The organism is Croceicoccus naphthovorans (assembly GCF_001028705.1).
Classification (GTDB): Bacteria; Pseudomonadota; Alphaproteobacteria; order Sphingomonadales; family Sphingomonadaceae; genus Croceicoccus; species Croceicoccus naphthovorans.
The window spans coordinates 1,028,152-1,254,294 of the sequence record NZ_CP011770.1 but is presented as its reverse complement, the minus strand read 5'-3'; the positions used below and the strand labels follow the sequence as shown (position 1 = coordinate 1,254,294).

The following is a 226,143-nucleotide window of genomic DNA, read 5'->3' as shown; positions in this document are numbered from 1 at the left end:
ATGCTTCGCCCTCCAGATGCCCAGTCAGCACCGCATCGTCGAGCGGGCCGAACGCGCTGCGCCCCGGCCCCTCACCCACCACCAGCGGGCGGACGGGCAGACCTTGCGCCCGCAAACGGCGGATCGCCTCGACATAGTCGGCGATGCCCTTTTCCAGCACCAGCCGCCCGAAAAACAGCACCGCGATTTCGTGATCAGCGATGCCCTGTGCACGCCGCCAATCCGGCGAACGCCTCGCGGGATCGAACAAAGCGCGGTCAATACCCCGGCTCCAGACGCTGGCCCGCCGATCGCCCCGCGTTTCGCGCATCTGCGCCGCCAGTGTTTCGGTCGGCGTAACGACATGGTCGCTGCGGCGATAGAACCGGTCCAGATGCGCTTCGGCCAGTGGGCGCAGCCAGCCTATGCGGTAATAGTCGAGATAGGTCTCGAACAGGGTGTGCTGACTGGCGACCACGGGCACGCCGATTTGCTTGGCGAAAGTCTGCGCGCGGGTGTTCAGGATGTCGGGCGTGGAGACGTGCACGATGTCTGGTTTGAACTGCGCGATGTTGCGCCGGATCGCTTTGGGCAAACCCGTCGCCAGCCGAAACTCGCTCCGCACCGGCAAGGCAATCGATGGGACCGGCACCAGCGTTCCGGCAGGCTCGAAAGCGGGGGTATCGGTAACAGGCGAATAGACCCGAACCTGATGCCCCGCCGTGCCCTCCAGCCAGCCGACGAGGCGGTTCAACGCCTGATTCGCGCCTTCGCGCAGATAATTGTAATTGCCCGAAAACAGCGCGATGCGCATCCGATCCCTCCGCCCGTGATGCGGCGCTTATAGTCGGCGGAAGTTCAATGTCGCGTTGATCGTGAACATCGCCAGTCCGGCAAAGACCGACACGAACACCCGCGCGACGAGGTAGTTGATCGCGGTATATTCCAGCACCAACGCATAGAGGCCCATCGTAATGGCCAGCCCCATGCCCCCGGTGGCGAGGAAATAGACATAACCCTTGCCCACCGCACGGTCAGTACCCCGGAAAATCCACGTTCGGCCCAACAGGTAGTGCAGCGAATTGGCGACGACGAAGCCGACGGTGGCCGCCAGAACCTCGCCCACGGCGAATCGTTCGACCAGCACCCACAGGACCGAAAAGCTGACCGCAAAGGCCAGGCACGACGCAACCGTGTTGCGCCCCAGCATGGCCGCCGCCCGCCGGGAAAACAGCCGCGCGATCAACCCACCCTTGCGATGATCGGCGACGACCTTGGCCGCCGCAGCGCCCACGCCGCTCATTCCGCGAGAAGCGCCAGTTCGCGGGCATTCGGCCCAACCGGTGCCGCGTCGTGCGCATCGGGCCAATCCCCCCGCCGCCGCACGAAGGGGTTCACGAACAATGCGGGCAGTTTCAGGAACAGCAGTTCGGAATGGATGAAGGTGTCAACCGCCCGCTCCCACCATTTCGGATCGCGCTTGCCGTTGGCCTTCAGCCAGCCATCGTAAGGCGCCCAGTGGCTCGGTTCGTCGCGATGGATGATGGCGAAGATCTTCATCAGCACCTTGTCGTCACGCACCAAGGGATGCGCCAGCAATATCTCGACCTGCCGGAACCCGCGCTGCTCGGTCAGCGAGATCACGCGGCAGAGCTTTTCGAACTGGCCGTCGTCGTCGATCACCTTTTGCGTATCCAGATCGTCGATACGCTTGCGAAACATGATCTCGACAAACCGGTCGATATGCCCGCAGGTGCGATCCACCGACAGCGGCATCGCTCCGCGCAATTCGAACCAGCGGCGGAACATGTCGTAGTGCTTGCGCTCGTCCGCGCGGTGGCGTTCCACCGCCGCGATCAAGACATGATCGTCGGGCGAACGAGCGCGGATCGCATCGAGGACTCGATCGATCGCGGTATATCCTCGATGCTCGTTATAAAGGTAGATCGACCCCAGAAGGTCCAGATATCGTTCGCGAAATCGCTTTAACATGAAAGAGTTGTAAGGATCGCGCTGTCACACGTCAATCGTACCGCACGAAACGATCGCCCTAATCCATGTGGCGCAGGCCGATCCGCAGGTAATCCCAACCGGTTATCGCCGTCAGCAGCGCCGCAGCCCATAGAGAGATCATCCCCGTCCAGTACACGAACGCCACGTTCGGCAATGCGCCAGACACGATCAACGCGCCCAGCGACAGCATCTGAAACGTCGTTTTCCACTTGGCCAGTTTCGACACCGGAACCGAAACCTGGACGCCCGCAAGGAACTCTCTCAGCCCCGAGACCATTATCTCTCTTAACAGGATGACGAGAGCCGCCAGAACATGAATTCCCGGTATGATACCGGTGTGGACCAGCACCAGGATGACGGCGGCGACCATGATCTTGTCGGCGATCGGATCCAGAAAGATGCCCAGTCGGCTGACCCGCCCGCTGGCCCGCGCCAGCATCCCGTCGAAATAATCGGTAATGCCCGCGACACAATAAAGCGCAAAAGCGATCCAGTGGCCCAACGTCCAGTCAGGCCACCACAACAGCGTAACCAGCAAGGGAACCGCGAAAATGCGCGACAGGGTCAGGATGTTTGGAAGGGTCAGCATGGTCCGCGATCGTGTCTCATCCCGGCGCATAGCGTGAAAGCGCGCCGGGCAAAAGCGTTGTCGGGGGTTGCCCTATCGCCTGTCCCCATTAAGCACGGGTGCCACACCCCCGCATGACGACTACCACCCACCTTCTCACCCGGCGCCGTTTCCTGCCCCTGTTCGTCACCCAGCTGCTGGGGGCGTTCAACGATAACCTGTACAAGAACGCGATGGTGCTGTTCGTCGTGTATCAGGTTTACAGCACGGCAGAGCAGGAGGCGCAGTTCTCTGCCATCGCGTCGGGCCTGTTCACCCTGCCCTATGTGCTGTTTTCCGCCGTATCGGGACAACTGGCCGATATGCGCGACAAGGCGGCGATTATCCGATGGGTGAAGCTGGCCGAAATCGGGATCATGGCGATCGGCGCGGGCGGGTTGATACTGGCGTGGCTGGACATCGCCGTCACGACGGTTGCGATTCCCCTGATGCTGGTGGCTTTGACCGGACTTGGCGCGCATTCGACGTTTTTCGGACCGATCAAGTACGCGATCCTGCCGCAGCACTTGCAGAAGAATGAGGTGCTGGCGGGCACCGGCCTGATCGAGGCGGCAACCTATCTCGCTGTGCTGGCGGGCACGATCCTTGCCGGGTTCATCGCGGTGGAAATCGCCGCCGCGATCGTCATGATTATCGCGGTCATCGGCTGGTTCAGCGGGCGTCAGGTCCCCCCTGCTCCGGCTCAGGCCGTGGGCGAGTCGGTGGATTTCAACATCATCCGCTCCTCGATCAACGTCGTGCGCGCCACGATGGAGGAAAAGCGGGTATTCTACGCGATCCTTGCGATCAGCTTTTTCTGGACCATCGGCGCGGTGCTGTTCATCGAGTTCCCGCCACTTGCGAAGAACGTGCTGACCGCAAGCAAGGAAGTGGCCAGCCTGTTCCTCGTCGTCTTTTCCATCGGAGTCGCAGCCGGGTCGATGACCATCAACGCGCTGTTGAAGGGAGAGGTTTCGGCCCGCCATGCCCCTGCGGCGGTCGTGGTTATGGGCCTGTTCGTCGTGGCTTTCCACCTCGTCTGCAAGGCATGGCCGCAGCACGAAGGGCTTTATTCGATCAGCGAGTTCGTGGTGCAGCCCTTGGCGATTCCGCTGCTGTTGTGCCTGTTGGGCATCGCGGTCGCGGGCGGCATTTTCGTCGTGCCGCTCTATGCGTTTCTGACCACCGTGGTCGACAAGTCGCAAACCGCACGAACTGTTGCGGCGAACAATATCGTCAACTCTGCTGCGATGGCCGCCGGGGCCCTTATCGCGATGGGCCTGACGTGGCTGGGCGTTGCGATCGTGGATCAGTTGCTTCTGGCGGCGGCGATGTGCGTGATCTCGGCGTGGTTGGGCTGGATACTCTATCAGGCAGAAATCGAAGAGCCCGCCATCGCGGAATAGGCGATCAGGCGAAGAAGCCGATCACCGCCATAAAGCAAGCCGAATAGGCCATCAGGAAATCGCGCACGTCCTGATTGGTAATCCTGAACGTGCCGGTGTCGTCTTCCGCAATCGGCGGCAACGCCGCGCCCTTGCGTCGCCCGAATGTCGGCCGCCGCAGCATGGCCGCCCGGAACCGGCGCGGGGCGGCGGTGGGGGCCAGTGCGGGCTCACGAGCGGGTTCGAGGGCGGCAGTCGGCATCGGGCGTCAGGCTCCTGATCTGTATCGCGTGCGGTGCGGTAATCCTGTGGGTTGGTTCACCCGATTAACGTCTCGCGCGCGGTAACCGTTCCTTAAATACGGGCCTTTACGTAGCTATCCAAGACGTCTTGCGCCCTCTGCCCCGGACCGGGACAATGGCGTTAACCATCGCATCCCGCTCAGGCCGCGAAGCGATGGAAAGATCAGCCTTTTTTGGACATCGACAGGATTTTTTTCCACTCGTCGGGCATGACCTCGCTCACGGACAGGCGCGATTGCTTGACCAGTTCCATCTCGGCCAGTTCGGGCGTCGCCTTCACCTGTTTCAGCGTGACCGGATGGTCCAGCTTCTTCACCGGCTTCACCTTCACTGCGGCCCACTTGCCCGTCTCATCGGTGGGATCGGTGATGCCCGCCACGCTGATCTCGGCAATGCCGACGATCTCCAGCCCGATGTTGGAATGGTAGAAGAAGAACCGCTCGCCCTTTTTCATGGCGGCGAGGTTGTTGCGCGCACGATAGTTGCGCACGCCGTCCCACGTCCCCTCACCCTCTTCGCAAAGGTCGTCCCACGAATAGACGTCGGGTTCGGATTTCATCAGCCAGTAGCGTTTGGCCATAAGGCACCTCCTGCCCCGCGGCTAATAGCCAGCGCTGCGCCGGGCGCAACCGCGCCGGGCATGATGTGCAGGAAAGGTGGGGAGATCGATGGTGGAGCCGAGGGGGATCGAACCCCTGACCTCTACAATGCCATTGTAGCGCTCTCCCAGCTGAGCTACGGCCCCGAAATCCATCGATTTTCATCTGCGGCCCGGCCTGGGTGGCGAACCGTTTCCGACTGTGCCGAAGCGCGTCGGGAGCCGCTCTTTAGGGACCGGCCTTCCCCCATGCAAGAGGGAAATTTCGCGTTTTTGCCGCCTGTCCGATTTAACCGAACAGGCGGCGCATTCGCGGATCAGGTATCGTCGCTGTCGTCGTCCTTGGCCTTGGTCACGCCAAGATCGTCGTCGCCGCCAAGATCGACATCGTTGTCGGGCGAATCGTCATCGTCGTCGACGTCGATGTCCAGATCGTCGTCGCCAAGATCGCTATCGTCCTGCTTTTCGGTTTGCTTCTGTTCCTCGTACGGGATCGGCTGTTTCGACTTCAGCACCGGCTCGGGCGTCCATTCGTTGCCGCATTCGATGCAGGTGACCGGATCGTCCTTGCCGAGATCGTAGAAGCGGGTGCCGCACTTCGGGCAGGTGTGCTTTGCACCCCATTCTGGCTTGACCATGAATTTCCTCGTCTGGTTGCCCCGGATGCGGGGCGCGTTTGGTGGTATTTGCGTGTTCTGGCGATATCTGGGTGCGCGGAATCGGGCCTGCAAGCGACCTTGGCCCCGCGACGAAGCGCGCGCCTTGCCATAGGGGCGCGCCCCTGTCAAAAGCCGCCGCCGAACCGGAGCCGTTACCTTTCTGATGAGCCAACCTGAAACGCCCTCTCCCCGCCGCTTTTCCGTCGCTGGACCGTTGACCGGACGGGTCCGTGTGCCGGGCGACAAATCGATCAGCCACCGTTCGATCATGTTCGGCGCGCTGGCCGTGGGCCGCACCACCGTGACCGGGTTGCTGGAAGGCGAAGACGTGATGGCCACCGCCGCCGCGATGCGTGCGATGGGCGCGGGCGTAGAACGGACCCGCGACGGCGCCTGGAACATCGACGGCGTAGGCGTCGGCGGCTTGCTGCAACCGCAGGCAGCGCTGGACATGGGCAATTCGGGCACTTCGACCCGCCTGCTGATGGGCGTGATCGCCAGTCACGGGATTACCGCGACGCTGACCGGCGATGCCAGCCTGTCGAAACGCCCGATGGGGCGCGTGACCGAACCGCTGTCGCAGATGGGCGCGGATTTCACTTGCGCGCCGGGTGCCAACAATTCTCAGACGCTGCCGCTGACGATGCGCGGCGCGCATCCGGCAGTGCCAATCGAATATCGCCTGCCGGTCGCCAGCGCGCAGGTGAAGAGCGCGGTGCTGCTGGCCGGCCTGAACACGCCGGGCATAACGACAGTGATCGAGCCAGTGCCGACGCGCGACCATACCGAACGCATGCTGACAGGGTTCGGTGCGCAGTTGACCGTCGAGGAGATCGACGGCGACCGCGTAATCCGCATTCACGGCGAGGCAAACCTTCGTGCTCAGCAGATCGTGGTGCCGGGTGATCCGTCCTCCGCCGCGTTTTTCGTCGTCGCGGCATTGCTTGTCGAAGGCAGCGACCTCGTGATCGAGAATGTCGGCCTGAACCCCACCCGCGCCGCTCTGTTCGATGTGCTGCGCCAGATGGGCGGAAGCATCGAAGAACTGGACCGCCGCGAAGTTGGTGGAGAGCCGGTCGCCGACTTGCGCGTGCGGCATTCCGCGCTGACCGGGATCGATGTCGATCCGGCGGTAGCGCCTGCGATGATCGACGAGTTTCCCGTGCTGTTCGTCGCCGCCTCGCTCGCCAAGGGGCGCACGGTCACGAGCGGATTGGACGAGTTGCGCGTCAAGGAATCGGACCGCCTTGCCGCGATGGCCGCTGCGCTGACGCTGGCGGGTGCGCGTATCGAAGAACGCGAAGACGGCCTTGTCATTGATGGCACGGGCGGTACGCCGCTTACCGGCACCACCACCGACGAAGCAGTCGTCACCCACCTCGACCACCGCATCGCCATGAGCATGGCCATCGCGGGCCTTGCCAGCACTGGCGGCGTGGAGGTGGACGATACCGCCCCGATCCGCACCAGCTTCCCGACATTCGAAGTCCTGCTGGCACAAGCCGCGTCAGCCCAGTGACAGTTCCGCCGATCGACATGCCTACGCTGGTCGGCTTTGCCGGCATGGCCTGCATCATCTTCGCCTATGCCTACCTGACCGGAAAGGCCGAACCGAACCCTTTCGTGCAGCATGGCGTGAACCTGCTGGGCGCGGCCTTGCTGACCGTATCGCTGGTCTATCACCCCAACCTGCCCTCTCTGGTGCTGGAAGGGTTCTGGGCCGCCATCGCGATCTGGGGTCTGGTCAAGGCCATGCGCAATCGCAGGAGCGCCCAATGAAACGCCGCATCGTCATCGCCGTCGACGGCCCCACCGCCAGCGGCAAAGGCACGATCGCGCGCGGCTTGGCCAAGCATTATGGGCTGGCGCACCTCGACACCGGATTGCTCTATCGGGCGGTCGGTATGCAGGCGCGGATGATGGGTATCGACCCGGATGATCCGCTGGCGGCGGTAGAGGCAACCGGTTTTCCCGATTCGCTGCTCAAAGACCCCGAATTGCGCGGCGAAAACGTCGGCGCGCTGGCAAGCCGAGTCTCGGTGCACAAACGCGTGCGCGCCGCTCTGCTGGAACGCCAGCGTGAATTCGCCGCTCGCCCCGGCGGCGCGGTGCTGGACGGGCGCGACATCGGCACCGTCATTGCGCCCGATGCCGACGTGAAGCTGTTCGTCACCGCCAGTGTCGAGGCCCGCGCCCAGCGCCGCCATGCCGAGATGGTAAGGCGGGGTCAGGACGTGACGCTGGACGCGATCCGCGAGGACCTGATCGCCCGCGACGCGCGCGACCGCAATCGGGCGGAGGCCCCGCTGGTCGAAGCGCCCGATGCCGTCACGCTCGACAATTCAAACCTCAATGCCGCGCAGTCGCTGGCCGAAGCGATCCGCATCGTTGACGACCTGCTGGCCCGCAAGGCCGCCGAATAACGCGAAGATCGCGGTTTTCCTTGCCTTTCGCGCGCATCTGACTTAGACGCGCGCCCGTCCCTAACAGCCTCGGCTTTAACGGACCTTCGCGGCAGTATTCGGCCATCGCGGAGAGCTCGGCCCTCTTGCCCCGCTAGCCCCGCAATGGTGCGGGAGGCGGTGAAAGACCCCGGTAAAACCGGTGGCCGGTAGCAGACAGAACAGGAAGACCTGAACACATGGCAACTTCAGCCAATCCCACTCGCGACGATTTCGCGAAAATGCTCGACGAAACCCTCGGCTCCGAAGCCGATGGCGGTTTCGAGGGCCGTGTCGTCAAAGGCACCGTCACCAACATCGAAAACGGCATGGCGATCATCGACGTCGGCCTGAAGAGCGAAGGCCGCGTGCGCCTTGCTGAATTCGGCCGCAACGGCGAAGACGGCGAACTCAACGTCGGTGACGAAGTCGAAGTTTTCGTCGACCGCGTCGAGAACGCCGACGGCGAAGCGATGCTCAGCCGCGACCGCGCCCGCCGCGAAGCCGCGTGGGATCGCCTTGAAAGCGAATTCGGCGAAGGCAAGCGCGTCGAAGGCTCGATCTTCGGCCGCGTCAAGGGCGGCTTCACCGTCGACCTCGACGGCGCCGTGGCCTTCCTGCCCGGTTCGCAGGTCGATATCCGCCCCGTCCGCGACATCGCGCCCCTGATGGGCATTCCGCAGCCGTTCCAGATCCTCAAGATGGATCGCCGCCGCGGCAACATCGTCGTTTCGCGTCGCGCCGTCCTTGAAGAGACCCGCGCGGAACAGCGCAGCGAACTGATCGGCAACCTTGAAGAAGGCCAGGTCATCGACGGCGTCGTCAAGAACATCACCGATTACGGTGCGTTCGTCGACCTCGGCGGTATCGACGGCCTGCTGCATGTCACCGACATGAGCTACAAGCGCGTCAACCACCCGAACGAGGTGGTGAACATCGGCGACACCGTCACCGTCCAGATCGTCCGCATCAACCCCGAAACGCAGCGCATCAGCCTTGGCATGAAGCAGCTGGAATCGGATCCGTGGGACGGCGTCGGTGCGAAGTACCCGGTCGGCGCGAAGCTGGCCGGCACCGTCACCAACATCACCGAATACGGCGCGTTCGTCGAACTGGAAGCGGGCATCGAAGGCCTGGTCCACGTTTCGGAAATGAGCTGGACCAAGAAGAACGTCCACCCCGGCAAGATCGTCTCGACCAGCCAGGAAGTCGAAGTCATGGTGCTGGAAGTCGACGCCGACAAGCGCCGCATCAGCCTTGGCCTCAAGCAGGCCCAGTCGAACCCGTGGGACGATTTCGCAGAGAAGTTCCCGGTTGGCTCGACCGTCGAAGGCGAAGTCAAGAACGCGACCGAGTTCGGCCTGTTCATCGGCCTTCCGGGCGACGTCGACGGCATGGTCCACATGTCGGACATCGCGTGGGGCATTTCCGGCGAAGACGCGCTGGCCCTGCACCGCAAGGGCGAGCAGGTTCAGGCCGTGGTTCTGGACGTCGACACCGACAAGGAACGCATCAGCCTTGGCATGAAGCAGCTCGAAAAGGGTGCCCCGTCGGCTGACGGCGCTGCCTCGGCATCGGGCCTCAAGCGTAACGACGTGGTCACCGTCACCGTTCTCGAAGTCCGCGATGGCGGCCTCGAAGTTCAGGTCGGCGACGATGGCGCAACCGGCTTCATCAAGCGTTCGGACCTTGGCCGCGACCGCGACGAACAGCGTCCCGATCGCTTCCAGACCGGTCAGAAGGTCGACGCAATGGTTATCGGTTTCGACCGCACCAAAAAGCCGAACTTCTCGATCAAGGCACGCCAGATCTCGGAAGAGAAGCAGGCCGTGGAACAGTACGGCTCGTCCGATTCCGGCGCGTCGCTGGGCGACATCCTCGGCGAAGCGCTGAAGGGCAAGAACTAAGCCGCAGTGTCGGCGGTGGCGGGCAGCGCAAGCTGCCCGTCGAGCATCACGGGATTTACGCCCGTGACGGCCCCGCCAAAAGCAGACAGGCCCGCCGCTCCCCCTGGAGTCGGCGGGCCTTTTGCATTCCCCAAGCCCAGCACCTATCTGTGACGCCAAGAGGAGGCGTCATGCTCGAAGTTCACCAGTTCCCCTGCCTGTCCGACAACTACGGCTATCTGCTGCACGACACCGACAGCAACGAAACAGTCTGTATCGATACGCCCGACGCCGACGCCTATTTGCGCGAGGCGGCCGCTAAAGGCTGGCAGATCACCCAGATCTGGAACACGCACTGGCACCCCGATCACGCTGGCGGGAACGAGGCGATCAAAGCTGCCACCGGATGCACCATCACCGCGCCGGAAGTCGAAGCGCCGAAAATCGCGGCTATCGACCGCACTGTCGCTGGCGGCGATACCGTCAGGATCGGTGCTCACGAAGCGACCGTGATAGACGTTGGCGGACACACGATTGGGCACTGCGCCTATCACGTACCATCGGCAGGCATCGCCTTCGTCGGCGATGCCGTCTTCGCGCTGGGTTGCGGACGCATGTTCGAAGGGACCGCGCCGCAATTCTGGGCAAGCCTTAAACGCGTACGCGATCTGCCGGGCGAAACGCTGCTCTACTGCGCGCACGAATATACCGAATCGAACGTGCGCTTTGCGACCCACGCCGACCCGGAGAACCGCGCGCTGGCAACCTATGTCGAGGAAATCGCCGAGCGTCGTTCACGCGGTGACCCGACCGTGCCTGCCCGCCTCAGCCGCGAATGCGAGACGAACCCGTTCCTGCGCGCCGACGATCCGGACATGCAGGCGCGCTGGGGCGGCGGCGACGCGGTCGAAACCTTCGCGGCGCTGCGCAGCGCGAAGGATTCGTTCTAACCGCCCCGCGCGGCGTTCAGGTCACCTCAATCGCGAAACGGGCTAGCAGACCGCCCGGAACGACCTCCACGGTCAGTGGCTCAGCCATCCCTGCCGAAAGGCGGGTCGCGAGGCGCAGGCCATTGGCCGGTTCGATTGTCGTCGGCGCGGCATTCAGCGTTTCGCGCCACGCAAAGACGAGCTGACCGCAATCCCGCATAAGTGCCAAATCGACCCGACCGCCCAGTGACGACAGCGCGCCATGCGCAATCGCATTGGCTTCCAATTCACCCAGCACGATTGCCACCGTCCGCGCCGTGTCGCTGTCGACATGACTTTGGGCGCAGGATCGATCCTGCAGGACGGATCGCCCCGCATCTTCGACAGGCTTCGATCAACGATGACACCAAGCGGGATCAGGGTAGCACGGTCGGAAATCAGGTCGAATACACTCGTCAGCCGCTCAAGCCGATCCAGCAAACGTGCCGAAACCTGTTTGCCCAGCGGATCGCCGCCCAGCGACAAGCGCGCCAAGGCACCGATGGCCGCAAGGTGGTTGCGCGCGCGGTGCATGGCGCGGCCGTCGGCGGCCTCCTTACGCAGCTCCTCTTCCTTCCACCACGACAAGTCTCGCGAACTGCACAGCACGTGCGAAACGCGCCCATCGGCCGCACGGATCGGCGATACCGACACTTCCCACCAGCGTGGATTGCCCTTGGCGGTCGGACAGTATGCCTCGAACCGGCTCTTCTGACCCAGTGCCGCTTTGTAAATGGCGTCGCGCAGCAACGGGCGGCTTTCCTCTGGCCACAGATCGGCCAGCGGCTGACCCGACACCTGCGCAAAGTCGTCGATTTCCATCGCGACCCGGCCGTTCGGGTTCATGTATTCGAGTTCCCCCAGCGGGCTGAGAACCTTGATGCAATCGGGGCTCTGATCAAGGATATTCCAGACAAGGTTGCCGTAATCGACGCCCAACGCCGTTAGCTGGCGAAGCTCTCCCATCCCTCTCGTCCTTTTTTGCACAGGCTGCGACCACCTGCACAAACTGGAATAATATGTAAAAAACGACGAGTCGATCCAAAGGATCGACCCGCCGCAATTTTTCCAGCAACTTTAGAGGGCTAGGCGCTCAGAGCGCGGAGATCGTGCGATCCACCAGCGCGCCGTCGGCACTTGCGTCGTGCTTTTCGGCGATGATCGCACCGGCCGCGGCAGCCGAAGCGCGAGCCGCGCGTTCGCGCAGTTCCTCGACCGCGGCGCGCTCGGAAGCGGCGATCTTTTCCTCGGCCATCTTCTTGCGACGCTCCACCATCGCCTTGCCATCGGTTTCGGCCTTGGCGACAATCGCGTCGGCCTCGCTGCGCGCATGCTCCAGCATGGCCGCAGCGTCCTTTTCGGCATTTGCGATCTTGTCGGCGTATTCCTTGCGCAAGGCTTCGGCTTCGGCACGCAAGGTCTTGGCCTCGTCCAGCTGCGACTTGATCTCGGCAATCTTCTTGTCGAGGCCGCCGGTGATCAGTTTGGGCACGCCCTTCCACAGCAGGATGGCGATAAAGGTAAGCATCGCAAGGCTGACCCACGCCGTCGGGCCGATAAAGCCGAACGCGACGGGAACGGCATGTTCGCCGCCGTGATCTTCCTCAAGCCCTTCGAGGTGATCGGCGTTGTCGAGATGCTCCTCGACAACGGCCGAACCGTCGGTGGCGGCAAGAACGGTCAGGAAACCGGACATTTAGAGGGCCTCCTTCACGGCCGTGCGTGCGGCTGCGGGCGACACCGCGATACCGGCCAAACGCTGCACGATCTCGGCTGCCGCCTCGCTGGCGACGTCCTCGATCTCTGCGGCGGCGGCGTCGCGCGCCTCGGCAATCCGCTCATCCGCTTCGGCGAGTTTCTTGTCGATGCGCTTTTGCGCGGCGTTCAGCTTCTTTTCGGTCGCGGCGGCGGCATCGGCCTTCGCCTTGGCGATGACGGCCTGTGCTTCTGCACGATTGGCGTTCTCACGCTTGCGCCATGCCTCTTCCTCGGCATCGGCGTTCGCGCGCGCCTGTTCGGCAGCGGCAAGGTCGTCGGCAATCTGCTTGTCACGCAGGGCGACGGTATCCATCACCTTGGGCACCATACCCTTGCCGATGACGAAGAAGACCAGACCGAAAATCAGCAGCAGCCAGAAAATCTGGCTGGAGTAGGTCGCGGCCAACTGGCTTATCTGGGGCATCGCGGATGGCGTCCTGTCACGTGTTCAAGCAGTAACAAATCAGGTGGCCTGCCCGGCCCGCCACGATGGGCGAGCCGGAAAGGCCGGTACGTTCGATCAGGCGACGAAGATCAGGATCATCGCGACGACGAACGAGAGCAGGCCGAGAAGTTCGGCGGCGGCGAAGCCGATGAACAGGCGGCCCTGCTGACCGTCGGCGGCACCCGGGTTGCGCAGCGCGCTTTCCAGGAACGAACCGAAGACGTTACCCACGCCGATGGCGGCCATGCCGGCACCGATAGCAGCGAGGCCCGCACCGATCAGCTTTGCGCTTTCTGCGTCCATTTCCATAACTCCTTTTCCTTGAATCTCAGATAATTGGCCAAAATTGGCGATAGATAAACTTAGTGAAGGTTCTCTGCGTCGTTGATGTACAGCGAGCTCAACAGCGCGAAGACGTAGGCCTGAATGCCGGCGACCAGAATTTCCAGAGCGCAGATCGCCACCATCAGAATGAAGCTGAGTACCGCGACGACCGGGCCGATGCCTGTCGCCATCGCGTTCAACCCGTCGATCACGAAGCTGGACAGCACTTCCAGCAGGACGTGGCCGGCCATCATCGCGACGAACAGTCGCAGGCCAAGGCTGAACGGGCGAACCATGAACGACACCAGTTCGATGCAGAAGATCAGCGGGATCATCGGCAACGGCGTGCCGTGCGGCACGAACAGGCTGAAGAAATGGAACTTGTGCTTGGCGAATCCGACGATCAGCACGATCGCGAAGCTGATGATCGCGAGGATGCCGGTGATCGTGAAGTGGCTGGTAAAGGTAAAGGGATGAACGCCAACGACACCCAGCGGCATCAGGCCCAGAACGTTCGCGAACAGGATGAACATGAACAGCGAGAAGATATAGGGCACGTACTTGCGCCCTTCCTTGCCAATGTTCGCTTCCAGCATATCGTCGACAAAGCCGGTGAAGCTTTCGACGGCCACCTGCCAACGGCCGGGGACCAGCTGACGCTTCAGACCGCCCGCCACGAAGATCCACAGCGCGACGGCAGCGATCGCCATCCACAGCGCCGAGTTCGTGAAGGCGATATTATAGCCCAGCAGTTCCAGGTGATCGGTGCCGAACATCGGCTCGATCGTGAACTGGTGCATCGGGTCGACTTTGGCTTCGGTTGCCACGCGTGTTTCCCTGTCGCCTTATGAACGACAGCGCCCCTTACTTATCCCCCCAATGGGATCAGTCGGGACGCCGGTTCGAAATCCGTATGATGTTCCTGAAGGCAACGATGATCCCAAGGAACAACATCACCAACAGACCCCAGGGCGACGTATCGGCGAACCGGTCAATGACCCAGCCGATAAGCCCGCCTCCGATAAGCCCGCCAAGCAGTTCCGCCAGTACCTTTGACCCCATGCGATAGTTCGCATCGGCCCCCTGCACTTGCGGCCGGTTGCGATCATCTTCACGCTGTCGGGCGGCCTTCAGCCGCTCGTCCAGCGAATCGATGCGCGCATCCTCGCCAACGGGCTCCCGTCCGGATTGTTCGTCGCTCATGCTGCTCCCCTCTTTAAAAAGGCCCGGCACGCGCGGCAAAGCACCCCGTCTAGGGCGCGGCCCCTTTAGGAAAGGGGTTTGGCCAAGTCAACATGGCCAAATGGTCGAACGCGCCTGTTTTTCCGCGCTGCAGAAATAGGTACAAGAAAGGGGCGGGAATGACCCGCCCCTTCGCTGTTGCAAAAACTCTGCCCGATCAGCCCGCCGAAGGACAGCGGGGATCAAGCCGTGCCGGGCCGGAACCGCGGGTCTGCCACGAACCGTCGGGGGCCTGATACTTCTCTCCGGCAGAGGTGCGCGCGATCAGCAAACAGCCCTGCGTAAAGGCAAATTCCTCTATCGTAACGCTCTGCGCCCGGGCGCGATCGGCATAGCTGGCCTTGCGGCGAATGTTCAGGTCGTCGACCAGCGCCTTCAGGCTGGGCGAAGGCGACCCGACGAATCCGAGGTAGCCGTCCATCTTCTCCCCAATCGTGCCGTTGGCGCGGGCGGCGGCATAAGCCGGGTCGCGGTCTGCGGCGAACGAGGGCGCGGCCAACATCGCGGGCGCGGCGGCCAGCGCCAGCGCAATTGCGATAATGCGGTTCTTGCGGGTCATCAGAAGATCTCCGGATTTTCCGAGATGTTCTCCTCCGCCGAATCGACGAGTCGGTAGAGCACCTCCTGCTTGATGTTCACATTGAGCTCTATGACGATCGGTTCTGCCGGGGCGTTCACGTTGATGCAGGCCGAAAGCCCGCATAACACCGCGCCAGCTGCGCCGATTTGCGCCATGCGCCGCATTCTTCCCCCCGTGACCATCATCGGGGCGATATGCCTGTCGCGTGTCGCAAAGGTCAATAAAGCCGTCCATTTGGCAGCATTCATGGCATTGTCTCGCTTTCGGATGGCTGAATATCGTTGCCGTTCACTTCCGCCCCCAACAGCGGCTCGCCCTCTCCGTCGATCAGGCCCAGCGAGCGCGGATCGCGTACCGATGCCGGGTCGTAAAGCGACTTGAAGCTGGAGAGCAGCTGCATAAACGGTGCGCGCACGTTGACGTCGAAGCGGATCGGCAGGTTGGCGAGCCGCTTGGTGATGATGTTGCTGGTCGCCCCCTCACCCTGTGTCACTCCGTCGATGCGGACCTTGGTGACGATCTCGCCCTCAAGCCGCCCGTCCAGTCCGATACGCATCTTTTGGTAATCAAGCGATTTCAGCGCGTCGAAGGCGAAGTTGGCGATGGGGGTGATATCCTCGTACGTCAGTTCGCCGACGTAAGACACGTTGCCGCCCGGCTGTCGCGAGTTGAGCACGCCGCCTTCGATCCGCCCGCCATTTTCGTCGAAGATAAGCGGGATCGTGCCGTCGAACGTGCCGGTGGCGGAAAGATTCGCGAGTTCCATGCGTTCGAGGAACTTGGCCGCGTCCAGCCCCTCTATCACGAAAATATAGCTGCGGACCTCGGTCTGGCCGAGGTTCATGCGCGTCGGCTGCATCGTCAGCGTTCCGCCCATGAACGGGAAGGTCGCGCCATTGAGGTCGAGCGCGAGGTTCTCGCCGATCTGGAAATCCACGACCCCCGAATCGACGACGATGCCGGGGTTGATCTCTCGAATCGACAACCGCTGATTCGGCGCGGTTTTCAGCGCAAGCAGGTCGGTGAACTCGACCGTTCCGGAGAGGCCTGTGACCGGCCCGAACGCGGCGGCGAAGTCCAGCGAATCGGTGCTGAACGACCCGGTGGAGGTTACCCCCGCCTCATCCCAGTCGATCCGTCCGGTGCCCGTGACGGTACCTTCGGCGTTGGCGATGGTGCCCAGCGCAAGGCGGGTGACGGTGTCGGGCTGAAGCTGATCGTCGAAGGTAATGCCGCGCACGGCAAGGTCGGCATGGCCGGTCCCGCTCGACAGGCGGTGGACGATATGGGTGTCCACGATTTCGCGATCCGTCGTTTCCTCGCGCAGCAGGGCGTCAGCGGTGATCGTATCGTCGGCAAAGCGCAGCGTCGCATCGCGGGCGACCATCGGCTGGAACCGGGCATCCGTCTGCCGGTCGGTCACGCGAATCGCGCCGTTTTCGATGATCAGCGCATCGTCGCGCCATGCCCAATCGCCAGAGGCCTGCGCTACGTCCAGCGGCACGGCGGCAAGCCGGAACTCTGCATTTTCGAACCGGCCCGAAATGTCGGAGCCGATGTCGGCGGTCAGCTCGCTTAAACGAAAGCGCGTGGCCGATTCGTCCGGCCCCAGCGAAATGTCGAGATCGCGCGCCACCAGCGTACCGGGAATGCCCAGCCCCACCGGCCCACCGCGAATTGTTGCCGGGGTGTCACCCAGCGTACCCGCCAGATCGAGCGACGGCACGCCCGCCGCAAACCGCGTGCCCGCCGCATCGCTGCGCAGGATCGCCCCGTCACGCGGCGCACAAAGCGTCAGGTTCTGGCGCTGCAACGTCAGGCTGGCCAGTTCGAGCCGCGCGAACTTCGGCGTAACGCAGCCCGGCCATAGCGCCAGTCCGCCACGTTGCCGCCAACCGCCGCTGACCGGCAGTTCCAGCCCCTGCACCATGCCGCCAGGAATCGCCCCGCTGGCGTTGACCGTCCCGTTCAGCCGCACCGTGCCTGCCGCATCCTGTCGCACGTCGAGCGCAGGGATCGCCAGCCGCGCATCGCCCGCGGCATATTCGGCCATCGACACCTGCATCCGCCGCTCTCCGCGACCGGCCTGCTCCATGCGGCCCGATATGCGCGGCATGTTCTGTCCGCCGGTGGTGAAATGTCCGGCCAGCCGTGCGGGCGCGGTCCCGGCACGGCTCCACTGACCGCGCGATATTTCCAGCAGCGTCGCGCCGCTGGTCCCGTTCCACACGAAATGGGGCAGGATGACAGAAGCGCTGTCCTTGCCGAATCGCGCCTGAACCTCGCCGTCCAGCGTGCTGCGGGCCCCTTCGCGCGCCAGTGCACCGCGCATCTTGGCCAACAGCGGAGCCAGCAAGGTGCCATTCGCCTGTGCCTGCAAGTCGCCCAGCGTGCCATTCAGCCCGCCGCCGGGGCGCAGGCCCACGCCGCTGAAGCTGCCGTCGAAGGCAAGGTTGCTGAAACCCTCGCGCGCCCGGATCGCGCCATCCACGCCAACTCGCGTTAGTGCCACGCCCGCCAGCGATGCCTCCGCGCCGGTCAGGTCGACATCGCTGGTCAGTCCGCGCGAATCGATGGACAGCGCAATGTCGCCCGCCAGGCTGCCCAGCGATTGCCCGGCGTAGGCAAGCCGTCCGCTCAGCGCGCTGGCCTTGATCCGGGCGCTGTCCATTTCCTTCGATGCGGTCGCATTCAGGTTCAACATCGCCTGACCCAGCGCGAAATCACGCCGTTCGCAATCGATGCCCGCCAAGCGCAGCGGGCCGGAGAAATTCGGCTGCTCGTCCTTGATCGTGATCGTGCCGTAAATGCTGGCATCGCGCGCGGTGCAGTCGCCATCGGTCAGGCGCGGGGCGACTGCGCCCATCACCCCGCTGAAACCGCCCCGCAGGTTGCCCTGCCCCGCCAGCTTCACGCCCATGTTGCCATAGTCTGATCGGATCAGCGCCCGCCCGTCATCGATGGCCACGCGCATATCGGGCAGACGGAACGGCTGATCCGACGGCCCGGTATAAAGCACGCGGTCCAGCGTGCCGAAGCTGACCCGCCCGTCCACCAGCCGCCCATACATGCGCGGATTGACCAGCCGCACCCCGCCGATGCGCGGCATGCCGAAGCTGTATTTGATGACCACGACCGCGCGGTCCACCGTCATGTCGGGATTCGTCGGATCGCCGATCACGACATTCTCGATCACCTGCTGTCCCGGACCGATCGAGGCGATTTCGTATCGCGCGGGCAGGTCGTAGCTGGCCAGTGTATCGGCAATGAGGCCGTCCGCGATGCGCTCGCGCGAAAACCATGCGCCGACCAGCGCGACGACGATCACGGCCCCGCCCGCCAGCGCGGCACGGCGCATGCGACTGCGACGACGGGGCGTCAGCGGGAGGTCGTCGGGACCGACTTCGGGATCGGCGGCACTTTCGCTCATCGTCAGGCTGCGAAGAATATCCTGTTCTGGCCGAGCAGGTTACGCCCGCGCGGAATTCGTTTTATCATGGCCGCGCCGCAAGTCTTGCGCGGGGCCGTAGCCAAAGGCAATGGTCCAAAACGATTATCGGCACGAACGGTGCCGCAACCGGGGACGCATTTCTTTTGAGCAGCGGTCAGGACAGTCTGCCCATCGGCGACGGCGGCAATGCCCCCGGTGGTAAACCGCGCAACGATGGGACCGATCCGAAAGGGCACCGTGCCCGATTGCGCGCCCGGATGCTGGACGGCGGCAGCGACGCCCTGGCCGATCACGAGATCGTCGAATACCTGTTGATGACCGCGATTCCCCGGCGCGATGTGAAGCCATTGGCGCGGTCGCTTATCCAGCGGTTCGGCAGTCTGGCGGGCGTATTCAACGCCGATCGCAAGGCGCTGGAAACGCACCCCGGCATGGGCGAGACCAGTGCCGCGGCCCTGAAGATCGTGGCGCTGGCAACCCGCCGCCTTGCCCGTGCCGAAGTGCAGGACAAGCCGGTGCTGGGATCGTGGCAGGCGCTGATCGACTACCTCACCATCGATATGGCGCACCTGACGGTCGAGCGTGTGCGCGTGCTCTATCTGAATGCGCAGAACCGGCTGATTCAGGACGAGCACCTTGGCGACGGATCGTTGGACGAAGCCGCGATCCACCCGCGCGAAGTGATCCGCCGCGCGATGGAACTGGGCGCGGCAGCGCTCATCCTTGTGCACAATCACCCCAGCGGCAACCCGGAACCCAGCCGCGCCGACATCCAGATCACCAACCGCATTGCCGAGGCGGGGCGGTTGCTGAACATCACGGTCCACGATCATATCATCATCGGGCGTGCGGGGCATGTGTCGCTCAAGAGTAAGGGCCTGATCTGATGTGCATCGCCGTCTGCGCGTGGCGGTGCGACCCGGATTACCCTTTGGTCGTCATCGCCAATCGTGACGAATTCCACGACCGCCCCACCGCGCCGCTGTCTCGCTGGAACGATGGGAGCGGAATCACCGCCGGACGCGACCTGAAATCGGGCGGCACGTGGATCGGCGTGTCGGAACAGGCGGGGCGGCTGGCATTGATTACCAACTTTCGCGATCCCACGAATTTCCGCGCCGATGCACCATCGCGCGGGGCACTGGTCACCGATTGGCTGACCGGCGACTGGCACCGGGTGGAGGATCGTTGGTCCTCGCTGGCCGACTACAACGGGTTCAGCCTGATCCTGATCGACGGGCCGCACGGCTGGATCGTCGACAACCGCACGATGGCCGAACCGCGCGCGATGGACTTGGGCGGATACTATGGCCTGTCGAACGCTGCCTTTACCGATCCCTGGCCCAAGGTCGACCGGCTGATCGACGATATGCGCGGGGTGCTGGACTTCGGCCCACCAAATGAAGATGCCTTTTTCGCAATGCTCGGAAAGGGCGGTCCGAGGGCCGAGGCCGACAGCGAAAACGCACCGGTGTTCATCCGCGACCCGCTTTATGGCACGCGGTGCAGCACGGTTGTCGCCATCGGCAAGGATGGCACCGGAACCATCGCCGAACGCCGTTTCAATGCCGAGGGCTTCGAAACGGGCATGACGCGAATCGACCTGACCTATCGCGGCTGAGGGTGCGCGCGGGCGGCGATCACGATCCCCGCAACGATCATCGTCATGCCAACCGCGTGATACCAGTGCAGCGGCTCTGCCAGCAGCAGCGCTGCCAGCAACGCGCCGATGATCGGCATCATCGCAATCGCCTGCCCCGCCTGCGCCGGACCGGCCCGCGCCACGGCGGCGTTGTAAAAAAAATAGGCGAGAACCGAGGGGAACACCCCCGTATAACCCACGCCCAGCGCTGCGCCTGTCGACCATTCAAAGTGCCGCCCCGGCACGACCATCGCCACCACAGACAGTACCAGGGCACCGCCCAGAAAGGTCACGAAGAGAAAGCTGGCGGGCCGCACCTTGGGTGCGAATTGCAGTGACAGCGTATAGATCGCCCACGTCACGCAGGCGGCAAGCACCAGCGGATCGCCCTTGCCCAGTTCCAGCCCCAGAACCGCATCGATGCTGCCGCGAAACACCGTGAACGCCGCGCCCAGTACCGACAACACGATACCCAGCACTTTCATACGTGGCTCTTTCTGCCCCAGCGCCAAGGCCCCAAGGATCAGGACAAGCCCGGGAATCGCCGCCTGTATCAACAAAGCATTCGTCGCCAACGTTTGCGCCAGCCCGGCATAGAGCAGCGTGTTGAACCCCGCGATCCCGGCAAGACAGATGATGGCGGTCGCTTTCCACCCTTCGCGAATCTTCGGCCAGTCGGTGCGCAGGTGCGGCAAGGCCAGCGGCGCGACGACCAGCGTGGCCCCGATCCAGCGCAACAGCGAAAGCGAGATCGGGTCGATATCGTTGCGCACCGCGCGCCCGACGATCGAATTCCCCGCCCAGAACAAGACCGCGCCGCCCAGCATCGCGTAAGTCAGCAAGTCATACCGGCGCGTCGTCATCGTCGTCCTTCGCGCCGATTGCGGGCCGGAAACGGCTGGCGCGGCGCGCGCCCTAGCATCCCGCCGCGCGCCTGTCGCCCGTGGATCGGCCTGTGGATCGGGACGCGATCAGACCGCGATGATCCTTGCCATTTGCGCCCCCTCCCCCTAGCCGCCCTGCCAAACGCAGCCTCTGCTGCACCGAACAAAGCCAATTGCCCCACGGAGTCGACCATGGTCCCACGTTATGCCCGCCCCGCGATGACCGCGATCTGGGAACCGGAGATGAAATATTCGATCTGGTTCGAGATCGAGGCGCACGCGACCGACAAACTGGGCGAACTCGGCGTCGTTCCCGCCAGCGCGGGCAAGGCGCTGTGGGACTGGTGGAAGACGAACCCGAAGATCGACGTAGAAGCGATCGATGCGATCGAGGCCGTGACCAAGCACGACGTAATCGCCTTCCTTACGTGGGTCGCCGAAAACGTCGGCGACGAGGCGCGCTTCATGCACCAGGGCATGACCAGCTCCGACGTGCTGGATACCACGCTGGCCGTGCAGCTGGACCGCGCCGCCGCGATCCTGCTGGAAGACCTCGACAAGCTGCTCGCCGCGATCAAGACCCGCGCTGAAGAGCACAAGTACACGCCCACCATCGGGCGCAGCCACGGCATCCATGCCGAACCGGTGACTTTCGGACTGAAAATGGCCGAAGCCTATGCCGAGTTCAGTCGCTGCAAGGAACGCCTTGAATTTGCCCGCAAGGAAATCGCCACTTGCGCGATCAGCGGCGCGGTCGGCACCTTTGCCAACATCGACCCCAGCGTCGAGGAATACGTTGCCGAAAAGATGGGCCTGTCGGTAGAGCCGGTCTCGACGCAGGTCATCCCGCGCGACCGCCATGCGATGTTCTTCGCGGTGCTGGGCGTGATCGCTTCGTCCATCGAACGTCTGGCCGTCGAAGTGCGTCACCTGCAGCGCACCGAAGTTCTGGAGGCGGAGGAATACTTCTCGCCCGGTCAGAAGGGTTCGTCGGCCATGCCGCACAAGCGCAACCCGATCCTGACCGAGAACCTCACCGGCCTTGCCCGCGTGGTGCGCGGTGCGACCGTTCCGGCGATGGAGAACGTGGCGCTCTGGCACGAACGCGACATCTCGCACTCCTCGGTCGAACGGTTCATCGGGCCGGACGCGACCATCACGCTCGACTTCGCCCTCGCGCGCCTGACCGGCGTGATCGAGAAGCTGCTGGTTTACCCTGAGCGGATGCAGAAGAACCTCGACCGCATGGGCGGCCTCGTCCACTCGCAGCGGGTGCTGCTGGCCCTGACGCAAGCCGGGGTCAGCCGCGAGGATGCCTATCGCCTTGTCCAGCGCAACGCGATGAAGGTTTGGGAATCGGACGGCGAACTGTCGCTGCTCGACCTGCTGAAGGCCGATGACGAAGTGACCGCCGCGCTGACGCCGGATCAGATCGAAGAGAAGTTCGACCTCGACTATCACTTCAAGAACGTCGACACGATTTTCGCCAGAGTCTTCGGATAACAGGTGTATTCGGGTAAGGCCTGTTCGGACAATCGAACTCTGGCCAATCGCCGCGCGCCGGTTTAGCGTCGCGGGGAAAGCGGGATTAGCGGGAGAACAGGTTTGCAGATCGTAAAGACCGTCGTCTGGGCTGTGATCGTCGCGGGGCTTGCGGTGTTCGCCTATGCCAACTGGTTCCGGGTGGAAGTCGCGATCTGGTCGGGGCTGGAACTGGAAACGCCGTTGCCGGTGCTGATCCTGACCTCGTTCCTGCTGGGCCTGCTGCCGATGTGGCTGTTCCACCGGGCCGCGCGCTGGCGGCTGAAGCGGCGGATCACCTCGCTTGAGGCGGCGCAGGCCTCTCTGGTCGCCGCGCGTGAAGAAGAACAGCACACTTTCGTGCGCGATAGCGAGAAGCCCCAGCCCCTATGAGCAACCCCGTCTACGTTGCGATTGACGTTCCGCGCCTCGATGCGGCGAAGGTGCTGGCCGAAAAGGTCAAGGGCCACGTCGGCGGCGTGAAGCTCGGCCTCGAATTCTTTTGCGCGCACGGACATCACGGGGTGATGGAACTGGCGCACGTTGGCCTGCCGATCTTTCTCGACCTGAAGCTGCACGACATTCCCAATACCGTCGCCGGCGCGATGCAGGCGATCCACGTGCTGGAACCCGCCATCGTCACTGTCCACGCATCGGGCGGGCGCGCAATGATGGAGGATGCGAAAGCCGCTGCGGGTGAAAATACCAAGATCGTCGCGGTCACGATGCTGACCAGCCTTGACGAGAACGACCTGTCGCGCACGGGCGTCGCCGGCTCTGCCCACGATCAGGTGATGCGCCTTGCCGAACTGGCCGAAGCCGCAGGTCTCGACGGGATCGTCTGTTCGGGACAAGAGGTCGGATCGGTCCACAAGCAGTGGAAGAACGGGTTCTTCGTCGTCCCCGGCCTGCGTCCGGCAGGCAGCAATGTCGGCGATCAGAAACGCGTCGTCACCCCGCGTCAGGCGCGCGACGACGGGGCCAGCGTGCTTGTCATCGGCCGCCCGATTTCGAAGGCAGAAGACCCGCTTGCCGCCGCCCGCGCGATAGAGGCGACGCTCTAGGCATGGTCCTTAGCCTCGTGCTTGCCGCAGCCGTTGCTGCGACGACCCTGCCCCCCGAAACCACCGTTCTGGCCGCGCCGGAGCCGGGGTTCGCCCTGCCGGTCTGTTCGCGCAATGCCGCCGGGGCGGTCGATGGCGGGTGGGACCCGCAGGATGCCGACGTGATAGCGATGGAGGCGGCACTTGCCCCGGTGCTGCAATCGCTGGCCGCGCAGCCCGGCTATACCCCCGGCACCGAAACGCCCGATCCGCTGAGCTATATCGTCGCCGATCCGCGCTGGAGCCGCGAGGTGTTCGGCATCGTCCGCAACGGACGACGGATCATCTACGGCAATTACCTGCCCTCCTCAGTCGAACCGAACCCCAAATACATGCCGACCAGCGTGTGCGATGGCGGCCCCGTGTTCTTCGGGGTAGAGTACGATATGGGCACCAACGCAATAACGCATATTGCATTCAACGGCGGTCTGGGCGGCCCGTTCTGGCCCGATTACGCGCGGTGAAAGTGCCCGTTGAAATCGGGGCGGCGCGCCCGTCCGACCTTCCCGCGCTGAAAGACATGATCGAGGGCGCCTATCGCGGCGACCATGCCCGCATGGGCTGGACCCATGAGGCAGACCTTGTCGGCGGCGAACGGATCGAGCCGGAGGAACTGGTTACGCTGTTCGCCGATCCCAACGTCGCGATCTTCGTCGCGCGGCAAGGTGCGGACATCGTCGGCTGCGTTACCGTCACCGACAACGGGGCACTGGCCTATCTCGGCCTGCTCTGCGTCGATCCGCCGTTCCAGTCTGCGGGTCTCGGCTCTCGCCTGTTGACCACGGCAGAGACGCTGTGCGGGCATCTGGGGTCGCAGGCGATCGAGATGACGGTGATCGAAAATCGCACGGAACTGATCGCGTGGTACGAACGCGCCGGATACGTCCGCACGGGCGAGCGCAGGCCGTTTCCGGTTGCACAGCCGGTGCCGCTGCACTTCGTGGTTCTGGAAAAGCGTCTCGCATCCGCCTAACGCCGCCCGCATGGCGACGACTCGTATCAAGATCTGCGGCATCAATGCGGCCAATGCGCTGGAGGCGGCGATCGGCGCGCATGCCGATTTCGCCGGGTTCGTGTTCTATCCGCCCAGCCCCCGCGCCCTGACTCCGCGCGAAGCGGCGCCGCTGGGTGAACGGGCGCAGGGCCGGATCAAGCGCGTCGGCCTGTTTGTTGATGCCGAGGACGACCTGATCGCAGAGGCGGTCGCTGCCGCCGGGCTCGATGCGCTGCAACTCCACGGCACAGAGGCACCGGGCCGCGCCGCAGCATTGAAGGCCCGGTTCGACCTGCCCGTGTGGAAGGCACTGCCCGTTGCAAGCTCGGACGATATCGAGCGCGCCAAGCTCTACCGAGAGGCCGCCGACCTGATCCTGTTCGATGCCAAGACGCCCAAAGGCACGCTGCCCGGCGGGATGGGCCTGCGCTTCGACTGGACCCTGCTGGCCAGCTATCGCAGCCCAATCGCCTGGGGTGTTGCGGGCGGGATCGGGCCGGACAACGTGGCCGAAGCGCTTGCCATCACTTCCGCCCCGCTGGTCGACGTATCCTCTGGCGTGGAAAGCGAACCGGGGGTCAAGGACGTGGACAAGATCGCCGCGTTCTGCAAAGCGGCCAGAAACGTTGGATAAACCCCAACGCCGGGAAAGCATGATGAACGAGACGCCCCAACCGAACAGTTTCCGCAACCAGCCGGACGAGCGCGGCCATTTCGGCCAGTTCGGCGGTCGCTATGTCAGCGAAACGCTGATGCCGCTCATTCTCGACCTTGAAAAAGAATACAACAAGGCCAAGACCGACCCCGCCTTCAAGGCGGAGTTCGAGGACCTGCTGGAGCACTACGTCGGTCGTCCCAGCCCGCTCTATTATGCAGAGCGTCTGACCGAGGAACTGCGCAAGTCCTCTCCGGAGGGTAAAGGCGCGCAAGTCTGGTTCAAGCGCGACGAACTGAACCACACCGGCGCGCACAAGATCAACAACTGCATCGGGCAGATCCTGCTTGCCGTGCGCATGGGCAAGACGCGGATCATTGCCGAAACCGGCGCGGGCCAGCACGGCGTGGCAACGGCGACGGTGGCGGCGCGCTTCGGCCTGCCCTGCGTCGTCTATATGGGCGCCAAGGACGTGGAGCGGCAGCAGCCCAACGTGTTCCGCATGAAGCTGCTGGGCGCAGAGGTGAAGCCGGTGAAGGCCGGGGCCGCGACGCTGAAAGACGCGATGAACGAGGCGCTGCGCGACTGGGTCGCTAACGTACACGACACGTTCTACATCATCGGCACCGCGGCGGGCCCGCACCCCTATCCCGAACTCGTTCGCGATTTTCAGAGCGTGATCGGGCGCGAGGCGCGCGAACAGATGCTGGCGCGCACCGGGCGACTGCCCGACCTGCTGGTGGCGGCGATCGGCGGCGGGTCGAACGCGATCGGGCTGTTCCACCCATTCCTTGACGATGCCGAGGTAAAGATGCTGGGCGTGGAAGCCGCCGGGCACGGGCTGGACAAGGAACACGCGGCTTCGCTGGCGGGCGGATCGCCGGGCGTGCTGCACGGCAACAAGACCTATCTGTTGCAGGACGAGGACGGCCAGATCACAGAGGGCCACTCGATCAGCGCGGGCCTCGATTATCCGGGCATCGGGCCGGAGCATTCGTGGCTGAAGGAAACAGGCCGCGTCGACTATACCTCGGCAACCGACAAGGAGGCGCTGGACGCATTCCAGCTGCTTTGCCGGACCGAGGGCATCATCCCGGCGCTGGAACCCAGCCACGCCATCGCGGCGGTGGTGAAAGTCGCACGCGAAATGCCGCAAGACGCGATCATCTGCGCCAACCTGTGCGGGCGCGGGGACAAGGATATCTTCACCGTGGCCGACGCGCTGGGGGTGGCGTTGTGAATAGCGTTTTCCCCTCCGTCATCCCGGACTTGATCCGGGATCCAGTGCGGGATGCACTGCGCTATCTGGATTCCGGCCTTCGCCGGAATGACGAAGGCGTGGAGGTCTCTCGATGACCCGCCTCGCCAACGCCTTCGGCAAGCCGCACCCCGCCCTCATCTGCTTCGTCACCGCCGGTGACGGCGATACCGCTTCCGTGCTCGACGCGCTTGTCGAAGGCGGGGCCGACGTGATCGAGCTGGGCATGCCTTTCACCGATCCGATGGCCGACGGCCCCGCGATCCAGCTCGCCAACTTGCGCGCGCTCGGCAAGGGAACCAAGACCGCCGACGTGTTCAAGCTCGCCACCGATTTCCGCGCGCGCCATCCAGAGGTGCCGCTGGTCCTGATGGGCTATGCCAACCCGATGATCCGGCGCGGCGCGGACTGGTTCGCGGACCAGTGCCAGAAGGCCGGGGTCGACGGCGTGATCTGCGTCGACACCCCGCCAGAGGAAGATGCCGAGCTTGGCCCCGCGCTGCGCGGTGCTGGCGTCGCCACGATCCGCCTCGCCACGCCGACAACCGATGCGGCGCGCCTGCCGCAGGTGCTCGAAACCGCGACCGGGTTTCTCTATTACGTCTCGGTCGCCGGGATCACCGGGTTGCAACAGGCCGCCACCGATTCCATCGAACAGGCCGTTGCCCGCCTCAAGGCCGGAACCGACCTGCCCGTCGCGGTCGGCTTCGGCGTGCGCACCCCCGAACAGGCCGGCGCGATCGCGCGCGTCGCCGATGGCGTCGTTGTCGGATCGGCCCTGGTCGAACTCGTCGGCAAGCATGGCGCCGACGCCCCCGCGCATGTGCGCGAACTGACCGCCGCCCTTGCCCACGCCGTCCACATAGCGAAGGAGACCGCCTGATGAGCTGGCTCACCCGCGTTCGCAACCGCATCCCGTTCGTCACCAAGCGCGATACGCCCGACAACCTCTGGCAGAAATGCAAGAAGTGTCAGGAGATGCTGTTCACCAAGGATTACGAGGAAAACCTGTGGGTCTGCCCGCGCTGTGACGATCACGGCCGCATTGGGGCGGATGCCCGGCTGGGGCAGATCATGGACCCCGGTTTCGAGGTGCTGCCCGCCCCGACGGTGAAAGAGGACCCGCTGAAGTTCAAGGACTCCAAGCGGTACACCGACCGGCTGAAAGCCGCGCGCCACAACGCGCCGCACCCCGATGCGCTGACCAATGCGGTCGGCGCTATCGACGGGCGCAAGGCGGTGGTCGGCGTGCAGGACTTCGGCTTCATGGGCGGGTCGATGGGCATGGCCGTGGGCGCGGCGTTCCTTGCAGGCGTCAGCCGCGCGGTGGCCGAGAAGGCACCCTATGTGATCTTTACCGCTGCGGGCGGCGCGCGGATGCAGGAAGGCATCCTCTCGCTGATGCAGATGCCGCGGACGACCGTGGCGATCCAGCAGCTGAAGGCGGCGGGCCTGCCCTATATCGTCGTGCTGACCGACCCGACGACGGGCGGTGTGACCGCCAGCTATGCGATGCTGGGCGATATCCAGATGGCCGAACCCAACGCCCTAATCGGCTTTGCCGGACAGCGCGTTATCCAGGATACGATCCGCGAGAAGCTGCCCGAAGGGTTCCAGCGCGCCGAATACCTGCACGCGCACGGCATGATCGACATGGTCGTGCATCGCAAGGACCTGCGCGGCACGCTGGCCGAGGTGATCGACTACCTGATGGCGGCGAAACAGGCCGCCTGAACGGCGCACGCTGATGCGCGATTTCGCGGTTTCGGACAGTCCGGCGGTGCAGGCGCAGCTTGACCGGTTGGCGGCGCTGAGCCTGCCGCAAGGGCGGTTGGGGCTGGACCCGGTGCGCGAATTGCTGGCGCGGGTGGGCAACCCGCATGAACGCCTTCCGCCGGTGTTCCATATCGCCGGAACCAATGGCAAGGGTTCGACCAGCGCCTTTCTGCGCGCCATGCTGGAGGCGGACGGCAAGCGGGTGCACCAGTTCAACAGCCCGCATCTCGTCCGGTACAACGAGCGTATCCGGCTGGCGGGTGAACTGATTTCCGACGATGCACTGGCGGACGTGTTGGCCGAGGTGCTGGACGCCGGGTCGGATATCGGGGCCAGCTTTTTCGAGATCACGACCGCGGCGGCGTTCCTTGCCTTTGCGCGTACGCCTGCCGATGCCTGCGTGGTCGAAGTCGGGCTTGGTGGGCGGTTCGATGCGACGAACGTAATCGCACGGCCCGCCGTATGCGGGATCGCCTCGCTCGGGCTGGATCACGAACGGTTTCTGCTCGCGCCCGAAGATGGCGTGCCGGAGCATCCGATGGCACGCATCGCGTTCGAGAAGGCGGGCATCGTCAAGCCGGGGGTGCCGGTGGTGACCCAGGCTTACGGTACGGAAGCAGAGGCCGAGCTCGAGCGTGCGGCTATGGTCGCGGGCGCGCCGCTACACATGCGGGGCAAGGACTGGGACGCGACGGCAGGCGCGACGATCGAATATCGGGACGGACACGGGGCGCTGACTTTGCCGCTGCCCACTCTGCCCGGCGCATTTCAGGCGGATAATGCGGCGCTGGCGGTGGCGATGCTGCGGCATCAGGATCAGATGACGGTATCGGCGGAGGCGCTGGCAGTCGGCGTGCTGGACGCGCAGTGGCCCGCGCGGCTGCAATGGTTGGGCGATGGGCCGTTGACGAAGATCGTGCGTCCTTCGCGGGTCCTGCTTGACGGTGGGCACAACCCCGATGCGGGGCGGGTGCTGGGCGATTTTTTCCGCAAACTCAACGCCCCGATCCATGCGGTCAGCGCAATGCTCGATGCGAAGGATGCGGGCGGATTTCTCGCGCCGTTCGCCGACAGGTTGGCCAGCTTCACCGCCGTCCCGTTGCCGTCTCACGATTCCTATCCGCCTGCCGATCTGGCGAGGATCGCTTCCGAAGCAGGCGTGCCCAAAACTTCCACAGCCGCCAGCGTTGCCGACGCCCTCCGTGCCCTGAAAGGCGAAGGCCCGGTCCTGATCTGCGGCTCGCTCTACCTCGCGGGCGAAGTCCTGCGCGCCAACGAGGAGTGGCCCGACTAAGCTCGTTTGCTAAACCGGCGCGACCATCCCCGCGCCCTTGCCCAGTCGCCGCACGCGAATCCATTCGACGATACACGCAACCACCGCGACAAAGCCCAGCAGCGTGGTCAGGATAAACACCGGGTAATACCCCTGCTCGTCGATCATCTGGCCCAGCGCCCCGCGCCCCAGCGTGCCGATCAGGAACGTCAGCGAAGACAGCAGCGCGTATTGCACCGCCGAGTATCCCTTGGCCGTGATCGACGACAAATAGGCCACCAGAGCAGCCCCCGCCAAACCGCCCGCAAGGTTCTCGCCCGCGATGGCCACCATCAGCTTTGCCAGCCGTGCATCGCCGCCCAGCCATTCGACCAGCATCGTGAACCCGGTAAAGTTCGACACTGCCTGCATCGTGTACCCGCCCAGTGCGAGATCGGCATAGAGCAGGTTCGACAGCGCCGCCGTCAAAGCGCCCAGAAACAGCACGGCCATGCGCCCGATAAAGCTGAACAGCGCCCCGCCCAGCGCGATACCCGCCATCAGCGCGCCGACGCCGAAGAACTTTGACGCAACCGCAACCTCGTCCTTCGTATAGTTCAACTCGCCGAGGTAGAATGGATAGGCAAAGCTGCCCCAAACGGTGTCGGTAAAACGGTACGACAGCACCAGCGTCAGCACGATGATCACCGCCCAGCCCAGCCGACCGACAAACTCCGCCAGCGGGAGGATCAGCGCGCGGTAACCCTGATCGACGAAACCATCCAGACTGCCCTTCTTCGGCGCGGCAGCCGCCAAGACATAACGCCCCTTGCGCCGCCAGTTTTCCAGCACCGCTGCGATGATCACCGGCACCACGACCGTCGCGATCACGATCACCGGCCCCATGTTCTGGATGAATTCAACCGAATCGGGCCGCGCGTCGGGATCGCTGGACAGCGAGCGGACCATGAACACGCCTACCGTCACCAGCGCCCAGGCCCACAACACGCCAACGATGGCCAGCGCCCAGCCGCGCACCTTCGGGCTCAGCTGCCCCGCATCGCGCAGCACCCGCAGCGATTCGTCGTCGGCAGCGATAGAGGCGACCGTCTGGTCCGGCTCGGGCGCGAAAATCGCGGCCAGCGCGACCAGCCCCATCGTCGCACCCAAAATCGCATAGACCGTCGGCCAGCCCAGCCGCTCTGCCATGAACAGCGCCAGTGCGCCGCCGACCAGAACCGCAGAACGCCAGCCCAGCTGATACACGGTGGAAAGAATATCGATCGTCGCCACCTCGTCCGCGACATCGACGCGCCATGCGTCCATCACCACATCCTGCGTCGCGCTGGCAAAGGCGCCGATCCCGGCCAGAAGCGACATCATGCCGATGGCGCTGCCCGGATCGAGCCGCGAGACGATCACCAGGATCACCGCCAGCGAAAACTGCGCGGTCACGATCCATTGCTTGCGATGGCCCAGCCGCTTGATGCCCGGAATGTCGATCCGGTCCAGTAACGGCGACCACAGGAACTTGAATGCGAAGGCCAGTCCGATCAGCGAGAAGACGCCCATTGTCTCAAGATCGACCTCGGCATCGCTCATCCACGCATAGAGCGTCGAGAGCAGCAGCGTATAGGGCAGGCCCGACGCAAACCCGAACAACAGCATATAGGCCGTCTTGCGATTGCCCAGCGACGACAGCAATTTACGGAAGCCCGGTTTCGTATCCTTGGCCGGTTCGGCGTCGGGATTGCTTTCGGCTTCGTTGATCGTCGTCATGCGCGCTCCCGTATCTGCACCACTTCAAACTAGAGACAGTCGCGAAGGTTGCAATCGCACGCCGGACCTGTCCCCCACCTTGTGCATCAAGAGCGGATGGCGCATGGCGCTGCCGTGAACAAACCGCCCAGACAGCCGCCGGGTAAACCGCCCGTCCCCAACGACCGCCGCCCGGGGAAGCGCCCGCCGTTCCGGCGCAAGCCCACCGGCGCGCCCAAACCGCCCGCCAAACCGGCGCAGGACGGCCCGCCGCGTGAAGGCGACCGCATCGCGAAGTTGCTTGCCCGCGCAGGCATAGCCAGCCGCCGCGAGGTGGAGCGCATGATCGCCGACGGTCGCATCGCCATCGACGGTGAGGTTCTCGACACGCCCGCCACAGTCCTGACCAGCCTGCGCGGCGTGACGGTGGATGGCAAACCGGTCGGCGCGCCCGAACCGACGCGGCTGTTCCTGTTTCACAAGCCCGCGGGCCTGTTGACGGCGGAGCGCGATCCCAAGGGCCGCCCGACGATCTACACCGCGCTGCGCAATGCGCTGCCACAGGGAACGCCGCGCGTGATGCCGGTGGGACGGCTGGACTATAATACCGAGGGTCTGCTGCTCCTTACCAACGACGGTGAGTTCAAACGCGCGTTGGAGCTGCCATCGTCCGGAATTCCGCGCACCTATCGCGCCAAGGCGATGGGCAAAGTCGGGCAAAACGATCTGGAGGCGCTGTTCGAGGGCATCACTGTCGACGGCGTGCACTACGGCCAGATCGAGGCGAATCTGGAACGCCGCAACGGCCTCCAGAACTGGATCGAGATGACGCTGACCGAGGGCAAGAACCGCGAGGTTCGCAACGTCCTCGAACATCTCGGACTGCAGGTATCGCGCTTGTTGCGCATCGCCTACGGCCCGTTCGTACTGGCCGACCTGCCGCGCGGAGCGGCGGTGGAAGTGCCGCAGGTAGAGGTGGAGCGGTTCCGCAAGGCCATGAAGCGCGAGGCGGCGCGGTGAAAAGCCCGAAAAAATCCGGCCCCGGCGGAATGCGCATCATCGCGGGCGAATGGCGCGGGCGCAAGCTGGTCGCGCCCGATGGCGAGACCACGCGGCCCACGGCGGACCGGACGCGTGAGACTTTGTTCTCCATGCTGGCCAGCCGGATCGGGAGTTTCGAAGGTCTTTACGTCGCCGACCTTTTTGCCGGATCGGGCGCACTGGGGCTGGAGGCTCTATCGCGCGGCGCGGACCGCGTGCTTCTGGTCGAACAGGACGCCAATGCGGTGAAGGCGCTACGCAAGAACATCGCCAGTTTCGACGCCAAGGCGAAGTGCGATGTGCGGGCATCGTCGGTCATGGCGCTCGGCCCCGCACAGGAACAGCCCGATCTGATCATGATGGATCCACCCTATGAAACCGGGGCGGGCGCGGTGGCGCTCGACAAATTGAACCGGCTCGGCTGGATCGCGCCCGGCGCGTGGATCAGTATCGAGACTTCGCGCAAGGAAGATCTCTCCGTCGCCGGGTTCGATGTCGACACCGTGCGCGACAGCGGCAAGGGGCGCATTCACTTGCTGCGCCTCGCCAACATCTAATCGAGGCCTGCGCCCGATAGCGATTACTCTGCGGGCGCTTCGGCCTCTGCCTCGGCAGCTATCGCCGCGTTCTGCTCCGCCGTGCGCATCTTCTCCGCCGGGGTCAGCCCGCTGGCAGGTGCGCCCGGCCAGTGATCCAGCGGCGCGTTGCCGAAATTCAGGCCAGCCTCACGCGGGTTGATGCAGCCGTCCTGCGACTCGGGCGTGCAAACCGGATAGACCGTGTCGCCCACCTTTACCTTGATGGCATGGCCCTTCTCGTTCCGCTCTACGACTTCGGCCTTCATCTCTTCGTGATGGTCGGCCAGTGCCGGTGCGGCGACCGAAACCAGCCCGGCGGCCAGCGATGCTGCGATCATTTTCTTCATGGAAATGTTTCCCCTTAATTCCATTCCGATGTCGGGGATTAGGCCGCATCAGGGCCGATAAGGCAACCCCGATCCCATGACATGGTAAACGCGCACGAAAAGGGGCGGTGGCGCCATGGCGCGCACCGCCCCGCACCCAAGGCGCAGGGATCGCTTACCCGCGCCCGGTGTGCTTCATGCGATTACATCTGGCTGGCGGGCTGCCCCGGCCAGTAATCGAGCGGCACGTTGCCATAGTTCTTACCGGCAGCGCGCGGCTGGATGCAGCTATCCTGAATCTCGCCGCCACAGATCGGATACTCACCTGTGCGAGCCGCCGGCGCGGGTTCGACCGTCGCGTTCGACGCCATGACCTTCGTCGGCTCCTGCTGCGCGGCGATCTGCGCATTGATCGAATCCCAAGCCGCCAGTTGCTGTTCCGGCGTCATGGCCAGAATCTGGCCGCGCTGCGCATCGGTCAGCGCCCACCATGCGGTCTGCTGCTCTGCCGTCAGATCCCAGTAATAGGTCTGGTAATTGTTCGGCCAAGCCCAATAGGCTGTGCGGTAATCCGCCGGCCAATCCCAGTACGCGGTGCGATAGTCGGCGGGCCAATCCCAGTATGTCGTGCGATAGTCGACCGGATAGGTCCAGAACTCGGTCTGATACTCATACGGCCAACCCATATAGACCGTCTGGTACTCGGCGGGCCAAGCGTCGTACTCGGTCTGCTGTGCGGCATCCAGCGCGTCATAGCCACGCTTGTCTTGAACACTGTTCGTGCCGCCGACGGCGTCCTGCGCGGTCGCGATGGTCGGGGCGGCGATAGTCGCGGCGCCAAGCATCACGGCGGCGCCAGCCTTCAAAAGGGTTTTCATCAGGGTCTCCTGTAATCGGATTGATTTTGGTTAAGAAACGCCGTTCGTGTTGGATTCGTTCCGCTTAGCGCCTTGCGTGCGCGCGCGGCGTTCCCTACCTGTTCACGGGTGAGCGACCGCGATTCCCCCCTTGCCGCCAATCTGCCCGAAACTGCCGGAAACCCGCAGGAACCGTGGCTTTTCGGGCTGAATCCGCCGCAGAGGGATGCGGTTCTGACCACCGAAGGCCCGGTTCTGATGCTGGCCGGGGCGGGAACCGGCAAGACGGCGGCGCTTACCGCGCGTCTTGCACACCTCGTCGCAACGCGTCGGGCGTGGCCGAGCGAGATTCTGTGTGTCACTTTCACCAACAAGGCCGCCCGCGAAATGCGCGAACGCGTTGGCCGGATGGCGGGCCCTGCCGTCGAAGGGATGCCGTGGCTGGGCACGTTTCATGCGGTCGCGGCAAAGATGCTGCGGCGGCATGCGGAAATCGTCGGGCTGCAATCGAATTACACGATTATCGATACCGACGATCAGCTCCGGCTGTTGAAACAGCTGATCCAGTCGGAAAATCTCGACGAAAAGCGCTGGCCCGCGCGGCAACTGGCCGGGCTGATCGACCGCTGGAAGAACCGCGGGCTGAACCCGGCGGACCTCGATGCGGCGGAGAACGAGGCCTATGCCAACGGCAAGGGCGCGCATTTTTACGGCCTTTACCAGAACCGGCTGAAGGCGTTGAACGCCTGCGATTTCGGCGACCTGCTGCTGCACATGCTGAACATTTTTCGGCGTGAGAAGGACATTCTGGACAGTTATCGCCAGCGGTTCAAATATATCATGGTGGACGAATATCAGGACACCAACGTCGTTCAGTATCTGTGGCTTCGTCTGCTCGCCCAACCGCGTCACAATATCTGCGTTGTGGGCGATGACGACCAGTCCATCTATTCATGGCGCGGCGCAGAAGTTGCCAATATCCTGCGGTTCGAAAAGGATTTTCCCGGCGCGAAGGTTATCAAGCTGGAGCAGAACTATCGCTCCACGCCCGAAATCCTCGCCGCCGCATCGGGCCTGATCGATGCCAATTCCGAACGTCTGGGCAAGACGCTGTGGACCGAGATCGGATCGGGCGAAAAAGTCCGGGTGATCGGGGTGTGGGACGGATCGGAGGAAGCCCGCCGCATCGGGGACGAGGCAGAGGGTCTGACCCGACGTGGGATCAAGCTCTCGCAGGCAGCGATCCTTGTCCGCGCGCAGTTCCAGACGCGCGAGTTCGAGGACCGCTTCATCCAGATCGGCCTGCCCTACAAGATCATCGGCGGGTTTCGCTTTTACGAGCGCGCCGAAATTCGCGATGCCCTCGCCTATCTGCGCGTCATCGCCCAGCCCAGCGACGATCTTGGGTTCGAGCGGATCTACAACACGCCGAAACGCGGGCTTGGCGCAAAGGCGCTGGAAAAGCTGCATGTTCACGCGCGGGCGCAGGGCATTCCGCTGGCGCAAGCGGCGCTGGAAATCTGCGATACCGACGAACTGCCCGCGCGGGGGCGCAATACGCTGCTTGCCCTGATGCGCGATTTCGCGCGTTGGCGAGAGGCTGCGCAGACGCTCAGCCCGGCCGAACTGGCGCGCACGGTGCTGGACGAGAGCGGCTATACCGCGATGCTCCAGGCGGAAAAATCTGCCGAGGCGGCGGGGCGTCTGGAAAACCTGTCCGAACTCGCCCGCGCGATGGAGGAGTACGAGACGCTGGGCGCATTCCTCGAACACGTCAGCCTTGTCATGGACAACGATGCAAAGGATACCGAGGATACGCTGACCATCATGACGATGCACGGCGCGAAGGGGCTGGAATTCGATCACGTCTTCCTGCCCGGTTGGGAGGAAGGCGTCTTCCCGTCACAGCGCGCAATCGACGAAGGCGGCCTCAAAAGCCTCGAGGAAGAGCGCCGCCTTGCCTATGTCGCAATCACGCGGGCGCGGCGCGAATGCACGATCCTGCACGCCGCGAACCGGCGCATCTATGGCCAGTGGACCAGCTCTATCCCAAGCCGGTTCGTCGAGGAATTGCCCGAGGCGATGATCGAGATGGAGACGACGATGACCGGCGGCGCCTCGCTATGGCGGGCACAATGGTCCGAAAGCGGCGATCCTTTCGCCCACGTCGCCAAGGCGCAGCCCGCTCGCACGATGACCCGCGGCCCCGGCTGGCAACGCGCAGCGGCGAGTGAATACGATCCGACCCCGCGCCGCATCCCAGAGGCACGGCGCAGCGCCGCCAGCTTTGCCGCGAAGGCCCGCACCGACATCGCCATCGGGGACCGCGTATTCCATGACAAGTTCGGCTATGGCGAGGTCATCGGGCAGGAAGGCAACAAGCTGGAAATTGCGTTTGAAAGCGGAACTTCGAAGCGCGTGATCGACAGCTTCGTAAGGCCGGCCTGAACGACAGGCATGCCCGCCGCTCCGCCGCCGATTTGACTCAGCGGCCCTCGCTTGCGACCCTTGGGGCGAATGCGGCGCCACTGCGGGCGTCGGTCCAGACGGCGCGCCGTGCGCCGAACCGTAAAATCCCAAAGGAATTTTCATGCAGACTGCGAAGAGCGGTGACACCGTCCTTATCAACTACGTCGTGAAGACCGGCGATGGGCAAGTCGTGGGCAACACCGGACAGCAGGGACCACAGGCCGTGACCATCGGCGGCGATCAGATTTTCCCGCAAATTCAGGATGCGCTGACCGGCATGGAGGTCGGCGGCGAAACGTCGGTGACGATCGAAGCCGCCAACGCCTTCGGTCCGCGCAGGGAAGAGATGATCGTCGAAATCCCGCGCGCCAACCTGCCCGCAGAGCCGGAACCACAGCCCGGCATGCAGCTAAGCGCGCAGCAGCAGGACGGGAACACCGTCAACATGGTGATCACCAAAGTCGGTCCCGAAGCGATTACCGCAGACGGCAACCATCCGCTTGCGAGTCAAGACCTGACGTTCGATCTGAAGCTCACGGAAATTCAGGCCGCGGCCTGATCCGAAACCAGATCTGACCTAAAACGCCGAAACGCCGAGGAAGTCGGGCACCGGGCCGTTCCATGCGCCCGGTTCGCTCGGCTCTTCGGCCTCGTCGCGGCGCGGGCGCGACTGACGCTCTGGCTTGCGATCCGCCTTTTCGGCGCGCGGCTTGCGTTCGCGCTTGGGCCGCTCTTCGCGTTCATCCTCACGCTCGTCATCGTCGCGGCGCGAACGGCTGCGGCGGGCTGGCTTTTCTTCCTGCGATTCGGGATAGCCGTGTTCGGCGAAGTGCGCCTTGAAATCGAAAGCGGGCAGCTTCGACTTGGTCAGCTTTTCCACGTTATCCAGCGCTTCGGCATCGTCGGGCGCGATCAGGGTGAAGGCGCGGCCCTTGGCCCCGGCGCGGCCCGTACGGCCCACACGGTGGACGTAATCGTCAGGGTGCCACGGACAGTCGAAATTGACGACGTGGCTAACGCCCTTGATGTCCAGCCCGCGCGCGGCAACGTCGCTGGCGCATAGGATATTGATCTTGCCTTCCTTGAACTGCGCCAGTTCGGCCAGCCGCGCGGGCTGATCCATGTCGCCGTGAATTTCACCGGTGCGGAAACCGTGGCGTTGCAGGCTCTTGTTCAGCTCTCGCACCGTCGTCTTGCGGTTGGCGAAGATGATCGCGGTGCTGACATTGTCGTTTTCAAGGATCCAGCGCAGCGCCTCGCGCTTTTTGCGGGCGGGCACGTCCATCTTGAACTGCGCGATGTTGTCGTTCGTGCTCGCCGCGCGGCTGACTTCGATGTTCTTGGGGTTCGACAGGAACCGGTCGGCCAGCTTCTTGATCGGCGGCGGCATCGTTGCGCTGAACAACAGGGTCTGGCGCGCCGTCGGCAGTTTTTCGCAAATCGTCTCGATATCGGGGATGAATCCCATGTCGAGCATGCGGTCCGCCTCATCGATGACCAGCAGGTCGCAACCGGTCAGCAGGATCTTCCCCCGCTCGAACAGGTCCATCAACCGGCCCGGCGTGGCGATCAGCACGTCGACGCCTTCGTCCAGCGCCTTCACCTGATCGGCCATCTGCACGCCGCCGATCAGCAGCGCCATTTTCAGGTCGTGGTTGGTGCCGTACTTCTCGAAGTTCTCGGCAACCTGCGCCGCCAGTTCACGGGTCGGTTCAAGGATCAGCGAACGCGGCATCCGCGCGCGGCGGCGACCGTGCGCCAGGATGTCGATCATCGGCAGCACGAAGCTGGCCGTTTTGCCCGTACCCGTCTGGGCGATGCCGATCAGGTCGCGCATCATCAGCACGCTGGGGATCGCTTGCGCCTGAATCGGCGTCGGTTCGTCATAACCGGCCGTTTCGACCGATTTCAGCAATTCTTCAGACAGGCCGAGATCGGCGAACTTCATGCAATCATCCCTGATAACAGGCGGGTTTTAGCGAAAACGATCCCGGCACATCGAAAAGGGCCGGGCACGAAATGAAAACATCGTGATGGGCAAGGCGGGGCCGCCCTGCGTCCCAGGCCGTTACCGCCGCAACGGGCGGGCCCGGAATATCTTGCGCGCCGCTATGCGCAAGACCGGCGAAAAGTCAAGCAGAAGCGCCATTCGGGCGGGGGATCGTGCGGCTCAATCGCCGTCGGTTTCAACCTCGTGAAACGAGCTGAGCACGCAATCCGCGCCGGACCGGGCATGCAGTGCCTCTCTCCCCGCGCAGAGCAAACCGTCCTCGGACCGTTCGACGTAGAACCCCGAATAGAAGCTGCTGACCTGACAGGTCCGGTCGAACTTGGTTCCGATCACACGTTTATCGCGCAGGTAGAGCAGCAGGTTGCGCCCGCTGCCCAGCCGCACACCGGCGATGTTCGACAGCGGGATGCAATCCTCTATCGGGCGGCGCGAGTGCACGACGATAGGTTCTTCGTCGGCCTGCACTTGCGGACGGCTGACGCGACTGAGCGGGGTGATCCGCACGATGACGCGCTGGCGCACTTCCGTCCGGGTCTGGAACTGGATGTCGGAAAACGGCACCGCGGCCTCTTCCGGCAAGGGCACGTCTGCGCTCGCGCTGGCCAATGCCAACGGGAAAAGCAACGATGCGCCAAGCGCCAGTCCCAAAGTCCCTCAACTCCTGCCTGAACGAGTTACAGCGATAGGCACGGCAAGCGCCGCGCCGCAAGTGCCGGATGTCGGTGTGCCCTAATGATACGCCGGGATTGAATGACCGGTGAACCGGTGCCACCTCTGGGCCAGCACAGAAACTCTGGGCCAGCACGTAGAGCCTGGGAAAAAGGCAAGAACCGATGAACGACAACGCCATAATCGATAGCCGCACAGATCAGGCAGGATTCTTCAATGCTGCCCGCGCGATTCTGGGCGACAAGGGACTGATCACCGATCCCGACGATATCGAGCCATGGCTGACCGACTGGCGCGGGCGTTATCACGGCAAGGCCCTCGCCCTCGCCCAGCCCGCCAATGCAGATGAACTGGCCGGTGCGGTGCGACTTTGTGCGGAGCGAGCAATTCCCATCGTGGCGCAGGGCGGCAATTCGGGCATGGTCGGCGGGGCGACGCCCGACGATAGCGGCACGGCGCTGCTGCTCTCCACCCGGCGTATGACCGATATTGCGATCGACGCCGATGCCATGACCGCAACCTGCGGTGCAGGCGCGATCCTTCAGGTGCTGCACGAGGCGGCAGAGGCGCAGGACCTGCGCTTTCCCCTGTCGCTGGGCGGCAAAGGGTCGGCCACGGTGGGCGGGCTGGTCTCAACCAACGCGGGCGGCACGCAAGTGCTGCGCCACGGGGTGATGCGCGCGCTGGTTCTTGGGTTGGAGGTCGTGCTGGCCGACGGCAGCGTGCTCGACATGACTTCGGCGTTGAAGAAGGACAATCGCGGGTTCGACCTGAAGCAGGTCTTCGTCGGGTCCGAAGGTACACTGGGGATCGTGACCCGCGCGGTGCTGAAACTTTCGCCCGCCATTGCAGAGCGGCGGGTCGCGGTGGTCGGACTCGATTCGCTGCACCGGGCGCGTGAACTGCTGCTCCATTGCGATGCGGCGCTGCCCGATGCGCTGGAGGGGTTCGAGGTTATGCCGCAGTCCTGCATCGATGCGGTGAAAGCCTATAACCCCGATACGCAAGACCCGCTGGAAACGCGCCACGCGTGGTATGCGCTGCTGGAATTCGTGGCCGACCGCGCCGGGGCGGAAATGCTGGGTGAGCGGGTGGAGGAAACGCTGTTCGCCGCGCTGGAAAAGGGCCTTGGCGACGATGCCGTGATCGCCGCGAACGAGGCGCAGGCAGAGGCATTCTGGACAATCCGCGAGACGATCTCTCCGGCCGAAAAGGCCAAGGGACCGGCGGCGCAGCACGACATATCGGTTCCGGTCGAGAAAATGCCCGATTTCGTCGAGGCGGCCACAAAGCGAATCCTTGCCGACCACCCCGACCACGAAGTCGCCGCCTTCGGCCATCTTGGTGACGGCAACGTCCATTTCCACGTCATCGCCCCGCGCGGGGCCGATGCGGCGGAGTGGGGGCCCGCGACCGGCAAGGACATCAGCCGTTTCGTCTATGACTTCGTGACCGAATGGGGCGGATCGATCAGCGCCGAACACGGCATCGGGCAGGACAAGCGCGACGTGCTGCACGCCACGCACGATCCGGTTGCGCTGCGCACAATGCAGGCGATCAAGCAGGCGCTTGATCCGCAAGGCATTCTGAACCCCGGCAAGCTGATCTGAGCAATTGGCCCGATATGGCGGCGATAATGGCCGCCAGCCGCCTTGCGCGGGCGGGCGCAACTCCCTAAACCCCGCCGCACGTTCGCCCCAGGGCGACCACGACATCCGATTTTCAACCGTTTTTCCGAACCGGAGAGTACCCATGGCCAGCGCGCCGAACGCCAATCTACCCATGTTCTACAAGAGCCTTATTCCGCTCAACAGCAACCAGCACGGTGCCTTCAAGGCAAAGTCGACCGACAAGGCCCCCTGGCTGGCGAACGAGCACGCGATTCCGCTGACGGTCGAGGAATTCCCGATGGCGCAGCGCCATTTCCCGATCATCTTTTCAAGCGGCGAAAACCCGGTTCCACTGGCGCTGATGGGCCTGAACGAAGGCGTGAACGTATTCTTCGACGAAGACGGTTCGATGGGCACCAACTGCTATGTCCCGGCCTATGTCCGCCGTTATCCCTTCATGCTGGCACGGCTGCAGCCCGATAGCGACCAGCTGTCGCTGTGCTTCGATCCGTCGACGGACCTTGTCGGCGAATTCGACGATGGCGAGGCGCTGTTCGCCGATGGCCAGCCCAGCGAAGCAACCCAGAACATCCTGAAGTTCAACGAACATTTCGAGACTGCCGGTCAGAAGACCAAGGCGTTCATCGACGAGTTGAAAAAGCACGACCTGCTGATGGACGGCGAACTGTCGATCGCGCGCGATGAAGGCCAGCCTTTCGTTTATCGCGGGTTCCAGATGGTGAATCAGGAAAAGCTGAAGGAAGTGCGCGGCGACGTGCTGCGCCAATGGAATCAGAACGGCCTGTGGATGCTGATCGTGGCGCACCTGTTCTCGCTCGACCTGACCCGCGAAATCTTCTCGCGCCAGATCGCGCAGGGCAAGGGCCCGCAGCTTCAGCCGCAGCCGGCCAACGCCTGAAACCGCCGAAATCCGGGGAATTCGGCGTGACCTGCGCCAATCCTTCGGCTTTCAAGATAGCGAAAAAATAAATCTTGCCTGATGCACTCTTGCAACAGGATGGCGGATAGCCTATTTAGAGGATGTCCGGGTCGGGCTTCCCTCATGGCCTACCGGACTGACGCATTAGCGTGCGTCAACCTCCCTGAACCTTGACCACCCCGTGACTCGTTACGGGGTGGTTTTTTATGTGCCGTACATTTGCACGCCTATTCCGCCGCCTGAACCCAGCGAACGGATCGATCCGTCAGCGTAGCGATCAGCGCTTGCACCAATCCTGAGACCAGTTCGGCCTGATCGCGCACGCCCGCGCCGGGGCGGTCGGTATCAAGGTAAAGGCTTCGCGCAACTTCCAGCTGGATCGCATGCACGCCCTTGCGCGGATTGCCATGCCGGTCGAGCACATAGCCCCCCGCATAGGGCCGGTTATAGGCCGGGACCGCCCCGCCCCGCACCATCGCATCGAGCGCGGTGTCGATCAGTTCACGGTCGCAGCTCGCACCGAACCGGTCGCCCAGCACGTGCCGCGCCGGGGGCATCCCCTGCCGCGCTGGCAAGTCGGGCATCGAGTGCAGGTCAAGCAGCAGCACTTCGCCCCACAGGCGCTGCATCGCCTCCAACGTACGCCCTAGGGCATCGTGATAAGGTGCATGAATGCCCGCGATGCGCCGCTCTGCCTCACTCGGCTCCATCGGATGCCGCCACACTTCACCCACGCCCGGCAAGCGGCGAGGAAACAGGCCGAGGCCACGCAGCGAACGGCTGCCCAGCGTACCGCCGCGGGGCATCTTCCGGCGCAGTGCAGCCCGCTCCGCCTCATCCGCGCGAAACATTGATGGGTCGAGATCTGTCGGTTCGCGGTTCAGGTCGATCATCGCGCGCGGCGCATGGGCGACCAGCAGGGGCGCCTTGACCAGCGCCGCAGCTTCGCGCGCAACGTGATCGACAAAGCGATCCTCCAATCGCTGACAAGACAGGTCCGCGCTGCGCATCCGGTCGAGCACGGCGGGCGGATAGGCGCGGCCTGCGTGCGGCACCGCGATCAGGACCGGCCCCAGCGACGCATGGCCGTGCAACGTGAAGGCGGGCCGCGACAGGCCGGGAATTGACCCGCCGGACTCGATCTCTCCGCGCCTTTCAGGTGCTGTCGGTTCGGGATTTGCGGGGCGGCTTTCGGGCATTGCCGGTCACGCTGTCCCGCCCCGGCCCCCGCGTCAATGGCGGTGTGCCCACCCTGCCCAGCTTATCGCGCCGACCGACCGCTTGTCCCGATCATGCACAGCGCGTGCAAACTGTGAAAATATTAAGGCATTTTGTTATAGTGCCCGGATCGGGGATAATGGATCGGTCACCATGCGCGGCATGGTTCGCACGCCATCCACAGCGTTAACTACGCGTCTTTTCGGGGCGCGGTAGCAAGGGTTACGAAGGGCTCATCATGATTCGCATTCTGCTCGCCGAAGACGAAGATTCGATGCGCACCTATCTTGCCCGCGCGCTGGAAAACGCCGGGTATGAGGTTGTGGCGGTCGATCGTGGCACCCACGCCCTGCCCCTGCTGACCGAACAGCATTTCGACCTTTTGCTGTCGGATATCGTCATGCCCGAAATGGACGGCATCGAACTGGCGCAGCGCTGCGCGCAGGTTTCGCCGACGACGAAGGTGATGTTCATCACCGGTTTCGCCGCCGTGACGATGAAGGCCAGCCGAGAGGCGCCGCAGGCCAAGGTCCTGTCAAAGCCGTTTCACCTGCGCGATCTTGTGCTTGAAGTCGAACGGCTTTTCGACGGAACGATGGCGCACGCCAACCTGTAATCCGCCCTTTCGCAGCGGATTTCAAAAAGCTGTAAAATCGGGGTTGCCTGCCCACCGCGCTGAGGCTAAAGGCCTGCCCCTGCCCACCGGTATGCGACGAAGCACCGGGACCGGGATACCGGATTGGGGCCATGCCGATGGTGTGGGCGTATAGCTCAGTGGTAGAGCACTATGTTGACATCGTAGGGGTCGCAAGTTCAATCCTTGCTACGCCCACCATCGGGTAAATCCGAACAGCCTCGCGAATTCCTACTGCATCCGATGTGGACGCGGCCAATATGGACGCAGGTTGCCGTTTATCGGCACCAACGGCGCACCGATGCGCCTTGCGCTTGGCCCTTGCTTTGCTAAGAGGCGCGCAAATATTCTTTGGCACGTCGTTCGGCGCGCCCTCCCTTCAAAGAAACGATAGAGACAGGAAGCCCCATGCAGAAGATCAAGGTAGCGAACCCGGTCGTCGAGATCGACGGCGACGAGATGACCCGCATCATCTGGCAGTGGATCCGCGAACGCCTGATCCTGCCCTACCTCGACATCGATCTGAAGTACTACGATCTCTCGGTCGAAAAGCGTGACGAAACCGACGACCAGATCACCGTCGACTGCGCCAATGCGATCAAGGAATACGGCGTCGGCGTGAAGTGCGCCACGATCACCCCGGACGAAGCCCGCGTAGAGGAATTCAACCTCAAGAAAATGTGGCGTTCGCCCAACGGCACGATCCGCAACATCCTTGGCGGTGTCGTATTCCGCGAACCGATCGTCATCGACAATGTTCCGCGCCTTGTCCCCGGCTGGACCGACCCCATCGTCGTCGGCCGTCACGCGTTCGGCGACCAGTATCGCGCGACCGACACGCTTATCCCCGGCAAGGGCACGCTGCGCCTCGTTTTCGATAGCGAAGACGGCAAGAACGACCTCGACCTCGAAGTCTACGAATTCCCCAGCTCGGGCGTCGCGATGGCGATGTACAACCTCGACGATTCGATCCGCGACTTCGCCCGCGCGTCGTTCAACTATGGCCTCGGCCTTGGCTGGCCGGTTTACCTGTCGACCAAGAACACGATCATGAAGGCCTATGACGGGCGCTTCAAGGACCTGTTCCAGGAAGTCTTCGACACCGAAGGCTTTGCGGAAAAGTTCAAGGAAAAGGGCATCCACTACGAACACCGCCTGATCGACGACATGGTCGCATCGGCCCTGAAGTGGAGCGGCAAGTTCGTCTGGGCCTGCAAGAACTACGACGGCGACGTGCAGTCGGATACGGTTGCGCAGGGCTATGGCTCGCTCGGCCTGATGACCTCCGTCCTGATGGCGCCCGACGGCAAGACCGTAGAGGCCGAAGCCGCCCACGGCACCGTCACCCGCCACTATCGCCAGCACCAGCAGGGCAAGGCGACCTCGACCAACCCGATCGCATCGATCTTCGCGTGGACCCGCGGCCTGATGTATCGCGGCAAGTTCGACAACACGCCCGATGTCGTGAAGTTCGCCGAAACGCTGGAGCGCGTCTGCGTGAAGTGTGTCGAGGAAGGCAAGATGACCAAGGACCTTGCGCTGCTGATCGGCCCGTCGCAGGACTGGATGACGACCGAGCAGTTCTTCGAAGCCATCGTCGAGGGTCTCGAACAGGAAATGAAGAACTGGGCGTAACGCCCGCGCCGGTTCCGGCACGATAGAGCAAAGGCCCTCCGCCCGGTTCGCGGGCGGAGGGCCTTTCTTTTTGCGCCCGCCCGTCGTCTGCCCCCTCGCATTTCGCGGCCCAGTCGCTAGATGGTGGCGCGATGACCGAACGCAGCAGCAAAGCCCGCCTCGAAGTCCGTCAGGCCAAGGCCACGGACGTATCCGCCATCGCCGCCCTGATCCGTCGGGTCTATATCGACCTGCCGCCCTATACATTCGGCGAAATCCGCGGGCAGCTGAACAACTATCCCGAAGGTTGCTTCATCGCGAAGCTGGACGGCAAGCTGGTCGGATACTGCGCGTCGATGCGCGTCACCAACAGCATGGCGATGCGCCAGCACACCTGGGACGAGATCACCGGCAACGGCTTCGGCTCTCGCCACATGCCCAATGGCGAATGGCTCTACGGGTACGAGATGTGCGTCGACCCCAAGGTACGCGGCACCCGCATCGGGCGCAGGCTTTACGAAGAACGCCGCGCGCTGGCCGAACGCCTGGAACTGTCGGGCATCGTCTTCGGCGGGCGTATGCCGAACTACACCCGCAACCAGCGCAAGGTGAGCAGCCCGCAGGACTATCTGGACAAGGTGGTCGAGGGGAAGATCCACGACCCCGTCCTGCGCTTTCAACTGGCCAACGGGTTCGAACCGATCGGCATCCTGAAGGGCTATCTGCCAGAGGACAAGAAGTCGAAGACCAACGCCGTCCACATGGTCTGGCGCAACCCGTATGTCGACAAGGACGAGCCGAAGAAATTCCGCGTTCCCCGCGACGTCGAACAGGTGCGCATCGCCACCTGCCAGCTGCAGGCGCGGCAGGTGAAAGACTATGACGAGTTCATGCGCGGCGTCGAATATTTCGTCGACGTTGCAGCAGATTACGAGGCAGACTTCATCCTCTTTCCCGAACTGTTCACCCTGCCCCTACTGTCATTCGCGGATCAGGAATTGAGCAGTCAGGAATCGATCGAGGCGCTGTCGCACTATACCCCGCAGATCAAGAAGGCGCTGTCGAAGATGGCGTTGGAATACAACATCAACATCATCGGCGGTTCGCACCCGACCCGGATGGAGGACGGCGACATCCACAACGTCGCTTATGTCTGCCTGCGCGACGGGTCGATCCACGAGCAGGAGAAAATCCACCCCACCCCGAACGAGGCATATTGGTGGAACATCAAGGGCGGCGACAGCATCGACGCGATCCAGACGGACTGCGGCCCGATTGGCGTGCTGATCTGCTATGACAGCGAGTTTCCCGAGCTTGCGCGCCGTCTGGTGGACGAAGGCGCGCGGATCATCTTCGTGCCATTCTGCACCGACAGCCGTCAGGGTTACATGCGCGTCCGCTATTGCGCGCAGGCCCGCGCGATCGAGAACCAGTGCTTCATGGTGATGAGCGGCAATGTCGGCAACCTGCCCAATGTCGGCAACGTGGACATTCAGTACGCGCAGTCCTGCATCCTGACCCCGTGCGACTTCCCTTTCGCCCGCGACGGCATTGCCGCAGAGGCGAGCGAGAACGTCGAAACGCTGACCATCAGCGACGTGAACCTTGCCGACCTGTCATGGGCCCGCGCCGAAGGCACCGTCCGCAACCTCGCCGACCGACGCTTCGACCTTTACCAGATCGAGTGGGCGGATCAGGTCGGCAAGCCGCAGACCGCACTGGCGGGCCGCGACGAGGACACGAGCAGCAAACCGCTGGGCACGCGCACGATGGGCGGCGGCTGACGCCGGGTCGGGGCGGCGGCTGACGCCGAGTCGGGGCGGTGCCTGAGGCCGGATCAACGCGCCCAGATCAGCGCAGAAAGCTCTCCAGATAGGGCATCATCGCCTCGCCAGCCTTGCCGAACAGGCCTCGATCCCATGCAATCGTCGCACCGGCGACCATCGCGCCCAGAACGACCGCCCAGACGATCACGCCAAGGCCGCTCTTCTCCTTGCGATAGACAAGGTCGTGATAAACGGGACGGGGTTTGTGCGGTGGTCGTGCCATGACCGGATTATCGCACGAAATCGGTGAAGGTTTCGTTGCCAAACCCCTGTGTCCTACAGATAAATTCCGCAATAGAACCGCACAGTCATGATCTGCGATCTCACCCATTCCCATTATCACCTGATCGACTGGATCGATCAAAAGGTAAATATTGATCGATCCGATTTTTCCTTATCCCGTGTCAACTTTGTCAACTTCCACGGGGTCGGCAGTCATTTTCGCATGGGAACGCTGATTGTCTGGCCTTTTGCGACTCGGACCCGTAGGACCTGATTCAGATGGCGAGCGAACTGCATTTTTCCCCGGTCCTGTCCGATGCGCTGGTGATCCTTGGCGCGGCAGGCATCGTCATTCCGGTCTTCGCCCGGTTCCGCATCACCCCGATCATCGGGTTCATCCTTGTCGGCATGCTGGTCGGTCCATTCGGTCTGGGCCGGCTCGTCTTCGATTATCCATGGCTGCAATACGTCACGATAACCGACCCACAAGGGTTAGACCCATTTGCCGAATTCGGCATCATCCTGCTGCTCTTCACGATCGGGCTGGAGCTATCTTTCAACCGATTGTGGCAGCTGCGGCGCATGGTCTTCGGCCTCGGCGCGCTGGAACTGACGATTTCGGCGGCGCTGATCGCTTTTGCGCTGATGACGATGGGGCAGTACTGGACCGGGGCGCTGGGCCTTGGCCTCGCCCTCGCCCTGTCCTCTACCGCGCTGGTCCTGCCGATCTCCGGCACGAAAAGTCCTGTCGGCAAGGCGGCGCTTTCCATGCTGCTGTTCGAGGACATCGCCATCGTCCCGATCATCTTCCTGCTGGGCGCGATGGCGCCCTATGCCAGTTCGGACGGGATGGAGGGCCTCTGGTACACGATCTGGACCGGCGGGTTGACCGTCATCGTCCTGATGATCGGCGGCAGGCTCTTGCTACCGCGTCTGTTCGCCCAGGCCGCACGTACCAAAAGCCCCGAGCTGTTTCTTGCCGCCAGCCTGCTGGTGGTCATCATCGCCTCACTGGCTACGGCGGCGGTCGGCCTGTCGCCCATCGTCGGCGCGCTGCTGGCGGGCCTGTTGATTGCCGAAACCGAATACCACACAGAGGTTGAGGGGATCACCGCGCCGTTCAAGGGGCTCGCGCTCGGCATCTTCCTGATCACCGTCGGCATGGGTGTCGATTTGGGTGTGATCATCGACAATGCGTGGCCAATCTTTCTGGCCGTCTCGGCCGTTCTGCTGGTCAAGGCGCTGGTCACGGGCGGGCTGCTGCGCATGATGGGCGCGCGTCGCGGAACGGCGGTAGAAACGGGCATCACGATGTCCAGTCCGTCCGAGACCACGCTGATCGTGCTGTCCGCGGCGGCCACCGCGCAACTGATTCAGCCCCAGACCGCGCAGTTCTGGCAGATCGTCACCGCCATCGGGCTGACGATCACGCCGATCCTCGCGCTCTTGGGCCGCAAGGTCGCTCGCCACGTCGATACCGCGCCCGCGACTGACGAAGCGAGCCAGGAGACGGATCCATCGGAAGGACGCGCGATCATCCTTGGATATGGCCGCGTGGGGCAACTGATCGCCGACATGATGACGCGGCACGATCAAAGGTTCCTCGCTATCGATTCCGACCCGGAACTGGTCACGCTCGCGCGGCGGCGTAAACACCCGTTGATGTTCGCCGATGCGCGCGGCCCGGCGTTGGACCGAATCGACCTTTCGAAAGCCAGCGCCATCATCCTGACCATGGACGAGCCGGTTCTGGCCGGTCGATTGCTGCGCAAACTGCGCGAACGCTATCCCGACATTCCGATCATTGCCCGCGCCCGCGATACGGCGCATGCTGCCGAACTCTATCGCGCCGGCGCGACCGAAGCCGTGCCCGAAACGCTTGAAAGCTCATTGCAATTGTCCGAAGCTGTGCTGGTCAACGTTGGCGTGGCAATGGGACCGGTCATCGCCTCGATCCACGAAAAGCGCGACGAATACCGCGAACAGATCATGCGCGAAGGCGAGTTGACCAAGAAGCCTAAGCTGAAAACCAGCTTGGCCAGCAGGAACAGCGAAGCATCGGGCGAACCGGTCTGAAGGCCAGCAGATTCAGCCCGCCAGCGCTTCCTTCACCGCAGCAATGGCATCATCGGCCTTGGACCCATCCGGACCACCGCCCTGCGCCATGTCGGCCCGGCCGCCGCCGCCCTTGCCGCCCAGTGCCTCAACACCCTTGCGGACAAGGTCGACCGCGCTGAACCGCTCTGTCAGGTCGTCGGTTACGGCCACGGCAAAAGCCGCACGACCGTCGTTCACCGCCGCAATCGCCGCGACGCCGGAACCGAGTCGCTTTTTCGCCTCGTCCAGCAAACCGCGCAATTCCTTGGGATCCATGCCGTCCAGCACCTGCCCCGCGAAAGCGACACCGCCAACCTCTTCGTCCGTAGGCGCAGCAGCCGCGCCGCCACCGGTCGCACCGGCGAGCGCCAGCGCCTTCTTGGCCTCGGCCAGTTCGCGATCCAGCTTCTTGCGCTCGTCGATAAGCGCCGCGACACGGCCCGCAACCTCATCCGGCGCGGCTTTCATGATGCCGGCAATGGCCTTCAAGGCATCTTCGCGCCCAACAAGCCACTGGCGCGCAGCTTCGCCGGTCAGAGCCTCGATCCGGCGCACGCCAGACGAAACGGCGCTTTCCGACACAATGCGAAATACCGAGATGTCGCCCAGTGCATTAACGTGCGTGCCGCCGCAAAGTTCGACCGAATAGTTGCGACCGCCATCCGCCTTGCGCCCCATCGACAGCACGCGAACCTCGTCGCCGTATTTCTCGCCGAAAAGAGCCATAGCCCCCGCCTCGATCGCATCGTCGGGACTCATCAGACGCGTTGCAACCGGTTCGTTTCCGCGAATTTCGGCATTCACTTCCGCTTCGATGGCGCGAATATCTTCATCGGTCAGCGCCTTGGGGTGCGAGAAGTCGAAACGCAGACGATCAGCCGCTACCAGCGACCCCTTTTGTGTCACATGCTCGCCAAGCCGATTGCGAAGGGCCGCATGGAGCAGGTGCGTCGCCGAGTGGTTCGCACGGATGGCGTCGCGCTGCTCCGCATCGACGGACAAGTGAACTGTTTCACCAACGGCAATCGCGCCCGCCTCAACCGTTCCCTGCATCGCGTGAAGGCGGCCGAGAGGCTTTGCCGTATCGCCGATCTTGATGACAAGCCCGCTTGGCGCGGTGATCGATCCGCAGTCACCGGCCTGCCCGCCACTTTCGCCATAAAAAGGCGTCTGGTTGGTCAGCACAACGACGTCCTGCCCCGCTTCCGCAGATTGGGTTTCCACCCCATCGACCAGCAGCGCGACGACTGTGCCCTCGCCTTCGGTGGAGGAGTAACCGGTGAATTCGGTCGCGCCTTCACGTTCTGCAATGTCGAACCAGATCTCGCCGGATGCCGCATCACCGCTGCCCTTCCACGCGGCACGGGCAGCAGCCTTCTGCTGCGCCATCGCCATGTCGAAGCCCTCACGATCAACGCCAATACCGCGCGAGCGCAAAGCATCTTCGGTCAGATCGTAAGGGAAGCCATACGTGTCGTAGAGCTTGAAGGCGGTCTCGCCCGGTAGCTCGTCGCCATTGGCCATGTCGCCGGTAGCTTCATCAAGGAGCTTGAGGCCCTTGTCGAGGGTCTGGCGAAAGCGGGTTTCCTCACGCTCCAGCACTTCTTCGATCAGTGCTTGGGCACGGGTAAGGCCAGGATACGCCTGCCCCATCTCGGTCACCAGCGCGGGGACTAGGCGGTGCATCAACGGCTCGCTCGCACCCAACAGATGTGCATGCCGCATGGCGCGGCGCATGATGCGACGCAGCACGTAACCGCGCCCTTCGTTCGACGGCAGCACACCATCGGCGAGTAGGAAGCTGGTCGAACGCAAGTGATCGGCAATGACACGGTGGCTGGCCTTATTGCCACCCTCGGCCTTCACACCCGTCAAACTTTCCGAAGCCTCGATCAGGGCGCGGAATGTATCGATGTCGTAGTTGTCGTGAACGCCCTGCATGACCGCAGCGATGCGTTCGAGGCCCATGCCCGTATCGATCGAGGGCTTGGGAAGCGGTTCACGCAAACCGTCGGCCTTCTGTTCGAACTGCATGAAGACGAGGTTCCAGATCTCGATAAAACGATCGCCATCCTCGTCCGGCGATCCCGGAGGGCCGCCAAAGATGTGATCCCCATGATCGTAGAAAATCTCGCTGCACGGTCCGCACGGTCCGGTATCGCCCATAGACCAGAAGTTATCCGAAGTCGGAATGCGGATGATCTTGTGATCCGGAAGACCCGCGATCTTTTTCCAGAGATCGAATGCCTCGTCATCGGTGTAATAGACGGTTGTCGTCAGCTTCTCTGCAGGAATGCCCCACTCTTTGGTGAGAAGCGTCCAGGCATGTTCTATCGCCTGTTCCTTGAAATAGTCGCCGAACGAAAAGTTGCCCAGCATCTCGAAAAATGTGTGATGCCGCGCGGTATAGCCGACGTTGTCGAGATCGTTGTGCTTACCACCGGCGCGAACGCACTTTTGCGAAGAGGTTGCGCGCGGCGGATCGCGCGTTTCCAGTCCGGTAAAAACGTTCTTGAACGGCACCATGCCCGCGTTCACGAACATGAGCGTGGGATCGTTGTAGGGCACCAGCGGAGCCGAATGCACTTTTTCGTGTCCGGCCTTCCCAAAATAGTCGAGGAATGAGGCCCTGATGTCGTTCGTCGAAGTCATGGCCTGCCAGTTAGGACAGCCGCGCATTTCCGACAAGCCGCGATGTGGCCACAATTCCCGGTCTTGGTAATCGGGCCGCTCGACAAAAAGGGGCGAGACCGTCCTGGCCCCGCCCCCATTTGCATTTTCGTTCGCTCAGAAAATCAAATCACTCTTCGTCGCCGCTTGGACCAACCATCATTTCCTCGGCAACCTCGTCGGTCTTTCCGCGAATAGCCGCTTCCAGCTTGGCGCACATCTCGGGGTTTTCCTTGAGGAAGGTCTTGGCATTCTCACGACCCTGCCCGATGCGAACCGAATCGTAGCTGAACCAAGCGCCCGACTTCTCGACGATACCCGCCTTGACGCCGAGGTCGAGAATTTCGCCGATCTTCGAGATACCCTCACCGTACATGATGTCGAATTCGACCTGCTTGAACGGTGCGGCGACTTTGTTCTTCACCACCTTCACGCGGGTTGCGTTGCCAACAACCTCGTCGCGCTCCTTGATTTGGCCGGTGCGGCGAATGTCGAGGCGGACCGAAGCGTAGAACTTAAGCGCGTTGCCGCCCGTCGTCGTCTCCGGATTACCGTACATCACGCCGATCTTCATGCGCACCTGGTTGATGAAGATCACCATGCACCGCGAACGGTTAATCGAACCGGTCAGCTTGCGCAGAGCCTGGCTCATCAAGCGAGCCTGCAGACCCACGTGGCTGTCGCCCATCTCGCCCTCGATCTCGGCACGGGGCACCAGCGCCGCGACCGAATCGACGACCAATACATCGATAGCGTTCGAGCGAACCAGCGTATCCGTAATCTCCAGCGCCTGCTCGCCCGTATCTGGCTGAGATACGATTAGTTCATCAATGTCGACGCCAAGCTTCTTCGCATACCCGGGGTCGAGCGCGTGTTCCGCATCGACGAAAGCGACGGCGCCACCGTTCTTCTGCGCTTCGGCTATCACGTGCAGCGCAAGCGTCGTCTTGCCCGAGCTTTCCGGCCCGTAGATTTCCACGATGCGCCCGCGCGGCAAGCCGCCGATGCCAAGCGCGATATCCAGCCCGAGCGATCCGGTTGAAATCGATTCGATCTCGATCGCCTCACGGCTGCCGAGTTTCATGGCCGAGCCCTTGCCGAAGGCCCGGTCGATTTGTGCGAGCGCCGCATCGAGCGCTTTTTGCCGATCCACGTTGTTTTCCTTGTCCACCAGCTTCAGGTTCGCAGCCATCGTGGCCTCCTGTCGTTTCGTGTTGCCCCCCGGTCTTTTCCAACCGGCCGACTCGCGGTGTATCCCATTTGTTCTACAGGAACAAGAGGAGAACGAAACGAAGCAGAAGTTCCGATATGCTCAAAAGCAGCCTACGTCTATCCGCGTGCCGCGCCCAGCACCCCAGCGACCTTTTCCCCGATCTGTGCGACAGAAAAAGGCTTTGGCAGGAAATACATGGACGCAATATCGATTTCGCGCCGCAGCTGTTCCTCGGCATAGCCGGACATGAACAGGATCGGCAGATCAGGTTTGATCTTGCGAATCTCGCGCGCCATCGCGGGGCCGTCCATCGTCGGCATCACCACGTCGCTAATGATCAGGTCGAACTCGCCACCTGCGCGAATGACCTCAAGCCCCTCTTCGCCGTCCGAAGCGGCCGTTACCGTGTAACCCTGTCGCACCAGCGCCCGTTCGGCCACTGCACGGACGGTATCCTCGTCCTCGACCAACAGGATGCGACCGGTGCCGCCAAACGCCGCACGGGGCTCGGTTTCGATCTTGGCTTGCGTAACGATCTCACCTGGCACCGGCACGTGGACCGGCAGGTAGACCGTGAACCGCGCACCCTGTCCCGGCTCGCTTTCGGCAAAAATGAACCCGTCGGACTGCTTCACGATGCCGTAGACTGTGGACAGGCCAAGCCCGGTACCCTTGCCGGTTTCCTTGGTCGAATAGAACGGCTCGAAGATCTTGCCGATATTGTCGGCGGGAATGCCCTCACCCGTATCCTCGACGATCAGCGCGGTATAATTGCCCGGCGGCAGGATTTCGTTCTTGAGCGCCCGCACATCGCGTGCAGAAACTTTACGTGTCGAGATGGTCAGCGTGCCGCTATCCCCTTGCGACAACATCGCATCGCGCGCATTTACGGCTAGGTTTACGATAACCTGCTCCAACTGCTGCGGGTCAGCACGAACGGCGCCAAGCGCGCGGTCGTGCTTTACCTCAAGCCGGATTTTCTCGCCAATCAACCGCTTCAGAAGCGCCGAAACCTCGGACACGATATCGGGCAATTGCAGCACTTGTGGCCGCAGGGTCTGTTGGCGCGAAAACGCCAACAATTGCCGGGTAAGCGACGCCGCACGGTTCGAGTTCGCCTTGATCTGCTGAATGTCGTCGTAATCGCTGTCGCCCGGGGCATGGCGCAACAACATCAAGTCGCAATAACCGATGATCGCCGTCAACACGTTGTTAAAGTCGTGCGCAACGCCGCCCGCCAACTGGCCCACCGCCTGCATCTTGGTTGCCTGCGCTACCTGACGTTTAAGGCGAGTTTCTTCCGTCGTGTCCTTCAGGCTGAGCAGAACGGCGGCTTCGCCAAGCCCGCGAACGCCAGCAAGGCTAAGCGCCACCGGATCGTCCGGCGTGGAGTGCAGACGCACCGGCATCGCGCCAGAACTGGGTGTCCCCGCTGCATGGCGTCGGATCGAATCGGCCAACGCGCCCTTGTCTTCACGAACGACAAGGTCGGACGGATAGGGCGGAATTTCGCCGTGCGTTTCCAGACCGGCAGCCCTGCGGAAGGCTTTGTTAGCAAACAGGAACCTGCCCTCACGGTCGGTCATCGCAAGGCCGAGCGGCAGGAGAGCCAACAAACTCTCGATCTCTGGCAGGGCTGCCGAATTGCCGGAACTCAAGCCGCCCTCGATGATCAGAAACAGGACCGGCGGCTCGCCAGACTGCTTTTGGTCGATGATATCGGGATCGACGATCGGCAAGTGGATCAGGCGCAGATCGTCGCCACTGGTCCCCTCACGCGCGTAAAAGATGCGGTCGTACTCGTCGGCGGTCAGGTACTCCACGAACTCGCGGCCCACCAGATTGGCGGGAATTTCCCCGGCGGCACGACGCGCAAATTCGCCATTCGTACCAAGAATTTCACCATTCGCGCTAACCGCCACGGCATGGATACCCGCGATGCCCAGTGCGCGCCCCAGCTTGTCATCCAGCTGCCGCACCAGGCGGGCGGCCAGATCGACCGTCTCGACAGGGGCAAGTTCCCAAACGAGGTAGTTCTGCCCACGCCCCGCCCGCCGCAGAACAGCATGCCAGCGACCGCTTGTGCCGACGAGCGCATCGGTGCTGGCCTCACCCTTGCGCCAGGCTTCACGGGCAGTGCGCGCAAGGCGCTCTTGCGAGTCCTCATCCAACGCCAGTTGCGGCGGGATGTTGTAGAACCCGAACCACTCTCCATAACGGCTGTTGGCACAAACAACCTTGCCGGAGCGCTCGGTAATCACGGTCGCGACATCGGGTCGCTCGATGGCTGCAACCGTCACTGACCAGTCCGGCGCGGCCAGCTTGGCCTCCGCGTCGTCGGGCGCTCGCTTCATCGCACTGCGCAGCACGACGATAAAGACGATCAGCGCACCGGCGTAAGCAAGCGTCAGCTCCCACAATTCGGTCATCAGCTGGATCGCCACGGCGCTGGCCAGAACAGCCGTCGCGATCATCGCCCAATCGGGCAGGCTACGGACCGAGCTCTCGCGAATGGGTCCCAGCATCAGGCACTGCCCTCTGCATGGCGTGCGCGTTCAAGCCGTTCGCGGCGGGCCCGGATTATCTTCTTGCGCTTGCGCGCGACCCACCAACGCCAGCCCCATGACGAGAACAGATAGCCGAGCGCGCTACAGATCGACGCCAGCGCGACAAGACCGAACGCCGTCACGAGCGTCTCGCCCGTCAGCCATTCTAGAAACTTGTCGAACTCGGTCTGCTGCATCGCGGTGCTGACCGGGGCGATGATTGTGACCTCATCGACGCGAAGCAATGTGCTGCCCAGCCAGTTCGCGAACCACCAGACGAAGGGAATTGTCGCGGGGTTGGTGATAAAAGTTGTCGTGGCCGCAACCGGAACATTGGCCCGAAAAGGCAAAGCCAAAAGCGCGGCAACAAAAATCTGGCCCAGCGGAATGATGATCCCCGCCGCTATACCCAAGGCGACCCCGCGCGGAACCGACCTGCGGGTAAATCGCCAAAGTTCGGACCGCAAAACGCGGTGTGCATAGGGACGGATGAAGCGGTTCTGCTCCATCTGTTCCCGCGTTGGCATTTTCGATCGCGTCCAACCGATGATCCGGCCGGCAAGGCGCTGCGCCATGATACCCTTTTTCGTTCCGATAACCGCAGATAGCCAGCGGCCATGCCCCCTTATACGCCGCGTTTCTACACAGGTGGTGAACGGCGTCACAGCTCCATGACGACGTTTACCATAATTGTCATCATTCTGCCGGAAATAATGCGCCCGAACGGATCGCAGGATCGTCCGATTGTTCCGGCGGGGGCGTCAGCCGTTTTCGCGCAACAGGCGCGCCTTGTCCCGCTTCCAGTCGCGGTCCTTGATGGTGGCGCGCTTATCGTGGGTCTGCTTGCCCTTGGCCAACGCCAGCTCGACCTTGGCTCGCCCCTTGCCGTTGAAATAGACCGACAGGGGCACAAGCGTCATACCCTTGCGCTCTACCGCGCCGAAAAGCTTCTCGATCTCACGCTGATGCAGCAGCAGCTTGCGCGGCCGCTTCGGCTCATGATTAAAGCGGTTGCCGTGGCTGAATTCGGGAACGTTGGCATTTACCAGCCAGACCTGTCCATCGCGAACCTCGGCATAGGATTCGGCAATAGATCCTTCACCCGACCGCAACGACTTTACCTCGGTGCCCGTCAGCGCGATTCCTGCTTCGAACGTATCCTCGATAAAGTAATCGAACCGCGCTCGCCGGTTCTCGGCGACGGTCTTTACTTTCTCAAACGTGGCGGGCTTCGGTCTGGCCATAGGGCAGGCATGTAGGGGGCGGTTCGCCTATGCGAAAGCCCCCACCTTTCAATTCAAGCCGGTTCCAGCAACCCGGCATGTTCCAGCGCCGCATCGACGGCGGCCTTTGCCTTATCCGAACAGGTGACCAGCGGCAGACGCAGTTCGTCGGTCATCCAATCGTGCACGCGACTAAGCGCATACTTGCACGGCGCGGGGCTGGCATCCTCGAACATGGCGTAATGGAGTGGATAAAGCCGATCGTTAATCTCTCGCGCGCGCGCGAAATCGTTGTCGACGCAAGCCTGCTGAAATTCCGCGCACAGTTTGGGCGCAACATTTGCGGTAACCGAAATGCAGCCCATCGCGCCTGCCGCGTTGGCCGGAAGCGAAAGCTCATCGTCGCCTGACAGCTGGCAAAAATCAGGTCCGATGCCCATGCGATGATCGACCACGCGCGACAAATCGCCGCTGGCGTCCTTGATCCCGACAATCCGATCCGGAAAGCGCTTCGCCAATTCGCAGACCGTTTCAGGCTCGATATCGGTAACCGTCCGCCCTGGCACGTTGTAAAGCACGATCGGCAGATCGCAATTTTCGGCCAAATGCGAGAAATGTGCGATCAGCCCGGCCTGGCTGGGCCTATTGTAATAGGGAGCGACGACCAGTGCCGCGGTTGCGCCATAACGCTTGGAAAACGTCATGTGCATCAGCGCATTTGCCGTATCGTTCGAACCGCACCCGGCGATAACCGGAACGCGACCTGCCGTATGTTCGACACAAATCTCGATTACACGATGATGCTCGGCATTGGTCAGCGTGGATGCCTCGCCCGTCGTTCCACAGGGGACGAGCGCTTTGGACCCATTCTCGATCTGCCAGTCGATCAGGCGGCGAAACGCATCTTCATCGACTGTGCCATCGCGAAACGGGGTAACAAGCGCTGGTATCGACCCTGAAAACATCGGGTAAGCTCCGGTAAATATGGAATATGCTGTTCGTAACTGGATTATGGTTAAGACGGAACACACTGCCTGCCTTAACGTTCACCGGCTGATAAGGAGGGTTTCCCTATAATGTCCAGCATGGTCACACGTCGATTCATTATGCGTCGCACAGGCCTTTTGAAGGCCGGTCTTGCCACAACTGCCGCGTTGGGGTGCGTTTTCGCCCTGCCCGCCGCCGCGCAGGAAGGTGATGCGCAGGCGCAGACGTTCGGCCAGATCGAATGGAACCCTTCGGATTGGGATAAAGCGCGGATGCGTTCGCTGGCGGCGCGTCCGGGGCCGATGACCTATGCCGTCACTCGCTGGAATCAGCTGATTGAACAGCGGAGCGGTTCTTTCGAGGAATATGCCGGGTTCATCAGCCAATATCCCGGCTTTCCTCGCCAAGATTACCTGCAGGGCAAGGCAGAGGCGGCGATGGCCGATACCTATGTCGATCCGGCTCGCATGGTGGCGTTTTTCGACAAGTACCCGCCGATCAGCAACACCGCCCGCGCGCAATATGCCTTGGCACTGCGCGCAGTCGGTCGCCCCGAAGCGGCAACCGTCGCGCACGAAGCTTGGCGCGGCGGAACCATGTCGCCCACAGCAGAGGCGACGATCCTGTCGATGTTCGGCAACCGCTTTACAGAGGCGGATCACGTCGCGCGCATGGACGAACTGCTGTGGCAGGCCGATCTTGCTGCTGCTCAGCGTCAGATATCGCAAGTTCGTGGGTCATCGCGCGCGTTGCTGATGGCACGGCTCTCGGCGGCGCAGGGGCAGGACCCGGCGACGATTGGGCTGACGGTTCCAGCCAACGCCAATAGCGACCCCGGCTATCTCTACAATCGAGCCCGGCAGCTGCGCACAAGCGGTCAAAACATGGCCGCGCGCGGATTGATCGCAAATGCTCCGGCCCTGTCCAGCTTGCCTTCGGACCAGCGCGCTTTCGTAACCGAGATGCGTATGCAGGCGAGCGATGCGTTGGCCATCGGCGATGTCGGCACGGCGGTGCGGATCGGCAAGCGCGCACTGCAGGCTTTCGGACCGAAAGACGACGTGTCGCAAATGTCGAGCGGCATTCGCGACGAGTTCGAAAAGCTGTTCTACCCGGTTGGCGAAGCCGCGCTGAAGCGTGGCGACGCGGCCAGCGCCGCCGCGATGTTCGAGGCATATGGTGCCTCGCAACGCACGGCCCCTGCCCGCACCAAGGGTTTCTATTTCGCCGGTCTTGCCGCTGACAAGGCGAACCTTCAGTCGGTCGCAAAACGCAATTACGAGGCGGCGGCCGCCTATCCCGACCAGTTTTATGGCCAGCTCGCCCATGAAAAGCTGGGCCGCGCGCTAGAGGTGCCGACCGGCGTTCTTCCCGCGCCTTCGATGGCGGCGCGTCAAGCATTCAATGCGCAGCCACTCGTACAAGCTGCTCGCGAAGTTGGGCGCATGGGTGATTGGCGCACCGCGGTCTATTTCTTCCGCGAACTGGGCCAGCAGGCCGATTCGCCGGAAGATTGGGCGTTGATTGCAGGGTTGGCGCGCGAAACGGGTCGCCGTGACCTTGGCGTTATCGCGGGACGCGAAGCATCTACCGCGCAGATATATGCCTTTGCACCCTATGCTTTCCCGCGAATCGACGTTCCGACCGGCACCGATCGCAATTGGTCGATGATTCACGCGATCAGCCGTCAGGAAAGCCAGTTCGCCACCGATGCAGTCAGCCATGCCGGTGCGCGCGGGCTCATGCAATTGATGCCGGGCACCGCGCAGGAACAGGCGGGCAAGATGTACATGAGCTACAGCCGGGACTCGCTGATTGGCGACCCGCAGTACAACATGCGCCTCGGCTCGGGCTATTTCGCGCGGATGATGGACGTGTTTGGCGGATCCTATCCGCTGGCGGTCGCGGCCTATAACGCCGGGCCGGGCAACGTGGGCAAATGGCTGCGCGCGAATGGCGATCCGCGCACCGGTGCGGTCGACTGGGTTGATTGGATAGAGGCGATTCCGTTTACCGAGACGCGGCGCTATGTCGCGCGCGTGCTGGAAAATGCGGCTTATTATGATGCTCTTTACCCCGATGCGGGCAACAAAAGCGGCGACTATCCGCTGAGCTATTACCTCGGGAAACGACCTGGCCAATGAGTCGGAGCCATTAACTGGGGGCTAGTAATGGCGTTCGCTGCGCCACCCGATTAAGACCGTTGGCATGAGCGACGTTGCGAAAGTTAAAGGCAATCCGATTACGCCAGCGGGCTATGCCGCGATGCGTGCGCGTTACGACGTGCTGCTTGGCGAAGAGCGTCCGAAGATCGTCGACATCGTCAGCTGGGCCGCCGGAAACGGCGACCGGAGCGAGAACGGCGATTACATCTACGGGCGCAAACGGCTTCGCGAAATCGATCGCGAATTGGCGCACCTGTCGCGTCGGATGAAATCAGCACGTGTCGTCGATCCGGCGGACCAGCCGGACAAGGGACGCGTCTTCTTCGGGGCTAAAGTAACAATTGCCGATGAGGACGACGAACATCGCACCGTAACTATTGTCGGTGACGACGAGGCCGATGCCAGCGTATCCCGAATTGGATGGGGCTCTCCCCTCGCCCGCGCGCTACGCGGTGCTGCGGCTGGCGACTTGCGCACCGTAAGATTGCCAAGCGGTGAGAAAGAGTGGGAAATCATGGATATCTCCTATGATTAGGTGGCTACTCCCCTCACTTGCATTGATATCCGCACCCGCCGCCGCGCAGCCCGAACCCATTGCCGCACATGAAGGATGGGGCGCTTTCCGCGAAGGCCAGAAGTGCTACGCCATCGCCCTGGCCGAACCCTCGCAACTGGCCCGTCAACGCCAGCCTTTCGCCAGCATCTCCGCCGGGCCGGGCAATCAACGCCTAACCTTGCGCTTGTCCCGCACGCTGGCACGTGACGCGGTAATCACCCTCGATGTGGGCAATCGCCGCTTCCGGCTGACCGGCGGCGGGGACACGGCGTGGAGCGGCGGCGACAGGACAAGTTCCGACCGCGAAGTCGTGGCGGCAATCCGTAGCCGCGATACGATGACCGTTGGCGCGCGCGACCTGAATGGTCACTATTTCCGCGATTCCTACCGGCTAGAAGGTGCGCCCACGGCAATCGACGCCGCCATCGTTGCCTGTCGCTGACATACGAAAAACGCGGGGCCGGTCGCCCGGCCCCGCGCATTTTCTCGTTCGCTCTGCTCGCGCTTAGAAACGCATGCCAACCGATGCCACGACCTGATGACGGTCAGTGTCGATGTCGAAACGGTCGCTGTCAGGCAAATCCTGAAAGTCGATTTCCGCTTCGCTGTACTTCGAATAGCGATACTCGATCTTGGTAAACATGTTGTCGCTCATCGCGTACTCAAGACCCGCGCCAAGGCGCCAGCCGTCGGTGTCGATGTTCTCGTCCAGCTCGTTCTCACCATCAGTGGCCAGAACGTTGTAGCGGGCGTTGGTATAGCCGCCCTTTACATAGGCTAGCAGGTCGGGCGAAACCTTGGCGCCGACGCGGGCACCGACATAAAGATCACGACCTGCGTCCACGCGGCCAAGACCGAAGCCTTCGAAATCGCCGCCATTGCTGTACTCGGTCTTTGCGGTCGAGTCGGTGTATTCGCCTTCGACACCGACAACCACGCCGCCCATATCGACGTCATACCCGATACCGACACCGTACATCAGGCCATCGATGCTCTCGTCATCCTGATCGTTGATGTCATTGTCGGAAGTGGAGCCCGCCTTGGAAACGTCATAACCGATGATGGCCTCGACGCGTGGGCCGGTGAAGTCGCTGGACCCCATGTTCTGGGCAGCGGCGGGCATCGCTACGACACCGAACGCGGTACCGGCGGCGAGAATTGCGATAGTCTTTTTCATGGTAACTCCAATCGTTTCCCTCATCCCCATTTGCGGGGTGGACCAGTGAAACGAAGAAGCCGATTTGCTTGTTTCCTTAACGCCAGACAACAGGGTAACTCGCCGAGATTTCGGCACATTTCACCGTCGAAATGTGCGCGATTTGCGGTGAGATTCCACCCAATGCGTTTTCCGATCTGAGTGTGTCTTGAAACCGGATCGGCGGCACCCTTTGCGCGGGCGCACGCACGCTCTATATGGCGCGTCATGCAGATGAATATGCCAGTTCCGGGCCATATCGACCCCGTCCCCGTTCCCCGCGAAGTTACTCCGCGTGAAGATGGACGGATCGACTTGCTCGGCCTCCCCAGGAAGCAGATCGCCGCCCTGTTCGAGCAGGCAGGCCTCGACGCACGTCAGGCGAAGCTGCGCGGCAAGCAGGTGTGGCACTGGATTTACCACCGCGGCGTGTCCGACTTTGAAGCGATGACTGACATCGCCAAAACCATGCGTCCGTGGTTGACCGAACGTTTCGTCATCGCTCGCCCCGAGGTGGTGGAGGCCCAGCACTCGACCGACGGCACGCGCAAGTGGCTGCTGCGCACCGCCGACAACCACGATTTCGAAATGGTGTTCATTCCCGACGCCGATCGCGGCACGCTCTGCGTGTCGAGTCAGGTGGGTTGTACACTCAATTGTCGGTTCTGCCACACCGGGACGATGCGGTTAGTGCGCAACCTGACTCCGGGTGAGATTGTGGGACAAGTGATGCTTGCCCGCGACGCGCTGGGCGAATGGCCAAAGGGCCGGATGGACGGCCTGGACGTCGAAGAGAGCGAAGGCGACTACACCTCCGACGGGCGCCTGCTCACCAACATCGTGATGATGGGCATGGGCGAACCGCTCTATAACTTCGACAACGTCCGCGACGCGCTCAAGATCGTAATGGATGGTGATGGGCTTGCCTTGTCGAAGCGACGCATTACCCTTTCCACCAGCGGCGTCGTGCCGATGATGGAAAAGTGCGGCGATGAGATCGGGGTGAATCTTGCCGTTTCGCTTCATGCCGTCACCAAGGAAATTCGCGACGAAATCGTGCCGATCAACAAGAAGTACGGCATTGAGGAATTGCTACAGGCCTGTGCCGACTATCCCGGCGCATCCAATGCCCGGCGCATCACCTTCGAGTACGTGATGCTGAAGGACAAGAACGATAGTGACGACGATGCGCGCGAACTGGTCCGCCTGATCAAGAAGTTCAAGCTGCCCGCCAAGGTCAATCTTATCCCCTTCAATCCGTGGCCGGGTGCGGTCTATGAATGTTCGACGCCTGAACGCATCCGTGCATTCTCGAACATCGTCTTCGAAGCCGGGATCAGTGCCCCCGTCCGCACCCCGCGTGGGCGCGACATAGACGCGGCTTGTGGCCAGCTTAAGACGGCGGCGGAAAAGAAGAGCCGTGCCGAACTGGACCGCATCGCGGCAGAGAAACAGGCTGCTTTGGAGGACTGATCAGTCCGCGTCCTGCCGATCGTATTCGGCGCGAGCAGCTTCGATCTCCATACGGTTTTCCAAGACCCAGTGGCTGAGCCGCCGTACAGGCTCTGCAAGCGAGTGCCCCATTCCCGTCAACGCATAGTCAACGCGCGGTGGTACGGTCGGCGTAACCGTCCGGCTGATCAACCCATCACGCTCCAAGTTGCGCAGAGTACGCGTCAGCATCCGTTGCGAGATGCCATCGACCGCGCGGCGCAACTCGTTAAAGCGCCGGGGTTGCTCGCCCAGCTTCATCACCACTTGCATCGACCACTTGTCCCCCACGCGCGACAGCATGTCGGTTACGGCGGCGCACGCGCCGAATGCTTCGATCAGGTCGGTATCACCGATGTGCCCTTCGGACGTTCGTGTGCCTTCTTGCGCAAGTGTGGGGGTCAATTCCATATCCGGGTAGTTATCGTTTTATACCGGAGATTACCAACGTGAATATTCTACACATCGACAGCGCAACCACCGGCGCGGCATCCGTCACCCGCGCCCTCACGGCAAAGATCATCGAAAAGCTAAAGGCGGATAATCCCGATGCCACCGTCACATATCGCGACCTTGGCACCGAACCGCTCGCGCACCTCAATCCCGTTCTCGTCGGCGCAATCCGCTTTCCGGACGAAGACAAATCTGACGATATGAAGGTTGCTGCCGAGGCGGAGCGCAAGGTTCTTGATGAATTTCTGGCCGCTGATGTCGTCGTGATCGGCGCGCCGATGTACAACTTTACCATACCGTCCAACCTGAAGGCTTGGATTGATCGTCTCGGGATCCCTCGGGTCACCTTCCGCTACTCAGAGAACGGACCAGAGGGTCTTGTCGATGGACGGAGAGTAATCGTCGCCTCTTCTGCTGGCGGTCGGTACCAGCCCGGTCAGCCCCCACTAACATTCCACGAAGGTCTAATCGAAGCATTCTTTGGCTTTATCGGAGTGGATGACGTGACCTTCGTTCGAGGTCACGGAGTCGGTGCGTACGGCCCCGAACAGGCCATTGCCAACGCGCAAGAAGCGATCGACGCACTTTAGGGTTGAGCGGCGATCAAGGTTAAATTCGGGTTAAGGGCATTTCATCGCAACCCGGCAACCACTTGTCCCGCATTGTGTTTCTGCATGGCCGGTTCATCGCAGGTTCCGGTGGCGAAATGCAGATTCGCATCCAACCGCTGATCCGGGAGCAACCCGGGCAGGTGGAAGGAAGAAAGGACGAATTATGAAAAAGACCCTGATCGTAGCGGTCGCAGCCGCGGGACTGGCCCTTCCCGCCGCTCCGGCTTTCGCAGACCCGCCGTCCTGGGCCCCGGCCCACGGCTATCGCGACAAGCACGAACGCAGCTATCGCCGTGGTGACCGTTATTACGCGCCGCGCCAAATGCGCCGTGGCGACCGCTATTGGCGTGGTGATGACGGTCGCTATTACTGCAAGCGCGACGATGGCACGACGGGTCTGATCATCGGTGCTGCCGGTGGTGCGCTTCTTGGCCGCGAGATCGATGGCGGGCGTGACCGTACGACCGGTACGATCCTCGGCGCTGCCGCAGGTGCCATCATCGGCCGCTCTATCGACCGTGGTGATGCCCGCTGCCGTTGATCAAGATAGAAAAATGACATTGGGGCCGGACACTATCGGGTGTCCGGCCCTTTTGTTTTGTGATCTCGCCGCTTCACAACCGGCTGCAGATGTGGTCCTTTGCTGGCCATGATTTCCGCGAAACGACCCGCAGTCCTCATCACCGGCTCTGCCCAAAGACTGGGTGCAGACATGGCCCGTCGTTTTGCCGATTCGGGATGGCACGTGATCGTGCACTACCACAGCTCCAGCACTGATGCCGACCGCCTGGCCGACACGCTGGAGAGCGCGGAGACGGTGGGGTTCGACATCTCCGATCTCTCGGCCATTGAAAAGACCGTCAAACGTCTTGCTGGAGCGCTCCTCGAATGGTGCGTTTTGATCAATTGCGCCGCCGTGTTCGAGCCTGACACGGCGCATGCGATCGATCCGGACGTGTTCGACACGGCAATCCGCACGAATGCCGAAGGCCCCGTGGCGTTGGCACAAGCGTTTCTTGCCCAAGCGCAGAGCGATCGAGGGCGGTGTGTTATAAATGTGCTCGACCAGAAGCTCGCGAATATGAACCCCGACTTTTTCAGCTACACCATGGCTAAGGCGGCGCTGGCGAACGCGACCCAGATGTTGGCAATGGCCCATGTGGGATCTGACGACAGGATTTACGGCCTTGCCCCGGGTGCAATGCTGCCCAGCCACGATCAGGTCGCGCACGAGCATGAGATTAGCGGCCGCATGAACCTGCTGCACCGCCTGACCCGGCCCGACGAGCTTTCGGAGGCTGCGCTGTTTCTGGCGAGTGGCGCGCTGGAAAGCGGACAGACGATCTACGTCGATTCCGGCCAGCATCTGATGTCTCAACCGCGCGACGTTTTGCACCTCGCACGCGGCGAAAGCTGAGACACTTTCGGAATAAGCTTGTAGGATCAATCGCATGAGCGCATCGGAAAGCATCCTTGATCGGTTTTTCGCATCGATGATCGATCATGGTGTGCTGACCGTTCACCATGCCAGTGGACGCATTTCCAGATTCGGCGCGCCCTCTCCCGGTTTTGAGGAACTGGAAATCACGCTGGGCGATGGCGTCGCGCGTCAGATCCTGACCGACCCGCGACTTGGCGCTGCCGAGGCGTGGATGGACGGCAAGCTGCACATTGCAGGCGGCGGGATCATGGAATTGATCCACATGCTGCGCGCCAATCGCCGATGGGACCACGGACAGGGCCTGCGCGCGCCGACGTTCTTCCGCCGAATGAAGGATAGACTTTCGTTCGTCCGCACTGCCGTCAACCACGCGGCCAGTTCGAAGAGCAACGTTGCGCACCATTACGACATCGGCAACGACTTCTATCGCCTGATGCTTGATGCACCGCACATGCAATATTCATGCGCCTATTGGCCGGACGGCGTGGAGACGCTGGAACAGGCACAAAAGATGAAGCTGGCGCATATCGCCGCCAAGCTGGCGCTCGAACCGGGACAACGGGTGCTCGACATCGGGTGCGGTTGGGGCGGCATGGCGATTTTCCTCGCCCGGCGCGCGGGCGTTCATGTCACCGGCATCACGCTTAGCGAGGAACAACTGGCGCTGGCGCGCGAGCGGGCCGAGGCCGCCGGCGTTTCGGCCCTGACCCGCTTTGAACTCGTCGACTATCGCGACTTGGCCAAGAGCGGCGCCACTTTCGACCGTATCGTATCGGTCGGCATGTTCGAACATGTAGGCCGCCCCCAGTTCGAGGCTTATTTCCGCTCGATTGGCCAGCTCATGCATCAAGGCGGCGTTGCGCTGGTCCACACCATCGGGCGCATGGGTAAGCCGGGCACGACCGACGCCTTCACGCAAAAGTATATCTTCCCCGGCGGCTATATACCCGCGCTGTCCGAAACGGTAGCGGCCAGCGAGAAAGTACGCCTGATCGCCAGCGATGTCGAAACGCTGCGCCTCCACTACGCCAAGACGCTGCGCTGCTGGTACGACCGGTGCATGAACCACAAGGAAGAGATCGAGGCGATGTACGACCCCCGTTTCTTCCGCATGTGGACGTTCTATCTGGCCGGCGCGACGTCGGCATTCGAGAATGGCGGAATGTGCAACTTCCAGATACAGTATGTCCGCGACCGGTACGCACTGCCCCTGTCACGCGATTATATGGCATCGGCAGAAACGCAGCTGAACGCTTGAACCGAAGGCAGTGTCGCGCCATGCGACGGCGATGTCTGTCGCTCCAGCCCCACTGACGCGCCGCGCCATATTCGCGCAGGCCTGGCCGATCATGGTCGGGCAGGCGACCGTGCCGCTCGTCGGGATCGTCGATACGCTTGTCGTGGGCCGAACGGGGGATGCTGCCGCACTGGCGGGCGTGGCGCTGGGTGCGACGATCATCAACCTCGTGTTCTGGAGCTTTGGCTTTCTCCGCATGGGCCTTACCGGTCTGGTCGCACAAGCTGACGGCGGTGGTGCAAGGCGCGAGGTCGAGGCCCTGCTCTTTCGCGGCATCGGCATCGGATTTGCACTCGGGCTGGCGCTCTTCGCGCTGCATGTGCCGATCACCGCGCTTGCGCTTGCCATGATGTCTGGCGGCACGCAGGTAAGTGGGGAGGCTTCAGCCTATGTATCGGCCCGTTTTTTCGGGGCACCTGCTGCGCTGGCGGTCTATGCGATGACCGGTTGGCTGCTCGGTCTTGGGCGGACACGCGACGCATTGTTGCTGCAGATTGTGATGAACCTCGCCAACGCCGGGTTCGATGTCGCCCTCGTCTGGGGAGCAGGGCTTGGCGCGGGCGGCATCGGTGCGGGCACGGCAGGGGCGGAGTGGCTGGCCTTGATAACCGGCCTTGCGATTTGTTCTCGCATTGCCGGGGTCGGCCCGCTGGCGCTTTTGCGCCGAACGCCTCGTGCAGACCTGCTCGATCCAGAGGCCTTGCGCCGCTTGTTCGCCGTGAATCGCGACCTGATGATCCGCACGATTGCCCTGCTCTTCGCCTTCACGTGGCTCGCCAATGCCGGGGCGCGTCTGGGGGCGACCACGCTGGCGGCGAACCATGTCCTGTTGCAATTCGTTTCGGTCTCGGCCTTCGTGCTCGATGCATTTGCGTTCACGGCAGAGGCGCGCGTTGGACAAGCGATCGGTGCCGGATCGCGCGAGAGATTTTTGCGCTCCGTTCGCCTGACCAGCGAGTTCGCAATCGCTGGCGGGCTTGTTCTCGCAGCGATCTATTGGCTCGCGGGCGGCACGGTCATCAACCTGATAGTCACCGATCCAGCCACCGCATCCATCGCTGTGGCATTCCTGCCTTTCGCCGCGCTCATACCGCTGATCGGCGCGCCGTCGTGGATGCTCGACGGCGTGTTCATCGGCGCGACGCAAGGCAAGGCGCTGCGCAACGCTGCAGTGTTGACGACCGCGCTCTATGTCGCGCTCGATCTGACCCTGCGCCAGACGGGCAACATCGGCGTCTGGATCGCTTTCACAACGACCTATCTGCTGCGTGCGGCGACCCTTGGTGCCTATATTCCCGGCCTTATGCGGTCGATTGATGGGAAGGATATACTTGCGAACAGCGCAAGCGCCCCCTAACCGGCGCGCATGAGCGACTCCATCAAGAAAGTGGTCCTTGCCTACTCGGGCGGCCTCGACACCTCCGTCATCCTGAAGTGGCTTCAGGTCACCTACAACTGCGAAGTGGTGACCTTTACCGCCGACCTCGGCCAGGGTGAGGAACTGGAACCCGCGCGCGCCAAGGCGCAGCTGATGGGTATTCCGGAACAGCACATCTATATCGACGATTTGCGCGAAGAATTCGTTCGCGACTTCGTTTTCCCGATGATGCGCGCGAACGCCAAGTACGAAGGCGACTACCTGCTCGGCACGTCGATCGCACGCCCCCTGATTTCCAAGCGCCTGATCGAGATCGCACACGAGACTGGCGCCGACGCCATCGCGCACGGCGCGACCGGCAAGGGCAATGACCAGGTCCGCTTCGAACTGTCGGCCTATGCGCTCGATCCCGATATCAAGGTCATCGCCCCGTGGCGCGAGTGGGACCTGAATTCCCGCACCGCCCTCATCGCGTGGGCGGAACAGCACCAGATCCCGGTGCCCAAGGACAAGCGCGGCGAAAGCCCGTTTTCGACAGACGCAAACCTTCTGCACACATCTTCCGAAGGCAAGGTGCTGGAAGACCCGTGGGAAGAGACCCCGGACTACGTATATTCGCGCACGGTGAACCCGGAAGACGCGCCCGACACTCCCGAATATATCGAGATTGGGTTCGAAAAGGGTGATGGTGTTTCGCTGAACGGCAAGCCGACATCGCCCGCCACGCTGCTGACTGAGCTGAATGAACTGGGACGCAAGCATGGCATCGGGCGTCTCGATCTGGTCGAGAATCGCTTCGTCGGCATGAAGTCGCGCGGCATGTACGAAACACCGGGCGGCACGATCTACGCCGCTGCGCATCGCGGTATCGAACAGATCACGCTGGATCGCGGCGCGGCGCACCTCAAGGACGAGCTGATGCCGAAATATGCAGAGCTCATCTACAACGGCTTCTGGTTCGCGCCAGAGCGCGAGATGCTGCAGGCCGCTATCGACCATTCGCAGGCGGCAGTGAACGGCACCGTCCGGCTGAAGCTCTACAAAGGCTCGGTCTCTGTCGTCGGTCGCAAGTCGCCAAACTCGCTCTATTCCGAACGCCACGTGACGTTTGAGGATGACGCGGGCGCATATGACCAGAAGGATGCGGAAGGCTTTATCAAGCTGAACGCGCTGCGCCTGAAGCTGTTGGCCAAACAGGGCCGCTAACCGCACCTGCAAAAATCGGCGCCGCGACTGCGCGATTCGTTCGCTGTTGCGGCGGAACCGCGCCAAATGACGGGTTTGTCCACTCTTGTCCACCGGGAATCGCATGCCCTGTGGAAAAGTAGCCGCTTGGCCGCTTGAACGACTCACGCTGCGGAGGCACCTTTGGATTGTCGAAAGGGAACGAACCCGCTGGCAGACCGGCCGAAAGGCCTGGAACGACAGAGGAAATTCAAAACCTTCCGATATGCCAGTGCAAACCGCACGGTGCAGCCAGAACCAGCGTTCGTGATCTTCGGATCGTGAATGAGGAACCGGGCAGATCGTGAGAGGAAAGACCGGCATGGCCGAATCTTCGGCCCTGACGTGGACGAAATGGCGCGAAGCCTCCCTTGTGGAAGTGGAACACCGGATCGGGTGAAGCGACAGGCCACAAGAAGATGCGGCTTCGGATCGGGAAGCGAACGGAACGGGAGAAGAGAACGCTCTTCCAAACCGAACCGACCCCCCGAACGATCCGGATGCCGGCGCGAGCGCCGGGCGACATAGGCCTTCGAACCGCCAGGTGCGATAGCCGAAACGCCGGGCGCCAAGTTCCCCCTGGGACCACGCGACGGTGAGAGTGGGGCCGGCAGTGATGCCGGCCCCATTTGCGTTCCGCGCCCTCTCCACCGACCGAGTCGCCGCCATCTCCAATCCGCCCGACCGTTCCCGGAACCGGGGCCGAATGTGGCGGAATTGAGACGGAGCGAAACCTTTGGTTCGTTTTTGCGTGGTATAAGCACCTGCATGGACGGGACTATTCAGAAACGCTCCGCACAGCGTCGGGCCTCTCGCCTCGCGCTCGGTTTTGCCATCGTCGCCCTCGTGCCGGCCACCGCCGCACTGGCGGTTAGCGAGGACGTGCAGGCCGCACGCCCCGGCTTCGAAACCGACCTGCAGAGCGACATCGACCTTGCCCCCCTGCCCGGCATGGGCAACGACGCGGCCCCCTTCGCCGAACCCGAACCGGCCAACGATGCCTCCGACGTGGCAGAGGAGCTGGGCATCGGCATGGCCAGCTGGTACGGGCCAAAATTCGCCGGTCGCCCCACGGCCAGCGGCGAACGGTTCAACCCTGCCGAATACACCGCGGCGCACCGCACCCTGCCCTTTGGCAGCAAGGTCCGCGTCACCTCGCCCCGCACCGGCAAGTCCATCGTGGTCCGCATCAACGATCGCGGCCCGTTCCATGGCAAGCGCGTGATCGACCTGTCAGAGGCCGCCGCCGACGCCATCGGGCTGAAGGCCCGCGGGCATGACCGGGTAACGCTCAGCCTCCTCGAAGGCTAAGCCGCTCCACCCTATTCCGCCGGAGCAGCCGCTTCCTCCGCCACGGCCTCTGCCGCTGCGGTCGCGTCTGCGTCGGGCGTTTCCTCACTCTCGGGCGCTTCGCTGGCGACAGCCGCCGGCTTGGCCGCGCCGCCTTGCGATACGCCGGTCTGCTTCATGCACCAGCGCAATTGCTCCATCGCGCGGTCCTGCTTCGGCCCGCTCAGGTCGGCCAGCGTCAGCCGCTGCTGCGCCAGTCGCCCGGTCAGGCAATCGCACAACTGTTCCTCCTTGCGCGCGCTCTGGGCGAAATGGCCCACGACATCGCGGCAGGTCAGCACCTTTTCGGCGCGCTGTTCATCTTCCAGCCCCGGCTTCGGATCGTCGCCACACGCCGCCAGCAGCAGGGTCGACGCCATCAGAACCGCACCAGCCATTGGGAACCGCACCATCAATACTCCGTCCTGTCCGCTTGCGACCCGTCCATCGGGTTCAGCCCTACGCCACGGTGGTAAAGGCCGGGTTACCGCGCGCCTTCATCGCCCGATTGCGCTGGCCCCGCAAGGGGCAGGTCGCCGGTGCGAGGCCCCCTACCCCTGAATCGGAATTCCCTCTCGCCACTGTTTGACCGGCAGGACCCAGTCCTCTGGCCGGGTCTGGCGGCTGGAAGTTGACGAAGTTGACACGCCCGGCAAAAATTCCCGGCACCCCTGCGCCCGATCTGGTTCGGGGCCAGCCTTGGGGCCTGTGTCGGGGCCTTCGTCGTCAGAGACATCCTCGCCCCGCTCCGCCATCAGGCGCGCGATTTCGTCCATGCGCGATGGCGCGGGTTCCGGTTCGGGCGCGGCGGGCTTGGGAACAGCGGGCATGGGATCGGCGGCGCGGACCGGATCGGGTTCGGGCGCGCCATCCCCATCCGCATCGTCCTCTTCAACATCCCCATCGCTATGCCCCACATTCTCGGCGGCCCATTCGGCGTCGCTACGGATCCAGTCGTCGCTGCCCAACCGGTCCAGCGCGCCGTCCCAGTCGGCCATGACTTCTTCCAGCACGTGCGGATCGGTGCCGCTGGCCTCCAGCGCGTCGCGATTGCGGTCGAGCAGCTGGATAAGCAGCTTGTCCGAATAGACCCGCGTTTCGGCGACCAGCTCGCCATGATAGAAATGTTGCTTGATCGTGCCGTTGATCGCCCGGTCCCACGCCGCTTCCTCAAGAGCATGGGCCGCAAAGGCGCGCGCCGCATCCCACGCCTGCCGAAAGGCCCGCGCATCGGACCGCCGCCGCAAGGAATAGGCCGCCTGAGCGCTCATCCCCACGCGCGCACAAGCCGCCCGCACCGACCCGCTATCGGCCAGCGCCTCTGACGTGACCCCCAGCTTTCCCCCAGCTGGGATTAGAGCCGGACCGCGTTGTTGCGCATGAGCGCGGTTGAAGCAATGGGCTGCGTAGCGGAGCCCGTAGGGCGTAGCGAAGCTGGCCATTGCTTATCCAGTTTGGCGGCGAACGCCGCCGGGGTGTCGTAGTCGAGGGAAGAATGCGGCCTCTCCCGGTTGTAGTCCTCCACCCAGGCAGCGATCTCGACGCGGGCGTGAGCCATGCTGAGGAACAAAGTCTCATTGAGCAGTTCGTCCCGCATGCGGCCATTAAAGCTCTCGACGTAAGCGTTTTGCATTGGCCTTCCCGGTGCGATGTAATGCCACTCCACACCGATCTCCCCACACCATGCCAGCACCGCATTGCTGGTGAGCTCGGTGCCATTGTCGCTGACGATCATGCCGGGCTTGCCACGCTGCGCGATCAGCTCAGTCAGTTCGCGCACGACACGGCGCCCGGAGATCGACGTATCCGGCACCGCTGCCAGGCACTCCCTCGTCACATCATCGACCACGTTGAGCACCCGGAATCGTCTTCCCGAAGCCATCTGGTCGTGAACAAAGTCCAGGCTCCAGCGCTGGTTCGGCAGCGCCAGCACCGGAGCAGGTGCTCTCGTGCCCACAGCACGCCTGCGACTGCGTCGTCGTCTGACCGCCAACCCTTCCTCACGGTAGAGCCTCTGGGTCTTCTTCCGGTTGATCATGATCCCCTCCCGGCGCAGCAGGATGTGCAGACGGCGATAGCCGAACCGCCGACGCTGGTTGGCCAGCTCGCGCAGCTTCTCACGCAGATCGGCGTCATCGTCCCGGGTGGAACGGTAACGCACGCTCTTGCGATCAGCATCGATGACACGGCACGCCCGCCGCTCGCTCATCCCGTGGCAGGCCTGGAGATGAGCGACAGCTTCCCGCTTGGCGGCGGGCGTCAGAACTTTTTTGCCAGAAGATCCTTCAACGCGGCCTGGTCCAACATGGCATCGGCGAGCAACCGCTTCAGCTTCGCGTTCTCGCTCTCGAGCTCCTTCAGTCGGCGGGCATCGGACACCTCCAGCCCGCCATACTTCGACTTCCAGTTGTAGATCGTCGCTTCCGACACTCCGTGTCGCCGGGCCAGGTCAGCGGTCTTCGCACCCGCCTCAGCCTCCTTCAGCACACCGATGATCTGCTCTTCGGAAAACCTCGTTCTCTTCATCTCGTCCGTCCTTCTGTAAGGGCCGGACTCTAATCCAAATTGGAGGAAAATCAGGGGGTCACGTCATCGCAAATCTTAGTCGACCCACATTTCCTAAACTATTCCGATAATGCCATATGAACTAAAAAATTATACACAATTGATTGAAAACTCATTCCATTCCTAATGAAATTGACGAGGTGAGCACGAAAAACGGCTGGCAGCGAAGCATTCGCTTCGCCACCAGCCGTTCCCTTGGCATCCCCGATCCCCCAACCGGGGACGAAGGATCAGCGGCGCGCCGCCTCGCGCGCGGACTGGACCGCCGGAAGCAGCAGGGCGGCCTGCGGCTCCTGACCCGGCGAGCGCAAGCGGCTCGGCGTGGCGGGGCGGGTGGAGCCGGTGCGGGCGCGGGCCGCGCCATCGGTGCCATTGAACACCTTTACATGCGGGCCGCCCCCTGCCCCCGGCGCGGTAATCACATCGGCCCGGCCCCCATTCTCTTTGGCTCCATTCACATCGCCGCTGGCCACGCGAACGCCGCTGCGGCGCTGGTCGGTCCCCATGTGATCGGGGCGCGGTTTGGCCTGCACGCAGCAATCCTCTTCCCCGCCGTTCGCCGCCTCGCTCTCGCCCTTGATGTCGCCGATCTTCAGGTAACCGGCGGCCATCGCCGGGCTGGAGGCCAGAACCGCCGTGGCGGCGATAATGCTCAGGATCGTTTTCATCGTCTCGTCTCCTCTACCCCGCGCCGCCTTGGCGGCCATGCGGGTCAAATCCATCCGCCGGACCGATCCCGGCGATGAAGAGGAGATAGCGCGCGCCCGGCCCCCGCGCGGTGACGCGGCGCACAGTGGTCAAATTTTTGGAGCTGGTCAGGCGTACATGTTGACGCAGGCGTCGATAATGCCATCGCCCTCAGGGTATTTGCCCGACAGCATTTCGGCCGGGTTCAGATCGCGGTTGCGGAATTCGACGATCACGCAATCGCAGGTCAGTTCGGCGCGGCGCGTCGCGGGGGACTGCCCTTCGGCGGTGAACTGCGGTTCGAAATGCGCGACGCAAAGGTCCTTGGCCCCGCCGACCTCGCCCTTGTCCTGATCGGTGCGGTATCCCAGTTCGGCGGCCAGATAGTAGGTGGCATAGCCGATGACGGCGAACAGCACCAAGAAGAACACGAAACCCTTTGACCGATTACTCATGACGCCCCCGCGCGAACCCTAACTACCGGCGCAGGGATGGCACAGGACGGTTAACAACGCGTTTGCCATGTGGGCGTTTGCCATTTGGGCGTTTGCCATGTCGCGGCGAAGGCCTGCCCCGTGCGCCTGGCGTCCCAAGGCGGCCTAAAGGTTCACGATGCCATCGCGATGCAGGCGTCGGCGATTTCCTGCATCTCTGCCCGGTCGCCGGTGATCATGTCGGTCAGTTCCAGTCCGCGCCGCTTGAACTCTGCACGGGTGCAGCGGCACGCGGTCTCTGCCGCGACCTTGCTGGGCAGGCGGTCGCTGAACTGGTTGACGCATTGCGCCATCTCTATCCCGTCCGTCCCGCCGCCATAGGGTTCGGCTTCCACCCGGATCTCTCGCGCCCAGTTGAACGCGAAGTAGAAGGCGATGCCGCCCGATATCAGGCAGACAAGTGCCTTCTTCACAAAGTCGCCCATGCCAGTCCCCCCGGTGGCGTTTCGTCACTATCGCGCGGGTTACATCCCGTGCATCATCAACTGGCCGCGCACCGCGCCGCCGGGATATTCCGCATTGTGGACGTTGACATAGTAGTCGGCTGGCGACGCCAGCATCGCGGCCAGCAAGTCGGCATCGACATCGGCGCAACCCTCTGCCTTGCCCGTGGCGGGCGCCTCAAGCGGCACGGCGACCGGCCCGTTCGCCCCGGCGGGCGCGGTGTGGATGTGCGCCATGGTGGCGGCGTCGATCTTGTTGACCATCAGGCGATAGCAAAGCTGGCCGTCCTTCACCCATCCCATGAACTGCCCGCGACCATCGGGATCGCCTTCCGGCACCTCGTTCGCGCCCAGCAGGCCGGTCATCAGCATCTGCGAATGCCCGTCGGCCTTGGCGGGCATCTCCTCGTGATGACCCGCAAGCGCGGGTGTGGCCACAAGCGCGGCGGCGATGGCGATGGCGGACTTGTTCATGATGCGACTCCTTCTCCGATACGAAGACAGCGTATCATGCCCAGCGGCGAACCTCTACTCCGCCGCCTCGCGCCCCATCTCCATGCCCAAAACCGGCAGGCCCAGCATGGGCGCAAGGTATTGCCCGGTAAAGCTGCGCGGGTTCTGTGCCACGTCCTCCGGCGTGCCCTCACCCACGATCTCGCCCCCGCGCACCCCGCCTTCGGGGCCAAGGTCAAGGATCCAGTCGGCGGTCTTGATCACGTCGAGGTTGTGTTCGATCACCACCACGCTGTTCCCCTGCTCCACCAAGCGGTGCAGCACTTCCAGCAGCTTGCGCACATCTTCGAAATGCAGGCCCGTCGTCGGCTCATCCAGGATATAGAGCGTCTGCCCCGTCGACCGGCGCGACAGTTCCTTGGCCAGCTTCACCCGCTGCGCCTCACCCCCTGAAAGCGTCGTCGCCTGCTGGCCGACCTTGACGTAGCCGAGGCCGACTTCGTTCAGCATGTGCATCTTGTCGCGGATCGGGGGGACGGCCTTGAAGAACTCTTCCGCGTCCTCGATCGTCATGTCCAGCACGTCGGCGATGGACAGGCCCTTGAACTTCACCTCCAGCGTTTCGCGGTTATAGCGTTTGCCGTGGCATTCCTCGCACGTGACGTAAACGTCGGGCAGGAAGTGCATCTCGATCTTGATCAGCCCGTCGCCCTGGCACGCCTCACACCGGCCGCCCTTGACGTTGAAGCTGAATCGCCCCGGTTTGTACCCGCGCGCCTGCGATTCCGGCAGGCCGGCGAACCAGTCGCGGATGTTGGTGAAGGCGCCGGTATACGTGGCGGGATTCGACCGCGGGGTGCGGCCGATGGGCGACTGGTCGATCTCGATCACCTTGTCGCAATGTTCAAGGCCGGTGATCTTGTCATGCGCCCCCGCCACCACGCGCGCGCCGTTCAACGTCCGCGCGGCCCCGGCGTGAAGCGTGTCGATGGTAAAGCTCGACTTGCCCGAGCCGGACACGCCGGTGATGCAGGTGAACGTGCCCAGCGGGATCGACGCGGTCACGTCCTTCAGGTTGTTCGCCCGCGCGCCATGTACGGTGATGGCCTTGCCGTTACCCTTGCGCCGCTTCTTCGGCACCTCGATCTCGCGCGTGCCGTTCAGGTAAGCGGCGGTCAGCGACGCTTTCGACTTCAGCACCTGCTTCAGCGTGCCCTGCGCGACGACTTCGCCGCCATGCACGCCCGCGCCGGGGCCAAGGTCCACCACGTGGTCCGCCGCGCGGATCGCGTCCTCGTCATGTTCAACGACGATGACGGTATTGCCCAGATCGCGCAAACGCTTCAGCGTTTCGAGCAGCCGATCATTGTCGCGCTGATGCAGACCGATCGACGGTTCGTCCAGCACGTAGAGCACACCCGACAGGCCCGAACCGATCTGGCTGGCAAGGCGGATACGCTGGCTCTCACCGCCCGACAGCGTGCCCGACGTCCGGTCGAGATTCAGGTAATCCAGCCCCACGTTGTCCAAGAAGCCCAGCCGCTCGTTGATCTCTTTCAGGATTGCCTTGGCAATCTGGTTCTGCGTGTCGTTCAACTGTTCGGGCAGCGCGAGGAACCAGTCCTTCGCATCGGACACGCTCATCTTGGTGGGCGTCGCGATGTCGGTCGCCCCAAAAACACTCGGGATCTTCACCGCCAGCGCCTTTTCGTTGAGGCGCTTGCCATCGCACACCTCGCACGGCTGCGCGGTCTGGTACTTGCCCAGTTCCTCGCGCATCCACGCGGACTCGGTCTGGAGCATCCGGCGGTTGAGGTTGCCGATCACCCCTTCGAACGGTTTCTTGACCGTGTATTCCTTGCGCCCGTCCTTGAAGGTCAGCGGGATCGCGCGGCCCTTGGTGCCGTAGAGGATGATCTCGCGGATTTCCTTGTCGAAATCCTCCCACGGGGTCGTCAGGTCGAATTCGTATTCGCGCGCCAGACTGGCCAAGACCTGCATGTAATAGGGCGACGGTGGGTTGGACTTCGCCCAAGGCACGACCGCGCCTTTCTTCAGGCTCAGGGCCTCGTTCGGCACCACCAGTTGCGGATCGAACAGCAGCTTTTCGCCCAGCCCGTCACAGGCCGCACAGGCCCCTTGCGGCGCGTTGAACGAGAACAGGCGCGGTTCGACTTCCTCAATGGTGAAGCCGGAAACCGGGCAGGCGAACTTTTCGCTGAACACGATGCGGTTGGCGGGGATGCCTGCCCCCTTCATCTGGCCGCCGGTTACGTTCGCGCCCTTGGCCTCATCCTCACGCCCCGGCACGACGCCATCGGCCAGATCGACATAGGCCAGCCCCTCGGCCAGTTTCAGCGCCTGTTCGAACGAATCCGCCAGCCGCGTCTCAATCCCCGGCTTTACCGCGATCCGGTCGACCACGACCTCGATGTCGTGCTTGTATTTCTTGTCGAGCGCAGGGGCTTCCTCGATCAGGTACATCTCGCCGTCGATGCGCACGCGCTGGAACCCGGCCTTTTGCCACTCGGCCAGTTCCTTACGGTACTCGCCCTTGCGCCCGCGCACGACGGGGGCCAGCAGATAGAGCCGCGTGCCTTCGGGCAGCGCCATGACCCGGTCGACCATGTTCGACACCGTCTGCGCCTCGATCGGCAAGCCGGTTGCGGGGCTGTAGGGCACGCCGACACGCGCCCAGAGCAGGCGCATGTAGTCGTAGATCTCGGTCACCGTCGCCACGGTGGAGCGCGGGTTGCGGCTGGTGGTCTTCTGCTCGATAGAGATCGCGGGGCTCAGGCCGTCGATATGCTCCACATCGGGCTTCTGCATCATCTCGAGGAACTGGCGTGCATAAGCGCTCAGGCTCTCGACATAACGGCGCTGCCCCTCGGCATAGATCGTGTCGAAGGCAAGGCTGGACTTGCCGCTGCCCGACAGGCCGGTGATCACGATCAGCGCATCGCGCGGCAGATCGATGTCGATGCCTTTAAGGTTATGCTCGCGCGCGCCGCGCACCTTGATTTCGGTCAGCACAGGACAAGCCTGTGCTTTGGGATCGTGGTGAGTCTCATATGGCGAATGTGTTCCGCAAATGTTCCGCGCCGTCAAGCGCCACCGTGGGCTTGTCCGCCCCAAGATGAGCGATGTGGGGCGGATGGGGCGGATTGCAACGGGGGGTTGAGTTGACCGGCGGCAGATAGCGACCCCATTGCGGACATGTCGCAAATCGCGGGTTCAATGATTGGAAGCAAAGTCGTCGAGGTCTATCGATGGACAGCGATCCATGCCGGCAGAGGTCTCATCAACGGACAATCTGCGATCACCATCAACATCCATGCAGTCGAACGTGGCGAGCGGCCCGGCGAGCAATTCCTCAAGTGTGAGGTAGCCGTCATGGTTGGTATCTTGGCTGGTGTAAAAGCCGAGTATTGCTTGCCGCTGCGTCTGCAGATCGACGACCGTTTCAACAGTAGACGTATCGTTCAGCGGTCGTTGGAAAGCTTCGTCCACCATGTTTGCCATTTCGGAGCGGCTTAGCTTATTGTCGCCATCCTGATCCCAATATTCCACGGTCTTAATGTAACCAGAGATTGCCGCTTCGCGAGTGTTTTCGGCTGGTACCTTGGCGGCGCAAGCAGCCGCACAGGCTAGCCATACGGCCGAAAAAGGAAGGATCAGGTTCATCTGTTCAGAATATCAGAGCCACGACGTCGCACAACGTCAGTTTTCCACCCTAATTCCTGACATTCCAGCATTCCGCTAATCTCAGCAAATGTCCCACCGCCTCTTCATCGCCATCCGCCCACCAGAACCGGTCATCGACGCCATGATCGACGTGATGGACGGCATCGAGAACGCCCGCTGGCAGGATGAGGCGCAGTTGCACCTGACGCTGCGCTATGTGGGCGAAGTCGATACCCCCACCGCCAACGACATCGCCGATGCGCTGGGCCGCATACGTTTCGCACCGTTCGACCTGACCTATCGCGGCGTCGGGCATTTCGAGCGGAGTCATTGGCCCAGCGCCGTCTGGGCTGGCGTGGTGCCCTCGCCCGGACTCGACACGCTGGCCAAGAAGGTGGAGCGGGCCTGCGTTTCTGCCGGGTGCGCGCCCGAAACGCGGCGGTTTACGCCGCATGTCACGCTGGCGCGGCTTAACCGCAGCAGCGGCCCGGTGGGCGACTGGATGGCCCGGCACGGCGACTTTGCCTGTGCGCCGGTGCGGGTCGATCATTTCACTCTCTACGAAAGCACGCTGTCGCACAGCGGATCGCACTATGATCCGGTGGTGCGGTTCAGCCTTGCTTGAGGTCAACGTCGGCGACCAGCCCTTCGCGATAGTGGCAGGTGTAGCGCAGCACATAGACCGCATCGCGCATCGACACGATGGCCTCCTGCGCAAACCGGGCGCAAGATGCGCGGCAGGCCTCGGGGGACCATGTCGTATCCTGCATCATGATGATGTTCTGCACATAGTCGTTGGTCAGCCGGAACGTGCAGTCCAGCGCGGCGCGCTTGCGGATGTCGGTGACGTTCGGACGCTGCGCCGGTTCCGCGGCAAATGCGGGGGCGGCAAGGCCCGGCATAAAGGCCGCCAGCAGGATAAACGCGCGTTTCACCGGGCCTGTTTAGCCGCAGCAGGGCCGCCGCATCAAATGACAATCAGCGCCCGTTCCCCCGGTGACCCTGTCCAGGACACTTCGACCTGCCAGACGCGGGCGATCAGGTCGGGGGCCAGCGCCTTGTCCGGCGGGCCGTCGGCGGCGATGCGGCCCCGGTCCAGCACCACCACCCGGTCGGCATGGTTCATCGCGGCGGCAAGGTCGTGCAGCACGACGACGACACCGCGACCACGCTCCGCCTCTGCGCGCAATTGCCGGATCAGGCGGCGCTGGTGCGCAAGGTCCAGACTGGCGAGCGGCTCGTCCGCCAGCATCCAGCGCGGATCGCCCGCCAGCACCCGCGCCATCGCGGCCCGCGCCTTCTCTCCGCCCGACAATTGCGAGACGGGACGGTGGGCCAGCTGCTCAAGCTCCATCGCATGGATAGCCTCGGCCACGGCGGCGGCATCGGCCTCTCGTGTAGCCCACGCTGGGCGCCCCGGCACCGACCGCCACGGCAATCGGCCCAACCCGACGAGCGTTTCGACCGAGATGTCCCACGCGACGTCCGCCTGTTGCGGCAAATAGCCCAAGGTCCGCGCCCGTTCGCGCGGCGGGATCGCGGCGATGGCGCGGCCATCCAGTTCGGCCGTGCCGCTCTCCTCTGGCAACAACCCCGCCAATGCCGAGAGCAGACTGGACTTGCCCGCCCCGTTCGGCCCGCAGATCGCCGTCAGCTTTCCGGGTTCGATGGCCAGCGTCGCGCCTTCTACCACCATGCGCCGCCCGCGCCGGATCGACAGATCGTTCGCTGCCAGCATCACGCCAGCTCCCGCCGCAAGCGCAGCAGCAGCGCAAGGAAGAACGGCGCGCCCAGCAGCGACAGCGCAATGCCCAGTCTGAGCTCGCTCGCCATCGGCAAGACGCGGCACAGGGTATCGGCCAACAGCACCAGCAACGCACCGGCCAAGGCACTGGGCACGATCAGGGTGGACGGGCGGCGGTCGGTAAACGGACGCACCAGATGCGGCACCATCAGGCCGACGAAGCCGATGATGCCCGCCACCGCCACACCCGCCCCGATGACCAGCCCGATGCCGATCACGATCCACCATTGCAGCCGCTTCGCCTCTACCCCCAGCGACAGCGCCGCTGCCTCGCCCAATGTCAGGGCATCGAGCGAAGCCCCGGTGCGCCACAGCACCGCCAGACCCGCGAAAGTGAGCGGCGCGGCAATCCAGACGTCGGCCCAGCTACGGTCGGTCAGCGCGCCCATCAGCCACGTCACGATCTCGCTGGTGGCAAAAGGATTGGGCGAGAGCGAGATGGCAAGGCTGGTCAAGGTGCCCGCAAGGCTGGCGATCATCAGGCCCGCCAATGTAAACAGTGCGATACCGCCGGTCCGCCCGGCGATCAGCGCCAACAACGCCATCGCGCCCCCGGCCCCGACCAGCGCGAAACCGGGCAGAACGAAGGGCACGCTGGCAAGGCCGAGAAACAGCGCCATGACCGCGCCGAATGCCGCGCCGGGCGCAATGCCGAACAGGCCGGGATCGGCCAGCGGGTTGCGCAAGTATCCCTGCATCGCCGCGCCTGCGCCGCCCAGCCCCGCGCCGATGATCAGCGCCAACACCCCGCGCGGCAGGCGCAGTTCCATCAGGATCGTCGTCGCGTTCGGCACCGGATCGGCCCAAGGCGCGATCCACACCCGCCCCGCCAACAGCGACAGCGGAAGGACCAGCGCGATGCCCACCAGGAGAATGAGCGAGAGCCGCTTCATCGCAGCTCTCGCCAAATTTCAGCCAGCCGCCCCGCCGCTTGCGGGATCGTCGGCCCGCCGCACCATGTGAGGCGCGTGTCGAACGGTTCGGTCCGGTCCGCCAGCACCGCCAGTGCCGGGTGCGACTGCATCCGCCCCGCGCCCGCGTTCAGCACGACCGAAGGCGGATCGGCCAGCACATCCTCCAGCGGGACGACAGCACCCTGACCCAGCCCGCGTCCGACCGAGAAGTTGGTGAAACCGGTATGCGCCAGCAGGTCCGACACCAGCGTCGCCTCCCCCGGCACCAGTCCGCCCGCTTGCCAGATCAGCGCGGGCACCGGCTTTTCCGGCCCGGAAGGATCGGGGGCGGCATCGGCCAGCGCCGCATCGATCCGCGCCACCAGCGCCTCGCCCGCGTCTTGCCGACCGGCCAGCGCGGCGAGTTCGCGGACTTGCGCGCGGGCGTCCTCCACCGAAGCGATCGACCCGATCTTCACGACGCGCAGGCCCATGCGCCGCAGCGCCTGTTCGGTCGCGGGCGGCAGGAACGTGCCCGCCACCACCACATCCGGGGCCAGCGCGGCAATTTCCTCAGCGGCACCCGATGTCGCCGGAAACCTTCGCGCCAATGCCACATCCATCGAGGCACTGTCGGGATCGTGGCTGTAGTGCGAAACGGCCATCAGCCGCTCTGGCGCGACTTCGGCCAATATCGCGTCGGCGCAGGGATTGAGCGAGACGATCCCGGTTTCTTTTGGGTGTGGCCCCTCAGCGGGCATCGTCTCGCTCGTGGCAGGCGCGCAGGCGGTCAGCAGGATCGCTGCCAAAGCCCCCGTCGCGCCCACCTGTTTCGTCATGACCCGCTCACATCCGGAACCTTATCCCCGCATAGGCGCTGCGCCCCGCGGTCGCATAGCCCGCCGCCGTCTGATAGCCGCTGTCGAACAGGTTCTCGATCCTTCCAAACGCTTCTACCGGCCCGAACGGCAGCGATGCGCGCAAGTCGACCGTGGCGAACCCGTCCAGTTCGGTCGTGTTGTTGATGTTCTCGTAGCTATCGCCGACCAGCCGCGCGTCGGCACCCAGCGAGAGCAACCACGGCGTCTGCCAGTCGATCCACGCGGCCAGCGCATGGCGCGGGCGGCGACCCAAGTCGTTGCCCTCCGTAAAGCCATCGGGCGTGCGGTCCACCGCCTTGACGTAGCTATAGCTGGCCCCGGTCTGCAGCGTCGCCGATGGGCTGGCAGCCAGTTCCACCTCGAATCCCTCGGCGCGCGCGCGCGAGGTATTGTCGTAGTAGCCATAGGGCCGCGTGGCGCATAGCCCATCGGTAATGCCGAAGCATGAGGCAAAGCCGATCAGGTTGCGGCTGTCGCGGCGAAAGGCCGACAATGCGATAAACAGCGGCCCGCCGCGACTGCCCTTCTCGATCCCGATGTCATAGGCGCGGCTGGTTTCCGGCTGAACGTCCGGGTTCCCATAGTCGGAGAACAACTGGTACAGCGACGGCGCCTTGAAACCTTCGCCATAAGACGCGCGCAGGCGTACGTCGGAAACCAGATTGACCGTGCCGTTCGCGCCGAACGACCATTCGTCGCCAAAGCGCGAGTGATCGTCATAACGCACGCCCGCCGCAACCGAAGCCGCTTCGCCATACCAGCCAAGCAGCGCGTGGCCGCTGGTGGTGTTGGCCTTGGCATCGTCGCCGAAGGTGGTGTCGAACCGGGTCCATTCGCGATCCGCCCCGAAATCGAGCGCGACCTGCCCCGCCGGCGTGATCCGGCCGAACAATTCGGCCCGCTCGGAACGGCCTTTGTAGGCGTACTGGAATGCCTCGTCCTGCGCCGCGTCGTAATAACGCCGCCGCGTGTCCGAAAGCGCATAGCCCGCATCCAGCGTCAGCAGGTCGGTCGCATAGTGCAGCCCGGTGCGGCCCGAATACTGGCGCGTGCGCGAATAGTCTTCGGTATCGGCAAGGACATAGTCGGGCGCGGGAAACCCATCGAACTCGGTCCGCCCGTTGGCAAAGCGCCCGTTGGCAACAATCGCCAGCTCCGGCGTCAGGTCGTACCGCGCCCGCCCTGTCAGCTGCCACTGGCGGAACCCGTCATCCTCGGTGCCCGATGCCGCGCGGCTGAACCCGTCGGTGTCATAATACGATCCGGCCAGCCCTGCGGCGAGCGGGCCTTGCACCGTGCCCGCCGACAGCGTGGCGTATTTCGTATCGTCGCTGCCATACTCCAGCGATCCGGCCACGCCGTTATCGATCCGTGTAACGACGTTCATCACGCCCGAAATTGCGTCCGATCCCCAGACGACCGAATTCGACCCGCGCAGCAACTCGATCCGCTCGACATTGCCCGCCAGCAGGTTGCCGAAGTCGAACTGGTTGCCGATGTCGGACGCATCGTTGACGCGCACGCCGTCGATCAGGACCAGCAGGTCGTCCGCTTCACCGCCGCGCACGCGCACGCCGGTCAGAGAGCCCGGACCGCCCTCGCGGCTCTGCGTCACGCCCGGCAGGCGCGACAGCACGCGGGTCAGGTCGGGGCCCTGAATGCTCTCGATCTCGTCAAGGTCGACGACGCTGACCGGCTGGCCGGTGCTGTCGATCGACAGCGGCAACCCGGTGGCGACGACGACGATGGCATCGGACCCGCCCGACGCCGGGGGCGCGGGTTGGGCATATTCGATCTCTTGCGCCAAAGCAGGCTGGGCAAGTACGGTGGAACTCAACAGAAGCAAAATAGTACGCAAGGGGAACCTCCCATATGAACGACACGCGTCGCTCATGCGGGAAAGGCACACCATGCGCCCGTCTCGCTGCCCCCGGTACACCCCGCCCGCTGGCTCGAACGACCGGTATGGGCAGGTCTCCTGGCTTCCGGGTCGGGACCGTTGCTTCGCCTTCCCGGTTACCCAGTGGCACTTGAAGCACGGCTCGCCGGTTACAGTTGCGGGGGCAGCGCCGGATTGGCAGGATGTTTCCTGCGCACCGGCTTCCCTCTTCGTGCCTCGTCCCTTTCGGAAGTCGGCAACCCTTACCGTCGCGGCGGCCATTAGGTGCATTGCGGCAAACTGGCAAGCCTGCCTGTAAACGCCCCACTATTGCTATTGCGAACTGATTGCAAAGATAGTTAGCAATACCGACTTTTTGCCGGTTGCAATCCCGGTTTCACGGGCCTAGGGCCGACCACCGAAACGGGGCATGCGGTCCTTGCGGGCAATCCGTGTGCCATGACTATCAAGTTCACCCATCGCCCGCAGCGCGACAGGAGGAACAGGTTAAGATGGCACGCAAGAAGATCGCCCTGATCGGTAGCGGCATGATCGGCGGCACGCTCGCCCATCTGGCGGCGAAAAAGGAAATGGGCGACATCGTCCTGTTCGACATTGCCGAGGGCATGCCCCAGGGCAAGGCGCTCGACCTTTCGCAGTGCGGCCCGATCGAAGGTTTCGACGCAAACATCACCGGCACGAACGATTATGCCGACATCGCGGGTGCAGACGTCATCATCGTCACCGCCGGCGTGCCGCGTAAACCGGGCATGAGCCGCGACGACCTGCTGGGCATCAACCTGAAGGTCATGAAGTCGGTCGGCGAAGGCATCAAGGCCCACGCACCCGACGCGTTCGTCATCTGCATCACCAACCCCCTCGACGCGATGGTCTGGGCACTGCGCGAATTCAGCGGGTTGCCGCACAACAAGGTCGTCGGCATGGCCGGCGTGCTGGACTCGGCCCGCTTCGCCACCTTCCTTGCATGGGAATTCGGCGTTTCGGTGAAGGACGTGAACGCCTTCGTGCTGGGCGGCCACGGCGACACGATGGTCCCTGTCCTGTCCTATTCCACGATCAGCGGCATTCCCGTCACCGACCTCGTCAAGATGGGCAAGTCGACCGACGCGAAGCTGGACGAAATCGTGCAGCGCACCCGTTCGGGCGGCGGCGAAATCGTCGGCCTGCTCAAGACCGGTTCGGCCTATTACGCCCCGGCCACCAGCGCCATCGCGATGGCCGAAGCCTACCTTGGCGACCAGAAGCGCATCCTGCCCTGCGCCGCGCACCTGACCGGTGAATACGGCGTCGACGGTCTCTATGTCGGCGTACCCGCCGTGATCGGTGCCGACGGCATCGAACAGGTCGTGGAAATCGAACTGAACGACGAAGAAAAGGGCAACCTTCAGGTTTCCGTCGATGCGGTCAAGGAACTGCTCGAAGCCTGCAAAGGCATCGACGGCTCGCTGGCCTGATCGTCGCCCCGACAATAGTATAGTCTTTCCGGCCGCCCCGGCGCCTATTCGGTAATCCGGTGCGGCCACCCTCCCTCAGGAGAGCGATTTATGTCCATTCTCGTAGACAAGAATACCAAGGTCATCACCCAGGGCATGACCGGCAAGACCGGCAGCTTCCACACCGAAGCGGCGCTGGCCTACGGCACGCAGATGGTTGCGGGCGTGACCCCCGGCAAGGGCGGCACCACCCACCTCGACCTGCCGCAGTACGACACCGTGCACGAGGCGAAGGCCGCCACGGGCGCGACCGCCAGCTGCATCTATGTGCCGCCCGCCGGTTGCGCCGATGCCATCCTTGAGGCCATCGATGCCGAGATCGAGCTGATCGTCGCGATCACCGAAGGCGTTCCGGTGCTCGACATGGTTCGCGTAAAGCGCGCGCTGCAGGGTTCGAAATCGCGCCTGATCGGCCCGAACTGCCCCGGCGTGCTGACGCCCGGCGAATGCAAGATCGGCATCATGCCGGGTTCGATCTTCTCGAAGGGTTCGGTCGGCGTCGTGTCGCGTTCGGGCACCCTGACCTATGAAGCCGTGTTCCAGACCACGAACGCCGGCCTTGGCCAGACCACCGCGGTCGGCATCGGCGGCGACCCGGTCAACGGCACCAACTTCATCGACGTGCTGGAACTGTTCCTGGCCGACGACGAGACTAAGTCGATCATCATGATCGGTGAAATCGGCGGCAGCGCCGAGGAAGAGGCCGCGCAGTTCCTGAAGGACGAAGCCAAGCGCGGTCGCAAGAAGCCGATGGTCGGCTTCATCGCGGGCCGTACGGCACCTCCGGGCCGCCGCATGGGCCACGCCGGCGCCATCGTTTCGGGCGGCCAGGGCGGCGCGGACGACAAGATTGCGGCGATGGAAGAAGCGGGCATCCGCGTCTCCCCCTCGCCCTCGCTGCTCGGCGAAACGCTGGACGGTCTCCTCAAGGAAATCGCCTGACCTGAACACGGCACCGGGCGCGGCGGAGAGGGAAACGCCGCGCCCGATGTCCGAATTTTTTCCGGGACGATCCGGTCCCGGCGCATTTGTGGACCAGTGCCATGGGTAAAGAGAACCAGTCCTTCCTTCCCGAAATGGAGCCCGACGGCCCTCAACCGGGACCGTCGTGGGCCCGCAAGGGCTGGCCGCTGGACGATAGTGCCAGCAACGACCTGACCGCATCGCTCGATCCCACGCGGATGAAGGCCGAAATCAAGGCCGCCGCCGAGAAGAAGGGCGCAAAGCTCGACGAAAAGGCGGTCGAGGCCGCGTGCGACGATTCGGTTCGCGCCATGCTGCTGATCCGCACTTATCGCGTGCGCGGGCACCTGGCCGCCGATCTCGATCCGCTGGGCCTGACCAACCGCGATCTGCCTGCCGACCTGACGCCCGAATACCACGGGTTCGGCAAGGACGACCTCGACCGCCCGGTCTATATCGGCGGCAACCTGGGCCTTGAATGGGCGACGGTGAACGAGATCGTCGAAACCCTGCGCGCGAATTACTGCGGCAAGGTCGGCCTTGAATACATGCACATTGCCGATATCGAGGAACGCCGCTTCCTGCAGGAACGCATGGAAGGCAAGGACGCCTCGATCGACTTTACCCTGATGGGCAAGAAGGCGATCCTGCAGGCCGTTATCCGCGGCGAGCAGTACGAGAAGTTCCTCGGCAAGAAATACGTCAGCACCAAGCGGTTCGGCCTCGACGGCGGGGAATCGATGATTCCGGCGCTGGAATCGGTCATCAAGTACGGCGGGTCCGACGGGGTGAAGGAAATCGTGTTCGGCATGGCCCACCGTGGCCGGTTGAACATCCTCGCCAACGTGATGGCCAAGCCCTACAAGGTCATCTTCCACGAATTTTCCGGTGGCAGCGCCAACCCCGACGATGTCGGCGGTTCGGGCGACGTGAAGTACCACCTTGGCACCAGCACCGACCGCGAGTTCGACGGGACGAAGGTGCACATGAGCCTTGTGCCCAACCCCTCTCACCTGGAGACGGTGGACCCCGTCGTGCTCGGCAAGGTCCGCGCGCAGCAGCGGTTCCATGACGACATCGGTTTCGACGAAAAGGGCCAGCACAAGCATCGGCAGGTCCTGCCCGTCCTGATCCACGGAGACGCGGCCTTTGCCGGTCAGGGGATCGTCTGGGAATGCCTCGGCTTTTCCGGCATTCGCGGGTACAATACCGGCGGCTGCATCCACTTCATCATCAACAACCAGATCGGGTTCACCACCAGCCCGCAGTTCGCGCGATCCTCGCCCTATCCGTCCGACGTGGCGAAGGGTGTCATGGCGCCGATCCTGCACGTCAATGGCGACGATCCGGAGGCGGTGACCTTCTGCTGCAAGCTGGCCATCGAATATCGCCAACGCTTCGGCCGCGATATCGTCATCGACATGTGGTGCTATCGCCGGTTTGGCCATAACGAGGGTGACGAGCCCAGCTTCACGCAGCCGCTGATGTACAAACAGATCCGCAAGCATCCGGGCGTCGGTTCGCTCTATGCCGAACGACTGCGTGCCGAAGGCGTGATCGACGATAGCTTCGAGCAGGACGCGATCGACAGCTTTACCAACCTGCTGGAAGAAGAGTTTGAGGCGGGCAAGACCTACAAGGCCAATCAGGCCGACTGGTTCGGCGGACGCTGGGCGGGCATGAACAAGCCTGCCGACCCCGAAACCGCGCGCCGCAACATCGCGACGGGGATCGAGGGTAAGCTGTTCGACGGCCTTGGCCGCACGCTGACCACCGTTCCCGACGATGTGCAGGTCCACAAGACGCTGAACCGCGTGCTGGATGCAAAGCGCGACATGTTCGCGGGCGGCACCGGTTTCGACTGGGCGACGGCAGAGGCACTGGCCTTTGGGTCTTTGCTGGCCGAAGGCTTCTCGGTCCGGTTGTCGGGTCAGGATTCGGGGCGCGGCACGTTCAGCCAGCGTCACGCGGTCTGGGTCGATCAAGAGACTGAGGCGAAGTACATCCCGCTGTGCCACGTGCCGCACGGCCATTTCGAGGTCTATGACAGCCCGCTTTCAGAATATGGCGTGCTGGGCTTCGAATATGGCTATGCTCTGGCCGATCCCAAAAGCCTCGTCCTGTGGGAAGCGCAGTTCGGCGATTTCGCCAACGGCGCGCAGATCATGATCGACCAGTACATCGCCAGCGGCGAGGCGAAGTGGCTGCGCGCCAACGGTCTCGTCATGCTGCTGCCGCATGGTTACGAAGGCCAGGGGCCGGAGCATTCCTCCGCGCGTCTGGAACGTTTCCTGCAACTGTGCGCGGGCGACAACATCCAGGTGTGCAATATCACCGAACCGGCGAACTATTTCCACGTTCTGCGCCGCCAGATGCTGCGTCCGTTCCGCAAGCCGCTGATCATCATGACGCCCAAGTCGTTGCTGCGCCATCCGATGGCGAAGTCGGCGAAGGAAGCGTTCCTTGGCGAAAGCCACTTCCGCCGCATCGTGTCGGACACGACCGAAATCGCGGACAAGGACGTTAAGCGCCTCGTACTGTGTTCGGGCAAGGTCGCATACGACCTGATCGAGGCGCGCGACGCCGCAGGGCTGACCGATACCTCGATCGTGCGGATCGAACAGCTCTATCCCTTCCCGGGAGAGCCGCTGGCGCTGCGCCTGTCGCGCATGACCAACCTTGAAAAGGTGGTGTGGTGTCAGGAAGAACCGAAGAACAACGGTTCGTGGTTCTTCGTCGAAAACCAGATCGAACAGGCATTGTCAGAGGCCGGGGCCCCGGTATCGCGCGCCCGCTATGCCGGACGCGCGCCCTCGGCATCGCCCGCGACGGGCCTCGCCAGTCGTCATGTCGAACAACAGAACGCACTGGTTGCGGATGCCCTCGGCCTCTCGGTCGAAGATGTCATCGCGGCCCGCCAGAAATAAGCTCGTAAAGGGAACGAACCGATGAGCACCGAAGTCAAAGTCCCCGTACTGGGCGAATCGATCACCGAAGCCACCATTGGCGAATGGCTGAAAAAGCCCGGCGAGGCGGTGAAGCAGGACGAGCCGATCTGCAGCCTTGAAACCGACAAGGTCGCAATCGACGTCAACGCGCCGGTCAGCGGCGTGATGGGCGAAACCATGGTCGGCGAAGGCGAAACCGTCACCGTCGGCGCGGTTATCGCGACGATCACCGATGGCGCGGGTGCGGGAGACAAGCAGGTTGCCCCGCGTGAGAACGCGACCGCATCGGTCCCGTCTCAGTCCGAACCGGAAGCGTCGGACGACGACGCCGTCGTCCTGTCACCCGCAGTGCGCCGCGCGGTTCTGGAACACGGCATCGACCCCAGCAAGGTCAAGGGCACCGGCAAAGACGGCCGCCTGACCAAGGAAGACGTGCTGGCCGCCGCCGAGGCGAAGAAGAGCGGTTCGGCCGCCGCACCCGCAGCCGCGCCGGCACCCGCCGCCAGCGAGCCGGCCGGTTCGGGCCGCAATGTCGAGCGGGTGAAGATGACCCGTCTGCGCCAGACGATCGCCAAGCGGCTCAAGAGCGCGCAGGACACCGCCGCCCTGCTGACCACGTTCAACGACGTGGACATGAGCGCGGTGATGGAGGCGCGCGAAAAGTACAAGGACCTGTTCGCCAAGAAGCACGACGTGCGCCTGGGCTTCATGGGCTTTTTCGCCAAGGCCGCCTGCCTTGCGCTGAAAGACGTACCCAGCGTCAACGCCCAGATCGAGGGCGACGAAATCCTCTACCACGATTTCGTCGACATCTCGGTTGCGGTTTCGGCCCCGAACGGGCTGGTCGTGCCGGTGCTGCGCGACGCCGACAAGAAGAGCTTTGCCCAGATCGAGGGCGGCATCGCCGACTTCGGCAAGCGCGCCAAGGAAGGCACGCTGACGATGGAAGACATGAAGGGCGGCACCTTTACCATCTCCAACGGCGGCGTCTTCGGATCGCTTATGTCCACCCCGATCATCAACCCACCGCAGAGCGCGGTTCTGGGCCTGCACCGTATCGAGGACCGCCCGGTCGCGATTGACGGCAAGGTCGAAATCCGCCCGATGATGTACATCGCCCTGTCATACGACCATCGGATTATCGACGGGCGTGAGGCGGTTACGGCACTGAAGATCATCAAGGAAGCGATCGAAGACCCGACGCGCCTGTTGATCGACCTTTGAGTTTAAAGCCCGCTTCCGATCGGGGGGCGGGACAGAATTGCAATTTTCCGTTCGTGCTGAGCCTGTCGAAGCACGCGCAAAAGTCAGGAGGCCGAAATGGCTGAATTCGACTTCGACGTTATCGTGATCGGTGCCGGGCCCGGCGGCTATGTCGCCGCTATCCGTGCCGCGCAACTGGGCCTGAAGGTCGCTTGCGTGGAAAGCCGCGAGACGCTGGGCGGCACCTGCCTGAACGTTGGGTGCATTCCTTCCAAGGCGCTGCTCCACGGCTCCGAACTGTTCGAGGAAGCCAAGGACGGCACGCTGGCCAAGTTCGGCGTGAAGATCCCTGAGCCCGAACTCGACCTGGAAGCGATGCAGGGCGAAAAGGCGACCGCGGTCAAGGAACTGACCGGCGGCATCGCTTTCCTGTTCAAGAAGAACAAGGTGACGTGGCTGAAAGGCCTCGGCTCGTTCGTCGACAAGCATACCGTGAAAGTCGATGACGCGCAACACACCGCCAAGAATATCGTCATCGCCACCGGATCGTCGGTCACCCCGCTGCCCGGCGTGGATGTCGACAACGACGGCGGCGTGATCGTCGACAGCACCGGCGCGCTGGCGCTGGACCGCGTGCCGAACAAGATGGTCGTCATCGGTGGCGGCGTTATCGGGCTGGAGCTTGGCTCGGTCTGGCGGCGTCTGGGTGCCGAAGTCACCGTCGTCGAATTCCTTGACCAGCTGCTGCCCGGCATGGACGGCGCCGTGCGCAAGGAAGCGGCGAAGATCTTCAAGAAGCAAGGCATGGAGCTGAAACTTTCGACCAAGGTCACCGGGGCGACCGTCGAAGGCGGCAAGGCCACGCTGACGCTCGAACCGTCGAACGGCGGCGATAGCGAAACGATCGAGGCCGATTGCGTCCTCGTCGCCATCGGGCGTCGTCCGAATACCGAAGGTCTGAACCTTGCAGCCATCGGGCTGGAAACCAACCAGCGCGGCCAGATCGAGACCAACCACGATTTCCTGACCAAGGTCGACAGCGTCTGGGCCATCGGCGACTGCATCCCCGGCCCGATGCTGGCTCACAAGGCCGAGGACGAGGGCATCGCCGTCGCAGAAAACATCGCGGGCGAGACCGGCATCGTGAACCACGCCGTGATCCCCAGCGTCGTCTACACCATGCCCGAAATCGCGGGCGTGGGCCTGACCGAGGAAGCCGCCAAGGAAGCGGGCCACACCGTCAAGGTCGGCAACTTCCCGATGATGGCGAACAGCCGGGCCAAGACCAACCGCGAGCCGGAAGGCTTCGTAAAGGTCATCGCCGATGCCGAGACCGACCGCGTGCTGGGCGCTTGGATTATCGCATCGCTGGCCGGCACCATGATCGCGCAGGTCGCGCAGGCCATGGAATTCGGCGCGACCAGCGAGGACATCGCCTATACCTGCCACGCTCACCCGACCCATTCGGAAGCGGTGAAGGAAGCGGCGATGGCGGTTCGCGGGGCCCCAATCCACATCTGATCTTAACCACCGGTTTGACACAAGACCCTCTGCCCGCATCAAGTAGACGCGGACGGAGGGTCTTTTTTATGCGCCTACTTGCCAAGCTGCACATCTGGCTGGGGTGGATCATCGCGGTGCCGCTGCTGTTCTGGACGGTCAGCGGCCTTGTCATGGTTGCCAAGCCAATCGAAGAAGTGCGCGGCACGCACCTGATCAAGACCGAGGCGAAGCGCCCCCTGCCCCCAGGCTGGCTGGCGGCGCAACTGATCGAGGGTGAGGATCGCCCGGTCGAGATGCGTACGCGGATGCAGAACAATTCTGTCGTCACCAGCGCGATCTATGCCGACGGCAAGATCGAGCGATACTTCGCGCGCAGCGGTGAACGCGTGCCCGAAATCGACATGGCCGCCGCCCGCACCATCGTCGCGATGGAGATCGAGGGAGGCGACCGCATTGCCGAAACGAAATTCTTCGATGCCGAACACGCCCCGTTCGACCTGCGCCGCCCGATCCCGGTGTGGCAGGTTACGCTGGAGGATGGCACGCACGTTTACGTCGGGCGCGACAGCGGGCAGATAGAGGCCGTGCGCACGCGGTTCTGGCGCGTGTTCGACTTCTTCTGGGGGCTGCACATCATGGACCTGCAAGAGCGGGAGGACACGCATCATCCGCTGCTCGTCGCCTTTACCGTGTTGGCCGTGCTGATGACGCTGATGGGCGCGGTGCTGATGTTCCGTCGCCGCAAGGCGCGCGTGAAGACGCGGCCCGCACCGGAAACCGCATGACGCCGGTCCTGCCCGTCCTGCCCCCGCTGCTCGATGTTGCGGGCACCGCGGTCTTTGCGCTGACCGGGGCGCTGTTGGCCGCGCACTTGCGGCAGAGCTTCGTGACGGTCGCGTTCTTCGCACTGGTCACAGGCGTGGGCGGGGGGTCGGTGCGCGATGTGCTGATCGGGGTGCCCGCGTTCTGGCTGGCCTCGCCGTGGGTCGCGCCCGTCGTGCTGGCGATGGCATTGGCCGCATGGTTCGTGCCGGTCCGGTTCTGGCCCGCGAAATTGCTGGAATGGGCCGATGCGCTGGGCCTGGCGACATTCTCTGCGTTGGGCGCTGCCAAGGCGCTGGCGCTGGGCGTTGCGCCCCTACCCGCCATCGTTCTGGGCGTGGTGACGGGCTGTGTCGGCGGGATAATCCGCGACGTGCTGGCGGGCGTACCGTCGATCCTGATGCGGCCGGAACTCTACGTAACCGCCGCCGCGCTGTCGTCCGCGCTATGTGCCGGGGCGCTGCTGGCCGGATTGCCGCAGGGATTGGCACTGGGCATCGCCGCGCTGGCAGGGTTTGTCCTGCGCGGCGCGGCGATTGTGTGGAAGATCGAGCTGCCGGCCTATTCGCGGCTGCCGGTCGATCCGGACTAGCGCCTAACCGCGCGTACCCGTCGCCGGAGCCGAAGCCGTTTCATAGCGATCGTCTGCCGCGCCGCGTTCCCACGTGCGCTCACCATCGCTTTCCTCGCGCTCGACCTCATAGGCCGGGGCCTGCTCTTCAGCACGGGCGCGGGCTTCGGCATAGTACCGATCATCGCGCTCAGACCCTTCGGCCCCCGCGTCAGCCCCCACACCGGCCTGGGCACCGCGCCATTCGCTCTCGTAATCGTCCCAATCGGCGTTGTAATCGTCGCTGGCCGCATGACGGTCGCCATCAATGTCGATGTCGCGGATGCGTCCGTTGTTGTCGATTTCGCAAGAATAGCGGCCACCGCCGCGCAGCTCACCCTCGACCTGCCAACCCGACCCGTCGCGCTCCGCCGTGTCGACAGAGGCCACGCGGGCATCGCGCTGCACTTCCTCGACGCAATCTTCGATCGCGCCATCGATGCCGCGGCGTGCGCCATAGCTGTCGGATCGGTCGTAATCGCGGTCGCGGTAATAGTCACCGCGATCTTCATAGCGCTCATTACGATAGTCGCGATAACGGTCGTCACGCTCGCGATAGCGGCGATCGCGCGAATTCTGCGCCGCCTTGGCCACAGCAACCACGCCGCCCAAAATCAGGATACCGGCCAACACATCGCCGCCACTCGGCCCGCGATGACGGTGCCGCCAGTACCGGTCCGACCGGCCCCAGCCGTTGGCGGTTTCGTCGGCCACACTCCAGCCAGAGGCAGCGGCCTTTATCGATGCGGGCACCGGTGCGGCATGAGCCGGCAAGGCAAGCGATCCGGCGGCCAGCAATGCGGCGGCCCCGGCGGATTTACGGAAACGGATTTTCATGGTGCGACCCCTCATCCGATGCCGACTCGCGCGGCATCCAGTCGCCGGAAAATAGCTCTGGCGGGCTTTCCACTTCCTGAACCGTGGATAAACGAAGGGCCCGGCAGGAAGGGGAAGAACTGCCAGGCCCCCGTTGGAGCATTCACGAGATCTGCGTTTTACAGGCCGCGAATGTTCTTGAAGTCGATGTCGCGGACGCGTCCGTTGCGGATCTCGCACTCGAACCTGCCGCTGTCCCAACCGCGCATGTTGTCGCGATATCCGCGATAGTCACGATCCCAGCCGCGGCCATAGCGTCCACCGCGATATCCGGTGTCAACGGCGATGCGACCCTTGACCTTGAAATCGTCACGGCCCTTGCGGTCCACATCGCGGATGTCGGTTACGTCGACATTGCGGAACCCGCGGCGCGCGGCATAACGCTCTGCGGCATAGACGCACTGTTCCACGGCCCGACGGCTGGTGTCCCGCCCGTTATAGCGGCGGTCGTTGTAGCGACGGTCGCCATAACGGCGATCGCGATAGTCGCGATCGTAGTAGTAATCGTCGTTGCGGTTGTTTTTGCTGGCCGCGCTGGCGACGGCGGCGATACCGCCGATGATCAGGGCGCCGGCGATCACGTCGCCAGCATCGATCCCGCCACGGTCATGATAGTCGCGGGCGAAAGTCGGCGACGCACCGGACAGGGCCATGACGCCGGCCGCTGCAGTGCCAATGATGGCTTTCTGAAATGTTTGCATCGGTGCGATCCTTTGTCTGTTTCGCGGACCGGATAGTCCGCACAAGACATGGGATAGCGATTCGCCCGTGAGGCCAACCTGAATTCGCGCGACAGAAACTGTTCATATTTGTATCAAGTTATATGAACAACGCTGGACGCAAATGGGGCGCCGATCGCGATATGCAACCGGCGCCCCCTGTGGCTTGCGAAGATCCCTCGAAAATCAGGCTTCTTCGTATTCCTCTTCATCGCTCATCACCGGGCCGGAATCCTGGCCCTTGGCGTCGACGTCGCGGTCGATCAGCTCGATGATGGCAACCGGCGCGGCGTCCGAAGCGCGGATGCCGGCCTTGATGATGCGGGTGTAGCCGCCTTCACGATCCTTGTAGCGTTCAGCCAGAACGTCGAACAGCTTGACCAGTTGCGCATCGTCAAGCAGCTTGGACTGGGCCAGACGACGGTTCGACAGTCCGCCACGCTTCGCCAGCGTGATCAGCTTTTCGACATAGGGGCGCAGTTCGCGCGCCTTGGGGGTCGTGGTCTTGATCTGCTCATGCTTGATGAGCGCCGCCGCCATGTTGCGGAGGAGCATCTTGCGATGGCCGGTCTTACGCTGGAGCTTACGCCCTGCAATCTTGTGACGCATTAGTCTTTCCTTCCTGTGCCGACCCTTCCGGGCGGAAAAGTGGTGCCCACTTTTCCTGAAGGGGTCGGGCGTTCGTATGGGGGCCGTGCAAGGTACCCCGATCCCGGTGCGCAATAACGGCCCGCACCATTAGCCGTCTCTAAAACCCATCAGCCCAGACCCGGGGCGCCGAAGGCGACTCCCGCAAGGGCGAATGCCCGCCCGAGCTTATGCGAGGAAGCCAAGCTGGGCGGATGCCCAGCGGCCGGCGTTTGAGGGGCCCCCGCAACGCGGGGACACACCATCAACCAAGCAATTCCTGCTCCAGCTTCTTCGCCATTTCCTCGATGTTCTCCGGCGGCCAGCCGGGGATGTCCATGCCGAGGCGCAGACCCATCGAGCTCAGGACTTCCTTGATCTCGTTGAGCGACTTGCGACCGAAGTTCGGCGTGCGGAGCATCTCGGCCTCGGTCTTCTGGACCAGGTCGCCGATGTAGATGATGTTGTCGTTCTTGAGGCAGTTAGCCGAACGGACCGACAGCTCCAGCTCGTCCACCTTCTTGAGGAGGTAGCGGTTGAGCTGGTTGGCGTCGCTCTCTTCCGGGGTCGCGGCAACGCCGGCAACCTGCGGAACGGCCTGCGGAATGCCTTCCTCGAAGTGGACGAACAGCGCCAGCTGGTCCTGCAGGATGCGGGCGGCATAGGCCACCGCGTCTTCCGGCGCGACCGTGCCGTCGGTTTCGACGGTCAGCGACAGCTTGTCGTAGTCCAGTTCCTGACCGACGCGGGCGTTCTCGACCTTGTACGAGACCTGACGAACCGGCGAGTACAGCGAGTCGACCGGAATCAGGCCGATCGGCGCATCCGCGGTGCGGTTCTGCACGGCAGGCGAATAACCCTTTCCGGTGTCGGCGGTCAGCTCCATGTTGAGCGTCGCACCTTCGTCGAGGTGACAGATCACGAGGTCCTTGTTCATGACCTCGATGTCGCCCGAAACCTGGATGTCGCCGGCGGTGACTTCGGCCGGGCCGGTGGCGGACAGGTTCAGGCGCTTCATGCCTTCGCCTTCCATCTTCAGCGCAACCTGCTTGATGTTGAGGACGATGTCGGTGATGTCCTCGCGCACGCCTGCCAGCGAGGAGAACTCGTGCAGGACGTTGTCGATCTTGATAGACGTAATCGCCGCGCCCTGCAGCGACGAAAGCAACACACGGCGCAGCGCGTTGCCGAGCGTCAGGCCAAAGCCGCGCTCCAGCGGTTCAGCAACGAAAGTCGCGCGCAGCTTGGCATCGCCCTGCGACTTGATTTCGAGGCTGTTGGGCTTCTTGAGTTCCTGCCAGTTCTTGATGTTGACGGACATGGACTTCCCCTAGGGTTTGTCGGTTCTTTATCGAGACCCGGCCTGTCGACGGAAAATGGCCGGGACCCGTATGCTCGATCCGGGTGGGCGAGTGCGTTTGGGCGGTGCCGGGATCCTTCGGCAACGCCCCTCGCCCGTTCGGATCAGACGCGGCGGCGTTTCGAGGGACGAACGCCGTTGTGCGGGATCGGGGTCACGTCGCGGATCGAGGTGATGGTGAAGCCCACCGCCTGCAGAGCGCGCAGCGCGCTTTCGCGGCCCGAGCCGGGGCCCTTCACTTCGACCTCGAGCGTGCGGACGCCGTGTTCGGCGGCCTTCTTGCCCGCGTCGTCTGCTGCGACCTGCGCAGCGTAGGGAGTCGACTTGCGGCTGCCCTTGAAGCCCATCATGCCCGCGCTGGACCAGCTGATCGCATTGCCCTGCGCATCGGTGATGGTGATCATGGTGTTGTTGAAGCTGGCGTTGACGTGCGCAACACCGCTGGAAATGTTCTTGCGTTCGCGGCGCCGAATGCGCTGGGGTTCGCGTGCCATGTCTTGGGTTCCTGTATCCTGAAGGGAAGAATAGGGTCGCTAGAAGCGAGCCTTACTTCTTCTTGCCGGCGATCGGCTTGGCCTTGCCCTTGCGGGTGCGCGCATTGGTGTGCGTGCGCTGACCGCGGACCGGAAGGCCCTTACGGTGACGAAGGCCGCGATAGCAGGCCAGATCCATCAGGCGCTTGATGTTCATCGCGTGTTCGCGACGAAGATCGCCTTCGACGAGGTAGTCGGCGTCGATCGTTTCACGGATCTGCAGGACTTCCTGGTCGGTGAGGTCCTGGACACGGCGAGCTTCGTCGATACCCAGCTTGGCGGCGATGTCCTTGGCGGACTTCGGACCGATACCGTGGATGTAGGTGAGCGCGATGATAACGCGCTTGTTGGTGGGGATGTTTACCCCGGCAATACGAGCCACTTAATTCTCCATGCTCCACAGAGGTTTGACCATCGGGCCACCCCCTATCTCAACGCTTGCGATGCCCGCCACTTTGTCGAAGCCTTGCCGCTGAACGGCAAAAAGCCCGGATGACCCACGCGATGCGCGGACCGGCCGGACCAACCCGATTTATGACGAGCGAGGGGCGCGCTTACGGTGATTCGCGCTACAAGTCAACGGGCGCCGCCCCAAGACGCCGCCGGACTTCCGTCCTTCGCTGACCATCCTATAGCGCAGCATGTCGCCCCGGTCAAAATACGATCAGAAATTGCTGGCAAAGGCGCCCCCGTCCATCAGCAGGCTTTGCCCGGTAATGAACCCCGCCTTGTCGCTGCACAGGAAGGCGCAGGCCGCGCCGAATTCCGACGGATCGGCCAGCCTGCCCACCGGAATTCCGGCGACCCGGTTGGCAACCGCCCGATCGAACGTGATGCCCTGCTTCTCTGCCGTCGTGCGGTTGAGTGAGGTTTGCCGATCGGTATCGAACATCCCCGGAAGCAGGTGATTGATAGTTACGCCGTGCGGTGCAACCTGCCGCGCCACGCCGCCAAGGAATGCGGTCAGCCCGGCCCGTGCCCCGCTGGACAGGTCCAGCCCCACGATAGAGGTCATGACAGAGGCCGAGGTAATATTGACGATCCGCCCCCAGCCGCGCTCGATCATCCCGTCGATCACAGCCTGAACAAGCGCGATCGGCGTGGCCATGTTCATTTCCACGCCCAGATGCAGGGCCGCATTATCGATCTGGCGGAAATCGCCGGGCGGCGGACCGGCGGCATTGGTCACCAGGATATCGGGGTCGGGCATGGCGGCCATCAGCGCCGCGCGGCCATCGGGCGTGGTCACGTCGGCTGCGACGGGAATCATCGTCGCGCCCGTCTGCCTGGCGATTTCGTCAGCCGTGCGCGTCAGCCGGTCGGGGTCGATCCCGTTGACGACCACGGTGCAACCCTCTGCCGCCAAAGCCTCGGCACAGCCGCGGCCAAGCCCCCGGCTCGACCCGCAGACGATGGCCTTGCGGCCCGCTATCCCAAAATCCAAACTTTCCGTCCTTTCACCATATGCGCCGTTCCGGTCACAACCGCCCAGTCAAACCGCCGCGTTCAGACCACGCCGAATGCCAGCATCGCGTCGGCCACCTTCTTGAACCCCGCAATGTTCGCGCCGCGCACATAGTCGGTGTAGCCGCCGCCCATTTCGCCATAGGTCAGGCAGCGATCGTGGATGCCATCCATGATGTCGCGCAGCAGGACCTGGAGCTCTTCTTCCTTCCACGCGCGCCGTGCCGAGTTCTGGCTCATTTCCAGCCCCGAAACGGCGACCCCGCCCGCGTTCGCCGCCTTGCCCGGCGCGAACAGGATCTTCGCATCCTTGAAGACGTGCACGGCCTCGAGGTTGGAGGGCATGTTCGCCCCTTCGGACACCGCGATGCAGCCGTTGGCGACCAGCGCACGGGCATCGTCGCCCAGCAACTCGTTCTGCGTCGCGCAGGGCAGCGCGACATCGCACGGAACGTTCCACGGCGTCTTGCCCTCGTAGAAAGTCGCCCCGGTGAATTCCTGCGCATAGTCGCTGATCCGCCCGCGACGGTGCGTCTTGTGCGCCTTGACCCAGTCGATCTTCTCTTGCGTCAGTCCTTCGGGATCGTGGATGAACCCGCCCGAATCCGACAGCGTCACCGGTTTGCCGCCAAGGTACAGGATCTTCTCCGCCGCGTGGGTCGCCACGTTGCCGCTGCCTGAAATGACCGCAACCTTGCCGTCGAGGCTGTTGCTCTTGTGCTTCAGCATATTGTCGAGGAAATAGACCGCGCCGTATCCGGTCGCCTCGGTCCGGATCAGCGATCCGCCCCATTCCAACCCCTTGCCGGTCAGTACGCCGGTGAACTGGTTGGTGATGCGCTTGTACTGCCCGAACATGTACCCGATCTCGCGCCCACCGACGCCGATGTCGCCAGCCGGAACGTCGGTATCCGCGCCGATGTGGCGATAGAGTTCGGTCATGAAGCTTTGGCAGAAACGCATGATCTCGCGCACGCTCTTGCCCTTGGGGTTGAAGTTCGACCCGCCCTTGCCGCCACCCATCGGCAACCCGGTCAGCGCGTTCTTGAAGGTCTGCTCGAACGCGAGGAACTTCAGAACGCTTTCCGTCACGCTGGGGTGGAACCGGATACCGCCCTTGTAGGGGCCGATGGCGTTGTTGTTCTGCACCCGCCAGCCGCGCTGAACGCGGATATTGCCGCTGTCGTCTTCCCAGCAGACGCGGAACGATACGACGCGATCGGGCTCTGCAATGCGGCGCAGGATTTGCTGTTCGTGGTATTCTTCCTTGTCCGCGATGAAGTCGAAAATGTCTTCGGCCACTTCCTGCACGGCCTGGACGAATTCATCTTGGTGCGGGTTGCGGCGCTTTACACCCTCCATGAACGTCGGCAGGTCGACGTGATCGGAAACGGCCATGAACTTTCCCCCCTTTTGACGCCGCGGGCGAGTCGCCGCGACAGAACGAGGCGGAGCATACGCCCTCAGCCCAGGGGGGAAACCCGTTTAACCGCTCTACCGGGTATCGAATTCGTCCAGGGGTTCGGCCGGGGCATCGGCATCGGCGGGCGGCAGTTCGGCTTCTTCGACGGCCGCTTGCGCCGCGTCGACATCGTCGAGAAAATCCGCGCCGAAGCTTGCCGCTTCTTGTTCCACCTGCGTGGCGGGGACATCCATTTCGGCAGGCGCTTCTTCCGGTTCGGCAGCGGTGGATGCGGGCAGTTCGATCGCCTCCGGCCCCTGACCTGCAACGCCCAGCTGTGCGGCAAGGCTGGCGAGTTGCTCGCCGACCACGCGGTCCACCGCCGGGCCGATCTGGTCGACCGAATAGCGCATCGTGCCGCCGACGACATATTCGAACAGGATACGCGTGCCCGCGTCTTCCTGCTTCAGCGTCACGGTCAGGACCGCGCCGACCGGCTCGCTCTGCAACGGGCCCAGCGCCCCCGACAGGCGCAGCGCCGTGCCCGGATCGGCGAAAAGAACTTGCATATGCCGCACGCTGCCGGGGCTGGACCGACCTTCGCCCACCGGCAACATCTCGCAAAAACAGCCCAGCGCGCGCGGGTCGAGCGTCAGGTTGTCCGGCTCACCCGAAAAGGTATGCGCGCCGTTCCACCAGCCCGAAGGTTCGATCAGCGCCGCCCACGCCGCATCGGGCGTTGCCGCCACGGTTGCGGTGTGACGCGAGACGAAGCCGCTTTCGCCGATCTTCTGCATCTCGGCTTTGGCGGGCGCGCCCAAGGCCATGGCAGCGCCGGTAGCGGCAAGCGAAAGTGCGATACGCATGGAAAAACCCCTTCCCCGTCCGAAGCTTGTTCGGAAGCGAAGGGCTAGCACAGCGCCGCGCGGCGTCAAACCGCGCGGGTGTGGATCACTGTCAGGAATCGAGGATCTTGCAGATGGCCGCCGTCACCTCATCGATGTCGGCCATGCCGTCGACGCGGCTGACAATGCCGCGCGCTTCGTAGACCGGCAGGATCGGCGCGGTCTTGGCGCGATATTCGGCCATGCGGGTCCGCACGGTTTCCTCGTTATCATCGGGGCGGCGCTTGAACTCGGTGCTGCCGCACTTGTCGCACACGCCCGGCTGCTTGGGCTGTTCGAACGTGTCGTGATAGCCCTTGCCACAGCTGGCGCAGGTAAAGCGCCCGGTGATCCGCTCGACCAACGCGTCTTCGTTCACCTCAAGCTCGATCACATGAGCCAGGGTGCGGCCATGCTGCGACAGGATCTCGTCCAGCATCAGCGCCTGTGCTTCGGTGCGGGGATAGCCGTCGAAGATCGCGCCGGTGCTGGGCGCCATACCCGCCAGCTCTTCGCTGATCAAAGCGGAGACGATGGTGTCCGACACCAGTTCGCCCGCATCCATCACGGCCTTGGCCTGAAGGCCGACCGCCGTCTGCGCCTTGACCGCCGCGCGCAGCATGTCGCCGGTGGAAAGCTGGCGCATGCCATACTTGTCGACCAGACGCTGCGACTGTGTGCCCTTGCCTGCGCCCGGAGGGCCGAGGAGGATAATGTTCACGAGAAGACTCTCCCTGTTGCCCTGCCGCGGTAAATCAGCGCAGCCGCCCCTTCAACTTAGCCTTTTTGATAAGATCGCCATACTGGTGCGCCAGCAGGTGGCTTTGAATCTGGGCGATCGTATCGACGGTGACGTTCACGACGATCAGCAGGCTGGTGCCGCCAAGGAAGAACGGCAGGCCCGTCTGGGCGATGACCCATTCCGGCAGAACGCAGACCAGCGCCAGATAGGCCGCACCGATCACGGTGATGCGCGTCAGAACGTAATCGAGGTAATCGGCGGTGCGCTTGCCCGGACGGATACCGGGGATGAAACCGCCGTTCTTCTTCAGGTTATCCGCCGTTTCTTCCGGGTTAAAGACAACCGCGGTGTAGAAGAATGCGAAGAACACGATGCCAATGGCGTAAAGCGTCAGATAAATCGGCTGACCATGCTGAAGATACTGGTTCAACGTAACCAGCGCGCCGCCGACCGCACTATCGGTGCTGATCGAGTTCTGCGCGAATTGCGTGATCGTCAGCGGCAGCAGAAGCAGTGACGACGCGAAGATCGGCGGGATAACGCCCGCGGTGTTGATCTTCAGCGGCAGGTGCGAACGATCCGCCTGCATCATGCCGCGCTGGCTGGCGCGCTTGGGATACTGGATCAGCAACCGGCGCTGCGCACGCTCCATGAACGAGATGAAGAGGATCAGCAGAACGATCACCGCAAGAAACGCAAAGATCAGGAACGGCGAGATCGAGCCCGAGCGGCCACCTTCGAACAGCTGTGCCGTTACGGTCGGGAACTGGGCGATGATGCCCGCCATGATGATCAGCGAAACGCCGTTGCCGATGCCGCGCGACGTGATCTGTTCGCCCAGCCACAGCAGGAACATCGTGCCGCCGACAAGGCTGATCACCGCGCCGATGCGGAACATCAGGCCCGGCACGACAACCGCGTGAAGGCCGCTCGACGCTGAAAAGGTTTCAAGGCCGACCGCAAGGAAATATCCCTGCACCGCGGTCAGGCCGACAGTGCCGTACCGGGTATACTGGTTCAGCTTCTTGCGCCCGCTTTCGCCTTCCTTTTTCAAGGCGGCGAGCGAGGGGTGCAGCGCCGCACCAAGCTGAACGACGATAGATGCCGTGATATAGGGCATGATGCCGAGCGCGATGAGACTCATCCGCTCAAGGCTGCCGCCCGAGAATGTGTTGAACAGGTCGAGCACGCCGCCACGCGTCTGCGCGTAGAGATCCTGAAGGATCAGCGGGTTCACGCCGGGAAGCGGAACGAAGCTCAGGAACCGGAAAACGATAAGCGCACCCAGCGTGAACCAGATGCGCTGCTTAAGCTCCGTCGCCTTGCCGAAATTGGCAAGGGACATGTTGCTCGCAATATTGTCGGCGCGTGATGCCATGGTCTTGTATCTAAAGCCTTGCGGATCGTCCGGCTGGAATGGCGACGCATGGGCCGCCTGCCGGTCAGGAACAGGCCATATAGGTCACGGGCGAGGATGCAACCACCCTCGCCCGTTCCTTGTCCCGATTATTCGGCGGCTTCGGCCTTGGCGGGCGCGGTCGTTTCGACCGAACCGCCCAGCTTCTCCACCGCCTCGCGCGCGCCCTTCGACACGCCGGCGACCTTGAAGCTCGCCTTGGTGGTCAGTTCGCCCTTGCCGAGCAGACGGACACCGTCCTTGCCACCGCGCGCAAGGCCGGCGGCCTGCAGCGCTTCGTGGTCGATGACGTTCTTGGTATCCAGCTTGCCTGCGTCGATGAACTTCTGGATCATGCCCAGGTTGACCTGCGCATAGTCCTTGCCGAACGGGTTGTTGAAGCCGCGCTTCGGCAGGCGCATGTGGAGCGGCATCTGGCCGCCTTCGAAGCCCTTTACGGCAACGCCCGAACGGCTCTTCTGGCCCTTCTGACCACGGCCAGAAGTCTTGCCCTTGCCCGAACCGATGCCACGGCCCACGCGCATGCGGCGATGGCGGGCACCTTCGTTGTCACGGATATCTGTAAGTTTCATAGCAACACTCGCTTTCGCTTTGGTTCGCGTTGGTGGGCCACCCGGCCCGGAAAGCGCGCGCATTAGGGGATCGCGCCATGCTTGTCGACCCCCCGATAATGCGGCCGAATTTCTTGGCGGGGCTTGTGACCGAACCTTGTCGGGGTTACTCCGATAATCCAATGCGTTGCGGATATTTCATGGGGGGATCGAAATGCTGCGCTACGGATCCGTTTTGCTTGCCGGCCTGTCGCTTTTTCTCTTCAGGCCTGCGGAGGTGGTGGCTCTGACAGCGACGCGCCTGCCCGATCGTGGCAACACCGACGCCGTCGCCCAGCCCGACACCCACCGCGACGCCGACACCAACAAGCGCCGCGATCACGTGATTGCAGCAAGCCCTTGAGAAGGGCGAATTGCAGTTCGATCCGGTCACTGTCCAGATCAGCGCCGGGTTCGCAAGCGCCTTTGCCGACGGTGTCGTCATACCCAGCGACGATTCGCGCGTGATCGTCTTGGGCGGGCGGACCGCCACACCCGTCGACAGCTGGGCCCAGGGGTATCTCTTTCCGCAAGCAAAGACCCTGTACGCGCCGATGTTCGACGCCAACGGATTTTCGAACCAGCGGCGCGGATCCCTGACCGGGATCGACTTCGTGTTGCCCGGCGGCCAGTCCGAATTCGAAGTCGTCACCCGCGATTCCGGACTCGCCAGTGGGGTATTTCTTTCTGTCGACGGGGCCGAAACCTCGACAAGCGCTCTGGACTTCCTCGCCCAACAGACGGGAAAGCGGCGATATACCCGCGTGGTCATGCCGCCCTCTGCGCAAGATCGCAGGATTACTCTGCGCGGCAGCGCGATGATCTACAGCGGTCTCAGGCTTCCGTCGGGTGAAGCACTGGGATCACCCCCTGCGTTCGAAGGACCGACCGCAGTCTTTATCGGCGATTCCGTCACGGAAGGTACTGGGGCCGGCCACGTCACCCGATCGTGGGGGGCATGGATGGCCTCCATGCTTGGTTGGCACGATCCCATTCTGGCGGCCGTCGGAGGCACCGGATATTTGCAGCGTCTGGATGAAAAGCTGAATTTTGCCGACCGCCCGGAAGACGTACTGGAGGCCGTGAATGGTGGACCGCCGGATGTCGCCGTAATCGCGGGCGGCATCAACGACTGCGGACGCCATGAACCCGCAGCGCTGGAAGAAGCGGCAAGACACTATTTCGAAGTATTGCGAGATGGTGCGCCCGATATGGTCATTTTCGTCTTCGGTCCGTTCTCCAGTTACTATGGCTATGGCGAAGACCTTACCGCTTGCCGCGATGCGATTTTTTCCGCCGCCAATAGTGTCTCGGGCACTTATACCGTCGATGTAACGGGTTGGGTCACACCGGAAACCCGCGACGTGATTTTCGATGGCACGAACAACGGCCCGCATCCGATTCCGGCCGGTCATAGGCTTTACGGAGAATACGGCGCGACGAAATTACGGCAAATCATTCAAGCGTTCTAATAGTACTACGACATGCTTTCGGTTTAGGCGATTCCAGTCCCGCACTCCCGGGCCGTTGCAGATATTTTAAATGTACATTAAAGGATATCTGATCATGATTTTTTCCAATCCGTGAGAATTTCAAAATAGAGAGGCATTCGTGGAACAAGATACCTCCCCCACTTCCGAAACGCTGATTACGTTGACCTCGGACATCGTTGCTGCGCACGTCAGCAACAATTCGGTCGACATCGGCGATGTATCATCCCTGATCAGCAGTGTTTACAGCACGCTGTCCGGCCTTGGCCAAACGGTGGCCGAAGAAGCGCCGCCCGAACCGGCTGTTTCCGTGCGCGCATCAATAAAGCCGGACTATATCGTTTGTCTTGAAGACGGTAAGAAGCTGAAAATGCTGAAGCGTCACTTGATGACGCATTACAACATGACGCCGGAAGACTATCGCAAGCGCTGGAACCTGCCTGCCGATTATCCGATGGTTGCCCCCAACTACGCGGAAAAGCGTCGTGAACTGGCCAAGAAGATCGGTCTGGGCCGCAAGCCCGCGGCGACCAAGGCAGCACCCAAAAAGGCTGCCGCTCCGAAGAAGGCATCTGCGCCGAAGAAGGCAGCTGCGCCGAAGACAGCAGCGGCCCCTAAGAAGACGACTGCGAAGCCTGCCGCGAAAAAGGCCGCACCGCGCAAGCGCGCGCCTGCTAAGAAAGCCGCCGCCGAATAACGCGCGGCGACACAGTCCTGAAACGAAAAAGGCCCCCTTTATCGCGAAGGGGGCCTTTTTGTTTGGCGCCGGGCTTCGACGAAAGAGTTTAGCCCTCGCCTTCCGGATACAAGTCGCGGTGAATCAACCGCACCGTGCCCGCCGCCATAATCAGCAGCACGATCGCAAACGGCAGCCCGGTAACGATGGCCGCCGTCTGCAAGGCGCTTAGCCCGCCAACAAACAAAAGCCCTGCGGCCAAAACGCCCATCGCAATAGCCCACGTCACGCGCGGAATGAATCCCGCCTCGTGATCACCTCCTGATGCGATCATCGCCACGACCAGCGCCCCGCTATCGGCCGAAGTAACGAAGAACGTCGCTACAATAATCACGGCTGCGCCCGACAGAAGCGAAGTCAGCGGATAATGCTGCAGGAACGCGAACAGCGCATTGGGCAAGCTGTCCGCCGCCGCCTTGGCAATGCCGCCTTCTCCGAACAGCTCGATATACAGCGCGCTGTCGCCGAAGATCGTCATCCAAAGGAACGTGAACAGAACCGGCACCAGTAATGTGCCAAGGATGAATTCACGGATTGTGCGTCCATAGGAAATGCGCGCGATGAAAATGCCGACGAAGGGCGACCAACTGATCCACCACGCGTAATAGAAGATCGTCCAGTCGATCTGCCATTTCCCGCCGGTGTAGCTTTCGGTCCATGTCGAAAGATAAATGAACCGCTGCGCGTAATAGCCAAGGTTCTGAATAAAGGAATCGAGCAGGAACACCGTCGGCCCTGCGATCAACAGGAACAGGGCCAGCCCGATTGCCAGCGCCATGTTTGCCTGTGAAAGCAGCTTGATTCCCTTTGTCAGGCCCAGTGCGACCGACAGGGTGGCAAGGCTGGTCACGAAGGCGATGATCACCATCTTGGCGGTCAGCGTATCGCCGGTGCCGAACAGGAACGTCAGCCCCGCATTGATCTGCGATGCGCCGAACCCCAGCGATGTCGCCACACCGCAAACGGTGGCGACGATGGCAAGGATGTCGACCAGATCGATGGCGATCTTCGGCATGGCGGGCCAAAGCTCGCTAAGGAAGGATCCGATGCTGAGCGTCTTGCCGCGATTGAACGCGACATAGCCCAGCCCCAGCGCGATAATCACATAGATTGCCCAGGCGTGCAGGCCCCAGTGCAAATACGTCAGCCCCATCGCATGTTGCGCATTACTCGCCAGTTGGCGGGTCGTGTCGACGTTGGGGGTGGAAAACTGCGACAGCGGCGGGTTGGAGAAATGCATGACCGGTTCGGCCACGCCATAGAACAACAGGCCGATGCCCATCCCCGCGCTGAACAGCATGGCGAACCATGCCGGGCGGGTGAATTCGGGCTTTGCGCCCTTTCCGCCCAGGCGGACCGTGCCATAACGGCTGATCGCGATATAGGCGCAGGTAAAGAGCAGCAGGTTCACCGTAAGGATCAGGAACCAGCCGAAATTCACCGTGGCGAACCGCTGAATCGCACCGAACGCTGCCTCCGCATCCTCATGATTGACCAGCGCAAGCGAGAGCAGCGCCGCGATCAAACCGATCGAGCCATAGAATACGGTCGGATTAAAGCCCGTTCCGGAACCGGGTACTTGCGTTGCCAACTACAGGTTGCTCCCCATCACTAATTCCCGGCCCTGCCCGTCGCCCCGCCCCGACGGCAAACCGGTAACGATCAAAACCAAGCCCTGCGCGCTCTTGCACAGGAAGAGCCGGATGCGCAGGATCTACATCACCATCAAAGTAAAATACCGACGATTCAAATAATATAATCATGCATACTTCACGCATTTCCGACTTTTCGAAAGAATATAATATATCTCAGATCTCTTATGAGCAATTCTGGGGTTTCGCAAGGATTGCTGTCTCACAGTCACACTGCGCGACGTTTCGATCACATCGACTGTTGAAACCTGTCTGCAAATCGTGCAAGCGCCGCGCCGTTCGGACACGAATCTCAATGAATCTGCGCAAGACGCTACTAGATTCAGAAGCAATTCGAATCGTTTCATTACGATTTCGTAATGGCACCGTTTCTGCGCGCGAGGCAAAACGCGCAGGTGGAACATCGAAAGCAAGCAGGGGACCTAATTGTGTTGAAGTTAAGTTATGGCGCGTCGGTCGGCGCGCTGGCGGTTGCTATTGCCGGTCCGGCGGTCGCGCAGGAAGCCGTCGCACCGCGACAGGGCGGATTGAACGAGATCGTCGTCACCGCGACGAAGCGCACCGAAAGCCTGCAGGACGTGGCGATTTCGGTGAACGCGCTGGGTGAGGATGAACTGGACAACCTCGGCGTCGATACTTTCGGCGATTACCTCGACCAGCTGCCCAGCGTTACCGCCGGTGCCAGCGGCCCGGGGCAGAGCACGATCTATATTCGCGGCCTTGCCTCTACCACGCCGAACCTGACTACCGCCGGCGTCGCGGGCCTTGCGCCCAACGTCGCGCTGTATCTTGACGAACAGCCGCTCGCGCAGCCGGGCCGCAACCTTGATGTCTATGCCGCCGATCTTGAACGGATCGAGGTGCTGGGCGGGCCGCAGGGCACGCTGTTCGGCGCATCGTCGCAGGCCGGCGTCGTTCGCCTGATCACCAACAAGCCCAGCCTGTCGGGCTTTGCCGCAAAGGCCAAGGCCGAAACGTCGTTCACCAAGGGCGGCGAGACGAGTTACAAGGGCGAACTGATGCTCAACATGCCGGTCACTGACCGGATCGCACTGCGCGGCGTCGTCTTTCTCGACGATCAGGGCGGCTATATCGACAATGTGCAAGGCACCCGGTCGATGCGCGACAGCGCGCGTTTCCGCGAAGAAGGCACCGTCCGTTACAACGGCGTGCCGGTCAGCAGTGGCCGCGCGGGATTCCAGTCTTCGCCGGAAGACCTTGCCTATATCGACAGCGAGGTGACCTTTATCGAGGCCGACAACGCGCGTCTGGTCGAAGACAACTTCAACGACACGCAATACGCGGGCTTCCGCGCATCGGCACTGTTTGAAGTCAACAACGACTGGACCGTCACCGTTTCTCATATGCGGCAGAGCCTTGAATCGGACGGCGTGTTCTTTGCCGATCCCGAACTGGACGGGCTGGACGATCTGGAAATCCAGCGCTTTTCGGACGATCGTCTGGAAGACGATTTCTCGAATACCAGCTGGACCGTCGAAGGCCGCATCGGCGCGCTGGAATTGCTGTACACCGGTGCCTATACCGATCGTGAGACGCAGCAGAACGTCGGCTATTCCGACTATCTCTTCGTCGGTCAGTACATTCCGTACTACATGTGCGACACGGCGGTGGCCTATCCGGGTTCGGTCGACGTCGCCCCTGCCGATCCGACTTGCTATGCACCCAACCTGTCGGTCAGTTCGAACAGCGACACGACCGTGTTTACGCAGGAACTGCGCTTCTCCACGCCGCAGGACCTGCGCGTGCGGGCAACGGTTGGCGGGTTCTATTCGGACCTGACGCTGAAAGAACGGAACGACTATTTCTACGCGTCGGAAATGGTGCGCGGCGCCGATGGCGTAACGCGCGGTTTCGCGCCGATCTATCCGTTCACTAACACAGAGGTCACCGGCACGACTGGCCGCGCCTTCCCCGGGTACTTCAGCGATCCCGGCCCGCTGCCCGAAGGGGCAGGCTTTCGCAACGACGTAAAGCGAACCGACAAGCAATGGGGCATCTTCGGCGAAGCTTCGTTCGACATCGTGCCCGACGTGCTGACCATCACCGGCGGCGCGCGGTACTATGACGTAGAGGTCGATCTGGAAGGCGCGGCGACCAGCGCGTTCTGCAAGCTGAATTCGCCGATTTTCGGCGCCAACGCGGGCGTTCCGGTCGAAGACCAGGTCAACATCCCCGGCTGCGGCGGCGGTAACCTGTCGCTGCTCTATGGACCGGACAATGAATTCGGCAATCCCGACAAGGCAACGGCCAGCGGCGTGATCTTCAAGGGCACGCTGACCTTCACGCCGACAGAGGACCTGCTGTTCTACGCGACCTATTCCGAGGGCTTCCGCCCCGGCCTGCTGAACCGCCCAGGCGGCACGCAGGGGCCCGGCGACTATGTCGTGCCTTACGAGCTGGAGACCGACGAAGTCACCAATTACGAAATCGGCTGGAAGACCGAGCTGATGGACCGTCAGCTGCGCCTGAACGGCAGCGCGTTCTATGTCGATATCTCGCGGTTGCAGACCTCGATCTTCGATCCGAACATCGTCAACCTGGTCTATTCGGACAACGCGGCGGATGCCCGTATCTATGGCGTGGAAGGCGACTTTACCGTCGCACCCTATGCCGCACCGGGCCTGACGGTGACGGGTGCATTCTCGTTCCTCGACACCAAGATTACCGAGGTGCTGATCCCGACGAACGACGTGATTGAAGGCGAATCGCTGGCCTATGCGCCGGAGTTTCAGGGCAATCTGCGTGTCCGTTACGAATGGGACCTGTCCGACAGCCTGACCGCGCACATCATGCCGCAGGTGAACCATTCGGGTTCGAAGTACACCGACATCATCGAGATCAACAAGCTGAAGCTGGATAGCTACACGACGTTCTCTATGACGGCGGGCGTTACTGCGGACATGTGGTCGGCGGAACTGTTCGGTGAAAACCTGACCGATACGCGCGCTGAAGTTGCGGGCAACTTCAACTTCGACGTGCCGCGCATCACGACTAACCGCCCGCTGACGGTCGGCCTGCGGGTAAAGTTCGACTACTAAGGCAGCCATAACGGCGTAACGGCGGCGGGCGGGCGATCAGAGCCCTTGCCCGCCGCTTTGCGCTTCTGGCAAACGAAGGACGCACGATGGCCGATCACGATGCCCAGCTGCGCGCCGGACAGGACGCGCTTCGCGAAAGCCGCTTTGCCGACGGGCTGGCGGCGGCAGAGGCGGTGCTGGCCGCAGAACCGGACCATGCCGACGCGCTCTATCTGGCCGCAGTGGCCTGCCGCTATCTGAACCGGTTCGACGCGGCGCAAGGTTGGCTGGAACGGCTGAACGCCGCACGGCCCGAATATGGCCGCGGATGGCAGGAACAGGGCCACCTAAATCGCGCGATGGGTCGGCGCGATGCCGCGATCGACGCCTATCGCCGCGCTTGCCGGTTTAACCCTGCGCTAGAGGCTGGATGGCGCGCGCTGGCCGATCAGTTGGTTGAGGCCGGCCGCCCCGGCGAAGCGCAAGGCGCACGGGCAGAGGCCGAGCGGCTGAAGGCCCTGCCCCGCGAACTGGCCGCGGTGGCGAACCATCTTTACGAAGGGCGCTTGCTGCGGGCGGAGGAAATCTGCCGCCACTTCCTGCGCCGCTATCCCAAACATACCGAGGCGATGCGCCTCTTGGCCCGCATTGCGAGAGAGCTTGGCATTGTCGACGACGCGGAATTCCTGCTGGAAAGCGCCGTCGCCTTCGCGCCCGACGACGTGACGCTGCGGCTCGACTACATTCAGGCGCTGCGAAAGCGGCAGAAGTTCGCCCGCGCCCGCGAAGAGGCGGAAGCGCTGCACGCGCGCGATCCCGGCAACCCGCTGTTCCAGTCTCACCTTGCGATAGAGCGGATGCAGACCGGCGATTATGACGGGGCCTTCGACCTGTTCGACCGTATTCTGCAGCGCCTGCCGAACGATCCCGCTACCCTCACCTCGCGCGGGCATGCACTGAAAACGCGCGGTTTGCAGGACGAGGCAATCGCATCCTATCGCGCCGCGACGCAGAGCGCGCCGACGTTGGGCGATGCGTGGTATGCGCTGGCCAACCTGAAGACCTATCGCTTCGACGATGCCGAGATGGCGACGATGCGCGAAACGCTGGCGCGTGGCGACATCGCGTTCATGGACCGGGTGCATACGTCGTTCGCGCTGGCCAAGGCCTGCGAGGATCGCGGCGAATACGAAGACGCGTTCCGCCACTACGCAGAAGGCAACGATCTGAAGCGCCGCCAGTCCGGATATGACGCGGATCGCATGGCAGAGGAACTGGAACGGCAGAAATCGGTCTGCACGCCAGACCTGTTCGCCGCGCACGAGGTCGAAGGCCATGCCGCACCCGATCCGATCTTCATCGTGGGCCTGCCGCGTGCGGGGTCAACGCTGCTCGAACAGATTCTCGCTTCGCACAGCATGGTCGACGGCACGCTGGAATTGCCCGACATTCTCTCGCTCGCCCATCGACTGCGCGGGCGGCGTGCGGGGGCCAGCGAGTATCCCCAAGTCCTGCACCGCCTGACGCCGCAGCAGCTCAGCCAGTTCGGACAGGAATATATCGCCAACACCCGCATTCATCGTCAGGGTGCGCCGTTCTTCATCGACAAGATGCCGAACAATTTTCGCCACATCGGGCTGATCCACCTGATCCTGCCCAATGCAAAGATCATCGACGCGCGCCGCAACGCGATGGACTGCTGCTTTTCCGGCTTCAAGCAACTGTTCGCAGAGGGGCAGGAATTCACTTACGGCCTGTCCGACATCGGGCGCTATTACCGCGACTATGTGGATCTGATGGAACATTGGGATCGCGTGTTGCCGAACCGCATCCTTCACGTGCAGCATGAAGACGTGCTCGACGATCTGGAAGGTCAGGTGCGGCGGATGCTGGACTATCTGGGACTGCCGTTCGAACAGGCGTGCCTCGATTTCCACAAGACCGACCGCGCGGTGCGGACCGCCAGTTCGGAGCAAGTCCGCCGCCCGATCAATCGCAGCGGCGTCGACGCGTGGAAGCCGTTCGAACCGTGGCTGGATGAATTGAAGGCCGCACTGGGACCGCAACTGGTCAGCTAAACCTCGTCTGAGGCAGGTTCCAGCGGCGCGGTCATCGTGGTCGTGCGCGGCAGGGGCTGGAACGGTTGTTGCAGGGCATCGTCCACCGCCTCTGTCCGGGCCTGTCGCCACACCGCAAAGACCAGCGCCAGCGCAAGCGCCCCGCCGACAAACCAGAACAGCCCCGCCGCGCCGAACGCGGACATGGCGACCGCTCCGCCCAGCGGTCCCGCCACCGCGCCGATCGAATAGACGAGGATCAGCCCGCCACTGGCACTCAGCCGCTGATCGCTGGTCAGGCGGTCGTTGGTATGCGCGACGCAGAGCGGATAGAGCGCAAACGCCAGCCCCCCGAACAGCGCACCGAACACCGGCAACAAGGCCGTGCCGCCCAGAGCGCCAAGCGCCAAGCTGGCGGCCAATCCGCACATCAGCACAAAGACGATCACCCGCCGCCGGTCGAACCGATCCGACAGGTGCCCCAGCGGCCCTTGCAAGACGACTCCGCCCGCAATCACGCAGCTCATGAACACGCTGACGCCCTTCAGGTCGAGCCCAAGCCTGCTGGCATAGACCGGACCCAGCCCGTAAAACGCGCCAAGGATCAAGCCCGTCGTGCCGACACCCACCATACCGAGGGGCGAGGCGCTGTATAACAAACGCAGCGACAGCGTCTCCGGCGTGCCCGTCTGCGGCCCTTCGATCCGGGTCAGCAACACGGGGATCGCCGACAGGGTCACGAGGATGGAGGAAATCACGAAGGGCAGCATCAGCGAACCGCCCATGTTCAACAGGAACTGCCCCGCCGCCTGCCCCGAATAGAGCGCGATCATATAGGCCGCGAGGATTGTCCCGCGCGTCAGGCTCTCCGCCCGCTGGTTCAGCCAGCTTTCAAGGCAGACGAACACCCCCGCCACGCACAAACCGTCGATCAGGCGCAGCACCATCCAGAACGCCGGATGCATATAAAGCGAATAGGCCAGCGTCGAAGCCGACAAGAGCGAAACGACAGCAGCAAAGGCGCGGATGTGCCCGACGCGAGCGATGACCGGCGAAATCCGCAACGACCCCAGCATGAGCCCGGCAAAGTAGGCCGCGGCCATCACCCCGATCACCGGGGCCGAAGCATTCGCGCTTTCGAGCCGGATGCTGAGCAGCGTCGCCACGAATCCGTTACCGAGCATCAGCAGGAAAATCGCCAGCAACAGGCTGCGCACCGGATAGATCGCCGTCAGCATCGCGCCTCTATCGCCGATGGCCCGCCCAATTTCCAGTGTGGTGGGCCGGTGCATCCACGCCACTTGGGCGGCAGCGCGGATCGACAAAAGCGGCCTGGTAAGCCATGCCCGCCCAATGATCCCGTGCATCCAATCCGCAGCATGACCAAACAGGTCCGCATCGGCGCGGCGATTCTGGCCGCTGGTGCCTCTCGGCGTTTCGGAGATGCCGACAAGCTGACGACCGCTCTCAACGGTCGAATGCTGGGTCAGCATGTTGCCTACCTGCTCGCCGATCTCGACTTCGCCGAACGATGGATCGTGACTGCAAGCCAAACGCATCCGTGCAGAGAAGCGTGGGAAGCGGCCAAGTTTGCGATCGCCGTAAACGAATGCGCGGATACCGGAATGGGCAGCTCGGTCGCCATTGCCGCTCATCTTGCCCAACAGGCCCGGTGCGATTTCCTGCTAATCGCGCTTGCCGACATGCCCCTCGTCCCGGCGGGCCACTTTATCGATGTAATCGCCAAGGCCGTCGCGTTAGGCCAGACAGCCATCGCCGCATCGACTGACGGAGATGCGCGCATGCCACCGGCCGTCTTCGGTTCTCATCATTTCGACGAATTGGCGAGGTCGACGGGCGATGAAGGGGCCCGCGACCTCCTTCAGCAGGCCGCCACGGTCGAATGCAGCGGCACCTGTCTGCTCGATATCGATAATGAACGCGATCTCGCCATAGCTCGCAAATCGCTGGGACGCGACTAAGTGCACTAAAAATGCGGATGGATACGGTCGTATTCGAACACGATCTCGCTCAACACCGACAGGGCCAAGGCATTCGGTGTCCGGGCCGATGGCGTAACACCCACCGGCCCCCTGATCCGGGCAAGATCCTCTTCGGCGACACCAGCGGCGCGTAGCCGCGACAAACGGTCCTCGCGCGCCTTCGCCCCGCCTTGGGCACCGACGTAAAAGCTGCCGCCGCGCAAGGCGTGATGCAAGATAGCGCCTTCCCACTCATGATCGTGGAACAACAGGATCGTTGCCGTCCAGCGATCAGGCGATGCCATATCGGGTGCTTGGCCAAGCGAGAGCGACTCTGGCCGCATGCAGACCATCGGCACATTCATGACCAGCGCCAAACGATCGAGCGCCGACAGTTCGGGATCGACCCCGAACGCATGGATGCGAAGCGCTGGCAGGTAGCGACGCGTCGGCAGATAGATATTTTCGGGTAACGCCAAACCCGCCGGCTCGCGACAATCGAGCAAGGCCACAGTGTCCCGGCATGCTGCCCGGTCAGGTGATGGATCGATCAGGATGTCGAGCCCTCCCCCGCAAGGCAGCCGGAAATCAATCAAGGCCGATCCCTTGCCATAACGCCGGACCGATGGTCCAGACGCCGCCGCAACGTCCGCGACCAGTTGCTGCTCCAGACATCCGTCGGACAAGCTTCCGACAACGGTACCATCAGGCCTGATCGCCAGTTGTGCCCCGACGCGCCGCGAAAAACTGCCGTCGATGTTGACGATGGTGCATAGCGCCGCGCCATCGGCAGCCGCGCGCAGGGCTGCGTGATCGTCATCCATGCACTGCGCGTCGTGGCTCATACCAACCTTACCGAAAACGAATGAGGGGCTCGTCCAAAACCAGAGATTCCAAAACAAAAACCCCGACAGAGACTGCCGGGGTTCTTGTTCGCTAGCACTGCGGCAATCGTCAGTCGACGACTTCCACCATGTGCGGCAGCTTGGCGATGGCGCCGCGCACTTCGGGAGTGTCCTGCACTTCCACGACGCGGTGCATCTTGCCAAGGCCCAGGCCGACCAGGATCTTCTTCTGGCTTTCCGGGCGACGGATCGGCGAACCGATCTGCTTGATCTTGATGGTCTTTGCCTTTGCCATGATAGCTTACTCCACCAGGGCTGCGGCGTCGGCTTCCGCCTCGGCCTCGCTCGCGCCGCCACGGCCCAGAAGGTCGGCGACCTTCTTGCCACGACGCTGCGCCACCGACTTCGGCGAAGTCTGGTTGGTCAGAGCGTCGAAAGTGGCGCGGATCATGTTGTAGGGGTTCGAAGTCCCGACCGACTTGGTCACGACGTCGGCAACGCCCAGCGATTCGAAGACGGCGCGCATCGGGCCGCCCGCGATGATGCCGGTACCCGGAGGCGCCGTGCGGACGTTGACCTTGCCGGCACCGAAACGGCCCTTGCCGTCATGGTGCAGGGTGCGGCCTTCCTTCAGCGGAACGCGAACCATCTTCTTCTTGGCAGAAGCAGTGGCCTTGTTGATCGCCTCGGGCACTTCGCGGGCCTTGCCGTGTCCGAAGCCGACGCGGCCCTTGCCGTCACCAACAACGACCAGCGCGGCGAAGCCAAAGCGCTTACCGCCCTTAACCGTCTTCGAAACGCGGTTGATGTGGACGAGCTTCTCGATCAGCTCCTCACCATCGTCGTCACGGTTGCCGCGACGGTCGTCACGACGACCGCGGCCACGACGCTCACCGCGTTCGCCGCGATCGTTACCGCCACGGCCACGACCGCGACCGCCACGACCTTCGCGTCCCTGATCTTCGCGCGGCTGCGACGGATCGCCAGCGGCGGTCGACTGGTTGTCGGCCGCTTCGGTGCTCGCCACGGTCGGCGTCGGGGTCGAACCCGCGTTGTCGACGACGGGGGTTTCGGTGTTCTCGGTGTTGTTTTCGTCAGCCATCATCAGAACTCCAGCCCGCCTTCACGAGCGGCGTCGGCCAGCGCCTTGACGCGACCATGGAACAGGAAACCGCCGCGATCGAAAACGACAGTGGTGACGCCGGCCTTCTTGGCAGCGGCGGCGATGTCCTTGCCGACCTGCTGCGCGGCATCGACATTCGCACCCGAACTCTTTGCGCCCAGCGTGCTGGCGGCGGCAACGGTCTTGCCGGCGGCATCGTCGATAACCTGCGCATAGATGTGCTTGCCGGTGCGGTGCACCGACAGGCGGGGCTTGCCGCCCGCACGGGCGCGGAGCGCAGTGCGGACCCGGCGACGACGGCGTTCGAAAAGGGAAAGCTTTGCCATCTTACTTCTTCTTCCCTTCCTTGCGGAAGATGTACTCGCCGCGGTACTTGATACCCTTGCCCTTATAGGGTTCGGGCTTGCGCCAGCGGCGAACCTCTGCGGCAAACTGGCCAACGGCCTGCTTGTCGATGCCAGAGATTTCCACGGTGGTCTGGTCGGGCGTCTTCACCTCAAGGCCTTCCGGCACATCGAGATCGACGTCGTGCGAATAGCCGAGCTGAAGCTTGAGCTTCTTGCCCGAAGCCTGCGCACGATAGCCGACGCCGGTGATTTCCAGAACCTTGGAATAGCCCTGGGTCACACCCTCGACGAGGTTCGAGACCAGCGTCCGCTGCATGCCCCAGTGGCTGCGCGCGGCCTTGGTGTCGTTCGCCGGAGTCACCGCGATGGTTTCATCCTCGACCTTATAGGACACGAGATCCGACAGGCCCATCGTCAGGGAGCCCTTGGGGCCCTTTACCGACAGGGTATCGCCCTCGATCGAGGCGGTCACGCCACTTGGGATCGCGACCGGCTTTTTGCCGATGCGGCTCATCAGAACACCTCCGCCAGCACTTCGCCGCCGACGTTTTCGGCACGTGCCTCGGCATCCGAGAGCACGCCCTTGGGCGTCGAGACGATGGTGATGCCAAGACCGTTACGGATGCTCGGCAGTTCTTTCGAACCCGAGTAGACGCGGCGGCCGGGCTTGGAGACGCGGGCGACGTGCTTGATAGCGGGTTCGCCCTCGAAATACTTCAGTTCGATCCGCAGCGCGGGGTGCTTGCCGCTCGCGTCTTCGCTGTAGCCACGGATGTAGCCTTCACGCTGAAGAACCTCGAGCACGTTTGCACGCAGCTTGCTGGCGGGCGACAGGACGGAGTCCTTCTTCGCACGCTGGCCGTTGCGGATACGGGTGAGCATGTCACCCACGGGATCGGTCATAGCCATCTATCAGATCCTCACCAGCTCGACTTGGTCACGCCCGGGATCATGCCCTTGTTGGCAAGATCGCGCAGCTCGATGCGGCAAAGGCCGAACTTGCGATAATAACCGCGGGGGCGGCCGGTGGTGTTGCAGCGGTTGCGGACGCGGGTCGGGTTCCCGTTGCGGGGAATCTCGGCCAGCTTCAGACGCGCGATCCAGCGATCGCTATCGTCGACGCTTTCATCGTCGGCGATCGCCTTCAGCTTTGCGTACTGCGACGCATACTTCTTGACGAGCTTCTTGCGACGCTCGTTCTTGTTCACGGAACTCAGTTTCGCCATGGACTTAAGCTCTCTTCCTCAGCGGCTCACGCCGCTTCCTTCTGTTCCGACTCTTCAGCCGGGAACGGGAAACCGAACAGGCGCAGCAGTTCGCGCGCTTCTTCGTCGGTCTTCGCGGTGGTGGTGACGATGATGTCCATGCCACGCACCTTGTCGATCTGGTCGTAGCTGATCTCTGGGAAGATGATCTGCTCCTTCAGGCCCATGGCATAATTGCCGCGGCCGTCGAACGACTTCGGATTCAGGCCACGGAAGTCGCGGATGCGGGGCATCGCGATGGTGACCAGGCGGTCGAGAAACTCGAACATGCGGTCGCGGCGCAGGGTAACCTTGCAACCGATCGGCATGCCTTCACGCAGCTTGAATTGCGCGATCGACTTCTTCGCCTTGGTGATCACGGGCTTCTGGCCGGCGATCAGCTCCATTTCCGCCGCAGCGGTCTGGACCTTCTTCTTGTCCTGGCTGGCTTCGCCAACGCCCATGTTGAGCGTGATCTTTTCCAGCTTCGGGACCATCATCGGGTTGGCGTAACCGAACTTCTCGGTCATCGCCTTTACGATTTCGGCTTCGTACTTGTCCTTCAGGCGCGGTGTGTAATCAGCCATCGATCTTCTCCCCGGACTTGACGGCAACGCGCACCTTCTTGCCGTCACGCTCTTCAATGCGGACGCGGGTGGGCTTGCCATCCTTGGGATCGGCAACGGCGACCTTGCTGATCGCCATCGGTGCAGGATTGCGTTCGATGCCGCCCTGCGGGTTCACCTGGGTGGGCTTGCGGTGGCGGGTAGCAACGTTCACGCCATCGACCACGACCTTGCCGGCCTTGGGCAGAACCTGGGTGACCGTACCGGTCTTGCCCTTGTCCTTGCCCGACAGCACGACGACGCTGTCACCCTTCTTGATCTTCGCGGCAGCCATCACAGCACCTCCGGAGCAAGCGAGATGATCTTCATGAAGCCCTTGCCGCGCAGTTCGCGGACCACAGGGCCGAAGATACGGGTGCCGATCGGCTCCTCGCTCTTGTTCACCAGCACGGCAGCGTTGCTGTCAAAACGGATCACGCTGCCATCGGGACGGCGCACGTCCTTCTTGGTGCGGACGATCACCGCGCGGTGGACGTCGCCCTTCTTGACCTTGGCGCGCGGCTGCGCCTCCTTGACGGAGACGACGATCACGTCGCCCACGCCCGCCGTACGGCGCTTCGATCCGCCCAGCACCTTGATGCACTGGACGCGCTTGGCGCCGCTGTTATCAGCAACGTCAAGGTTTGATTGCATCTGGATCATAGATCCGTTTCCTTCTCACTCGGCTTTCCGGGACAATCGCCCGGGAGTTCCAAAATCAGTCTCAGGCTTCGGCTTCGAGGTTCGCCTCAACAGCGATGTCTGCCTGGCCACCGACGCGGTCGAGAACCTTCCACGTCTTCAGCTTGGAGATCGGGGCGACCTCCTCGATGCGAACCTTTTCGCCGGTGCGGAACGTGTTGTCCGCATCGTGCGCGTGGTACTTCTTCGAACGGCGGATGATCTTCCCGTACAGCGGGTGCTTCACCTTGCGCTCGACCTTCACCACGACGGTCTTGTCGGTCTTGTCCGAGACCACGGTCCCGATCAGGATACGCTTGGGCATGGTCTTGTCCTTACTTCGCCGTGCGGGCGCGTTCGCCCTGCAACGTCTTGATGCGCGCGATCTGGCGGCGGACTTCCTTGATGCGAGCGGGACGCTCGATCTGGTTCGTCGCGGCCTGGAAGCGCAGGTTGAACTGCTCGCGCTTGAGGTCGGTCAGGTCAGCGGTCAGCTGATCGTCGCTCTTGGCGCGAAGGTCTTCAGCTTGTGCCATCATTCACCTCCCAGGTGCGAGCTGTCGCCGAGGCGGGCGACAACCTTGGTCTTGATCGGCAGCTTCATCGCCGCGCGGCTGAACGCCTCTGCAGCGAGCGGGCCCGGAACGCCGTCCAGTTCGAACAGGATACGACCCGGCTTCACGCGGGCAGCCCAGTATTCGACCGAACCCTTGCCCTTACCCTGACGGACTTCGGCAGGCTTCTTCGAAACCGGAACGTCGGGGAACACGCGGATCCACAGACGGCCCTGACGGCGGATGTGGCGGGTGATCGCACGACGTGCGGCCTCGATCTGGCGCGCGGTGACACGTTCCGGCTCCATCGCCTTCAGCCCGTACGAGCCAAAGTTGAGCGAGGTGCCGCCCTTGGCATCGCCATGGATCTTGCCCTTGAACGCCTTGCGGAACTTGGTTTTCTTCGGTTGCAGCATTGCTCTGTCCTAGCCTCAGCGCGCGGGTCGCACGCCGGAGGTCTGGGCCTCCATCATCAGACGGTCCTGCGCCATCGGATCGTGCGCCATGATCTCACCCTTGAAGATCCAGCACTTGATGCCGATGATGCCGTACGCGGTCAGCGCTTCGGCTTCTGCGTAATCGACGTTGGCGCGCAGCGTGTGAAGCGGCACGCGGCCTTCGCGGTACCACTCGACGCGGGCGATTTCCGCACCGCCGAGACGGCCGCCGCAGGTGATCTTGATGCCTTCGGCACCCAGACGCAGGGCGGACTGAACGGCGCGCTTCATCGCACGGCGGAACGCAACGCGGCGAACCAGCTGATCGGCGATGCCCTGAGCGACGAGCTTGGCGTCGATTTCCGGCTTGCGGATTTCGACGATGTTCAGCTTCACTTCGCTGTCAGTCATCTTGGCCAGCTTCGAACGCAGCTTCTCGATGTCTGCGCCCTTCTTGCCGATGATGACACCGGGACGCGCAGCATAGATCGAAATGCGGCACAGCTTGGCCGGACGTTCGATCACCACCTTCGAAATCGCGGCCTGCGGCAGCGTGTCGACGATGTACTTGCGGATCTCGATGTCTTCCTTGAGCAGACCGGCATAGTCGCGCCCTTCGGCGTACCAGCGGCTGTCCCAGGTGCGGTTGATCTGCAGGCGCAGGCCGATCGGATTGGATTTATGACCCATGATCAGGCCTCCTCAACTTCGCGCACGACGATCCGCAGCCGGCTGAACGGCTTGAGGATGCGCGTGGACTTGCCGCGGCCACGGGTGTGGAACCGCTTCATGGTGATCGACTTGCCGACCGAGGCTTCCGCCACGACAAGCGCATCGACGTCCAGGTTGTGGTTGTTCTCGGCATTGGCGATCGCGCTGGCGAGAACCTTGCGTGCGTCGACAGCCATGGCGCGCTTCGAGAAAGCGAGGATGTTCATCGCTTCCTCTGCCTTCTTGCCGCGGATCAGACCGGCGACGAGGTTCAGCTTCTGCGCCGAACCACGGATCGTGGTCCCAACGGCCAGAGCCTCGTTGTCGGCAACGCGGCGGGGTGCCTTGTCCTTGCTCATCAGCGCTTGCCCTTCTTGTCGGCGGCGTGACCCGGGAAAGAACGGGTCGGCGCGAATTCGCCAAGCTTGTGGCCGACCATGTCCTCGTTGACGGACACGGGAATGTGCTTCTGGCCATTGTAGACGCTGAACGTCAGGCCGACGAACTGCGGCAGGATGGTGGAGCGGCGCGACCAGGTCTTGATCGGGGCGCGGCCACCGGAATCCTGCGCGGATTCGGCTTTCTTCAGCAGGTGGAGGTCGACAAACGGACCCTTGCGGAGCGAACGAGCCATTACCGCTTACCTCTTCTTCTTGGCATGACGCGAACGGATGATCATCTTGTCCGTCTGCTTGTTGTTGCGCGTGCGAGCGCCCTTGGTCGGCTTGCCCCACGGGGTAACCGGATGACGGCCGCCCGAGGTGCGGCCTTCACCACCACCGTGCGGGTGATCGACCGGGTTCTTCGCGACACCGCGGGTCAGCGGACGCTTGCCCATCCAGCGACGACGACCGGCCTTGGCCAGCGTCTGGTTGCTGTTGTCGGGGTTCGACACGGCACCGACGGTGCCCATGCAATCGCCGCGCAGGTAACGCTGCTCACCCGAAGAGAGACGCACGATGACCATGCCGCGGTCGCGACCGACGATCTGGGCGTACGTACCGGCCGAACGCGCGATCTGCGCACCCTTGCCAGGCTTCATCTCGAGGTTGTGAGCGATCGTGCCGACCGGCATCTGGCTCAGCAGCATCGCGTTGCCCGGCTTGGTGTCAGCCTTCTCGGCAGCGATGATCGTGTCACCGACTGCAAGGCGCTGCGGCGCGATGATGTAGGCCTGCTCGCCATCCTCGTACTTGACGAGGGCGATGAACGCAGTGCGGTTCGGATCGTATTCAAGACGCTCTACCGTCGCGGGAACATCCCACTTGCGGCGCTTGAAGTCGATGTAGCGGTACTTCTGCTTGTGACCGCCGCCGATGCCGCGCGATGTCACGTGGCCCTTGTTGTTGCGACCGCCGGTCTTGCGCTTGCCTTCGGTGAGCGACTTGACGGGCTTGCCCTTGTAGAGCCCCGTCTTGTCGACCAGCACCAAGCCGCGGCGTGCGGGCGATGTCGGTTTGTAGTTCTTGAGTGCCATGATTTCCTAGCCTCAGATACCGCTGGTGACGTCGATGGACTGGCCTTCGGCCAGCGTCACGATCGCCTTCTTCACGTCGACGCGCTTGTAGGGCTTACCCTTCCAGCGCTTCACCTTGCCCTTCTGGACGAGGGTGTTCACGCCGGTGACCTTGACGTCGAACAAAGCTTCGACGGCTTCCTTGATCTGCGGCTTGGTCGCGGTTTCGGCGACCTTGAACACCACGGCGTTGTTCTCCGACAGGAGAGTCGCCTTTTCGGTGATGTGCGGGGCGACAATCACGTCATAGTGACGGATGTCGATTTCTTTCGCCTTAGCCATTGAACCGGGCCTCCAGCTTCTCGACCGCGTCCTTGGTGAGGACCAGCGTGTCGTGCTTCAGGATGTCGTAGACGTTCGCGCCCACGGCCGGCAGGACGTTCACGCCCGGCAGGTTGCCCGCAGCCTTGGCGAAACCGTCGTTGACGCTCTCACCATCGATCACGAGGACCTTGCCGCCCAAGCCAGCCTTTTCGAGCTGCGCCTTCAGCGTCTTGGTCTTGGCTTCCTTGAGCTCCAGCGAGTCGACGATCACGAGACCGTCCTTCGCCTTGCTCGACAGCGCCATCTTCAGACCGAGCGCACGGACCTTCTTGTTCAGCGAGATATCGAAATCGCGCTTGCGTGCACCGTGAGCCTTACCACCACCGATGAAGACGGGGGCCGCACGGTCACCGTGACGAGCCGTGCCGCCGCCCTTCTGGCGACCCCACTTCTTGCCGGTGCGCGCAACGTCCGAACGCTCACGCGTCGGGCGGGCAGTGCCGCGACGGTTCCACAGCTGCCAGGTGACGACGCGATGCAGGATGTCCGCACGCGGTTCGAGACCGAAGACGTCGTCGTTCAGCTCGATGTCGCCCGACGCCTTACCGTCGAGTTTCTGGACCTTCACCTTCACGGATCAGCCCTCCTTGTTCTCATCGCTACCGTCGGTAGCGTTGGTTTCGGTGTCGGCACCGGCTTCCTGTTCCTTCAGCAGTTCGGCCTGCTGTTCGGCGGAAACTTCCGGCTGCACTTCGTGCTCGGCAGCGCTCTCGACCATGCCGGCGGGCGCTTCCTCGTGCTCGGGCTGCGTGCTCTTCTTCTCAAGCAGGGCGGCCGGGAACGGCAGACCTTCGGGAGCGACGAGCTTCACGGCATCGGTAACGACCAGCCACGAGTTCTTCGCACCGGGGACCGAGCCCTTGACGAAGATCAGGCCGCGATCGGCGTCGGTGCGCACGATTTCGAGGTTCTGCTGCGTACGCTGACGATCACCCATGTGACCGGCCATCTTCTTGTTCTTGAAGACCTTGCCCGGATCCTGGCGGTTACCCGTCGAACCGTGCGAACGGTGCGACAGCGAAACGCCGTGCGTGGCGCGCAGACCGCCGAAGCCCCAGCGCTTCATGGCGCCGGCGAAGCCCTTGCCCTGCGTGTGACCGGTGATGTCGACCTTCTGACCCGCAAGGAAGTGTTCCGCGCTGATCGTGGCACCGACCGGCGGCAGACCGTCTTCGCCTTCAAGGCGGAATTCGGCAACCTTCATCTTGGGGGTCACTTCAGCCTTGGCGAAATGCTCGCGCTGCGGCTTGGCGACGTTCTTCAGCTTCGCTTCACCCGCGCCAAGCTGAACGGCGACGTATCCGTCGCGGTCCATGGTGCGGTGCGAAACGACCTGGCAATCTTCCAACGCCAGAACGGTGACGGGCACATGCCGGCCATCCTCCTGGAACAGGCGGGTCATCCCGACTTTCTTCGCGATCACGCCAGTGCGCATGATCCAATCTCCTCACAGAGGCACCCAGGGACCATCCCACGGTGCTTGCCAGCCCTGATTGTCATGCGTCGCCCCGTCCGGGCTGAAAGTGCAAATCCCTTGCGGGAGAAGCGAGACGGGAGACGCAGCCCGGAGCGAACTCCGGCGGTATCTCTAAGTCTGCGGCCATCTCAGGCCAGCAGAGATCAAGCCAGCTTGATCTCCACGTTGACGCCAGCGGCGAGGTCGAGCTTCATCAGCGCGTCCACGGTGGCGGCATTGGGCTGCACGATGTCGAGCAACCGCTTGTAAGTACGAACCTCGAACTGCTCCCGCGACTTCTTGTCGATGTGCGGACCGCGGTTCACGGTGAACTTCTCGATACGCGTCGGCAGCGGAATGGGGCCCCGGATCAGCGCGCCAGTGCGGCGAGCGGTTTCCGCGATCTCGCCAGTAGCCTGGTCGAGCACGCGATGGTCAAACGCCTTGAGGCGAATGCGGATATTCTGAGCTTCCATTTCCAATACCGATGCGAAAGAGCCACGGGATCGGGGCAACCGCCCTTTTCCCAAAAAAGAAAGAACCGCCCCGCCTCACCATCGCGGTCTTTCGACCCGCGCGGGAAGGGGCGGCCCTTCCGAAAATTCCGACCGGCGGGGGACAGGGTGAATCACCCCGCCCCTGCCGGTGTGGCGCCTATATTACTTCGTGATGTTGCTGACAACCCCCGAACCGACGGTGCGGCCACCTTCGCGAATTGCGAAGCGAAGACCCTCATCCATCGCGATCGGCGCGATCAGCTTGACGCCGATCGTTACATTGTCGCCCGGCATCACCATCTCGGTGCCTTCCGGCAGAACCACTTCGCCCGTCACGTCGGTCGTACGGAAGTAGAACTGCGGACGGTAGTTGGCGAAGAAAGGCGTGTGACGGCCACCTTCGTCCTTCGACAGGACGTAGACTTCTGCGTTGAACTCGGTGTGCGGGGTAACCGAACCGGGCTTGCAGAGGACCTGGCCACGCTCGACCTCTTCACGGCCAACGCCGCGGATCAGCGCACCGATGTTGTCGCCGGCTTCACCCTGATCGAGCAGCTTGCGGAACATTTCGACGCCGGTGACGGTCGTCTTCTTGGTGTCCTTGATGCCGACGATCTCGACTTCTTCACCAACCTTGACGATGCCGGTTTCGACACGGCCGGTGACAACCGTACCACGACCCGAGATCGAGAACACGTCTTCGACGGGCATCAGGAAGGGCTTGTCGGTCGGACGCGGCGGCTGCGGGATGTAGTCATCCACGGCCTGCATCAGTTCCTTGATCTTGTCTTCGCCGATTTCGGCATCGCGACCTTCGAGAGCGGCCAGAGCCGAACCCGAGATCACGGGAATGTCGTCGCCCGGGAAATCGTAGCTCGACAGAAGCTCGCGGATTTCCAGCTCAACCAGCTCGAGCAGTTCCGGATCGTCGACCTGATCGACCTTGTTCATGAAAACGACGAGAGCCGGAACGCCGACCTGACGGGCGAGCAGGATGTGCTCACGGGTCTGGGGCATCGGGCCGTCGGCGGCGTTCACGACGAGGATCGCGCCGTCCATCTGGGCGGCACCGGTGATCATGTTCTTCACGTAGTCGGCGTGACCCGGGCAGTCGACGTGCGCATAGTGGCGGGCGTCGGTCTCGTACTCGACGTGTGCGGTCGAGATGGTGATGCCGCGCTCACGCTCTTCGGGGGCCTTGTCGATGTTTGCGAAATCGACGGGGGCGCCGAGGACCTTGGTGATGGCCGCGGTCAGCGTGGTCTTGCCGTGGTCGACGTGACCGATGGTGCCGATGTTGCAGTGCGGCTTGTTCCGCTCAAACTTAGCTTTCGCCATTGTAAAAAACCTCTGTTCGTCTGGATCTGTTGATCTTGATTTCGGGCGGGACGAAAGGCGGCACCCGCTGAATCAGGCGCCGCCCCTAGACCGTTGAGCTTGCTTAGGCAAGCTTCTCCTTGACTTCGGCCGCGACATTCGCCGGAACCTCGTCATAGTGGCTGAACTGCATCGTGTACTGCGCACGGCCCTGGGTAAAGGACCGCAGTTCGTTCACGTAGCCGAACATGTTTGCCAGCGGCACGTTGGCCTCGACAGCCTGTGCGTTGCCGCGGGTGTCGGTGCCCTGAATCTGGCCACGACGGCTGTTGAGGTCGCCGATGACGTCGCCGAGGTAATCCTCGGGGGTCACGACCTCGACCTTCATGATCGGTTCAAGCAGCTTGATCCCGGCCTTCTGCGCAACTTCGCGCATCGCACCGCGACCGGCGATTTCGAACGCAATCGCGCTCGAGTCGACGTCGTGGTACGCACCGTCGTACAGTTCGACCGTGAAGTCGATGATCGGGAAGCCCACCAGGTAACCGCTCTCGGCCTGCTCGCGCAGCCCCTTCTCGATCGCCGGGATGTATTCCTTCGGGATGTTGCCGCCCTTGATATTGTCTTCGAAGACAAAACCCTGACCGCGCTCACCCGGGGTGACCTTGACCTTGACGCGGCCGAACTGGCCCGAGCCGCCCGACTGCTTCTTGTGGGTGTAATCGACGTCGACCGGCTTGCCGAGATATTCGCGGTAAGCAACCTGCGGCGCACCGACGTTCGCTTCGACCTTGAACTCGCGCTTCATGCGATCGACGAGGATGTCGAGGTGAAGTTCGCCCATGCCCTTGATGATCGTCTGGCCCGATTCGTGGTCGGTCGTGACGCGGAAGGACGGATCCTCGGCAGCCAGGCGATTGAGCGCGACGCCCATCTTTTCCTGGTCGGCCTTGGTCTTGGGTTCGACCGACAGCTCGATAACCGGCTCGGGGAACTCCATACGCTCCAGGATCACGGGCTTGGCCGGATCGCACAGCGTGTCGCCGGTGGTCGTGTCCTTCATACCCGCCAGCGCAACGATGTCGCCCGCGAATGCTTCGTCGATATCCTCGCGGTTGTTCGAGTGCATAAGAAGCATGCGCCCGACCTTTTCCTTCTTGTCCTTCACCGAGTTCAGGTACGTGCCCTTGGACAGCTTGCCCGAATAGATGCGGGTGAAGGTGAGCGAGCCGACGAACGGGTCGTTCATGATCTTGAACGCCAGCGCCGCGAACGGAGCGTTGTCGTCCGACGGACGTTCGACTTCCTCGTCGCTATCGGGCAGCACGCCCTTGATCGCGGGAACGTCGAGCGGCGACGGCATGTAATCGACAACCGCGTCGAGCAGGGGCTGAACGCCCTTGTTCTTGAACGCCGAGCCGCAGGTCACGGGCACGAAATCGCGCGCCATGGTGCCCTTGCGGATGAGGCGCTTGATGGTCGCCACGTCGGGCTCTTCACCTTCGAGATAGGCTTCCATCACTTCGTCGTCCTGTTCGACAACGGTTTCAAGCAGCTTCTCGCGGTATTCGGCGACCTTGTCGGCCATGTCCTCGGGGATGTCGACGAACTCGTACTTTGCGCCCAGGTCTTCGGCCTGCCACACGATGCCGCGATTGGCGACGAGGTCGACCACGCCCTTGAGGTTGCTTTCCGCACCGATCGGCAGCGTGATCACCAGCGGCGTCGCACCGAGACGATCCACGATCGACTTCACGCAGTAGTAGAAGTCGGCACCGGTACGGTCGAGCTTGTTGACGAAGCACATCCGCGGAACGCCGTACTTGTCGGCTTGGCGCCACACGGTTTCGGACTGCGGCTCAACGCCGGCCACGCCGTCGAACACCGCGACCGCACCGTCGAGGACGCGCAGCGAACGTTCGACTTCGATGGTGAAGTCGACGTGTCCGGGGGTGTCGATGATGTTGATGCGGTACTTCGGCATTTCCGCGCGCAGAGCGTCAGGCTCCGACCGCGGGTCCATTGTGGGGTCTTCGGGCGTCCAGAAGGTGGTGGTCGCAGCCGAGGTGATGGTGATGCCGCGTTCCTGCTCCTGCTCCATCCAGTCCATGGTGGCGGCGCCGTCATGGACTTCGCCGATCTTGTAGGACTTGCCGGTGTAGTAGAGGATACGCTCGGTCGTCGTGGTCTTACCGGCATCGATGTGGGCCATGATGCCGATGTTGCGATAGCGATCCAGCGGATATTCGCGCGCCATGGAAAATTCCTTAGGGGCTTTGAGGGTCGGGCTATAAGGGTTCGGGGAAGGCCCGAAGACCCGCCCCATATAGTGTGTATTATGACTATCTGAAGACGCGGCAGGACCGGCCCGCCGCGCAACAGATACGCATTACCAGCGGTAGTGCGAGAACGCGCGGTTCGCGTCGGCCATGCGGTGGGTGTCTTCGCGCTTTTTCACGGCGTTGCCGCGGTTGTTCGAAGCATCCATCAGCTCACCCGAGAGGCGCGCGGCCATCGTCGTTTCGGGGCGGTTGCGCGCCGCCGTGATCAGCCAGCGAATGGCCAGAGCCTGCGCACGCTCGGGGCGAACCTCGACCGGAACCTGATAGGTTGCACCGCCAACGCGGCGGCTGCGGACTTCGATCTGCGGCATGACGTTGTTCAGCGCATCGTGGAACAGCTGCACCGGATCGGCCTTGGCCTTCGCTTCGACCGTGTCGAGCGCGCCATAGACGATCTTTTCGGCAACCGACTTCTTGCCGTCGAGCATGAGGTTGTTCATGAACTTCGACAGGACCTGATCACCGAACTTCGGATCAGGCAGGATTTCCCGCTTCTCGGGACGACGACGACGACTCATTTGAGTATCCTTCTTTTATTTCGTCACCCCGGACTTGATCCGGGGTCCAGCTGCTTTCCTGCTCTCGGCGAGAAGAAAGCGGGATCCCGGATCAAGTCCGGGATGACGGGAAAATCGAATTACTTCGGACGCTTGGCGCCGTACTTCGAGCGGGACTGCTTGCGGTCCTTCACGCCCTGCGTATCCAGCACGCCGCGCAGGACGTGGTAGCGAACGCCGGGAAGGTCGCGAACACGGCCGCCGCGGATCAGCACGACGCTGTGTTCCTGCAGGTTGTGGCCTTCGCCCGGGATGTAGCTGATGACTTCGCGGCCGTTGGTCAGGCGGACCTTGGCAACCTTGCGAAGCGCCGAGTTCGGCTTCTTCGGGGTCGTGGTGTACACGCGGGTGCAGACGCCGCGCTTCTGCGGGTTCTGCTCCATCGCAGGAACCTTGCTCTTGGCCTTCTGCGGAACGCGGCCCTTGCGGACCAGCTGGTTGATAGTGGGCATTAACGTCTTTCCTTCTTGACCGCGGGGTTTCCCCCGTCGGGTTGCGCCCTCGCCCGCGCAGATGCGGATGGGTCCGGGCCGAAACTGGTGTCAGGGCCGTTAGCGAATGTGGGCGGAAGGAAAAGGATCGGGCGAATGCGGCGAGCGGCCCATATATAAGGGCCACGCCAGCGGGCATTCGCACGAACCGAAACGCTCCACCTGCATGCCGCAGGTTACTTTGACGGATAACCGGGGGTTCAGCCCCAACTCACCGGCAATGTTCAGCTCTATGGTCAGCGACGTTGGAGATATCCAACACCGAGATTGCGCGCGCCCCTACGCGGGTTTTGCGGTGGGGTCAATGTTAGTTTGGCCTCAAGCGCCGGCGGGGCCATCCGGCCCCTTAGGCTTTCCTCGCGCCTAGCGGCGCTGCGGGCGGCCGTTCGGCCTTGCGGGAGTCACCTGCGGTGCCCCGTTCAAGCGCTGTCTAGCTGACTCGCACCAAGCGTCAATGCGCCCACCGCCGATATTGGCGAAAGTCCGGGGCGCGTCAGCGACACCCGCAAGCGCGAACGCGCGCCGCCTCTTATGCGGCGAAGCCAAGGCGCCTCCGGATGGGGGCTGCCCGGCGTTTGAGGGGCTGAGGGAAACACTCCGGAGCCACTATCAGCCGTTACAGTCATTTGAGACTTATAAACATTGGAGGCGGAAGCCGTAACGCATCAACAACTTGAAGTCGAAGGTGCTCAACCATTGGCTCTAAGCGTTTGCTAAGTTAAACGAATAGCGATGCCCGAGCCTCAGCCATCCCATAGACATCACTATATATCCCACAATTTTGACTATATATCCCACAATTTTGGATCAATGCGTGGCGCGGTCCTGATGGCCTTGTCGAGCGATACATAAGGCATGCCCACGGCAGGACCGATGTTTTAAGTCGTCCCGCAAAATCAGCGCCCCAGCAAATCCCCCGCACGGCGCGCCCTCATGTCCGCCACGCCCGATCCCTTGCCCTTCACTCCCGTGGAGCGCGCCGAGCATGCGCGGCTAACGCCCGAAGTGCAGCGGCCTTGCGTCGCCGCGCTGGCGCGGTGTGGGCCAAAGGGAACCTCATGGGTCGGGCGGCGGAAGATGTCAGCGTCTCGGGCGCGGCGCTGTAGACGCTGCGCTAGGCGGCAGAGCCAGACAGGGGTTCGCGCCGCGCAAGGCAATGCCGGTGGCACAGCAAGGCCGCGATACCCACAGGCGTTTACCAACCAAGTCACTGGGATCGCGGAAAAAACGGATGAATTTAAGCTGATCGCGGATTGATGTTCCCTGATCAATGTAAATCGGATAAACATAAGGTCTTGCAATTGCCCCCGGCACATGGGTGCGGGGGACGTATCGCATGGGGGAAATAATGAGAGCCAAGATACTGGGAATGGCCCTTGCGACGAGCATGCTGGCAACGCCCGCACTCGCCCGCGACGGAGCATGGTACATCGAGTTCGACGCCGGCCTGATGAAGGTTGAGGACAGCGAGCTTGAATTTGACATCGACGATCCGGATTTCGAAGACACCGACATCGGCGCCGAGTTCGAGTGGGACTACGGATACGACTTCGGCGGTATCGTCGGGTACGATTTCGGCATGTTCCGGCTTGAGGCAGAAGCTGCCTACAAGAAGGCGAACGACGATGGTGCATCGGTGTTCTTCGACTTCGGCGACGGAATTGAGGGCGGTGAGCTTTCGGACGACGAAATCTCGGCCAAGATCAGTTCGCTGAGCTTTATGCTGAACGGCTTGCTGGACTTCGGCCCCGACGATGGCCTGCAGGGCTTCATCGGCGGTGGTGCCGGTGTCGCCAGGACCAAGGTGAGCAGCGGCGAAGACGATCTGGATTTCAGCGAATCCGACACCGGCTTCGCATGGCAGGCGATTGCGGGCGTGCGCGCTCCGCTGTCGGACAACTGGGATATCGGGCTGAAGTACCGCTATTTCCGGCATGACGACGTAGAGCTGGCTTCGGACGAAGGCGGGTCGATCGACACCGATTTCCGTTCGCACTCGCTGATGCTGTCGCTGGGATACAACTTCGGCAACGCGGCTCCGCCGCCCCCGCCGCCTCCCCCGCCGCCTCCGCCGCCTCCGCCTCCGCCGCCTCCCCCGCCGCCGCCTCCGGCAGCGGTCTGCAACACGGGCCCGTACATCGTGTTCTTCGACTGGGATTCGGCAGAAATCACGCCGGAAGCAGCGAGCATCCTCGACAGCGCCATCGCGGCATATGCCGATTGCGACAGCGTTCCGATCATGCTGGCCGGTTATACCGACCGTTCGGGCTCGACGACCTACAACATGGGCTTGTCAGAGCGTCGCAACGACTCGGTCACTGCGTACCTCACGGCCCGCAGCATCCCCGCCTCGGCGATCACGAGCGAAGCTTTCGGCGAAAGCAACCCGCGCGTGCCCACCGCAGACGGTGTCCGCGAACTCCAGAACCGCCGGGTGGAAATCACCTACGGTCCGGGTTCGGGCATGTAAGCTTCGGCTTCAGGCAATACGAAAAGGGGGGTCGGAGAAATCCGGCCCCTTTTTTCTGCGCCGTGCAATCGGACCGGAAGGACGCGAGAGCGGTGTGGCCCCGTGCGGACGGGAAACGTCGGCCCGGCGAACTCTCGCGCCCCGCATGACTATACCGCATTCGCGCACGGGCCGCGATACCTGCGTTCAATGTGCTTGCCCCGCCATTGCGCAATGCAGCCTCGCTTCGTAGGCTGATGGCATGAGCCAGATGAAGACCGGACCCGTCCTTGTCGCCACCAACCTGTCCGCCCGCGACGACCGCGCGATAGACCGCGCTGCGATGATGGCGAAGCTGCGCGGCGTAGAACTGGTCGCCGTCCACGTCGTGCGCCCGGGCAGCCGCCGGTCGGAAAACATGGATGCCGCCCGCGCCGCCCTGCAAGACGTGATCCCCGACGGAGTGGAGGCGCGGCTGGAACTGCCGGTCGGCTCTGCCCCCACCGCCATTGCCCAACTGGCCGAAAACCTCGGCGCGCAGCTGATCGTGACGGGCGTGGCGCGGTTCAACGACATCGGCGACTATTTCCTTGGCACCGCGGTCGATCACCTGTTGCGCCATGCGAAAGTGCCGGTTCTGGTGGTAAAGCGCAGGCCGCACCGTGCCTATGGCCGGATGCTGGCCGCGACCGACCTGTCAGATACCAGCGCCGGCGCGATCCGTACGGCGGGCGCGCTGTTCCCCGATCCGCCGATGCACGTGATCCACGCGTGGCACGTGCCCTTCGCCGGATGGCAAAAGGCCAGCCACGTCAGCGAAGAAACGCAAGCAAATGCGCAAAAGGCGCTGAATGCGTTTCTGGCCAAGGCAGACCTGCCGCCGGATCTCGCCGCCCGCATGGCACCCGAATTGATGGAAGGCGGTGCCGAGCGCGCCGTTCTGGACGCGGTGGCGCAATACGAACCGGACCTGCTGGTGCTGGGCACGCAAGGTTGCGGCGGATTTCGCAAAGCGGCGCTGGGCAATACCGCATCGGCCCTGCTGGGTTCGGCCCCGTGCGATGCGCTAGTCGTTCCGCCGCACTGCTGAAAATTGCGCGCATAACAAATGCGTTAGGCGCAATTCGTCGTGCGTGGTAACCTGATCGCCTCAACCGCGCCCACGGGTGCCAAGGAACAAGCGCCCGGGGCGCCCACGAGGAGGGTGCCTGATGGCCTATACCGATACCAGACACGACCCCAACCGCGCGGCGACTCTTGCCACTGTCGCGCTGATCCATGCCGGGCTTGGCTATGCGATCGTTTCCGGATTTGCCGGCGGCGCGATGACCGAGGCGGGCAAGACAATCAAATCCATTTTCGTCGAGGAAGAGAAAGTGGAGATCATCCCGCTCGACCCGCCACCGCCCAGCCCGGACGCCAAGCCGACCGAAAGCAAGGTCGATCCGGTGATCGATCCGGTCATCACCCCGTTTGAGAAGCCGGATGCCTATGTCATCAACGATCCGGTGCTGCCGAAGACGAAACCGAGTTACGAAACGACCATCATCGAATTGCCCGCCGGCCCGTCGACCACCCCCATGTTCGATCCGGTCGGCCCGACACCCCGCGGCAATCCCGGCGACTGGGTCAGCGAACGGGATTACCCCAGCCGCGCCATTCGCAACGAAATCGAAGGCACGACCGGCTTCCGCCTGTCGATCGATGCCAAGGGCCGGGTCAGCGACTGTATCGTAGTCATGCCCAGCGGGTCGAGCGATCTTGACGAGGCGACCTGCCGCGTCATGAGCAAGCGCGGCAAGTTCAACCCGGCGAAGAACGGCAATGGCGATGCCGTGGCCGGGAACTACACCAGCCGGATCACGTGGCGCTTGCCCGAGTAAGGCGAGGGTCATGCATCGGAAGCGGCCCTGCCCTGTCCGGGTGGGGCCGTTTTCATTCGGCGGCGCTTATTCGGACGCGGTTGCCTGAAGGAATTCGACCAAGGCGCGGACCTTCTTCTGCCGCCACTGCGGTCGCGGGGCGACTAGCCAGTACCCGATCCGCGAATCCTGCACATCGCCGATGGCGACCAGTTCGCCGCTGGCCAGACTGTCCTCCACCAGTTGCAGCGGCAGGCGCGTGCGCCCCATCTTTCCGGTAACCGCCGCCAACGCCTGACCGGTCGCGCCGACCTGCACGGTATGCTTCATGCCATCGGGTGCGGGAACGCCGGGCCACGAGATCCAGACTTCGGGTCCGTTGGGAGCGGATACGACGATTTCCTTGCCGGGGCGCAGCAACACGCCTTCCAGATCGCCCGGCCCTTCGGCAAGGCGCACCGCGAAATCCAGGTTCGCCTCTGTAAAATCGGCCATCGCGCCGCCTGCCATGTGAAATTCGGCATCGGGGTTGGCGACCTGAAAATCGGCGAGCCTGCGGGCGAACCACGCGCCGAAAAAGTCGCGCGGTGCGGCAAAGGTGAACTTGTGACTGGCCTGTCCGGCCTGCATCGCCTGCACCGATTCCTCAAACCGCAGGAACCCTTCGCGAAGCGAATCGAGCCCCGCCCCCGCCTCGTCGGTCAGTTCCAGCCCCTTGGGCGTGCGGCGGAACAGGACGACGCCCAGCATGTCCTCCAACGCTCGGATCTGCTGGCCGACAGCCGCCGGGGTAACCGCCAGTTCGTCCGCCGCGCGGGTGAAGGACAAGTGCCGCGCCGCGGCGTCGAGCACGCGCAGGCCATTCAGGGGGAGATGCGTTCTTTTCATGGTCGGATTGCGGATTTAGGCCGCAAGGTCGCTTTCGGCAACGCCGGGCAAGCCGATCATTCGCGATTCACCGCCCCATCAGCGCCATATTTTGCATCGCAAGGTCGTCGCAATTTTAGGGTCTGAATAGACAAAGGAATGTATCCTATTGTTTTTACACAATATAAATCTTCATCGTAAATGTGGCAAAAATATGGACACCGCACCGCACCATCGCGTATTATGCGCATGCACCGCTCATCGTGAGTGAATGCAACAAGGATACTTGCACCATGAAGAAAATCGTCCTGGCCGCTCTCGCCACCACCGCTTTCGCCGTGACCGGCTGCTCGCAGGCTGAAGAGCCCGCCGTCGAAGAAACCGAAGCGGCTGTCGAAATGGAAGCTCCGGTTGAGGAAGTCGTTGAAGCTCCGGTTGAAGAAGCCACCGACGCTGCGGTTGCTGAAGAAACCACCGAAGCTCCGGTTGCTGAAGAAGCTCCCGTCGCCGAGTAATCGGATTTACCGCTCCCGTTCGCGGGACGGTGACAGAAACGGCCCCTGCCGCACGTCGGCAGGGGCCGTTTTCGTTTGTGGGGAAGGATTTCCCTAATAAGGCAGACAAGGTGCCCCACACCCCATAGGATCGCCCGCATGACCGATGACGACACCGGCCCGATGGGCATAGACCGCACCCGGATCGAAAAGGGTGGCTTCCTGCTGTTCCTTGCCGTGCTGACCGCCTTGGCCCTGCTGGTGGCATGGCCGTTCCTTGCGGCACTGTTCTGGTCGGTGCTGGCCGCGATCATGTTTCAGCCGCTCTATCAACGCATCCTTGCCAGCATGGGCGGCAAGGCCAACCGAGCGGCGCTGGCCACGCTGGGCGTGATTACCGTTGCCGTCGTCATCCCGATGATCGTGATCGGCACGATGATCGTCGATCAGGCGACAGAGGTCTATCTGGCATTGAGCGAGCAACAGATCGACGCGGGCGAATTCTTCATCCGCATCCGCGAGGCGCTGCCCGCCCGGGTGCAGGTGATGATCGAAGGGTCCGGCTATGGCGATTTCGACACCGTGCGCGACCGGCTGGCCGAACTGGCGCGGGAAAGCGCCGGGATGATCGCGGGCCGGGCGATGGCCATCGGCGGCGGCGCGCTGGGATTTGTCCTTTCGTTCGGCGTGGGACTGTACGTCACGTACTTCCTGCTGCGCGACGGGCAGACGCTGGGCCCCGCATTGCGCCGCGCGCTGCCGATGCCGCAGGACGTGGCAAGGCCGCTGTCCGACCGATTCCTGTCGATCGTGCGGGCGACCATCAAGGGTTCGGTCGTCGTGGGACTTGTACAAGGGGCGCTGGGGGCGATCACCTTCTGGATCGCCGGACTGCCCGCCGTGCTGCTGTTCGGCTTGTTGATGGCGATTCTCTCGCTTTTGCCAGCGGTCGGCCCCGCCATCGTCTGGCTGCCCGCAGCGGTCTACCTGCTCGCCACCGGAGCGATCTGGCAGGGCGTGTTCGTGATCGTCTCGGGCGTGGCGGTGATCGGCATGGCGGACAACGTGCTGCGGCCCATACTGGTGGGGCGCGACACGGGGATACCGGACTGGATCATCCTGATCTCGACGCTGGGCGGTATTGCCGCTTTCGGGATCAGCGGCGTGGTCGCCGGACCGGTGATTGCCGGACTGTTTCTTGCCGCATGGCCGATGCTGTCGCCGCGCGAGGAGCCTGCGCCAGAAGGCGAGTAGCCTCCTCCCCCACCATGGATTCGCCTTTCCCCGACAATCGGGGTATCCTGTCCCGCCAGGGTCGCGCCACGGGTCGCTGTGGGGGAAGTGCAATGCCCGCCGTTCGTCTTGCCTTTGCAGGGCTATGCTACCTGCTGTTTTTCGCGACGTTTCTCTGGCTGGTCGGCTTTGTCGGCAATCTGGTAATTCCGCGTTCGATCGACTTTGGCCCGTCAGTCGGGATGGCCGGAGCAGCGGTGATCGACATCGCGCTGATCGCGCTGTTCGGGGTGCAGCATTCAGTGATGGCGCGCCCGGGTTTCAAGGCGAGGATCACCAAAGTCGTCCACCCCTCGCTCGAACGCAGCTTCTACGTGCTCTCTACCGTGGCCGTGCTGTGGGTGCTGTTCACGCTTTGGCAGCCGATTCCGTGGGTGGTGTGGTCGGTGTCGGGCACCGGCGCGGCGGTTCTGTGGGCGCTATTCGCGCTGGGCTGGGCCGTGGTGTTCCTGTCGACGTGGATGCTCGATCATTTCGAACTTTTCGGCCTGCGGCAGGCGTGGTTCGGCTATCGCGGGACGGAGGACGGCCCGCCGCGCTTTCGCGAACCGATGTTCTATCGGGTCGTGCGCCACCCGCTTTATGTCGGGTTCCTGTTCGCATTCTGGGCGATCCCGGTGATGACGTTTGGCCACCTGCTCTTTGCCGCGGGGATGACTGCCTATATCCTGATCGCCATCCGGTACGAGGAACGCGACCTGATCAACGCGCTGGGCGATGCCTATCGCGATTATCAGCGCCGCGTGGGCAAGATCGTGCCGGGTATCGGCAAGATCCGCTAGGGGAGGAAGGCCTCGGCCGCTCGCGCGTTCAGCGCGCGGTGGCCGGGGCCGCCAGCGGAAAGAACGGGATCGGCGCCTCGAACTTCGTGCCATCGTCGCGGACGAAGCTGTAGAACCCCTCCATCGAACCGTGCGGCGTCGTCAACGGACAGCCCGAGACATAGTCGTGGCTTTGGCCGGGGGCGAGACGCGGCTGTTCGCCCACCACACCCTCTCCATCGATGATGGAAACGCGCCCGTCGGCATCGGTGATGCGCCAGTGGCGGCTGACCAGCGTGGCCGCTTCGTCGCCCTTGTTCTCGATCCGGATGTGATAGGCCCAGAACCAGCGACCTGCGGGCACTTGCGATTGTTCGGGCAGATAGCTGACCGAAACGCGGACTGTGATCCCGTCGGCACTTGCGGCATGGTCGAAAAGCTGGTCCATCATGGTAGGGTGCAGGGTAAACCCGTTCGCGGCGCTATGGCAAATGGAGATGGTAAGCGCCGGTGGAAACCTAAGGCTCAGACGGACTTGCCCGCCACCGCCTTCATCGGCGCGGCGAAATGCCAGCGCAAGCCGTCGGGCGCGAAATCCAGCGTGGTATCGGCGTCCAGCGCGGTTCGCGGAATGTCGCGGATGACCGATGTGCCGAACCCCACGCGCGTCGGTTCCTCTACCGCAGGCCCGCCGGTTTCGTGCCAGTCGATGGCAAAGCGATCTTCGGCGACCGACCATTCGATCCGCACCGTGCCGCCCTCTGCCGACAATGCGCCATACTTCAGCGCATTGGTCGCCAGTTCGTGCAACGCCATGCCCAGCGTTTCGGCGGCGCGCGATCCGATTTCGACGTCCGGCCCGTCGAATTCCAGGTTCGACCCGGCAATCCCGATGGCAAAGGACAACTGCGCCTCGACCAGTTCGCGAAGGTCTACGACCGTCCACGCGCGGCGAACCAAGAGGTCCTGATTCGCGGCCAGCGCCTCCAACCGTCGTACGAACCGCTTCAGAAACTCGTCATTCCCCGGCGCCGACCGCCGCGCCAGCGATTGGATCAGCGTCAGCATGTTCTTCGACCGGTGGTTGACCTCTTGCAACAGGGTCTGGATCGATTCCGCCTGCACCCGCTGCTCCGTCACATCGGTATTGGTGCCGAACCAGCAGAAAATCTCACCATTCTCGTCATGGATCGGGCGTGCGCGCGACAGAAACCAGCGATAGGTACCGTCTTTGCCGCGCAGGGGGAACGTGTCTTCCCATAGCTCTCCGGTGTCCCAGCTACGCTGGACACGTTCCACCACGCGGTCGACATGATCGGGGTGGTGCACGGCCTTCCAGCCCCAGCCCTCCATGTCCTTTAACGTGGTGCCCGTGTACTCGAACCAGCGCTGGTTGTACCAGAATATCCAGCCCTCCTTGTCGGCGATCCAGGCCAGCTGCGAGATGTTGTCGGCCAGCGTCTTGAACCGCCGCTCGCTTTCAGCCAGCTGCTGCCGCGCGTGTTCCAGCGCGCCGACGTCGCGGGCGATCTTGCTGGCCCCGATGATCGTGCCGTCGGCACCCCGGATGGGCGAGATCGTGACCGAAACCCGCACCGGCGCGCCGGTCTTGCGAACGCGTACGGAATGCATCGACGAAACCTGCCGCCCCGCAACGATCTGGCGGATGATCGCGTCTTCCTCTGCCTGACGGTCGTCGGGAATCAGCTTGCGGATCGACTGGCCGATCATCTCGTCCGCAGTCCAGCCGAACAACCGTTCCGCGCCGCGGTTCCAGCTCATCACCACGCCATCCAGCGTTTTGGACACGATGGCGTCGTCTGAATTCTCGACGACAGCGGCCAGCAGCGCTTCGGAGGAGATTTTCGACATAGGCGACGTAGAATCTTGGGGCGATGCAGCTACGGACTTCATATCGACGGGCGACACCGCAGGCCCCGGCTGCACGGGGGCACCGGGGGAAAGCGGAGTCTTCTTCATCGCTGGCTCAAAGGCCCGATAGCAAAAAGGTTCCCGTCAAAGACCGGCGGCGGCGAGCCCGCGCTCAAGATCCTCGATAAGGTCGTCCGCATCCTCAAGGCCGACGTTGAGCCGCAACATGCCTTCGCCAACGCCCATTTCCTCTCGCGCCTCAGGTCCCACCGAGTGGTGAGTCGTGCTGGCAGGATGACACATCAGAGACCGCGAGTCGCCGATGTTGTTCGACAGGTCGATCAGTTCCAGCGCATCGAGGAAGGCGTGCGCCTGCGTCCGTCCGCCGTCGAGCACGATGGAGAAGATGCAGCCGGGCATTGCCATCTGCTTCATCGCAAGATCGTGCCTCGGATGGCATTCCAGGCCGGGGTGCAGGATCACGGGCACGCGGCCTTCTAGGAATTTGCCGACCTTCAGCGCATTGTCGCACTGCTGCCGCGCACGCAGGGCCAGCGTTTCCATGCCCTTCAACACGACCCACGCGTTGAACGGCGACAGGTTCGGGCCGGTGTTGCGTTGAAACGGCAGCAGCTTGTCGTTGATGAACTCCTCGCTGCCGCAGACGGCCCCGGCCAGCACGCGGCCCTGCCCGTCCATTAGCTTCGTCGCGGAATAGGCCACGACATCGGCGCCGAAATCCATCGGGCGCTGCATGATCGGGGTGCAGAACGCGTTGTCGACGACCGTGGTGATACCATGCGCCTTGGCCAGCCCGCAGACATATTCCAGATCGACGATATCCAGCGTGGGGTTCGCAGGGGTTTCGAAGAAAAACACCTTCGTATTGGGCCGGATCGCGGCCTCCCACGCGGCATTGTCGGTCGAATCGATGACCGTGCCCTCTATGCCAAAGCGCGGCAGCAGGCTGTCCACCAGCCAGCGGCACGATCCGAAGGCAGCGCGCGCGGCGACGATGTGGTCGCCTGCAGAAAGTTGGCACAGCAGCGCCGCGGTCATCGCCGCCATGCCGCTTGCCTGCGTGCGGCAGCCTTGCGCCCCCTCCATCACCGCGATGCGTTCTTCCAGCATCTGGACGGTGGGGTTCTGCAGGCGCGAGTAGGTCATGCCGTCCTGCTCGCCCGCAAAGCGTGCGGCGGGGGTGGCGGCATCTTCATAGGTATAGCCGCTGGTGGCGAAAATCGCCTCGCTCGTCTCGCCCATCTCGCTACGCCACGTGCCGGCACGAATGGCCTGCGTCGCGGGGCGCCAGTTGCGGGTGATGGAGCGGTCTTGTCCGGTCGTACGTTTCATGCCTGCGCGGTTAGCGCCGGGCGCGCGCGGGCGCAATCGCGATTGCACGCATGGACCACAGGCGATAGGCGCTGCTGTCGATGCAGCCCGAACCCAACGCAATCGAACCGGCCCGCGACCCGTGGGGCTGGATGGTGCTGATCGCGATGGCCTTTGCGGTGCTGGCGTTGCTCCGCATCGGCGATGTCGCGATCCCGATCTTCGATGAAACGCACTACCTTCCTGCCGCGCGGGCATGGCTGAACGGCGATCCGCTGTTGAACCCGGAACACCCGGTGCTGGGCAAACAACTGATCGCGCTGTCGATGAAGCTTTTTGGCGATGTGCCCTTCGGCTGGCGCGTGGGATCGGTCGCGGCGGCCACGCTGGTCGTCTGGGCGACGATGCGGATGACGTGGATTGCCAGCCGTTCGCGCTACGCGGCGTTGGCCGCAGGGTTCTTCGCGGCGACGAACTTTCTGTTGCTGGTCCAAGCGCGGGTGGCCATGCTCGACATCTACATGCTCGCCTTCCTGATGCTGGGCATCTGGGCGCTGATCGCGGCGGGCACCGGGCGCTTCGTACGGTGGCGCGTGATATTGGCGGGCGTGCTGTTCGGGCTGTCGCTGGCGGCGAAGTGGAACGGCGCGCCCGTAATCGCCTTTGCAGGGCTTTGCGTATTCCTTGGCAACTTGCGCGCGCGGTGGTGGACCGGGGAACGCCCGCTGGGCCGGATGACGATTTACGAGGCATTCCTGTGGCTCGGCCTGCTGCCCGCCGCGATCTACCTTGCCAGTTTCCAGACCATCGCCTTGTTGGAGGTTACGCCCACCCGCTTTACCGGGCCGTTCGATTGGCAGGCGTACATGCTCGAGCTGCAAGAGAGCGTGAAGAAAACCCATCCCTATATGTCGGTGTGGTGGGAATGGGTGATCGACTGGCGGCCGATCTGGTATTTTTACGAGGAGTACCAGGGCGTTTGGCGCGGGATGCTGTTCCTTGGCAATCCGTTGCAGATGTGGGGTGGGCTGATCGCCCTGCCCGTGTGTTTGTGGCTGGGTCTTTCGCGCGGGCGGATGGACTGCCTGCTGGTCGTCGGCGGCTGGGTCGCGGCGCTGGCGATGTGGGTCGTCGCGCCGAAACCGGTGCAGTTCTATTACCACTACCTGATCTGCGCGCAGTTTCTGGCCATCGCGCTGGCCCTGGCCATCGACGCGGTGATCTGGCGGCAGATGTTTGCGAAAGTCTCTCGCGGTTGGGGGATTACCGTGCTGGTCGCGAACGGACTATTGTTCGCCTATTTCTACCCGATCCTGACGACCGCGCCGCTGGCGAAGAAGACCAGTTTCGCAGATTATGCGTGGTTCGATAACTGGCGCTGAAAGACCTAGCCCACCGCGACCAGATAGACGATCACCGCAATCTCCGCCGCAAGGATCAGCGCCATTGCCGGAACCGACAGCGCGTGCGGCAGGTGCCGCCGCTCCTCGTCATCGATAATCATGCGGGTCTGCCGCAATTGTTCGTAAAGCGCCGCGTCCGCCTCCTCGACCGGAGAGCGCAGGACCGCCGCGCTGACCACCGATTTCGGCAGTGGTGCGAAAAAACGGCAACCCTTCAGGTCGCCCTTGGTCCAGACGACTTCCGCCGGGCATGGGCCGAATTCGGGGATGTCGATTTCGAAGCTGTCGCGGGGGCCCAGCGGCGCATCGCTTTCGACCAGCATGCCGTTTTCGGACAAGTTGCGAATGCGCGCTGCATAGCCATCGCTTTCATCTGGGCCATCGCTGGCGGATCGGGCGGACGTGTGGATCTGCACGTCGCGCCGCACTTGCCAGCGCCGCTCCGCCTCTTCCGTCCGAGCCCTGATCCGCGAATGGATCATCCCATACCCCTTTCGGGGCCTATTGGACCGTATAAGTGGTTAAGATCGCCCTAAGGGCATTGCCGCAGGGCCGCAGGGCCTAAAACCGGCCCCAGACGAAGCGGCTGGACAATGCATAGTTCCACACCGACCCTATGATGATGCCCGCCATCGCCGCGACCACCCAGTGCACGCCGCGATCGACCAGTGCCTCTGCCACGCCGACATTGGCGAAGGCCCCGATCAGGCAGGTCAGGCAGAACTTCCCCCACCCGACCAGCAATTCGCCGAAGTGCTTCAACCGCTTGTCGGCGTAAGTCAGTTCGTTGTTCAGGATGAAGTTGAACGTCATCGCCGCGATCACCGCGCTGATCTGCCCGACGATGAAACTGGTACCCATCCAGCGGAACAGCGTGGCCAGCACGGCCAGATGCACCACCACGCCCATCGCCCCGATCGTGCCGAACAGCGCGAACCGCGTCGGGATAAAACGCCCCAGCGTCTTGTCGTACAGGCCGACAAGGAATTCGAAGGCAATGGCCTGGTCCAGCTTGGATTCTCCCGAAGCGCGGGCCGCAAAGGCCAGCGGAAATTCGCGAACGGTCAGCCGTGTGTCCGACGTGGCAAGGATGTCGAGCAGGATCTTGAACCCGATGCCCGAAAGCTTCGGCGCGATAACCCGTAGGGTCGCGGCCCGCAGCATGAAATACCCGCTCATCGGATCGGTCAGCGTCACCCCTGTCAGGCGGCGGGCGATGCGGTTGGCGAGTTCGGATTGCTTTTCGCGAGTCGGTTGGTTCCACTCCGCCATGCTGGCCCCCGGCGCGAAACGGCTGGCGACGCAAACGTCTGCCTCCCCGCTTTCCAGCGCGGCGACCATCTGCGGCAGCAGGGCCGGATCGTGCTGGTGATCGGCATCCATCACCGCCAGAAGTGGCGCGGCGGTGGCCATCATGCCCTCTATCGCCGCGCTGGCCAGACCGCGCCGACCGATCCGTTGGATCACGCGAACGCGGGAATCGGTGCACGACAAGGTGCGCGCCTCTTCCGCCGTGCCGTCCTGCGAATTGTCGTCGACGAAGATCGCTTCCCAGCCATCCGCGCCCAGCGGCCCGTCAAGCGCATCGGCCAGCCGCCGCACCAGCGGGGCGAGGTTGTCGCGCTCGTTCAGGGTGGGCAGGATGATGGCCAGCTTCAGCATGATCGATGCCGGTGCTAGTCCATTAACCTTATCAAAGTCTTGCCAAAACCGCGTCGCCGATTTCCGCCGTGCCCGCGCTGCCGCCCAGATCGCCGCCCATCACACCGTCGGCAAGCGTCCCGGCGACCGCCGCCTCGACTTGCGCGGCCAGCGCCTCTTGCCCCAGCGAGTGGCGCAGCAGTTCGGCCAGCGACAGGATCGTCGCCATCGGGTTGGCAATGCCGCGCCCTGCGATATCCGGCGCGCTGCCGTGGATCGGTTCGTAAAGACCGAAGGTGCCATATTCGGTCTGCCGCTCACCCAGCGACGCGCTGGCCAGCAGGCCGATCGAGCCGACGCACATCGACGCCTGATCCGACAGGATGTCGCCGAACAGGTTGCCGGTGACGACCACGTCAAACTGACCGGGTGACTTCACCAGCTGCATCGCGGCGTTGTCGACGTACATGTGGCTCAGTTCGATGTCGGCATAGTCCTTGTGCGTCTCGATCACGACGTCGCGCCACAGCTGGCTGGTTTCCAGCACGTTGGCCTTGTCGACGCTGCACAGCATGCCGCGACGCTTGCGCGCGGCTTCGAACCCGGCGATGGCGATGCGGCGCACCTCGCTTTCGTCATAAGACATGATGTCGTAGCCTTCGCGCAGACCATCGGCGGTGGTGCGGGTGCCCTTCTCGCCGAAATAGACGTCGCCGTTCAGCTCGCGCACGATCAGCAGGTCGATCGCACCTGCAATCTCGGGCTTCAGCGCGGAGTGATGCTCCAGGCCGGGAAAGACTTTCGCCGGGCGCAGATTGGCGAACAGGCCCAGTTCGCTGCGCAGGCCAAGGATTGCCTGTTCGGGGCGAAGGTGCCGTTCGAGATGATCGCAATCGAAGTCGCCCACCGCGCCGAACAGGATCGCATCGGCTTCGCGCGCCGCGACCAGCGTCTCTTCGGGCAGGGGATGGCCGTGCCGCTTATAGGCAACGCCGCCGACATCGCCTTCCAGCAGAGAGACCTTGATCGGGAGGGCATCGAGCACCCGCAGCGCCTGTGCCGTCACTTCCGGCCCGATGCCGTCGCCTGCGAATACCGCGATCTTCATAACGTTTCCCCTGTGGCGCTAGCCGGCGATCCGCGCCAGCCGCTGCATCATCAACTCGCGCGCGCCCATAACATTCGTGCGGCGATCCGCAAGCAGCCTGCGGGATAATTGCCGCCCCGATCTTTCAAGGACGTCCATGATTGCGGCCCAGTCCCCGGCCATCGGCGGCATATCCCCGCCATAGCCGAGATCGCGCATCACCAGCGTCTCGAACTTCGCCATCGCCAGCGCCCAGCCGCGCGCGGACGGAGCGTTGCAGATCGCCTCCAACAAGGCGTTCAGCGTATCGTGCAGCGCGGGATAGGGGTTGTGCTCGGGCAAGACGGTCGCGGCCAGCGTCGTCGCCCACTGGATCGCGCTGGCGGGCAAAGGCTCGGTCAGCCATGGCCCGCGGCTTTGGACAAGTTCCAGTTTCAGGAACGGCAACTGGCTGGCCGACCGCGCGGCCAGATCGGCGGAGACCAGATTGCCCGGGATCAGCACGGGCCGCAGCTTGCGCCCACGCGCACCCGCAACATAGCCCGCAAGCAAGCCGTATTCACGCGTCAGAACCCGCGCGATGGCCGCCGTTTCACCATGCGGGCGGCTGGCACAGACGATGGCAGGGGCGCGGATCTGCATGTCAGACGCGCTCCATCCGGGCGAGCGGCCAGCACAACGCCGCCGCCCATCCAGCCGCGATCCACAAGGCCAGCGGCCCAAGCCCCAGCCAGGCGAAGACCCCGGCCACCCCGCCCACGACCAGCCCGGCCCAAAGCAACAGGAACGGCAGCCAACCCATGCGGTCAGCTCCGGTCAGCGCGCGGGCTATGCCCTGCCCCAGCTTGACGAGGGTGCCGGTCATGTATGTCAGCCCGAAACGCACCTCGCCCTCCGTTTCGAAGACAAGGTTCACCATCCCCATAGCGGCGGCAACGGGCAGCAAGACGAAATAGGGACGGACAAACGGCGCGGTGCCGGCGGCGACCGCGATCAGCAGGGCCACCCCCGTCATGACCGCGCCCGCTCCAAACCGCCAGCGCATGCGCATTGTGGAGCAGGCTATGACACCGGCAAGGAAAGACAGGATCAGCCCGCCCGCCAACATGGCCGCGAACGGAGCCCGCGCCAGCCCGACCCCCAGCCGGGTGGAGTTGCCCGACATGAACGAGACGAAGAACCCGCCACTGGCGACATAGCCGATGGCATCGACATAGCCTGCCAATACCGCAATCGCGATGGCCAGGGCCTGCCGGTCGGTGCCAATGTGCCGCATGGGCAGGTGCTAGGCGAATTCAGCATCCCCGCACAAGGAGGCGGGACGGCAATTCTTCAAATGGTCGCTGGTACGCTCTCACAGGCACAGGGAACAGGCGCGCCCGCGTCGCTCATCCCCGCCTCGATCTTCATCGCGGCCTTTTCGGCGGCGACCTCGGGGTTTTCCTTGCGCCCCATCGTCCAGTTGCGGTCCAGCCGGACCTTTGGATTGGGCGCGCACCAGATTTCTCCGGTGTCGTCGAGGGCGGTGACCCAGATCAGGTTATGCTCCTGACCGTAATCGATCATGCCAAATGCATAGCCATCGCCCTTGCCAAGAACGTGGACGGGTATCGTGGGGTTAAGCTGCGTGAACATTGGGGAGACCTTGCATGAAGGATGTTTGCCGGATCAACGCCCGCATCAATCGCCCGTTCCCCATCATGGCGCGCAGCGCGCACGACTTGCCGAGTGGTCATAAACAAGTGATAAGATTGGCGAATGAGGGACGCATTCATCACTGCCGCCGCGCTCGTCGCGCTATCCGCCACTGCCGTGCAGGCGAAAGAGCCGTTGCGGCTGGAGCCTTCGTCGCCGTGGGTGATGGATTACGCCGAGGATAGCTGCAAACTTCGGCGCGGGTTCGGTGGCGAGGGTGACGATATGTATATCCTCGAGTTTCAGCAGTACGGACCAACTCTCAAGTTCGACGTTATCGTCCTAGGACCGAGCCTCGACGCGAAAACGCGGAACTTTACTTTGCGATGGCGGAGTGCTGATGAGCCAAAAGAGAAAAAAACCCGCCTAAGAATGAGGGCAGGTCCTCGTACCGGCTTTGTGTTTTCAGACCAATTAATTGGATACGACGATCCAGAAGCTTTGATTGAGGAAAACTCGGGTCAAGCAGTCGGGAAGCAGCTGAAAATCGCAGAGAATTCTGTAGAGGGTATTTTCTTGGACGGAAACGCAAAACCCGCAGTCGCCCTCTTAACCGGACCTTTGCACCAAGCATTCGAGGCAATGCGCTCCTGCGTCGATGATTTAGTCGTTTCATGGGGTTTCGATCCAGTGGCTCTGCGCAATCAGCAGAGAGGACCCGTACCACTCAACTACAGCCGCATAGTCCGCAAGGTTACGGATCGATACCCGACTTGGGCCCTTCAAAGAGGGCAGGACGGCGCTCTACAAATCAGCTTGTTCGTTGACGAGACAGGAACGCCGACATCATGTCTCTCGCAATTTGATTTTAAACCAAAGGAATTTGCCGAGACAGCATGTCGAGAATTAATGAGCCACGCAAAATTCGAACCAGCAAAAAGTGCCGACGGAACGAAAGCTAAAGGTATTTGGCACACATCTATCGTCTACGTCGCATACTAGACTTCGGGTCCAGCCTTCTTCGCCGCTGCCTTCTTCGCGCCAGCAGCGCGCAGCACTTCCGCCTCCAGCGTGGCGATCCGCGCGGCTAACGCGTCGTTCTCTTCGCGCGCCTTGGCGGCCATTTCCTTCACCGCGTCGAATTCCTCGCGGCTGACGAAGTCCAAACCGCCCATCGCTTCCTTGAACCGCTCACGCGCGGCTTCGGCCGATTCCTGCGCCATGCCGGCAAAGGTCCCGGCGGCGGCGGTGAACATGCGGGTGAGGTCCGAGATACGGGGATTGTCGCTTTGCATGGCCTATAGATGCGCCCGAATGCGACTCAATTCAACTGCCAGAAACGCAGGTTCAACACGGCGGCAAAACAGATCCACGCGAAGTAGGGCACTAGCAACAGCGCAGCGATGCGGCTGATCCGAAGGAAATAGGCCATCGTCGCCATCACCAGCACGATCAGCAGCAGGATCCAGAAGAACGCGAACGCGATCAGATGGGCCTTAAAGAAAATCGGCGACCACAGAACGTTGACGAACAGCTGCGTCGCAAAGATCAACACGGCAAAGCGCCGATCCGGCCCGGCAGGCGCGGCCAGCACATAAGCCAGGGCAAAGCCCATCAGCACGTAGAGGATGGTCCACACCACCCCAAACAGGAACGGCGGCGGGAAAATGTCGGGCTTTACCAGTGCCGCGAACCACGGCCCGTCCGCGCCCGAACCCGAAGCCCAGCCCGAAAACAGGCCCAGCACGACCACGATCGGCACGGTGATCAGCGACCATTTGAGGACGGAGGTATTGGGTGTGACAGGTTCATCCATATCCGTGAAACGCCCCGAAACCCGCGCAGTTCCGCGCCTATGCCCCGCGTTCCGCCCAGACGAGAAATTCGACATTGCCCTCCGGCCCGGTGATCGGACTGGGCACAAGCCCGCGGACCATCCAGCCGGACGCGATCAGCCAGTCGCGCACCTCGTCACAAACCCGATCGTGCAGCGCCGGATCGCGGACCACCCCGCCCTTGCCGACTTCGCCGCGCCCCACCTCGAATTGCGGCTTGATCAGGGCAATCAGCGTTGCGCTTGGCGCGGCCAGCGAGAGCGGCACTTCGAGCACTTTGGACAGGCCGATGAAGCTGGCGTCGCAGACCACCCAGTTGCAAGGCCGGTCGATGTGATCGGGCGTCAAGATGCGCGCGCTGGTCTGTTCCAGTACGGTAACGCGCGGGTCCTGCCGCAATTTCCACGCCAGCTGGTTCGTGCCCGAATCGACCGCGAAGACATGCTTCGCCCCGTTGGTCAGCAGCACGTCGGTAAAGCCGCCGGTAGAGCTGCCGATGTCCATCGCGGTGGCGCCCGCCGGTGCCAAGCCGAAATGGTCGATCGCGTGCGCCAGCTTGATACCGCCCCGGCTGACCCACGGATGGTCGCGCCCACGCACCTCCAGCGGCGCATCGGCGGGCAGTGTCTGGCCGGGCTTGGCGATCTTCGTCTCGGCGCTGAACACCGTGCCTGCCATGATCAGCGCCTGCGCGCGGCTGCGGCTTTCGACCAGCCCGCGTTCGACCAGCATCTGGTCAACGCGCTGTTTCTTCGGCTTGGGGGTGGCGGTCGGCATTTGGCGGACGGGACAACCGTTTGAACGTCTGGGGACTTGTGGCGAAGCCAAGCCCTTCGCATAACGCGCGCATGACGCCAAGCGACGATACGCCCGCCCTGACCGACAACCAACGCCGATCCATGGCCCATGGCGCGATGCGCCGCACCTGGTTGATCGGCGGCGCAATGGTGGCGGCCAGCGCGCTTGCGCTGTCGGCCTGTGTCCCGGCGACGCCCGTGCCAGAGACTATGCCCGCCCCCACGCCGACCCCGGTTGCGACGGCGACCCCCGCGCCGACGCCAATGGTGCAGGCCCCGGCAAGCTGGCGCGATGCCCCGATCACGCCGGGCGACTGGAGCTATCGAGGCGACGCCAGCAACAGCCGCGCACTGTTCACCGCACCCGGCGGGCAGGTGCAGTTCACCGTGGCGTGTGAGCGCGGTGGCGGGCCGATGATTCGCCTGTGGCGGCCCACGGCTTCCAGCAATGCACCGATCATGACGATCACGACTACCGAAAGCGTCGAGTCGGTCTCCGCCTCGGTCCAGAACGGACAGGCCGTGGCGAATGTGACGCCGCGCGCGCCGCTCCTCGATTCGGTGATTTTCAGCCGCGGGCGCTTCGCGGTGCAGGTCGCCGACACGCCCACGCTTTACCTGCCCAGCTGGCCGGAAATCGCGCGGGTGGTGGAGGACTGCCGCTAGGCCGCGAAAACGCACCTGTGGATAGCTGTAATGAGGCTGCCCCGGCGCACCCGTAGCTGTCGTTCGATACGGTGTGGAAACGGGCCGGGCAATGCCAAGGCCCTTACGGAAACCTGAGTAGAATCAGGGACTTTCCGCGCCTTAACCGGTCCAAGTCATCGATTATGACAGTGAATAATTTTCGCGCAAGACTTGTGGTTGCGGCGCAGCAATATAATCTCTCGAATCAAGGACGGGGCGGACGACGCGATGGCCGATCGAACGGCAGAGCATCGCATCCGAAGTACCGCCCCGGCCCCGCCGCACGCAGGCTTATGAATGGGGGTCTGCGATGCGGGAATTTTTGCCCCGGCGCGAAAGGAGGTGATCCGATGTCTCATGGTTCAGCAGAGAGGTCGGTGAAGTCCACTACGAGGCATTATCGCTGATGGATCGGCGATAGAGGTTTCGTCAGGGCGGCACTTCCGGCCGCTGACCATGCGAAAGCCCGTAGCGGTCGTGCCGCTACGGGCTTTCTCATTCTATGCCTGTCCATCCGGGCGAAAGCGCGGAACGGCATGCGCGCTACGGGCTTTCTCGTTTCAGCAACTCTGGCGTGCTTTCTGGCACTGCAAACCCGCGCATGCCCGTACGGAATTGCCATTTGCGGCTCGAATCGGCATGGCTTTCCGCAAATGGTTCCGCACGAACGCGCGGGCCAGAACGACAAGACCAGAACCATAGAACAAGCAGGAGCGAGCCGCCGCCATGTCAGAGAGCCTTTCCGAAACCGTGAGCCTGTCGGTCGTCGACGGCATCGCCACCGTCCTGATCGACAATCCGCCGGTGAACGCATTGGGCGCCACCGTGCGTAAGGGGCTGGTCGCCGCCGCTGAGAAAATCGCGTCCGACACCGCCATCAAGGCAGCCGTCCTGACCGCCAAGGCCCGCACTTTCCCTGCAGGCGCGGACATTGCCGAATTCGCTACCGGTATGACCGATCCGTGGCTTCCTGAAGTTGTCAACACGATCGAGGCGCTTGAAAAGCCCGTCGTCGCAGCGATCTACGGCACCGCGCTGGGCGGCGGGCTGGAAGTCGCGCTGGGCTGTCATTACCGCGTCGCTGCCGCTTCGGCGAAGCTGGGCGTTCCCGAAGTGCAGCTTGGCCTCTTGCCCGGTGCGGGCGGGACGCAGCGCCTGCCCCGCATCGTCGGTGCCGAAGCGGCGCTGCAAATGATGGTCACCGGCAAGCCGATTAAGGCGCCGCTGGCAGAGAAGATGGGTCTGGTCGACAAGGTCGTCGCCGATGACGCGCTGATGGACGAAGCGCTGGCCATGGCGAAGGCCGTGATGGCCAAGGACGGGCCGCTGCCGCGTGTTTCGGAGATGACCGAGTGGACCGAAAAGGACCGGGCCGACTCAGACTTGCTCGACAAATTTCGGGCCGAACATGGCCGCATGTTCCGCGGTGTGATTGCGCCCGATCACATTCTTGAAACGGTACGCGCGGCCATCGAATTGCCTTTCGCAGAGGGCATGGCGGTCGAGAACGAGCGGTTCATGACCCTGTTCGCATCGGACCAGTCGCGCGCCCTGCGCCACGTGTTCTTCGCCATGCGCGAAACGGCGAAGGTGCCCGATATCGCCAAGGACACTCCGCTGATCGACGTGAAGAGCGTTGGCGTCATCGGTGCGGGTACGATGGGTGGCGGTATCGCGATGTGCTTTGCCAACATCGGCATTCCGGTCACCATCGTGGAGGTGAAGCAGGAAGCGCTGGATCGCGGGCTTGGCGTCATTCGCAAGAATTACGAGAACACCGCGAAAAAGGGCCGCATGACGGCAGAGGACGTAGAGACCCGCATGGGCCTGCTGACCGGATCGCTGAACATGGAAGACCTTGGCGACAAGGACCTGATTATCGAGGCCGTGTTCGAATCGATGGAGATCAAGGAGAAGGTGTTCAGCCGCCTCGACACCATCGCCAAACCCGGCGCGATCCTGGCGTCGAACACCAGCTATCTCGACATCGATCACATCGCGACTTTCACCTCGCGGCCTGAAATGGTGCTGGGCCTGCACTTCTTCAGCCCGGCAAACGTCATGCCACTGTTGGAAATCGTGCGCGGCGAAAAGAGCAGCGACAGCGTGATCGCCACCGGCATGAAGCTGGCCAAAGCAATCCGCAAGACGCCGGTTCTGGCGCGCGTTTGCGACGGATTTATCGCCAACCGGCTGATGTACCCGTACATCGACCTGGCGATCGAAATGTTGGTCGCCGGCACGCCGATGCAAGTCATCGATTCGGCAATGCGCGACTATGGCTTTGCGATGGGTCCGCTGCAGATGCTCGACCTTGTCGGGCTGGATGTCATCACATTCCCCGCAGAGGTCAACGTGACCGGCGAGCTGGTGAAGTTGGAGCGCCGGGGTCAGAAATTGAACGGCGGCTTTTACGATTACGATGAGAAGCGCCGTGGCACCCCTGCCCCGGCGGCAATCGACGTGGTCGACAAGGTGCGTAAGCATCGCGGAATTGCCGGAGACAAGGAACTGTCGCCCGAACAGGTCATGGCCGGGCTGCTATACCCCGTCGTGAACGAAGGCGCGAAGATTCTGGAGGAAGGCATCGCGATGCGCGCGGGCGACATCGATGTGGCCGCGATCCTCGGCTATAACTGGCCGGCCTATCAGGGCGGTCCGATGTGCTGGGCCGATATTCACGGGCTGCCGAAGATCGTCGCCGGACTCGAAGCGATGGGTCAGAAACCCGCCGCCCTGTTGAAGAAGCTGGCCAGCGAAGGCGGCTCGTTCACCTGATCCCCACGCGATAACGCCCGGTCGGTGGGTTTCCGACCGGGCGCAACCTTGGGCGACTTATCGGGACTGTCAGCCGCCCCGGGCTTCCTTTGCCGTCACAGCGGCGATGCTCTGTTCAAACTGGGCGCGGGCATTCTTGTAGCATTCGCGCGATTCCCGGCTTGGGACGCGGGTGCCGGTCAGCTTCTGGTCCATGCCGCAAACCTGACGGGCGGCATTGTTCAGACGGCGGTCGAGTTCTTTCTGACCGGCCTCGGTCGAAAGGTTCAGGTCGCTGTATTCCACGCTGACGCTTTCGGCGAAAGCTGGGGCGGCGATGGCAAGTCCGGCGGCGGCGGCGATGATCGAAACGGTCTTCATGATGGTCCTCCTCGAAATGACGAGGCTGTTTTGACCGCTGTCCGCGCAACGATCACGCGGTGTTCTATGGGCGCAACACGCGTGTCGACAAATGTCATCGCTTGCCGACCAACGCCATATGCTGGCCGACGAAACGCTTATCCGGCAGGGATTTGACGCTATCGGTGTTTATCGACCGTGTTTCTGCGCAAACGCGGCCGCCGCGCCCAACAGGCCGGGTTGCGGGTGCGTGATCAAGCGAACGGGAATCGTCAGCATCAGTTTTTTGTAGCGACCCTTGAAAGCGAACCGCTCGGCAAAGCCCGATTTTGCGATCTGGTCCTTCAGCCGTAGGCCCAACCCGCCCGCGATGACCACCGAATAGGATCCGTGCGCCAGCGCAAAGTCCCCCGCCGCCGCGCCAAGGATCATACAGAACCGTTCCATCGCCTTGACCGCGACCGGATCGGTGCCCGACATGGCCGACAGCCAGAGCTCTCGGTCATCGCCTGAGGGCATTGGAAGGCCATCGATCTTGGCGATCGCCTCTGCCAGCGGCACGATCGCAGGGCCGGAGCACATACGTTCGACCGATACGCGCGGCAGGGTGCCGCGAACGTGCGACAGGATCTGCTCCTCGACCCGGTCTTCGGGCGCAAAACCGATGTGGCCGCCTTCGGTGGGCAGAACTCGATAGGCTCCGTCAGGATCACGACTGAGCGCGGCGACGCCCAGCCCGGTGCCGGGGCCGACAATGGTTGTAACACCATGGGAGGGGATTTGAGCCGGGCCGGTGAGATGCTCGAAATCCTCGTCACCGGCAATGGCGACAGCGTGGCCCACAGCCTCGAAATCGTTGATCAGAACGTGTGCGTCGAGCCCCAGTTCGCCGGCGATCTCGGCAGGACGGATCACCCAGTGGGAATTGGTGAAGCGCACTTCCTCACCCGTCAGCGGCGCGGCAACGGCCAGCGCAGCAGCTTTGGGCAGTGGGCCACCCCGGTCCTTGGCATGCGCCTCCGCAAACCGGTCCCACGCGGCGGATAGGCCCGAAACGCTGCCCGTGGCAAAAGTGGTCGGGTTATCAAGTCGCACAACCCTGCCATTGGCAATTTCGGCAATGGCGAAGCGGGCGTTGGTGCCGCCGACATCGATGGCGACGATCTTTTGAACGTTATCAGAAACCATGCATACCGTGCTAAACGCAGTTGCGCAGGATGCCTAGCCCGATCAGCGCGGCAATAGGTAAGCCGTCTGCGGCACCGGATCGTCAAAGCGCTTCACCGTATCGCGCAGTGCCTCTGTCACCAGATGATCGACCAGTTCGGGGAACAGCAGCGGCTGCTCCGCCGCTTCCCACAGGAAAAAGCCGTAGGAACCGGGGATGGCATTGATCTCGTTGAACCAGATCTCTCCCGTCTCCTTGTTCGACATGAAGTCAATGCGCGGAGCGCCTCGATGGCCCAGCGTTATGAACGCGCGGCGGGCATAGTCGTGGATCGTCGCCTTGAAATCGGGCGGCAGGTCGGGATTGATGTCGCGGGTAAGCGAAAGCATCCCCTCGCTTGGCAGGAACGCGCCCTTGGTGCCGCCGCCCGATGACAGGTACTTTTCTTTGAAATCAAGCAGTTCTGCGCCGGACTTCGGACGTTCTATCGCACTGAACTTCACCTCTTGAGCCGCTTCGTCCCAGCGCATCGCGATGTTGTATTCGACGAGATTCCGCACCTGAGGCTCGATGATCGCAAGGTTGTCCTGCGCCAGCACATAGGCGACCAGCGCGGGCAGTTCCGCCGCAGTCTTGGCCAGTCCGACCCCGATGGAAGAACCGAGGTTGGCCGGCTTCACGATGGTCGGGAACCCGAACGCCTCCTCTACTTCGGCGATCAGCGCCTTGGCATCGGCCAGCTTCGCCCGGTTGGCGGTCACGTGGTCGAGCACGTTCACTCCCGCCAGCCGGACCAGCGCCTTGGTCGCATCCTTGCGCATCGCCATCGCGCCGGACCCGGCGGAAAAGCCGGTGACGGGAATGCCCTGCAGCTCGAAGTGTCCCTGCAATCGCCCGTCTTCGCCGAACGGTCCGTGGAACACCGGCAACACGCAATCGATGCGCGTTTCCCTCAGGCTCTTACGCTCTCGCATCACCGGGCCACGTTCAGACCAGCTGAAAATCACTTCGGGCGCGCCCGCAGGTTTTGGCTTGAACCGCCTGATATCGCGCAGGAAAGGTGCTGAATAGAAGCGGTTTTCAAAATCTGTGTAGACCGGCACCACCTCTATCCCGCGCACGTCGGCGGCGTCCATCAACTGGTGCGCGGACACGACCGAGACGTCATGTTCCTGGCTCGCCCCGCCGAACAGCACCGCCACCCGTTTTATATCGTTCATCGCGGCCAATTCTCCGGCTCGGTCCAAAATCATCTGTCGCAGTCTTGTGTGCGACTCGCGCGTTCACCTTGTGCGCCATTTTTCCGGCTGTAAGAAAGGGGCCCATGCAGGCTTCCCCGCAAATTGAACCCCATTACATCCGCATCGGCACACCGGGCGCGCCCAAGGTGGTCTTCGCCCACGGCTGGGGACGGTCGCACCGCGATTTCATCCCCGTGGCAGAGGCGCTCGCACCCTCCATCGACGCCTACCTGTTCGATCTGCCCGGCCACGGCAAGTCCGAACGGCCTGATGAGCCGTGGGGCACGGCGGACTATGCCGAATTCATGGCGCGTTACGTCACCGGCGCGTTGCAGATCCCGAAATGCGTCTGGGTCGGGCACAGCTTTGGCGGGCGCATCGGACTGCGGCTGGGCGTGCAATCACCGGGGATGCTGGACCACATGGTCATCGTCGCTGGCGCAGGCGTGCCGCGCACCGTAAATGCGAAGGACCGTTGGAAGCGCAAATGGAACGGGCGCAAGTTCCAGAAGCTGAAGGCGCAGGCCGGGACCGTGGACGAGTTGATCGAATTGGAAAAGCGGTTCGGCAGCCCGGACTATGTTATGAGCCGCGAGACCGGAATGCGCGACATCTTCGTCAAGACGATAAGCGAGGATCAGAGCGCCGACCTGCCCCGCATTCCCACCCCCACGACCTGTATCTACGGCGGCGCGGATACCGAAACCCCGCCGGAAATCGGGCGCAAGATCGCCTCGCTCGTCCAGAACGGCACTTATGTCGAATGCCCGTTCTACGACCATATCTCGATCCTTGACCGGGGGCGGCACCAGATTGCGCTGGCCATCAAAGAGGCGGTGGCGAAATGATGGGCCTCGGCATTTATCAACTCGCGCTGCTGGCTGGCACGGTGGTGCTGACCGGCTCGGTCGGGTTCCTTGCTTGGGTCCGGTTGCACACGCTGCTGACCTATTTTCAGCAAGAAGAATATGACGGGTCGCGCTTCCTGTCGGCGGTTCGACGGGTGCGGCTGTTCGACGTGCGGGCCAGCCTTGTCCTGCTGGCGCTGATCGTCGTGATGCTTTTCATGAGTGCGGCGCGCATGGGCGGGCTGTGGATGATGACGGCCATGCTGATCGCCGCCGCCGCGATCAGCGCAATTGCGTGGCGCGAAAAGGGCTATGCCTACAAGAAACCGTTGGTGATGACCGAACGCGCACGGCGCATTCGCAATCTGGCGGCATGGTTCGCGGTGGTGCCGGTGGCCTTTACGCTGGTGGGTGCCCTGCCCGCAATTATTGGGCTGCAACTGCTGCCATTCACGCTGGTCATCGCCAACGCAGTGCTGAAACCGGGTCAGCAGCGAATCAACGATGGCTATGTGACCGAAGCGCGGGAAAAGCTGGAGCGGCTGAACCCCATCCGCATCGGCATTACCGGCAGTTTCGGCAAAACGACGACCAAGCACATCTTTGCCGAGGTGCTGAGCGTATCCGGCCCGGTGTTCTATTCGCGCGGGTCGATCAACACGGTGCTGGGCCTGACGCGCCATATTCGTGAGCGGTTGCAGTGGAGCCACCGCTATTTCATCGCCGAGATGGGCGCCTATGGCATAGGCTCGATCCGGCGGCTCTGCGATTTCGTGCACCCGAATTACGGCATCGTCACCGCCATCGGCGATGCGCATACCGAACGCTTCGGATCGGTCGAGAACATCGCCCGCGCCAAATGCGAACTGGTCGAGGATGTTTGCGAACGCGGCGGCACGGCCATCGTTTCGACGCAGGTCCTGGCCTATGCCCCCTTCGCCGATGCGCGGAACAAGTATGGCGAAAGGGTCGTCAGCGTCGGGCCGGAGGAAGGCGCGGACATCCGCGTCGTCTCCGCCACGCTGGAACAGGCCGACTGGGTCATCGTGCTGGAAGACCGGCGTGAGGGGCATGCCAAAAACGGACAGCCTGCGACGCTACGCTATGAACTGCCCTTGTTGGGCGAGCACAACATCGTGAACTCTGCACTGGCGGTGGCGGCGGCGTGGATCATCGATCCCTCAATTGCCGACCGCATCCCGCTGGTCACGCCCGATGTCGAGCAAGTGCCGCACCGCTTGCAAAAGCGCGAAAGCCCCGGCCAGGCGCTGGTGCTGGACGATGCCTACAACGCCAACGAAGCTGGTTTTCGCAATGCGGTTGCCGTTGCCGCCGAACTGGCGAAACAGCGCGGCGGGCGGGCGATCCTTGTCACCCCCGGCATCGCCGAATTGGGCATTGAGCATGACCGCGTCCACGCCAAGCTGGGCGAATATACCGCTGACCTCGCCGACATGGTCTATGCGGTGAACCCATCGCGGATCGCGGCGTTCACCGGGGCACTGGCGGCAAACGGCAAGCCCGCCATCGAAGTCGCCAGCTTCGCCGACGCGCGCAAGGCGCTGGAGAGCGAGGCGAAGCCGGAAGATGTCGTGCTGTACGAGAACGACCTGCCGGACCTGCTGGAAGAGCGGCGGTTGTTGTAGATTTTGGGTTAGTTTTCAGGCGATCGGCGACCAGCTCGTTCTGGCTGGAAGTTGACAAAGTTTACACGCGTGAGAAAAATCCACTCAATCAATGGAGTGAGATTGATCGATTTTGCCGATCAGGCGGACGGACGGTGCGAAAGAGCCGCCGACATGATCGCAAGATTTGGCCGTGTAGGACAGCGCACCTGTTGTGAACTATGGGTTGGAAAGCGAAAAGTCAGCAACCAGAGAAGATCTGAACAAGCTCGCGGAAAGGGCCTGCTGTTCTTCAAGGCTTTGGTATGCCCAGCATCACAAGTACCCGGATCTTTCAAATCCTTGCAGTTGCTTCGACTTGATTCAGAAGATCAAGCCCAAGTCGGGTCGCAGTCAAGCTGGATGCCGAGGTCGTCTCAGTCGCCGTGGAAAAAGGCAGTCCGACCAGCAAGGACGTTGCGCGCCATTTCTCCGGCATCGTGCAGCGCCAGGGGCCCGCCCGGCAGCGCGTCGTCCCAGAAGCCATGATCGGCATACTGGTGCAACGCATCTTGATAGCGCGCGATGGTTCCGGCCTGTTTCGCCAGGACGCTAACGGCAAGCTGCACTTCGTCGAAATCGTCACCTTGCCCGTCAAGAACGATGCGCGCGAGGTGGGGTTTGTCGATCGCCAGAAAATGTTGCGCCACCGCCTGCCGCGCCTGCGCGATCGACTGCGCGCTTCCGGTATTCGATGCCGCGGCAGATGACGTTACGATGTCCACGGCGTCAGTTCCGATCGTTCTTCCGCATCTGCGCCTCGCGATCGTTGAGCTCGGCCCAAAGAGATTCCGTCCCGGCCTCTTGCGCCTTGTTCACGTATTGCGACGCGACCAGCCATCCCTTGATGTACTGCAGCGGCCAGATGCAGCCGATCACCAGCAGTGGCAACGACGTCACGAGGTGCACCCAGAAGGGCGGCTCAAACGCTGCCTGCAGCCAGACCGCGATGAATGTCAGGGGGAACGCGACGATGCACAACGAAAAGAAGGCCGGGCCGTCGTCCGGCGCGGCAAAGGCATAGTCGAGCCCGCAGGACGGGCAGGTATCCCGCAGCTTCAGCCACTTGCGGAACATGCTCGCCTTGCCGCACTGCGGGCACAGACCCTTCAGTCCGGAGCGGAAGATCCAACGCGCCTTGTCGGCGCGCTCCGCTTGTTCGAGGTCTTCTTCGCTCACGAGATGATACAACCTTGGTGATTGGCTATTGGCGATTCGCCCCTACCTTTATATGAGTTTTGCATGCAAGCAAAGATAAAGCAAAAATGATGCAAAAATGGCTCCCAGCAGTGGATGGCTCGCAAGGCCCGGTCTATCTGGCGATCTGCGAAGCGCTCGACCACGATATAGGGGCGGGTCGGTTGAAGGCGGGTGATCGGCTGCCGCCGCAACGGGACCTGGCCGAAGCACTGGGCGTCGATCCCGGCACTGTGACGCGCGCCTATTCCGAAGCCCGCCGTCGCGGGCTGATCGCGGCGGAAGGGCGCAGGGGAAGTTTCGTGCTCGAAAAGCATGCTTCGACCCCGGCAATGGCCAGCATCGCGCCATTCGATACGGGCATGAACCTGCCACCCATCCCGCAGGGCAATCCCTTTGCCGACCTGTTCGCCGACACCTTGGCAGAGGTTCTGCGAGGCCCTGCGGCTGCGAACCGGATGCAATACCAGCCGGCGGGCGGCGCGCCGGTTGACCGGCAGGCCGGGGCTGACTGGCTGGCTGCGCGGGGCATCCCTGCAACCGAGGAGAATGTGCTCGTCACCAGCGGGGCCCAGACGGCGCTCCATGCCATCTCCAACTCGATCCTGAAGCCGGGCGACGCGGTGTGTACCGGGCCGTTCGTCTATCCCGGCTGGCTTTCGATCTGTCGGCGCAGGGGCCTGAGCATCGTTCCGCTAGAAGCGGATGACGAGGGCATCTTGCCCGACGCATTTGCGGCGGCATGTCGCGAGCATCCGGTGCGCGCGATCTACCTCGTCCCGACAAATGACAATCCGACCACCGCCACATTGCCTCTCGAAAGAAGGGCCGCGATCGCGGCGATTGCCCGGCAGCATGACTTGGCCGTCATCGAGGACGATCCCTACGGGCGACTAGCGACCACAGACATTTCCCCGGTGGCCAGCATTGCGCCTGAACGCACCTGGCACGTTACCAGCCTGTCGAAGATGATCTCGCCTTCGCTGCGCATCGCCTATCTTCGCGCACCGCACGTGCGCGACATCATGCGGCTTGCCGCGGATATCCACGAAACCACGGTCATGGCGCCGCCGCTCAACATGGCCGTTTGCACGCAGTGGCTTTTGTCCGGTGCGTGGGAGCAACTCATCGATCAGGTGCGGGCGGAATGCGTCGCGCGGCAGAAAATCGTAGCGACCGTACTCCCTCCGGCCAGCTATCGCGCCACGCGTGAGGGCTATCATCTGTGGATTCCACTGGAGGACGAAATCAGCCCGTTCGAACTGGTCGGCCTGCTGCAACCGCTGGGCGTTTCCATCGTGCCTAGCGAGAGCTTCAGGGTACCGCACCACGATACCGGACGACAGGCGATCCGGCTGTCCATCGGCGGTACCCTTAGCCGGGACAAGCTCACGCGGGCGCTCGAAAGGCTCGATGCCGTGTTGCACCACAGTGAAGGCCGGAAAGGCCCTCTAGTCTAGGAGAAGGCGGAAAGTCGCACGGTCGACATGTTTCAATAATGTCCGCAATCGCGGTCGTAAGCCGACAGTCCGCTTTTCAGCACAACAACGGGGCGCCGAAGGCGACTGCCGGATGGCCCGCGCTCGGCGTGTGAGGGATCCTCGCACCGCGAGGACACATCACAAATAGCTCTTACTTCACCAATTCAACCTGCTCAAAGTCCAGCTCGACCGGCGTCGCACGCCCGAAGATCGACACCGAAACCTTGACCTTGTTCTTGTCGAAGTCGAGCTCTTCCACCACGCCGTTGAAGCTGGCGAAGGGACCGTCGAGGACCTTGACCGAATCCCCAATCTCGTAATCGACGCTGATTTCGCGCTTGGGCTGGCTGGCCAGTTCCTCGCGCTGGCCGAAGTAACGGGCGGCCTCACGCTCGCTGATGGCCTGCGGCTTGTTGTTGTTGCCGAGGAATCCGGTGACTTTCGGCGTGTTCTTGACGAGGTGGTAGATGTCGTCGTTCATCGCCAGCTTGGCGAGAACGTAGCCCGGCATCGTCTTGCGTTCCGACTGCACCTTCTTGCCGCGCTTTACCTCGGTCACCGTTTCGGACGGAACCTCGATCTGTTCGACCAGTGCTTCCAGCCCGGTGCGCTCCGCCTCGGCAAGGATCGCTTCCTTCACCTTGTTCTCAAAGCCGGAGTAGGCGTGGATGATGTACCAGCGGGCCATTGTGTCTTGTATCCTTGAAAGTCGTTTCGTGCAGGGCAGCGTCGCGGAATTAAGCGAGCGACAACAGCCACTTCATTACCGCACCGAACAGCGAGTCGACGCCGAGAAAGAAGATCGAGAGGATCACCATCATGATCCCCACGAAGATCGCGGTGCTGACCGTTTCCTTGCGGGTCGGCCAGACGACCTTCGATCCTTCGGCCTTCACCTGATTGATGAATTCACCGGGGCTGGTCTTTGCCATGTCTCTTCTCTCAATGCTGCCTTGGCGGCGTTTGATGTCTTTCGCCATCGGTCCATCGCCGCTCCGAGCGAGGCTGGGAGACGGCGTTGAAGTTTCCGATGTCGGAATGTGGCAATGCCAATAGTGTCCCAAGCCGCGCCGCGCAAGGGCTGAGTGCCTGCTTTGGCGCGCACCGGTCTGCCGATGCGCCGCCCTATCGGTGCATTACCCGCGATTGCCGCTTTCCATCGCCGCCGCAGACCGATAGCAATCGCAACTTGTTTTTCCACGGGGACCGGCAGGACACATGAGCGCACAACCGCAGGCGACCAGCCTTATCGACCACGTCACCAACGTCTCCGACTTTATCTGGGGCGGCACATGGAACGGACAGGAACTGCTGCCCTTCCCCCCGATGGTGATCGTGTTGTTCGGCATCGGCATCTACATGATGGCCGGCCTGCGGTTTTACCCCATCGTCAAGTTCGGCAGCGCGCTGACCGGCCTGTTCAAGGGCCGCAAGGGTCAGGGCGCGGGTGAGATCAGCCCGTTCGCCGCGCTGTCGACCGCTCTTTCGGGACAGGTCGGCACCGGCAATCTTGCGGGCGTGGCCACCGCGCTGGCGCTGGGCGGCCCCGGTGCGATCTTCTGGATGTGGATCACCGCACTGATCGGCATGGCGCTGGCCTTTGGCGAAGGCGCGCTGGCGATCCGATATCGCGAGACGACCAGCGACGGCACCTATCGCGGCGGCCCGATGAGCTATATCATGATGGGCCTTGGCCCGAAATGGACGTGGCTGGCGGTGGTCTTTTGCCTCGGCACCCTGTTCTCTGCGCTGATCACCGGCAACGCGATTCAGGCCAACGCCGTGGCCGACGGGCTGACCGAAATTTTCGGGATTCAGGAATGGCTGGGCGGCGCGATTACCGCCGTGGCCGTGTTCGTGGTGATCATCGGCGGCATCAAGTCCATCGGCAACGTGGCGGAAAAGGTCGTGCCGTTCATGGCCGGGACCTACATCGTGATGGCCGTGATCGCGATCCTGATCAATATCGCCGACATTCCCGAAACCTTCAGCCGCATCTTTGGCGGCGCGTTCAACGTCCAGTCGGCCAGCGGCGGTTTCGTCGGCGCTGCGATCATCATCGCGATCCGGGCGGGCGTGGCACGCGGGCTGTTCTCTAACGAGGCGGGTCAGGGTTCGACCCCGATCGCCCACGCCGTGGCGCAGACCGACGACCCGGAACAGCAGGGCCGCATGGCGATGCTGGGCACGTTTATCGATACCATCGTGATCTGCACGATGACCGCATTGGTGATCCTCACCGTCGAAGGCCCGTTCGACCATGCGGGCACGGCGGTAAAACACGCATGGCAATCCGACCTGCAGGGCTTTGCCATGACCAGCGGCGCGTTCGCGGCGGCCTTTCCGTTTGGAATCGGAGGCATTCCCATTGGCACGCTGATCGCGTCGATCGCGCTGATCCTGTTCGTGTTCACCACGCTGCTGACGTGGAGTTACTACGGCGAACGGGCGATTACCTTCCTCTATGACCGCGTGCCCGGATCGAGCCGCGCGGGTGAGCGGGCACTGCACATCGCATGGCGGCTGTTGTGGTGCGTGGCGATTTTCGTCGGCAGTTTTCAGGACCTGTCGCTGGTCTGGCGTCTGGGCGACATTTCCAACGCGGCGATGGCACTGCCCAACCTGATCGCGCTGGCGCTGCTGTCGGGCGTGATCTTCAAGCTGGCGCGCGGCGACAAGACGGCGGGGCCCGATCACAGCCGCGCTACGCCGGAAGAACCAGAAGAGTACTAAGCGCATGGGGGCGCGGCGCGGACTGGCCCTGACCGCCGCGCCCGCCCTCCTGCTCGGCTCGATTGCCGCTGCGCCCGCCTTGGCGCATGGCGGCGGGGTCGATGCCAGTGGGTGCCACACCAATCGCAGCACCGGCGAATACCACTGCCACGGATCGCGCAGCGCCCCGGCCCCCGCGCCGAAGCGCGATGCGCCGATCGGCGCGTTTTATCGCAATTGCGCCGAAGCCCACGCCGCCGGAGTCACGCCCCTGCGGCGCGGCCAGCCCGGTTACCGCCCCGCGCTGGACCGGGATGGCGATGGCGTGGCTTGCGAAAAATAGCACTCGGACCACGGCCCGGCGCCCCAACGGATCGCTCCGCCTCTGCCTCGCAGAACCGTTAATTTGGAATTCACCGGGGCGAGCCGAAACGCCGTCCTGCGTGTCGCGGGGCGTCCCCTCCCTCCCCCTCAACCCTGCCCCGCGGCACCGTCTTTCAAATCGATGATACGGCCTATTGGTAGCGCGTCGTAAAGGGCAGCGTCGGCCGCATAGAGATCGCGGATCTGCGCCTTTTCCCGTGAATTCGGGGCGATGGGGTCGGTGGGCGGTGTGACATTGATGCGCCGGATCGGCTTTTCGAAACGATCCGAAAGCAGTGGCGTCATCGAATCAAGATCATCGTAGCGAAATAGCGTATCGACTGCGATCCTTCTGGCCCGATCGTGAAGGTACCACACCTGCGGTCGAAACAGCGGACCCACATGGTAGGTCGATCGCGCCGACCGGACATGGTCAATCGCATCCCCGATCGACCGGAAACCCGCGTATGTTGAACGAAATGCGCGTGACACGCGCTTTTCGCTGGCACCGCCACTGATCGCATGGCGATAGGCCGACACGAAGCGGTCGACCGGATCGCGCACTATGCTAACCGTTTCGACACGAGCGACCAGATCGGGCACCACGGCTTGGTATACACAGATAGAGCTGTGCTTCACCTGCAGGCCGTAAAGCGCATCGCTAACCGCTCTCCCCCCGGATTTGGGAATGTGGATGAATAGCACACCCTTCTCATCGAACTTGGCGATTTTTTGCTTCAGGCGCGGCGTCAACGGCATGGGCACACCCGATCGCGTTCACCGTTCCACCACGTCGGGCAACAGCCGCACGCCGAACAGTCGCGGCCAAAGTCGCTTTTGCAATCTGGAGGTCACAGTCACGCGGCGATCCCTGACCAATGCCAATCCATTATGCGGATATCAGCGATGAGAACAAACGCGTAAGCCGCGACCGCCCCGCAACAATCGGCGCAAGGTCATTGATACAGACCAGCTTTCGCCACTTCAGCTTGTTCAGAATGAGAGCGGCGAAAAGGTCGCGTGCCGATGCGCTTTCGCACCACGTCGAATCGAACGTCTTCCAGTCTTTCTTGCCCGGAAAATTCGCCCTGTTCGCCCGCAGTGCCAGATGCGCGAATAGCGACGATATCGAAAACTGGCTGCCATCGCGAAAACGGTGCGACAGGTTCGCCGCCAGTGCATCGGGCGAACGTGCGAAGAAGTCGGCCAGGATTCGTTTGTCCATCGCAATGGGGCAGTGGGCTAGCGAGAACCAGCGATCCGGGCCGAAACCCGCCATCGCCGCCGCGTTCAGCTTGCTGCTGCGATAGATCTTGGTGACATATTCTGCCGGATCGCTGGTTTGCCATTTTCCGCGCAGGATCGTGTCGTCGCCGATGAAAAAGTCCTGCGGCTTTATATCGCCCAGCAAGAACGTATCGTCATTAAAATAGACAAAGCGATCAGCCAGCCCCTCCAGCCGCCACGCCGCCGTGCCGATGGCGAGGGAATTGAACGTCGGCAGACAGGCATCATGACCGTGGAAAATCCGTTCATGCCCGACGACTTCGATTTTCTTTCGGAAGTGTTCGGACAAGTCTTCAAGCGGCGGTTGCTGGCCGTTGGTAATGACCCACACCTTGCGAACCCACGGTGCATGGGCCGCGATAGAGGACAGGCAGATGCGGATTTCGCCCGCATCGCTCCAGCGCCGGGCGGCGTTCACTTCGTCTGCAACTTCGAAGCCGGCGCTTTGCTGATATTGCCTACGCAGAGCGACGTGATCCGGGTCTTCGCCGTTGACCCACGGAATTACGAAATCGATCGGGTTGTCGCCCGCCATCATGCCCCCTTGCAAGCTGCCTGTGGCACGCGTTGGCAAGGATCGCCGCAAATGGCAAATCGCAGCGCCCCCGGATGGGGAAAGGAACCTTTCAACAATGTCGGAAAAAATGGCAGGGGTGACAGGATTCGAACCCGTGGCCCTCGGTTTTGGAGACCGATGCTCTACCAGCTGAGCTACACCCCTGCGGGGCCTGCGCCTCTATCGCCCTTCTTGCGGCCTGACAAGCACCTCTTGCATCTCTTGCCTGACAAACCCCATCATAGGGCATGTCCAAGGGTCCGCCTCCCCCCGATGCCAATGCCGTTATCGACCCGGAACTGCTGCTGCTCGCCTATCGCAGCGGCATCTTTCCCATGGCGGAAAGCCGCGACGATCCCGAAGTCATGTGGATCGAACCGCGCGAACGGGCGATCTTTCCACTGGACGGGCTGATCGTCTCGAAATCGCTGGCTCGCACGCTGCGGCGCGAACGATTCGTGGTGACGTGCAACCGCGCCTTTTCGCAGGTGGTCGCGGAATGCGCCGCTCCCAGAAGTCATTTTGTGGGACCTGATGATACGGACGACGATGGCGAAAGCTGGATCAGCGAGAAGATCGCCAAGAGCTATGCCCTGCTCCACCGCATGGGCCGTGCGCATTCGGTCGAATGCTGGCAGGACGGGCGGCTGGTCGGTGGGCTTTACGGCGTGGGGTTCGACCGCGTGTTCTGCGGCGAATCGATGTTCAGCCGGGTTTCCGATGCTTCGAAGGTGGCGCTGTGCTGGCTTGTCGCCGCGATGAAGGAAGCGCGGCTGGAACTGCTCGATTGCCAGTTCATGACTTCGCACCTCGCCTCATTGGGCGCGGTGGCGATGCCGCAGTCGCGCTATCTGGAACTGTTGCAACGGGCGATGCGGCCCGCCGAACTGGCGCCTTACGTGCCGTTGCCCGACGGTTTTGCCGCGTTGGCGGCCTCTTCCTCACCCGGGAAGGTCATTGCGCAGTCCTTGATCCAGACATCGTAGATCGGATGCTCGACCACGTTCAGTGACGGGCTGTTGAGGAACAGCCAGCCCGAGAACACGCGCGTCCAGTCCGGGTCGTCGTCATCCCGGTCTTCGGTCGTGAAGACCTGCACGAAGGCGCCTTCTTCCGGCTCCGGATCCCACGGCGGGCGGCGTTCGCAAGTGGCCAGCTTGATCAGCACGTCGCCGACCCGTTCTTGCTCGCCCGGTTTCAGGACGATGTCCTGCGTCAGGTTGTTGCGCTTGTTCAGCAGACCCAGCGTCGCGATGCGCTGCTCCATCGGCGTGCCTTGCGGCAGCCCGTCTTCGCCCACGGCGGCGTCCGCATCGGCAGCCATCGTCTCGTTCGCGGCAGGCGCGGCGACGGCTTCCTCGGTCTTGACCCCGCCCGGCTGGTTCGTGGCGTCAGGCTCCGACCCGCAGGCGGCAAGCGCCAGCGCCGCCGAGAGCGTCAGCGGCGCGAAGATTCTCACTGATCGGGCGACCACGCTTCGTAATCGCCGGTGGCGCGCGCCCGCACGCCGCCCTTTTCCAGGGCGCCTGCGGGGCGATAGGCCCCGGCGGTGCCAGTGGCGTTGGGGGTATAGTCAACCTCCCAGATGCGCGGCGGGGGCAGATTCGATTCCGGCGCATCCTCGAACGCGCCGTGCAGCCAACCGTGCCATTCGGCCGGCACCCGGCTGGCGTCGTTCGCGCCGTTATAGATCACCCAGCGGCGTTCCTGGCCCTGCGCGCCGGGCTTCTTGCCCTTGAAATAGCGGTTGCCCTGCGCGTCGTGGCCGACTTCGATGCCGTTGCGCCAGCTGTTCAGCAGGGTGCCGATGGTGGCGCCGTCCCACCAGGTGAAGATTTTCGCTAAGATGCTCATCGTGGCCCAGCGATTAGCTTCAAGCGCGCGCCCGCGCAACCGGCATAACGTGCTGCATCCCGTTCATGCGTCCGGCTGTGCAAATTCCACCGTGTCGCCCGGTTCGATGCCCAGTTCCGCCGCGCGACCGCCGGGGATTTCCAGCACGTAGATGACCGGCCCGTCCGACCGGACGCCTTTTTCCGAATAGGGCACGGCATCGGCCCCGATGCTGTCGATCACCCCGTCGGCCCGCACGAATATGATGTCGAGCGGGATGTAGGTGTTCTTCATCCAGAACTGCTTGATCGACGGCCTGCTGTCGGTCGTCGTGAAGTCGAAGATCATCGCTTCGTCGGGGCCCAGCGCGGTGCGGAACATCAGGCCCTTGGCCCGTTCGCTGTACCCACCCGCATATTCCGCGCTGAACCGGTGCGCCTTGCCATCGATAGTGACCGTAACCGGCACGATCGGCAGGCCCGAAATGGGATGCGTGATCGCGGTAGCGGTTTCGCCCTGCGCGGCGGCGGGGGCATCGGCGGCGGGAGTGCAGGCCATGAGGACCCCGGCGATAAGCAGGGGCAGGATCTGGAGGCGTTCGATCTGGAAATGGGGGAATTTCAAGCGTCGTCTTCCTTGTCATCCAGCGCCGTCGCCCATTCGCGCGCGGCATCGGCATCGGGCGCATGGACCAGTTCGCGGGCCGCGTCCATGCGGTGTCCGGCGCGCAGCATGGCGGCAACCTGCTTTTCGCGAAGCGCCCTGTCGTCGGGCGGTGCGCCGTCTGCGCCGAACGGACCGAACCGACGCTTTTCGGCAAGCCGCAGCGCCGCATGGCGCGCCTCCCCCTCGGCAATATGCGCGCGGTCTTCCTCTGCCACCCCCGCGGCGGTCAGCGCCTGCCCCACGCGGCGTTCGCCATAGCCGCGGCGCAGCAGGCTGCCCGACTTTGCACGGGCGAATTCGGCATCGTTGACGTATCCGTTGCGGACGAAGCGTTCGACGAGCGCATCGATGTCCGGTGCGGCCGCGCCCTCCTCCGCGTCTTCCCAGCCCCGCTCGCGCAATTTGCGGCGGCAGTACTTCTGCAATCCCTTGGCCGTGGTGGCAAAGCGCGCAACATAGGCCAGCGCCAGTTCTTCCAACTGCGCCGGGGTCAGGGGCTTAACGACCCTTGCAGCCCGCGTTTTCCGGGGATAAGCGCCCTTGCCCGCAACCATTACGCCATATTCGTGCCACACTCTCGTAACAATGGAAACGCCCTTGCGACGAATGAAGTGATGGGAACGGGGCGCAAATGACTGTGCCGATTGGGTTAATGCCCTGATCGGTATTACGGGCAGTCATACCGGATTAATCGGACCGGCTGGTATCAGGCCGGGAATGTGCAACTGGACGGGATTGAAAGAGCTTCATGAAGCAGACCGCCCCCACGGCTGACGACGCCCTTGTTCCGACGCCCAACGCCGACTCGTTGCCGCGTCGGATGGCCGATTTCGGCACTTTTGCCGAGGCGATCGACTATGCCGCGCAAGGATTGCGCGGCCTGAATTTCCACGATCCGCGCGGAAAGCTGACGCGGGTCTACCCCTATTCCGAACTGCGCGATGATGCGCTGGGCATGGCGTACCGCCTGATCGCTGCGGGGATCAAACCCGGCGACCGCGTGGCGCTGGTGGCCGAGACCGGGACCGATTTCGCCGCCCTGTTCTGCGGCGCGATCTATGCCGGCGCATGGCCGGTTCCGCTGCCCCTGCCGACCAGTTTCGGTGGCAAGGAATCGTACATCGACCAGTTGGCCGTGCAGTTGCAGTCCAGCGATCCGAAAGTCCTGTTCTATCCGGAAGAGATTTCGGCAATGGCCGGTCAGGCGGCAGAGCGTCAGGGTTGCGAGGGGATCGACTGGGTCAGCTTCGCCGCGCGCGATGCTACGCCTTGCGAGCTTCCCGAAGTGAAGCCGGACGACATCTGCTATCTGCAATATTCCTCCGGCTCCACGCGTTTCCCGCACGGTGTGGCGGTTACGCATGAGGCATTGCTCTCGAACCTTGCCAGCCATTCGCACGGGATGCAGGTCGGCCCGGACGATCGCTGTATTTCCTGGCTGCCGTGGTATCACGACATGGGCCTCGTCGGCTGTTTCCTGTCGCTGATCGCCAATCAGGTGTCGGGCGATTATCTGAAGACCGAGGATTTCGCCCGCCGCCCGCTGGCTTGGCTGGACCTGATCAGCCGGAACAAGGGGATGAGCATCAGCTATTCCCCCACTTTCGGTTACGACATCTGCGCGCGCCGCATTTCCAGCCAGTCGAACGTCGGCGAACGGTTCGACCTGTCGCGCTGGAAACTGGCGGGCAACGGGGCCGACATGATCCGCCCCGACGTGATGCAGGGCTTTGTGGATGCCTTTGCAGAGGCCGGGTTCGAGGCCAATGCCTTCACCCCCAGCTATGGCCTTGCCGAGGCGACGCTGGCCGTCACCATCATGCCGCCGGGCGAAGGCATCAAGGTCGAGCTGGTCGAGGAAGAGCGTCTGTCGGGATCCCCGCGCGACCTGTCCCGCCCTGCCCGCTATCGCGCCATCGTCAATTGCGGCAAGGCCGTGAAGGACATGGAAGTCGTGATCCGGGGTGAGAACGATCAGCCCTGCCGCGACCATGTGATCGGCAAAGTCTGGTGCCGCGGCCCCAGCGTGATGCATTCCTATTTCCGCGACCCCGAAGCGACCGCGGCTTGTCTGGTCGACGGCTGGCTGGACACCGGCGACATGGGCTACATGGCCGATGGATACCTGTTCATCGTGGGCCGTGCGAAGGACATGATCATCATCAACGGCAAGAACCACTGGCCACAGGATATCGAGTGGGCGGTGGAACAGTTGCCGGGCTTTCACCAAGGCGACATCGCCGCCTTTGCGGTGCAGGCCGACAATGGTGAGGAAGTGCCCGCCGTGCTGGTCCACTGCCGCGTTTCGGACGAGCAGGAACGCGTGAAATTGCACGACCAGATCCGCGACAAGGTCCGCTCGATTACCGGCATGAATTGCGTGGTCGAACTGGTCCCGCCGCGCAGCCTGCCGCGCACGTCATCGGGCAAGCTGAGCCGCGCCAAGGCGAAAAAACTTTACCTTTCGGGCGAAATAGAGCCATATCGCCTCGCAGCATGAGTGCAGCATAACGGATTTACCGTTTGGGAGAGGAGGGCCGCCCCACGTAGGGCGGCCCCATCTCGTTCTGGCACCGCGATTTTTTCCTGATTCACGCCTAATCGACTGAACCGCCACGCAAATTAATAAGCGTGCGTATGATTCGGATTATCCTTGGCGCCGGAATAATTTACCCTGCGAAAAGCAGCGGCCAGATCACCATGCCAAGGCCGATCAGGCTGATCAGAAATACCAGCGTGCGTACGACCGGAATGCCCGCCCAATAAAGCGGCAGATATACGATCCGCGCGCCCAGCCAGATCCACCCGCCCATTGCGGTCATCGCGCTGGCCTTGTCGGCCACGACCACGCCCAGCAAGGCGATGATCGCGATAGGCAAGGTCTCCATGAAATTGCCGCGGGCGCGGCCCAGCCGACCGGCGACGGGATTGACCGGCGGCAGGTCTTCATCGCGCGCACCCATGTTCCATTTGGTGCCGTATTGCTTTGTCTTGAAATGCGCCTCTGCAAAAATGTGCACCAGCAGCAGGATCGCCGCGTAGACGAGTATGCGGATTTCTATTGCCATCATTGCTCTCCTGTCGCCTCGTCGGGCCGCGCCCATGCGACCCGTATGGTGCCGGTATCGCGACCCGAACTCCTCGTGACAAGCCGCACGCCGCGTTCGGCCAGCGCCGCGCGCACGATCTCGACATCCGCTGCCCCGCCGCTCAGCACGATGGGTGCGGCGATCCGCGCGGCGGACCAGACGATCAGGTCCAGCGTGGACTTGGCACGCGGGCCGATGCGCGAAACGGGCGCGCCATCGTCGCCGGTCTGCGGCTCTTCCAGCGTCACGGTCGGCAATGGTCCGGCTGGCGGGACGAGCTTCACCGTCCAGTTCGGCACATTGGCGACGATCCGCGTTTCCAGCTCGGCATATGTTGCCAGTTCGGCATCGGGCAGCGGCACGGCGTTTACCTGCGCGCGGCGGCCTTCGCGGTCGACCAGTACGTCGCTTTCTTTCACGCCCGCGATCAGCGCAAGTCGGCCCACCAGATCGCGCACCTCGCGGTCGGTCGCCTCCTGCTCTTTCGCCCGCGCCGCCGCCAATTGCGCCTTTTCGGCGGCGGAGGCGCTGGTGCCCACCTGAAACTGGTCGAGCGTCAGCACCACCGGCCCGCCCATGATCCGCGACAGACGGCGCGACACCTGATCCTCTGCCCCGGCCATCAATTCTGGCGTCAGCACCGTGGCGGAGACGCTGACCGGTTCGGCCTGATAGTCGATGTCGATCTGCGAAATGCGCGCCTTGCCCGGAAAGCTATCGAGGATCGCGGTGTTCGCCTGCCGCGTCGCGTTGGTTTCGCGCGCGATGCTGACCAGCGACAGGCCCAGCGGCACCGCCAGCGCAGTAAAGGCAACGATAACGAAAACATCCTGCAGCCGCGTCTGCTTTTCCGAGAGGTTGGAGCGGAAGCCATATAGCCGCGCCATCATCATCGCGGTCAGCGCGATAGTGATAAGGTTGGTGATGTAGAGCAGCAGCGCGCCTGAAAACACCGTCCAGTTCAATGTCGCCAGGCCGAACCCGACAACGGCCAGCGGCGGCATCAGGGCGGTGGCGATGGCCACACCGACGACGGTGCCTTCGCGCCCGCGGATCATCGCATAGGCACCCGCCAATGCCGAGAAGAAGGCGATGAACAGGTCGAACAGGTTGGGCCGCGTGCGCGCCGCGATTTCGGGCGTCACCGTCTGGAGCGGCGACAGTGCAACGATCAGCGCTGTGAAGGCAATCGCAAGCGCCGTGCCCAGCGCCAGTGCGCGCAGCGATTTCCTGAGCCAGGCATAATCCCCCGTGGCCAGCGCGAATCCCAAACCGATGATCGGTCCCATCAGCGGCGACAGCAGCATCGCGCCAATGACGACAGCCGGAGAGGACAGTAATAGCCCGAGCACCGCGATGCCTGCCGACATCGCCAGCATGAACATATAGCGAGCCGAGATCACGGCTTCTTCGCGGCGGTTCTCGATCACCGAGCTCTGATCGACGGTGTTGACAACCGAATGGCGCCACCAGAGCCGCAATGAGAGCAGGACGCCCGTAAAACTTGCACGTGCCCGGCGCACGGCGTCGGCCTGTTCGACCATGATGACCCTTTTTCTTCCCCGTTATGCTTGTGCGATGCCCTTCTGACCGAAGCCTCACGCGCTGTCGAGATGCCTGACCGGTTATGCCGCAGCGCAAAATAATCGCGCAGCCGGGGCTTCACAGGGGCGGCATCGGGCCTAAGTTCCCCTGTGATGAGCGATCCGAATCAAGCCGAAATGGCCCCGTCCCAGACTGCCCCGCACGCTGACCTGGAGCTTTGGCCCATCGGCAATTGCCAGGCTTCGGCGCTGGTCGACAAACGCGGCACGTTCACCTGGGCCTGTATTCCGCGCGTCGATGGCGATCCGGTGTTCTGCTCGCTGCTCGACCACGGCCGCAGTGCAGAGGATGCGCGTGGGTTCTGGTCTATCGAGATGGAAGGCGGGCGCGTTGTCGAGCAGGATTACATCCGCAACACGCCGATCCTGAAAACGAAATACGCCGACGAGGACGGCAACGCGCTGGAAGTCATCGATTTCTGCCCGCGCTATCGCGACAAGGGCCGCATCTATCGCCCGGTCGCCTTCGTGCGCGTGGTCCGCCCGATCAGCGGCAGCCCCCGCATCCGTATGGCCCTGCGCCCGGCGGCGGAATACGGTGCCAGCCTGCCCGAACGCAGCTTCGGGTCCAGCCACATCACCTTCCGCATTCCGGCCATGGCGATGCGGCTGACGACCGATGCGCCCATCGGCCTCGTCCAACAGGAAACACCCTTCCGCGTCGAGCGCCAGTTGCACTTCTTCTTCGGCCCGGACGAGAGTTTTTCGACCAGTCTGGAGGCCGGATGCGGCGACATGCTCAGCCGCACGGCCAAGGAATGGCGGCACTGGGTGCGCGGCCTTGCCATTCCGTTCGAGTGGCAGGAGGCGGTGATCCGTGCCGCCATCGGGCTGAAACTGTGCCAGCACGAAGATACCGGCGCGATCGTCGCGGCGCTCACCACCTCTATCCCGGAACACGCCGATTCCGGGCGGAACTGGGACTATCGCTATTGCTGGATCCGCGATGCCTATTACACGGTACAGGCGCTGAACCGGATCGGCGCGCTGGACGTTCTGGAAAGCTATCTCGGCTTCCTGCGCAATATCGTCGATGCGGCGCAGGGTGGGCATATCCACCCGATGTTCGACGTGCGCGGCAATCCCGAATTGCCCGAGGGCGAGGCAGAGCATCTGGCCGGATATCGCGGCATGGGCCCGGTGCGCATCGGCAATGCCGCATGGTTCCAGATCCAGCACGATGCCTATGGCCAGATCGTCCTGTCCAGCGCGCAGGCCTTTGCCGATCAACGCCTGCTACGCATTTCCGGGATCGAGGATTTTCATAGCCTGGAAAAAGTCGGCGAACGCGCGCTGTCGATATGGGACCAGCCCGATGCAGGCCTGTGGGAACTGCGCAATTCCAGCCACGTGCATACTTATTCGGCGGCAATGTGCTGGGCGGCGTGCGACCGGCTGGCCCATGCGGCGCAAGTTCTCGGCCTTGAAAAGCGCGAGGCATACTGGCGCGAAAATGCGGCGCGGCTGCATACGGAAATCATGGAGCGCAGCTGGAATGACGAGGAAGGCCTGATCTCCTCCACCTTTGGCGGCAACTTGCGCGATGCCAGCATTATCCAGCTGCTTGACCTGCGGTTCGTTTCCAAGGACGATCCGAAGATCCACTCCACGCTGGACCGGGTGGAAAAGTCGCTGCGGCGCGGCGATCACATGCTGCGTTACAACACCGCCGACGACTTCGGTACGCCGCATACCGCGTTCAACGTCGCGACCTTCTGGCTGATCGAGGCGCTGTCGCTGACCGGCAAATCGGACGAGGCACGCCGCCTGTTCGAGGTGATGCTCGACCGGCGCACCGGCGCGGGAATGCTGAGCGAGGACATCGATCCCAAGACCCTTGAACTATGGGGCAATTACCCGCAGACCTATTCGCTTGTCGGGATCATCAATTGCGCGGTGATGCTGACCAAAAGCTGGAATGAATATCGCTGACGGGTCCAAGCACGCCCTGTCGGCCACCGAACGACAGGACTGACCCCATATGACCCTTCCTCGACCGGGTTTCCGGACCGTTACCTGCACCCTCCTCGCCGCCGCGCTTGCCGCTTGCGGATCGGGCGGGAAAGAGGCCGATCAGGCGATCGCCGACAAGATCCTGCTGGTCGGGAACGAGGCAGAGCCCAAGACGCTGGACAGCCAGATCAACACCGGCATGCCCGAAGCGCGCATCGTCAGCACGCTGTGCGAAGGGCTGACGCAGATGAACGCCACCGACGATACGAAGCTGGCCCCCGGCGCCGCCGCATCGTGGGAACCGAACGACGATTTCTCGCAGTGGACGTTCCACATGCAGCCTAATGGCAAGTGGTCCGACGGCACGCCGGTAAAGGCCGAGGATTTCGTCTATAGCTGGCAGCGCATTCTGACCCCGGCACTGGGCGCACAATATGCGGAAATGCTTTACGTCATCAAAGGGGCAGAGGCGTTCAACCGCGGCCAGACCACCGATTTCGGCACCGTCGGCGTAAAGGCGCTGGACGACATGACCCTGCAGGTCGACCTTGTCGGCCCTACCCCGTTCTTTGCCGAACTGGTGAAGCACCACAGCTTCTTCCCCGTGCCGCCAAAGCAGGTGCAGGCCGGCGGCGGCATGGCCGACCGCGCAAACGATTGGGCATCGGGCACCAACTTCGTCTGCAACGGCCCGTTCAAGATGAAGGAATGGTCGACCAACAAGCTGATCGAGGTGGAGAAGAACCCGAATTACTGGGACGCCGCCAATGTCGCGCTGAACGGCATCCGGTTCTATCCGATTGAGAATTCGCAGACCGAAACCGCGATGTTCATGGGCGGGCAGCTGCACATCACATCGGGCCTGCAACTGGGCAAGTTCCCCATCGTGCAGAAAACCAATCCGGACGAGCTGCGGTCCGACCCGTTCCTTGCGCTGATCTACATGTCGTTCAACACGACCCGCAAACCATTCGACGACCTGCGCGTGCGCAAGGCGCTGTCGATGACGATCGATCGCAAGGCGATTATCGACAATGTGCTGAAGGCGGGCCAGACCCCGGCCACCGGCCTCGTCCCCGCCGCGCTGACCAGCTATCCCACCTCGGACATCGTCAAGTATGACGAGGCGGAGGCGAAGAAGTTGCTGGCAGAGGCGGGCTATCCCGGCGGCAAAGGCTTTCCCCCGGCGGAGATCCTGACGATTTCCAACGAAGACAACCGCAAGCTGGCCGAAATCGTGCAGGGCATGTGGCGACAAAAGCTGGGCGTCGAATTCACGATCTATAACCAGGAATGGAAGGTCTATCTCGCCACCTTGGAATCGCTGGATTTCGATGTCAGCTTTCAGGCGTGGTCGGCGGACTATGCCTATCCCACGACGTTCCTCGACATCTTCACCAGCAATAGCGGCAACAACCACACCGGGTGGAAGAACGCGCAGTTCGACAGCCTGATCGATCAGGCCCGCGTCGCCCCGACAGAGGCGGAGCGGATGAAACTGCTTTCCGATTCCGAAACAGTGCTGTTGAACGACGCGCCGGTTGCGCCGCTGTATTGGCCGCGCCGCAACTATCTGGTCGACACCCGCGTCAAGGGCGTGATCCCCCGCGCGCTGAGCATTCAGTCGTACAAGGACATCTCTTTCGAATAAGCAAAAAGGGCCGGGCGGCGCATGGTGCGCGGCCCGGCCCTTTTGCATGGCACTTTGCGGCGGACGCGCCGCCCGCCAGGCCCGATCAGTCGATCGCGTCTTCCCCGGCCCGCCCGACCGAGCTGATGTCTTCGCCCAGACCCTTTACCGTGTTGCAGGCCGAAACCCCGGCGACAACGGTGACAAGCGCGATGGCGGTGGCAATTTTGCGGACCATAATTCTACCCTTCCAAAACCCGTGTCGCCGCTGAATAGCGCGTCGTCCCGCATGGCGGAAGCGGATTTACCCTGCCGCCACCCGTGGATGCAGCGCCGGGCGCACCTTGCATGCCTTGGCGATTACTGCATGATCGGGGCATGAACCGCGTGCAACTGACCCTCGCCGCGCTGATGGCCCTGTTGGCGGCGATCGTTGCGCCGCAACTCGCCCACGCTCAACCCACCCCCACCCCGGACGAAATGCGGATCGCCACGCGCGAAGCGCCGCCTTTTGCGATCAAGGGGGATGACGGCCACTGGGAAGGCCTTGCCATCGACTTGTGGCGCGCCGTGGCGGAGGCGAACGAATACCAGTATCGCTTTGTAGAGACCGACCTGCCCGGCATGATCGACGGCGTGGCGGGGGGCGAATTCGACGCCAGTGTCGGCGCGCTGACCATCACCCGGGAACGCGAGCGCGAGCTCGATTTCAGCCACCCGTTCTTCACCACCGGCTATGGCATTGCCGTGCGCAAGGATGCGCCGGGCTGGCTGTCCTTGCTGGGTCAGTTCTTCACGTGGGGTTTCCTCAAGACCATTCTCGTCCTGATCGCGATGCTGGGGGTTGTCGGCGCACTGTTCTGGCTGGCCGAGCGTAAGCGCAACCCGGACGAATTTCCCGCCGATGCCACCGGCGTCGGGTCGGGTTTCTGGTTTGCGGCGGTGACCATGACCACCGTCGGCTATGGCGACAAGGCCCCGCGCACGCCCGCAGGCAAGCTGGTCGCGCTGGTCTGGATGTTCACCGCGCTGCTGATCATCTCGACCATAACCGGCATGATTGCGTCCTCGCTGACAACCGGACGGCTGGAGGGTCAGGTAAGCGGCCCCGCCGATCTCGACGGGGTGCAAGTCGGCGTGATCGCGGATTCCGCCGGAGCCGAATGGCTGGCGCGCGACGGGATCTCGGCACGCAGCTTTGCCGAGGTGTCGGAAGGGTTGGTCGCTCTGGCCGACGGGAGCATCGACGCCTTCGTGCATGACGACCCGATCCTGCGGTACGACGTGGCGCATGGGCGGGCGACAGACGATTTGCGCGTCCTGCCGGGATCGTTCGGGCGGCAGGATTACGGCATCGCCCTGCCCGCCGACGATCCGCGCCGCGAAGACGTGAACCTTGCGCTGCTGCGCCATATCGAGAGCGATTCGTGGACGCGCGACGTTACCGAACAGCTTGGCGGCGCGGATTGACACACTATCATCACGTCGCCACGCGCGCGGTCTTGAAGTACGTGTCTTACATCGCTAATACAGTAACCAGACGCGGTGCCGCTGCATCGCCCATCAGAACGGGATGACCATGGCCGAACAGCCGACGACGACTGCCACCGAACTGAAGCTCGACGCGCCGAGCCCCGTGCCCCAGGTCACGCCCGAAAAGGCGGCGGGTCTGGTGCCAGTGGACGCAGGCACGAAGTCGAAGCTGGACGACAAGGTCGACCAGTTCGTAACCGACCTGATCGCGGAAGACACCAACTCGCCCGAATTCGGGAAAAAGGTGGACCAGCTGACCAGCATGGGCCGCAAGGAAATCATGGCTGCATCGGGCATGTCGAACCGCTTTCTGGATCGCCCCGTCCGCGCGATGGACGCCGACAGCGGCATCGGCGCGGACCTGACCGAACTGCGCCGCACGGTCGAGGAACTGGACCCCGGTCGCAAGGGCAAGCTGACCGGGCGCAAACTGTTCGGGATCATCCCCTTCGGTAACAAGCTGAAGCACTATTTCGACAGCTATACCAGCGCGCAGGGGCACATTCAGACCATCCTTGCCCGGCTGGCCAGCGGCAAGGACGAGCTGTTGATGGACAACGCCGCCATCGACGTCGAACGGCAAAAGCTGTGGGACGCGATGGGCAAGCTGGAGCAGATGATCCACATCTCGAAAACGCTGGATTCGCGGCTTGAGGAAGCGGCCAACGACCTCGACATCAACGATCCGGCCAAGGCCAAGGCAATCCGCGAGAGCGCGCTGTTCTACACCCGCCAGCGGACGCAGGACCTACTGACCCAGATGGCGGTGTCGGTGCAGGGCTATCTCGCGCTCGATCTGGTGAAAAAGAACAACGTCGAGCTTGTGAAGGGCGTTGACCGCGCCAGCACGACCACCGTTTCCGCCCTGCGCACCGCCGTTACCGTGGCGCAGGCGATGACCAATCAGCGGCTGGTGCTGGGCCAGATTACCGCGCTCAATGAAACGACCGCCGGGATCATCGATTCCACCAGCACGATGCTGCGCGACCAGACCGGCAAGATCCACGAACAGGCCGCGTCGAGCACGATCCCGCTGGAGACGCTGCAACGCGCGTTCCAGAACATCTATGACACGATGGACACCATCGACACCTTCAAGCTGAAGGCGCTGGATTCGATGAAGCAGACCGTCGACACCCTGTCGGACGAGGTCGAGAAGTCGCGCGGCTATATCGCCCGGGCCGAAGGCGCGTCGAAAGCCCAGGTCGAAACGCAGCAGAGCCCGCTGCTGAGCCTGGAAGGCTGAAGCCGCCGCGATGGCCGACAGCACGCACGACAGCGACCGGATCATGGCAGGCGGGCGCAACTCGCTGATAGAGCAACGCGCCGGTGGCCGGCGTGCGTCGATCGGCGACGGGTCGGCGCGGCTGAAGCGCGAACATGGCGCAAAGAAGCTGAAGCGCATCCTGGTCGCGATTGCCGCCATCGTAATCGCGGCGATGGGTTTCGGGCTGTTCGTCAGTGCCTTGGGGTTCGAGGGGCTGTTCGTTACCGTGCTGCTGATGGCCGTGGCGGTCGGCGTGTTGATGAAATTCCCGGCCATGAAAAGGCCGACGCTGGAAACCCTGCCCAAAGGCAACCTGCAGCAAAACGTCGCCCGCACCGAATTGTGGCTGGAAAACCAGCGACCTGCCCTGCCCGCCCCCGCGGTGACGCTGGTCGAAGGGATCGGCGTGCAGTTGGACGGACTTGGCGCGCAACTGCGTGGGCTGGATGAGAATACGCCCGCCGCGGTCAATGTCCGCAACCTCGTCACCCGCGATCTGCCCGAAGTCGTCGCCAGCTATACCCGCATTCCCAAGCACTTGCGCGGGCAGGACAGCGTTGGCAGCACGCCCGATGCGCAGTTGACCGACAGCCTGAAATCGATCAGCCGCGAGATCGACGCGGTGACCCGCCAATTGGCGGAGGGCGACCTCGATGCATTGGCGGTGCGCAAGCGCTATCTCGATACCAAGTACGGGGAGACGCAGACTGCGCTTCCCCCTCCATCCGCGCCAGACCCGGCGCTTCCGCCCGTAGCGCCCGCCCCAAAGGCGCTGGACGAGACCAAGGACCGATAAAATATGCGCGTATCCGTGCCCCATTCCCTCTCGAAAGAGGAAGTTCGCCGCCGCCTGGATGAGAAGCAGGATTCGATCACTGGCTTCGTACCCGGCGGCATGGCCGACGTCGAAACCAGCTGGGCCAGCGAAGACCGGATGGTCATGACCATCCGCGCGATGGGTCAGGAAATGAACGGCAACGTGGATATAGAGGACGGCGCGGTGGTGTTCACCGTCGACCTGCCGATGGCGCTGTCGTTCGTGGAACCGATGATTCAGGGTGCCATCGAACAGAGCGGGCGCAAACTGCTCGCTTAAAGCGTTCGGTCCAGCTCCAGAAACGCCAGCGGCACGCGCAACTGCGCCGAGGCGACGCGCGTTTCCATCAGGAACAGGATCAAACCCGCCAGCAACAGCGCGATGGCGGCGGCAAAGCACAGCGCGACCGCCGGTTCGGTCGCGGCGTGCAGAAAGCTGCCCGAGAAGATCATCACCACCGTAAGCCCGATGGTGATCGCGCTGAGCACCATCATCAATTGCGCCCTGCCGATCAGCATCGTGCGCCGCGCCAGCATCCGCAATTCGCGTACGCTGGCATCGTGTTCCTCGCCCGTGGTGGTCCGATAGGCCTCTTGCATTTCCCGCGTGCGATCGACCACCCGACCCAGCCGGGACGTCAGCATGTTCAGGATGTTGCCGATGGCGACAAGGACGAAGACGGGCGCAAGCGCAAGCTGGATGGTCTGAACGATCATGCCGTGCTTCTAGCGACAGGGCAGCCGCACGAAAAGCGGGCTTAGCGCGGTCTGGTCAACAGGCAGAGCGCGCCTTCCGCCACTTCCACATCGCCGATCGATTGCGCCAGTGCACATTCGCCGACCGCCACCGGCTTGCCGCCCAAGGTCGTGCCCGGGGTACGCGGGATCACCAGCAACGCAGCGGGATAGTCGCGCGCGTTCATTTCGGGGATCGGGCCGTGCACTCGGTCCAGCACGAAGAACGGCCCGTTCACCAGCCGCTGTGTCCCATGATCGGGCACGTGGCGGAACAGTTCCATGTTGTAGGGTGCGCCGCGCGCCACCGCGATCCCGGCATCCAGATGCAATTCGCGCGGGCGGCCATAGTCGTACAGGCGATAGGTAATGTCCGAATTCTGCTGCACCTCGATCAGGCTGACACCCGCGCCGATGGCGTGCACCGTATTGGCCGGGATGTAGAAGAAATCGCCCGCCTTTACCGGGTGCCAGACCAGCTTGTCCTCTATCGATCCGTCGATTGCCGCGGCGCGCATGGCGTCGGCGTCGATGTCCTCGGCAAAACCCACGCCCAGCGTCGCCCCTTCGTCGGCATCGATCACATACCAGCATTCGGACTTGCCCTGCCGCCCCTGTCCGGCGGCTTCTGCCTGATCGTCATCGGGGTGGACCTGCACCGACAGCTTTTCGCTGGTGAAGATGTATTTGCAAAGCAGCTCGGGCAGCGCCTCTGGCGGTTCGAACCAGATCTCGCCGATGCGCTTGCCATCGGGCGCAGTGAACGGTGCGGGCAGCGTGTCCTTGCCCCACGGCTTTTCAACGCTGATCGTCGGCAGGATCATTGATTGGCCGCCCCCTGCAATTTGCCGACCTTTTGCGCGCCATCGGCAGTCGTGACCAGCACGTCATCGCCATCGACGACGACGACCACGTTTTCCAGCCCGATCACCGAAACACGCGGCCCATCGGTATCGACCATGACATTGCGGCAGTCGACCAGTTCGACCCGCCCCCGCGCGGTGTTGCCCGCATCGTCGCGATCCAGCGCGGCGTGCAGCGCGGACCAGTTGCCGATATCGGACCAGCCCATGGATACCGGCACCATCGCGGCCTTCGCGGTATTTTCCATGACCGCGTAATCGACGCTCTCACTCTCGATCTCTGCGAACGCTTTCGCTTCGGGATAGAACCTGCGCCCGTCTTCATGCCCCGCGGCAACCGCCTTGCGCACGGCGGCGGCGATGGCGGGGCGGTGTGCGGTCAATTCGTCCATGAACGTCCCGGCGCGGAAGGCGAACAGGCCGCCGTTCCAGCTATACCCGCCCTCGTCCAGAAAGGCCTGCGCCTTGGCCAGATCGGGCTTTTCGACGAAGCGTTCGATGGCCCACGATCCGTCGGCAATCGCCTTTCCCTGCTTCAGGTATCCAAACCCGGTTTCCGGCGCATCGGGCGTAATGCCGAACGCGACCAGCCAGCCATCGCTCGCCAGATCGGCGGCACGGCTGGCGGCGGCGGTGAAGGCGTCGCAATCGGCAATATGATGGTCGCTGGGGCAAACGAGCATTACCGCATCTTCGGGCAAGCGGCACGCGGCCAGCGCGATGGCGGCGGCGGTGTTCCTGGCCATCGGCTCGACAATGACCGACCCGCCCTCGCCCGGCAACAAGTCCTCCACATGGCCAAGATGCGCTGCGCCGGTCACCACGATCGGATCGGCAAACATATCCGTATCGCCGCAGCGGTTCAGCGTGGCGAGGAACAGCGGCTCCTCTCCCACCAGCGGGATGAAAGGCTTTGGCTTGGTCGCGCGCGATTTCGGCCAAAGCCGGGTGCCGCTGCCGCCGCACAAAACCACCGGAACCATCTGACCCATTCGCTGCAACCCTCTTATTCCATTATCTGCATCAGATCGTCGATGCTGCACGTTGCAAAACCGACGGCACTGTCCGAAATGCCGTAGGGGACCAAAAGCTCCTGACCAAGCTGCATAGCTCCACAGGTGTAGACCACGTTGGGCACATAGCCCGAACGGTCATCGTCCTCCGCCGTAAGAACCGGCACCTTGCTGCGCGCCAGGACTTTCGACGGATCGTCGCGGTCCAGCAAGGCACAGCCCAGCGAATAGCGGCGCATCGCACCGACGCCGTGGGTGAACAACAACCAGCCATGATCGGTCAGGATCGGGCTGCCGCAATTGCCGATCTGGATGAATTCCCACGGGTACTTGGGCGTCATCAACAATTGCCCATCGTCGTCCCACGTCGCCAGATCGTCGGAATAGAGCAGGAACAGGTTCTTGCCATCCTGCCGCCCGACCATCGCATAACGCCCGCCGATCGTCTGCGGGAACAGCGCCATGCCCTTGTTGCGACCCGCGCGGCCAAGGATCGGCTCCAGCTGAAAACTCTTGAAATCGCGCGTGCGCATCAGCTCGCTGCGGATAGAGCGGCCCGAATAGGCGGTGTAGGTGCCGATCCACTCGTAATCCTTATCGCCATGATCGAACCGCACGAGGCGCAGGTCTTCCAACCCGCCCGCCTGCTGCTCTGTCACCGGAAAGATCACGGTGTTGGAAAGGCTGGAATCCTCCTCCCGATAGACGGTAACCGCCTCGTCCCCGCCGACTTCGGCGATGGCGCTGTCGGCGGCGGTGGCAAAGCTGTTTTGCGGCCAGAGCGAGAATTCGCCGCCCGGCTGCAGGATGCCTTCGCGAAAAGCAATGGAACTGATGTGCCCCTCACCCACCGCGCGAAGCGACATGATGAAGCGGCAGGCCCCATCGCCCATGCCCGACTGGTCCGGGCTTGGCACGATGGACGGGTTCATCAGCGCGGCGGCGGCGAACGTGTATTCGTGGCAGAAATAGCTGCCGATCAGCTTCCGCCGCGTGTCGGAAAAGTCCTTGCCATCAAGGTCCAGAACCTCGCACACCTCTGCATACCGCTCCAGGAACATCCGCTCCGTCTGCCAGTGGCGTTCGGCGAAATCCTGCTGCACGCGGCGATACTCTATCTCCGCCTGATCTTCGGTCAGCGAAGCGATATCCTCGACCAGAGTCTGCGCCCGGTTGCCATCTGCGGTGGGGGCCTGCCAGCCAAGGTGAAACGGACGAAGGACGACCCGCGACGGGTCTGCAAGAAGACGGTCAGCGGATATGCGCAGTGGGCTTTTGGGGTATTCGCTGGCTCTCAAGGATGTCTCCGCCCGATTCGGGTTGCTGGTAATGCGCCAGAGCTATCACGCCGTAGTGGGCAAGCTGAAACGCCAAAATCGATTCCGCCCCGCAATTGCGGTTCGCCCCGCGCGGCGTGATCCCGTCTCGGCAGCGGCCCGTGGCCACATCGGCCAGAACCGCGCCCCGGTCGTTGTCGCCAAGGAACCAGCGATAGGCCATGGTGGCATGGTCGAACCAGCGGCGGGCCGGATCGACGCGGAACGCGCTGGACGCGGCATCGACGGCGGCTTGCGCCTCCAAAGGCTGCTGATCAAAGGGCAGCATTTCGTGCGGGCGGTAGAAACTGTCGGATCCGACGGCGCGGAATTGTCCGGTGGCAGAGGTCTGCATTTCAGCGATCCAGGCCAGGCTCGTCAGCCCCGAATCGCGCCAATCTTCGCGGTTCAGAATGCGGCCCGCCTCGATCAATGCCTGCGACAATCGCGGGTTGTCATAGCCCAGAACCGCCTCGAACCACGCCCAGTCGGGCCGACGCACGGCATTGAGCAGGCCGTCAAGCACCGCCCCGCCGCGTTCCAGCAAGGCCAAGGCCCCGGCGTGATCGGGCTCGCCCTCTACCCGCAATGCCGCACCCAACATCGCAAACGCCAGAGCGCGCGGCGAATCGATGTCGGCCAGTCCTTCCAGCGCCGCGTCGAACAACCCCCGCGCCCACCAGCGCAAGTCTTCGTTGCATCCGTGGACGGCGGTGTGACCAAGCGCCCAGATGGCGCGACCGTTCGAATCGTCCGACCCGCAATCCTCGCACCACTTGCGGTCGTAACCCATGAAGTTGCGGAACCGCTTCAGATCCGGGTTCCAAGCATCCTGCACGAATGCCGCAAAGCGCCGTGACCAGGCATCAGCATCGCGCGCATCGAACCCGTCCGCCAGGTTCATCAGCATCAGAGCGCGAGCATTGTCGTCGACGCAATATCCGTGATTGCGATCGGGCACCGTGCCGATGGCATGCTGAAAAATCCCGACATCATCGCACATGGTGGTAAAGCCGCTGAGCCCCGGTGTCGCGAACAGGCGCGCGGCGGGGATGCGCGGCGCGGCAACCGACTTCTCGACCAGCGCGGCCCCCGCATCGGCAAACCGCGGCCAGATCGTTTCGCGCCCCTTCGCATAGGCACGGCGCTGCATCGCCTCCAGCCGATCGGGCGCGTCCAGCAAGCCATTCACCGCCTCGGCAATAGACTGCGCCGAACCGGGCGCGACAAATTCGCCAACGCCGTCGGCCAGCAGTTCCTTTGCATGCAGATAGGGCGTGGAAACCACCGCCTTGCCCAGTGCGACTGCATAGCTGAGCGTACCCGAAGTCGACTGCTGCAACCCCGGATAGGGCGTGATGTAGATGTCGCAGGCCTCCAGTTGATCGAGCAATTCGGGCGTATCGACGAAGCGGTTCGCCCATTCGATATGATCGGCAACGCCCAACCGCTCGGCCAGCGCCTGCAGACCCTCGCGATAGCTCTCTCCATCGCGCGCGAGGAGGTTGGGATGCGTGGCCCCGACGATGCGGTAGACCACGTCTGGATGACGTTCGACAATGGCTGGTAAGGCCTCGATCGCGTGCTCTATCCCCTTGCCGGGGCCAAGCAGTCCAAAGGTCATCAGGACCGGCCGGTCACCAAGATTCAGATACCCCTTGAACGCCCGCTGCCGCCCGAATGGCCGATCCGGCGCGCCGTGCGGGATCACGGTCAGCCGCTCATTCCCGATGCCATAGAGCCGGGCCAGAAGATCGGCGGAATGACGCGACATCACCATGACCTGCGACGCGCGCGTCAACAGGTGCGTCAGGATGGCGCGCTGCTTTTCGCCAGGATCGGCGAGAACGGTGTGCAAGGTCAGGATCAGCGGCGCGGCCAGCCTGTCGACGAAATCGCAGACCATATCGCCATGATCGCCGCCGAAAATGCCGTATTCGTGCTGAAGCCAGACGGCATCGACGCCGCTCTCGTTGATGGCCCGCGCAGTGCGGGCATAGTCTGCCCGTTCGTCAGCCATGATTTCGCCAGCAATGTCGCCGTAATCGAGAGCCTCTGCCGGATCGGTCAGCGCATAGACATCGAACGCGATTTCGGGGTGGAAGCGGCCGAGTTGATCGACCAGATCGCCGGTAAACGTCGCGATGCCGCATTTGCGGGGGGTATAGGTGCCGATGACGGCGATATGGCGGTTTGAAGCGTCAGACTTGGGAAAAAGCGGAACCACCCCACGGTCCTTGGGTCCGTTGCGAGCGGGCAGAGAAGCAGAACCATCACGAAAATCGGTCATCTGGCCACCTTCACCTGATTATTGGGGACTACCTTAGGGCAATGCCGCCAACCGCTGGAAGTTCCGTTGCAAACGCGAATTTGGTCGCGGGAAATGCCACGACTCACCGCAAGTTAACTTAGATTAACTGGGCAAGAGAGATATTTGTTGCAGATGCGAAGGTTTATCGCAATCGCAAAATGGTAACGCTACGATCTACTGCCACCACCATTGTTTCCACCCGACTTTTTCCGATGTCGGGTTGCCGTTCCCATCAATGGCCGGGCGATAACGGAACCGCTGCTCGACCAGTTGGCACGTGATGCGATCCACCTCTGCATTACCGCTGGACCGCGCGACGCGGCAGCCGGTGGCGCGGCCGCCGGCGGTGACGGTGAAGTGGACGATGACATAGGCCCCGTCCCGTTGTTCCACGCTGGAACGCGGATAGTCCTTGGCACGAATTTCCCCGGCGACCTTCTCGGCGCGCCGCTGATAGGCGACACCTCCGCTGCCGGTACCCTCTCCGCCGCTGCCCGTACCCACGCCGGGGCCGCCACCGCCGGTGCCTGCGCCCTGCTCTGCCGCGCCCGATCGGTTCTCGTCGCCGTCCGACGATACCGGGGGCGCGGGCGGCGGGTCCTTGATCACGATCTTGGGGGGCGGGGCGCTGACCTCTTTCGGCTTCGCTCGCGCTGCCTCTGCACCAGACGCGCCTTCCGGCTCGACCTCCTCGACCTTTTCGGGCGGCGGCGGATCGGGTTCGGGGGTCAGTTCCAACGATATCGCGGTAATCGTCTCCTTCACCGCGTTGGGCACGACATCGATATCGAACGCCCGCAACAGCGCGAAAACCGCGCCGACATGGATCAGCGTGACGACGGCGATGGTTGCCAGACGGCCCGCGGTCATCTTGCGCCGTGCCTTGCCGATCACGCGGCTGCGGCGCGAGAGGGGTTCGTAGGCCATTTGCTCCATGCCGGGACAATGATCGCCGCCCCCCGCCCGTTCCCGCGCATCATGCCCGCCTGTCCCGCAAAGCCGCTAGAATAGGGCAGCAGACGCGGAGGAAACATGTCTTACATACTGGTCGCCGACGACGACGAAATCCTGTCTGAAATGGTGCGCCACCGGCTCGTCACCGTGGGGCACGAGGTGCACACGGTCGAAGACGGCGAGCAATGCCTTGAGGCGTTGCAGACCCGCACGCCCGATGCGATCCTGCTGGACGCGATGATGCCAGTGCGGTCGGGGATGGAAACGCTGATCGCGTTGAAAAGCGATCCGGTCCATGCGCGAATCCCGGTGATCATGATGACGTCCCGCCGCAGTCAGGAAGACGTGCTGGCCGCCCTGCGCGCCGGGGTGGCGGATTACATGACCAAACCGTTTTCGCCAGAGGACCTTGCGCTGCGGATAGAGGGCCTGCTGGCCCGCAATCGCTTTGTTGCAGGGGACGTGAGGATGCCGCACAGCCTGCATTGAGGCAGCGCCGCGCCAATCAGGTAAGAAGGCCGCCATCGGGCCGGAACAGCATCATGATGATGCCCCCGGCCGCGATGGCCACGCCATAGGGCATGACCTTGTCACCACGCTTCAGCTTGCGACCCGTCAGCTTGTAAAACAGCAACCAGACGATGGCGACGATCAGGCCCGCCGCCGCGACGCTGACGAACAGGCCCAGCGCCGCCTTGATCGGAAACCAGCCCGCGCTGGCGGCATAGAACTTTGCATCGCCCCCGCCCCACAGCTTCAGCGCAAAGATGACCATCGCACCGACCAGCGCCGCGGCGAAGTGGCCCAGGGCGGACAGACCGTCCTGCCATCCGGTCAGCGCGGTCACCAACACAAGGCCTGTGACCAGCATCGCGGCGTTCAACCAGTTGGGAATACGGCGTTCGCGAATGTCGTAGACCGCGCCGGTCAACGCGAACACGATGAAGATCGCGGCAAGCGCGACGGCATAGGGATCCACGCTGAAGAGTTCCTGTCTTATCGGCGATATCCGGACGCATCGTTCAGCACGATGCGGATCGGGTAGGCCTTACGCGCCTGTGCGCCCCGTCGGGCCCGCATTGCGGTGCGTTCTGCGGCGCTGCGTTTTTCTACCGTTACCTTGGCTGCAGGCTGCGCAAGCGCGGTGCGCACGGCGCTTTCGCGGTCGGTACCGACGGCGACTTCCGCCTGCGAGACGCGGGCGACGCGGACCGGCGGCGCGCGTTCGACATGAACGGCACTGGGCACGTCGGACGACGGCACTTCGACACGGATCGGGCCGCGAACGTCCGGACGGGCAGGTTCCTTGACCGCCAGTTCGACCGGCGCTTCCTCGATCTGCGGAATGGACATTGCCATCGCCTCACGCCCCTGAAAGCGCGCGAAGTTGCGGGCGAACCGTTCATCCTGCGGCGCGGCGGCCATCGCAGCCTCGAAATACCGGGCGGCAAGATCGGGGCGACCGATCTGGTCATAGGCGATCGCCATGCCGTTGAACGCATCGCCCGCATAGTCGGGGTGGTACGACGCCTGCTGGAACGCGGTGATCGCACGCGTCGGGCGGTGGTTCGCCAGATGCATACGGCCCGTGGCAATCCGCTGAGCGAAGTACTCGGACATGTCGAGCTTGCTCATATCGGCAGAGGCCAGACCCGATCCGGTGATCATCTGGCACCCGCTCACCCCCGTGGCGGCGAGCGCGATTCCGGCGATGGTTGCGAACTTGCGCATGATTTTACCCCCCTTTGGTCCCTCTATCGGTTCATCAGCGGGAAGATATCCCGCACGACGCGGATGCTGGCCGGCAGCATCAGAACCCCGATCATGGTCGGCAACATGCATACCACAAGCGGGATGGAAATGAGAACAGGCAAGCGATGCGCCTTTTCCTCGGCCCGCATCCGCCGTTTTTCGCGCATTTCCCCGGCATAGACGCGCAGTGTCGAGCTCATGCTCGTGCCCAGCTTGTCCGACTGGATCAGCAACGTGGTGAACGACCGGATTTCATCCACGCGCGCCATTTCGGCTAGGCGGCGAAACGCCTCTTCACGCGTAGCGCCGGCGCGCAGCCGCAGCACCGCGATCGACAGCAATTGCGCCACCAGCGGGTGCGATTTTACCATTTCGCGCCCGACGCGGTCCATCGCTGCCTCGATACCAAGGCCCGCTTCGACGCAGACGAGCAACAGGTCGAGACAATCGGGAAAGCCGTTGATGATGGCTTCCTTGCGGCGATCCGCCTTGGCCTGAACGAAAAGGTTCGGGAAATAGAGGCCCAGCAGACCGAGCAGCGAGCAGCCGATATAGATCGTCAGAAAGCCCGGCGGCTCTTCCGAATAGGCATAGGCAAAGAAGATGAAGGCGAGCGGGAAGAACGCCATGATCGCGATGCGCGCCAGCGTGAAGATGCGCGGCGCGGCGGGATGGGTGTACCCGGCGGCAATCAGTTTGTCGCGCAGGCGTTCGCTCTTGGAATCGTTGAGGTCGAGGCCCGTCCGCTCGATCATGTCGGCAAGGCGGGCCCAGGCGTTCTGGTTCTCACGCTGGCGCAAACTGGCCTGTGATCCCGCATCGACGCCGACCGGCGCGTTGGCGGTGGCGATCTGGGCCAGACCGGCCTTTACCTGCGCACGGCGGTTCGCCACGCTGATGATGATCAGCACGACACCCGCGACCAGCACGAAGATGCCGAACAATGTCGCCATCCGGGTTGCCTGATTGGTGAGGATAAGTTCGAGCATGATCAGACCTTGATGTTCACCAGCGCCTTGATCCAGAAAAACCCGATCAAATACAGAGCCATCAGGCAGATAAAGCCGACGATGAACATCGTTTCCTGCGCGACGCTAAGGTAGAATTCCGGGTTCACCGTAAACAGGCCGAGGAAGGCGACGATGGGCAGGATGGTCAGCATCCACCCCGTCATCCGCCCTTCGGAACTGAGCGCGCGGACCTTCATGTACAGGCTGGCGCGCGCGCGGATCACTTCGGAAAGGTTCTGCAGGATCTCGGCCAGGTTGCCGCCCGTTTCGTTCTGGACCGAAAGCGAAACGACGAACATGCGGATGTCTTCAAGATCCCAGCGTTCGGCCATGGCCGACAAGGCGTCGGTCAATTCCGCGCCATAGGCGACTTCATCGGCGACAAGACCGAATTCGCTGCCGATGGGATCTTCCATCTCGGTCGTCAGCAATTCGATGGCCGAGGCGATGGGATGGCCTGCACGCAATGCCCGGACGAAGACGTCGAGCGCGACGGGGAACTGTTCCTCGATCTTTTTGCGGCGACGTTGCGCGATCGAGCCGATCACCATCAACGGCACGAAAATGCCCGCACAGGTCGCAATCGCCGCGGTCAGCACGAATGTGCCCGCCGAAAACTCGATCCCCGCGCCGCCGATGGCCAGCAGCAGCAGCGCCATGATGCCGACGAACGCGCCCAGCATCATGAACATCACCTGGCTTGCCGTCAGCGACAGCTGCGCCGTCATCAGCGTGCGTTCCAGCTTGCGCACCGGGCCGACCATGAAACCGGGCAGGTTCGTGATCTGCTTCGGCGCGGCCTTGCGCAGGCGGGCCAGGATTTCCTCGCGCGTGCTGCCTTCGCGGATCATCCTCAGGCGCTTGTTCACGGCGCGCGTGTGCGCCGTCTTGCTGAAGACGTAATCCATCCCGACCTGCGAGATGAGAAACACCGTCCCGAAGACGGCGATCAGCGTAATGACCTTGAGCAGTATGTCGATCATGTCAGTTCATATCGAAGTCTGGACGGAACAGTTCGGGCGGCAGGGTGATGCCGGCGGACACCGCCTCGGCATGGAATTTCGGGCGGATACCGGTCGCCTCGAACCGGCCGATGACGTTGTTGTGTTCGTCGCGGCCCGAAATCTTGAAGCGATAGATTTCCTGCATCGTGATCGTCTCACCCTCCATCCCGGTAATTTCCGACAGGCTGAGCACGCGGCGGCGACCGTCGGCAAGGCGACCGACCTGAACCACGACGTTGATGGCCGTGGCGATCTGTGCGCGTGACGACTTGGCGGAAATGTCGATCCCGCTCATGCCGATCATCTGTTCCAGACGCGACAGCGCGTCGCGCGGGGTATTGGCGTGAACCGTCGTCATCGAACCGTCGTGGCCGGTATTCATCGCCTGAAGCATGTCGAACGCTTCGCCTGCGCGAACTTCGCCGACGATGATGCGATCCGGGCGCATACGCAGCGCGTTCTTCACCAGTTCGCGCTGCGTCACCTCGCCCTTGCCCTCGATATTCGGCGGGCGGGTTTCAAGGCGGGCAACGTGTTCCTGCTGAAGCTGAAGTTCAGCCGAGTCCTCGATCGTGACGATGCGTTCGCGCGTATCGATGAAAGAGCTCATCGCGTTGAGGAGTGTCGTCTTGCCCGAACCCGTACCGCCGGAAATCAGCACGTTGCGCCGCGAGGCGACGACCGCCTTCATTACTTCTGCCATCGGCTGCGGCACCGATCCCAGCTCTATAAGCCGGTCGATCCCGATGCGCTTCTTGGCGAACTTACGAATGGACAGCAGCGCCCCATCCACCGCCAGCGGCGAAACGATCGCGTTAACTCGGCTGCCGTCGGCAAGGCGCGCGTCGACATAGGGCGAGGATTCGTCGATGCGGCGGCCCACCGCGCTGACGATCTTCTGGATGATGCGCATCAGGTGCCTGTCATCCTGAAACTCTGTCCGCGCGCGTTCGAGCAGACCGCTGCGCTCCACGAACACCGTCTTCGGCCCGTTGACCAGAATATCCGTGATCGAATCGTCCTGCAGCAACGGCTCCAACGGGCCGAGGCCGAGCAGCTCGTCCAGCACGTCGTCGACCAGCGCGGTGCGTTCGGTGCGGTTCAGCGCTTCCTGCCGCTGGGCAAGGATCTCGTTGATAATTTCGGACAGTTCGGAGCGGATCTGCTCCCGCGGCATCTTGTCGAGCGCCGACAGGTTGATCTTGTCGAGCAGCGCCCGGTGGATCGACACCTTCAGTTCAAGCGCGCGCCTCTTCTGCTCGTCCTGTTCCCCATCCAGGGTTTGCAGCGGCGCGGGCGTTTCCGCCATCGGCGCTTCTACCGTTTCCTCTGCGCGCTTGACCGACCACTTCATGCGTTACGACCCCATAACCTGTTCGCAGATCGCCTCGGCCAGCTTGTCCACGTCCTTCACGAATGCCGAGCGGCGGTTCGTCTGGGACAGGAGCATCGCCTGATCCTGCGCGACCTGCAATTCCCCCTTGTCACGCGACACGGTCGCGAAGACCGGCCGGCTCAGCGTATCGGCAACCTCGCCCACGCTGATCGCCTGAAACAGCTTCTTGCCCACGCGGTTGACCACCACGCGCACGTTTTCGCGGCTGACCTGCATCACGTCGAACAGCTCGATCACCCGCTTCGTCTGGCGCAGCCCGGTGATCGACTGATCGGTGACGACCAGAATCTCGTTACAGGCAAGCGCAGCCGAAAGCGTCCAGTTCGTCCAGTTCGCCGGAAGGTCGAGCAGCACAAAATCGAAGCTCTGCCGCGCAACCTTGAGCAGGTTGAGCAGGCGATCGACATCGACATCCTCCAGCGGCGCGATAACCGAAGGGGCGGCAATGACCGACATGCCCTGCTCGGTCTGTTGCGCCGCGTCGCGGACCAGATCCTCGTCCAGACGATCCGACGCGTCGAGCAGGTCGAGCACGGTCGTCTTGGGCTTGAGGTTCAGGTAATTGGCGACCTGCCCGAATTGCAGGTCCAGATCGATGATGCAGACATCCATCGCACGCCCGCCGCAATCGGTCAGCGATTCAGCCAGATGCGTGGCCAGCGTCGTCGCCCCGACACCGCCAGAGGCGCGGACCATCGATACCATCAGCGCCAATTGCGCCTTGTCGCTCGGCGCAAGGCTGGCCGACACGTCGAGCAGTTGACCGACCAGTTCCTCGACATCGAATGGCAATGTCGCCACATCGCTCACGCCCTGACGGATCAGGGTACGGGTCAGGGAAAGGTCCGCATGTTCCAGCGCGACGATCAGCGGCAGGCCCGGGCGGATCGCACGTATCTCTGAAACCCGCGCCAGCGATGCCTTCGACGTCGGATCGACCTCCAGCACCAGCGCGCTGGCCGTGCGGACAACTGCCTCTGAGACAGCTTCTTCCGGTTCCAGCGAGACCAGTTCGACCGACCCGCCCAGCGCCGTTTCCAAGGCCCGCGAATGGCGCGCTTGTGCGACGATGTGGATGCCTGACGGAAGGTTACGGTCCGTCCTCATTCCGGTTTCCGAAGGGAATTCCATATTGCCCATTTCTTCAGCTCGCCACTGTCCCATCCCCGTCCTCAAGCGTAAGCGAATACGAGAACGTGGGATATTTCACATCAGCGCCGACCAAGGTCAGCGTGATGGGCTGATATCGCAGATTGGTTAATTTGACCGTAACGATGGGGGCGGCGTCCGGCAACGGGATGACGTTATTGGCACTGTCCAACGACGTCGCGGGGTCTCCATAGTATCCGATACCGGAACCCCTGTATTCGATCACAACATCATTCGCGTTGATCCGCTTCGATGCTACGCGCATACGGGTTACGATATTGGTGAAGGCGGAATTGTTCGCGCTTCCCGACAGACAGACCTGTCCATCGGCGCTTGGACACGAACAAGCAGCAGCAATCGTCGTTGCGGCTGGATTGCCGTCCACGCAAACGATCGTTTGCATCGCGTCTGCGCAAATCGTGTCACCGTATTGCAGGGGGCCGCCGTTGCAGGAAAGATTGGCAAAGGCCAGATCACCGGCCAGTTGGCCTGGCACGACGGTGGTGGCCACGGCATAGCGTGCCCCCAATTGGACGGCCTTTTCATATTCGTTCAACTGCCAGGCATAGCGCCCGACATCGATGACACCGAACAGCAGCAAAAGCGCTGCCGGAAGCACAAGCGCGAACTCTGCCGCACTCGCACCCGTACGATCGTCAAGAAGCCGCTGCACAAAAATCATATGCCAATCACCGGCGAATGAACTTCTGCGGCAAGCTTGTAGGTGTCATCGATAACCCCAAGCGCACCGAGGATCGAACGATAGGGCACACCCACCGCCCGAACCGTCACGATTGCACCGGCACCGCCATATCCGGAATAGATGCCGCCAGCCGTAAAGGCACCGCAGTTCGGAACGACGTCGATTTCGGAATTCTCCCAGCCGGGAAGTTTCGACGTGCCGCCGGAAAGCAGCCCGGTCCGGGTGATATTCTTGATGTCAGTTTCAAGATCGCTATCGAGATTTGGGCAGATCAAGCCGTAATTCTGGCGTGAAGCAAACCGCGCGCCATCACGCACGGACTGAGTCAGCTTCTGCTGGCTCCAGAAGAAGTTGCCAGCCTCCATCGATCCAAAGATCAACGGCAGGATCATCGGTATGGCCAGCACGAATTCGGACGAAGCCGCACCGCGCGCATCTTTTGCAAACTGGCGGATAAAACCGATCATCGGATCAGCACCGCCTTACGCTTGGCAAACTGCTGAAAGGTTGTATTACTTCCGGCGTTAGGGTCTTCGCCAAGTATTTCGACGTAAAACTCCTTTTGGCTCCCGCTATCTCGCGCAGGCTCTACCAGAAAAACGTCAATATAGCGATCTATTGTCACTGTTTTACCGGTCACATTAGAGCAATCGACCGACGCAACTTGGAGGAGACGCCTATCTTTCCGAACCGTCGGCGTCTCTACTGGCGTACCCTCTTGCGGGCGAGGGTAAGCGCAATAGTAGTGGGTTGTATTGCCGTTATTTTTTGCCTCAACCCGATATCCAGCACGATACGGGTCTGTTCGCGTGGAGATCGCCTTCTCCCACTTATAGACGTCATAGCGGGCTTGCCCACTCAGTCCGGAAGGATAAGTTGTCGAGTCACCCGGAGTAACGGTAAAGCCATGCACACGCTGCATATAATCGGCGAAGTTCCAATCGTACGCCGTCGTTCCAATGACGCCACAGGTGCCACTTTTGTGGCAGTTGTCGCGCGAATATCCTGCTGGCCTTTCATTATTATAACCAGCAAGATTTGAGAAATTTGATATTTTCTCAAAATTGGCGTTGTTTGGTGGTGACGCTGGACAGGAATAGGCAGCAATATCGGAAGCGCTCTGATTGTTTACGCTAATGTCGACGACGAGATCGCGTGATGCGTTAGAGGATGGGCAAAAAGTCCCTGTGGCGCTATTGCACGAGTAGCCCGAGGCACTCTTGTCGTAAATGCCGAACCTCGTATTGAGCGCCAGTTGTTCGGGCACCCGGACACCGGCACGAGCATCGACAGAATCATCTGTGCAGCCCGGATTGGGCACTTCCCACCCCAGCGACGTATTCGGATTGCCGTTACCGCTGGGATTCGGATAAGGGAATTCCAGAAACCCAAACAGTCCGGGGACGGTCGAGGTATCGATCGTGTCGTCAAAATCCGTCTTTCCATTAGGCAAAAAGTGCAATTGCATGCCCTTCCCGCGATCAGGAATATTGCCGCTTGCATCGATAGCACCCAAGTTTGGATTACTTGGCGGCTGGCACACCATCAACGGCGGCACCTTGCAGTACGCCGTATCCATAGTCGCCATTGCCGAACCGCCAGCGTCACCGGCAATCGCTCCGACAATAGGCGTTAACGCAAATTGCACCGATCGCCTGCCGACAACCGCCTCTACGACATGCGCGGACCGCTGCTGCGCAGCCGTATAAGAGCCACTACTGGGCGAAATCAGCGTATCGGGCTGATCGTTCTGGTCGTCGTACCCCTGATAGAAGTTAAACGTCACCGAAGTAATCAACCGTTTGTCATCGCCGCCGCCATCGTCGATGTTCGAAATGCGAGTTTCATTGGTGTAATCACTGGTGGAACTGGCGAAGAAATTCCGCCCGGCAGACTCGGCCCGCGTGATCGAATCGTCCTGCTCGTCCAGCTGCGTCGCCGCCGCCAGCGCCAGTTGATCCGCCGCATTCTGCAATTCGGTATCCAGCGCCATCAGCCGGGCATAGTCGAAGCCGACACCCGCCATGCCGATCAGTCCGAACAGGGACAGCGCATAGATCGGCGCAATTGCCGCCGTCTGGTCAGACCCGAATTCCCGTAATGCCCTTAGCTTCATGTGATCGAACGCGCCGCAAGACGCGTCTCCCTTTAAAAGCCGCCGCCGCTGCTGGAGCCTCCACCGCTGAAGCCCCCGCCTCCGCCGCTCATTCCGCCACCGCCGGATGTGCCGATCTCGACCTCACCCTCACGATACGCCTCAACCGCATCGGCCGCGCGTTCGCCATCGCCTTCCATCGGTTCATCATACTGCGGATCGGGATCGACGACCATAGCCGCATAGGTCATGCGGTTTGCCTCACCGAAATCGGCCTTGTCGAACTTGCCAGCCTCGGGGCTGCCATAAGTTGCGCAACCGGCCAGAAGGCACGCGGAGCCTGCAAGGAACAGGATCTTAGTATTCATAGCCGGGGTCCTCCTGAGTCGGTGTCGGGGCCACATTGGGCGCCAGGTCGACAGGTTGGTAATCGTCGCCCGCCAACAGCGTATCGAGCACGTCGGGATCTTCCACCCGGTCGGTCGGCAAGCGCACCTGCGAAGGCTTGATCGGCTTTACCAGACGCGGCGTGACCACGATCAGCAGCTCGGTCTCACCCTTTTGGAAGCTGGTGGACCGGAACAATGTGCCAAGGATCGGGATCGAACCGAGCAAGGGCAACTGACGCACCGTCGTCTGATAATCCTGCCGCAACAGGCCCGCGATCGCAAAGCTTTCGCCATCGCGCAGTTCGAGCGTCGTACTGGCCCGCCGCGTCTGGAGACCGGGAACAGAGACGCCATCGCTGGTAACCCCGGCGGAGGTATCGATCGAGCTGACTTCCGGCTGGACGACAAGATTTATCACGCCATCACCAAGCACGGTCGGCGTAAAGGCAAGGCCTACACCGAAGGACTTGAACTGGACCGAAGTGCCCCCGTTGTCCCCCTGCCGAACGGGAATGGGAAATTCGCCGCCCGCAAGGAACGAGGCCGATTCACCCGAGAGGGCGACCAGTGTCGGCTCTGCCAGAGTCTTCGACAGGCCCTTGCGTTCAAGAACGTCAAGGTAGGCTTCGATATCGAGGTTACCCAGCGAAAAGATCGCGCTCAGCACACCGTAGCCCGAGGCACCATCGACCGACAGATCGCCACTGCCGGACGCCGACGCGCCGTCGCCGATTGCGAAAGCGACATCGTTGCCGGTGCCGAACCCTCTTGCACCCAGCGTCTCTCCGACAGAGCGAACGACTTCGGCGAAACGGACTTCCAGCATGACCTGCTGGCTGCCGCCGATAGTGATCAGGTTGACCACCTCCTCGTCAGCAAACGCCTCTGCGATACGAGCAGCGCGGCTTGCGGCCCCGGCATCGCTGACGCTGCCCGAAAGGATGATCTTGCCAGCCGAAATGCGCGCGTCGATCGCCTCTCCGGGGATCAGCGCTTCAAGTTCGCGCCGAATACCTTCTACGTCGGGGCCGACGCTGATATCCATGACCGCAATCACGCGATTGGTCCGGTCGTAAAGCGTCAGGCTGGTCGTGCCGATCGATTTGCCGAGCACATAGATCGAGCGATCCGAAATCGGCAGGACATCAGCGATACCCGGATTGCCGACCATCGCCCGGTCGATCGCGCGATCCGCGGTGACGACCTGGCTCTTGTTCAGCGATACCTCTAGCGAACCGGCATGGATGCTGTAGGCATCCTGCGCCTGGGCAGCCGATGCTGAGGCGCCAGCCAGCGCCAAGGCTGCGGCCAAGGTGACTTGTTTCAGCATCTCGTCATTTCCCCCCAAGACTGTCGACTTGGTAATTCTGTGGCGCAGTTCCCCGAACGACCGTCATGCTCGGGCCGCGCGGCCTTGGCGCTGCGGCTGGCGCAGGCGCGCTGCCACCGCCGGATGCGGCGGGCGGCGGCGCATAGACGACCGCCTGCGGAGCAGGACCGCCGCCGCCAAGGCGGCTGACATCGCGTGCCCGAACGGCCATGCCGACACCTTCGGCCTCTTCGCTTTCGACATTTCGAAGGACGAGGCTCATCTGCCCCATTTCCTTCGCCAGAGTCAGCTTTTGCGCGCCGAACAGGTCGGTCAAAACCGTGGCGGTTCCGGCAAGGCCCGGCTCGGTCGCCTTTTCGCTTTGCACGGTGCCGATGGCGAGGACCTGCACGGCCTCCATGATGACCTCGGTCACCTTTTCGCCACCGACATCGCGGGTCAGCAGGACATCGACGATGTCCGCCGGACGGATGAAGCCGGACACGGCGTTGGGCGCGCTGATGCTGATCGACATCGCGCGCATGCCTTCGGGCAGCTTGGCGGAAAGAACGGCGCGGCCGCTCAATTTGTCGGCCAGAACCGGTTCGCCCGGCACAATCGGGCGCAATGCGACCTGACCGCCCTGCAACAATTCCTCTATCGAGAAATAGGCACCGACAGGAACCGCGTTGGCCGGGAAATTCTGAAGCCTGATATTCTCTGTCGTCAAAGCGCTGCCGAAATCGAGCGGCTGAGTCGCCACGACGATCCGGGCGAGCTGCTGCTGCTGCGCATTGCGCTCCTGCTGCTCCTCTATGCCAGAGAAGTACGAGTTCGCGAGAACGACCGCGACAAGGCCAAGGCCCACCGCAATCAGGATATAAATAAGGTTACGACTGCCCATGCTAACCCCCCTTGAGCACGGAACCTAACAGGAACTGTGATCCCCGCCAACATACCCGGTTAACGCCTGTTTGTAAGCGCCTAATTTCGGGACAGTTTAGAGATAGTGCCTAAATTGCAACGCTTTCGCATTTAAGCAAGAAAAAGGCCTCGCCAATCACTCGGCGAGGCCCTTCTAATCATGTTATATTGCGATCAATCGCACTCGGTACCATCGCTTGCACCGGTAACCGCGCCCGGATCAGCAGCCGAAACACAGTTGTAGATGTCATCCGAAGCACCATCAATCGCCTGCTTCACGTTAGCGCCCAGAACCAGCGCAGCAGCGCCGATGCCGACGCCGACGACGGCGATGATCAGAGCGTATTCAGCAGCCGAAGCACCGGCTTCGTCAGCAACGAAATTCTTTACGAAGTTAATCATTTCAGTTCACCCCATTACGCATGACGCACCCATGCGTGTCCAAAAAACATCAGGGTTCCGGCCTCTATTTCCGGCTGACCCGTCGACCGTTCTGGTTGTGGCGATAAAAAAGGCTGAAGCATCCGCTTCAACGCCGCCAATACCCCCGTCTCGGCACCGCTGGAATCTGCGCAAACCGCCGGAAAACGTCAAACAATTACAATCGGCGGAAAACTTCCCTTATCCGCCAAGGGATTAAGCCTGCGCAATTCTAACGACTACAGTTAATTTCCGAATTCTTAACCGAATCGCGGATCGAATCCGCCCGTGCGGGACCGGAAATCGGCGTTTTCCGGGCTTTTCGCAGGCAATTACCGCATCCGCGTCCAGAAATGAGACATATTCGGGCAGGTTCATAGGACAAAATGCCTATGCACACCCTGCAATTGCCCGGCCACATCGGCAATTGCCGCCTTCAAAAGCCGCTGATATGTCCGGCCCATGGGCTCTTGCCAAACATGTGTCGTCCGCAACCGCGCGATCTGCGCCGGGCTGGAGCCTGACGAGGTTGCCTTGCTCAACGATATCGGCCGCCGCCGCAACCTCGCCGCCGGAGAGCAGTTGTTGTGGGAAGGCGAAAGCGCGGTGCTGGTGGCCAACGTCATCCACGGCGTTCTGAAACTGTCGAACAGCCTTGAAGACGGGCGCGAACAGATCGTCGGGCTGGTCTATCCATCGGACTTCATCGGTCGTCCGTTCGGGGCGACGACACCTTATGGGGTGGAGGCCCTGACCGATGCGCGGGTCTGCGTTTTTGCCCAGCGCGATTTCGACAACTTCGCGCGCGAACATCCGCGGCTGGAGCACAAACTGCTCGAACGCACGCTGACCGAGCTGGACCGCACGCGCAAATGGATGCTGCTGTTGGGTCGCAAATCTGCGGAAGAGCGCTTGGCGACGTTCCTGCTGGAAATTTCGCAACGCATGGCACCGGCGACTTGCGATACGCCCGAAGGGCAGAGCGAGGAGTTCGAGATGCCGTTCTCTCGCCAGCAGGTAGGCGATGTTCTGGGCCTGACGATCGAGACGGTCAGCCGGCAGTTCACCAAAATGAAGCGGGACGGGGTCATCGACCTGCCGTCCCGCCGTTCGGTCGTCATCCGCGACCGCATGGAACTGGAAGCCAGGGCGGGCTGAACCGCCCCGGCGCTCCCGATCACATACGCAGGGCAAGACCCGCGCTGACGACCCACGGGTCGAGATTGTGTTCGGTTTTCAACACTTCCTCGCCATCGGCATAGTACCGTGCGGTGGCATCGATGAAATAACGCTTGGCATCGATGCTGAGACCGAGGCCCTTGTCGTTCAGGCGGAAGTCGACACCCGCCTGAAGCACGAAGCCAAATTCGTCATCAATGTCCACATCATCCACGCCAAGGCCCTGCGCGGCCGAACCAGCCTTGTCCTTGAGGTAGAGGAAGTAGGTCGGGCCCGCGCCGATGTAAGGTTTGAACGGGCCTTCGGTGAAGTGATACTTCGCCGTAACAGTTGCCGGGATCAGGTAAATGTCATCGACGATCTCCGCCCCTTCCAGCGCGCCCGCGCCGGTCACGTTGTGCTTGGTGACACAGCAATAGGTTTCGAGGCTGACGTTCGGCGTCAGGAAGTATTCGAACACCACGGTGGGCACGACGTTATTGTCGGCCTTGGTATCCGAACCGTCGGGCAGAACGCCGCCGGGATCGACATCGGTCAGTTCGCCATCGGGCAGCACGGCGGTGCCCATCAGCTTGAACTGAAACTTTCCGTCCGGGTTGCCCGCATGTGCGGCGCCCGGAATCATGGCCGCGGCCATGGCGGCGCTGGCGGCAAGCACGAACTTCTTCATCTGGTATTCCTCCCTGGGGCAGGACAGCCCTGCAGACCATGACGTAATCGAAGAACCCGCAAAGATGACTTGAGAGACGGGGTTAATTTTCCCTGCATCCAAGTCCCGCCCCAAACGAACCGAAGCACTTTCATTATGAATCGAATTTTCGGGAAAGGTTTACATTCAAACCAACAGTAAATTTCGACCGATAATTTCAGCGCATCGACAGGAAACCTTGGCAGCACCCTTCGATGCTTCACCGATTGCCAGCATGACTGGGCGCCCGCATTGATCGAGCGCAAATTGCTGAAAGCTCCGACAAAAGTCGTATGCGCATCGCCATTTGACCTGCATCAATGCGAATGCGCCCGCACGCGCCGAAGGGGGCCTTCAGGGATCAACCCCAAGGACCTTTTGACGAAAGGGGGCAACCGTGGAAACGGTTCTCACGCGTGCGGGCATTTGGCTCGCTGTTTTTCTGCTGGCCATCGTCGGCATGGCGCTGGCCGCAGACGGCGCATTTGCGGCGCACATGGTCATCGTTGCGATTGCGGCGATGGTAGCATTGTGGGCCAGCGTCACGACATTCGATTACGCGGGTGCGGCGCGCGGCATCCTGAAAGCGCCGGCCGACGAATCGGTCTATGACGACGACCCGATCCGCTGGGGCGTCATCGCCATCGTGTTCTGGGGCATGGCCGGGTTCGCCGCCGGGCTGTTCATCGCGTTCCAGCTCGCCTTTCCGGTCCTGAACCTTGAACCCTGGCTCAACTTCGGACGGCTTCGCCCGCTGCATACCAGCGCGGTGATCTTCGCGTTCGGCGGCAACGCGCTGATCGCGTCGAGCTATTACATCGTGCAGCGCACCTGCCGCGCGCGGCTGGCCCTGCCCGGCCTCGCCCGTTTCGTGTTCTGGGGGTATCAGCTGTTCATCGTGCTGGCCGCCACTGGCTACCTGCTGGGCGTCACGCAAGGCAAGGAATATGCCGAGCCCGAATGGTATGTCGACTGGTGGCTGACCGTCGTCTGGGTCGCCTATCTGGCGGTTTTCGTCGGCACGATCCTGAAACGCCGCGAACCCCACATCTACGTGGCGAACTGGTTCTTCCTGGCCTTCATCCTGACCGTTGCGATGCTGCACGTGGTCAACAACCTGGATATGCCGGTCAGCCTGACGGGCAGCCGGTCCTATCCGCTGTTCGCCGGGGTTCAGGGTGCGCTTGTCCAGTGGTGGTACGGCCACAACGCGGTGGGCTTCTTTCTGACCGCCGGGTTCCTCGCAATGATGTATTACTTCGTGCCGAAACAGGCGAACCGGCCGGTCTATTCGTACCGCCTGTCGATCATTCACTTCTGGTCGCTGATCTTCCTCTACATCTGGGCCGGTCCGCACCACCTGCACTACACCGCGCTGCCCGACTGGGCGCAGACGCTGGGCATGGTGTTCTCGGTCATGCTGTGGATGCCCAGCTGGGGCGGCATGATCAACGGTCTGATGACGCTGAACGGCGCGTGGGACAAGGTTCGCACCGATCCGATCATCCGCATGATGGTCATGTCCCTCGCCTTTTACGGCATGAGCACGTTCGAAGGCCCGATGATGAGCATCAAGTCGGTGAACAGCCTGTCGCATTATACCGACTGGACCATCGGTCACGTCCACTCCGGCGCATTGGGCTGGAACGGCATGATCACTTTCGCCGCGGTCTATTTCCTGACGCCGCGCCTTTGGAACCGTGAACGGCTTTACAGCCTGCGCATGGTGAACTGGCACTTCTGGCTCGCGACGATCGGTATCGTTTTCTACGCCGCCAGCATGTGGGTCGCAGGCATCACGCAGGGGCTGATGTGGCGCGAATACGGGGCCGACGGGTATCTGGTGAACTCGTTCGCCGAAACGGTCGCCGCGCTGCACCCGATGTTCATCCTGCGTGCGCTGGGCGGCTGTCTCTACCTTGCCGGCGCAGTGGTCATGACGATCAACATCTGGGCGACGATTGCCGGAAAGCTCCGCAACGAAGCGCCGATGTACGCCCCCGAATACGACCGTGAGGCGGATCGCCCTCTGGTCCCGGCTGCTGCTTGAGGAATTCTGCCATGAGCATGACCGAAAAACACAAGAAACTGGAAAAGAACGTCACGCTGCTCAGCTTGGCGGCCTTTTTCACCGTCACCATCGGCGGGCTGGTCGAAATCGCACCGCTGTTCTGGATCGACAACACGATTGAGGAAGTGGAGGGGATGCGCCCCTACACCCCGCTGGAACAGGCCGGACGGGACATCTACGTCCGCGAAGGGTGCTACGTCTGCCACAGCCAGATGATCCGTCCTTTCCGGGACGAGGTCGAACGCTATGGCCATTACAGCCTTGCCGCGGAATCGATGTACGACCACCCGTTCCAGTGGGGGTCGAAGCGGACCGGGCCGGACCTTGCCCGCGTTGGCGGACGCTATTCCGACGAATGGCACGTCCAGCATCTTGAGAACCCGCAGTCGGTCGTACCCGAAAGCGTGATGCCGCAATACGGCTTCCTCGCCGAAAGTCCGCTGAAGGTGAAGGACATGGGCGCGAACCTGACCGCCCTGTCGCGCGTCGGCGTGCCCTATTCTGACGACATGATCGAGAATGCCGATACCGACATGAAGGCACAGGCGAACCCGATGGCCGATACGGCGGGGCTGACCGAACGCTATGGCGACAAGGTCAACCTGCGCGACTTCGACGGCAAGCCGAACAAGCTGACCGAGATGGATGCGCTGGTCGCATACCTGCAGGTGCTGGGCACGATGGTCGACGTCAACGCCGCCGCCGCGCAAGAGGATCTGGCGCAGGAAAAGGGACGATGAGCGATCACTCTCTCTACGACGCGCTGCGGCACATTGCCGACAGCTATGGCCTTATCGCGATGATGGCCGTGTTCGTCGTGCTTGTCGCATGGCCCTTTCGGCCCGGCGCGCGCGACAGGAACGACGAAGCGGCCAACATGATCTTCAAGGACGAGAACGATGGCTGACAAAAGGATCGATCAGGCCACCAATACCGAAACCGTCGGCCATGAATGGGACGGGATCGAGGAACTGAACACCCCGCTGCCGCGCTGGTGGCTGTGGACGTTCTACGCCACCATCGTCTTCGCGATAGGCTATGTCATCGCCTATCCCGCGTGGCCGATGATCGACGGGGCGACGCAAGGCGTGGTCGGCTGGACCAGCCGGGGCGATCTGGCGAAGGAGATGCAAGCGGCCAGTCAGGAACGCTCTGCCGTCACCGCCGCCTTGGCAACCACTCCGCTGGAGCGGCTGGATGCCGATTCCGGCTTGATGCGCGCGGCGATTTCCGGCGGCGCAGCGGCGTTCAAAGTGAACTGCGTACAGTGCCACGGCGCAGGTGCGGCGGGGTCCAAGGGCTATCCCAACCTGAACGACGACGACTGGTTGTGGGGCGGCGACATCAAAGCCATCGAATACACGCTGGTCCACGGCGTGCGTCAACCGGGCAACGACGACACCCGGTTCAGCCAGATGCCCGCCTTCGGTCGCGATGGCATCCTGAGCGGCAGCGAAATCTCCGACGTGGTCAGCTTCGTGCGGACGCTCTCCGACCTGGAACCGGCAAGCACAGCGTCGCAGCGCGGTGCGGGCCTGTTCGAGGCGAACTGCGCGGTCTGTCACGGTAGCGACGGCACCGGCCTCCGCGAATTTGGCGCGCCGAACCTTGCCGATGCGATCTGGCTTTACGGCAGCAGCCGCCAGAACATCACCGACACCGTCCACAACTCGCGCTACGGCATGATGCCCGCGTGGGGCCAACGGCTCGATCCGGTTACGATCAAGATGCTGGCCGCTTACGTCCATTCGCTTGGCGGCGGCGAGGATATCGTCGAGGTTGCCGAAGACCCCGAGGTGGAGGTCGATGAAGCCCCCTGACCCCCTTCCTGAGGGTGATCTCCTCGATCATGCGCGCGTCGCCAAGGACGCCAATCCGGCGACCGCGCGCAAACCCTCTACGCCCGCACCGGATGCGCCAATCTCGCTTTACGAGAAGCACACCACCGTCCATCCCAAGCGGATCGACGGGCGGTTCCGGCGATTCAAGTGGCTGGTCATGCTGGTCACGCTGGGGATCTATTACGGTACGCCGTGGCTGCGCTGGGATCGCGGTCCCTACGCGCCCGATCAGGCGGTTCTGATCGACCTCGCAAATCGGCGTTTCTACATGTTCGATATAGAGATCTGGCCGCACGAGTTCTATTTCGTGGCGGGCCTGCTGATCATGGCGGGCATCGGCCTGTTCCTGGTCACCAGCGCCGTGGGGCGCGCGTGGTGCGGCTATGCCTGCCCGCAAACGGTATGGACCGACCTGTTCCAGCACGTCGACCGCTTCGTCGACGGCGACCGCAACGCGCGGATGCGCCTGGACAAGGCGCCGTGGGGCGCGTCGAAGCTCGCCAAGCGGTTCTGGAAGTGGACGATCTACCTCGTCATCAGTTTCTGGACCGGCGGCGCGTGGATCATGTACTTCGCCGACGCGCCCACCCTTACCCGCGATTTCTGGGCGGGCAGCGCCGCCCCCGTCGCCTATGCCACGGTCGCTGTCCTGACCGGCACGACATTCTGGCTGGGCGGGTTCATGCGCGAGCAGGTCTGTGTCTACATGTGCCCGTGGCCGCGGATTCAGACCGCGATGCTCGACGAAAAGTCGCTGATCGTCACTTACAAGCACTGGCGCGGCGAGCCGCGTGGCAGTCTGAAGAAAGCGCAGAAAAACCCCGACAAGTTCGGCGACTGCGTCGATTGTAACCAGTGCGTCGCGGTCTGCCCCACCGGCATCGACATCCGCGAAGGCGCGCAGATCGGCTGCATCACCTGCGCCCTGTGCATCGACGCTTGCGACCGGGTGATGAAGGACGTGGGGCGCCCGCGCGGGTTGATCGACTATGCCACGCTGGAAGATTGCGAGCGCGAGGCCGCCGGACATCAGCCGCGCCCGGTGTGGAAGACGCTTATGCATCCGCGCACGCTGGTCTATCTGGGTATCTGGACAGCCATCGGCGCAGGCCTGCTTTTCGCCCTCGGCACGCGGGAGCGGACGGGCCTGACCGTCCAGCCGGACCGCAACCCGCCCTTCATGTTGATGAGTGATGGATCGGTCCGAAACAGCTATACTGTGAAGCTGCGCAACATGCAGGGCCGCCCGCGACAGATGGAGCTGGCGATTTTAGGCCTGAACGGTGCCACGATGTGGACCGACGACATGGCCAAGGACGAAGCCGCCGCCACCCTTACGCGGGAAGTCCCAGCCGATGTCGCCCTGCCCCTGCGGGTCTATGTTATCGCTCCGCGCGGCACGACCTCGCAGGACTTCGCTTTCCGCGTAACCGCCAAGGACGAGGCGCTTGGGGCGGGCGAGAGCGACAGCAGCGAAACGCATTTCGACGCACCGGAGCCGATGTGATGCAGACCCATAGCAAACGCCGCCCCAAAAGCTTCACCGGCCGCCACATGGCCGCCGTGATGGTCGTGGGCTTTGGCATTGTCATCGCCGTGAACTTCACGATGGCCGCGCTCGCCAGCAGCAGTTTCGGTGGGGTGGTGGTGGAGAACTCCTACGTCGCCAGCCAGAATTTCAACGGCTGGCTGGACCGGGCGGAGAAGTCCGAAGCGCTGGGCTATTCCGTGGAGGCTTCGCGCGGTGCCGATGGTAGAGTCGTGCTGGCCACCGCCAACGTGCCCGCCGGATCGCAGGTCATCGCAGTCGCGCGTCACCCGCTGGGCCATCAGCCAGAGACCGAACTGGCCTTCGTGCAAAGCGGGCACGATGCATGGACCAGCACCGCCGCGCTGCCCGAAGGCCGCTGGACCTTGCGCATCCTTGCCAAGACCGGGCCCGACGAATGGCGCGGGGAAAGAGCGCTACCGTGACCGCCGCCCTCGCCTCCCCGCCCGAAGGCGCGGCTTGCATCGACAGCCGCTTTACCGTGCCAAGCATCAAGTGCGCCGGGTGCATCGGCAAGATAGAGCGCGGGCTTGGCGAATTGCCGGGCGTGGCGGTGACGCGGGTGAATTTCTCGGCCAAGCGGGTCGCGGTCAGCCATTCGCCGGACTTGACCGACGCGGCGATTATCGAGGCGCTGCTTCACCTCGGCTTCGAAGCGCAGCCGATGGCGGAAAACCCGCTGGCGCAGGACGATGCCGAGACGAAGAAGCTGCTGCGCGCGCTGGCCGTCGCGGGCTTTGCCATGATGAACATCATGCTGCTCTCGGTCGCGGTCTGGTCGGGCGCGGATGGGATCACGAAGGAGCTGTTTCACTGGCTCTCGGCGGTGATTGCGCTGCCCGCCGTGGCCTATGCGGGCCGCCCGTTCTTCGCCTCGGCGTGGATGGCGCTGCGCTATCGCCGGACAAACATGGACGTGCCGATCTCTCTCGGCGTCCTGCTGGCCACGGGCATGAGCGTCTACGAAGTGCTGACCGGCGGAGAACATGCCTATTTCGACGGCGCGGTGATGCTGCTGTTCTTCCTGCTGGCGGGCCGCGTGCTGGATGCGATGATGCGCGATCGGGCGCGGTCTGGCATTGCCTCGCTGCTGGGCCGCATGGGCCGCGGCGCGCAAGTGGCCTATCCCGACGGAGAGACGAAATGGGTCGCCGCCGAAAGCCTGGCCCCCGGCATGGAAATGCAGGTCGCGGCAGGGGAATCGCTGGCCGCCGACGGCGTGATCCTGTCGGGCCAGAGCCAGTTCGACCGTTCGATGCTGACCGGCGAAAGCGCGCCAGAGGCGGCGGGCAAAGGCGACACGGTGCACGCGGGCACGATCAACCTTGTCGCCCCGGTCGTCGTGCGCGTCACGGCGGCGGCACAGGATACCGCGATTGCCGACATCGCCCGCCTGATGGACGAGGCCGGGCAGTCGCGCAGCCGCTATGTCCGCATCGCCGACCGCGCGGCGCGGCTCTATGCCCCGGCGGTCCATTCGCTGGCGGCGCTTACGTTCGTGGGCTGGATGCTGGCGGGCGCTGGCGTGCATCAGTCGCTTCTGATCGCCATCGCGGTGCTGATCATCACCTGCCCCTGCGCGCTGGGCCTTGCGGTTCCGGCGGCGCAAGTCGTGGCGGCAGGCGCATTGATGAAACGGGGCCTGCTGATCAAGGACGGCAGCGCGCTCGAACGCCTGTCCGAAGCGACCGAAGCGTTGTTCGACAAGACCGGCACGCTGACGCTGGGCGAACCGCGCCCGGCAACGCTGGAAATGTTCGAAGGCGACGATGCGGCCATCGCGCTCGCCCTTGCACAGGCCAGCCGCCACCCGCTGAGCCGTGGTCTTGCCGCCGCCCTGCGCGCAGAGGGCACTAACCCGGCAAACCTTACCGACATCGCGGAGACCCCCGGAGAAGGCGTGCGCGCCGTGTTCGATGGAGAGCCGGTCGCCCTGCTCCGCCCCGAAACGGCGGTCGACACCATCGCCGTCGCCTTCCACCGGGGCACCCGCAAATCGATCATCCCCTTCTCTGACCCGTGGCGAGAGGATGCGGGCGAGGCCATCGCAGCGCTTGCAAGACAAGGCATCGATAGTGCCATCCTGTCGGGCGACACCAGCGACGCGGTGCGGCAGGCGGGCGACCGTTTCGGCATTGCCGCTACCAGCGGGATGAGCCCGGCGGACAAGCTGGCGATCCTGAACGAACATCGCGCGCGCGGCGGCAGGGTGCTGATGGTGGGCGACGGCTTGAACGACGGTCCCGCGCTGGCGGCGGCGCACGTTTCCATCGCGCCCGGAACCGCAAGCGATGTCAGCCAGCAGGCGGCGGACGCGGTCTTCGTGGGCGAATCGCTGATGCCTGTCGTTTTGGCGATCCGCGTCGCGCGTCGGACGATGGCGGTGGTTCGCCAGAACTTCGCCTTTGCCGTGGTTTACAACCTGTTCGCGGTGCCCATCGCTATCCTTGGCCACGTCACGCCGATGGTCGCGGCCATCGCAATGTCGATGTCCTCGCTGATCGTCGTCGGCAATTCGCTGCGGTTGGCGGGCGCTGCGCGGAGGACGGCGTGAACGGGCTGATTTTCCTGATCCCCGTCGCGCTGGGCATGGGTGGGCTGGGTCTTGCCGCATTTTTCTGGGCGATGCGCAGCGGCCAGTTCGAAGACCTCGACGGCGCGGCCCAACGCATCCTGATCGAGGATGAGGACGAGCAATGAACGGGCCGTTTTCCATGCTGGCCGCCATCGCGCTGGTTCCGGCGATGACCGGCGTGCCTCCGGCAGAGGCAAAGGCATCGCGCACAATCGTGATCGCACTATGCGCGGGGGGCACCATGACGATCCCGATCGACGGAAATGCGCCCGCCCGCGCGACGATGCCCTGCTGCGCCAAGGGGTGCCGTTCGCGCCGGAAAAACAGGTCTGCGACCCCGGTTTGACCTAGCGCAATGCAAGGCGCGCACGAGTGGATAGAACCGACCCTCGTTATGTGGCGATATCTTCCCGAACTGCTGGCCGTGCCGGTGCCGCGCTATACCAGCTATCCCACCGCGGCCGAGTTCGGCGACGCGGGCGAGGACGACTTCCTTGCCGAGCTGGATAACGCAACCGGCGACGTCTCGCTCTATGTCCACATCCCCTATTGTCACGAAATCTGCTGGTATTGCGGGTGTAACACCGGCGCGGCGAACCGGCAGAAACGCCTGGCCGCATATCTGGAAGCTCTGACCGCCGAAATCGCCCACGTGGGGCATCTGCTGCCACGCAGTGCCCGGGTGAGGCATATTGCTTTCGGTGGCGGCAGCCCCAATGCCATTGCGCCGCATGAATTCGTGCGGCTGGTCAACACGCTGACCGTGGCGTTCTCGCTGGCGGACCCGACGCTCTCGGTCGAACTCGACCCGCGCAGCCTGACCGAACCCTGGCGCGAAGTACTGGCCCACGTCGGCGTCACCCGCGCCAGCCTTGGCGTGCAAACCTTCGATCCGGCGATCCAGCAAGCCATCGGGCGGGTCCAGCCGATCGAACTGATCGAACGCGCGGTTGACATGCTGCGCGATGCAGGCGTGACCTCGCTGAACTTCGACCTGATGTACGGATTGCCGGGGCAAGACCTCGATACGCTGCACTCTACGCTGGATCAGGCGGCGCGGATGGGGGCCGACCGTATCGCATTGTTCGGCCTTGCCCATCTGCCCGCGATGTTCCCGCGCCAGCGCCGGATCGACTGCAGCACCCTGCCCGGCGCGTTCGAGCGGTTCCGCATGATGGAGGAAGGCCACGACCGGCTGCTCGATCTGGGCTATCAGCCGGTCGGATTCGACCATTTCGCCCTGCCCGGCGACCCGCTGGCCCGCGCGGCGTTGAGCGGGCATCTGCACCGGAATTTTCAAGGCTTCACCGACGATGCCGCGCCGGTCACCATCGGACTGGGTGCCAGCGCGATCAGCAATTTTCCGCGTGGCATTTTCCAGAACGAGAAGAACGCGGGCGCCTACCGCGAACTGATCGCCGCCGGTCGCCAGCCGACCGCGCGCGGCGTGGCCCGCGATGCCAACGACCAGAAGCGCAGAGCGGTGATTACCGGCATCCTGTGTCAGGGTCGCGCGGCGGTGGACGAAGACATGCTGCGCAGCGCCTCTCCCCGACTGGCCGATTTCTTTGCCGAGGGGCTTTGCACCCTGATCGATGGGGAACTGGTGCTGGCCCCCGATGCCCTGCCCTATGCGCGCGGGATCGCCGCCTGTTTCGACCGGCACCGCGCAGACAGCCAACGCAACTTCAGCAACGCGGTTTAGCCAACCGCAACCGCCACATACTTGCGCACCCATGCGGGAGCCGCATCCGGCAGGGCATCGGGTGCGAAGAACCCGATCTCGGCTATCTCGCGCTCGTCGGCCCGCGGTTCGCCTTTGTAGGTCGCGGCGAATACGGTCACGCTGTTGCGTGCGCCGTGCAGATCGATCTCCTCGACATGAACAGTGGTGAGCGTGATTGCCGCCACGCCAACCTCTTCGGCCAGTTCGCGCCGTGCCGCTACCTCTGGCGCTTCCCCCTTGCGCACGCCGCCGGTAGGAACGTGCCATTCGCCGCGCTTGCGATAGGAATGGCGGACCATCAGGACATGCCCGTCCGCCCGCCGCGCCACGATGGCGCACCCACGCATTTGGGGCTTTCGCCACGCCCACCAACGCCGCCGGACCAGCTCCGCCACCCGCAGCAACCTGCGATGTAGCGGTGCGGGTATCAGACCGGCAAAAGGAATGTCAGGCAAAACAAGCCACTTCGCCGCGCGCATGGCCCAGCAGGCGGGCGACGGGCAGGTCATTCTCACCCTTCGCCGCCGCCTCGAACAAAGCCAGCTTTTCCGCGCCACGAATCACGAACATCAGGCTCTCGGCACTCAGCAGTTTGGGCAGCGTCATCGTCACGCGGTCGAACGGCGCTTCGGGCGGCAAGGGATCGGGGGTCAGGCGGCGGACCTGCCGGTCATCATCGACTTGCGGATCGGTGTTGGGAAACAGCGAGGCAATGTGCCCGTCCGTCCCCATGCCCAGCCACGCCAGCGCGAAATGCGGGGGCTGGCTGCCCTCTTCCAACGGCACGACCTTTGTGCCCGTATCTTTCAGGGCCTCGGCCAGCCGACCGTAATTGCTTGCCTCGTGATCGGCGGGAACGCAGCGGTCGTCACCGGGCCATATCTCGATGCGATCCCAGATCAGATCGTGCTTCGCCAGTTCGGCAAAGATCGGAAACGGGGTCGACCCGCCGGGCACCGTGATCGCCACCGTACCATCGCGCTGGCCCAGATCGCGCCGCAGCCTGTCGGCCAGCCAATCCGCAATCTGCGCGTCGGTCTGGTCGTGGTGGAAAGCGATTTCGGTGAGCATGCGGTCTCCTGTCGGGCGTTTGCCATGCCAACGCATGTGGCCGCGTCAGTATCCGGCGGCAATCCCGTCCTTCCGCATTTCCGTCGCACCGGTGTAAATGCCGGTCTCCGGATCGCGGGCGATGGCCTGATACCCGCCGAAAGGAACGCCACTGGGGTCGTACCGGGCATCGTGGCCCATCGCGCGCAATTTCTCGACCGTTTCGGCGGAGATACCGGGTTCAACCCACAGAACACCCTTTGGCGTCGCGGCAGGGCCGGTCAGCGGATCGGTCGGCTGGCGCTCACCATCATGGAACAACCGCGCGGCATCGCCCGCCTCTTGCAGGTTCATGCCGAAATCGACGATGTTGACCAGAGCCTGTACATGCCCCTGCGGCTGCATCCCGCCGCCCATCAGGCCAAAGCTCATCCACGGTTTGCCGTCCTTCTTGATGAAGGCCGGGATGATCGTCTGGAACGGGCGCTTGCCGGGCGCATAGGCGTTGGGATGCTTGGGATCGAGGCTGTAGAGTTCCCCCCGGTCCTGAAACATGAAGCCGAGGCCATCGGGCGACAGGCCCGAACCCATCCCGCGATAGTTCGACTGGATCAGGCTGACCATCATGCCGTCCTTATCGGCGACGGTCAGATAGGTCGTGTCACCCTCACCCTCCATCTGCGGCATACCCGGTGCATAGCCTTCGCCCACCTTCGTGGGATCGATCAAGGCGAAGCGTTCCTTGCCATAGGCGTCGGACAGCAATTCCACCGGAAACGGCGCAAAATCAGGATCGGCGTAGTGGCGCGCGACGTCGGCAAAGGCGAGGCGCTTGGGATCCAGTGCAGCACTTCCGCCGATCCGCGCGGATACCGCGATAGATCGACGTTCTTCAGGATGTTGACCATCTGAAGCGCCGCAAAGCCTTGCCCGTTTGGCGGCATCTCACACAGTTCGTAGCCCTTCTTGTAGGCTACGCAGGTCGGTTCCGCCCACTGACTGCGGTGCGCGGCGAAATCCTCGTATCGCAGCGCAGAGCCGACGCGTTCGAGATAGGCCGCCATCGTGCGAGCCAGCGCGCCCTTGTAGAACGCATCGCGCCCGTCGCGGCCGATAGTTTCCAGCGTGTCGGCCAGCTTGGGATTGCGAAAAACCTCGCCCGCCTTGGGCGCGCCATCGCTGAACCAGACGCTGCGTGCGTTGTCGAATTCGCCGATCATGTCGATACGCCGCTCGAAAGAGCGCAAGCTGCCTGCGTAGTAATAGGCGATCACCGGTGCGACGGGGTGCCCTTCGCGGGCATAGCGGACTGCGGGGGCCAGCACTTCGCTCATCGGTAGCTTGCCGTAGCGGCCGTGCATTTCGAACCACGCATCAACCGTCCCCGGCACGGTTACCGGCAACGGACCGACGGGCGGAATCGATGTCGCATCGCCCAGCTTCGCTTTAAGGTCGGCCAGCGTCTGCCCCTGTGGCGAACGACCCGATCCGTTGATGCCATTGAGTTCACCCGTCTTCGGGTCGAGCACGATGGCGAAAAGGTCGCCGCCGATGCCGTTGCCGGTCGGCTCCATCAGGCCCAGCGCCGCGTTGGCCGCAATCGCCGCATCGACCGCGCTGCCGCCCGCTTTCAGGATATCGAGCGCGACTTGGGTCGCCAGCGGATGCGCAGTGGCGGCCATGCCATGTTGGGCATAGACCGGGCTGCGCGACCAATCCTCGCCGACGGGCCTTGCGCCGCCGCCGATTTCGCTGGCCCTGTCGATTGCGCCATCCTGCGCCTGCGCCTGCGCCGTTGCCGCCAAAGCGAACGCCGCCAGACACGCGATCAATCCCGCTGCACTCTTGCCGATCATTTGTGCTCCTGCATGTCCGCCCATTTGGTTTCAGCCTATACCAACTGTCCCACCCTTGCCATTCCCGTCTGCACAGCCCAATTTGCCGAGCGAAAGGATCGACCATGCCCGAAATCCACGTCGTGACCGGAGCAAGCAGCGGTGTCGGCAGGGCGCTGTGCGCCCACATCGCGGCAAAGGGCGACCACGTGTTGGGGCTGGCGCGGCGAGCGGACGAACTGGAGGCGTTACGCGCCACCGACCCCGACCGCATCACGGTCCTGCCCTGCGACCTCGGCACGCCGGACGGGCGCAGCGCGGCCTGCAATGCTGTGCCAGAGGGGTTTGCGGTACGCTCGTTGGTGCACAGCGCCGCCATCGCGCCGCATGACCGGATGCAGGACCTGACCGACGAGGGTTATCGCCGAACGATGGCGATCAATCTAGACGCGCCGATCCTGCTGACGCGCGACCTGTTGCCGCGCATGGCCGAACGGGGCCGTGTGCTGCACCTGTCGTCGGGCTCTGCCTATCGGACCAATCCGGGCGGCGGGCTCTATTCGATTACCAAGGCCGCACTGCTGATGGCGAAGGCCGCTTGGAACGCGGATCTGCCGAGAGGCGGCGTGATCGTCGGATCGGCCATGCCGGGCGTGGTAGACGGCCCGATGCAGGATGCCGCACGCGCCGACACCAACCCTTCCGCCGCACTGTTTCGCGGGTTTCAGGCCGACGGCAGGCTGCTCCGCCCCGAACGGGTGGCGGAATTTCTCTACTGGTTATTGACCGGCACCGACGACGAAGCCTTCGCCGCCGGTGACTGGAACGTCTTCGACGAAGCCCACCACCCGCACTGGCTGGTGGGCCCGATAAACGCCTGACTTACGCGTCGACCTTGCGGCGGGCGCGTTTGCGGTCGTTCGGGTCGAGGATCGCCTTGCGCAGGCGGATAGTCTGCGGCGTGACTTCGACCATCTCGTCATCGTCGATATAGGCGATAGCCTGTTCCAGCGTCAGCTTCTTCGGCGGGGTGAGGCGGATCGCGTCGTCCTTGCCGGTCGAGCGGAAGTTGGTCAGCTGCTTGGACTTCAGCGGGTTCACTTCCAGATCGTCGGGCTTGGCATTCTCGCCGATCAGCATGCCCTCATAAACCTTTTCCTGCGGGGACACGAACAGGATGCCGCGCTCTTCCAGCGCGTTGAGCGCGTAGCCCACGGCTTCACCGGTGCTGTTCGAGATCAATACGCCGTTCTGGCGACCGTCGATCGGACCCTTGTATGGGCCATAGCTGTCGAACAGGCGGTTCATGATACCCGTGCCGCGCGTGTCGGACAGGAATTCGCCATGATAACCGATAAGACCGCGCGAAGGGGCGCGGAAGCCGAGGCGGGTCTTGCCCGGCCCCGACGGGCGCATCTCGGTCAGCTCTGCCTTGCGGCGCTGCATCTTCTCGACGACCGTGCCCGAGAATTCGTCGTCGACGTCGATGACGACCTGCTCGTACGGTTCGGTGCGCTGACCGTTTTCTTCGACGAACAGCACGCGCGGGCGGCTGATGCCGAGTTCGAAACCTTCGCGGCGCATCGTCTCGATCACAACGCCCAGCTGAAGTTCACCGCGACCGGCGACTTCGAAGCTGTCCTTGTCGGCGGACTCGGTCACGCGGATGGCGACGTTGGTCTCCGCTTCGCGCAGCAGGCGGTCGCGGATCATGCGGCTCGTCACCTTGTCGCCCTCGCGGCCCGCGAACGGGCTGTCGTTGACGGCAAAGCGCATCGCCAGCGTCGGCGGGTCGATCGGCTGCGCGGCAATCGGCTCGGACACGGCGGGATCGGCGATGGTGTTGGCGACTGTGGCCTTTTCCATCCCGGCCAGCGCGATGATGTCGCCGGCGCGGGCTTCGTCTACCGGCACGCGCTCCAGACCGCGGAACGAGAGCAGCTTGGATGCACGACCGACTTCCAGAACCTTGCCATCCATATCGAGCGCGCGGATCGGGTCGTTGACGCGGATCGTGCCCGACTGGACGCGCCCCGTCAGAACGCGGCCCATGAAGTTGTCGCGGTCAAGCAGCGTGGCAAGGAAGCTGAACGGCGCTTCGGTATCGAGACCCGGCGACGGAACGTGATCGCGGATGAGTTCGAACATCGGGGTCAGCGTGCCTTCGCGCGCGTCGATGTCCTCGCTGGCATAACCGTTGCGGCCCGACGCGTAGAGGATCGGGAATTCCAGCTGCTCGTCATTCGCGCCCAGGTTCACGAACAGGTCGAACACTTCGTCCAGAACTTCGGCGGGGCGACCGTCGGGGCGGTCGATCTTGTTGACGACAACGATGGGCTTCAGACCCAGTGCCAGCGCCTTGCCGGTCACGAACTTCGTCTGCGGCATCGCGCCTTCGGCGCTATCGACCAACAGGATGACGCCGTCGACCATGGACAGGATACGCTCCACCTCTGCACCGAAGTCGGCGTGGCCGGGCGTGTCGACGATGTTGATGCGCAGGCCTTCCCACTCGATAGAGGTCGGCTTGGCAAGGATCGTGATCCCGCGTTCCTTTTCCAGGTCGTTGGAATCCATTGCGCGTTCTTCGACACGCTGGTTGTCACGGAACGTGCCGGACTGGCGGAAAAGCTGGTCGACCAGCGTGGTCTTGCCATGGTCGACGTGGGCGATGATGGCGATGTTGCGCAGATCGGCGGACATAAGGGCGTGGGCCTTTGAAGATGCGGTACAAGTCTAAGGGTGTCGGTGCCTGTCGCGGGATCGTTCCCGCCAGCAAAGCGCGCGCGCCCTAGACGATATGACGCAGCGCAGCAAGCACAGATGCATCGAACCCGACCGTGACTTGTGTGTAACAATATTACGCCGCCAACGCGCGCGCCTCATTCATTCATTGCCCCGCAAACCCGATTCGCTTAGCCTTGCCTTAGGAGAAACTGACAGTAACATACTAAAATCAAGCAATATCTGTCAGTTGCATGTGAAGAGGATTGATTGCCGATGAAACCGATTCGTAACGGTAGGATCGCCGCTCGTTATGTCTTGACCAGCGGTACGGCAGTTGCCGCGCTGGCCACGGCGCCCGCTTTCGGACAGGACGCCGAAGGTGACGTTCGATATGCAGAGCCCGCCGAATACGCGGAACCGGCCCCTGACGCCCGCGAACCCACCGCGGACAGCAACACGATCATCGTTACCGCGACCAAGCGCGCCAAGACGTTGCAGGACACCCCCGTCGCCGTCACCGTGACGACCGAGGAGGAGCTGGAACGCGCCGAGATTCGCGACCTGAAGGACCTCACCAGCATTGCACCCTCGCTGAAGGTGACGCAGCTGCAGTCGAGCGCGAATACCAACTTCATCATTCGTGGTTTCGGCAACGGCGCGAACAACGCCGGCATCGAACCGTCCGTTGGCGTCTTCGTCGACGGCGTCTACCGCTCCCGCTCCGCCGCGCGCATCAACGACCTGCCCGACCTGCAACGCATCGAGGTGCTGCGCGGGCCGCAGTCGACGCTGTTCGGCAAAAATGCCAGCGCGGGCGTGATCTCGGTCGTCACCGCAGAGCCTCGCTTCAACTTCGGCGGACAAGCCGAAGTCAGCTACGGCAACTTCAACGCGATGGTCGCCAAGGCCAACGTCTATGGCCCGCTCAGCGAGACCATCGCCGCGTCCATCGGCGGCGGCATCAACAAACGTGACGGCTATATCGACGATCTGGGTACCGGGGGCGACACGAACGAACGCAACCGCTGGTTCACGCGCGGACAGCTGTTGTTCGAACCCAACGGCCTCATCAAGGTCCGCCTGATCGGCGATTACGAAAAGACCGATGAAGACTGCTGCGCCAATGTGCTGCTTCAGGAAGGCCAGCTGGGCGCGATCATCACCGCCCCGGCCCCGTTCGGCCTTGGCGCGGGCAATTCGGACCCGGCCGATCCTTATGCCGACGTGATCTATTCGAACTTCCCCAGCAGCAACGATATCGAGAACTGGGGCGTTTCCGGGCAGGTGGACTTTGGCTTCGGCCCGTTCAACCTGACCTCGATCACCGCCTATCGCGGGGTCGACGCGGTAACCAATCAGGACTCAGACTTTACCAGCGCAGACCTGATCAACCGCAATTTCCAGGACCTGTCGATCCGCACCTTCACGCAGGAACTTCGCGCGACGGCGACGTTCGGCGATTTCGACCTGCTGCTGGGCGCGTTCTATTTCGATGAGAGCATCGATCAGAAGAACGAGCTGTTCTATGGAAATGACCTGCGCGCCTTTGCCAACGCGGGCATCTTTGCGCTGAGCGACGGGGCCTTCACGGTCGACGGGCTGGAGGATTTCTTCGGCCAGTTGGCCAGCCAGCAGGCAGGCCAGCCGGTCAGCTTCGACGAACAGTTCTTCATCGCCAATCGCGGGTTGGACGAGGCCTATTCGCTCGACAACAAGGCGATCAGCCTGTTCGGCCAGCTCGACTGGTCGCCGACCGACCGGCTGACGATTACGGCGGGCATGAACTATACGAAGGACAAGAAGACCTTCGCCACCGACGTCACCAGTACCGACGTGTTCTCCTCGCTCGATCTGGACGCGTTTCAGGCCGGGGCGACGCAGGCGGGCATCTCGCAAACCATCGGCAGCATCCTGATGGTGCCGAGCGGTTTCGCCACCCCGGAACAGATCATGGCGTTCGCGGGATCGAACCCTGAACAGTTCCAGGCGATTGCCGCCGGTGCCGCCGCCGCCGCTGCGCCGATAGGCGATCTGGCCGCGTTGCAGTATCTGCCGCCTTTCGTGAACGTGCCCAACGCGGTCGAAAGCGGCAAGCTGAGCGACAGCGACATATCTGTCACACTGCGCGCCGCCTATGACATTACCGACAGCCTGAACGGCTATATCACCTATGCCACCGGTTATAAGGCACCGTCGGTCAACCTGTCACGCGACAGCCGCCCGACCCCTGCAGACCTTGCCGCGCTGGGCGATGCCGTGCCGGCAGTGGTCGGTTCGGGCAGCCGCTTTGCCGGGGCCGAGGATTCAGAACTTTGGGAGATCGGCCTGAAGGGCGATTTCGGACCGGTAAACTTCACCTTTGCCGCTTTCAAACAGGCGATTACCGGGTTCCAGTCGAACATCTTCACCGGCACCGGCTTCTTCCTTGCCAATGCGGGCAAGCAGGAAGTGATCGGCTTCGAGTTCGACGGTTCGGTCCGTCCGGTCGATCCGCTGCTGCTGCGCATGGCGGTCACCTATCTGGACAGCGAGTACAAGGACTTCCCGCTGTCCGGCGTGGGTGACCTGTCAGGCACGGCAGTTGCAGGGGTGCCGCCGATTTCGGCGACATGGTCGGCGCAGTACACGCACGAATTCGGCAACGGCGACGCGCTAATCGCGCGGGGCGACTATCACTACGAATCGCAGGTCGCGATCGTAGAGGGCCTGCCGGGCTTCATCGATTTCGGTCAGGATGCCGCCATCGCCGCCTCCACCCAGTTCAAGCGCGAGGTGGACGAGGTCAACGCATCGCTGACTTATGCGATGAACAACGGGCTGCAAGTCTCGGTCTGGGGCCGCAACCTGCTGAACGACAGGTACCTGCTGTCGATCTTCGACACGCCGATCCAGCCGCTCAGCATCTCGGGCTATCCGAACCAGCCGCGCACGTATGGCGTTACCGCGCGCTACAAGTTCTGATACCGCCGTGACTTATTTCGAAAGGGCCGCCCTGTCCGGGGCGGCCCTTTTTGCATTTGCGACCGAAAACAGGAATAACCCCAATTCGAAGGATTATCCTTCAAAGGGGGAATGCACATGAACTGGATGCTGATGCCGTACCGGCGCTATTTCGACTTTGCCGGTCGTTCGCGGCGCAAAGAATACTGGATGTTCCAGCTTTTCATCTTCATCGTCTACGTCGTTGCAATGCTGCTGACCGGCGGTCTGGGCATGAGCATGGAGTACGGCGATGCGGGCACGATGGGGCCGTTTACCGCCATCGTCCTGATTGCTCTGGCCATCTGGGGTCTGGCCTCGATCATTCCCTCGCTGGCGCTCATGATCCGGCGATTGCACGATGTCGACAAATCGGGATGGTGGATCCTGATCGCCTTCGTGCCGATCATCGGCGGTCTAATCCTGCTCTATTTCTGCTTGATCGAAGGCACGCGCGGCGACAACCGCTTTGGCCCCGATCCCAAGGAAGGCGAAGCGCGCGGGGTCTAGAGACTACGAAGAGCTTGCGCCGGGCGGGCGTGCAGGACGGGAAGCGAGGCGAGCGTCGCCGCGCCCACCACCAGCGCCCCGCCCCCTATAACGACAGCGGTGACCACGGCCCAGTCGGGGCGGAACGGGAATTCGAACAGACGGTCGATCACGAACCAGCCGGTCGCCATGCCGATACCCATGCCGACCACGCCAAGCACCAGCGCCAGAAGCGCGTAACGCACCACCAGCGCGCCTAGCAGCTGCCCCCGGCTCGCGCCCAGCACGCGCAGGATCACGCTGTCGTAAGTCTCGCGCGCCCGCGCCGCCGCGATGGCGCCGAGCAATACGGCCAGCCCGGCCAGCACCGCCACGCTTGCGGCGGCAAAAATCGCCAGCGCCAAACTGCCCAGAATATCGCGCGCCTGTTCCAGCACGCCGCCGATCTCGATCACCGAACTTGTCGGGAAAGCCCGCACCAGCGCGCCCAGCAAAGGACCGCCATCCGCTCCCGCACCCACCATGATCGAGGCGTAGAGATTGTGCGGAGCATCGTCGATCGCGCCGGGCGAAAACACGAGGACGTAGTTGAAGCCCATGTCCTCCCACTCGACCTGCCGCAGCGAAGCGATTTCGGCATCGCGCTCTATGCCCAGCAGCGAGATCGTAATGTGGTCGCCGACCTTCAGGTCCAGCGCATCGGCCAGCTCCTGATCCACCGAAACCAGCGGCGGACCATCGTAATCGGCAGGCCACCACGCCCCGGACGTAACGGCGTTGCCGGGGGGAATTTCGGTCGCATAGGTAAGCCCGCGCTCTCCGCGCAGCGCCCATGCGCCTTCCGGAATATCCTCCAGATCCGACACCCGCGTCATTGCTTCGGGGGGGCCGTAGGCAAGGATCGCGCCCCGCATCGACGGGACCGTGCGCACCTGCGATCCCGGTGCCTCCTCCTCGACCAGATCGCGGAACGATCGCTCTCCATCGCGGGGCAGGTCGAGCACGAAATAGTCCGGCGCCTGCTCTGGCACGGTGGCCGCGATATAGGCATCGAGGCTGGTCTGGATCGCGGCAATCGCGGCAAAGGCCGACAGGCCAAAGCCCAGCGCCGTCACCAATGCCACTGTCGGCGATCCGGGCCGATCCAGCGCCGCCAGACCCATGCGCACCGCCAGCGATCCACCCCGGCGCGGCAATCGCGCCGCCGCCTTTCGAATGCCCAGCCCCAGCGCTGCAAGCAGCCCCAGAATGCACGCGGCAGCAGCCAGGAACCCGGCGGTCAGCCCAACCTCATGTGCGGTGGCCAGCGCCAGCACCACGATAGCCGCCAGGCCCGCCAGCACCGGCTTTGCCGCCGCGCGCCAGATCCCCGGCGGCGGTGCGCCGCGGGCGCGCAGCAGGGCCATCGCAGTAATCGACCGTGCGGCCAAAAGCGGCGGCGCGGCAAAAACCAACGCCACCAACAAGGCAAAAACCGCAGCCCGGACCAGCGCAAGCGGCGCAATCACAAACCCGGCATCGATAGGCAACAACCCTTCGAGCAAGGCCGCCAGCCCCGGCACCGCCAGCACGCCGACAATCAGCCCCGCGCCGACCCCGACGAACGCGGCGGCAAGCACCTGAAGCGCGTGCAAGCGCAAGACATCCTCGCTTGTCGCGCCCAAAACTTTCAACGTCGCAACCGTGCCCCGCCGTCCCTCCAACCAGGACGACACCGCGCCCGAAATGCCGATCCCGGCGATCACCAGCGCAGCCAGCCCGACCAGCCCGAGGAACTGGCCCATGTTGGCCATCAACCGATCCGCGCCCGGAGACGCGCGTTCGCGGGTGCGCGTATCCCAGCTGGCATCGGGGAACTGCGTTTCAAAGCCCTCGACCGCCGCGTCAGGCTCTTGTCCGCTCGTCAGCGCCACGCGGTACTTGGCACGCGCCATCGAACCGGGCTGGATCAGGTCGGTCTGCGCCATCGTCGCATCGGAAATGATCACCGGCGGGCCGAGCGAAAAGCCTTCGGACAGTCGGTCCGGCTCTTCCGCGATCACCCCGCCGATCCGCACCTGCGCGCGGCCAAGCCCGATCATGTCGCCGACTTCGGCATCCAGCCGATCCAAAACACCCTTGTCGACCCACGCTTCACCTGCGGGCGGTGCCCCGGCCTCTCGCCCGTCGCGCAGGCGGAAAGTGCCGTAGAGCGGCCAAGCATCGTCCACCGACTTCAGTTGGACCGGCGCGGTCGCATCGCCCGTCGTCGCCAGCGACTGCACGCGCGTGCCCCAAGATACGCGGCCCAGTGCCTGCATCGCGGCCAGTTCGTCTGCACTCGCCTCTCGGCCATAGGCAGAGAATTCCAAGTCCCCACCAAGAATTTCCTGCCCCCGGTCGGACAACTGGTCGCGGATCGCGGTTTCCAGCGTGCCAATCGCCGCCAAAGCCGCCGCGCCCAGGAAAAGGCACACGACCAGCAGCCGCAGGCCCCGGAAACGCCACGAAAAGTCCCGCCGCGCCAGCCGCAGCGCCAGCGGCCAGCCCTGTGCCGCCTCGCTCATGCGCGCACGGTGTCGGACACGATGCGCCCGTCATGCATTTCCAGCACACGCTCGCACTTTTCGGCCAGCGTCGGATCGTGGGTGATCAAGAACAGCGTCGCCCCGGTTTCGGCCCGGCGCGCAAAGAGCAGGTCGATGATCGCATCACCCGTTTCGGAATCGAGATTGCCCGTCGGCTCGTCCGCGAAGAGCAAGGGCGGGCGCGGCGCAAGCGCGCGGGCGATGGCCACACGCTGCTGCTCTCCGCCCGAAAGCTGCGTCGGATAGTGGCCGATACGATGGCCAAGGCCCACGGCAGCCAGTTCCGCCTCCGCCCGCTCCATCGCGCCGTCCATCCCGGCCAGTTCCATCGGCGTGGCGACGTTTTCCAGCGCGGTCATCGTCGGCAGCAGGTGAAACGCCTGCAACACGATGCCGATACGTCCGCGCCGCGCGCGGGCCAGCGCATCCTCCGACAATCCGGTAAAGTCCTGTCCAGCTACGTCGAGGCTGCCGCCGGTGCCGCGCTCAAGGCCAGAGAGCACCGCCATAAGCGAGCTCTTGCCCGAACCAGATGCGCCCAGCAGGGCAACGGTCTGGCCCGCCGGAACCGAAAGATCGACGCCGCGCAGGATCGGCACTTCCGCCCCCGGTCCGCCCAAGGAAAGCGTCAGGCCATTGGCGGCGATTGCGGGCGGGGTTTCGCTGGGAAAAGTACTCGGCATGGAAGGGCCAAGATTGCCATTACGCCCGGCAACTGCAAGGGTGACGGTATGAAGAAGTTTGTATCAGGCGTGGTCGCCGCCTTGCTGCTCTCTGCCTGTGGGCAAGATTCCGGTTCATCCCAGGCCCGCACCGCCGATCCCGATCGCCCGGTGGGTCAGCCGACCTTCGTGCTGGCCTTTGGCGACAGCCTGTTCGCGGGATATAACCTGCCGCAGTCCGCCGCCTATCCGGCACAGCTGGAACAGGCGCTGCGCCAGCGCGGCCTCAACGTGCGCATCCAGAACGCGGGCGTGTCGGGCGATACGACCAGCGCGGGGAAGCAGCGAATGGCCTTCGTGCTCGATTCGATGACGGTGCAGCCGGACTATGCGCTGGTCGAATTCGGCGCAAACGACATGCTGCGCGGTTTGTCGCCCGATCAGGCCCGCCAGAACCTCGACGCGATATTGGCCGAGATGGACCGGCGCGGGATCGAGGTGCTGCTCTACGAGATGAAGGCCGCCCCGAACTTGGGCCGAGACTATGCGACCAGGTTCGAAAGCATCTATCCCGACCTTGCCGAGAAATACGACGCAACTGTCGTGCCGTTTTTCATCGAGCCGCTGATCTTCGACCGGTCGCTGGTTCAGCGTGATCAGGTCCACCCGACCGAAGACGGCGTGAAGGCGATGGTCGAGGAAACGGTCGACGTCGTGGAAGACGCGATAGACTAGGGCAGCCGCTCCGCCGCGCCGCCGGACAGGTGCCAGACAGCGGGGCGTTCCGGCAGGCTGGCAAAGGGTTCGGTCTCGGTCCCCGTCATCCAGACTTGCGCGCCGCTGGCGGCCAGCCGCTCGTAAAGTACCGCGCGGCGATCCGGGTCGAGATGTGCGGCCACTTCATCAAGTAACAGCACCAAGGGCCGCGCTCCGGCCGACAGAGCCGCATGGGCCAGCGTTATCGCGATCAGCATCGCCTTCTGCTCACCGGTCGAGCATTCCGCCGCCGCACGCCCCGATCCGGCCATAACGACGGCAAGGTCATCGCGATGCGGCCCAACCAGGGTACGCCCCGCGCCCCGGTCCGCCCCGCGCCCCTTGCGCCATATCTCCGCCAAAGCCTCGGCATCCGCCGGGGCCGCCGGGTCGACCGCCAGCTTCGGGCGCGCGAACGGCGCATCTGGCAGCGCAGCGATATGCGCATCCAGCGCCGCCACGGTTTCAGCCCGCGCCTTCGCGATCTTTGCACCCGCGTCCGCCATCTCGCGTTCCAGCGCGTCTAGCCATCGCGGATCGGGCCGCTCGTCCGCACCCATCAACCGGTTACGTTCGCGCAAAGCCTTGTCATAGATCGCAGAATTCGCCGCATGACCGGGATCGATCCCCAGCACCATGCGATCCAGAAAGCGCCGCCGCGCGCTGGCACTATCGGCGAAGAGGCGGTCCATCGCGGGCGTCAGCCAGCTCATCGACAGCCACTCGGCCAGC

Annotated in this window: 232 protein-coding genes, 3 tRNA genes, 1 pseudogene and 1 riboswitch (2 of these 237 cut by a window edge); of the genes and pseudogenes, 94 read left to right on the top strand and 142 right to left on the bottom strand. The window is 63.1% G+C overall.

Annotation, left to right across the window (positions count from 1 at the left end):
- The 4 genes in view from AB433_RS06380 to pgsA are tightly spaced (at most 58 nt apart) and all read right to left on the bottom strand, a layout consistent with a single transcriptional unit that may run on beyond the window.
- A protein-coding gene (locus tag AB433_RS06380) for a glycosyltransferase family 4 protein (RefSeq protein ID WP_047820378.1) crosses the window boundary here: on the bottom strand, nt 1-793 show its 5' portion. 341 nt of this gene lie to the left of the window's left edge; the window shows 793 of its 1,134 coding nt (coding positions 1-793); the start codon lies at nt 791-793; its stop codon lies off the left edge, out of view.
- 27 nt (nt 794-820) lie between these two features.
- A complete protein-coding gene (locus AB433_RS06375) occupies nt 821-1,282 on the bottom strand; it encodes a GtrA family protein (RefSeq protein ID WP_053059021.1) in 462 nt (153 codons plus the stop codon).
- Nucleotides 1,279-1,971, bottom strand: coding sequence for a hypothetical protein (locus AB433_RS06370; protein WP_047820377.1), 693 nt, complete (start codon nt 1,969-1,971; stop codon nt 1,279-1,281). The genes AB433_RS06375 and AB433_RS06370 overlap by 4 nt, the downstream gene beginning before the upstream one ends.
- A gap of 58 nt (nt 1,972-2,029) precedes the next feature.
- Nucleotides 2,030-2,581 (bottom strand): CDP-diacylglycerol--glycerol-3-phosphate 3-phosphatidyltransferase, encoded by a 552-nt coding sequence (gene pgsA, locus AB433_RS06365; protein WP_047823476.1) that lies wholly within the window; start codon nt 2,579-2,581, stop codon nt 2,030-2,032.
- Between the two features lie 113 nt (nt 2,582-2,694).
- On the opposite strand from pgsA, the gene AB433_RS06360 reads away from it, so the two are divergent.
- On the top strand, nt 2,695-4,005 hold the full coding sequence (locus tag AB433_RS06360) for an MFS transporter (protein ID WP_047820376.1): 1,311 nt from the start codon (nt 2,695-2,697) through the stop codon (nt 4,003-4,005).
- A 4-nt stretch (nt 4,006-4,009) separates the two neighbouring features.
- Here the strand turns inward: AB433_RS06360 and AB433_RS06355 are convergent, their stop codons facing one another.
- From AB433_RS06355 to AB433_RS06340, 4 genes are all read right to left on the bottom strand, one after another.
- Nucleotides 4,010-4,246, bottom strand: a complete 237-nt coding sequence (locus AB433_RS06355; protein WP_047820375.1) for a hypothetical protein — start codon at nt 4,244-4,246, stop codon at nt 4,010-4,012.
- Nucleotides 4,247-4,449: 203 nt separating this feature from the next.
- Nucleotides 4,450-4,866 (bottom strand): EVE domain-containing protein, encoded by a 417-nt coding sequence (locus AB433_RS06350; protein WP_047820374.1) that lies wholly within the window; start codon nt 4,864-4,866, stop codon nt 4,450-4,452.
- A gap of 89 nt (nt 4,867-4,955) precedes the next feature.
- Nucleotides 4,956-5,031, bottom strand: a tRNA-Ala gene (locus tag AB433_RS06345).
- A gap of 170 nt (nt 5,032-5,201) precedes the next feature.
- A complete protein-coding gene (locus AB433_RS06340) occupies nt 5,202-5,522 on the bottom strand; it encodes an FYDLN acid domain-containing protein (protein ID WP_047820373.1) in 321 nt (106 codons plus the stop codon).
- 184 nt (nt 5,523-5,706) lie between these two features.
- Here AB433_RS06340 and aroA point away from each other — a divergent pair, with 184 nt between their 5' ends.
- From aroA to gloB, 5 genes are all read left to right on the top strand, one after another.
- Entirely contained in the window at nt 5,707-7,062 is a 1,356-nt protein-coding gene (gene aroA, locus AB433_RS06335; RefSeq protein ID WP_047820372.1) for a 3-phosphoshikimate 1-carboxyvinyltransferase, read from the top strand.
- Between the two features lie 17 nt (nt 7,063-7,079).
- Nucleotides 7,080-7,322 carry a CBU_0592 family membrane protein gene (locus tag AB433_RS06330; RefSeq protein ID WP_047823474.1) on the top strand — a complete coding sequence of 81 codons (243 nt, stop codon included), beginning with the start codon at nt 7,080-7,082 and terminating at the stop codon, nt 7,320-7,322.
- Between the two features lie 8 nt (nt 7,323-7,330).
- Complete coding sequence (locus AB433_RS06325) at nt 7,331-7,966, top strand: (d)CMP kinase (RefSeq protein ID WP_047823472.1); 636 nt, start codon at nt 7,331-7,333, stop codon at nt 7,964-7,966.
- A 218-nt stretch (nt 7,967-8,184) separates the two neighbouring features.
- A complete protein-coding gene (rpsA, locus tag AB433_RS06320) occupies nt 8,185-9,891 on the top strand; it encodes a 30S ribosomal protein S1 (protein ID WP_047820371.1) in 1,707 nt (568 codons plus the stop codon).
- 170 nt (nt 9,892-10,061) lie between these two features.
- Nucleotides 10,062-10,820, top strand: coding sequence for a hydroxyacylglutathione hydrolase (gloB, locus tag AB433_RS06315; protein ID WP_047820370.1), 759 nt, complete (start codon nt 10,062-10,064; stop codon nt 10,818-10,820).
- A 153-nt stretch (nt 10,821-10,973) separates the two neighbouring features.
- On the opposite strand, the gene AB433_RS06305 is transcribed toward gloB, so the two are convergent.
- From AB433_RS06305 to AB433_RS06265, 9 genes are all read right to left on the bottom strand, one after another.
- Nucleotides 10,974-11,804 (bottom strand): PAS domain-containing protein, encoded by an 831-nt coding sequence (locus tag AB433_RS06305; RefSeq protein WP_047820368.1) that lies wholly within the window; start codon nt 11,802-11,804, stop codon nt 10,974-10,976.
- Nucleotides 11,805-11,931: 127 nt separating this feature from the next.
- The gene (locus AB433_RS06300; RefSeq protein WP_047820367.1) at nt 11,932-12,534 is read right to left on the bottom strand and encodes a F0F1 ATP synthase subunit B family protein; all 603 of its coding nucleotides are present in this window, start codon (nt 12,532-12,534) and stop codon (nt 11,932-11,934) included.
- Entirely contained in the window at nt 12,535-13,020 is a 486-nt protein-coding gene (locus AB433_RS06295; RefSeq protein WP_047820366.1) for a F0F1 ATP synthase subunit B family protein, read from the bottom strand. It lies immediately after the preceding gene.
- 96 nt (nt 13,021-13,116) lie between these two features.
- Nucleotides 13,117-13,344, bottom strand: coding sequence for a F0F1 ATP synthase subunit C (locus AB433_RS06290; RefSeq protein WP_047823470.1), 228 nt, complete (start codon nt 13,342-13,344; stop codon nt 13,117-13,119).
- 59 nt (nt 13,345-13,403) lie between these two features.
- Nucleotides 13,404-14,192: a F0F1 ATP synthase subunit A gene (locus AB433_RS06285; RefSeq protein WP_047820365.1), complete on the bottom strand. Its 789-nt coding sequence runs from the start codon at nt 14,190-14,192 to the stop codon at nt 13,404-13,406.
- Between the two features lie 58 nt (nt 14,193-14,250).
- Nucleotides 14,251-14,568 (bottom strand): AtpZ/AtpI family protein, encoded by a 318-nt coding sequence (locus AB433_RS06280; RefSeq protein WP_047820364.1) that lies wholly within the window; start codon nt 14,566-14,568, stop codon nt 14,251-14,253.
- 196 nt (nt 14,569-14,764) lie between these two features.
- A complete protein-coding gene (locus AB433_RS06275) occupies nt 14,765-15,166 on the bottom strand; it encodes a YdbL family probable chaperone protein (protein WP_047820363.1) in 402 nt (133 codons plus the stop codon).
- The gene (locus tag AB433_RS06270; protein WP_047820362.1) at nt 15,166-15,435 is read right to left on the bottom strand and encodes a YnbE family lipoprotein; all 270 of its coding nucleotides are present in this window, start codon (nt 15,433-15,435) and stop codon (nt 15,166-15,168) included. Before AB433_RS06270 ends, AB433_RS06275 begins: the two co-directional genes overlap by 1 nt.
- A complete protein-coding gene (locus tag AB433_RS06265; RefSeq protein WP_053059020.1) occupies nt 15,432-18,617 on the bottom strand; it encodes an intermembrane phospholipid transport YdbH family protein in 3,186 nt (1,061 codons plus the stop codon). Before AB433_RS06265 ends, AB433_RS06270 begins: the two co-directional genes overlap by 4 nt.
- A 191-nt stretch (nt 18,618-18,808) precedes the next feature.
- Here AB433_RS06265 and radC point away from each other — a divergent pair, with 191 nt between their 5' ends.
- Together radC and AB433_RS06255 are read left to right on the top strand one after the other, a co-directional pair.
- The gene (radC, locus tag AB433_RS20385) at nt 18,809-19,525 is read left to right on the top strand and encodes a RadC family protein (RefSeq protein ID WP_047823466.1); all 717 of its coding nucleotides are present in this window, start codon (nt 18,809-18,811) and stop codon (nt 19,523-19,525) included.
- On the top strand, nt 19,525-20,259 hold the full coding sequence (locus AB433_RS06255) for an NRDE family protein (RefSeq protein WP_047820361.1): 735 nt from the start codon (nt 19,525-19,527) through the stop codon (nt 20,257-20,259). Before radC ends, AB433_RS06255 begins: the two co-directional genes overlap by 1 nt.
- Here the strand turns inward: AB433_RS06255 and AB433_RS06250 are convergent.
- Nucleotides 20,247-21,143, bottom strand: a complete 897-nt coding sequence (locus AB433_RS06250) for a DMT family transporter (protein ID WP_047820360.1) — start codon at nt 21,141-21,143, stop codon at nt 20,247-20,249. The genes AB433_RS06255 and AB433_RS06250 overlap by 13 nt on opposite strands.
- A gap of 213 nt (nt 21,144-21,356) precedes the next feature.
- Between AB433_RS06250 and purB the strand changes: the two genes are divergently transcribed.
- The 10 genes from purB (at nt 21,357) to AB433_RS06200 (ending at nt 29,765) form a co-directional block, all read left to right on the top strand.
- On the top strand, nt 21,357-22,667 hold the full coding sequence (gene purB / locus AB433_RS06245; protein WP_047820359.1) for an adenylosuccinate lyase: 1,311 nt from the start codon (nt 21,357-21,359) through the stop codon (nt 22,665-22,667).
- Between the two features lie 102 nt (nt 22,668-22,769).
- On the top strand, nt 22,770-23,078 hold the full coding sequence (locus tag AB433_RS06240; RefSeq protein WP_047820358.1) for a lipopolysaccharide assembly protein LapA domain-containing protein: 309 nt from the start codon (nt 22,770-22,772) through the stop codon (nt 23,076-23,078).
- Complete coding sequence (gene pyrF / locus AB433_RS06235) at nt 23,075-23,749, top strand: orotidine-5'-phosphate decarboxylase (RefSeq protein ID WP_047820357.1); 675 nt, start codon at nt 23,075-23,077, stop codon at nt 23,747-23,749. Before AB433_RS06240 ends, pyrF begins: the two co-directional genes overlap by 4 nt.
- Nucleotides 23,750-23,751: 2 nt before the next feature.
- Nucleotides 23,752-24,252 carry a hypothetical protein gene (locus tag AB433_RS19385; RefSeq protein WP_053059019.1) on the top strand — a complete coding sequence of 167 codons (501 nt, stop codon included), beginning with the start codon at nt 23,752-23,754 and terminating at the stop codon, nt 24,250-24,252.
- Complete coding sequence (locus AB433_RS06225; RefSeq protein WP_245626601.1) at nt 24,249-24,761, top strand: GNAT family N-acetyltransferase; 513 nt, start codon at nt 24,249-24,251, stop codon at nt 24,759-24,761. The genes AB433_RS19385 and AB433_RS06225 overlap by 4 nt, the downstream gene beginning before the upstream one ends.
- A gap of 10 nt (nt 24,762-24,771) precedes the next feature.
- A complete protein-coding gene (locus AB433_RS06220) occupies nt 24,772-25,416 on the top strand; it encodes a phosphoribosylanthranilate isomerase (RefSeq protein ID WP_047820356.1) in 645 nt (214 codons plus the stop codon).
- Between the two features lie 19 nt (nt 25,417-25,435).
- Nucleotides 25,436-26,677, top strand: coding sequence for a tryptophan synthase subunit beta (trpB, locus tag AB433_RS06215; protein WP_375782403.1), 1,242 nt, complete (start codon nt 25,436-25,438; stop codon nt 26,675-26,677).
- Nucleotides 26,678-26,789: 112 nt separating this feature from the next.
- Entirely contained in the window at nt 26,790-27,578 is a 789-nt protein-coding gene (gene trpA, locus AB433_RS06210) for a tryptophan synthase subunit alpha (RefSeq protein ID WP_047820355.1), read from the top strand.
- Complete coding sequence (gene accD, locus AB433_RS06205; RefSeq protein ID WP_047820354.1) at nt 27,578-28,429, top strand: acetyl-CoA carboxylase, carboxyltransferase subunit beta; 852 nt, start codon at nt 27,578-27,580, stop codon at nt 28,427-28,429. The genes trpA and accD overlap by 1 nt, the downstream gene beginning before the upstream one ends.
- A gap of 13 nt (nt 28,430-28,442) precedes the next feature.
- Nucleotides 28,443-29,765, top strand: coding sequence for a bifunctional folylpolyglutamate synthase/dihydrofolate synthase (locus tag AB433_RS06200; protein WP_047820353.1), 1,323 nt, complete (start codon nt 28,443-28,445; stop codon nt 29,763-29,765).
- Nucleotides 29,766-29,774: 9 nt separating this feature from the next.
- Here the strand turns inward: AB433_RS06200 and AB433_RS06195 are convergent, their stop codons facing one another.
- The gene (locus AB433_RS06195) at nt 29,775-31,502 is read right to left on the bottom strand and encodes a muropeptide MFS transporter (protein WP_047820352.1); all 1,728 of its coding nucleotides are present in this window, start codon (nt 31,500-31,502) and stop codon (nt 29,775-29,777) included.
- A gap of 114 nt (nt 31,503-31,616) precedes the next feature.
- On the opposite strand from AB433_RS06195, the gene AB433_RS06190 reads away from it, so the two are divergent.
- Both AB433_RS06190 and rsmD read left to right on the top strand, forming a co-directional pair.
- Nucleotides 31,617-32,501: a pseudouridine synthase gene (locus tag AB433_RS06190; RefSeq protein ID WP_375782402.1), complete on the top strand. Its 885-nt coding sequence runs from the start codon at nt 31,617-31,619 to the stop codon at nt 32,499-32,501.
- A complete protein-coding gene (gene rsmD, locus AB433_RS06185; protein WP_281177792.1) occupies nt 32,498-33,079 on the top strand; it encodes a 16S rRNA (guanine(966)-N(2))-methyltransferase RsmD in 582 nt (193 codons plus the stop codon). Before AB433_RS06190 ends, rsmD begins: the two co-directional genes overlap by 4 nt.
- Before the next feature lie 23 nt (nt 33,080-33,102).
- Here the strand turns inward: rsmD and AB433_RS06180 are convergent, their stop codons facing one another.
- Both AB433_RS06180 and AB433_RS19380 read right to left on the bottom strand, forming a co-directional pair.
- Nucleotides 33,103-33,447 (bottom strand): hypothetical protein, encoded by a 345-nt coding sequence (locus tag AB433_RS06180; protein WP_047820350.1) that lies wholly within the window; start codon nt 33,445-33,447, stop codon nt 33,103-33,105.
- Nucleotides 33,448-33,629: 182 nt separating this feature from the next.
- The gene (locus AB433_RS19380) at nt 33,630-34,304 is read right to left on the bottom strand and encodes a hypothetical protein (RefSeq protein ID WP_053059018.1); all 675 of its coding nucleotides are present in this window, start codon (nt 34,302-34,304) and stop codon (nt 33,630-33,632) included.
- Between the two features lie 108 nt (nt 34,305-34,412).
- Here AB433_RS19380 and AB433_RS06165 point away from each other — a divergent pair, with 108 nt between their 5' ends.
- Together AB433_RS06165 and AB433_RS06160 are read left to right on the top strand one after the other, a co-directional pair.
- A complete protein-coding gene (locus AB433_RS06165) occupies nt 34,413-36,731 on the top strand; it encodes an ATP-dependent helicase (protein WP_047820349.1) in 2,319 nt (772 codons plus the stop codon).
- 142 nt (nt 36,732-36,873) lie between these two features.
- Nucleotides 36,874-37,311 carry an FKBP-type peptidyl-prolyl cis-trans isomerase gene (locus AB433_RS06160; protein WP_047820348.1) on the top strand — a complete coding sequence of 146 codons (438 nt, stop codon included), beginning with the start codon at nt 36,874-36,876 and terminating at the stop codon, nt 37,309-37,311.
- An 18-nt stretch (nt 37,312-37,329) separates the two neighbouring features.
- Here the strand turns inward: AB433_RS06160 and AB433_RS06155 are convergent, their stop codons facing one another.
- Both AB433_RS06155 and AB433_RS19375 read right to left on the bottom strand, forming a co-directional pair.
- A complete protein-coding gene (locus AB433_RS06155; protein WP_047820347.1) occupies nt 37,330-38,700 on the bottom strand; it encodes a DEAD/DEAH box helicase in 1,371 nt (456 codons plus the stop codon).
- Nucleotides 38,701-38,922: 222 nt separating this feature from the next.
- Nucleotides 38,923-39,411: a hypothetical protein gene (locus AB433_RS19375; protein ID WP_053059017.1), complete on the bottom strand. Its 489-nt coding sequence runs from the start codon at nt 39,409-39,411 to the stop codon at nt 38,923-38,925.
- A gap of 185 nt (nt 39,412-39,596) precedes the next feature.
- Here AB433_RS19375 and AB433_RS06145 point away from each other — a divergent pair, with 185 nt between their 5' ends.
- Nucleotides 39,597-41,042 (top strand): FAD-binding oxidoreductase, encoded by a 1,446-nt coding sequence (locus AB433_RS06145; RefSeq protein WP_047820346.1) that lies wholly within the window; start codon nt 39,597-39,599, stop codon nt 41,040-41,042.
- Between the two features lie 142 nt (nt 41,043-41,184).
- Nucleotides 41,185-41,961, top strand: coding sequence for a SapC family protein (locus AB433_RS06140; protein WP_047820345.1), 777 nt, complete (start codon nt 41,185-41,187; stop codon nt 41,959-41,961).
- Nucleotides 41,962-42,209: 248 nt separating this feature from the next.
- On the opposite strand, the gene AB433_RS06135 is transcribed toward AB433_RS06140, so the two are convergent.
- The gene (locus tag AB433_RS06135) at nt 42,210-43,181 is read right to left on the bottom strand and encodes an N-formylglutamate amidohydrolase (protein ID WP_047820344.1); all 972 of its coding nucleotides are present in this window, start codon (nt 43,179-43,181) and stop codon (nt 42,210-42,212) included.
- Nucleotides 43,182-43,438: 257 nt separating this feature from the next.
- On the opposite strand from AB433_RS06135, the gene cpdR reads away from it, so the two are divergent.
- From cpdR to AB433_RS06115, 4 genes are all read left to right on the top strand, one after another.
- Nucleotides 43,439-43,816, top strand: a complete 378-nt coding sequence (cpdR, locus tag AB433_RS06130) for a cell cycle two-component system response regulator CpdR (protein WP_047820343.1) — start codon at nt 43,439-43,441, stop codon at nt 43,814-43,816.
- A gap of 144 nt (nt 43,817-43,960) precedes the next feature.
- Nucleotides 43,961-44,035 (top strand) — tRNA-Val (locus tag AB433_RS06125).
- 207 nt (nt 44,036-44,242) lie between these two features.
- Nucleotides 44,243-45,469: an NADP-dependent isocitrate dehydrogenase gene (locus AB433_RS06120; protein WP_047820342.1), complete on the top strand. Its 1,227-nt coding sequence runs from the start codon at nt 44,243-44,245 to the stop codon at nt 45,467-45,469.
- A gap of 131 nt (nt 45,470-45,600) precedes the next feature.
- Entirely contained in the window at nt 45,601-47,232 is a 1,632-nt protein-coding gene (locus AB433_RS06115; RefSeq protein WP_047820341.1) for a bifunctional GNAT family N-acetyltransferase/carbon-nitrogen hydrolase family protein, read from the top strand.
- Nucleotides 47,233-47,299: 67 nt separating this feature from the next.
- Here AB433_RS06115 and AB433_RS06110 read toward each other — a convergent pair whose 3' ends face one another.
- Complete coding sequence (locus AB433_RS06110) at nt 47,300-47,497, bottom strand: hypothetical protein (protein ID WP_047820340.1); 198 nt, start codon at nt 47,495-47,497, stop codon at nt 47,300-47,302.
- A 278-nt stretch (nt 47,498-47,775) separates the two neighbouring features.
- On the opposite strand from AB433_RS06110, the gene AB433_RS06100 reads away from it, so the two are divergent.
- The gene (locus AB433_RS06100; protein ID WP_047820338.1) at nt 47,776-49,572 is read left to right on the top strand and encodes a cation:proton antiporter domain-containing protein; all 1,797 of its coding nucleotides are present in this window, start codon (nt 47,776-47,778) and stop codon (nt 49,570-49,572) included.
- Nucleotides 49,573-49,584: 12 nt separating this feature from the next.
- Here AB433_RS06100 and alaS read toward each other — a convergent pair whose 3' ends face one another.
- From alaS to dapA, 6 genes are all read right to left on the bottom strand, one after another.
- Nucleotides 49,585-52,245, bottom strand: a complete 2,661-nt coding sequence (alaS, locus tag AB433_RS06095; protein ID WP_047820337.1) for an alanine--tRNA ligase — start codon at nt 52,243-52,245, stop codon at nt 49,585-49,587.
- A 148-nt stretch (nt 52,246-52,393) separates the two neighbouring features.
- Nucleotides 52,394-53,455 (bottom strand): recombinase RecA, encoded by a 1,062-nt coding sequence (gene recA, locus AB433_RS06090; RefSeq protein WP_047820336.1) that lies wholly within the window; start codon nt 53,453-53,455, stop codon nt 52,394-52,396.
- A 137-nt stretch (nt 53,456-53,592) separates the two neighbouring features.
- Nucleotides 53,593-56,001, bottom strand: a complete 2,409-nt coding sequence (locus AB433_RS06085) for a hybrid sensor histidine kinase/response regulator (RefSeq protein ID WP_047820335.1) — start codon at nt 55,999-56,001, stop codon at nt 53,593-53,595.
- The gene (locus tag AB433_RS06080) at nt 56,001-56,549 is read right to left on the bottom strand and encodes a DUF2062 domain-containing protein (RefSeq protein WP_082135028.1); all 549 of its coding nucleotides are present in this window, start codon (nt 56,547-56,549) and stop codon (nt 56,001-56,003) included. The genes AB433_RS06085 and AB433_RS06080 overlap by 1 nt, the downstream gene beginning before the upstream one ends.
- Before the next feature lie 234 nt (nt 56,550-56,783).
- Entirely contained in the window at nt 56,784-57,266 is a 483-nt protein-coding gene (smpB, locus tag AB433_RS06075; RefSeq protein WP_047820333.1) for an SsrA-binding protein SmpB, read from the bottom strand.
- A 53-nt stretch (nt 57,267-57,319) separates the two neighbouring features.
- Nucleotides 57,320-58,210: a 4-hydroxy-tetrahydrodipicolinate synthase gene (gene dapA / locus AB433_RS06070; RefSeq protein WP_047820332.1), complete on the bottom strand. Its 891-nt coding sequence runs from the start codon at nt 58,208-58,210 to the stop codon at nt 57,320-57,322.
- A 141-nt stretch (nt 58,211-58,351) separates the two neighbouring features.
- Here dapA and AB433_RS06065 point away from each other — a divergent pair, with 141 nt between their 5' ends.
- The 3 genes from AB433_RS06065 to AB433_RS06055 all read left to right on the top strand — a co-directional run bounded on the left by AB433_RS06065 (nt 58,352) and on the right by AB433_RS06055 (nt 61,395).
- Nucleotides 58,352-60,376, top strand: coding sequence for a lytic transglycosylase domain-containing protein (locus AB433_RS06065; RefSeq protein ID WP_047823451.1), 2,025 nt, complete (start codon nt 58,352-58,354; stop codon nt 60,374-60,376).
- A 64-nt stretch (nt 60,377-60,440) separates the two neighbouring features.
- Nucleotides 60,441-60,932: a transcription elongation factor GreB gene (gene greB / locus AB433_RS06060; RefSeq protein ID WP_047820331.1), complete on the top strand. Its 492-nt coding sequence runs from the start codon at nt 60,441-60,443 to the stop codon at nt 60,930-60,932.
- Between the two features lie 22 nt (nt 60,933-60,954).
- Nucleotides 60,955-61,395: a hypothetical protein gene (locus AB433_RS06055; protein WP_053059016.1), complete on the top strand. Its 441-nt coding sequence runs from the start codon at nt 60,955-60,957 to the stop codon at nt 61,393-61,395.
- Between the two features lie 63 nt (nt 61,396-61,458).
- On the opposite strand, the gene AB433_RS06050 is transcribed toward AB433_RS06055, so the two are convergent.
- Entirely contained in the window at nt 61,459-62,130 is a 672-nt protein-coding gene (locus AB433_RS06050; RefSeq protein ID WP_047820329.1) for an outer membrane protein, read from the bottom strand.
- A 246-nt stretch (nt 62,131-62,376) separates the two neighbouring features.
- Here AB433_RS06050 and rlmN point away from each other — a divergent pair, with 246 nt between their 5' ends.
- Nucleotides 62,377-63,621, top strand: a complete 1,245-nt coding sequence (gene rlmN, locus AB433_RS06045; RefSeq protein ID WP_047820328.1) for a dual-specificity RNA methyltransferase RlmN — start codon at nt 62,377-62,379, stop codon at nt 63,619-63,621.
- Here rlmN and AB433_RS06040 read toward each other — a convergent pair whose 3' ends face one another.
- Nucleotides 63,622-64,044, bottom strand: coding sequence for a winged helix-turn-helix transcriptional regulator (locus AB433_RS06040; protein WP_245626600.1), 423 nt, complete (start codon nt 64,042-64,044; stop codon nt 63,622-63,624).
- 44 nt (nt 64,045-64,088) lie between these two features.
- Between AB433_RS06040 and AB433_RS06035 the strand changes: the two genes are divergently transcribed.
- From AB433_RS06035 to AB433_RS21220, 7 genes are all read left to right on the top strand, one after another.
- Entirely contained in the window at nt 64,089-64,682 is a 594-nt protein-coding gene (locus AB433_RS06035; protein ID WP_047820327.1) for an FMN-dependent NADH-azoreductase, read from the top strand.
- Nucleotides 64,683-64,866: 184 nt separating this feature from the next.
- Nucleotides 64,867-65,244: a glycine zipper 2TM domain-containing protein gene (locus AB433_RS06030; RefSeq protein WP_047820326.1), complete on the top strand. Its 378-nt coding sequence runs from the start codon at nt 64,867-64,869 to the stop codon at nt 65,242-65,244.
- Nucleotides 65,245-65,352: 108 nt separating this feature from the next.
- Nucleotides 65,353-66,120, top strand: a complete 768-nt coding sequence (locus AB433_RS06025; RefSeq protein ID WP_047823448.1) for an SDR family oxidoreductase — start codon at nt 65,353-65,355, stop codon at nt 66,118-66,120.
- A 34-nt stretch (nt 66,121-66,154) separates the two neighbouring features.
- A complete protein-coding gene (locus AB433_RS06020) occupies nt 66,155-67,402 on the top strand; it encodes an SAM-dependent methyltransferase (protein WP_047820325.1) in 1,248 nt (415 codons plus the stop codon).
- Between the two features lie 31 nt (nt 67,403-67,433).
- On the top strand, nt 67,434-68,798 hold the full coding sequence (locus AB433_RS06015; protein ID WP_053059015.1) for an MATE family efflux transporter: 1,365 nt from the start codon (nt 67,434-67,436) through the stop codon (nt 68,796-68,798).
- Nucleotides 68,799-68,807: 9 nt separating this feature from the next.
- The gene (locus AB433_RS06010; RefSeq protein WP_047820323.1) at nt 68,808-70,025 is read left to right on the top strand and encodes an argininosuccinate synthase; all 1,218 of its coding nucleotides are present in this window, start codon (nt 68,808-68,810) and stop codon (nt 70,023-70,025) included.
- A 786-nt stretch (nt 70,026-70,811) separates the two neighbouring features.
- Nucleotides 70,812-71,354 carry a septal ring lytic transglycosylase RlpA family protein gene (locus AB433_RS21220; RefSeq protein ID WP_245626598.1) on the top strand — a complete coding sequence of 181 codons (543 nt, stop codon included), beginning with the start codon at nt 70,812-70,814 and terminating at the stop codon, nt 71,352-71,354.
- Between the two features lie 11 nt (nt 71,355-71,365).
- Here AB433_RS21220 and AB433_RS06000 read toward each other — a convergent pair whose 3' ends face one another.
- The 9 genes from AB433_RS06000 to AB433_RS05955 all read right to left on the bottom strand — a co-directional run bounded on the left by AB433_RS06000 (nt 71,366) and on the right by AB433_RS05955 (nt 79,698).
- Nucleotides 71,366-71,785, bottom strand: a complete 420-nt coding sequence (locus AB433_RS06000) for a hypothetical protein (RefSeq protein ID WP_156170693.1) — start codon at nt 71,783-71,785, stop codon at nt 71,366-71,368.
- Nucleotides 71,786-71,923: 138 nt separating this feature from the next.
- Complete coding sequence (locus AB433_RS19370; protein ID WP_169749275.1) at nt 71,924-72,814, bottom strand: hypothetical protein; 891 nt, start codon at nt 72,812-72,814, stop codon at nt 71,924-71,926.
- Nucleotides 72,727-73,898, bottom strand: a protein-coding gene (locus AB433_RS05990; RefSeq protein ID WP_156170623.1) for an IS3 family transposase whose coding sequence is annotated in 2 segments (ribosomal slippage) — nt 72,727-73,646 and nt 73,646-73,898 — 1,173 coding nt in all. Because the reading frame shifts where the segments join, the coding sequence is not laid out codon by codon here. Before AB433_RS05990 ends, AB433_RS19370 begins: the two co-directional genes overlap by 88 nt.
- Before the next feature lie 269 nt (nt 73,899-74,167).
- The gene (locus AB433_RS05980) at nt 74,168-74,605 is read right to left on the bottom strand and encodes a hypothetical protein (protein ID WP_156170692.1); all 438 of its coding nucleotides are present in this window, start codon (nt 74,603-74,605) and stop codon (nt 74,168-74,170) included.
- Nucleotides 74,606-74,752: 147 nt separating this feature from the next.
- Nucleotides 74,753-75,079, bottom strand: a complete 327-nt coding sequence (locus AB433_RS05975) for a hypothetical protein (RefSeq protein WP_047820320.1) — start codon at nt 75,077-75,079, stop codon at nt 74,753-74,755.
- Nucleotides 75,080-75,231: 152 nt separating this feature from the next.
- Nucleotides 75,232-75,543, bottom strand: coding sequence for a hypothetical protein (locus AB433_RS05970; protein WP_047820319.1), 312 nt, complete (start codon nt 75,541-75,543; stop codon nt 75,232-75,234).
- A 39-nt stretch (nt 75,544-75,582) separates the two neighbouring features.
- Nucleotides 75,583-76,035: a CHRD domain-containing protein gene (locus AB433_RS05965; protein WP_053059013.1), complete on the bottom strand. Its 453-nt coding sequence runs from the start codon at nt 76,033-76,035 to the stop codon at nt 75,583-75,585.
- A gap of 54 nt (nt 76,036-76,089) precedes the next feature.
- Nucleotides 76,090-79,047: an excinuclease ABC subunit UvrA gene (gene uvrA, locus AB433_RS05960; protein ID WP_047820318.1), complete on the bottom strand. Its 2,958-nt coding sequence runs from the start codon at nt 79,045-79,047 to the stop codon at nt 76,090-76,092.
- Nucleotides 79,048-79,248: 201 nt separating this feature from the next.
- Nucleotides 79,249-79,698, bottom strand: coding sequence for an EF-hand domain-containing protein (locus tag AB433_RS05955; RefSeq protein WP_047820317.1), 450 nt, complete (start codon nt 79,696-79,698; stop codon nt 79,249-79,251).
- A gap of 88 nt (nt 79,699-79,786) precedes the next feature.
- Between AB433_RS05955 and thpR the strand changes: the two genes are divergently transcribed.
- Entirely contained in the window at nt 79,787-80,323 is a 537-nt protein-coding gene (gene thpR, locus AB433_RS05950; protein ID WP_047820316.1) for an RNA 2',3'-cyclic phosphodiesterase, read from the top strand.
- On the opposite strand, the gene AB433_RS05945 is transcribed toward thpR, so the two are convergent.
- From AB433_RS05945 to AB433_RS05925, 5 genes are read right to left on the bottom strand one after another with little or no spacing between them, the layout of a single operon-like run.
- Nucleotides 80,310-80,633, bottom strand: coding sequence for a hypothetical protein (locus AB433_RS05945; protein WP_047820315.1), 324 nt, complete (start codon nt 80,631-80,633; stop codon nt 80,310-80,312). The two genes, thpR and AB433_RS05945, sit on opposite strands and share 14 nt — an antisense overlap.
- A 32-nt stretch (nt 80,634-80,665) precedes the next feature.
- Nucleotides 80,666-81,436, bottom strand: coding sequence for an ABC transporter ATP-binding protein (locus tag AB433_RS05940; protein ID WP_047820314.1), 771 nt, complete (start codon nt 81,434-81,436; stop codon nt 80,666-80,668).
- On the bottom strand, nt 81,436-82,395 hold the full coding sequence (locus AB433_RS05935) for a FecCD family ABC transporter permease (protein WP_047820313.1): 960 nt from the start codon (nt 82,393-82,395) through the stop codon (nt 81,436-81,438). The genes AB433_RS05940 and AB433_RS05935 overlap by 1 nt, the downstream gene beginning before the upstream one ends.
- Nucleotides 82,392-83,234 (bottom strand): ABC transporter substrate-binding protein, encoded by an 843-nt coding sequence (locus tag AB433_RS05930; protein ID WP_245626597.1) that lies wholly within the window; start codon nt 83,232-83,234, stop codon nt 82,392-82,394. Before AB433_RS05930 ends, AB433_RS05935 begins: the two co-directional genes overlap by 4 nt.
- A gap of 7 nt (nt 83,235-83,241) precedes the next feature.
- Nucleotides 83,242-85,113, bottom strand: coding sequence for a TonB-dependent receptor plug domain-containing protein (locus AB433_RS05925; RefSeq protein ID WP_245626596.1), 1,872 nt, complete (start codon nt 85,111-85,113; stop codon nt 83,242-83,244).
- Between the two features lie 114 nt (nt 85,114-85,227).
- Nucleotides 85,228-85,435: riboswitch (cobalamin riboswitch) on the bottom strand.
- A 232-nt stretch (nt 85,436-85,667) separates the two neighbouring features.
- Between AB433_RS05925 and mdh the strand changes: the two genes are divergently transcribed.
- The 7 genes from mdh to AB433_RS05890 all read left to right on the top strand — a co-directional run bounded on the left by mdh (nt 85,668) and on the right by AB433_RS05890 (nt 94,700).
- Nucleotides 85,668-86,630, top strand: a complete 963-nt coding sequence (mdh, locus tag AB433_RS05920; protein WP_047820311.1) for a malate dehydrogenase — start codon at nt 85,668-85,670, stop codon at nt 86,628-86,630.
- Between the two features lie 90 nt (nt 86,631-86,720).
- Nucleotides 86,721-87,611, top strand: coding sequence for a succinate--CoA ligase subunit alpha (gene sucD / locus AB433_RS05915; protein WP_047820310.1), 891 nt, complete (start codon nt 86,721-86,723; stop codon nt 87,609-87,611).
- 101 nt (nt 87,612-87,712) lie between these two features.
- Entirely contained in the window at nt 87,713-90,559 is a 2,847-nt protein-coding gene (locus AB433_RS05910; protein WP_047820309.1) for a 2-oxoglutarate dehydrogenase E1 component, read from the top strand.
- 21 nt (nt 90,560-90,580) lie between these two features.
- Nucleotides 90,581-91,804 carry a 2-oxoglutarate dehydrogenase complex dihydrolipoyllysine-residue succinyltransferase gene (odhB, locus tag AB433_RS05905; protein WP_047820308.1) on the top strand — a complete coding sequence of 408 codons (1,224 nt, stop codon included), beginning with the start codon at nt 90,581-90,583 and terminating at the stop codon, nt 91,802-91,804.
- A 96-nt stretch (nt 91,805-91,900) separates the two neighbouring features.
- Nucleotides 91,901-93,304: a dihydrolipoyl dehydrogenase gene (lpdA, locus tag AB433_RS05900; protein ID WP_047820307.1), complete on the top strand. Its 1,404-nt coding sequence runs from the start codon at nt 91,901-91,903 to the stop codon at nt 93,302-93,304.
- A gap of 68 nt (nt 93,305-93,372) precedes the next feature.
- Nucleotides 93,373-94,071, top strand: coding sequence for a PepSY domain-containing protein (locus AB433_RS05895; RefSeq protein ID WP_047820306.1), 699 nt, complete (start codon nt 93,373-93,375; stop codon nt 94,069-94,071).
- On the top strand, nt 94,068-94,700 hold the full coding sequence (locus tag AB433_RS05890) for a trimeric intracellular cation channel family protein (protein ID WP_047820305.1): 633 nt from the start codon (nt 94,068-94,070) through the stop codon (nt 94,698-94,700). Before AB433_RS05895 ends, AB433_RS05890 begins: the two co-directional genes overlap by 4 nt.
- A 3-nt stretch (nt 94,701-94,703) precedes the next feature.
- On the opposite strand, the gene AB433_RS19365 is transcribed toward AB433_RS05890, so the two are convergent.
- The 12 genes from AB433_RS19365 to rplO all read right to left on the bottom strand — a co-directional run bounded on the left by AB433_RS19365 (nt 94,704) and on the right by rplO (nt 105,314).
- Complete coding sequence (locus AB433_RS19365; protein WP_156170690.1) at nt 94,704-95,555, bottom strand: hypothetical protein; 852 nt, start codon at nt 95,553-95,555, stop codon at nt 94,704-94,706.
- 158 nt (nt 95,556-95,713) lie between these two features.
- Nucleotides 95,714-96,295: a hypothetical protein gene (locus AB433_RS05880; RefSeq protein ID WP_047820304.1), complete on the bottom strand. Its 582-nt coding sequence runs from the start codon at nt 96,293-96,295 to the stop codon at nt 95,714-95,716.
- A gap of 204 nt (nt 96,296-96,499) precedes the next feature.
- Complete coding sequence (gene rplQ / locus AB433_RS05875) at nt 96,500-96,922, bottom strand: 50S ribosomal protein L17 (RefSeq protein WP_047820303.1); 423 nt, start codon at nt 96,920-96,922, stop codon at nt 96,500-96,502.
- Nucleotides 96,923-97,205: 283 nt separating this feature from the next.
- A complete protein-coding gene (locus tag AB433_RS05870) occupies nt 97,206-98,261 on the bottom strand; it encodes a DNA-directed RNA polymerase subunit alpha (RefSeq protein WP_047820302.1) in 1,056 nt (351 codons plus the stop codon).
- A 143-nt stretch (nt 98,262-98,404) separates the two neighbouring features.
- On the bottom strand, nt 98,405-98,794 hold the full coding sequence (rpsK, locus tag AB433_RS05865) for a 30S ribosomal protein S11 (protein ID WP_047820301.1): 390 nt from the start codon (nt 98,792-98,794) through the stop codon (nt 98,405-98,407).
- Between the two features lie 52 nt (nt 98,795-98,846).
- Nucleotides 98,847-99,215: a 30S ribosomal protein S13 gene (gene rpsM, locus AB433_RS05860; RefSeq protein WP_047820300.1), complete on the bottom strand. Its 369-nt coding sequence runs from the start codon at nt 99,213-99,215 to the stop codon at nt 98,847-98,849.
- A 282-nt stretch (nt 99,216-99,497) separates the two neighbouring features.
- Nucleotides 99,498-100,277 (bottom strand): SDR family oxidoreductase, encoded by a 780-nt coding sequence (locus tag AB433_RS05855; RefSeq protein ID WP_047820299.1) that lies wholly within the window; start codon nt 100,275-100,277, stop codon nt 99,498-99,500.
- Between the two features lie 62 nt (nt 100,278-100,339).
- Complete coding sequence (gene gdhA, locus AB433_RS05850; protein WP_047820298.1) at nt 100,340-101,695, bottom strand: NADP-specific glutamate dehydrogenase; 1,356 nt, start codon at nt 101,693-101,695, stop codon at nt 100,340-100,342.
- 96 nt (nt 101,696-101,791) lie between these two features.
- On the bottom strand, nt 101,792-102,565 hold the full coding sequence (locus AB433_RS05845; protein WP_053059011.1) for a hypothetical protein: 774 nt from the start codon (nt 102,563-102,565) through the stop codon (nt 101,792-101,794).
- A gap of 91 nt (nt 102,566-102,656) precedes the next feature.
- A complete protein-coding gene (locus tag AB433_RS05840) occupies nt 102,657-103,304 on the bottom strand; it encodes an adenylate kinase (RefSeq protein WP_047820297.1) in 648 nt (215 codons plus the stop codon).
- A 34-nt stretch (nt 103,305-103,338) separates the two neighbouring features.
- Nucleotides 103,339-104,703 carry a preprotein translocase subunit SecY gene (secY, locus tag AB433_RS05835; RefSeq protein WP_047820296.1) on the bottom strand — a complete coding sequence of 455 codons (1,365 nt, stop codon included), beginning with the start codon at nt 104,701-104,703 and terminating at the stop codon, nt 103,339-103,341.
- Between the two features lie 128 nt (nt 104,704-104,831).
- Complete coding sequence (gene rplO / locus AB433_RS05830; protein ID WP_047820295.1) at nt 104,832-105,314, bottom strand: 50S ribosomal protein L15; 483 nt, start codon at nt 105,312-105,314, stop codon at nt 104,832-104,834.
- A 193-nt stretch (nt 105,315-105,507) separates the two neighbouring features.
- On the opposite strand from rplO, the gene AB433_RS05825 reads away from it, so the two are divergent.
- The 3 genes from AB433_RS05825 to AB433_RS05815 all read left to right on the top strand — a co-directional run bounded on the left by AB433_RS05825 (nt 105,508) and on the right by AB433_RS05815 (nt 107,519).
- Nucleotides 105,508-105,696 carry a hypothetical protein gene (locus AB433_RS05825; RefSeq protein WP_047820294.1) on the top strand — a complete coding sequence of 63 codons (189 nt, stop codon included), beginning with the start codon at nt 105,508-105,510 and terminating at the stop codon, nt 105,694-105,696.
- Entirely contained in the window at nt 105,680-106,804 is a 1,125-nt protein-coding gene (locus AB433_RS05820; protein ID WP_156170689.1) for an SGNH/GDSL hydrolase family protein, read from the top strand. The genes AB433_RS05825 and AB433_RS05820 overlap by 17 nt, the downstream gene beginning before the upstream one ends.
- A 139-nt stretch (nt 106,805-106,943) precedes the next feature.
- Entirely contained in the window at nt 106,944-107,519 is a 576-nt protein-coding gene (locus tag AB433_RS05815; protein WP_082134810.1) for a Ros/MucR family transcriptional regulator, read from the top strand.
- Between the two features lie 88 nt (nt 107,520-107,607).
- On the opposite strand, the gene AB433_RS05810 is transcribed toward AB433_RS05815, so the two are convergent.
- Nucleotides 107,608-109,149: a BCCT family transporter gene (locus AB433_RS05810; protein WP_047820292.1), complete on the bottom strand. Its 1,542-nt coding sequence runs from the start codon at nt 109,147-109,149 to the stop codon at nt 107,608-107,610.
- A gap of 489 nt (nt 109,150-109,638) precedes the next feature.
- Here AB433_RS05810 and AB433_RS05805 point away from each other — a divergent pair, with 489 nt between their 5' ends.
- Nucleotides 109,639-112,269, top strand: coding sequence for a TonB-dependent receptor (locus AB433_RS05805; RefSeq protein WP_047823433.1), 2,631 nt, complete (start codon nt 109,639-109,641; stop codon nt 112,267-112,269).
- A gap of 86 nt (nt 112,270-112,355) precedes the next feature.
- Entirely contained in the window at nt 112,356-114,326 is a 1,971-nt protein-coding gene (locus AB433_RS05800) for a tetratricopeptide repeat-containing sulfotransferase family protein (protein ID WP_047820291.1), read from the top strand.
- Here AB433_RS05800 and AB433_RS05795 read toward each other — a convergent pair.
- A complete protein-coding gene (locus AB433_RS05795; protein WP_047823431.1) occupies nt 114,323-115,543 on the bottom strand; it encodes an MFS transporter in 1,221 nt (406 codons plus the stop codon). The genes AB433_RS05800 and AB433_RS05795 overlap by 4 nt on opposite strands.
- Before the next feature lie 141 nt (nt 115,544-115,684).
- Here AB433_RS05795 and AB433_RS05790 point away from each other — a divergent pair, with 141 nt between their 5' ends.
- Nucleotides 115,685-116,287, top strand: a complete 603-nt coding sequence (locus AB433_RS05790) for a nucleotidyltransferase family protein (protein WP_047820290.1) — start codon at nt 115,685-115,687, stop codon at nt 116,285-116,287.
- A 5-nt stretch (nt 116,288-116,292) separates the two neighbouring features.
- Here AB433_RS05790 and AB433_RS05785 read toward each other — a convergent pair whose 3' ends face one another.
- The 25 genes from AB433_RS05785 to rpsL form a co-directional block, all read right to left on the bottom strand.
- The gene (locus AB433_RS05785) at nt 116,293-117,132 is read right to left on the bottom strand and encodes an XdhC family protein (protein WP_053059010.1); all 840 of its coding nucleotides are present in this window, start codon (nt 117,130-117,132) and stop codon (nt 116,293-116,295) included.
- A 109-nt stretch (nt 117,133-117,241) separates the two neighbouring features.
- Nucleotides 117,242-117,427 carry a 50S ribosomal protein L30 gene (gene rpmD / locus AB433_RS05780; protein ID WP_047820289.1) on the bottom strand — a complete coding sequence of 62 codons (186 nt, stop codon included), beginning with the start codon at nt 117,425-117,427 and terminating at the stop codon, nt 117,242-117,244.
- Nucleotides 117,428-117,433: 6 nt separating this feature from the next.
- The gene (rpsE, locus tag AB433_RS05775; RefSeq protein WP_082134808.1) at nt 117,434-118,237 is read right to left on the bottom strand and encodes a 30S ribosomal protein S5; all 804 of its coding nucleotides are present in this window, start codon (nt 118,235-118,237) and stop codon (nt 117,434-117,436) included.
- Nucleotides 118,237-118,581: a 50S ribosomal protein L18 gene (rplR, locus tag AB433_RS05770; protein WP_047820288.1), complete on the bottom strand. Its 345-nt coding sequence runs from the start codon at nt 118,579-118,581 to the stop codon at nt 118,237-118,239. Before rplR ends, rpsE begins: the two co-directional genes overlap by 1 nt.
- Before the next feature lies 1 nt (nt 118,582).
- Nucleotides 118,583-119,116 (bottom strand): 50S ribosomal protein L6, encoded by a 534-nt coding sequence (gene rplF / locus AB433_RS05765; RefSeq protein WP_047820287.1) that lies wholly within the window; start codon nt 119,114-119,116, stop codon nt 118,583-118,585.
- Nucleotides 119,116-119,511, bottom strand: a complete 396-nt coding sequence (rpsH, locus tag AB433_RS05760; RefSeq protein ID WP_047820286.1) for a 30S ribosomal protein S8 — start codon at nt 119,509-119,511, stop codon at nt 119,116-119,118. Before rpsH ends, rplF begins: the two co-directional genes overlap by 1 nt.
- Before the next feature lie 11 nt (nt 119,512-119,522).
- Nucleotides 119,523-119,828: a 30S ribosomal protein S14 gene (gene rpsN, locus AB433_RS05755; protein ID WP_047820285.1), complete on the bottom strand. Its 306-nt coding sequence runs from the start codon at nt 119,826-119,828 to the stop codon at nt 119,523-119,525.
- 26 nt (nt 119,829-119,854) lie between these two features.
- Nucleotides 119,855-120,433 (bottom strand): 50S ribosomal protein L5, encoded by a 579-nt coding sequence (rplE, locus tag AB433_RS05750; RefSeq protein ID WP_047820284.1) that lies wholly within the window; start codon nt 120,431-120,433, stop codon nt 119,855-119,857.
- Entirely contained in the window at nt 120,426-120,746 is a 321-nt protein-coding gene (rplX, locus tag AB433_RS05745; protein ID WP_047820283.1) for a 50S ribosomal protein L24, read from the bottom strand. The genes rplE and rplX overlap by 8 nt, the downstream gene beginning before the upstream one ends.
- Nucleotides 120,746-121,114 (bottom strand): 50S ribosomal protein L14, encoded by a 369-nt coding sequence (rplN, locus tag AB433_RS05740; protein WP_047820282.1) that lies wholly within the window; start codon nt 121,112-121,114, stop codon nt 120,746-120,748. Before rplN ends, rplX begins: the two co-directional genes overlap by 1 nt.
- Nucleotides 121,115-121,175: 61 nt before the next feature.
- Nucleotides 121,176-121,457, bottom strand: coding sequence for a 30S ribosomal protein S17 (gene rpsQ / locus AB433_RS05735; RefSeq protein ID WP_047820281.1), 282 nt, complete (start codon nt 121,455-121,457; stop codon nt 121,176-121,178).
- A 10-nt stretch (nt 121,458-121,467) separates the two neighbouring features.
- Nucleotides 121,468-121,671, bottom strand: coding sequence for a 50S ribosomal protein L29 (gene rpmC, locus AB433_RS05730; RefSeq protein ID WP_047820280.1), 204 nt, complete (start codon nt 121,669-121,671; stop codon nt 121,468-121,470).
- A complete protein-coding gene (rplP, locus tag AB433_RS05725) occupies nt 121,668-122,102 on the bottom strand; it encodes a 50S ribosomal protein L16 (RefSeq protein WP_047820279.1) in 435 nt (144 codons plus the stop codon). The genes rpmC and rplP overlap by 4 nt, the downstream gene beginning before the upstream one ends.
- A gap of 15 nt (nt 122,103-122,117) precedes the next feature.
- Complete coding sequence (gene rpsC / locus AB433_RS05720) at nt 122,118-122,813, bottom strand: 30S ribosomal protein S3 (protein WP_047820278.1); 696 nt, start codon at nt 122,811-122,813, stop codon at nt 122,118-122,120.
- Nucleotides 122,814-122,815: 2 nt separating this feature from the next.
- Nucleotides 122,816-123,193: a 50S ribosomal protein L22 gene (gene rplV / locus AB433_RS05715; protein WP_047820277.1), complete on the bottom strand. Its 378-nt coding sequence runs from the start codon at nt 123,191-123,193 to the stop codon at nt 122,816-122,818.
- Entirely contained in the window at nt 123,193-123,468 is a 276-nt protein-coding gene (rpsS, locus tag AB433_RS05710; protein ID WP_047820276.1) for a 30S ribosomal protein S19, read from the bottom strand. Before rpsS ends, rplV begins: the two co-directional genes overlap by 1 nt.
- 6 nt (nt 123,469-123,474) lie before the next feature.
- A complete protein-coding gene (rplB, locus tag AB433_RS05705; protein WP_047820275.1) occupies nt 123,475-124,311 on the bottom strand; it encodes a 50S ribosomal protein L2 in 837 nt (278 codons plus the stop codon).
- A gap of 12 nt (nt 124,312-124,323) precedes the next feature.
- Nucleotides 124,324-124,632: a 50S ribosomal protein L23 gene (locus tag AB433_RS05700; RefSeq protein WP_047820274.1), complete on the bottom strand. Its 309-nt coding sequence runs from the start codon at nt 124,630-124,632 to the stop codon at nt 124,324-124,326.
- Nucleotides 124,625-125,248 (bottom strand): 50S ribosomal protein L4, encoded by a 624-nt coding sequence (gene rplD / locus AB433_RS05695; protein ID WP_047820273.1) that lies wholly within the window; start codon nt 125,246-125,248, stop codon nt 124,625-124,627. The genes AB433_RS05700 and rplD overlap by 8 nt, the downstream gene beginning before the upstream one ends.
- A gap of 3 nt (nt 125,249-125,251) precedes the next feature.
- Complete coding sequence (gene rplC, locus AB433_RS05690) at nt 125,252-126,109, bottom strand: 50S ribosomal protein L3 (RefSeq protein WP_047820272.1); 858 nt, start codon at nt 126,107-126,109, stop codon at nt 125,252-125,254.
- A 185-nt stretch (nt 126,110-126,294) separates the two neighbouring features.
- A complete protein-coding gene (gene rpsJ, locus AB433_RS05685; protein WP_047820271.1) occupies nt 126,295-126,606 on the bottom strand; it encodes a 30S ribosomal protein S10 in 312 nt (103 codons plus the stop codon).
- Between the two features lie 183 nt (nt 126,607-126,789).
- The gene (gene tuf / locus AB433_RS05680; RefSeq protein WP_047820270.1) at nt 126,790-127,965 is read right to left on the bottom strand and encodes an elongation factor Tu; all 1,176 of its coding nucleotides are present in this window, start codon (nt 127,963-127,965) and stop codon (nt 126,790-126,792) included.
- Nucleotides 127,966-128,068: 103 nt separating this feature from the next.
- A complete protein-coding gene (gene fusA / locus AB433_RS05675) occupies nt 128,069-130,201 on the bottom strand; it encodes an elongation factor G (RefSeq protein WP_047820269.1) in 2,133 nt (710 codons plus the stop codon).
- Nucleotides 130,202-130,333: 132 nt separating this feature from the next.
- Nucleotides 130,334-130,804: a 30S ribosomal protein S7 gene (rpsG, locus tag AB433_RS05670; RefSeq protein ID WP_047820268.1), complete on the bottom strand. Its 471-nt coding sequence runs from the start codon at nt 130,802-130,804 to the stop codon at nt 130,334-130,336.
- Nucleotides 130,805-130,923: 119 nt separating this feature from the next.
- Complete coding sequence (rpsL, locus tag AB433_RS05665; protein ID WP_047820267.1) at nt 130,924-131,295, bottom strand: 30S ribosomal protein S12; 372 nt, start codon at nt 131,293-131,295, stop codon at nt 130,924-130,926.
- A 1,387-nt stretch (nt 131,296-132,682) separates the two neighbouring features.
- Between rpsL and AB433_RS05660 the strand changes: the two genes are divergently transcribed.
- The 3 genes from AB433_RS05660 (at nt 132,683) to AB433_RS05650 (ending at nt 135,666) form a co-directional block, all read left to right on the top strand.
- Nucleotides 132,683-133,804, top strand: a complete 1,122-nt coding sequence (locus AB433_RS05660; protein WP_047823425.1) for an OmpA family protein — start codon at nt 132,683-132,685, stop codon at nt 133,802-133,804.
- Nucleotides 133,805-134,045: 241 nt separating this feature from the next.
- Nucleotides 134,046-134,873, top strand: coding sequence for a universal stress protein (locus AB433_RS05655; RefSeq protein ID WP_047820266.1), 828 nt, complete (start codon nt 134,046-134,048; stop codon nt 134,871-134,873).
- A gap of 121 nt (nt 134,874-134,994) precedes the next feature.
- On the top strand, nt 134,995-135,666 hold the full coding sequence (locus tag AB433_RS05650; protein ID WP_047820265.1) for an energy transducer TonB: 672 nt from the start codon (nt 134,995-134,997) through the stop codon (nt 135,664-135,666).
- A gap of 66 nt (nt 135,667-135,732) precedes the next feature.
- Here AB433_RS05650 and AB433_RS05645 read toward each other — a convergent pair whose 3' ends face one another.
- Nucleotides 135,733-136,533 (bottom strand): LysR family transcriptional regulator, encoded by an 801-nt coding sequence (locus AB433_RS05645; RefSeq protein ID WP_047820264.1) that lies wholly within the window; start codon nt 136,531-136,533, stop codon nt 135,733-135,735.
- 272 nt (nt 136,534-136,805) lie between these two features.
- Between AB433_RS05645 and AB433_RS05640 the strand changes: the two genes are divergently transcribed.
- From AB433_RS05640 to mddA, 3 genes are all read left to right on the top strand, one after another.
- Nucleotides 136,806-137,027, top strand: a complete 222-nt coding sequence (locus AB433_RS05640; protein ID WP_156170688.1) for a hypothetical protein — start codon at nt 136,806-136,808, stop codon at nt 137,025-137,027.
- Nucleotides 137,028-137,165: 138 nt separating this feature from the next.
- Nucleotides 137,166-138,260: an AI-2E family transporter gene (locus tag AB433_RS05635; RefSeq protein ID WP_245626595.1), complete on the top strand. Its 1,095-nt coding sequence runs from the start codon at nt 137,166-137,168 to the stop codon at nt 138,258-138,260.
- 92 nt (nt 138,261-138,352) lie between these two features.
- On the top strand, nt 138,353-139,081 hold the full coding sequence (mddA, locus tag AB433_RS05630; protein WP_047820262.1) for a methanethiol S-methyltransferase: 729 nt from the start codon (nt 138,353-138,355) through the stop codon (nt 139,079-139,081).
- Between the two features lie 28 nt (nt 139,082-139,109).
- Here mddA and apaG read toward each other — a convergent pair whose 3' ends face one another.
- The 3 genes from apaG to AB433_RS05615 form a co-directional block, all read right to left on the bottom strand.
- Entirely contained in the window at nt 139,110-139,508 is a 399-nt protein-coding gene (apaG, locus tag AB433_RS05625; RefSeq protein ID WP_047823421.1) for a Co2+/Mg2+ efflux protein ApaG, read from the bottom strand.
- 77 nt (nt 139,509-139,585) lie between these two features.
- A complete protein-coding gene (locus AB433_RS05620; RefSeq protein WP_047820261.1) occupies nt 139,586-140,932 on the bottom strand; it encodes a sensor histidine kinase in 1,347 nt (448 codons plus the stop codon).
- Nucleotides 140,933-141,076: 144 nt separating this feature from the next.
- Nucleotides 141,077-142,285: a trans-sulfuration enzyme family protein gene (locus AB433_RS05615; protein ID WP_047820260.1), complete on the bottom strand. Its 1,209-nt coding sequence runs from the start codon at nt 142,283-142,285 to the stop codon at nt 141,077-141,079.
- 80 nt (nt 142,286-142,365) lie between these two features.
- On the opposite strand from AB433_RS05615, the gene AB433_RS05610 reads away from it, so the two are divergent.
- A complete protein-coding gene (locus AB433_RS05610) occupies nt 142,366-143,646 on the top strand; it encodes a phospholipid carrier-dependent glycosyltransferase (RefSeq protein ID WP_047820259.1) in 1,281 nt (426 codons plus the stop codon).
- Between the two features lie 5 nt (nt 143,647-143,651).
- Here the strand turns inward: AB433_RS05610 and AB433_RS05605 are convergent, their stop codons facing one another.
- The 6 genes from AB433_RS05605 to AB433_RS21215 form a co-directional block, all read right to left on the bottom strand.
- Nucleotides 143,652-144,149, bottom strand: coding sequence for a PilZ domain-containing protein (locus AB433_RS05605; protein ID WP_047820258.1), 498 nt, complete (start codon nt 144,147-144,149; stop codon nt 143,652-143,654).
- Nucleotides 144,150-144,228: 79 nt separating this feature from the next.
- A complete protein-coding gene (locus tag AB433_RS05600; protein WP_047820257.1) occupies nt 144,229-145,329 on the bottom strand; it encodes a glycosyltransferase family 2 protein in 1,101 nt (366 codons plus the stop codon).
- Between the two features lie 31 nt (nt 145,330-145,360).
- Nucleotides 145,361-146,416, bottom strand: a complete 1,056-nt coding sequence (gene leuB, locus AB433_RS05595; RefSeq protein WP_047820256.1) for a 3-isopropylmalate dehydrogenase — start codon at nt 146,414-146,416, stop codon at nt 145,361-145,363.
- 18 nt (nt 146,417-146,434) lie between these two features.
- Nucleotides 146,435-147,037, bottom strand: coding sequence for a DNA repair protein RecO (recO, locus tag AB433_RS05590; RefSeq protein WP_047820255.1), 603 nt, complete (start codon nt 147,035-147,037; stop codon nt 146,435-146,437).
- Between the two features lies 1 nt (nt 147,038).
- Nucleotides 147,039-147,671 carry a YoaK family protein gene (locus AB433_RS05585; protein ID WP_047820254.1) on the bottom strand — a complete coding sequence of 211 codons (633 nt, stop codon included), beginning with the start codon at nt 147,669-147,671 and terminating at the stop codon, nt 147,039-147,041.
- A gap of 56 nt (nt 147,672-147,727) precedes the next feature.
- Nucleotides 147,728-148,030, bottom strand: a complete 303-nt coding sequence (locus AB433_RS21215; protein ID WP_047820253.1) for a hypothetical protein — start codon at nt 148,028-148,030, stop codon at nt 147,728-147,730.
- Nucleotides 148,031-148,153: 123 nt separating this feature from the next.
- Here AB433_RS21215 and AB433_RS05575 point away from each other — a divergent pair, with 123 nt between their 5' ends.
- Nucleotides 148,154-149,032, top strand: a complete 879-nt coding sequence (locus AB433_RS05575) for a hypothetical protein (protein ID WP_047820252.1) — start codon at nt 148,154-148,156, stop codon at nt 149,030-149,032.
- Here AB433_RS05575 and AB433_RS05570 read toward each other — a convergent pair.
- From AB433_RS05570 to AB433_RS05560, 3 genes are read right to left on the bottom strand one after another with little or no spacing between them, the layout of a single operon-like run.
- Nucleotides 149,029-149,325 (bottom strand): accessory factor UbiK family protein, encoded by a 297-nt coding sequence (locus AB433_RS05570; protein WP_047820251.1) that lies wholly within the window; start codon nt 149,323-149,325, stop codon nt 149,029-149,031. The genes AB433_RS05575 and AB433_RS05570 overlap by 4 nt on opposite strands.
- Nucleotides 149,326-149,351: 26 nt before the next feature.
- The gene (locus AB433_RS05565) at nt 149,352-149,846 is read right to left on the bottom strand and encodes a TspO/MBR family protein (protein WP_047820250.1); all 495 of its coding nucleotides are present in this window, start codon (nt 149,844-149,846) and stop codon (nt 149,352-149,354) included.
- A 37-nt stretch (nt 149,847-149,883) separates the two neighbouring features.
- Complete coding sequence (locus AB433_RS05560) at nt 149,884-150,642, bottom strand: TlyA family RNA methyltransferase (RefSeq protein WP_047820249.1); 759 nt, start codon at nt 150,640-150,642, stop codon at nt 149,884-149,886.
- A gap of 71 nt (nt 150,643-150,713) precedes the next feature.
- On the opposite strand from AB433_RS05560, the gene AB433_RS05555 reads away from it, so the two are divergent.
- A complete protein-coding gene (locus AB433_RS05555; protein WP_053059009.1) occupies nt 150,714-151,328 on the top strand; it encodes a hypothetical protein in 615 nt (204 codons plus the stop codon).
- A gap of 747 nt (nt 151,329-152,075) precedes the next feature.
- Complete coding sequence (locus AB433_RS05550; protein ID WP_047820248.1) at nt 152,076-154,127, top strand: 3-hydroxyacyl-CoA dehydrogenase NAD-binding domain-containing protein; 2,052 nt, start codon at nt 152,076-152,078, stop codon at nt 154,125-154,127.
- 69 nt (nt 154,128-154,196) lie between these two features.
- On the opposite strand, the gene AB433_RS05545 is transcribed toward AB433_RS05550, so the two are convergent.
- The 3 genes from AB433_RS05545 to AB433_RS05535 all read right to left on the bottom strand — a co-directional run bounded on the left by AB433_RS05545 (nt 154,197) and on the right by AB433_RS05535 (nt 156,854).
- Complete coding sequence (locus tag AB433_RS05545; protein WP_047820247.1) at nt 154,197-154,487, bottom strand: UrcA family protein; 291 nt, start codon at nt 154,485-154,487, stop codon at nt 154,197-154,199.
- A 168-nt stretch (nt 154,488-154,655) separates the two neighbouring features.
- Entirely contained in the window at nt 154,656-155,654 is a 999-nt protein-coding gene (gene glk / locus AB433_RS05540; protein ID WP_047820246.1) for a glucokinase, read from the bottom strand.
- A gap of 42 nt (nt 155,655-155,696) precedes the next feature.
- Nucleotides 155,697-156,854: a D-alanine--D-alanine ligase gene (locus tag AB433_RS05535; protein WP_053059008.1), complete on the bottom strand. Its 1,158-nt coding sequence runs from the start codon at nt 156,852-156,854 to the stop codon at nt 155,697-155,699.
- A 104-nt stretch (nt 156,855-156,958) separates the two neighbouring features.
- On the opposite strand from AB433_RS05535, the gene AB433_RS05530 reads away from it, so the two are divergent.
- The 3 genes from AB433_RS05530 to AB433_RS20995 all read left to right on the top strand — a co-directional run bounded on the left by AB433_RS05530 (nt 156,959) and on the right by AB433_RS20995 (nt 160,097).
- Nucleotides 156,959-157,723 (top strand): alpha/beta fold hydrolase, encoded by a 765-nt coding sequence (locus tag AB433_RS05530; RefSeq protein ID WP_047820245.1) that lies wholly within the window; start codon nt 156,959-156,961, stop codon nt 157,721-157,723.
- Nucleotides 157,720-159,369: a Mur ligase family protein gene (locus AB433_RS05525; RefSeq protein ID WP_082134806.1), complete on the top strand. Its 1,650-nt coding sequence runs from the start codon at nt 157,720-157,722 to the stop codon at nt 159,367-159,369. Before AB433_RS05530 ends, AB433_RS05525 begins: the two co-directional genes overlap by 4 nt.
- 404 nt (nt 159,370-159,773) lie before the next feature.
- Entirely contained in the window at nt 159,774-160,097 is a 324-nt protein-coding gene (locus AB433_RS20995; RefSeq protein WP_156170686.1) for a hypothetical protein, read from the top strand.
- A gap of 19 nt (nt 160,098-160,116) precedes the next feature.
- On the opposite strand, the gene AB433_RS05515 is transcribed toward AB433_RS20995, so the two are convergent.
- A complete protein-coding gene (locus tag AB433_RS05515) occupies nt 160,117-160,566 on the bottom strand; it encodes a DUF983 domain-containing protein (RefSeq protein ID WP_047820244.1) in 450 nt (149 codons plus the stop codon).
- An 89-nt stretch (nt 160,567-160,655) separates the two neighbouring features.
- On the opposite strand from AB433_RS05515, the gene AB433_RS05510 reads away from it, so the two are divergent.
- Nucleotides 160,656-162,044 carry an aminotransferase-like domain-containing protein gene (locus AB433_RS05510; protein ID WP_047823409.1) on the top strand — a complete coding sequence of 463 codons (1,389 nt, stop codon included), beginning with the start codon at nt 160,656-160,658 and terminating at the stop codon, nt 162,042-162,044.
- Between the two features lie 172 nt (nt 162,045-162,216).
- Here the strand turns inward: AB433_RS05510 and nusG are convergent, their stop codons facing one another.
- Entirely contained in the window at nt 162,217-162,753 is a 537-nt protein-coding gene (gene nusG / locus AB433_RS05505) for a transcription termination/antitermination protein NusG (RefSeq protein ID WP_047820243.1), read from the bottom strand.
- Nucleotides 162,754-162,802: 49 nt separating this feature from the next.
- Nucleotides 162,803-162,997 carry a preprotein translocase subunit SecE gene (gene secE, locus AB433_RS05500; protein WP_047820242.1) on the bottom strand — a complete coding sequence of 65 codons (195 nt, stop codon included), beginning with the start codon at nt 162,995-162,997 and terminating at the stop codon, nt 162,803-162,805.
- Between the two features lie 286 nt (nt 162,998-163,283).
- Here secE and AB433_RS05495 point away from each other — a divergent pair, with 286 nt between their 5' ends.
- Complete coding sequence (locus AB433_RS05495; RefSeq protein ID WP_047820241.1) at nt 163,284-164,798, top strand: alanine/glycine:cation symporter family protein; 1,515 nt, start codon at nt 163,284-163,286, stop codon at nt 164,796-164,798.
- Nucleotides 164,799-164,802: 4 nt separating this feature from the next.
- Nucleotides 164,803-165,120, top strand: a complete 318-nt coding sequence (locus AB433_RS05490) for an excalibur calcium-binding domain-containing protein (protein WP_082134805.1) — start codon at nt 164,803-164,805, stop codon at nt 165,118-165,120.
- A gap of 128 nt (nt 165,121-165,248) precedes the next feature.
- On the opposite strand, the gene AB433_RS05485 is transcribed toward AB433_RS05490, so the two are convergent.
- The 3 genes from AB433_RS05485 to AB433_RS05475 all read right to left on the bottom strand — a co-directional run bounded on the left by AB433_RS05485 (nt 165,249) and on the right by AB433_RS05475 (nt 167,148).
- The gene (locus AB433_RS05485) at nt 165,249-165,899 is read right to left on the bottom strand and encodes a sulfotransferase family 2 domain-containing protein (protein WP_047820240.1); all 651 of its coding nucleotides are present in this window, start codon (nt 165,897-165,899) and stop codon (nt 165,249-165,251) included.
- Between the two features lie 130 nt (nt 165,900-166,029).
- Nucleotides 166,030-166,965, bottom strand: a complete 936-nt coding sequence (locus AB433_RS05480) for a Stealth CR1 domain-containing protein (protein WP_053059005.1) — start codon at nt 166,963-166,965, stop codon at nt 166,030-166,032.
- Between the two features lie 107 nt (nt 166,966-167,072).
- Nucleotides 167,073-167,148, bottom strand: a tRNA-Trp gene (locus tag AB433_RS05475).
- Nucleotides 167,149-167,231: 83 nt separating this feature from the next.
- On the opposite strand from AB433_RS05475, the gene aat reads away from it, so the two are divergent.
- Entirely contained in the window at nt 167,232-167,969 is a 738-nt protein-coding gene (aat, locus tag AB433_RS05470) for a leucyl/phenylalanyl-tRNA--protein transferase (RefSeq protein WP_047820239.1), read from the top strand.
- On the opposite strand, the gene AB433_RS05465 is transcribed toward aat, so the two are convergent.
- From AB433_RS05465 to AB433_RS05450, 4 genes are all read right to left on the bottom strand, one after another.
- On the bottom strand, nt 167,879-168,442 hold the full coding sequence (locus AB433_RS05465; protein ID WP_047820238.1) for a DUF2155 domain-containing protein: 564 nt from the start codon (nt 168,440-168,442) through the stop codon (nt 167,879-167,881). The two genes, aat and AB433_RS05465, sit on opposite strands and share 91 nt — an antisense overlap.
- Nucleotides 168,439-168,837 carry an NADH:ubiquinone oxidoreductase subunit NDUFA12 gene (locus AB433_RS05460; RefSeq protein WP_047820237.1) on the bottom strand — a complete coding sequence of 133 codons (399 nt, stop codon included), beginning with the start codon at nt 168,835-168,837 and terminating at the stop codon, nt 168,439-168,441. The genes AB433_RS05465 and AB433_RS05460 overlap by 4 nt, the downstream gene beginning before the upstream one ends.
- A gap of 63 nt (nt 168,838-168,900) precedes the next feature.
- Nucleotides 168,901-169,440 (bottom strand): DUF192 domain-containing protein, encoded by a 540-nt coding sequence (locus tag AB433_RS05455; RefSeq protein WP_245626594.1) that lies wholly within the window; start codon nt 169,438-169,440, stop codon nt 168,901-168,903.
- Nucleotides 169,437-169,961 carry a regulatory protein RecX gene (locus tag AB433_RS05450; RefSeq protein WP_245626593.1) on the bottom strand — a complete coding sequence of 175 codons (525 nt, stop codon included), beginning with the start codon at nt 169,959-169,961 and terminating at the stop codon, nt 169,437-169,439. Before AB433_RS05450 ends, AB433_RS05455 begins: the two co-directional genes overlap by 4 nt.
- Nucleotides 169,962-170,230: 269 nt before the next feature.
- Here AB433_RS05450 and AB433_RS05445 point away from each other — a divergent pair, with 269 nt between their 5' ends.
- The gene (locus AB433_RS05445) at nt 170,231-171,982 is read left to right on the top strand and encodes a fatty acyl-AMP ligase (protein ID WP_047820235.1); all 1,752 of its coding nucleotides are present in this window, start codon (nt 170,231-170,233) and stop codon (nt 171,980-171,982) included.
- Nucleotides 171,983-172,151: 169 nt separating this feature from the next.
- Here AB433_RS05445 and AB433_RS05440 read toward each other — a convergent pair whose 3' ends face one another.
- On the bottom strand, nt 172,152-172,550 hold the full coding sequence (locus AB433_RS05440; protein ID WP_047823399.1) for an MAPEG family protein: 399 nt from the start codon (nt 172,548-172,550) through the stop codon (nt 172,152-172,154).
- On the bottom strand, nt 172,550-174,115 hold the full coding sequence (locus tag AB433_RS05435; RefSeq protein ID WP_047820234.1) for a DUF389 domain-containing protein: 1,566 nt from the start codon (nt 174,113-174,115) through the stop codon (nt 172,550-172,552). Before AB433_RS05435 ends, AB433_RS05440 begins: the two co-directional genes overlap by 1 nt.
- Before the next feature lie 153 nt (nt 174,116-174,268).
- Between AB433_RS05435 and AB433_RS05430 the strand changes: the two genes are divergently transcribed.
- The gene (locus tag AB433_RS05430; RefSeq protein WP_245626592.1) at nt 174,269-176,107 is read left to right on the top strand and encodes a glycoside hydrolase family 15 protein; all 1,839 of its coding nucleotides are present in this window, start codon (nt 174,269-174,271) and stop codon (nt 176,105-176,107) included.
- Nucleotides 176,108-176,156: 49 nt separating this feature from the next.
- On the top strand, nt 176,157-177,779 hold the full coding sequence (locus tag AB433_RS05425) for a peptide ABC transporter substrate-binding protein (protein ID WP_047820233.1): 1,623 nt from the start codon (nt 176,157-176,159) through the stop codon (nt 177,777-177,779).
- 85 nt (nt 177,780-177,864) lie between these two features.
- Here AB433_RS05425 and AB433_RS19865 read toward each other — a convergent pair whose 3' ends face one another.
- The gene (locus AB433_RS19865; RefSeq protein WP_082134804.1) at nt 177,865-177,996 is read right to left on the bottom strand and encodes an entericidin A/B family lipoprotein; all 132 of its coding nucleotides are present in this window, start codon (nt 177,994-177,996) and stop codon (nt 177,865-177,867) included.
- A 140-nt stretch (nt 177,997-178,136) separates the two neighbouring features.
- Between AB433_RS19865 and AB433_RS05420 the strand changes: the two genes are divergently transcribed.
- The 4 genes from AB433_RS05420 (at nt 178,137) to AB433_RS05405 (ending at nt 181,654) form a co-directional block, all read left to right on the top strand.
- Entirely contained in the window at nt 178,137-179,228 is a 1,092-nt protein-coding gene (locus AB433_RS05420; protein ID WP_047820232.1) for a transporter substrate-binding domain-containing protein, read from the top strand.
- A gap of 109 nt (nt 179,229-179,337) precedes the next feature.
- On the top strand, nt 179,338-180,537 hold the full coding sequence (locus AB433_RS05415; protein WP_047823395.1) for a toxic anion resistance protein: 1,200 nt from the start codon (nt 179,338-179,340) through the stop codon (nt 180,535-180,537).
- 10 nt (nt 180,538-180,547) lie between these two features.
- Nucleotides 180,548-181,354 (top strand): hypothetical protein, encoded by an 807-nt coding sequence (locus tag AB433_RS05410; protein ID WP_179944959.1) that lies wholly within the window; start codon nt 180,548-180,550, stop codon nt 181,352-181,354.
- A gap of 3 nt (nt 181,355-181,357) precedes the next feature.
- Nucleotides 181,358-181,654, top strand: coding sequence for a polyhydroxyalkanoic acid system family protein (locus tag AB433_RS05405; RefSeq protein ID WP_053059004.1), 297 nt, complete (start codon nt 181,358-181,360; stop codon nt 181,652-181,654).
- On the opposite strand, the gene AB433_RS05400 is transcribed toward AB433_RS05405, so the two are convergent.
- The 6 genes from AB433_RS05400 to AB433_RS05375 form a co-directional block, all read right to left on the bottom strand.
- Nucleotides 181,651-182,091 carry a DUF2721 domain-containing protein gene (locus tag AB433_RS05400; RefSeq protein WP_047820231.1) on the bottom strand — a complete coding sequence of 147 codons (441 nt, stop codon included), beginning with the start codon at nt 182,089-182,091 and terminating at the stop codon, nt 181,651-181,653. The two genes, AB433_RS05405 and AB433_RS05400, sit on opposite strands and share 4 nt — an antisense overlap.
- Before the next feature lie 41 nt (nt 182,092-182,132).
- Complete coding sequence (locus AB433_RS05395; RefSeq protein ID WP_047820230.1) at nt 182,133-182,933, bottom strand: class I mannose-6-phosphate isomerase; 801 nt, start codon at nt 182,931-182,933, stop codon at nt 182,133-182,135.
- Nucleotides 182,930-183,964, bottom strand: a complete 1,035-nt coding sequence (locus AB433_RS05390; protein WP_047820229.1) for a mannose-1-phosphate guanylyltransferase — start codon at nt 183,962-183,964, stop codon at nt 182,930-182,932. The genes AB433_RS05395 and AB433_RS05390 overlap by 4 nt, the downstream gene beginning before the upstream one ends.
- Nucleotides 183,965-183,978: 14 nt before the next feature.
- On the bottom strand, nt 183,979-185,283 hold the full coding sequence (locus tag AB433_RS05385) for a glycoside hydrolase family 130 protein (protein WP_245626591.1): 1,305 nt from the start codon (nt 185,281-185,283) through the stop codon (nt 183,979-183,981).
- Entirely contained in the window at nt 185,237-187,591 is a 2,355-nt protein-coding gene (locus tag AB433_RS05380) for a glycosyltransferase family 4 protein (RefSeq protein ID WP_082134803.1), read from the bottom strand. Before AB433_RS05380 ends, AB433_RS05385 begins: the two co-directional genes overlap by 47 nt.
- 195 nt (nt 187,592-187,786) lie before the next feature.
- The gene (locus AB433_RS05375; RefSeq protein ID WP_053059003.1) at nt 187,787-188,539 is read right to left on the bottom strand and encodes a TonB family protein; all 753 of its coding nucleotides are present in this window, start codon (nt 188,537-188,539) and stop codon (nt 187,787-187,789) included.
- A gap of 105 nt (nt 188,540-188,644) precedes the next feature.
- On the opposite strand from AB433_RS05375, the gene AB433_RS05370 reads away from it, so the two are divergent.
- Nucleotides 188,645-189,055, top strand: a complete 411-nt coding sequence (locus tag AB433_RS05370; RefSeq protein ID WP_047820227.1) for a response regulator transcription factor — start codon at nt 188,645-188,647, stop codon at nt 189,053-189,055.
- A 16-nt stretch (nt 189,056-189,071) separates the two neighbouring features.
- Here the strand turns inward: AB433_RS05370 and AB433_RS05365 are convergent, their stop codons facing one another.
- The 13 genes from AB433_RS05365 to AB433_RS05305 form a co-directional block, all read right to left on the bottom strand.
- Entirely contained in the window at nt 189,072-189,545 is a 474-nt protein-coding gene (locus tag AB433_RS05365; protein ID WP_053059002.1) for an A24 family peptidase, read from the bottom strand.
- Between the two features lie 17 nt (nt 189,546-189,562).
- Nucleotides 189,563-190,297: a hypothetical protein gene (locus AB433_RS05360; protein WP_047820226.1), complete on the bottom strand. Its 735-nt coding sequence runs from the start codon at nt 190,295-190,297 to the stop codon at nt 189,563-189,565.
- A 23-nt stretch (nt 190,298-190,320) separates the two neighbouring features.
- Nucleotides 190,321-191,307 (bottom strand): type II secretion system F family protein, encoded by a 987-nt coding sequence (locus AB433_RS05355; protein WP_047820225.1) that lies wholly within the window; start codon nt 191,305-191,307, stop codon nt 190,321-190,323.
- 2 nt (nt 191,308-191,309) lie between these two features.
- Nucleotides 191,310-192,311 carry a type II secretion system F family protein gene (locus tag AB433_RS05350; RefSeq protein ID WP_047820224.1) on the bottom strand — a complete coding sequence of 334 codons (1,002 nt, stop codon included), beginning with the start codon at nt 192,309-192,311 and terminating at the stop codon, nt 191,310-191,312.
- Nucleotide 192,312: 1 nt separating this feature from the next.
- Complete coding sequence (locus tag AB433_RS05345; RefSeq protein ID WP_047823383.1) at nt 192,313-193,641, bottom strand: TadA family conjugal transfer-associated ATPase; 1,329 nt, start codon at nt 193,639-193,641, stop codon at nt 192,313-192,315.
- Nucleotides 193,642-193,689: 48 nt separating this feature from the next.
- On the bottom strand, nt 193,690-194,835 hold the full coding sequence (locus AB433_RS05340; RefSeq protein ID WP_169749308.1) for a CpaE/TadZ family protein: 1,146 nt from the start codon (nt 194,833-194,835) through the stop codon (nt 193,690-193,692).
- A gap of 37 nt (nt 194,836-194,872) precedes the next feature.
- A complete protein-coding gene (locus AB433_RS05335; protein WP_053059001.1) occupies nt 194,873-195,559 on the bottom strand; it encodes a TadE/TadG family type IV pilus assembly protein in 687 nt (228 codons plus the stop codon).
- Nucleotides 195,556-196,047, bottom strand: coding sequence for a TadE/TadG family type IV pilus assembly protein (locus tag AB433_RS05330; RefSeq protein ID WP_047820222.1), 492 nt, complete (start codon nt 196,045-196,047; stop codon nt 195,556-195,558). Before AB433_RS05330 ends, AB433_RS05335 begins: the two co-directional genes overlap by 4 nt.
- On the bottom strand, nt 196,044-197,696 hold the full coding sequence (locus tag AB433_RS05325) for a TadE/TadG family type IV pilus assembly protein (RefSeq protein WP_047820221.1): 1,653 nt from the start codon (nt 197,694-197,696) through the stop codon (nt 196,044-196,046). The genes AB433_RS05330 and AB433_RS05325 overlap by 4 nt, the downstream gene beginning before the upstream one ends.
- Nucleotides 197,697-197,728: 32 nt before the next feature.
- Nucleotides 197,729-198,043: a hypothetical protein gene (locus AB433_RS05320; protein WP_047820220.1), complete on the bottom strand. Its 315-nt coding sequence runs from the start codon at nt 198,041-198,043 to the stop codon at nt 197,729-197,731.
- A complete protein-coding gene (locus AB433_RS05315) occupies nt 198,033-199,394 on the bottom strand; it encodes a type II and III secretion system protein family protein (RefSeq protein WP_047820219.1) in 1,362 nt (453 codons plus the stop codon). Before AB433_RS05315 ends, AB433_RS05320 begins: the two co-directional genes overlap by 11 nt.
- A 4-nt stretch (nt 199,395-199,398) precedes the next feature.
- Complete coding sequence (cpaB, locus tag AB433_RS05310) at nt 199,399-200,277, bottom strand: Flp pilus assembly protein CpaB (protein ID WP_047820218.1); 879 nt, start codon at nt 200,275-200,277, stop codon at nt 199,399-199,401.
- A 194-nt stretch (nt 200,278-200,471) separates the two neighbouring features.
- Complete coding sequence (locus tag AB433_RS05305; protein WP_047820217.1) at nt 200,472-200,699, bottom strand: Flp family type IVb pilin; 228 nt, start codon at nt 200,697-200,699, stop codon at nt 200,472-200,474.
- Nucleotides 200,700-201,179: 480 nt separating this feature from the next.
- Here AB433_RS05305 and AB433_RS05300 point away from each other — a divergent pair, with 480 nt between their 5' ends.
- Nucleotides 201,180-201,875, top strand: coding sequence for a Crp/Fnr family transcriptional regulator (locus AB433_RS05300; protein WP_047820216.1), 696 nt, complete (start codon nt 201,180-201,182; stop codon nt 201,873-201,875).
- Nucleotides 201,876-201,894: 19 nt separating this feature from the next.
- Here AB433_RS05300 and AB433_RS05295 read toward each other — a convergent pair whose 3' ends face one another.
- The gene (locus AB433_RS05295; protein WP_047820215.1) at nt 201,895-202,566 is read right to left on the bottom strand and encodes an OmpW/AlkL family protein; all 672 of its coding nucleotides are present in this window, start codon (nt 202,564-202,566) and stop codon (nt 201,895-201,897) included.
- 415 nt (nt 202,567-202,981) lie between these two features.
- Between AB433_RS05295 and ccoN the strand changes: the two genes are divergently transcribed.
- From ccoN to hemN, 10 genes are read left to right on the top strand one after another with little or no spacing between them, the layout of a single operon-like run.
- A complete protein-coding gene (ccoN, locus tag AB433_RS05290) occupies nt 202,982-204,634 on the top strand; it encodes a cytochrome-c oxidase, cbb3-type subunit I (RefSeq protein ID WP_047820214.1) in 1,653 nt (550 codons plus the stop codon).
- Nucleotides 204,635-204,645: 11 nt separating this feature from the next.
- A complete protein-coding gene (gene ccoO, locus AB433_RS05285; protein ID WP_047820213.1) occupies nt 204,646-205,395 on the top strand; it encodes a cytochrome-c oxidase, cbb3-type subunit II in 750 nt (249 codons plus the stop codon).
- Nucleotides 205,392-205,562 (top strand): cbb3-type cytochrome c oxidase subunit 3, encoded by a 171-nt coding sequence (locus AB433_RS05280; RefSeq protein WP_047820212.1) that lies wholly within the window; start codon nt 205,392-205,394, stop codon nt 205,560-205,562. The genes ccoO and AB433_RS05280 overlap by 4 nt, the downstream gene beginning before the upstream one ends.
- Nucleotides 205,555-206,475: a cytochrome-c oxidase, cbb3-type subunit III gene (gene ccoP, locus AB433_RS05275; protein WP_047820211.1), complete on the top strand. Its 921-nt coding sequence runs from the start codon at nt 205,555-205,557 to the stop codon at nt 206,473-206,475. The genes AB433_RS05280 and ccoP overlap by 8 nt, the downstream gene beginning before the upstream one ends.
- Nucleotides 206,462-208,003 (top strand): cytochrome c oxidase accessory protein CcoG, encoded by a 1,542-nt coding sequence (gene ccoG / locus AB433_RS05270; RefSeq protein ID WP_082134800.1) that lies wholly within the window; start codon nt 206,462-206,464, stop codon nt 208,001-208,003. Before ccoP ends, ccoG begins: the two co-directional genes overlap by 14 nt.
- The gene (locus tag AB433_RS05265; protein ID WP_047820210.1) at nt 208,003-208,470 is read left to right on the top strand and encodes a FixH family protein; all 468 of its coding nucleotides are present in this window, start codon (nt 208,003-208,005) and stop codon (nt 208,468-208,470) included. Before ccoG ends, AB433_RS05265 begins: the two co-directional genes overlap by 1 nt.
- Complete coding sequence (locus AB433_RS05260) at nt 208,443-210,599, top strand: heavy metal translocating P-type ATPase (protein WP_082134799.1); 2,157 nt, start codon at nt 208,443-208,445, stop codon at nt 210,597-210,599. Before AB433_RS05265 ends, AB433_RS05260 begins: the two co-directional genes overlap by 28 nt.
- Entirely contained in the window at nt 210,596-210,745 is a 150-nt protein-coding gene (gene ccoS / locus AB433_RS05255) for a cbb3-type cytochrome oxidase assembly protein CcoS (RefSeq protein ID WP_047820209.1), read from the top strand. Before AB433_RS05260 ends, ccoS begins: the two co-directional genes overlap by 4 nt.
- A complete protein-coding gene (locus AB433_RS05250; RefSeq protein ID WP_047820208.1) occupies nt 210,742-210,966 on the top strand; it encodes a hypothetical protein in 225 nt (74 codons plus the stop codon). Before ccoS ends, AB433_RS05250 begins: the two co-directional genes overlap by 4 nt.
- A gap of 9 nt (nt 210,967-210,975) precedes the next feature.
- Nucleotides 210,976-212,325, top strand: a complete 1,350-nt coding sequence (gene hemN / locus AB433_RS05245; RefSeq protein WP_245626588.1) for an oxygen-independent coproporphyrinogen III oxidase — start codon at nt 210,976-210,978, stop codon at nt 212,323-212,325.
- Here hemN and AB433_RS05240 read toward each other — a convergent pair.
- The 3 genes and pseudogenes from AB433_RS05240 to AB433_RS21640 all read right to left on the bottom strand — a co-directional run bounded on the left by AB433_RS05240 (nt 212,322) and on the right by AB433_RS21640 (nt 215,078).
- A complete protein-coding gene (locus AB433_RS05240; protein WP_053058999.1) occupies nt 212,322-212,693 on the bottom strand; it encodes an NUDIX domain-containing protein in 372 nt (123 codons plus the stop codon). The two genes, hemN and AB433_RS05240, sit on opposite strands and share 4 nt — an antisense overlap.
- Nucleotides 212,694-212,793: 100 nt before the next feature.
- Entirely contained in the window at nt 212,794-213,417 is a 624-nt protein-coding gene (locus AB433_RS05235) for a 6-phosphogluconolactonase (protein WP_047823372.1), read from the bottom strand.
- 45 nt (nt 213,418-213,462) lie between these two features.
- Nucleotides 213,463-215,078 (bottom strand): annotated as a pseudogene (locus AB433_RS21640) (gamma-glutamyltransferase family protein).
- 278 nt (nt 215,079-215,356) lie between these two features.
- On the opposite strand from AB433_RS21640, the gene AB433_RS05225 reads away from it, so the two are divergent.
- A complete protein-coding gene (locus AB433_RS05225; RefSeq protein WP_047820206.1) occupies nt 215,357-216,112 on the top strand; it encodes an SDR family oxidoreductase in 756 nt (251 codons plus the stop codon).
- A gap of 1 nt (nt 216,113) precedes the next feature.
- Here the strand turns inward: AB433_RS05225 and typA are convergent, their stop codons facing one another.
- The gene (gene typA, locus AB433_RS05220; RefSeq protein ID WP_047820205.1) at nt 216,114-217,934 is read right to left on the bottom strand and encodes a translational GTPase TypA; all 1,821 of its coding nucleotides are present in this window, start codon (nt 217,932-217,934) and stop codon (nt 216,114-216,116) included.
- Nucleotides 217,935-218,231: 297 nt separating this feature from the next.
- Between typA and AB433_RS05215 the strand changes: the two genes are divergently transcribed.
- Both AB433_RS05215 and AB433_RS05210 read left to right on the top strand, forming a co-directional pair.
- Complete coding sequence (locus tag AB433_RS05215; RefSeq protein ID WP_047820204.1) at nt 218,232-220,919, top strand: TonB-dependent receptor; 2,688 nt, start codon at nt 218,232-218,234, stop codon at nt 220,917-220,919.
- Nucleotides 220,920-221,036: 117 nt separating this feature from the next.
- Nucleotides 221,037-221,447 carry a DUF805 domain-containing protein gene (locus AB433_RS05210; RefSeq protein ID WP_047820203.1) on the top strand — a complete coding sequence of 137 codons (411 nt, stop codon included), beginning with the start codon at nt 221,037-221,039 and terminating at the stop codon, nt 221,445-221,447.
- Here the strand turns inward: AB433_RS05210 and AB433_RS05205 are convergent.
- Together AB433_RS05205 and AB433_RS05200 are read right to left on the bottom strand one after the other, a co-directional pair.
- Nucleotides 221,444-223,972: an ABC transporter permease gene (locus AB433_RS05205; protein WP_047820202.1), complete on the bottom strand. Its 2,529-nt coding sequence runs from the start codon at nt 223,970-223,972 to the stop codon at nt 221,444-221,446. The genes AB433_RS05210 and AB433_RS05205 overlap by 4 nt on opposite strands.
- The gene (locus tag AB433_RS05200) at nt 223,969-224,676 is read right to left on the bottom strand and encodes an ABC transporter ATP-binding protein (protein WP_047820201.1); all 708 of its coding nucleotides are present in this window, start codon (nt 224,674-224,676) and stop codon (nt 223,969-223,971) included. The genes AB433_RS05205 and AB433_RS05200 overlap by 4 nt, the downstream gene beginning before the upstream one ends.
- A 48-nt stretch (nt 224,677-224,724) precedes the next feature.
- On the opposite strand from AB433_RS05200, the gene AB433_RS05195 reads away from it, so the two are divergent.
- Nucleotides 224,725-225,390, top strand: coding sequence for an arylesterase (locus AB433_RS05195; RefSeq protein ID WP_047820200.1), 666 nt, complete (start codon nt 224,725-224,727; stop codon nt 225,388-225,390).
- On the opposite strand, the gene recF is transcribed toward AB433_RS05195, so the two are convergent.
- A protein-coding gene (gene recF, locus AB433_RS05190; RefSeq protein WP_047823370.1) for a DNA replication/repair protein RecF crosses the window boundary here: on the bottom strand, nt 225,387-226,143 show its 3' portion. 326 nt of this gene lie beyond the right edge of the window; only the last 757 of its 1,083 coding nucleotides appear in the window; the start codon falls outside the window, past its right edge — the gene reads right to left on this strand; the stop codon is at nt 225,387-225,389. The genes AB433_RS05195 and recF overlap by 4 nt on opposite strands.

Bases quoted from the DNA above. Each gene is read 5' to 3' on its own strand.
- AB433_RS06375 (WP_053059021.1), bottom strand. From the start codon at position 1,282: ATGAGCGGCGTGGGCGCTGCGGCGGCCAAGGTCGTCGCCGATCATCGC.
- AB433_RS06370 (WP_047820377.1), bottom strand. From the start codon at position 1,971: ATGTTAAAGCGATTTCGCGAACGATATCTGGACCTTCTGGGGTCGATC.
- pgsA (WP_047823476.1), bottom strand. From the start codon at position 2,581: ATGCTGACCCTTCCAAACATCCTGACCCTGTCGCGCATTTTCGCGGTT.
- AB433_RS06360 (WP_047820376.1), top strand. From the start codon at position 2,695: ATGACGACTACCACCCACCTTCTCACCCGGCGCCGTTTCCTGCCCCTG.
- AB433_RS06355 (WP_047820375.1), bottom strand. From the start codon at position 4,246: ATGCCGACTGCCGCCCTCGAACCCGCTCGTGAGCCCGCACTGGCCCCC.
- AB433_RS06350 (WP_047820374.1), bottom strand. From the start codon at position 4,866: ATGGCCAAACGCTACTGGCTGATGAAATCCGAACCCGACGTCTATTCG.
- AB433_RS06340 (WP_047820373.1), bottom strand. From the start codon at position 5,522: ATGGTCAAGCCAGAATGGGGTGCAAAGCACACCTGCCCGAAGTGCGGC.
- aroA (WP_047820372.1), top strand. From the start codon at position 5,707: ATGAGCCAACCTGAAACGCCCTCTCCCCGCCGCTTTTCCGTCGCTGGA.
- AB433_RS06330 (WP_047823474.1), top strand. From the start codon at position 7,080: ATGCCTACGCTGGTCGGCTTTGCCGGCATGGCCTGCATCATCTTCGCC.
- rpsA (WP_047820371.1), top strand. From the start codon at position 8,185: ATGGCAACTTCAGCCAATCCCACTCGCGACGATTTCGCGAAAATGCTC.
- gloB (WP_047820370.1), top strand. From the start codon at position 10,062: ATGCTCGAAGTTCACCAGTTCCCCTGCCTGTCCGACAACTACGGCTAT.
- AB433_RS06305 (WP_047820368.1), bottom strand. From the start codon at position 11,804: ATGGGAGAGCTTCGCCAGCTAACGGCGTTGGGCGTCGATTACGGCAAC.
- AB433_RS06300 (WP_047820367.1), bottom strand. From the start codon at position 12,534: ATGTCCGGTTTCCTGACCGTTCTTGCCGCCACCGACGGTTCGGCCGTT.
- AB433_RS06295 (WP_047820366.1), bottom strand. From the start codon at position 13,020: ATGCCCCAGATAAGCCAGTTGGCCGCGACCTACTCCAGCCAGATTTTC.
- AB433_RS06290 (WP_047823470.1), bottom strand. From the start codon at position 13,344: ATGGACGCAGAAAGCGCAAAGCTGATCGGTGCGGGCCTCGCTGCTATC.
- AB433_RS06280 (WP_047820364.1), bottom strand. From the start codon at position 14,568: ATGAGCGACGAACAATCCGGACGGGAGCCCGTTGGCGAGGATGCGCGC.
- AB433_RS06275 (WP_047820363.1), bottom strand. From the start codon at position 15,166: ATGACCCGCAAGAACCGCATTATCGCAATTGCGCTGGCGCTGGCCGCC.
- AB433_RS06270 (WP_047820362.1), bottom strand. From the start codon at position 15,435: ATGAATGCTGCCAAATGGACGGCTTTATTGACCTTTGCGACACGCGAC.
- AB433_RS06265 (WP_053059020.1), bottom strand. From the start codon at position 18,617: ATGAGCGAAAGTGCCGCCGATCCCGAAGTCGGTCCCGACGACCTCCCG.
- AB433_RS06255 (WP_047820361.1), top strand. From the start codon at position 19,525: ATGTGCATCGCCGTCTGCGCGTGGCGGTGCGACCCGGATTACCCTTTG.
- AB433_RS06250 (WP_047820360.1), bottom strand. From the start codon at position 21,143: ATGACGACGCGCCGGTATGACTTGCTGACTTACGCGATGCTGGGCGGC.
- purB (WP_047820359.1), top strand. From the start codon at position 21,357: ATGGTCCCACGTTATGCCCGCCCCGCGATGACCGCGATCTGGGAACCG.
- pyrF (WP_047820357.1), top strand. From the start codon at position 23,075: ATGAGCAACCCCGTCTACGTTGCGATTGACGTTCCGCGCCTCGATGCG.
- AB433_RS19385 (WP_053059019.1), top strand. From the start codon at position 23,752: ATGGTCCTTAGCCTCGTGCTTGCCGCAGCCGTTGCTGCGACGACCCTG.
- AB433_RS06220 (WP_047820356.1), top strand. From the start codon at position 24,772: ATGGCGACGACTCGTATCAAGATCTGCGGCATCAATGCGGCCAATGCG.
- trpB (WP_375782403.1), top strand. From the start codon at position 25,436: ATGATGAACGAGACGCCCCAACCGAACAGTTTCCGCAACCAGCCGGAC.
- trpA (WP_047820355.1), top strand. From the start codon at position 26,790: ATGACCCGCCTCGCCAACGCCTTCGGCAAGCCGCACCCCGCCCTCATC.
- accD (WP_047820354.1), top strand. From the start codon at position 27,578: ATGAGCTGGCTCACCCGCGTTCGCAACCGCATCCCGTTCGTCACCAAG.
- AB433_RS06200 (WP_047820353.1), top strand. From the start codon at position 28,443: ATGCGCGATTTCGCGGTTTCGGACAGTCCGGCGGTGCAGGCGCAGCTT.
- AB433_RS06195 (WP_047820352.1), bottom strand. From the start codon at position 31,502: ATGACGACGATCAACGAAGCCGAAAGCAATCCCGACGCCGAACCGGCC.
- AB433_RS06180 (WP_047820350.1), bottom strand. From the start codon at position 33,447: ATGAAGAAAATGATCGCAGCATCGCTGGCCGCCGGGCTGGTTTCGGTC.
- AB433_RS19380 (WP_053059018.1), bottom strand. From the start codon at position 34,304: ATGAAAACCCTTTTGAAGGCTGGCGCCGCCGTGATGCTTGGCGCCGCG.
- AB433_RS06160 (WP_047820348.1), top strand. From the start codon at position 36,874: ATGCAGACTGCGAAGAGCGGTGACACCGTCCTTATCAACTACGTCGTG.
- AB433_RS06155 (WP_047820347.1), bottom strand. From the start codon at position 38,700: ATGAAGTTCGCCGATCTCGGCCTGTCTGAAGAATTGCTGAAATCGGTC.
- AB433_RS06145 (WP_047820346.1), top strand. From the start codon at position 39,597: ATGAACGACAACGCCATAATCGATAGCCGCACAGATCAGGCAGGATTC.
- AB433_RS06140 (WP_047820345.1), top strand. From the start codon at position 41,185: ATGGCCAGCGCGCCGAACGCCAATCTACCCATGTTCTACAAGAGCCTT.
- AB433_RS06135 (WP_047820344.1), bottom strand. From the start codon at position 43,181: ATGCCCGAAAGCCGCCCCGCAAATCCCGAACCGACAGCACCTGAAAGG.
- cpdR (WP_047820343.1), top strand. From the start codon at position 43,439: ATGATTCGCATTCTGCTCGCCGAAGACGAAGATTCGATGCGCACCTAT.
- AB433_RS06120 (WP_047820342.1), top strand. From the start codon at position 44,243: ATGCAGAAGATCAAGGTAGCGAACCCGGTCGTCGAGATCGACGGCGAC.
- AB433_RS06115 (WP_047820341.1), top strand. From the start codon at position 45,601: ATGACCGAACGCAGCAGCAAAGCCCGCCTCGAAGTCCGTCAGGCCAAG.
- AB433_RS06110 (WP_047820340.1), bottom strand. From the start codon at position 47,497: ATGGCACGACCACCGCACAAACCCCGTCCCGTTTATCACGACCTTGTC.
- AB433_RS06100 (WP_047820338.1), top strand. From the start codon at position 47,776: ATGGCGAGCGAACTGCATTTTTCCCCGGTCCTGTCCGATGCGCTGGTG.
- alaS (WP_047820337.1), bottom strand. From the start codon at position 52,245: ATGACTTCGACGAACGACATCAGGGCCTCATTCCTCGACTATTTTGGG.
- recA (WP_047820336.1), bottom strand. From the start codon at position 53,455: ATGGCTGCGAACCTGAAGCTGGTGGACAAGGAAAACAACGTGGATCGG.
- AB433_RS06085 (WP_047820335.1), bottom strand. From the start codon at position 56,001: ATGCTGGGACCCATTCGCGAGAGCTCGGTCCGTAGCCTGCCCGATTGG.
- AB433_RS06080 (WP_082135028.1), bottom strand. From the start codon at position 56,549: ATGCCAACGCGGGAACAGATGGAGCAGAACCGCTTCATCCGTCCCTAT.
- smpB (WP_047820333.1), bottom strand. From the start codon at position 57,266: ATGGCCAGACCGAAGCCCGCCACGTTTGAGAAAGTAAAGACCGTCGCC.
- dapA (WP_047820332.1), bottom strand. From the start codon at position 58,210: ATGTTTTCAGGGTCGATACCAGCGCTTGTTACCCCGTTTCGCGATGGC.
- AB433_RS06065 (WP_047823451.1), top strand. From the start codon at position 58,352: ATGCGTCGCACAGGCCTTTTGAAGGCCGGTCTTGCCACAACTGCCGCG.
- greB (WP_047820331.1), top strand. From the start codon at position 60,441: ATGAGCGACGTTGCGAAAGTTAAAGGCAATCCGATTACGCCAGCGGGC.
- AB433_RS06050 (WP_047820329.1), bottom strand. From the start codon at position 62,130: ATGAAAAAGACTATCGCAATTCTCGCCGCCGGTACCGCGTTCGGTGTC.
- rlmN (WP_047820328.1), top strand. From the start codon at position 62,377: ATGCAGATGAATATGCCAGTTCCGGGCCATATCGACCCCGTCCCCGTT.
- AB433_RS06030 (WP_047820326.1), top strand. From the start codon at position 64,867: ATGAAAAAGACCCTGATCGTAGCGGTCGCAGCCGCGGGACTGGCCCTT.
- AB433_RS06025 (WP_047823448.1), top strand. From the start codon at position 65,353: ATGATTTCCGCGAAACGACCCGCAGTCCTCATCACCGGCTCTGCCCAA.
- AB433_RS06020 (WP_047820325.1), top strand. From the start codon at position 66,155: ATGAGCGCATCGGAAAGCATCCTTGATCGGTTTTTCGCATCGATGATC.
- AB433_RS06015 (WP_053059015.1), top strand. From the start codon at position 67,434: ATGTCTGTCGCTCCAGCCCCACTGACGCGCCGCGCCATATTCGCGCAG.
- AB433_RS06010 (WP_047820323.1), top strand. From the start codon at position 68,808: ATGAGCGACTCCATCAAGAAAGTGGTCCTTGCCTACTCGGGCGGCCTC.
- AB433_RS21220 (WP_245626598.1), top strand. From the start codon at position 70,812: ATGGACGGGACTATTCAGAAACGCTCCGCACAGCGTCGGGCCTCTCGC.
- AB433_RS06000 (WP_156170693.1), bottom strand. From the start codon at position 71,785: ATGGTGCGGTTCCCAATGGCTGGTGCGGTTCTGATGGCGTCGACCCTG.
- AB433_RS19370 (WP_169749275.1), bottom strand. From the start codon at position 72,814: ATGGCCAGCTTCGCTACGCCCTACGGGCTCCGCTACGCAGCCCATTGC.
- AB433_RS05980 (WP_156170692.1), bottom strand. From the start codon at position 74,605: ATGAAAACGATCCTGAGCATTATCGCCGCCACGGCGGTTCTGGCCTCC.
- AB433_RS05975 (WP_047820320.1), bottom strand. From the start codon at position 75,079: ATGAGTAATCGGTCAAAGGGTTTCGTGTTCTTCTTGGTGCTGTTCGCC.
- AB433_RS05970 (WP_047820319.1), bottom strand. From the start codon at position 75,543: ATGGGCGACTTTGTGAAGAAGGCACTTGTCTGCCTGATATCGGGCGGC.
- AB433_RS05965 (WP_053059013.1), bottom strand. From the start codon at position 76,035: ATGAACAAGTCCGCCATCGCCATCGCCGCCGCGCTTGTGGCCACACCC.
- AB433_RS05955 (WP_047820317.1), bottom strand. From the start codon at position 79,698: ATGAACCTGATCCTTCCTTTTTCGGCCGTATGGCTAGCCTGTGCGGCT.
- thpR (WP_047820316.1), top strand. From the start codon at position 79,787: ATGTCCCACCGCCTCTTCATCGCCATCCGCCCACCAGAACCGGTCATC.
- AB433_RS05940 (WP_047820314.1), bottom strand. From the start codon at position 81,436: ATGCTGGCAGCGAACGATCTGTCGATCCGGCGCGGGCGGCGCATGGTG.
- AB433_RS05935 (WP_047820313.1), bottom strand. From the start codon at position 82,395: ATGAAGCGGCTCTCGCTCATTCTCCTGGTGGGCATCGCGCTGGTCCTT.
- AB433_RS05930 (WP_245626597.1), bottom strand. From the start codon at position 83,234: ATGACGAAACAGGTGGGCGCGACGGGGGCTTTGGCAGCGATCCTGCTG.
- mdh (WP_047820311.1), top strand. From the start codon at position 85,668: ATGGCACGCAAGAAGATCGCCCTGATCGGTAGCGGCATGATCGGCGGC.
- sucD (WP_047820310.1), top strand. From the start codon at position 86,721: ATGTCCATTCTCGTAGACAAGAATACCAAGGTCATCACCCAGGGCATG.
- AB433_RS05910 (WP_047820309.1), top strand. From the start codon at position 87,713: ATGGGTAAAGAGAACCAGTCCTTCCTTCCCGAAATGGAGCCCGACGGC.
- odhB (WP_047820308.1), top strand. From the start codon at position 90,581: ATGAGCACCGAAGTCAAAGTCCCCGTACTGGGCGAATCGATCACCGAA.
- lpdA (WP_047820307.1), top strand. From the start codon at position 91,901: ATGGCTGAATTCGACTTCGACGTTATCGTGATCGGTGCCGGGCCCGGC.
- AB433_RS05895 (WP_047820306.1), top strand. From the start codon at position 93,373: ATGCGCCTACTTGCCAAGCTGCACATCTGGCTGGGGTGGATCATCGCG.
- AB433_RS05890 (WP_047820305.1), top strand. From the start codon at position 94,068: ATGACGCCGGTCCTGCCCGTCCTGCCCCCGCTGCTCGATGTTGCGGGC.
- AB433_RS19365 (WP_156170690.1), bottom strand. From the start codon at position 95,555: ATGAAAATCCGTTTCCGTAAATCCGCCGGGGCCGCCGCATTGCTGGCC.
- AB433_RS05880 (WP_047820304.1), bottom strand. From the start codon at position 96,295: ATGCAAACATTTCAGAAAGCCATCATTGGCACTGCAGCGGCCGGCGTC.
- rplQ (WP_047820303.1), bottom strand. From the start codon at position 96,922: ATGCGTCACAAGATTGCAGGGCGTAAGCTCCAGCGTAAGACCGGCCAT.
- AB433_RS05870 (WP_047820302.1), bottom strand. From the start codon at position 98,261: ATGTCCGTCAACATCAAGAACTGGCAGGAACTCAAGAAGCCCAACAGC.
- rpsK (WP_047820301.1), bottom strand. From the start codon at position 98,794: ATGGCACGCGAACCCCAGCGCATTCGGCGCCGCGAACGCAAGAACATT.
- gdhA (WP_047820298.1), bottom strand. From the start codon at position 101,695: ATGGCCGTTTCCGATCACGTCGACCTGCCGACGTTCATGGAGGGTGTA.
- AB433_RS05845 (WP_053059011.1), bottom strand. From the start codon at position 102,565: ATGCGTATCGCACTTTCGCTTGCCGCTACCGGCGCTGCCATGGCCTTG.
- secY (WP_047820296.1), bottom strand. From the start codon at position 104,703: ATGGCATCACGCGCCGACAATATTGCGAGCAACATGTCCCTTGCCAAT.
- rplO (WP_047820295.1), bottom strand. From the start codon at position 105,314: ATGAAACTTACAGATATCCGTGACAACGAAGGTGCCCGCCATCGCCGC.
- AB433_RS05825 (WP_047820294.1), top strand. From the start codon at position 105,508: ATGCTGCGCTACGGATCCGTTTTGCTTGCCGGCCTGTCGCTTTTTCTC.
- AB433_RS05800 (WP_047820291.1), top strand. From the start codon at position 112,356: ATGGCCGATCACGATGCCCAGCTGCGCGCCGGACAGGACGCGCTTCGC.
- AB433_RS05795 (WP_047823431.1), bottom strand. From the start codon at position 115,543: ATGCTGACGGCGATCTATCCGGTGCGCAGCCTGTTGCTGGCGATTTTC.
- AB433_RS05790 (WP_047820290.1), top strand. From the start codon at position 115,685: ATGACCAAACAGGTCCGCATCGGCGCGGCGATTCTGGCCGCTGGTGCC.
- AB433_RS05785 (WP_053059010.1), bottom strand. From the start codon at position 117,132: ATGAGCCACGACGCGCAGTGCATGGATGACGATCACGCAGCCCTGCGC.
- rpmD (WP_047820289.1), bottom strand. From the start codon at position 117,427: ATGGCAAAGGCAAAGACCATCAAGATCAAGCAGATCGGTTCGCCGATC.
- rpsE (WP_082134808.1), bottom strand. From the start codon at position 118,237: ATGATGGCTGACGAAAACAACACCGAGAACACCGAAACCCCCGTCGTC.
- rplR (WP_047820288.1), bottom strand. From the start codon at position 118,581: ATGGCAAAGCTTTCCCTTTTCGAACGCCGTCGTCGCCGGGTCCGCACT.
- rplF (WP_047820287.1), bottom strand. From the start codon at position 119,116: ATGAGCCGCATCGGCAAAAAGCCGGTCGCGATCCCAAGTGGCGTGACC.
- rpsH (WP_047820286.1), bottom strand. From the start codon at position 119,511: ATGGCTATGACCGATCCCGTGGGTGACATGCTCACCCGTATCCGCAAC.
- rpsN (WP_047820285.1), bottom strand. From the start codon at position 119,828: ATGGCGAAACTGAGTTCCGTGAACAAGAACGAGCGTCGCAAGAAGCTC.
- rplE (WP_047820284.1), bottom strand. From the start codon at position 120,433: ATGGCTGATTACACACCGCGCCTGAAGGACAAGTACGAAGCCGAAATC.
- rplX (WP_047820283.1), bottom strand. From the start codon at position 120,746: ATGGCTGCCGCGAAGATCAAGAAGGGTGACAGCGTCGTCGTGCTGTCG.
- rplN (WP_047820282.1), bottom strand. From the start codon at position 121,114: ATGATCCAGATGCAATCAAACCTTGACGTTGCTGATAACAGCGGCGCC.
- rpsQ (WP_047820281.1), bottom strand. From the start codon at position 121,457: ATGCCCAAGCGTATCCTGATCGGGACCGTGGTCTCGGACAAGACCGAC.
- rpmC (WP_047820280.1), bottom strand. From the start codon at position 121,671: ATGATGGCACAAGCTGAAGACCTTCGCGCCAAGAGCGACGATCAGCTG.
- rplP (WP_047820279.1), bottom strand. From the start codon at position 122,102: ATGCTGCAACCGAAGAAAACCAAGTTCCGCAAGGCGTTCAAGGGCAAG.
- rpsC (WP_047820278.1), bottom strand. From the start codon at position 122,813: ATGGGTCATAAATCCAATCCGATCGGCCTGCGCCTGCAGATCAACCGC.
- rplV (WP_047820277.1), bottom strand. From the start codon at position 123,193: ATGAGCAAGGACAAGGCACCCCGCCGCGTTGCCGACAACGAGGCTCTG.
- rpsS (WP_047820276.1), bottom strand. From the start codon at position 123,468: ATGGCTCGTTCGCTCCGCAAGGGTCCGTTTGTCGACCTCCACCTGCTG.
- rplB (WP_047820275.1), bottom strand. From the start codon at position 124,311: ATGGCACTCAAGAACTACAAACCGACATCGCCCGCACGCCGCGGCTTG.
- AB433_RS05700 (WP_047820274.1), bottom strand. From the start codon at position 124,632: ATGGCTAAGGCGAAAGAAATCGACATCCGTCACTATGACGTGATTGTC.
- rplC (WP_047820272.1), bottom strand. From the start codon at position 126,109: ATGCGCACTGGCGTGATCGCGAAGAAAGTCGGGATGACCCGCCTGTTC.
- rpsJ (WP_047820271.1), bottom strand. From the start codon at position 126,606: ATGGAAGCTCAGAATATCCGCATTCGCCTCAAGGCGTTTGACCATCGC.
- tuf (WP_047820270.1), bottom strand. From the start codon at position 127,965: ATGGCGAAAGCTAAGTTTGAGCGGAACAAGCCGCACTGCAACATCGGC.
- fusA (WP_047820269.1), bottom strand. From the start codon at position 130,201: ATGGCGCGCGAATATCCGCTGGATCGCTATCGCAACATCGGCATCATG.
- rpsG (WP_047820268.1), bottom strand. From the start codon at position 130,804: ATGAGTCGTCGTCGTCGTCCCGAGAAGCGGGAAATCCTGCCTGATCCG.
- rpsL (WP_047820267.1), bottom strand. From the start codon at position 131,295: ATGCCCACTATCAACCAGCTGGTCCGCAAGGGCCGCGTTCCGCAGAAG.
- AB433_RS05660 (WP_047823425.1), top strand. From the start codon at position 132,683: ATGAGAGCCAAGATACTGGGAATGGCCCTTGCGACGAGCATGCTGGCA.
- AB433_RS05655 (WP_047820266.1), top strand. From the start codon at position 134,046: ATGAGCCAGATGAAGACCGGACCCGTCCTTGTCGCCACCAACCTGTCC.
- AB433_RS05650 (WP_047820265.1), top strand. From the start codon at position 134,995: ATGGCCTATACCGATACCAGACACGACCCCAACCGCGCGGCGACTCTT.
- AB433_RS05645 (WP_047820264.1), bottom strand. From the start codon at position 136,533: ATGAAAAGAACGCATCTCCCCCTGAATGGCCTGCGCGTGCTCGACGCC.
- AB433_RS05640 (WP_156170688.1), top strand. From the start codon at position 136,806: ATGAAGAAAATCGTCCTGGCCGCTCTCGCCACCACCGCTTTCGCCGTG.
- AB433_RS05635 (WP_245626595.1), top strand. From the start codon at position 137,166: ATGACCGATGACGACACCGGCCCGATGGGCATAGACCGCACCCGGATC.
- mddA (WP_047820262.1), top strand. From the start codon at position 138,353: ATGCCCGCCGTTCGTCTTGCCTTTGCAGGGCTATGCTACCTGCTGTTT.
- apaG (WP_047823421.1), bottom strand. From the start codon at position 139,508: ATGGACCAGCTTTTCGACCATGCCGCAAGTGCCGACGGGATCACAGTC.
- AB433_RS05620 (WP_047820261.1), bottom strand. From the start codon at position 140,932: ATGTCGAAAATCTCCTCCGAAGCGCTGCTGGCCGCTGTCGTCGAGAAT.
- AB433_RS05615 (WP_047820260.1), bottom strand. From the start codon at position 142,285: ATGAAACGTACGACCGGACAAGACCGCTCCATCACCCGCAACTGGCGC.
- AB433_RS05610 (WP_047820259.1), top strand. From the start codon at position 142,366: ATGCAGCCCGAACCCAACGCAATCGAACCGGCCCGCGACCCGTGGGGC.
- AB433_RS05605 (WP_047820258.1), bottom strand. From the start codon at position 144,149: ATGATCCATTCGCGGATCAGGGCTCGGACGGAAGAGGCGGAGCGGCGC.
- AB433_RS05600 (WP_047820257.1), bottom strand. From the start codon at position 145,329: ATGCTGAAGCTGGCCATCATCCTGCCCACCCTGAACGAGCGCGACAAC.
- leuB (WP_047820256.1), bottom strand. From the start codon at position 146,416: ATGAAGATCGCGGTATTCGCAGGCGACGGCATCGGGCCGGAAGTGACG.
- recO (WP_047820255.1), bottom strand. From the start codon at position 147,037: ATGCAGATCCGCGCCCCTGCCATCGTCTGTGCCAGCCGCCCGCATGGT.
- AB433_RS05585 (WP_047820254.1), bottom strand. From the start codon at position 147,671: ATGCGGCACATTGGCACCGACCGGCAGGCCCTGGCCATCGCGATTGCG.
- AB433_RS21215 (WP_047820253.1), bottom strand. From the start codon at position 148,030: ATGTTCACGCAGCTTAACCCCACGATACCCGTCCACGTTCTTGGCAAG.
- AB433_RS05575 (WP_047820252.1), top strand. From the start codon at position 148,154: ATGAGGGACGCATTCATCACTGCCGCCGCGCTCGTCGCGCTATCCGCC.
- AB433_RS05570 (WP_047820251.1), bottom strand. From the start codon at position 149,325: ATGCAAAGCGACAATCCCCGTATCTCGGACCTCACCCGCATGTTCACC.
- AB433_RS05565 (WP_047820250.1), bottom strand. From the start codon at position 149,846: ATGGATGAACCTGTCACACCCAATACCTCCGTCCTCAAATGGTCGCTG.
- AB433_RS05560 (WP_047820249.1), bottom strand. From the start codon at position 150,642: ATGCCGACCGCCACCCCCAAGCCGAAGAAACAGCGCGTTGACCAGATG.
- AB433_RS05555 (WP_053059009.1), top strand. From the start codon at position 150,714: ATGACGCCAAGCGACGATACGCCCGCCCTGACCGACAACCAACGCCGA.
- AB433_RS05550 (WP_047820248.1), top strand. From the start codon at position 152,076: ATGTCAGAGAGCCTTTCCGAAACCGTGAGCCTGTCGGTCGTCGACGGC.
- AB433_RS05545 (WP_047820247.1), bottom strand. From the start codon at position 154,487: ATGAAGACCGTTTCGATCATCGCCGCCGCCGCCGGACTTGCCATCGCC.
- glk (WP_047820246.1), bottom strand. From the start codon at position 155,654: ATGGTTTCTGATAACGTTCAAAAGATCGTCGCCATCGATGTCGGCGGC.
- AB433_RS05535 (WP_053059008.1), bottom strand. From the start codon at position 156,854: ATGAACGATATAAAACGGGTGGCGGTGCTGTTCGGCGGGGCGAGCCAG.
- AB433_RS05530 (WP_047820245.1), top strand. From the start codon at position 156,959: ATGCAGGCTTCCCCGCAAATTGAACCCCATTACATCCGCATCGGCACA.
- AB433_RS05525 (WP_082134806.1), top strand. From the start codon at position 157,720: ATGATGGGCCTCGGCATTTATCAACTCGCGCTGCTGGCTGGCACGGTG.
- AB433_RS05510 (WP_047823409.1), top strand. From the start codon at position 160,656: ATGCAAAAATGGCTCCCAGCAGTGGATGGCTCGCAAGGCCCGGTCTAT.
- nusG (WP_047820243.1), bottom strand. From the start codon at position 162,753: ATGGCCCGCTGGTACATCATCCACGCCTACTCCGGCTTTGAGAACAAG.
- secE (WP_047820242.1), bottom strand. From the start codon at position 162,997: ATGGCAAAGACCAGCCCCGGTGAATTCATCAATCAGGTGAAGGCCGAA.
- AB433_RS05495 (WP_047820241.1), top strand. From the start codon at position 163,284: ATGAGCGCACAACCGCAGGCGACCAGCCTTATCGACCACGTCACCAAC.
- AB433_RS05490 (WP_082134805.1), top strand. From the start codon at position 164,803: ATGGGGGCGCGGCGCGGACTGGCCCTGACCGCCGCGCCCGCCCTCCTG.
- AB433_RS05485 (WP_047820240.1), bottom strand. From the start codon at position 165,899: ATGCCGTTGACGCCGCGCCTGAAGCAAAAAATCGCCAAGTTCGATGAG.
- AB433_RS05480 (WP_053059005.1), bottom strand. From the start codon at position 166,965: ATGATGGCGGGCGACAACCCGATCGATTTCGTAATTCCGTGGGTCAAC.
- aat (WP_047820239.1), top strand. From the start codon at position 167,232: ATGTCCAAGGGTCCGCCTCCCCCCGATGCCAATGCCGTTATCGACCCG.
- AB433_RS05460 (WP_047820237.1), bottom strand. From the start codon at position 168,837: ATGAGCATCTTAGCGAAAATCTTCACCTGGTGGGACGGCGCCACCATC.
- AB433_RS05445 (WP_047820235.1), top strand. From the start codon at position 170,231: ATGAAGCAGACCGCCCCCACGGCTGACGACGCCCTTGTTCCGACGCCC.
- AB433_RS05440 (WP_047823399.1), bottom strand. From the start codon at position 172,550: ATGGCAATAGAAATCCGCATACTCGTCTACGCGGCGATCCTGCTGCTG.
- AB433_RS05435 (WP_047820234.1), bottom strand. From the start codon at position 174,115: ATGGTCGAACAGGCCGACGCCGTGCGCCGGGCACGTGCAAGTTTTACG.
- AB433_RS05430 (WP_245626592.1), top strand. From the start codon at position 174,269: ATGAGCGATCCGAATCAAGCCGAAATGGCCCCGTCCCAGACTGCCCCG.
- AB433_RS05425 (WP_047820233.1), top strand. From the start codon at position 176,157: ATGACCCTTCCTCGACCGGGTTTCCGGACCGTTACCTGCACCCTCCTC.
- AB433_RS19865 (WP_082134804.1), bottom strand. From the start codon at position 177,996: ATGGTCCGCAAAATTGCCACCGCCATCGCGCTTGTCACCGTTGTCGCC.
- AB433_RS05420 (WP_047820232.1), top strand. From the start codon at position 178,137: ATGAACCGCGTGCAACTGACCCTCGCCGCGCTGATGGCCCTGTTGGCG.
- AB433_RS05415 (WP_047823395.1), top strand. From the start codon at position 179,338: ATGGCCGAACAGCCGACGACGACTGCCACCGAACTGAAGCTCGACGCG.
- AB433_RS05410 (WP_179944959.1), top strand. From the start codon at position 180,548: ATGGCCGACAGCACGCACGACAGCGACCGGATCATGGCAGGCGGGCGC.
- AB433_RS05405 (WP_053059004.1), top strand. From the start codon at position 181,358: ATGCGCGTATCCGTGCCCCATTCCCTCTCGAAAGAGGAAGTTCGCCGC.
- AB433_RS05400 (WP_047820231.1), bottom strand. From the start codon at position 182,091: ATGATCGTTCAGACCATCCAGCTTGCGCTTGCGCCCGTCTTCGTCCTT.
- AB433_RS05395 (WP_047820230.1), bottom strand. From the start codon at position 182,933: ATGATCCTGCCGACGATCAGCGTTGAAAAGCCGTGGGGCAAGGACACG.
- AB433_RS05390 (WP_047820229.1), bottom strand. From the start codon at position 183,964: ATGGGTCAGATGGTTCCGGTGGTTTTGTGCGGCGGCAGCGGCACCCGG.
- AB433_RS05380 (WP_082134803.1), bottom strand. From the start codon at position 187,591: ATGACCGATTTTCGTGATGGTTCTGCTTCTCTGCCCGCTCGCAACGGA.
- AB433_RS05375 (WP_053059003.1), bottom strand. From the start codon at position 188,539: ATGGCCTACGAACCCCTCTCGCGCCGCAGCCGCGTGATCGGCAAGGCA.
- AB433_RS05370 (WP_047820227.1), top strand. From the start codon at position 188,645: ATGTCTTACATACTGGTCGCCGACGACGACGAAATCCTGTCTGAAATG.
- AB433_RS05360 (WP_047820226.1), bottom strand. From the start codon at position 190,297: ATGCGCAAGTTCGCAACCATCGCCGGAATCGCGCTCGCCGCCACGGGG.
- AB433_RS05355 (WP_047820225.1), bottom strand. From the start codon at position 191,307: ATGCTCGAACTTATCCTCACCAATCAGGCAACCCGGATGGCGACATTG.
- AB433_RS05350 (WP_047820224.1), bottom strand. From the start codon at position 192,311: ATGATCGACATACTGCTCAAGGTCATTACGCTGATCGCCGTCTTCGGG.
- AB433_RS05345 (WP_047823383.1), bottom strand. From the start codon at position 193,641: ATGGCGGAAACGCCCGCGCCGCTGCAAACCCTGGATGGGGAACAGGAC.
- AB433_RS05340 (WP_169749308.1), bottom strand. From the start codon at position 194,835: ATGAGGACGGACCGTAACCTTCCGTCAGGCATCCACATCGTCGCACAA.
- AB433_RS05335 (WP_053059001.1), bottom strand. From the start codon at position 195,559: ATGATTTTTGTGCAGCGGCTTCTTGACGATCGTACGGGTGCGAGTGCG.
- AB433_RS05330 (WP_047820222.1), bottom strand. From the start codon at position 196,047: ATGATCGGTTTTATCCGCCAGTTTGCAAAAGATGCGCGCGGTGCGGCT.
- AB433_RS05325 (WP_047820221.1), bottom strand. From the start codon at position 197,696: ATGAAGCTAAGGGCATTACGGGAATTCGGGTCTGACCAGACGGCGGCA.
- AB433_RS05320 (WP_047820220.1), bottom strand. From the start codon at position 198,043: ATGAATACTAAGATCCTGTTCCTTGCAGGCTCCGCGTGCCTTCTGGCC.
- AB433_RS05315 (WP_047820219.1), bottom strand. From the start codon at position 199,394: ATGCTGAAACAAGTCACCTTGGCCGCAGCCTTGGCGCTGGCTGGCGCC.
- cpaB (WP_047820218.1), bottom strand. From the start codon at position 200,277: ATGGGCAGTCGTAACCTTATTTATATCCTGATTGCGGTGGGCCTTGGC.
- AB433_RS05305 (WP_047820217.1), bottom strand. From the start codon at position 200,699: ATGATTAACTTCGTAAAGAATTTCGTTGCTGACGAAGCCGGTGCTTCG.
- AB433_RS05300 (WP_047820216.1), top strand. From the start codon at position 201,180: ATGGGCTCTTGCCAAACATGTGTCGTCCGCAACCGCGCGATCTGCGCC.
- AB433_RS05295 (WP_047820215.1), bottom strand. From the start codon at position 202,566: ATGAAGAAGTTCGTGCTTGCCGCCAGCGCCGCCATGGCCGCGGCCATG.
- ccoO (WP_047820213.1), top strand. From the start codon at position 204,646: ATGAGCATGACCGAAAAACACAAGAAACTGGAAAAGAACGTCACGCTG.
- AB433_RS05280 (WP_047820212.1), top strand. From the start codon at position 205,392: ATGAGCGATCACTCTCTCTACGACGCGCTGCGGCACATTGCCGACAGC.
- ccoP (WP_047820211.1), top strand. From the start codon at position 205,555: ATGGCTGACAAAAGGATCGATCAGGCCACCAATACCGAAACCGTCGGC.
- ccoG (WP_082134800.1), top strand. From the start codon at position 206,462: ATGAAGCCCCCTGACCCCCTTCCTGAGGGTGATCTCCTCGATCATGCG.
- AB433_RS05265 (WP_047820210.1), top strand. From the start codon at position 208,003: ATGCAGACCCATAGCAAACGCCGCCCCAAAAGCTTCACCGGCCGCCAC.
- AB433_RS05260 (WP_082134799.1), top strand. From the start codon at position 208,443: ATGGCGCGGGGAAAGAGCGCTACCGTGACCGCCGCCCTCGCCTCCCCG.
- AB433_RS05250 (WP_047820208.1), top strand. From the start codon at position 210,742: ATGAACGGGCCGTTTTCCATGCTGGCCGCCATCGCGCTGGTTCCGGCG.
- hemN (WP_245626588.1), top strand. From the start codon at position 210,976: ATGCAAGGCGCGCACGAGTGGATAGAACCGACCCTCGTTATGTGGCGA.
- AB433_RS05240 (WP_053058999.1), bottom strand. From the start codon at position 212,693: ATGCGTGGGTGCGCCATCGTGGCGCGGCGGGCGGACGGGCATGTCCTG.
- AB433_RS05235 (WP_047823372.1), bottom strand. From the start codon at position 213,417: ATGCTCACCGAAATCGCTTTCCACCACGACCAGACCGACGCGCAGATT.
- AB433_RS05225 (WP_047820206.1), top strand. From the start codon at position 215,357: ATGCCCGAAATCCACGTCGTGACCGGAGCAAGCAGCGGTGTCGGCAGG.
- typA (WP_047820205.1), bottom strand. From the start codon at position 217,934: ATGTCCGCCGATCTGCGCAACATCGCCATCATCGCCCACGTCGACCAT.
- AB433_RS05215 (WP_047820204.1), top strand. From the start codon at position 218,232: ATGAAACCGATTCGTAACGGTAGGATCGCCGCTCGTTATGTCTTGACC.
- AB433_RS05210 (WP_047820203.1), top strand. From the start codon at position 221,037: ATGAACTGGATGCTGATGCCGTACCGGCGCTATTTCGACTTTGCCGGT.
- AB433_RS05205 (WP_047820202.1), bottom strand. From the start codon at position 223,972: ATGAGCGAGGCGGCACAGGGCTGGCCGCTGGCGCTGCGGCTGGCGCGG.
- AB433_RS05200 (WP_047820201.1), bottom strand. From the start codon at position 224,676: ATGCCGAGTACTTTTCCCAGCGAAACCCCGCCCGCAATCGCCGCCAAT.
- AB433_RS05195 (WP_047820200.1), top strand. From the start codon at position 224,725: ATGAAGAAGTTTGTATCAGGCGTGGTCGCCGCCTTGCTGCTCTCTGCC.